Genomic DNA, 230,686 nt, shown 5'->3' with positions numbered 1-230,686 from the left:
TGTTGTATTGCAAGTAATATGTGCTTATCTTGTGTTTGTTGTGTTAGACAAAATAGTCGGACAGCAGAGCGTTTTTCAGGATAATAGAAAATGGGAGTGAAAAGGAGCCGTTTGGCTTCTTTTTACAACTGTTGTAAAAACAATTGAAAATTATAACATCTGTTATATAATAGTTAAAAATTGTATTTTAAACGAAATGAGATGATAACATGGCCATATTGTTGGCACTTATCCCAATTATGATGATTTTCATTTGTTTATTTTTATTTAAACAAACGTCATTAAAGTCCTCATTAATTTCTTATGTGGTATCTGTTGGAATCGTTTTACTCTCGCCAACGTTTCAATTAGGGATAAGTGAAACTGTGCACGCAACGATTAAAGGATGGTTAATTTGTTTTATTGTCGGGTATGTTTTGTTTTTTGGTATTTTTTTATTTCACCTCATGAACAAAATGGGGTACATCGATCAAGTAGCACGTTTTCTAGAAGAAGTTACGCAGGATCGCTTATTACAAATGCTTCTTATGTGTTTTGGTATTTGTCCGCTGATTGAATCAGTAAGTGGATTCGGAATTGGCTTCATGGTTGCGGCACCTATTTTTCTTTCATTAGGCTATAAACCGTTTCAAGCTGTATTACTTTCATTTATCGGCTTACTAGCTAGCTCATGGGGCGCAATGGCAACAGGTACAATTATCGGTTCGCAGCTTATAAATATGCCGCTTACAATACTTGGAACAAATACGGCACTACTAAGCGTTCCAATGTTTGCTTATTTCGTCATTCTTTCTTTACACGTTGTTGGTGGTTGGCAGGCTGTTATTGAAAAGTGGAAAGAAGGATTCGGTTTCTTTCTATTATTTTCTCTCGGAATCTATCTTTCTAACGCATACGTAAGTGTGGAACTAGCCGGGATATTAAGTTCTATCGTTACCATTACATTTGGCTTTCTTATCATTAAATTAAAAGGAAAAAATGCGCAAAATCTAATGACAGAGCATGCGGCTGCAACGGAGAGAGAAGTGTCTATTATAAAAATTATTAGCCCTTATATATTTCTAACAGTTTGTATTTTACTTTCTCGCCTCGTTCCAGCATTGCATGATGTATTTAGATCATATGCCGTCCTTGATCTAAAATCATACTCTTACAAATTAGAAATGCTGTATTCACCAGGATTTTGGCTCGGTATGACATGCTTATTTACTATTATTTTCTTCCGCATTCCATCTCATATTATTAAACAATCACTCTCGCAAACGATAAAACAATGGATTCCATTTGCGATTACAACGACGATGTTTATCGCCATTTCAGAACTAATGGGTGCATCTGGCATGCATTCATTACTTGCAAAAACAGCTGGTGAAACATTTGGAACGTTTTTCGTTTTCGTTGCTCCGTTCATCGGTGGAATCGGTGGCTTTTTAACAGGTAGTAACGCAGGATCAAATGCGATGTTTATAAAACTACAAATGCAAACGGCGCAAAACGTAGCCCTCCCGTGGCAATACGTCACAACACTGCAAAACACTGCATCGTCAGTAGCGACTATCGCTTGCCCGTCACGTATTACACTAGGTGCGTATTTATGTAACATCCCGTATCGTGAAAATGAACTATTAAAGAAGACGACGTTAATGATCTTTGGCGCGGTGTTGCTTGTAGTGGTAGAGGTTATTTTTTGGTATATGTTGAGAAATTAAAAATCCTCCTAACATAGAAGGATTTTTTTTTTGAATGGATAATGTTTTAAATATGAAAAGCTTCTACTAAATGAATAGGAGATGAAATGTATGCCCCTAAAAAACTACGGCGTGTTAAAAGGTACAGTTATACAATCAAAGATTGGAAAAGGGAAAACACCTCATTATCAAGTTCATTTACAAGGTGAAGCAGAAGTAGACTATCGTATTGCAATTAACGTGAAATCGCAAAGTTATCCGTCAGAAGTTTTATATTTTGCGAGTGATAATATCAGGTCAGAGGCGATTCATATTTTACCGACATTACCATTCGGTTTTACAGAAATAAAAAACAATGAACCGAAAGTAGCTTTAGACTACGTAAGAGGTAATGTATTTGATTCGAAACAAATGATTCCTTTACCTGCTGAAAAAGCAGGAGTTGATAATGATTTAAATGAAAAAATAGAGCGTTATATAAAACGAGCGATAGAAGAAAAAGCAACTATTTACGCGTTTGGTGAAAGATGGGGACCAGAAGAAAATACACCTGATTCTTACTTTCATTTCGAACCAGGAAACGGTATACACGATATTCATATGAACCAAGGGAATGTAGAGAAATGGAAAGGTGATAATGGTATATGGCAAGACGGAGGTATACTCATTCACTTTGAAAAGGAAGAAGAATGGATCGGTATCTTTCTTGCCTTCCAATCACAGTCATGGTGTACCGATGAAGAGGGACATGCTCGAGTTCCGGTTGAGCATTGTGATTATAAGAGGAATAATTGATAAGAAGAGGGCGTTCAAAACGAACGCCCTCTTCTTATTTTATAAAATCCAAAACTAACAAGTGTAGAAAGACAAGAGAACAGCAGAGCCACACTAGAAAATGCAATGAGATACATATTATACTTCATCACTTTTCCAACGAGCTGGTTACTGTCGTACTGAAATAGTCCTGCTATTATGTTGAATAAAAATAACACGATAAACATGACGATAACACCGTCTATTGATCCTTTAATATCTGGTTTACTTAAAGCGATATGTGCAGAAATACAAATGGCGATAAATAAAAATAACCAAAAAGAAGGATTTAATAAATTACTTATTGTAAATAAGCTTTTCAATAATACAAACGTCGACAAGAGCATGTTTTGAACCATTTCTACATTAATAGAAGTAGTAGCGATTGTTTTTTCGAGAGTTGTATTAAATAAGAAATATGAATCTGGTACGAAATAGCGCATTAAAAGGATTAGTGCCGTAATACCGGAAATAATAGGACCAATTCCAATGAAGAAGTTCCCAATTCGTTGATATACACTTTTTTGATTGTATTGATGTTGTACGTAGCCTAAAGCACCTTGGCTTGTATCTGTTGGAAAAAATTGCGTTGCTACAATTTTATGACGAAATAGTACGCACATAATGGCATGTCCAAGTTCGTGAATAGGAACACCAATCCAAGCTGTTAAAAGGAATCCTTTTCTTCCGAAAGCCCTCGACCAATACAAGCGTGTGAGAGATTCTAAATAACCTAATAGAAATCCAATTACAATGATAACGCCAATTAGAGACAATAATTGGATTACGCTTGTAAGGAGTATTTGAAAAATTGAGTTTACCACTTCCATTGTCTTTCATCCAATCTGTTAAAAATGTTATTTGTTCTGTTTCATAATAGCATTATTTTTCAAGATTGCTAGCACATATATTTTCTTTTGAAAGAAGGATTTCAGAATCTTTTTCTTGTAGTCATGTTTTATGTCCAAAGTCATATATTGAATTTGTAACACCCTATATGGTATATGCTTAAGGAGGGATGAGAGAATGAAATGTCCGTCATGTCATACAGAAAATGTAGCAGAGGCAAAGTTTTGCGGAAATTGTGGACACTCGTTAATGGAAGAAGTAGTGGCAAGTAGTGGTCAAGAAGAAGGGCCGGAACTAGCGCGCACGGTACAAGCGAAGGAAACTCGACCAAATGAAACGGTAGAGCAAGCGAAGCGATTTGCGAGTGGGTATTTTCAGTTTTTTAAACATGCTTTCAAAGCACCGACAGCGATTATGAAAAGCGGCAAGGTTGAAGTACGAAATGGAATTGTAAGTCTTGTACTTATTTGTTTTTTAGGAGCATGTATTTTTTATAGAATGATGAGTGCTGCTGCAGCTGTTACGAAGACATTTGCACCAGATATACCTACTCCTACATTCTTTTTGGACTCTGTAACGGTCTTTTTATTTTTACTAATTTTAACTTTATTTGTCGGATTTATTATTTTTGTAAGTGGGAAAATGATGAAATCATCTTTTTTGTTTCTTGAAGTATTTGGAATATGGGGAACGATAGCAACTCCGGCAATTGCTATATTAGTGCTTTCTTTTCTATTTAGTTTTTTATTAATCTTCTTCTTACCAATCTTATTAGGGCTGGCTACAACGTATATGGGAATTAGTATAATTGTAGCTATAGTAAAATTAGATAACGGCGGATTAGATCTTGTTTATACTCTTTTTATCGCAAATGTTTTCATCGGAATTGCAACGTTTATCGTGTTTTGGTCTTACATAAACACGATAATTCAAACCATTACTCAGGGATTAACTGGCCTCTAAAGAAAAGGTGGTTGAATGGATGAATGTATGTACAAAGTGTGGGACTCAGTTTGAAGACGGTGTGCAATTTTGTCAAAACTGCGGTCAGCAGAGGGAAAGTCTTGTAGTAAAGAAGAAAATGAGCAGCGGTACAAAAGTTGGTATTACACTTTTAACGTTACTTGTTGTAGTGATTGTTGGATTGTATTTGTACGGATCATCGTATTATAAGCAGGCGGCACAAGTAGACCGAATGATTACGATTTTACAAGAGAGGGACGGGGAGAAGTTAGCTAAAATCGTCACGACAGATGATCCATCAGTTATTGTAACGAGAGAGAGTTTAACTCCTCTATTTTCATATATAAAAGAAAATCCATCTTACGCGAGTGAATTGAAAGAATATTTGAGAAAAGGTGAAAAACAAGGGAGTGGAATCGAAATAACAGATTTTTCGTTAACAAAAGACGGAAAGTATTTCTTTTTATTTGATCGGTATAAATTGAAAGCGAAGACGTACTATACAACTTTGCTTACAAATGAAAAAGGCGTAGCGTTAAAAATGAACGGAAAAGAAATTGATAAGTCAGATAATAAAAAGTTTGAGAAGCAATATGGACCTTTTCTCCCAGGAATTCAAGTGTTTCAATCAGAATATAAAAATGACTATGTAAAACTATCACGTGAAGAAAAGGTTGTACTTATGAAACAAGGTCAAAATAACGTAACGATAGATTTAACGTTGCAAGGGCAATATATTACAGTTCAAACGAACGCGCCTGGTGCAACATTATACGTGAACCAAAAACCAGTTACAGCGCTAGCTGGAGAAGAAATTACGTGGGGACCGGTAGCAACTGATGGAAGTGCGACGATTTATTTAGAACGAAATGGAGAAAATGGAAGGGAAACGACGAAGGTAGAAACGGTAACGGCACTTTCGACTTATAATCTTCCATTTCAAAAGAAAAGTGCAGAAAAAACAGTTGTTTACAACGTTACTCCGCCGCCTACGACTGGGTATGTATATAATGGTTTCATCTTTCCAGATAGTGATATTCGAAAATTAACGAGTGCGGACTTAACATATTTATCGAAAGAACAATTGAAAATTGCTAGAAATGAAATATACGCAAGGCATGGACATATTTTTCAAACGAAAGATATGCAAGCGTACTTTTCAAAACAGTCTTGGTATAGAGAAAATCCGTATTTTACAGGAAAGCTAACGGATATTGAATCTTATAATGCTGAACTGATCAAATCAAGAGAGTAGAGTGCGTGAAAAAGGTACAGTGCATAACTGTACCTTTTTTATGGTTTTTTATCTGGACCAGGATCTCTTGAGAAAAAGATGTGAAAGAGGAATGTGACTTTGCTTGCTTTTCCCGATGTACTAGCCTGTACGGTGGATAAAGAACTAGGTGATAAAGCTACTTCAGAATAGGGTGCTACGATTGTTTTGAGAGTATGATCTGACTCTCCTGATGTAGTAACCGTTATTGTATCTTGAGATAAGTTAATAACTTTAATAGTACCACTTGGGAATATGGACTTACCAGCATGTGAGGCTGAAGCGAAGCGAGTGCCTTTCCAAATATCTTGTGCGTAAGTATCATTGTCGGATGACCAAGCACGAGCGCTGTATATGGTTGCGTTAATGGAAAATTCTTGGTCAAGTGGCATGGCGGCTTTCGGTTCTTGCGGTTCCTCTGGAGTTTGAGCGAGAAGGCCAGCGCACATGTATATTTCACCTACTTTCAATTATTACTGTTATAGCATATTAAATATCTTGTTTATAAGACACGACGAATACCTATTTACACATAGTTTTGTGCAGCAAATTTGTAGATGAAATTCTCTTTCTTTACAATGGAGGTAGGTGTTGTTTTTATAAAATATGGAAATCGTAAAGAAGTATGTAAAAAAGAAGGAGTGGTAAAGTGAACTATGTCATTATTGGCGGAGATGCAGCTGGTATGAGTGCAGCTATGCAAATTGTTAGAAACGATGAAAATGCAAATGTTGTGACGTTAGAAAAAGGTGAAATTTATTCGTACGCGCAGTGTGGGTTACCATATGTCATTAGTGGTGCTATCGCTTCAACGGAAAAATTAATCGCGCGTAATGTAAAGACGTTTCGTGATAAATACGGAATTGATGCGAAAGTACGACATGAAGTAACGAAAGTAGATACGGAAAAGAAAATGGTGTACGCAGAACATACGGAGACGAAAGATGTTTTTGAATTTCCGTATGACCGTTTATTAATTGCGACTGGCGTACGCCCTGTTATGCCGGAATGGGAAGGACGCGAGTTACAAGGCGTTCATCTTTTGAAAACAATTCCTGATGCTGAGCGTATATTAAAAACGCTAGAAACGAATAAAGTAGAGGATGTAACCATCATTGGCGGCGGTGCAATTGGTCTAGAGATGGCGGAAACATTTGTAGAACTAGGAAAAAAAGTAAGAATGATTGAGCGAAATAATCATATCGGTACGATTTATGATGCTGATATGGCAGAGTATATACATAAAGAAGCAGATAAACATAATATTGAAATTTTAACGAATGAAAATGTAAAAGCGTTTAAAGGAAATGAAAGAGTGGAACAAATTGAAACGGATAAAGGAACGTATAAAGCGGATCTTGTTTTAGTATCGGTTGGAGTGAAGCCAAATAGTGATTTCCTTGAAGGAACGAATATACGTACAAATTATAAAGGAGCAATCGAAGTAAATGCATACATGCAAACGAATGTGCAAGACGTATATGCAGCTGGTGATTGCGCAACACATTACCATGTTATAAAGGAAATTCATGATCATATCCCGCTCGGAACGACTGCCAATAAACAAGGGCGACTTGCTGGACTGAATATGCTGGATAAACGAAGAGCGTTTAAAGGTACGCTAGGTACAGGCATTATTAAATTTATGGATTTGACGCTCGCAAGAACAGGCTTAAATGAAAAAGAAGCAAAAGAGCTACATATCCCGTATAAAACAGTCAAAGTAGACTCGACAAATATGGCGGGCTATTATCCAAATGCAAAACCACTTTACTTAAAATTACTATATCGTTCTGATACGAAACAATTATTAGGCGGACAAGTAATTGGAGAAGAAGGTGTAGATAAGCGAATAGATGTAATTGCAATGGCACTCTTCAATAAAATGAGTATTCACGATTTAGAAGATGTCGACTTAAGTTACGCACCACCATATAACAGCGTTTGGGATCCGATTCAGCAAGCGGCAAGGAGAGCGGAATAGCACTTTTTAAAGTGCTATTTTTTTCGTTAAAGGGGAATAATCATTTTTGTCGAATGAAGAGGATTGGGAAATAGTTACATATAGGGAAGGGGATCATTAAAAATGTTTGTAACACTTCAAATAGTTCAGGAATCAGAAAAAGAAATATTACGTAATTTGTATGCACTATATCTTCATGACCTCTCTACATTTACTCCTCATATAACGATGGGGGCAAATGGATTTTTTGAATACGAAGATTTGCATATGTTTTGGGTAAATGATGGAATAACTCCGTATTTTATTAAATGTGATAATGATATTGTAGGGTTTTTATTGCTACTGGAACGTCCATTTTTAAAAAAGGAAAATGACTTTGGTATTAATGATATTTTCATATTGAATCAATATAAGGGAAGAGGAATCGGAAAGAAGGTTATTAAAAATGTATTAGAAGAGAAAAGAGGACAATATTTCGTTATTGAACTTATAAAAAACGTACCAGCTGTTACGTTTTGGAAGAAAGTATATAGAGAGCTAAACATTGAATTTGATGAACGAAAACAAATAATTGATGATGAAGAGTGCCTTGTTCAAACGTTTAAAATATAATGAAATAGGTGCTCTTACTATATTACTTTGAAATGTAGCTTTATCCCAAATTAACGGCCCTTAAAAGCCCGATTGGTGAGGGCGGATAATCAGTTGGTGATGAAGAAAACCCCCACTGATTAAAGTTTCACTTTATTTTGAATATATCTTTCACCCTTGAAAACATAGTACTTATCGCTTATATTTTCATATAGTATTTATTTTTAAATAAAGCAATGAACGAACCAGGGGGCACAGTATGGCAATTAACATGAAAACAATCGAAGAATGGATTGCTGAATCAAACGCAAGACAGGAAGAAAACTTTGGAAACGTTGTTGAAGAGATGAAAGAAGTATGCGTTGGACTTGATAATGCGACATTAATTTATACGAAAAATGTATTTTGTTTCGGTAAGAAGGTAGAAGTATTGTTCTTTTTCCAAGACCATGTCGTAATTGGACAAGAAAGAGACGAATATATTGAAATTGAAAAATTAAAGTATGATGCTATTACACATAGTAATTTAAAAACAAATGATAAAAATACAACACTAGAATTAAAGTTTGCTAGCGGACAATCTATCGATTTAGATAGTTTAAATGATAACTACGGTACGAAAAACTGGTTATTTGCAAGACAAATTAAGAGTATTTTTAAATTAATCTAGTAAAAAAGCACGCCGTTCACCGGCGTGCTTCTAATTCCGCAAAGCTCCTTGTAACCAATTCCGCGCCCGATACGCTCCAACAGGAATTTGAATGAGAGACGTTTCATTTCCAGCATCTATCCCATACAATTGGTCGCATGAATTTGTATCAAAACTTAGTAATGGATGCCCGCCCATCCCCATCGTGGTTGCGGCGAAAACGAGTTTATGAACGAGTATGCCAGCTTCCATTTGGTGAATACGGTATCCTCTATAGCCTAATGCATGTGTATAGTAATCTTTCTTTCCGACTGCATGTAGGCAGAGCGGTACTTGAAAAAGATTTACGTTATCCATCGTCATACTAGATTGAAGGGGATAACGAAGGTCTCCGTATCGAAGTGGCTGTATGGAATGAGTTTTACTGTTATAAGCGTAAGCACCGTTTTCTATATCTTTTACGTTATAAATACATCCATATAATGAGACGCGTGCATTTTCATTTATATACTTCCCGTCAAGATCGTTGTAATAAGGGAAGGCGAGGCTCGCTTCTTGTAGTAAAGTAGCGAGCTCGGCTGCATCCCATTTCGTTAAAGTAAAGTCAGCGTCAGGGGAATACCGTTGTTTACAAAGTTGTAAGAAATCATAAGATAACCGCTCTACTTTCGGCAGTTGTACAGCGTGCGTGTTATGTTGATAGTGCTCTTCATGATGTAGTGTTTGGAAATGTGCCGTCGATTCGATCATAGAAGCTTCATTTATTTTTGTTATCATCGGATATTTCTCTACATGTTTTGAGCGAACGAAATGTTCATGTGCTAACGGCGGAATTTGCTGCAACAATTCATGAGAAGTAATTGTTTTATTTCCACGGTAATCATTGTGAAACCAAACAGTTTGCGGTTCCGTACTTAAAGGAACAACAGCATACACGCTTTCTTCGTCTTCTGAAAGTCCGAGTAAATGATTGATTGCACGGTCTAGAAATTGAAAATATACGCCATTTGTGTAGCCGAATTGCTTGGTACATTCAAGTAATTGTCCGATGAGAACACCGCTATCCAATCCTTGAAGGCGATACGAAAAGTTATTGTATTTAAAGAAGTTTTTCCAAAACATAGTGGATACAAATGCAGCACCAAAACAAGACTGTATGTTACAACGATTGCCAAGTGCTTCCGAAAGATAAGAATCGAAATTTCCTTCACGAAGTAAAACAAGCCGGTGATGCGCGGCATCGTAATGGTAAATACCGTCTGGGTAATCGTCAATCTTTAAATATATATACAATTCATTCGGATATAAAGCACCGCCTGACGGGATAGATCTTCGGAATAAAATTTTCTCGCTATTGAGCTGACATAATTGGGTTAAACCAAATGAGTGCCAAAGGTAATGACCAATCTCCTTTAAAGTAGGTGTAGTAGAAGAGTTAGGTAAAGATAATGGTATTTCTAAAGAGAGAGGAATTGCAGGTACATTTCGATATAATTTATAAGGAAGCGGTGCATCTGCCCAGTCCACTTCATGATTCGGCATAATTTCATCGATCGAAAAATGAAGATGATGTAAAAAAGTATCCAGCTGCATAGAATCCCCTCCTTTACTATGGAAACGGGTGCGGATGTGGATTTAATTGTTCATTCGTTAAAGGCTCAGCGCTATATCCAAGCGTCATCGGTACGGTATACACTCTATCTAGTCCTGTAACACGAGTGAGATGGTGACCGAACGTCATCGGTAGCATGCCTGGAATAATGACCTTTACACAATGCAATCCGTTCTTATCTATAAGAGAGACGGTTTGATCTACAACGACTACTTCAAGTCCAGATTGCTGCAGCCGGTTTAAAAGTTGATGAAGATCGGAGGTCAAATCAGGATTAAATGATTGCAACCCGTTCATTTCTTGGAACGTTTGCACAGGTGCATCGTCACGTAAAAGAAAGTGAAGCCGTTCTTCTGCTTCTTTCAATCCGTACAGCATACTATGGTCTTCCATTTTATTTACGAGATACGGATCTTGTAAGCAATTTTCGTAGTGCTCTCTTTTTTGCTCGAGTTCATCGTCTGTTATAAGTAACATGCCTGCTATTTCATGAATGGCACTCTTTAAAGCGCGGACTGGGTCTAAATGAGAGCCTCCTGCACAAACAACGTTCATTCCATTTGCACGCGTATTTTTCGCAATTACCCATAGGCTTGGGATGCCGTGTTCCATCGTTGCATTAAAAGCATGTAACTCATAACCAGTAATCGTGTACAGCCGCTGAATCATTAATTGTAATTCCGTATCATTTGCTGAACTCAGGTCAAGGCGAGGAAGAGGTAATTCCGCATACCAAGTGAGCAAAAAGGCGTCACGCTCTACAATTTCTAAAATGCCGTGAAAAATTGCTTCTTCTAAACTACCACCAATTGCACATCCATTTGATGTTTCATATACGAAGGCATCTCGATGACCAAGGCTATAATAGGCAACAGATTCAGGAACTAAAAGTGGCCGGTTTTGTGATAAAGAATATCCCCATACCCAGTTTTGTTCGTAGTCAGGATCAAACGGCTTAAACGGAAAACTATTACGATTATAATGTTCATTTGTATGCACACCGAGTGAGAGGGGATTCAGTGCATGATCCTCTAACTCACGAAAACTGCCGTGTACATTTGTCTTTTTCCCTCGAGGTGACATACCACAATATCGTTCTAAACCTTCTAAAATAGCAGTTGCTTCACTCATTGCAAATGAATGAGTTCGACCTGCAACCCCTTCATTTCCAAACATTAACGGCATGTTTATAATAACGTCAGCAAACGGTAATAAAGAATGCTGCATTTTTCCGTTCAACATACCGACCCGATAATCTAAATAATCTCTCGTTAAAAATGTATTTAGCTCATGAATCGAACGACAACGATACGCTGCATCACTTGTTTTTAAGCTCGGTTGTAATGAAATCGATGCTGCATCTGCCGTATCATCAGGCAAATTGCTACATACAGGGCAGAGGGGATCTGGAAGAAAAGAATGCCGCGTACATTGCAGTGTTTGTAAGTTTAGTAAAATGAGTTCATTTTCTAAAGAAGAATGGTTATGAGTTAAGATCTTCTCTGTTTCTGCACGAATAAGATGGCACATTTGTAACATACCATTTTGGGTGGCACGTACATCACGCCTTGTTACATTATCTGCCTTTAACGTATATTTCCGCTGTAGTTCCCACATTTCTTGTTGATCAAAGCCGGCGATAAAGCGGCGTCCATCAGAGCAGTTGGAACAGCCAGTTGTAAGAGGATGAATGTAAGGACCGATAATACCTTCACCAAATGAAGTGAATGCACGTAGCCATGGAATATGATTTGACCGAAACATTAGCTCGGCATCATGATGAATGGCAGAAGGAGAACCATCATGTAATACGAGAGCGAGGTCGATATTTTCAGGGAGTCCGTCTGTAATTGTATGTTGGCGAATGATGGAATATTGTTTGCATAATTGATCGTTTACATAGTCGGCAAGAAGGCCATCTCCTATAAGCAAAATATTTTGAGTCATAGACCGTCCTCCTTTGCAATTAATACCCCGTACACACCATCTAAGTTTTCTTTCAAAAATGATTCAATTGCTAAATCAAACACGAATGGATAAAAATTATGTTCTTCTAAATGTTGCAAGGCAAGCTGTAAAGATTGCACGCCTGGAATTTCTTTTTCCTCTTGTATTTCAACTCTAAAAGAATCAGTGTCATATAAAATAATTGATGATTCAGGCAAGATATTAGCTCTATAAGGAGTCTCTTCGTTTTGAATATGAAGAAGTGATAGTTGTAATGCGTTTCGTAGTGCTAACGTCATATTAATATTAGATGCACCGTACCATCGATCATTTATACCGACCCAAACGACTGGAAAGCTGAGAATTTCTTCACTCATCGCAATTTTAGGTGTTTCATGAATTGTAGAGAGGGCATCGTAATAAAATCTACAATGCTTATCATGAATTTCGGTTAAGTCGATTGTTGTAATTTCTTCTAACATATGTGAATGCCGTTCATACAATTTGTTATTTAAATGTTGTTGTAGCGCCCGGTATACACCTTCTGTCATCGTTTCTCCAGCACCGATACCGATATCGTTATGTTCAGGAATAAGGCGGTGCATAATTTCCGCTACATATGTTTCAATTCCTGCTAAACCAGCTTCTCGGCGCGCTTCATTATGAGTCAAACCAGCGCAAGTCATAAGAGGCAGGAGGGAAGCAGGACCATCTGTTAGTGGAGTAGCCACTTGAATATTGCATTGTGATAACGGTAATTGATATAAATCTTGTTCATCCCATAGATGGAATATACCGGCTTCTTTAGAAGTTAATGAATCGAAAAAACGGAATAAATCAGTTGAGGTATGTTGGTTGGACCGATGCTCAAGTTGTTCAGAAAGATTTTCTATCGTATCAATTGTAAAACTTTCATCAGTTGCAAGAGGGTGTTTTATAAAAGGATGCCATGTTCCTTCGAGTGTTTCATAATTTAATAAAAAGAATTGCGGTTCTTTTTTTCGGTAAGAATCATCAGCGACATGCTTAAATAATTCAAATACGATTATATTTGCTAACATTGCTGATGTAACTGCTGAAAATGATGCTGATGAATGTTCATTTTGTAAAGTCGTTTCATGTAGCCGATGCCATGCGGATTCCCAGCATTCTTCACGATTTGTCATTACGACAGGGCCAGCTATACCAATTGTTGATAAACAGACGGCTGGTATGAAGTTCTTTCCTGCTTCCTTGCAAATCGTGTGAACTGCTCTTAGGCCTTCAATATCTCCATTTTGGGAAACGTACAAAATCCAGTCGAAAGGCTCGAACACTTCATGCAGGGGACGATCAATTGTCGTATTTATTTCTTGAACAAGAACATGATCATCAACTTCATATGCAAGTTCTACCAGCTCATGAATGCGGTCGTAATTTGTTTCCGTATAATCTGTGACAAGGTAATGAAAGGTAGGTAATCCGGATTCTAATAAAGAAGAAGCTAAGGAAGTAAGCATATCTCCAGAACCAATTATAAGGACGTTTGTCGCACGATATGTTTCAAATTTTAGAGCGCCTGAATGAGAATCAGCTTCTAAAAATTCAATTTGTGAAGCGTATCTATCAAGTAATGCGCTATTCAATTCATGAGGGGCATCTTGACTTATATCACGAACGAAACCATTTTCATATAAAAGCTCTCCAATTTCAAATACACGATTTTGATAGGGGAGAGGGAGACCATCTGTTATTTCTGCTAAAGAATAATTACCGTTAAACATCGGCATTAGTTTTTCAATCCAGTTATAAATTCCATCACCGTCCATGCGGAATGAACTGGCGTTATTTCGAAAATAGACACCACCGTTTGAGTCGGGAAGAAAGAAAGTATCCTTATTTGCTTTCAGTTTTGCATGAATTGGAAGGTTACTCATTTTAATCCTCCTTACGTTTTAGGCATACATTATTAGCTTATGTCATGCAATTTGTCCCGTATGAACGCAATAAAAAAAGGCTGTAGAATGATTCATTCTACAGCCTGTAATAGATTATTAATCTATCAACCTTCTAATAATAATGATTTTGGATCTTCAAGCATATCTTTAACAGCAACAAGGAAGCTAACTGCTTCTTTACCATCAACAATACGGTGATCGTAAGATAGTGCAAGGTACATCATCGGGCGGTTTTCCATACGTTCTGCATCAATTGCAACTGGACGTACTTGGATTTTATGCATTCCTAAAATACCAACTTGTGGGCTGTTTAGGATTGGTGTTGACATTAGAGAACCGAATACCCCACCGTTTGTAATTGTAAATGTACCACCTTGTAGTTCTTTTAATGAAAGTTTGTTATCGCGTGCTTTCATACCTAAATTACGAATTTCACTTTCGATTTCAGCGAAGTTTAATTGGTTAGCATCGCGTACAACTGGAACAACTAATCCATCTGGAGCTGCTACTGCAATACCGATATCATAGAATTTTTTAATGATAAGCTCATCGCCTTGAATTTCAGCATTTAATAATGGGAATTGTTTTAATGCTGCAACAACTGCTTTTGTGAAGAATGACATAAAGCCAAGACGTACATCATGTTTTTTCTCGAAAGCATCTTTACGCTCTTTACGTAATTCCATGATTGCAGTCATATCAACTTCGTTAAATGTTGTTAACATTGCAGATGTTTGTTGAACTTCTACAAGACGTTTTGCAATTGTTTGACGGCGGCGGGACATTTTCACACGCTCAACTGGTTTTTCGAATTCCGTTTTTGCAACTGGAGCAGGAGCTGGACTTTTTGGAGCAGCTGGTGCTTCTTTTGGTGCTGCAGCATGAGCTTGTACATCGTGTGGTCTCACACGTCCAAGTGGATCTGTGCTACGTACGTCGTTTAAGTCGATTCCTAATTCACGAGCCATTTTTCTAGCAGCTGGTGATGCGATAGGACGGTTCGTATTTGGTAAACCTTGTAAAGTTGCAGTTTGCTCAGCATTTGGTGCCGCAGCTTTCGGTGCTTCAGCAGCCGTTTCTTGTTTTGGTTGCTCAGCAGGTGGTGCAGGTGTACTTACTGCAACTGGTGCTCCGTTTGCATCTAAAATTGCGATAGTTGCGCCAACTTCAACTGTATCCCCAGGTTCGCCTAGTAACTTCGATACAATACCTGAATCTTCTGCAATGATTTCTACATTGACTTTATCAGTTTCAAGCTCAACAACGCTGCCGCCTTTCTCAACTTTGTCGCCTACGTTGATAAGCCATTGTGAGATAGTTCCTTCAGTAATAGATTCTGCAAGCTCAGGTACTTTAATTTCGATCATTTTAAATGTCCTCCCCTTATTTGCCTAACGGTGTGTTTTTTCTTCTTTTGTCTTCGGTAATCTCCATTTGTTAGCCTGACCTTGGGCAGAATATCTGCCCAAGAACAAGCTAGAAACATTCATTGTTATTTTCAGTTGCTGAAAACTTCAATTTCTTGTTTATCTTGACGGAAGTTATACTTCACATCTAAAGCGTGTGCAACAATTAGTTCTTGCTCAGCTTTGTGAGCGAATGGATCGCCGCCAGATGGACTAGAGCGATCTGGGCGTCCAATGTAACCTGTCTTCACTTTATCTCCAGCAAGTTCAAACAGAATTGGAGCCATATAATGCCATGCGCCCATATTACGAGGTTCCTCTTGAACCCAAATAATTTCTTCTAAGTTTTTAAAGCGTTTAATAATAGATTGAACTTTCTCAGCAGGGAATGGGTACAGCTGTTCAATACGAACGACATGAACTTCATCTAAGTTGTACTCATGTTTACCAGACTCAATTTCTGCTGCTAAGTCAATCGCCATTTTACCTGTGCTTAAAACAAGACGTTTTACTTTAGTTGGTTTTGTACCAAGGTTTTCTTGTTCTAGAGCAGGTTGGAAACGTCCTTCGCTTAACTGACTAGCAGTTGAAAGCGTAAGTGGGTGACGTAATAAACTCTTCGGCGTCATCAATACTAATGGTCGAACAGCTTCTGTTCCTAAGATAGATGCTTGACGACGTAAAATATGGAAGTATTGTGCCGCACTCGTTAAGTTTGCAACTGTCCAGTTATTCTCAGCAGCTAACTGTAAGAAACGCTCTGGACGTGCACTAGAGTGCTCTGGTCCTTGACCTTCATAACCGTGTGGTAATAGAAGAACTAAACCAGATTTTTGACCCCATTTTGCTCTTCCTGCTGAAACATATTGATCAAATAATGCTTGCGCAGTATTTGAGAAGTCACCATATTGCGCTTCCCACATAACAAGAGTTTCTGGAGCGAATACGTTATAACCATACTCGTAACCAACAACAGCAGCTTCTGATAACGGACTGTTATGAACAGAGAATGAAGCATTAATGTTCGGTAAGCGATGTAATGGTGAATATGTTTCATTTGTATCAGTATCGTGTAATACGATATGACGGTGTGCGAATGTACCACGCTGTGAATCTTGACCAGTTAAACGAATTGGCGTACCTTCTTGTAAAATAGAAGCGAATGCTAATGACTCAGCAAGTGCCCATTCAATTTTACCGTTCTCTTCAAGAGCATCTTTACGGCGTTCAAGAATTTTCTTCACTTTCGGATATACGTTAAAGCCTTCTGGCCAAGATAGTAAACCTTCATTAATTGCACGAAGTGAGTCAATCTCAACACCAGTATCAATTGGTTGAATGCCTTTTGCAACAACATCTGGCACTTTAACGTGAATTGTTGCATCGCTCGTATCAGCTGGCGGTACTTGTGCATAGTCAGATTTTAATTGCTCTTGTATAAACTGTGTAATTGTTTCAACCTCATCTGCATTTAGAACGCCAGCAGCTTGTAATTGATCTGCATAAATTGCTCTTACAGTTGGGTGATTTTTAATCTTTTTGTATACTTGTGGTTGTGTAACTGCTGGGTCATCCATTTCATTATGACCGTAGCGGCGGTAACCAATTAAATCGATTAAGAAATCTTTTTTGAACAACATGCGATATTGGATAGCCAAGTTAGCAGCAGCAAGACAAGCTTCCGGATCATCAGCGTTCACGTGAACGATCGGAATATCGAAACCTTTTGCAAGGTCACTTGAATATTTTGTAGAACGAGAATCATAGCTATCAGTCGTAAAACCAACTGCATTGTTAGCGATAACATGGATTGTTCCGCCTGTTTGGTACGCGTTCAATCTGCTTAAGTTCAATGTTTCAGATACAATACCTTGACCAGGGAATGCAGCATCACCATGAACTAAAATTACGAATGATTTTGAAGTATCTTGTTCTGGAAGACCAGATTTTTTACGATTCTCTTGAGCCGCACGTGCGAAACCTTCCACAACAGGGTTAACGAACTCAAGGTGACTCGGGTTATTTGCTAATGTAACGCGAGTGCTAACTTCTTCGTTACTAACGACTTGTTCTCTACCTAAGTGGTATTTTACGTCGCCAGTCCAGCCAGAGTTTGCCACTGCGCCTTCTATTTTTGCATGTTTGAACTCAGCAAACATGTGACTATATGGTTTTTCTAATACGTGTGCAAGTACGCTTAGACGACCGCGGTGAGCCATACCAATCATGACATCTTCAACGCCGCCCTTGGCACCTTCTAGAACAATTTCATCTAGAACGGGTACAAGCATATCAACGCCCTCGATAGAGAAACGCTTTTGCCCAACGAATGTTTTATGCAAGAATTGCTCGAAACCTTCAACAGCTGTTAAACGTTTTAAAAGAGCAGTTCGTTTTTTATTTGATAGTGGTTGACGCAATGAATTTGATTCCACCATTTGATGCAACCACGCGCGTTCTTCACTATCTTGTATATGAGAAAATTCATAAGCTAAAGATTTTGTATAAACGTCTTTTAATCTATGAATTACATCAAGTGCAGTGTGAATACCTTCTGGTGCATCTTGCCATACTGTTTTAGCTGGAATTGCTTTCAAATCAGCATCGCTCAGTTCGTTCATTGCTTTCTCAAGAAGAGATTGTCCATTTGCAGCATCTTCCATCGGGTTGATGTGAGCCAACGTATGCCCGAAAGAACGAATCTGTTCCACAAGTTGAACGACTTTAAGAATTTTTTCAATGTTCCCTGTGTTTTGAGGAGAAAAATGTGTTGCTGTGTTGTCCCCTGTTACGACATCATCTTGAAACGAAGGAGCTCCAAAAATTTCAAAAAGCTCTTGTAATTCCGGATCAACAGAACCTGCTCCAGTTACGTAAAGATCATACTGTTCAATCACATAACCAAGGTTCGGACCGTGGAACTTGGCCCAAGGGTTTGTCGTTGTATTCTTCCTCGTCATTTGTTTAAACCTCCCAATGCATATAATCCTTTTCCTTACAAAAGGTGCATTTTGCTCTTTTCAATAATTGATGAATCAATAATCAATGTAAATGTTTTCTTTACTCTTATGTTATTACAATAATTTACATAATACCAAACACTATTACTTATCTGTTTTGTAAAAAAACATTCACAATAACTTATCACCCAAGTTAATCTTTCATGTTATAAAGTAATTTTACAGAAAAATGGGGTGGATATATTTGGTATACCTATACGAATAACTAAAATTGTTGCATGTAAATATAAGTATAATAGTAAGAATGTTTCGATAAAAATAAGTTCGAATTATGTATATTGAAATAATAAGCGCTTTCATTGATATTATACAACAATATAACGGAATATAGTATAAAAAATAAAAAATTATGAATTTATCGTAAACTTTATTTAGATAGTGTTAAATATTGAAAGGAAAGTGAAGGATTTCTACAAAAAAAGTGGTTAAACATAAAAAATGCTTCATAAACAGTTAGTTTCTATAAATATGCCGAAAAACACCGCAAAACAAACAATGGATTTTGCTGAATAAAGATGAAAATGAAATATTTTAAAAGGATAAAACAAATAGGGGGATATTAAATTTTCACAGAAACGGGGAAGAGATATAGTAACGGATATATACATTGTCCCATGTTTCATTACAAAATAGACGTGCTGAAATTGAAAAAGTTTCTTCTATATAAATGGAGTGGAACAAACTAAAACATACGTAAAGGAAACTTGACGTAAAGTTTCCTTTACATATATACTCAGTATATGGGAGGAGGGGGAAATTTCCTTGGAAAATAAAATGGTCGAATACCGAAAAAAATTTGGACTATCTCAAGAAAAATTGGCTGAGAAACTTGGAGTTTCCAGACAAACTATCATTTCAATTGAAAAAGGAAAATACGATCCATCACTTCCGTTAGCATTTGAAATAGCGAAAACATTTCAGACAACGATAGAACATGTATTTATTTATGAAGGAAAAGAAGAGGGGGAGTAAAAATGAACTATTCACAAAAGTATTTCGTTATTATGGGAATTATTTTTCTGTTTATGGGTGGATTTATGATATTAACAGGCATAATGACGCATTCTGCACCGCCAGCTATAACGTATCCATTGATTGGGATGATGATTATGAGTTTCTGTCTAAGTTACTTGCACCCACAATTTAAAGAAAAAGACGAGCGAATGAAGCTCATTCGTTATAAAGGAATGTTCGTGACCTTTTTTGCATTAACAGCATATTATCTTCTTTTCTCTATCGGTCTAAACTTAAAAATACTTACACTATCTGCTACTGAATTATTGAATATACTAATGGCACTTACGATGAGTACAGTTTTTATCTCATTTGTTGTTTTAGCGAAAAGATATTAAGATGGAAGAGAGAAAGGAAGATTAACATATGCAAATGTTGTATGCTTTTGGAATGGGGCTTGTATTATTTTTAGCCGTATTCTTATTTATTCGTAAAGACGTTCAAGGTGGGACGTTAACGAAAAGAGGCTTTTATAAAATGATCGGCTGTTTAGTTGTTATGTTTATAGCGATTATCGTAATGATCGTTTTAATAAATCAGTCACTATAGAATTTAAAAATGGAACCTTACTGTAGTAAGGTTTTTCTTTTTGGTTTAAAATCCGAAATTTCCCATATAATCCATTTACTACATATAATCGATATTATATAATTTAATAAAATGATAGATAGGGAGAATAGTATATGAATAAAAAAACTATCTTCTTTTTATTAACATGCCTACTACTTATAGCTAGTATTACTTATATAATATGTAACAAACGAGAACAAGTGCCACCTATGTTAGTATGGGAGGGCCAGAAATACTACGTAACGAATGAACCTGCCAAAGCAGAAGAAGTTGGGCAAAGGCTCGGAGAAGTAACAAAGAAACTTGAAACAAGTAAAAAACCTACTAAAAATAGTGAATCCAATATATTACAAGAAAAAACAGAACTATTCACAGTGATAGAAGAAGAAAAAGGTCCTCACTCCCCTTTAATCATAAAGGAGCCTTATAGTGACGAATATAGAATAGTAAGACCGATGTTACATGTACTATAAAGTGAAAAGGAGACTCATATGCAGACAGTAACTTCATATCCATGGTCGTTAAGAAAAATGTTTGTTTTTTTCCTTTGCTTCATCCTGCCTCCTATCGGTGCAATTTATATTTTGATGAATAGAGAGGCGCTACAAAAAAGAGACTTCATTTTATATGTATTATTTGCTGCTATTAATATATCGCTTTGGTTATCGCTTATGATCTTTGATCGGAGTATGTGGATGGTAGCGGGGCATTATGTACTTGGAGCAATTGTAATTGTTTTTTCGAATATGAATAAGAGATAAGCCAGTAATTTTAAAGTTGCTGGTTTTTCTTTTGCTATTTATATGGAGATAGAGAATTATCTCATTTTAGTTTAAATAGATCAGCAGGTGCTAAATTAGGTGAGAGATATTTGCCACCAACTAAAAAATAATTGGAGGTAAAGAGAATTGGAACTAGATGACAAAGTATACAATCAAATTTTACAACTGTGTGAAGAGGGAGATATTCTAGATAAAAACGTACATTCATTTCATTTATTCTATTGACGTTTCGAGATATCATCGGTAAAATAGATTCATCTAAAAAATCGTACATTCAAAATGCTGATATTACTGTCTTCGTGAAAGGGGTACTTGGTATGAATCAATTGAAGGACGTACAACCGATTCGAGATTTAGAACAAATCGATAACATGAAGTGGGCATTATGTAGGCACTGTAGCGAAAGAGATTACATACTATTCTTGATCGGTATTAATACGGGATTACGTGTAGGTGATCTACTAAAGCTAAAGGTATTGGACGTAAAGGAGAAACGAAAAGCTATCGTTAAAGAAGGTAAGACGCAAAAGAAACGTACTATCTACCTAGATTCAGTATACGATGAGGTACAAGAGTACATAGCCACGTTAGATAGTGAGTGGTTGTTTCCATCACGCAAAGGAGACAAAGCAATCTCACCGACACAAGCATATCGTCAGTTAAATAAAGCGGCAGATTTTGCAGGAGTAGAAAGCGTAGGCAATCATTCGCTAAGGAAATCATTCGGATATTGGTACTATAAACAACACAAAGATGTAGCGGAGTTGCAAAAGATATTAAATCATAGTCATCCTTCGATAACGTTACATTACATTGGAATTACGGAAGAACAAATTGAAGGCAAATTAAAAACGTTTAAATTATAGTCGGTAAAATAATACCGGCTTCTTTTTTACCCCCCGGGGCTATCAAAAATAAAAAAGTTTTGCCAGGTGCCCGCAAAATCCGTGCAGAATTTAAAACTTCGGGTCTAAATCACTAGATAATACTCTACGTTTTACGGACTATAAACCTTTCTTATGTATTACTACTATTCCGAATACATACCGCTAAATTCCTAGACAATTCTCTAGGGAAAACGGCTTTAAAACGTAAAATACCGACTCTAATTAGTAATTTGAAAGGAACTACGTACTACATTACGGCTAGTGATGCGTATGTGAGTGTGAAGTAATAGTAAAGCCGACTCATATCAAGCTGAGTCGGCTTTGTTTAGTTTTTATTCTTTACTTTTTATAGCTTCTTTTAGTATTTCAAGGGTCTGCTGTAACCATTCTATAGCTGTTAAGTTTAATGCAGGGAAATAAATGTAAGCATTATATTTAATAAATTCCTCTTTTTCACTATCAGTTAGATTACTGTTTAAAAACAAAAGTATATCATTTTTAGTATTTTCGATACATATTTTAGTAACTTCCATTATAAATTCATTAAGAGCTTCCTCAGGTGATTCAATATCTTGGTGAAATGTTCCTGCTAAGAAATCACCTAATTCTTCATAATGGCTATATTTATTTTCCATACAAATTCTCCTCTACTTTTCTGGATATCCTGTAATAATAAAACTTCCTTGGTTATCTTTTTTCAAAACAATCACAGCATTTTCCACATCTAAAGCACCATTTGATCCTCTTTCGACATATCGTCCAAGTATACTATTACCGTTTTACTTTACGTAGGTTATTACATTAGCGAAAAATATTTTGAAGTTCGTTATCCATTCTCTCAAAATCGTTAGCTACCGAATGAATATTATCAATCGCTTGTTGAAAAGCAGCAGAAAATTGTTTCGTTAAATCTAAAACCTGTTGATTCGCTTCTTGTGCTTTGGAATTAACAGATAGTGTTGTACGCGTCGCCTTTGTTATAGAACGACTTGTTGCACTTTGAAGCCTGTCAGAGGCTAATCCCATTTTCGTAGCAATTTGTGTTGCTGTTTGTAAATTACTTTGGAATTTTCCCATTACTTGAATCCTTTCTATACTTAATAAACAATGAAAATTATACCATATTAGTATAAAATTCCGTATTGATAGAGAACCTTTGTTGGGGAATTTTTTTTAGAGTCTAAAAGGCAATAATTCCGAGAAATACCTTTGTGCGAACGCGGTAAAAAAGATTTAACGATTTATGATACGGATAGTTATAGAACAGTCAAAATTTATTGCAGAGCGACAATCGTAAATATACACGAAATGAGCGCCGCAGAATTTATTGAAGAGGTACTAGAGAGACAGAATTAAACCAGCGGCAACTGGTCGGAAAACAAACTCGGGCAAGGTAAGACGAAAACGATGACGGCAATTTTATATATAGAACGAGTAAAGAGCGTGCGGCCTACACACGTTCTTTTTTACGTTTATTTAATCGGAAAATGCGCGACGAAGGACCCGCCCGCGTCCTAATAAGTATAGGCGGTAAAAATTACGAAGGAGGACGTTTGTATGGAAAAAGAAACTGAAGATGCAGATATCCTAGCGGAAGATACACTTAAAAAACATTTCGGCGATCCTACCGGTTTTTCACGTGTATCGAATTCGCTGGTGAGACTATACACGTTATTACCTGAATTTAATTCCGATGTTGTGGGTTTGTATGCTTATATGCGGTCTTGGCGGATGCTCTATTTTTTTGTCTTAAAAATGAGTTCTATTAGTTTTCCGATTTCTATTTAAAGGTGCAACGACCTGTTTAATTATCCAATGTTGATTCTGCTGATCTACTAGCGATTGTTTTGATAGATGAGTGTATCGCATAACCATCCGTAAATCACTGTGACCTAATATGAGTTGTAAATGGCGTAAATCCATGCCTGACTCTAATGCAGCGGTAGCACTCGTATGTCTGAATAAGTGCGGGTGTACGTTTTTCTTTATTCCCGCTCTCTTAGCGAATGACTTTAAATGCTTATTAAAGTGGTCCTTATCGATTGGTTCGCCGTAGTTGGTTAAGAATATATACTCACTATCGAAATCAACTTTATTCTCCGTTATCAACTCGATAATAAGTTTGCTCGTCTGTTTCTGTATTGGGACTATCCGATATTTTCTACTCTTTGCATTCCGTCCTCTTACATGTATAACGTTATTCTCAAAATCGATATCGTTAATAGTTAACGTTAAAGCCTCGCTAATCCGTAGCATTCCATCTAGTAAAACGTTCATTAATACGAAGTCCCTAAAATCGCTAAATTTTCTTTTGTCAGGTGCGTTTAGTAGTTGTTTTACTTCAACTAAAGATAACGTTTCGGTTTCCTCCAAAGGTTCGTAAAGATTTTTAACTTTTAGCAAAGGATTTACGTCTATTATTCGTTCTTCATATAAATACCGGCTAAATGCTCGTAAAGTTTTTAGTCTAGTATTAACGGTAGATTCCGACAAACCAACCGTCATATATTTCTCTTTCTTAAAACGATGCCCCTCGAATTTAACTTTTTCATTTCGCATATAAAGGACATAGTTTCGGATTATATCTGTATCAAGAGCGACTAAATTATGCGCTATATCTTTTTCGTTTAAATACTCGATAAAATAATGAAAGTTTTCACGGTATTGACGTAAGGTACCAGGCGCTTGTCCTTCGGCTTCTTTTACGTGAGTGAATGTTGTAAATAGAACGTGTAAATCGTCTAAGGTACGACGAGTAGTACGCGTTTGTTTTATACGTTTACCTTTCAAACGATTAGAAGACAAACAAAAAACCCCCTTTCCGTTTTATAACGAAATAGGAGGTTTCCATACCGACATACAGTTTGGCGGTGTACCGTAACCCTGTCGGCTAAATCAATGAGTAAATCATCGCATAAAAATAACGCTCTATCCGTTGATAGAACGTCATTTCATCGTATTTTATGACCCCGGAGAGGCTCGAACTCACGACCTCCACCCTGTCAAGGTGGCGCTCTCCCTGCTGAGCTACGGGATCTTCAAAAATAATTATGTATTTGCAATTTTAATCATTATGTTAAAGCAATTATACATAATTAACTGAAAATTTACAATATTTTTGTGTAGTAAGTTTTTAAAGAGGTAGTGTAATAGAAAATAGTTTTTATTTTAGAGGTGTATTAGTATGTATGTTTTTATATGTAATAAATAGAAGATACTGAGGTGTTATGACTTCCGATACCAATCCAAAGGCCCCTCATCACTCAAATCAACTAGAAAAGGGAATAAGAAATGTAAAGGTAAGCTTATAAGTTCTGGCATAGCGTTCAATGTTTTCTTTGATAGATATTGTCTTCTGAAACAATACGGGCAATCTTTTTCGAATGTCACGAGTATCGACCATACATCTTTTATTGTCCACTTCGTTTTACAATATGTACAACGCGCCATGGGGTTCCTCCTCATTTTAAGGTTTCTTCTAGTATATTCCATTTCATTGTACGAAAGTCATTTGTATTTTGTGTGATAAAATGTAATTTGTTTTATTTTTATGTGGATCTATTAGGTCATTTATGATCATTTACATATCGTTTGATCTTTTTGAAGGGTGATAGGTTTTCAGTTTTAATATGCAAATTGGCCAATATATCCTTTTTACAATTTACTTAAAATCATGTATAACAGAGATACAAGATTATTTCATAAATATTCAGAAGTAGAGGGAGAATTATTGTAATGGTAAGAAAAACGTTCAAGATGCGCGTATCTAGAAATAGAACAATTTCGATTAATGGCTCAATTCTTGATGTGGATGTTACGCATGATGAGTTTTTACAAGAGTTTGTTGAGTGGGTCGATTCTAAAGGTTGGTCGTTTATGGGGATGACAGATGAGATTACGCCTGAAGAAGCTAGTCAAAATTTAATAGATTCATTGATTGATGAGAAGGATAAGAAAGAGTAATTCCTTCTTATTTTTTATTGTATATTTATGTTCTTCATCGTAAAAGTATGATATAGTAAAAAACAGTGAAAGTTCTTCCAATTTAATACAAATTACATATAGATTGGTAGATTCAGTTTTTTAACTGTGAGAGTATAGTGAAAAGGGAGAGTCATATGGTAAATTTTAAGAAAATTTTGGCTTTTATTACCGTTATTTGTTTATTTTTTTTGACACCTATGACGTTACGTGCTGAGACGAATATTGGAGTGAATCCAGAACAAGTGGCACCACCACCTGCGGAAGGACCAAATGTTTTTAGTCAGTTTGCAGCTACGATTGATGGGAAAACTGGTGATGTTTTGTATGACAAAAACGCACATCATCGCGCATTTCCGGCTAGTATGACGAAAGTGTTAACAGCGATTTTACTTATGGAGCATACGAAGCCAGAGGATCAATTTACGTTTTCACAATTAGCATTAGATCAGGAGAAGAGTAATTATCAAATTGAGTTTCAACCTGGTGAGACGATTAATAGAAATACTGCGCTTATGATTCTAATGGTGCTGAGTGCGAATGATGTGTCGTATGCAATTGCGGAGCGTATTGGCGGAAGTGTTGAGAATTTCGCTCATATGATGAATGAGAAAGCGAAGCAATTAGGTGCTACAGATAGCCACTTTGTAACGCCAAATGGATTGCATGATCCAAACCATTATACGACGCCGTATGATATGGCTATGATTACGAGAGGTGTACAAAAGTATCCTGAGATTTTACAAGCGATGAATACGAAAAGGACGACGGTTACGACATCTAGCCAGACGGTTTCTATTTTTAATAAGTCTACTTATTTTGAAAATCCATATAGCATTGGTGGTAAGACGGGTTTTACAAATGAAGCCCGCAATACACTCGTTTTATTAAATGAGAAGGATGGAAATCGTATTATAAATGTAGTAATGGCTTCTCAAAGACCTGAAATTTATGAAGATTTGAAGCAGATGGCGGAATATTCTTTTGGTCAATTTGTGAAGCAAACTGTACTAGATAAACATAGTTGGCACCAAAAGACAACATATTTAAATAAAGATATTGATAGCGAACTGGAACAAAGTGCAGAACTTATGCTTAAGAAAGATGAAGGGAAAAATGTGAGGACGATTTTCCGTGCGGCTTCATTAGATAAAAATTCTTTGTATCATAAAGGAATTCATCGTGGTGAGGTAGTTGGTGCAGTTGATATTACAAAAAATAATCAAACAATTGCGACGGTAAATGTTCTTTCTAAAGAAGATGTTACTTTTGCGATGCCTAAAAAAGATACGGTTGAGCCAGAAGTAAAAGAATCAAATGTGAAAATGATAAGTATTGGGATAGGTGCCATTGTATTATTTGGCTTCATTTTATATGTAGTGATACGCCGAAATACACAAGGAATGAAATCAGAAGAAAAATAAATTATTAGTATAAAGACTGTGAATAGATTTTGTCACAGTCTTTTTTGTTTTCATCTATTCGCTGATAAATAACTAATAATTGTAAATTTTCTTATTGCATTTATTTTTTGTTCGTTATATTATTTAGTTGTGTTCTTGTTAAAGAACGAAGTGGGTATTATATACTTCAAATAATATAAAACAACGGAGAGGGAGAGAGATGATGAAATTCGTTTGGAAGATTATTAGCAACGTTATCTCATTTGTTTTATTTGCATTAATGGTTTTTTTAGCTTTTGTAGTTATTTCGTCAAAAGCGAGTGGCGGAGATCCAACAGTGATGGGATATCAATTTAAATCAGTGCTATCAGGATCAATGGAACCGACGTTTTTAACAGGATCAATCATTGCGATAGAACCGACGAAAGATGGTTCTAAATATCAAAAAGGTGATGTGATTACCTTTAAAGAGAAAGATGAAAAAATTATCACTCACCGTATTATCGGTGTGAAAGATACAAATGGAAAAGTAATGTATGAAACAAAAGGTGATAACAACAACGGTCCTGATTTAGAACCAGTACGCGCGGAGAATGTAATTGGAAAATATGCAGATATTACAGTTCCTTATGCAGGATATGCATTAAATTATGCTAGTTCAAAGGCTGGAGCTGCATTGCTTCTTATTATTCCAGGAGTCTTTTTATTAGGCTATTCTGCGATTTCTATTTTTGGTGCGATTCGCAGCATTGACGGAGAAAAGAAAGAGAAAAAAGTAGAACAATCCGTCTAGTTCGTTTGGTTATACTTTCCGTTTAGGAAGTTAACAAATATATAGATTAAGGGGATATGGACATGACTTTAAAGAAAAAATTAGGAATGGGTATCGCATCAGCTGTATTAGGAGCTGCATTAGTTGGCGGAGGAACATTTGCATTTTTCAGTGATAAAGAAGTGTCAAACAATACATTTGCGGCTGGTACACTGGATTTAGCATTAAATCCATCAACAGTTGTTAATGTATCGAATTTAAAACCTGGCGATACAATTAAAAGAGATTTTAAACTAGAAAATAAAGGATCTTTAGATATTAAAAAGGTTCTATTAAAAACAGATTATAAGGTAGAAGATGCGAAGGGCGACAATAAAGATGATTTTGGTAAACATATTAAAGTAACATTCTTAAAAAATGTAGACAAGCATGAAACAATCGTAAAAGAAACAACGCTAGATAAATTGAAGGGTGACACACTTACAGCGGTAGATAATGATTTAGCTGCTTGGTTCTGGGATGAAAAAGGTATTTCTGCAGGTAAGTCTGATAAATTCACAGTGAAATTCGAGTTTGTTGATAATAAAAAAGACCAAAATGAATTCCAAGGCGATAAACTAAATTTAACTTGGACGTTTGATGCACAACAAACAGAAGGTGAAGCAAGATAATATTAAAAAGGGCTATCATATGGATAGCCCTTTTTCTATTTTTCTAGTATACAGCTATCATTTTGTATCGTTCTTTATTATAATAAAGTTAACGTTCTGTATAGAGAACATATTGTTCGATGGGAGAGATTAAGATGCTGAAAACACCTCGCAAATTAAAAAAGATGCTTATATTGCCTTGTATGTGCTCCATTACGTTTTATTTAGGCTCTCAAATAATGACGTATACAGAAGCTGCATTTATTCATGAAACGAAAGTGGAAGCCGCTCTTTCTACAGCGATTATATTTCCGAAAACAGTAAATACGTTTAAAGAGCAGGCTGAGCAACATAAACAGTTTATTGAACATGAGTATGGGGCGATGAAGGAGAAATTAGCAGTAACTTCTATAGAAGAAATTGAACAGGCAATTGTAGTGTGGCAACAAGGACGTGAGAAAATTGCTTCTGAGGAGGAAGCGCTGCAAAATGTATATACTACAATCGAAGCTCCTTATAATCAAATACAAGAAGAATTAAAAGTGAATAAAAGTGAATCGATTCAACAAGTAGCTCTATATGTGAATGAAGGTTTTCATAGTATAAAAGAGAAGCACGATTATATTGCGAAAGAAGTTAGTTTGCAAGCGATTGATGAACAAATTCAGATTCTTCACCAACAATTAAATGATGCGATAGAGGCGGAAGTTCAAATGAAGGCAGAGGAGGAGAAAAAAGTAGAAGATCAGAAGAAAGTAGAAGATCAGAAGAAAGTAGAAGATCAGAAAAAGGTAGAAGATCAGAAGAAAGTAGAAGATCAGAAAAAGGTAGAAGATCAGAAGAAAGTAGAAAATCAGAAACAAGTAGAGACAGCTAAAAAACCTGAGCAAGGAACTCATGAAAATGCTACTGCCAATAATCATAATCTTGTAGAGTTAGAGAAGGCATCAGAATAAACTGACGATTAATCGTTATGAAAAAGAATGATGTAAACGAGTGTGAGGGAGTATTTGCCCTCGCACTTATTGCTGTTCTTAAAATAAAAACATCTAAATTCAGAAAAATCTAAATAATATTGAGAAATAAAAATAATTGAAAATACTAATAAATATTTGTTGTATTTACACAAGCTTGTTCGTTATAATGAACTTAAGGTTTTTAAAAGAGAACGAACATTAGCTAAGCTAATATAGTTTTCTTTATGTCTCTTATTGAAAAATAAATATAAAAAACAGCTAGGGGGAATTGATTGTGAGTCTGAAAAAGAAATTAGGTATGGGAGTTGCATCAGCGGCATTGGGGTTATCTTTAATTGGTGGAGGAACATTTGCATTCTTTAGCGATAAAGAAGTATCAAACAATACATTTGCAGCTGGGACGTTAGATCTTACATTAGACCCTAAAACGCTTGTAGATATTAAAGATTTAAAACCAGGGGATTCTATTAAGAAAGAGTTCTTATTAAAGAATAGCGGTTCATTAACAATTAAAGACGTTAAACTAGCGACAAAGTATACTGTGAAAGATGCAAAAGGCGATAATGCTGGTGAAGACTTTGGTAAGCACGTTAAAGTGAAATTCCTTTGGAACTGGGATAAACAAAGTGAGCCTGTATATGAAACAACTTTAGCTGATTTACAAAATGCTGATCCAGATCTTTTAGCTAAAGACATCTTTGCTCCTGAGTGGGGAGAAAAGGGTGGATTAGAAGCAGGCACAGAGGATTATCTGTGGGTACAATTTGAATTTGTAGATAATGGGAAAGAACAAAATATCTTCCAAGGTGATTCATTGAATTTAGAATGGACATTCAATGCTAACCAAGAAGCTGGCGAAGAAAAATAATAAAAAAGCGGGTATCCCCCGCTTTTTTTATAAAGAAAAAGAAGTGCTGGTTGTTAGCACTTCTTTCTATTATTATTTTTGATTTTGCTTCCATTTTGTAAATTCAAGAAATTCACGAAATTGTTCTTTGGAGACACCTGAGCTCATCGCATCTTTAACGAGTTGCGTCCATTCGGAGTCTAAGTGGTTTTCCTTTGCTGTTTCATCATGTAGTAGAGTATCAACTGGAATTTGTAGAACTGCTGCGATTTTCTCAAGAAACTGAATGGAAGGGTTTTTTTGTAAATTTCGTTCTATAGAACTAATGTAAGATTTAGCAACGCCGGCTTTTTCGGCAAGTTCAGTTAATGAAATACCTTTTTGTAAACGCAGGCGTTTTATACGTTCTCCAATCATATTTGCGCACCTTTCTATCAATATGTCGTCGTCTTATGATGTCATTATTATAACATAAACTTCGCTAAAAAGAACAAACCTATTGAGCCTGACTGGATGACTTCATACGTTGGAAAAAATGTTCAATATCTTTCAGGGCGATACCAGCATCTAGAGCTTCAAGTATTAAATCAATCCATTCTTGATCCAGTGCGTCAGTCTTATCTTTGTACAAATGTAATTCCTCCCTAATTATCGGTCATAACTGCTGCTACAGAATACGTGATAATGCAATCAGATTTTGTGTTTTTATGTAGTGAATTATCAAATATTTTGTAGATAAAACAAAGATAAAATCCCCATTAAATTCCCTCTATGGCGATTATAAAGTTTCTGACAAATATTTTCAATATTTTCAGAAAACATTGTTGAATTGTGATATATTCGTATGCTAACTATGGAATTTTTACAAATATATTAAAAACATTACATAATATGACTAAATATTGAAAAAATATTGAATTTTTAATAAAATTCAATTTGTAATACATATTATTTATTAGGGGAGGAAATAAGGGATGAACAAGAAACCGTTCAAAGTTTTATCATCAATCGCTTTGACAGCTGTATTAGGCCTTTCGTTCGGAGCTGGTACTCAATCTGCATATGCTGAAACGCCTGTGAATAAGACAGCTACGAGCCCAGTCGATGACCATTTAATTCCGGAAGACCGTTTAGCAAATGCGCTAAAAAACCGTGGGGTAATTGATTCGAAGGCTTCAGAGACAGAAACAAAGAAAGCCGTCGAAAAATACGTAGAGAACAAAAAGGGTGAAAATCCTGGGAAAGAAGTATCAAATGGGGACCCACTTACGAAAGAAGCATCTGACTTTTTAAAGAAAGTGAAAGATGCGAAAGCTGATACGAAAGAAAAGTTAGACAAACCAGCAACAGGAACACCTGCAGCGACAGGCCCAGTTAAGGGTGGTCTAAATGGTAAAGTACCAACTTCTCCAGCAAAGGGAAAAGAATATAACGGTGAAGTTCGTAAAGATAAAGTACTCGTTTTACTTGTAGAGTACGCTGACTTTAAACATAACAATATTGATAAAGAACCTGGTTATATGTATACTGACGATTTTAACAAAGAACATTATGAAAAAATGTTATTCGGTAATGAACCATTCGAGTTAGAGGATGGAAGTAAAATCGAAACGTTTAAACAATATTACGAAGAGCAATCTGGTGGTAGTTACACAGTAGACGGAACGGTTACTAAATGGTTAACAGTTCCTGGTAAAGCTGCTGATTACGGTGCGGATGCTGCTACAGGTCATGATAATAAAGGACCAAAAGGACCACGTGATCTAGTAAAAGATGCATTAAAAGCAGCTGTAGATAGCGGACTTGATTTATCACAGTTTGATCAGTTCGATCAATACGATGTAAATGGTGATGGAAATCAAAATCAACCAGACGGTTTAATTGATCACTTAATGATTATTCATGCGGGTGTTGGACAGGAAGCAGGCGGTGGTAAATTAGGTGATGATGCAATTTGGTCACATCGCTGGACAGTTGGACCAAAGCCATTCGCAATTGAAGGTACACAAGCGAAAGTTCCATATTGGGGCGGAAAGATGGCAGCATTCGACTACACAATTGAACCAGAAGATGGCGCAGTTGGTGTATTCGCACATGAATATGGTCATGATTTAGGTCTTCCAGATGAATATGATACAAACTATACGGGTCATGGTGAGCCAATTCAAGCTTGGTCTGTTATGAGTGGCGGAAGCTGGGCTGGTAAGATTGCAGGAACAACGCCAACAAGTTTCTCACCACAAAATAAAGAGTATTTCCAAAAAACAATTGGTGGTAACTGGGCAAATATTGTAGAAGTAGATTACGAGAAATTAAATAAAGGTATCGGTCTAGCAACATATTTAGACCAAAGTGTTACGAAATCAGCAAGACCAGGTATGATTCGTGTCAACTTACCGGATAAAGATATAAAAACGATTGCTCCAGCATTTGGTAAGCAGTATTACTACAGCACAAAAGGTGACAATCTTCATACAACGCTAGAAACACCACTGTTCGATTTAACGAATGCAACGAATGCGAAATTTGATTTCAAATCGTTATATGAAATCGAAGCAGAGTATGATTTCCTTGAAGTACATGCTGTAACAGAAGATGGTCAAAAAACGCTAATTGAAAAACTTGGTGAGAAAGCAAATAGTGGAAATGCAGATTCGACAAATGGAAAATGGGTTGACAAATCATATGATTTAAGCCAATTCAAAGGTAAGAAAGTAAAATTAACATTTGAGTACATTACGGACGGTGGTTTAGCATTAAACGGTTTCCTACTTGATAATGCTTCATTAACAGTCGATGGTAAAGTAGTATTCTCTGATGATGCAGAAGGTACACCACAATTTAAATTAGATGGTTTCGCAGTTTCTAACGGAACTGAGAAGAAAAAACATAACTACTATGTAGAGTGGAGAAATCATACTGGATCAGATAGCGCATTGAAATTTGCTCGCGGTCCAGAATATAACTCTGGTATGGTTGTATGGTATGCAGACTCAGCTTACACAGATAACTGGGTTGGTTTACATCCAGGACATGGTTTCCTTGGTGTAGTTGATTCTCATCCAGAAGCAATTGTAGGAAATTTAAATGGTAAACCGACAATTGAAAGTAGTACACGATTCCAAATCGCTGATGCGGCGTTCTCATTTGATAAAACGCCAGCTTGGAAAGTTGTATCTCCAACGCGCGGAACGTATACGTATAATGGCTTAGCAGGTGTGCCAAAGTTTGATGATTCGAAAACGTATATTAATAAACAGATTCCAGATGCAGGACGTATTTTACCGAATCTTGGCCTGAAGTTTGAAGTAGTAGGACAAGCTGATGATAATTCTGCAGGTGCTGTTCGTTTATATCGTTAATACAGTAAAACTACCGAGAGATTTTCTTTCGGTAGTTTTTTTGTGAGCAATGAATTTTATATAAAAGAATAAATTATATATAATGTAACTTTACGAATAGAAATTTGTTTCATATGAAGCCTATATAAATAATGAAAGAATTGGATGAAAATAGTGGGAGAGGGTGAGTGAATGAGTGTTTCTTCTATTGTAAGTAGACAAAAGGAATATTTTTTAAAAGGTCATACGAGAAGTATAGAAGCGAGAAAGAGTAATTTGAAGAAGCTTTATGAAGGCATTCAGCGGTTTGAAGAAGAAATATTTCAGGCATTGAAATTAGATTTAAATAAGTCAGTTCACGAGTCGTTTACAACGGAAGTTGGATATGTATTAAAAGAAATTTCCTTTCAATTGAAGCATATTTCATCGTGGAGTAAACCGAAGCGAGTTCGAACAGCACTTACTCATTTTGGATCGAAGGGGAAAGTAGTTCCTGAACCGTACGGTGTGACACTTATTATTGCACCGTGGAACTATCCGTTTCAATTAGCGATTGCACCGCTTGTAGGAGCGCTGGCAACTGGGAATACAATCGTTTTAAAGCCGTCAGAGTTAACGCCAAACGTTTCCAAAGTACTTACGAGAATGTTAGAGGGATTATTCCAAGAAGAGCTCGTAGCGGTAGTAGAAGGTGGCGTTGAAGAGAGTACAGCTTTGCTGAAGGAACCATTTGATTATATTTTCTTTACAGGTAGTGTGGGAGTTGGGAAAGTTGTCATGGAAGCAGCTGCGAAACAGTTGACGCCGCTTACGTTAGAACTTGGCGGAAAAAGCCCTTGTATTGTACATAAAGATGCAAAAATAGATGTAACAGCAAGACGAATTGTGTGGGGGAAATTTTTAAATGCTGGGCAGACATGTGTAGCACCTGATTATATGTATGTGCATACTTCCGTGAAAGAACAGTTAATCGATGCGTTACGACACGAAATTGCGGAGCAGTATGGAAAAGATCCACTGCACAATGATAATTACGTACGAATTGTGAGTGAGCGTCATTTTGAACGTTTATGTACATTTTTGAAAGATGGTAAAACTGTAATTGGCGGGAACTATAAAAAAGAAACTTTACATATAGAACCAACAGTGTTAACAAATGTTACATGGAAAAGTGCTGTGATGGAAGATGAAATTTTTGGTCCGATTTTACCAATTGTAGAATACGACAACATAGAAGAGGTAATTGGCACCATTCAGCAACATCCGAAACCGTTAGCGTTGTATGTATTTTCTGAAGATAAAGAAGTACAAAAGAAAGTGACGAGTAATATTTCATATGGCGGAGGCTGTATTAATGATGTTGTCTATCATCTTGCAACGCCATATTTACCTTTTGGGGGCGTCGGAAGTAGCGGATTAGGGAGTTATCATGGAGAAGAAAGTTTTCGGACTTTTTCACATTATAAAAGCATTTTAGCCCAATCTACGGCATTTGATATGAAAATTCGTTACTCTTCTACAAAAAGTGCTTTAAAATTCATACGAAAGTTGTTAAAATGATGATGGTGTTTATCAGTAGGCGTAGCCGTATGATAATAGCCCCTTCGCAATGGAAGGGGTTTTTCTGTTCGACATATGTATCATGCGAAAATGAATCAAACATACTACATATAGAATAGAAGAGAACGCTGCTAAATAACCATTTTTGTTTGGATCGAAACAAAAAATAGTCTATAGAACATAAATATTTATTCATGAATATAAAAATTAAAATTTAAGGTAGATTGGACGGGAAAATGAAAAAGATTATTAAAGTTGAAGCAGTAGAAAAACATTTTGGAAGTCAAGTGATTATCCCACCTCTTTCTTTAGATATTAAAGAGGGAGAATTTTTAACAATTTTAGGACCGAGTGGTTGCGGGAAAACGACATTACTTCGTATGATCGCAGGATTTGAAACTCCAACTAAAGGGAATCTTTTATTAGATGATGAAAAGATTAACGATTTGCCACCATATAAGCGTCATATGAACTTAGTGTTCCAACATTATGCGCTATTCCCACATATGAATGTGGAGAAGAATATTTGTTTCGGTATGAAAATGCAGAAAGTACCGGCAGCAGAGCAGAAAGAGCGTGCTGAAGAGGCAATGCGTTTAACGCAGTTACTTGAGTTCCGTAATCGTAAACCTGCAAAGCTTTCTGGTGGACAACAGCAGCGTGTAGCAATTGCGAGAGCGATTGTAAATAACCCGCGTGTATTATTACTAGATGAGCCACTTGGGGCGTTAGACTTTAAGTTAAGAAAAGACTTGCAACGTGAATTGAAAAACTTACAACGTAATTTAGGAATTACGTTCATATACGTAACGCACGATCAAGAAGAAGCGATGAGCATGAGTGATCGTATCGTTGTTATGAATAAAGGACATATTGAGCAAATCGGAACGCCGAAAGAAATTTACAATAAGCCGAAAACGTTGTTCGTTGCGACATTTATCGGTGAAAATAATATTGTGAAAAACGGGGAAGGCTATGTAGCAATTCGCCCTGAAAATGTAAAAGTGCGTTCGGTTGAAGAGCCGATTTTAAAAGAATACCATCTTGGACATATTGAAGACATCGAGTTTGTTGGAAATATGGAAAAGCTTTATGTGCGTGATGAGAAAACATCAGAATTACTAATGGCATATCAAACTGCTGAAGAAGCAGCACAGTGGAGCATTGGAGATAATGTATACGTAGGCTGGGAGCAAGAGGACGAGGTGACCTTAAATTGAAAAAAGGGAAATTACTCGCACTACCTACAGTCGCGTGGCTGTTAATCTTCTTCTTAATTCCACTTCTGTTTGTATTGGCATTCGCCTTCATGCAGCGCGGAGCATATGGGACAGTGGAAATGCAATTTACATTAGAGAACATAGCGCGTGTATTTGACCCATTATATATGGGGACGTTATGGGAAACTGTTAAGATCGCAGTCATTACAACAGTAATCTGTTTACTGATTGGTTATCCATTTGCGTATACCATTACGATTGTTGATCGTAAATACCGTTCGATTCTTTTATTATTGGCAACGATCCCGTTTTGGATTAACTTTCTTGTTCGTTCATACGCATGGATTGTTATTTTACGTTCACAAGGTCTTGTAAATACATTGCTATTGAAACTAGGTATTATTAGTGAACCTTTAAATTTACTATATAATACTCCTTCTGTAATACTCGGAATGGTCTATTCTTTATTACCATTTATGATTTTACCTGTGTATGCAGCGATTGAGCAGCTTGATAAGCGTAAGTTAGAAGCAGCTTATGATTTAGGAGCAACACCAGTAAAGGCATTTTGGAATGTTACAGTACCAATGACGATGTCAGGGATTGCTACTGGTTCTATTTTAGTATTTGTTTCTTCTATCGGAATGTTTGTTGTATCAGACGTTATGGGTGGATCGAAAGTAGCATTAATCGGAAACGTAATTCAAAATCAATTCTTAGGAGCGCGTGATTGGCCGTTTGGATCTGCGTTATCTATGATTGTTGTTCTATTCTCTGTTCTGTTAATTTACTTATATTATCGTGCAACGAAAGTATATAAATATGATGGGAACGGAGGGGAATAGGCAAAGATGAAGAAGTTTTTAGTTTCTTATTCTTGGTTAATTTTATTGTTCTTGTATTTTCCAATGATGGTTTTAATGGTATATTCTTTCAATGATTCTCGCATTAATGCGGAATGGGAAGGTTTTACATTCCATTGGTATACAGATTTATTTCAAAAACAAGATGTTATTGATGCGTTTGTAAATAGTATGACGATTGCGATCGTAACGACGATTGTAACGACTGTTCTTGGTGTGATTTTTGCGATTGCATTACATCGTTACAAATATCGTTATGAAGGTGCTATTAACGGTCTTGTATATTTACCAATTTTAATCCCTGATATTTTAATGGGACTATCTTTACTTATCTTATTTAGTCAATTAGGTATGGAACTGGGTAAAACAACAATTATTATTGCGCACATTACATTTAGTATTTCATTTGTTGTCGTTATTTTAGCAGCACGTCTTTCTGGTATGGGACGTGATTTAGAAGAGGCTGCGAATGATTTAGGAGCAACGCCGTGGCAAACGTTTCGTTATGTAACGTTCCCAGCAATTGCACCAGGAGTTATTTCAGCCGCATTATTAACATTCACATTATCAATTGATGATTTTGTAATTAGTTTCTTCGTATCAGGACCAGGATCAACAACATTGCCATTATACATTTACAGTATGGTTAAGCGTGGAGTATCACCAGAAATTAATGCACTTTCTACAATTTTAATTGTAGCTATCGTAGGATTAATGGTTCTATCTGAAATCTTCCGTAACAAAGGTGCAGATGGTGAAGAAAACTCTGGAGGACACCTTCCTTTATAATACGAACGATCTAGAAAGTACGAGGGGGTAATAAATCGATGAAATTAATAAAAAGATTAGCCGGCGCAGCAATTAGCTTTAGCCTTGTTGCTGGTGTACTTGCTGGTTGTGGTGAAAAGAAAGAAGAGTTAAACATTTATAGCTGGGCTGACAATTTTGATGAGCAAGTGCTAAGAGATTTTGAAAAGAAATATAACGTGAAAATTAACTATGATAAGTATGCAAGTAATGAAGAAATGCTTGCGAAATTACAAGCAGGTGGCGCGAAGTATGATTTAATTCAGCCATCTGATTACATGGTTAAAACAATGGCGAAAATGGATTTATTAGCGCCGTTAGATAAAAAGAATATCCCGAATATCGAAAACATGATTTCTAATTTCAAAACACCTGCGTTTGATCCAGAAAATAAATATTCTTTAGTATATACTTGGGGCGTAACAGGTATTGCATACAACAAAAAGTATGTGAAGGAAGCACCTACAAGCTGGGCTGACCTATGGAATGAGAAATATAAAGGGCATGTAACTTTATTAAATGATTCTCGTGAAGTGTTAGGAATGGGTCTTAAGAAGCACGGATTCTCAAACAGCACGAAAGACGATGCACAGTTAAAGACAGCAGCAACTGATTTACAGAAGCTACTTCCAAACTTATTAGCATTTGATACAGATAATATTAAACAAAAATTCATTACAGAAGATGCTTGGATTGGAACAGTTTGGTCTGGAGATGCAGCATTTATCGCAAAAGATAATAAAGATGTAGAGTACGTTGTACCAAAAGAAGGCGGCACAATTTGGGCTGACACGTTAGCGATTCCAAAAGGTGCGAAAAACAAAGAGCTTGCAGAGAAGTTTATGAACTACTTATTAGATGAAAAAGTAAGTGTGAAAAACTACGAGTCAATTGGATACAGTAATCCGAATGAAAAAGCTCATCCTCTTCATAGTAAAGAATATCGTGATAATCATATGATCTTCTTAACGAAAGAAGAATTAGATCGTACAGAATGGCTTGTTGATGTAGACGATAAGCTAAAAGACTATGATCGTTACTGGACAGAGTTAAAAACAAAAGGTAAATAAGTAAGGAAATGCGGTTTCTAAAATAGAAATCGCATTTTTTTCATAGTAGGAGGAAATCGCTTGAAAAAGAAGTTGCATCAATATGAGGTAGTATGTATTGTTTTATTACTTGCTGTATTTGGCATTGTTGCTTGGCGAGTACATGCGGGTGGCGTTACAGTGATGGATACATATGTCCGATCATTAGTAAAAGGATTACAAACAGAAGGTTCGCTTACATTTTTCTCACACTATACAAAATTAGGGTCTGCCATTGGGATCGTAACTACGCTCGTTATAAGTTTACTTGTTTTTTGGAGAAAACGTTATTATGCTGCGATGATTGTGTATCCAATGGGCATTTTAATAACACATCTTGTTAATAAAGGGATAAAAGAAATTGTGAAAAGGGAGCGTCCGTCGTTAAATGAAGCGTTGGATGCACTTGGATATAGCTTCCCTAGTGGGCATGCAATGTTATCTATTATGACATTCGGATTTCTTGCTTATATCATTGCTGCGAATTTGAAGAGTGTAACTGGGAAATATGTTATAACGATTTTGATGGGAATAGTAATTGTATCGATTGGATTAAGTAGAGTTATTTTAAATGTACATTATCCAACTGATATTTTAGCTGGTTATTGCGTAGGTGGTATTTTGTTAATTATGGCGATTTACTGTCACCGTTTACTTACGGAGAGATTGGGACTTAATAAAGAGAGATAAAAAAACGTCTGGAAAAACTATCATTATAGTGTTTCTAGACGTTTTTTGTTTGTACGAAGATGTGATACAGTATAAATGACAATTGAATTATTTAAAGTAGGTGAAAATGTGTGAAAACAAATGTACATAAAGTAGATAAGTGGGGGAAGTTAGGAGCTTTTTTGTATCAGTTTCGTTATACAGTAATTGTGGCGTTATTATTGCTTGCGGTAGCACTCGGTATTTTCGCTCCAAAGCTGCCGGGAGTGTTAGGTGGTGATGGCTTCCAAACGGAAGGGGACTATCAAAAAACGAAAGAAATTTTAGATAAAGATTTTAAGAGGTCTCAAGATACACTTCTACTCGTTTTTGAAAAAAATAAGGGTGCTTCACATGAGGAATTTCAAAAGCAAGTAGAGGGAATTGTAAAAAATGTACAAGAGAAAGAGACATATGAATCTTTCCATCACCCAATACAAAATAAAGAAATGTTACAAGATGATATCGGTTATGCGACAATTTTATTTTCCGGGAAAACAAATAAGGAACGAATGGAAAAGACATTACAATTTGCTGATAAAATCGAAAAGGAAAGTAATGCAGCGTTAAAAGTAACGCCTACAGGATTTCCAAAAATTAATCAAGAGATTAATGAAAGAACGCAAAATGATTTAAAAGTAGCAGAAATGATTGGTCTGCCAATTGCATTTCTCGTATTACTATTTTCATTTGGTAGTCTTTTGGCATCTATTTTACCAATTGTAAATGGGGCACTTAGTGTTATTAGTACGATGGGAATATTATACTTTATAGGTAGCGATAAGGAACTATCTATTTTTGTGTTAAATGTTGCACCGATGATCGGACTGGCGCTATCTATTGATTTTGCGCTGTTATTTGTAAATCGCTTTCGAGAGGAAGTTGCAAAGCGAACGGTAAAAGAAGCGATAGCAATTACATATCAGACAGCAGGGCGTGCGATCGTATTTTCAGGATTATGTGTATTTGTTGGATTATCCGGTTTGTTTTTCTTTAAGATCGATTATATTCAGTCTGTCGCAATTAGCGGAATGATTGTTGTGATTATGAGTATTTTATTCTCACTTACACTTCTTCCAGCGCTATTATCATTAATTGGTAAACGAATATTAAAAAAGAATCAAGTAGCACATACGCCGGCAAAGGCGTGGCGTAAATTTGCACAATTTGTAATGAAACATCCAATTGCGATGATTATTGTTGTTACACTATTTATTGTTATTTGCTTATTGCCGTTACGTACTGCAAATTTACAGTTCCCTGACGTGGAAGCTCTACCTAAACAAAGTGATACAAGAATGGCATATGAGAAGTACGAAGAAGCATTTAATAAAACTGCAAAAACACATGCTGATGTTACGTTATTGGTAGAGACGAAAAAAGATATGAAAGAAAAAGAAAGTTTACAAAAGATAGAAGAAGTCGTTCGAAAATTAAAAGACGATAAGAAAGTGCATGAAGTAAGAAGTTTATACGACGGGCTGACTGGAATGAAAGCAGATCAAGTTGCGGGAATGCTACAGTCACCAGAAGCAGCAAAACTAGCTCCTGTATTTGAAGCATATACGAAAGGGAATAAGACGACGATAGAAGTCTTTTTGAAAACGAAACCGCGTACTGAAACTGCTAAACAGTGGGTTCGTGATTTTAAACAAAATTATAAAGAAACAGATGTTACGTATTATTTAGGCGGAATGACGACGTTCCAACAAGAGTTAGAAGATGAAATAAAAGATAAAGTTGCAATTGGTATGTCTGTTATATTTGGATCAACCTTTGTTATATTATTATTTGCATTCCGATCTATACTCATTCCGATTAAGGCGATTATTATGAATATACTTAGTTTAAGCGCAACAATTGGAATTGTTGTTTGGTTATTTGAAGGTGGTCATTTTGGTTTAGAAGCGAGTCCTGTTCTATTCGTTTTACCAATCTTCATTTTCGGCCTTGTATTTGGGCTTAGCATGGATTATGAAGTCTTTCTTATTTCGCGTATTCATGAGTTATATGAAGAAACAGGAGATAACGATCAAGCGACGTTAGAAGGACTTGTGTCAACAAGTAGAATCATTACATCAGCTGCTTTAATTATGATTGTTGTAACGGGTGCGTTCGCCTTTACTGATATTTTACCAGTACGGCAAATGGGGCTTGGCGTTGCGTTAGCGATATTTCTTGATGCAACAATTATTCGTCTTATGCTTGTACCGAGTTTAATGAAATTGTTTGGAGACTGGAACTGGTGGTTGCCATTTCGAAAGAAAAGAGAAAAATCATCGTAAAAAATACTCATCTATAAGATGAGTATTTTTTTATGAATAGCAAGACCTACATTTTGCAAATAGTATGTGATAAGAACATTACATATAAGTAGGTGAAGGCAATGTTTCGTTATTTTAAGTTTAAGCTAAATGATACAGTACAGTTTGCAGAAAACGATGGGCATATGTATCGCATTGTCGGTTATCGGTTAGAAAAAGGATTTTATCCAAAAGATGAATGGACTCATATCATTTATGAATTACTTAGAGATTTTGATGGGTATACGATGGATGCGGAAGAGGAGGAACTTGTAAAGGTCATTCAAGTAGAGGATGAGTATTACAAAATACAAGAAATATCGGGCTATCGTTATCCAGTAAAAATGAAGCAAAAACAACAAGTGATGAAAGTAGAAAAGATGGATGATTTATTAGATACGTATAATGATTATAAAAGATTGGCGGATTTCTTTAAAGATTTATCGTATGAGCAAAAAGCGGAAGAAGTATTGCAGGAAATGAAACGGCGTAGAGCGTGAGAGGACAGTCTACTATAAGACTGTCCTCTATTTTTGACGGTGCATCAAATTGTGTTTTCCGTTACAATGAGAGAATCAATAGAAATAAGGTGATATAGTATGGAAACGAAGAAAAAGGGCGAATGGTGCGAAATTACTGTTCCAGCTAAATGGAATGGCATAAGTATTGATTCGTTATTAAAAATAGAATGGGAAATACCGAAAAAGTTGTTACATCAGCTTCGTATGGAAAAAGGTGTTACCGTTAACGGAGAACAGAGGAGATGGAATGAGCTTTTAAAAGAGGGCGATAAGTTACAAGTTCATATGTTTATGGAAGAAGAATACGATGTAGAGCCTGAATACGGGGAATTAGATGTAGTATATGAAGACGATCACGTACTCATTGTAAATAAACCAGAGCAAATGGATACGCATCCTGCTGAAAAAGGTGGAACGGGAACACTTGCAAACCTTGTTGCCTTTCATTTTCAAATGCAAGGTTTAGAGACAAAGGTTCGTCATATTCATCGGTTAGATAAAGATACGACAGGTGGTGTCGTGTTTGCTAAGCATAGAATTGCTGGTGCAATTATGGATCGTTTATTAATGGAACGAAAAATTAAAAGAACATATGCGGCGCTTGTGGAAGGGAAAGTAAAGAAGAAACAAGGAACAATTGACGCAGCTATTGGAAGAGATCGCCATCATGCGACGAGACGACGTGTTTCCCCAAAGGGAGACCAAGCTATAACATATTATAAAGTGGAGAAGTATTTTAAAAAACAAAATGCTACGCTCGTAACGTTACAATTAGAAACAGGTAGAACACATCAAATTCGTGTTCATATGAGCTATAATGGTAATCCGTTAGTTGGCGATGTATTATATGGTGGACAAACGAAATATATGTCCGGGCAAGCATTACATGCGATGAAGATTCATTTCTTGCATCCAATTACGAAAGAAGAAATTGAAGTGGACGTACCATTTCCTACAAAATTAAATAATACAATGAAAGAATTGCAAAGAATGAATGTGTAAAGTGTAAGTTTAAATTTGAGAAAAGTAGATTTTTGCAGGAATTTCTCTAAAAGAAGCGAAGCCGTTAAGAGAAAAGAGAGGTGAGAATTACTTGGTCAAATATAAATATATACTAGGAATATTTTTCGCTTGTCTTTTAGTTACTCTATGCCTCTATCCATATGTACCAAACCGGATGGCAGTACATTGGAATGAAAATGGTGGGCCGAACGAGTTTATGAGTAAACAAATTGTTGTAGCATTTATTCCTTGTCTTATTATTTTCTTACATGGATTGATGTATATTATTTCACATAATATATATAAGTTTAATGAAGGCGAGCATGTTATTATAAGTGGATTTCTAAAGACGATTACTTTATTTATGTTGTTTATCCATATGCTCATTCTCTTTATTAATTATGGAAGCATGATATCCTTTCAGACAGGACTAACAATTGGAATTAGTATGTTTCTTTTTATGCTTAGTAAAGGGTTTAAAAAAGTTAAGAGTACGGAAAAAGATCCAATCAAATTACAAAAGATCCGTTTAGTGAGTAGGCGGATTTTTCAAGTGATGGCATGTAGTATATTGTTTTCATTGTTTTTGAACTTGAAATGGGGATTTTATGTGTTACTTAGTGTAATAAGTGGTGGCTCTATTTTGTTTATGTTCTACGTCTTGTATTCGTACATATTAGAAAGTTATGAAACGTAAAAAAAGAGTCTTCTCATAATGAGAAGACTCTTTTAATCTATTTACTTTGTGATAAATTGTTGTGTCCAGTAGTTGCCGCTTTCTACATAACCAACACCGATATGAGTGAAGCCATTATTTAAAATGTTTGCACGGTGTCCAGCACTGTTCATCCAAGCTTGTACTACTTCTTCAGGTGTACGTTGGCCTTGAGCAATGTTTTCACCTGCAGATTTATAAGAAATACCAAATTTCTTCATCATGTCAAATGGAGACCCGTATGTAGGGCTGTTATGATCAAAGTAGTTGTTTTTTTGCATATCTTCAGACTTGATACGTGCTACTTTGCTTAATTCAGTATCGATTTGTAATGCTGGTAAGCCTTGTTTTGTACGCTCAGCGTTTGTTAATTCAACGACACGTTGTTCGAATTCGCTTAAAGATTTTGCTTCTTCAGCAGGCTTTTGCTCAGCAGGTTTTTGTTCAGCTGGTTTTTGAGTATTGTTGTTTTCAGCAGGCTTTTGAGTTTCTGGTTTTTGAACTTCTTCAGCAGGTTTTTGTTCAACAGGCTTTTGAGTTTCTGGCTTAGCTGTTGGTTGCTCAGTTACAACATTTTCAGTTGGTTGTTGACCAGGAATGAAGCAGTTTGGTTGGAAATTTCCTTGTTGCCATTGTGCTAATGACTCAACTCCCATAGATTGTAAGAATGCTTGTAATTCTTGTTGGCTCATTTGCTTCATCATCACATTAGAATGCTGAATATTTTGAACCTTTATGTTAGATGGTTGTACTGTTGCAGCTTGTGCATCTAAAGATGATACTCCTAGAGTAAGAGCTGTTGCAGCAGCTACAGATAATAAAACACGCTTTTTCATGATATGTGTCCCCCTATATAAAGTTTTAATTTGTTTTTCACACGATTTGTTTTTGACAGCCTGTCTGACTGACCAATTCATCGTAGCATACAATTTGCGAGAAAAAAGATGGAAAAAAATTCATAGACTTTAAAATTACCTAATTTATCCTAAGTGAAGAAAAGGGAAGAAATAAGAGAAACGTAGAGTATAAAAGGAATTTTCAGCATTTTTATACTTCGTTTTAAGAGGGGGTTTTTGGATAAAGTTACCTAAGTAGAAAATGAAGAATCCTATTGTATCAATGGTTTGAGCATTTTTTTGAGGAATATACTGGATTGATTTTTACAAAACTGTAATGTTTCTGTTGTTCTTTTTTATAATAAAGTAACATATTTTTAATGTTGTAGCAGACAAAAAAGCGGCTATCTCTTTACATAGACGAAGGAGATAGCCGTTTTCCTATTATTACGTATGTTACGAGTTATTACGAGTTGGTTTCAATTGCTTCTAATAATAGATCTACGATGTGAATTCCTCTCATTTTATGAGAAAGACCTTCTCGCTCAATCCCTAATTTCATTTGTAATAAACAACCTGGATTTGCAGTAACAATGGTTGCTGCGTCTGTTTCATGCACACGGTCCATTTTGTAATCTAGAAATTCCATGGATAGCTCTGAATGAACAATATTGTAAATACCAGCAGAACCACAGCAGCGATCAGCATCTTTCATTTCACGGTATGTTGCGCCTTGAATTGCTTCTAGTAACATACGAGGTTCTGAAGATGTTCGCATAACATTGCGTAAATGACAAGAGTCTTGATACGTAATAATTTGCGGTGTGAGTCGTAAGTCATTTCGTTTATGGAAATCTAGTTCTACTAGAATAGCGGTAATATCTTTAATTTTAGAAACAAACTGCTTTGCACGTTCTGCCCACTGTGGATCATCTTTTAAAAGATAATCGTAGTCTACGAGGTAAGCTCCGCAACCACCTGCATTCGTAATAATATAGTCGATGTTTAAATCTTCGAATGCTTTTATATTTCGTTTCGCTAATTCTTTTGCTCCACTTTTCTCACCAGCATGCCCATGTAATGCCCCGCAGCAACTTTGTGTTTTCGGAATAACGATATTACAACCAGCTAATTGAAGAAGTTTCATCGTTGCGTTATTTGTTTCTAAAAACATCGTATCCATTAAACAACCCGTGAAGAATGCAACTTGTTTTTTCTGTGTACTTTCAGCAGGTAAAAATTCAGGACGGTCTTTCATTGCTGTCATTTTAGGGACTTTTGGTAAAACGAGATCCATCGTTGCAAGTGTTTCAGGGAATAGTTTCATAATCCCTGTTTTATGTGTTAGCGTTTGTAAACCGGAACGCTGGTAAAATCCAATTAGTCCTGTTAATGTTCTCATTCGATTTTGATGGGGGAATAGTCCTTCAAAAACGACTTTACGAACGGCTCTCACTGGCACCGAGAACTTTTTGTTTTGATTAATAATATCACGAGCTTCTTCTAGTAAATGTCCATAATTCACACCAGATGGACATACAGGTTCACAAGCACGGCAGCCAAGGCAAACGTTTAATGTATTCTCAACATCTTCATCTGGCTCGATTAAACCGTCAACGACCGCTTTCATTATTGCGATACGTCCTCGTGGTGAATGTGATTCTTTATATCCAGATTGAATGTAAGTAGGACAAGTTGGTAAGCAAAAACCGCATCGCATACAATTTAGTAGTTCATCTTCACTTAATCGTTCTTTAAATTCCTTTTGAATGTTTTCTTTATTTAATGTTGTCATCGCTCAACCACCACTCTTTTGCGAGTGTCTTTCGCGAACATCTTGCCTGGATTCATAATGTTATTTGGATCGAAGGCTTGTTTAATTCCTTGCATAGCAGCAATACCTTCTTTACCTAATTTCATTTCTAAATACGGAGCTTTCATTGCACCAACGCCATGTTCACCAGTAATCGTGCCACCAAGTTCGATTGCTTTCGCAAATATTTCAGCAAAAGCTTGTTCAGCTCGGTGCATTTCTTCTTCATTACGGGCATCTGTCATACAAGTTGGGTGTAGGTTACCATCGCCAGCATGCCCAAACGTACAAATAGGAATATTATATTTCTTTGCAATGGCATTAATAGCTTCAACCATCGGAGCGATTTGTGAACGTGGTACCGTTGCATCTTCTAATATTGTAGTAGGTTTTAATCTAGCAAGCGCAGATAAAGCACTACGGCGAGCGGTGCGAAGTGCATCGGCTTCCGCTTCATCTTTTGCAACGCGAACATCGACTGCATTCATAGAGTGGCAAACATTAGCCATTTTTTCAATATCTCGATTGACAACTTCGGGCGGTCCGTCTTGTTCGATTAATAAAATTGCTTTTACATCTGTTGGTAAACCAATTTGTGCAAATTCTTCTACTACTTCAATTGTTGGCTGGTCTAAAAACTCAAGTGTCGCTGGAATGATTTTATTTGCAATAATAGAAGAAACAGCACGTGCAGCTTCATTAATATCTTCATAGAGCGCAAGCATTGTTTTCTTCGTTTCAGGCATAGGAACAAGTTTTAATATAGCTTCGGTTACGACGCCAAGTGTGCCTTCAGAACCGATAAATAAACGAGTTAAATCGTAACCAGCTACATCTTTTGCTAATTTACCACCAGTGCGAATGATATCGCCGTTCGGTAAGACGAGTTCAAGCCCCATTACATAATCACGCGTTACGCCATATTTTAAACCACGTAATCCACCTGAGTTTTCATTAATGTTACCGCCGATTGTAGAAATTTTCATCGAGCTTGGATCTGGTGGATAAAATAAACCTTTTTCTTCTACCGCTTTAATAATATCAAGTGTAATCACACCAGCTTGTACAGTAATTGTTAAATTCTCTTCATCAATTTCTAAAATGTTATTCATATGGCGGAAGATAAGGACAATACCGCCTTCAAGTGGACATGTTCCTGCGCAAAGGTTTGTTCCAGAACCACGAACATATACAGGAATGTTATGAGTGTTACATACTTTTAATACTTCAGCTACTTCATTTGTATTACGAGGAGCAATGACTGCATCAGGCATTGCTTGGAAGTTTGGAGTGGCATCATAACTATACGTTAAACGCCCCATATTGGATGTATCTACATTATCTTCGCCAACAATGGATACGAATGAATCAATAATTTGCTTTTCTAACATTGGAAATCCCCCTCAAACTGTTAACGTAATTAGTGATAATAAAAAACGTTGTCACAGTGCTTTCATTATAATGATAAAAAAGTCGGGGGATTCTTTCTATGTATAATCATCTAAAGATTAATCTGTTTTATCGTTCTTTTTTGTATGATTATCTAGTAAGAGGAGTGAGAAGTATAAAATGTTTAAATCTTTGAAGTGTTTCGGGTCAAGTCCCGTATGCTCCTCAATCTTTTTTAGTCTGTAATGCAATGTGTTAATGTGTATATGCAATTGTTCAGCGGTTTGCTTATAGGATTGGTTATAATCGATAAATAAGCGTAAAGTGTGCATAAGCTCAGGAGAGGATAATAAGTTTTCGATGGTGCGCCTTAGAAACTGTTCCCGCGTTTCAGCAGAAATATCTTGTAAGCACATTTCTAAACGTAAATCTTCATTAAATACAATTTTTTTCGTTTCAAGTGATACAGAAAGAGCTTGTAATGCTTGTTCGTACGATAAGCTCATATTGCTTGGTGTAACGGATTGTCCAATCCCAATATATAAAGGAATAGAAAATAAAGTTTCACAGTCTTGTTTTAATCGTTTAAAAAATTGATACGTTTGCTCTTTGGAGTTTGTGGCTGTAAATAAAATAAATCGATCATTTCCCCAGCGAACAAATAGATGCTCTTTTGTTAATAGATTGCGTATGTGTTGCCAAATTTTGCGCTGAAGCATCGTGTCATTTTGATCGATAGAGAACAAAATAAGTTGTTTCTTCTTATATAAATCAATACCAAGTGTTTTTGCGCGATCGAGAAAACTTGGAGACCAGTCTGTATTTTGAAGCCAATCAAAGACAAATGCTTCATAAGAACGATGCTCAAGTTCTAGTTGTTCTAAAAAATAGTTTTCATGAATTAATAATTCGGTCATCTTACGTAATATCTCACCGTATTGTGAAATGTTTTCAGGTTCGCCTGTAATTCCAATAACACCAATTACTTCGTCATGGAATAGTAAAGGAAGGTTCATGCCGGCTTTTACGCCATGTAGTTGTTGCTCATCATCTTTTGTAATAATGACCGTCTTCTTTTCTTTCGCGCAGCGGAGTGCACCTTCATGAAATTGACCGATTCTTTCCGCATCTGTACTTGCGATAATAACGCCTTGTGTATTAATGATAATAATATTTTCTGTAATTAGTCTGCGTACTTCTCGTACAATTTTATTCGCTAAATCAGGAAAAAGCATAATTTGCACACCTCAAATTCTATTTGTTGTACATTATATATGTAAATGAAGTAAGAAAGAAAAATTTCACACTTTCCACACATTTATTTGTTATTTTACAATTATAGCGAAATCATCTGAAGATGGAGGGAATCTTTTGAGAAAGTATGTTTTTCTTCTCTGTTTTTTATTTCTATTAGTAGGGTGTCAAGGAAGTTCATATACACCGATTGCTAAAGATAAAAGTATTATTATAACAACGAATATAAAAGAGGGTAGTATTAGTTTTGTTGATAAACAAACTAAAAAGTTAATTACGACATGGGAGCTTAATGAACCAATGGCAGGAATTGCACTACTTCCAAATGGTGAGGACATACTTGTATATGGTAAGCAGTTAGAATATATGTATGTATACTCACTAACAGAAGGAAGACAGGTGGATAAATATAAGACTGATAAAGGAATTGTGAATGTAGTCGTATCAGAAGATAAAAAACAATTATTTGCTGCTGATCAAAAGGCTCAAAAAGTAAGATTCTTTACGATAAAAGGGAAAGAAATCGGGAGTGTGTCAACCGGAAAAGGGCCAATAACAATGGTAGAGCATCATAATCAGTTATCCGTATTAAACTTTTATGATACGAAGTTAACGACAATTGATACAAAGAAAAAAGAAGTGATACAATCCTTTATGATTCCCCCGGCATCAACAGGAGCGACAATTAGTCCGGATGGGAAAGAAATATGGATTGGCGGACATGGTGATGGAAATCAAGTCAATGAGAAAGTATTAGTGTATGCATTGCAGAGCGGAGAGATGGTCCGTTCTTTACACGCTCCGTTTATGCCTGTGAATATAACGAAGGATAATAAGTATGTATATGCATTGAGTCATGGTTCGAATACACTTAGAAAGTTCGATGTTAGCACGTATAAAGAGGTAGCTTCTGTAGAAGTAGGATCGAACCCATTTGCATTTTTGAAGAGCGGAGCAGAAGGATATGTGGCTAGTTATGATAGCGATGAAGTATGCGTTATGGATATGAAGAGTATGAAAATAAAACAAACAATTAAAGTCGGAAAAGGACCGTTTCAACTCATAGAGAGGGAAGGGAAGGACAATGAGTAAATATAGGGTGCTAGTTGTAGATGATGAAAGTGATATGAGGCAGCTTGTTGGAATGTACTTAGACAATTTCGGATACGAGTGGGGAGAAGCTGAAAATGGAAAAGAGGCTCTAAAAAAATTAGAGACGGATCATTATGATTTCGTTGTATTAGATATTATGATGCCAGAGATGGATGGACTTTCAGTTTGTAAAGAAATTAGAAAAACGTCAGATGTACCAATTATATTTTTAACAGCAAAAGGTGAAGAGTGGAATAGGGTGAACGGCTTACGTATGGGAGCAGATGATTATATTGTAAAGCCATTTAGTCCTGGAGAATTAATTGCTCGTATGGAAGCTGTGTTAAGACGCTATACAAAGCAAGAGCAACAAGAGGAGATTCAGTTTGGACCGATCCTTATTAATGAAAAAAGTAGGAAGATTGAGGCTGATGGTGAGCCGATTTCTCTTACAGTAAAAGAGTTTGATTTACTCTATTTTCTTTGTCAACATACAGGACAAGTGTTTAGCCGGGAACAATTGCTGGAGAAGGTATGGGGATATGATTATGCCGGAAGTACGAGAACAGTAGATACGCACGTGAAAACGATGCGTTTGAAGCTTGGAGAAAGTGGAAACTACATTCAAACTGTTTGGGGTGTAGGCTATAAATTTGAGGTGTAACGTATGTTTACGATGGTACAGAAGCTTTGGCTTACAGTAGTATGTGCAGTATGTGTAACAGTTTCCTTTCTTTATTTTGTATCCTTATACTCGTATGAAAAACTATACGTTGATAATTTAAAAGATTCATTAGTAATGGAAGGGAAGCGTCTTGCTGCGCAATATGATAAGCGTGAAGGAATAGCAACTTTTGAAGAGAAAGTAAGAGCATTTGATCAAATATCTAGTTCGGACGTTCTTTTCGTATCTAATCCGCGTGATTTAAGCGCATGTTTACCTTTTGATGTGCATCATCATTCTCTTATAAGTGAAGGTGACAGGCAAGCACTATTAGACGGAAAAACTGTGACAAAGATAGGATATGAGGAACATTTTGACCGTAATATTATGGGGGTTGTCATCCCTGTTTTAGAAAATAAAAAATTAGTGGGCATTGTATATTCTTATATTCCTTTAAAAAGTATAAAAGACTTAATATATGATATGGGCCTTATTTTAGCACCGTTAGCACTTGCCATGATTTTAATTACGATATGGATTGGTAGAAAAATTATTATTGCTATTACGAAGCCGCTTTCGCAAATGGAACGAGTAGCCAATCATTTGGCTACGGGAGATTTCTCAGAACGGATTACAATTTCTTCTGAAGATGAAATTGGACGATTAGGAAAAGCGTTTAATAAAATGGCAAATTCTTTAGAGACAGAAGACGTAAAGCGTAAGGAATTCTTAGCTAACGTTTCGCATGAACTAAGAACACCACTTAGTTATATAAAAGGATATAGCGAGGCTATTTTAGATGGTGTAGCAAAGGGACCGCAGCAGGAAAAAGTAATACAGCTTATTCATAAAGAAGCAGATCGTATGCAGCGTCTCGTTCATGATTTATTAGATTTAGCACAATTAGAAGGTGAACATTTTCCGTTACAGAAACAACCTATCGTTTTTTCACAACTAATTGAAGATGTGTTAGATACGTATGAGATTAAGTTTATAGAAAAGAAAATTCGTATTTCAACAAATTTAAATCCAGAAATCATTGTAATAATTGATGAGGATCGTATGCAACAAGTGCTTCATAACGTGTTAGATAATGCGATACGGTATACAAATCAAAACGGGGATATCAATATAACCTTAGAACAAATTGATGATTACTGTGAATTAAAAATAAAAGATACAGGAATCGGTATTGATACAGAGCATTTAGAAAATCTTGGTGAACGTTTTTACAGAGTTGATAAAGCGAGAAGTCGTCAACATGGTGGAACAGGTTTAGGGCTTGCCATTGTAAGACAAATTGTTCATATACATGATGGACAATGGCTAATTGAAAGTGAAAAAGGGAATGGAACGACGGTTAGTATTAAATTGAAAATGCAAGGTGAAGAAAGCATGTTCTAACGTGAAGGACATGCTTTTCTTCATGAATGCAAATTAATATAGGAATACATATAAATTAATATCAAATAAATATTAAAAATTTGACGATTTTATGAACAAAACATTTGTACTTCTTACCAATTCGTTCTAAAATAGTTATGATGCAAAGTTTTTATAAATCGTTTCAATTGTTGTTTGGAAGATACTGAGGTGATTTAACTGGAGTACAAATCTATTAAACCGAAAAAGATTTACGAAGAAGTATCTGAAGCTATTTTAACAATGATTAAAAATGGTACGTTAAAACCTGGTGACAAACTACTTCCTGTACATCAATTAGCTGAGCAGTTTCAAGTTGGTAGATCTGCTGTTCGTGAAGCGTTAAGTGCGCTAAGAGCAATGGGCTTAATTGAGATGAAACAAGGAGAAGGTACATATGTGAAGAATTTCGATTCTTCTTCATTAACAAAATCATTAAACAATAAATTATTAATGAAGAAAGAAGATATTTTAAACTTATTAGAAGTACGAAAGGTGCTTGAAGTGGGGGCAGTTCGAGCAGCTGCGGCAAAGCGTACGGAAGATAATTTGCAAAATATGAAGCATTGGTTAGATGAAATGGCAAAGAGCATTGGAGATGAAAAGGCTGGCGAAAAAGCAGATTTTCAGTTCCATATGGGAATTGCGGAGTCTTCGCATAACAACATTTTGCTTGAACTCATGAATCACGTTTCAGAGATGATTGCTGAAACGATTGGTGAATCAAGACGCATTATTTTATATGGTGAACAAACAACATCAGAACGACTTATAGAAGAGCATCAAGTTATATATGATGCGGTGTTAAAGCAAGATGTAGAATTAGCGCAGCAAGCAATGCTAGATCATTTAACAAATGTAGAACATATTGTCACAGGTAAAAACGATATAAATTCGTAATTTAATCTTTTAAAAATCTAATTTTTTGATAAAATAGAGAAAGATTAAGTAAGCGTTTTCTTTAGAAGAGGGAGAGGATAGGCCATGGTTGAGCCTACTTCTTCTCTCCTTAGTCATCTGATGACCATATGTTTGTTGGTAGAGTTGTAAAAAGGGGGAGTAATAATTATGAAAGTTACTTTATTTGTTACTTGTTTAGTCGATATGTTTGAAACAAACGTCGGCAAAGCAACAGTTGAAGTGTTGGAGCGTTTAGGTTGTGAAATTGAATTTCCAGAAGCACAAGTTTGTTGTGGGCAGCCTGCTTATAATAGCGGCCACGTAGAAGCAGCAAAAGAAGCGATGAAACATATGATTGAAACTTTCGAAGATGCAGAATATATTGTTACACCATCTGGTTCTTGTGCGACAATGTTTCATGAGTATCCGCATGTTTTTAAAGATGATCCGAAGTGGGCTAAACGTGCACAAAAGGTTGCTGATAAAACATATGAATTGACACAATTTATTGTAGATGTTTTAAAAGTTACAGATGTTGGTGCAAGTTTACCAGGGATAGCTACTATTCATAAATCTTGCCATATGACACGTCTGCTTGGAGTAAAAGAGGCACCAGGAATTTTATTATCTAACGTAAAAGGATTAACTGTGAGAGAACTGCCAAACGCACAAAATTGTTGTGGGTTTGGGGGAACGTTTTCAGTGAAGATGACTCCAATTTCTGAGCAAATGGTAGATGAAAAGGTAGATAGTGCAATGGAAACAGGTGCAGATTATTTAATCGGTGCAGATTGTGGGTGTTTGTTAAACATTGGCGGACGTATTGAACGTTTAGGGAAAGAAATAAAAGTAATGCATATTGCTGAGGTACTGAATAGTCGCTCATGAAGGGGGAACATAAGCTATGTCTATGAAAATCAGTGAGAAAAAATTTAATGATCGTGTTGGCGATGGAATTCAAGATTCGTTTATGCGTGGAGCAGTATCTTCTGCGCAAACGCGCTTATATACGAATCGCTTAAAAGCAGCGGACGAATTAGGAAACTGGGAAGAGTGGCGTGAACTAGGTGAACAAATTCGCCAACATACGTTAGAAAATCTTGATTATTACTTAATGCAGTTAAGTGAAAATGTATCAAAAAGAGGCGGACATGTGTACTTTGCGAAAACGAAAGAGGAAGCAGCAAAGTACATTCAAGACGTTGCAAAAAAGAAGCAGGCAAAAAAAGTAGTAAAATCAAAGTCGATGGTAACAGAAGAAATTAGTATGAACCATGCGCTTGAAGAGATTGGTTGTGAAGTGTTAGAAAGTGACTTAGGAGAGTATATTCTGCAAGTAGATAACGATCCACCTTCACATATTATTGCGCCTGCACTTCATAAAAATAGAACGCAAATTCGTGATGTATTTAAAGAAAAGCTTGGCTATGAAAATTCTGATGATCCATACGAAATGACAAAGTTTGTTCGTAAACAACTTCGTGAGAAATTTATGGATGCAGAAATTGGTGTGACAGGTTGTAACTTCGCTGTTGCAAATACTGGTTCTCTTTGTTTAGTAACGAATGAAGGTAATGCAGATCTTGTCATGTCGATTCCAAAAACACAAATTGCAGTAATGGGTATGGAACGTATGGTTCCGACAATGGAAGAATTAGATGTTTTAGTTGGTTTACTATGTCGTAGTGCAGTAGGTCAAAAGTTAACAAGTTATGTAACTGTAGCAGGACCAATTCAAGAAGAGGAAGTAGATGGACCAGAAGAATTCCACTTAGTTGTTGTCGATAATGGTCGTTCTCAAATTCTTGGATCTGAATTCCGCTCAGTATTGCAATGTATTCGTTGTGCTGCTTGTGTTAACGTATGTCCTGTATATCGTCACGTTGGTGGACATTCGTATGGTTCTATATACTCAGGACCAATTGGTGCGGTATTAACACCACTTTTAGGTGGGTATGATGATTACAAAGAGCTTCCTTATGCCTCTAGTTTATGCGGAGCGTGTACAGAAGCTTGTCCAGTAAAAATACCATTGCATGATTTATTATTAAAACATCGTCAAGTTATCGTTGAGCAAGAAGGGCGTGCTCCACTTGCGGAAAAATTAGCAATGAAAATGTTTAGTATGGGCGCATCTTCAGCAGCTTTATATAAAATGGGATCAAAAATGGCGCCAGCAGCAATGAGTCCATTTACATCTGGTAACCGTGTATCAAAAGGTGTTGGGCCACTTAAAAACTGGACAGATATTCGTGAATTCCCGGCTCCAAGTAAAGAACGATTCCGTGATTGGTATAAAGACCATAAGAAAGGCGGGGACAAATAATGACAGGATTAATTCAAAACCGTGAGTCCTTTCTAGATAATATTGCAAAAGAACTTGGACGTGAGCGGAAAACGGAAGGCGTAAAGCGTCCAGCATGGAAAAGTAATGTGAATGTAGAAACGCTAAAAGATTATTCACAAGAAGAATTGTTAGAAGTATTTAAAAATCAATGTACAAACATTCATACAACTGTAGTGGAAACGACAAATGACCGTTTGCGTGAAGATATTCAAAAAGTAATCATGGAAAACGGCGGGGGACCTATTTTATTATCAGCAGATGACCGTTTTGATTCTTATGGATTGACTTCTTTATTTAAAGAAGAACTTCCAAAGCGAGATGTTGAAGTAAATGTATGGGATCCAGAGAGAAAAGAAGAGAATATGCGTATAGCGGAAAGGGCGAATATTGGAATCGCATTTAGTGATTATACTTTAGCTGAATCTGGTACGATTGTTGTACAAAGTCATAAAGGCCAAGGTCGTTCTTTACACTTTTTACCGACTGTATACTTTGCTATTATTCCACGTGAAACACTTGTGCCTCGTATTACACAAGCAGTTCAGGATATGAACACACGTGTAGAAAATGGCGAGACAGTGGCATCTTGTATTAACTTTATTACAGGACCTAGTAACTCGGCAGATATTGAAATGAATCTTGTTGTCGGAGTACATGGACCATTAAAAGCAGTATATTTCATCGTATAAAAGAGGGGAAAGCAGGCCAGAAAATGGCCTGCTTTTTTAATAGAATAGAGATAATATAAAGTAGAAGTTCTCTCCTTTTTTTGCTATGTTCTTCTGGAAAGGAGAGGAAGGGATGTTCACTTATTTATATGCATTGTTAGTGGGGATGGTGTTTGGTTCTTTTTTTATGTTAATTGCGATGAGAGTTCCACTAGGTGAGTCTATCATTACCCCGCGTTCACATTGTTATTATTGTAAGTATGTGCTGAAGCCAAAAGAATTGATTCCAATCATTTCATTTTGTATACAAAGAGGACGTTGTACGAATTGTAAGAGGGAAATTTCAATTTTGTACGTAGTATTTGAACTTGTAACCGGAATGATATTTCTTCTTACTGTATATATGATTGGGGTGGAACGAGAGCTTATCATCATTTTATCGCTTTTTTCGTTACTTCTTATTATTTCAATTACAGATTACATATATATGTTAATCCCTAATCGTATTTTAGCTTGGTTCGCCTGTTTACTCATTTTAGAATGTGTTTTTGTACCGTTAGTCACTTGGACAGATAGTATAGTTGGTAGTGGGGTTATATTCATTTTGTTATATTGCATGCAAAAAATATATCCAGAAGGGCTTGGTGGAGGAGATGTAAAATTACTTTCGTTACTTGGATTTATAGTGGGACTGAAAGGGATTTTTATGATTTTATTTTTAGCATCTTGTTTTAGTCTCTGTTTCTTTGGGGCTGGTATAGTATTAAAACGTATGAAAATGAGGACCCCAATTCCGTTTGGCCCTTTTATTAGCCTTGGGGCAATATGTTACATGTTGGTCACGTATACAAAATAGAGAGGGGATAGAGAGTGAACGTATATATGGATGATCAAAGAAGTTGTCCGTACGGGTATGTGCCCGCAACTACAGTAGAATGTGCCTTGCAAATGGTTCGGGATTATGATGTGAATATTCTTTCCCTTGATTTCAATATGGGGTGGGGAGAAAAAAGTGGATTAGATTTTGTAGAGGTTTTTTGTAAAGAGGGGTTATACGTAAATGAAATTCACCTTCATACGAATGATGTCATCGGTATGTACAAGGTGAAACAGAGAATTAATAAGGGAAAGGAAGAAGGAGAGATTAATCCTAATCTTGTTGTTAAATATGTGGGGAGCTAAAAACTCCAAAGTAAAACTTTGGAGTTTTTAATGTTTCATATGTGCTTGTAAAGGAATAATCTCTTCTTGTTGAGCTGCTGCGATTTCAGTTTCTTCCTGTTGAACTTCAGGTGTTTTCTTTGTTAAGTAGTGGTATACCATACCGACAAATACAGACCCGCCAATAATGTTACCAATTGTAACTGGAATTAAATTATGAATAGCACCTGCAAAAGAAATTGTCTCCGGATGCGGTGAAACTAAAGATAAAGCAAATAGTGATAAGTTTGCGATGCTATGCTCGTAACCAGATAAGAAGAATGTGAAAACGAGTAGCATCATCATCATAATTTTTGCTGTATCACCTTTAACTTGAGAAGGTAAGAAACAAGCAAGACATACAAGCCAGTTACATAAAATTGCTTTAAAGAATAATTGTATTGTAGGTGTATTCATTTTTCCTTCCACTACTTTATTCATGAAATGACCGTGATCAATTGCTCCGAAAATGCCAGTTGCGTAAAATAGTAAGGCAAAGAATAAAGCGCCAGCTAAGTTACCTGCATAACAAGCAACCCAGTTACGAAGTGTATCAGAAATCGTTGTTTCTTTTCGTAAAGTTGCCACTGTGAAATACATTGTATTTCCAGTAAACAATTCAGCACCGCCATATATAATAAGTACGAGGGCAATTCCGAAAAACATAGAAGCAGCTAAATAAGTTGCTGGTGAATCTGCAATGTGAAAAAAGTTACCTAATTTAAAACATAGTACAATAATAAAGCCGATATAAATACCCGCAAGTGCGGCACGAATGAAATATTGCAGCGGGTTTGTATCTAGCATTTGTTTTTTGCTCTTAGCCAGTTTGACAACATAATCTAATCCTTGTTCTAGCATGAGTAATACGCTCCTTTAGTACATCATCTATAAATACTCCTTATATGAATAAAGTACATGGATTCGGTCATAGTTTCAATGAGTTTGTGCAATGTTTCACAAAAAGGACATACATATATAAGGAAAACGCTTACAAAAAATAGTATAATGGAATTTTTTCTGGACATAGAGAGGGGACAAGGAAAAAAGAAAAAGCGCTGTAATTACAGCGCTTTTTCGTCTAAATTCTTTTCTACTTTTACTTCTACTTCTTTCGAGAAGAACCAACCACCAACTGCGATTCCGACTAATACAATCCAGAATGTAAGCTTCCACGGAGTGGATTCTGGGAATGAATGTGGAATTACATTTAATGCAGGGTGTGCTAATGTATAAACTGCTAGCTTCACACCAACCCAACCTACAATTAAGAATGCTGCAGTTTCAAGTCCTGGTTTACGTTTTAAGATTTGTACGAAAGCAGTTGCTGCAAATCGCATAATGATTAATCCGATAAGTCCACCTACAAAGATAACAACGAATTGCCCAGTATCAAGACTACCAATTGTACCTAATCCTGTTTTTGGTAAAGTCATTGCTAATGCAACAGCAGCTAAAATTGAATCAACTGCGAAGGCGATATCAGCAACCTCAACTTTAAATACAGTCCACCAAAAATTCTCTTGTTTTTTCTTTGCTTCTTTTTCTTCTGTTTCTTCATCTGTATTCTTTTTAACATACGTTTTAAATAAGTGATTACCAGCGATAAACATAAGGTAAATGGCACCAATTGCTTGCACTTGCCATACATCGACTAAGAACGAGATCATAAATAACGATCCGAATCGGAAAACAAATGCCCCCGCTAATCCATAAAATAGTGCTTTCTTTCGTTTTTCTTCTGGTAAATGTTTTACCATAATTGCAAGAACAAGCGCGTTATCAGCCGCTAAAATCCCCTCAAGTGCAATTAGGATGAGTAATACCCAACCATACTCCAATAATAATGATACATCCATGTACATTCTCCTCTCATTTCTATAAGTACTAAATAAGTGAAGAATTTCCCCACTATTTAGTTTCCCCATACTCCTGCCTATTAACTTTGGAAGAATTTGGTAATGAATGCAAAAAAGACCTCTGCCGTTAATAGGCAAAGGTCTTGCTAGACATATGTAATGAAAATGCCAACAAAGCCGGAAGAACTAAGTTCTACGTAATGACGACTTTGTTTCCAAGAAAGATTCTTGGACGCTACTCCCCTTTGGAGATATGCTATTGTACTCTCATTATATGGATAATTTATACGGTTGTCAACCTGTTAAAATATCTTCATTCGGATATTTTATTTTTTGTTTCTTTTTACGTGCAAAAGAAAAAGCCAATGTTAAAGGTCCCATCTTCCCAAAAAACATCATAAAGATGATAATAGCTTTTCCAATCATAGTTAAGTGTGGTGTGAAATTCATACTGAGACCGACAGTCCCAAATGCTGAAAATACTTCGAAAGCACTCATCAATAGAGGAACTCGCTCAGTAATACTTAAAATTAAAATAGCAAAAAAGATAAATGAAATGGAAATAATCGTGATGGTCAATGATTTGACGATGAGAGTATCTTTAATAGATTTTTTAAACACGACAATATCATCTCGTTCTTGTAAAAATTTAAATACCCCAAAAAACATGATTAAAAATGTTGTTAACTTAATTCCACCACCAGTTGAAGCACTGCCAGCCCCAATAAACATTAGGAGCATCATTAATAAAAGGGAAGGCTTTGATAATGCAGAAATATCAACTGTATTAAACCCGGCAGTACGCGTTGAAATCGCCTGGAAATAAGCGGCCATTCCTTCTTCAAATGGGGTAAATCCTCTCATAGAAAGGGAATTGTGGAACTCGAATATAAAAATAAAAACAGTCGCAATAATATTGACGATTAGAGTAGAAGAGAGCATAAGTTTTGAGTGTAATGTAAGGTTTTTAAAATTTTTCTTTCTTTTTATATCTACGATTACTGTAAAACCAATCCCACCTAAAATAATGAGGGAGGAAATAACGAGATTGACAAGAATGCTATGAGAATGGGACATTAAATTATCGCTCCATACAGAAAAACCAGCATTGTTAAATGCAGAGATCGAATGAAAAAAGCTATAATAGACCCCTTTAGCAATACCGTATTTCGGTACCCATTCAAAAGAAAGAATCAAAGTAGCGATACATTCGACTGTAAAAGAGAATAAAAATAATGCTTTGGCAAGACGAATGACGCCACCAATATTCGTTTGATTTAACGCTTGTTGCAGTAAAATTCGGTTTTGAAGGCCAATTTTTCTGCCGAGCATAATTGCAATTAAAACGGCAAAGCTCATAATGCCAAGTCCGCCAACTTGTATAAGCGCTAAAATGACACATTGGCCAAATAAGGTAAATACTTTCCCAGTGTCCACAACACCAAGCCCTGTAACCGTACAAGCAGAAACGGTTGTAAATAAAGCATCGAGCCATGAAATAGACGTTGTTGTAGCAATTGGTAGCTTTAATAAGCATGTGCCGATAACTGATAACATAATAAAAGACAAAGTAAGAACACGGGGAGGACTCATACGAATGTTAATCCGTTTCATGTTACATATCGTTCCTTTCAGTTTGCTCTTACTAGTATGTGAAAAAGCACGATTATGTATGTTAAAAATAGAAAGAGGCAGAGAATATCTGCCTCTAAGCCATATGTTATAGGTTTATCCACGTAATTGTTGTTGAGCTAAAGCAACAAGGCGTTTCGTTACTTCGCCGCCAACTGAACCGTTAGAACGAGATGCTGTATTAGAACCTAAGCTTACGCCGAATTCTTGTGCAATTTCATATTTAAATTGTTCAAGTGCTTGTTCTGCACCTGGAACTAGTAATTTGTTTGTTTTTACCATGTTGATACACATCCTTATGAGTAGTCCAGTTCAGCTAAGTACCTATCTAAACTGGTAACGTTATTTTATGTGGAAACGGCGTACTCATACGCGGAAGTAATCGGTGTGATTAGAAGTTATTGGATAGAAAAAAGAGTAGCAAATTTGCTACTCTTTTTTCAGTATTGTCGCTGTACCTTCAACGACAATATCACCTGATTGATTATATATGTTTGTTTGCAACGTAATGATTTTTTTATCGTCACGTTTTTTTATGACTTCTGCCACAACGCGAAGTGTATCGCCAATCTTGACAGGAGCACGGAATGAAACGTTTTGAGATAAATAAATCGTATTTTTTCCTGGGAGCTTCGTTCCAAGGATAGTAGAAATAAAACTTGAAACGAGCATACCATGAGCAATACGTTCTTTAAACATTGTCGTTTTTGCAAAAGAGTCTAAAATATGAATAGGATTCACATCTCCAGTCAATTTTGCAAAATTGATAACGTCCTCATCCGTAATCGTTTTTGTAAGGGATGCTTGATCACCGACTTGAATCTCATCATAACGAAGCTCCGGAACAGTTTGTGCTTCTTGAAATGGATTCATTTGGGCCTCCTTCTTTTCCATATCGAAAAATGCCAGCCATCTTGATGTAGTAGGAGGAAGAAAGAGTTTTGTTTGTGCTGCAGTTAGCTCCCACATTTTTCTTACTTGATGGAAGTAAATAAATTTTTTGAGTTTTCCTCGAACTGCTTTGCGAGTTCTAGTTGTTTGGACTTGAACTCTCCCAAAAAAACTTCAAATTGTTTTTGAACCTCTTCACGTTGTAATTGTTGCTGTTCAATAAATTGTTTTGTTGTTTCTTCAAATTGACCACTAGTTTGAGTAAGAATAGACAAAGATGTTTTCGTAGGAGAAACAGTAAGTTGGTGCATTTGAGTAGAAAGTTCATTCCATTTCCCTTGCCACTCGTTAATTTGATCATTTAAGGAGTTTCCAGTTAATTGCTTCACATAATCTGTATATTGGTTATTGAACTGAGCAGTGAATTGTTGTAGTTCTTTTTCTAGTTCATCTACTCCTGATGTTAATTTATGCAGAGCGTCTTGTTGTTGTTTTAAAGTTTCTAAAGTAAGTTGCTCTAATTGTTTCCCAGCTGAAGAGAAGAGGGAAAGAGATTGAGACCAGTTTTTCCAAAATGCATCGACTAATTCGTATGGCTTAGTTTCCATTGTTTGACCTCCAAATGTTTTTTTGCATATTATGAACGCAGATTAATCTGCTGTACCACCAGGTGAAGATGAAGAATCCTTTTCATCCTTTTCTGGAGAAGTAGAAAATGGAAAGAATGCATTGGTGTATAACGTAAAAAACGTCCGCAACATATTTTGATAATGTTCAAAAGAAGTCGCACATGTTGTTAAATATTGCTCTCCATATTCAGTTAAAGAATAAATTCTTTTTGCTGGCCCTCCGTCGCTTGTATCCCAAGTAGAAGAAATAAGGTTTTCTTTTTCTAATTTGCGCAATGTTCTATACACATTACCTTGGTCAACAGAAGAAAAGCCGATGTCCATTAGCATTTGAATAAGTTTGTAACCATGAAGACTCCAGTCTTTTAGACAGAGAAGTAAGAAGGGAACTAAGAAGTTTTTTGGCATGGAGTTTGGTTGTTTCGCTTGGTTATTCTCCAAACTTTCGCGTTGTTCTGGTTCATTTTGTAGCATGATTGTGCATCACCTCATGAATCAGTTAGATGGAATTTTTTGCTTATAAGTGCAATTTACACCTATCTGTTTTTAATGTCAATACATTTGTTGGAAAATAAAGAAAAATAAAATATAGACTTGAAGTTTTATTCAGAATATTAGAAAATAGTGAATAGGTTGAATTGTTTCAAAAACGAAAAAGGGAGTGTAGGTAAAGTGATTGATCAAAAATTCGATCCACTACAAGCATGGAAAAATGCTTATGAACAAACCGAAACATTTTGGGGAAAAGCGCTCAATGAAACAATTAAAACAGAAGAATATTCTGCTTGGATGGGCAGCGTTCTAGATTTAAATTTGTTTTATCAAAAAGCATTAAATGATACAACAAAAAATTATCTAGAGCAGGTGAATGTGCCTACGAAAGAGGATATTGCAAGAGTGGCTACGCTTGTTATTAACTTGGAAAATAAAGTAGATAACATCGAGGAATTTCTAGAGGAGAAAGTAGATTCTTTAGGACAAGCTCCTACATTAAAGCGTGATGTTACGAAAGTAAAACAAGATATTCGCACGTTAGAAACGAAAGTTGATCAAATCTTAGAATTGCTAGAAAAGCAAAATGCAGTACTAGCAAAACTACAAGAACCTGTAAAAGAAGAAACAAAACCTGCGAATAAGCCGGAAAATAAAAAATGATAATAGCGTTTGTTTATAACGTGTAAAAGAGAAGGGGAGAATCTCTTTTTCATGTATAAACAACGAAACATAATTAATATATGGACTCTATTACTATGAGTACCAAAATGATTCATAACAATCGTTCACAAATTCATTTAAGGGGGAAAAGAAATGGTTCAATTAAATGGCAAAGTAGCAATCGTAACAGGTGGGGCAAAAGGAATTGGAAAAGCGATTACAGTAGCGTTAGCACAAGAGGGAGCAAAAGTAGTTATTAACTATAACAGCAGTAAAGAAGCAGCCGAAAACTTAGTAAATGAACTAGGAAAAGAAGGTCATGACGTTTATGCAGTTCAAGCGGATGTTTCTAAAGTAGAAGACGCAAACCGACTTGTAGAAGAAGCTGTGAATCATTTTGGTCAAGTTGATATTCTTGTTAATAACGCTGGTATTACAAGAGACCGTACATTTAAAAAGTTAAATCGTGAAGATTGGGAACGCGTAATTGACGTGAATTTAAGCAGCGTATTTAATACGACAAGCGCTGTACTTCCATACATAACGGAAGCAGAAGAAGGAAGAATCATCAGTATTTCTTCTATTATTGGTCAAGCTGGTGGATTTGGACAAACAAACTACTCAGCAGCAAAAGCAGGCATGTTAGGATTTACAAAATCATTAGCGTTAGAGCTTGCAAAAACAAATGTAACTGTAAACGCAATTTGCCCAGGATTTATTGATACTGAAATGGTAGCTGAAGTACCAGAAGAAGTACGTCAAAAAATCGTTGCGAAAATCCCGAAAAAACGTTTTGGTCAAGCTGATGAAATTGCAAAAGGTGTAGTATACCTATGCCGTGACGGTGCATATATTACAGGTCAGCAATTAAACATTAACGGTGGATTATACATGTAATGAAGTAAGAAAAAAGTGCATATCCATAGCAGGAATGCACTTCTTTTTTTAAAAGGAAATCGACCAAAAAGGAGATAGAAAAATGACTACATTCGTAACAGAATGGGAAAAGCAATTAGAGTTATACCCAGAAGAGTACCGAAAAGCATATCGCCGTGTGAAAAGGGCGAGTGAAATTTTATTACGTGAACCAGAGCCGCAAGTAGGGTTAACACCGAAAGAGGTTATTTGGACGAAGAATAAGACGAAGCTTTATCGCTACATTCCAAAACAAGAAAAAACACAAAGAGTTCCAATTCTATTAATATATGCTCTTATTAATAAACCATATATTATGGACTTAACTCCTGGAAATAGTTTAGTGGAATATCTAGTGGACCGTGGTTTTGACGTGTATATGCTTGATTGGGGCACATTTGGTTTAGAAGATAGTCATTTGAAATTTGATGATTTCGTGTTTGATTATATTGCAAAAGCAGTGAAAAAAGTAATGCGAACTGCAAAATCGGACGAGATTTCTTTACTTGGTTATTGCATGGGCGGAACGCTAACTTCTATTTATGCGGCACTTCATCCGCACATGCCAATTCGTAACTTAATCTTTATGACAAGTCCTTTTGATTTCTCTGAAACAGGATTATATGGTCCTTTATTAGATGAGAAATACTTCAATTTAGATAAAGCGGTTGATACATTTGGAAATATTCCGCCAGAAATGATTGATTTCGGGAACAAAATGCTAAAACCGATTACGAACTTTGTTGGTCCATATGTGGCTTTAGTGGATCGTTCAGAGAATGAGCGCTTTGTTGAAAGCTGGAGATTGGTTCAAAAGTGGGTTGGCGACGGTATTCCGTTCCCAGGTGAATCATATAGACAGTGGATTCGCGATTTTTATCAAAATAATAAATTGGTTAAGGGTGAACTCGTTATTCGCGGACAAAAGGTAGACCTTACAAATATTAAGGCGAATGTCTTAAATATTTCCGGGAAACGTGATCATATCGCCCTGCCATGCCAAGTAGAAGCATTGCTAGATCATATTTCTAGCACAGATAAACAATATGTATGTTTACCGACAGGGCATATGTCTATCGTTTACGGCGGAACAGCTGTAAAACAAACGTATCCGACGATTGGAAATTGGCTTGAAGAGCGTTCGAAGTAAAAATAAAAAATCCAACTAGCGTTGTGTTAGTTGGATTTTTTTATGGAAAATAACAAAACATAGAAAGGAGAAATCTACATTTTAGGAGTATAATTATGAAACTTATGACTGGTAAATTGTTTTGGAATACAGGAGTTTCTGTACCTTGTTATCCACCATTAGAAAATGATATGATATGTGATGTGCTCGTAGTTGGAAGTGGAGAAGCAGGTGCTCATATAGCGTATTCGTTAGCGAAAATTGGAATGAGTGTTACACTGATTGAAAAAAGCGCAATCGCATGTGGTAGTACAGCTGCCAATACAGGCTTATTACAATTTCTTCATGATAAATCGTTAACCTCTCTTATTCATACATTTGGTAAAGAAAAAGGGGTACGAGCATATAGCCTTTGTTACGAAGCGCTCAGAACAATGGAGAAGGTTGTACCGACTCTTGATATTGATCCCCATTTTATTCCGCGAAGTAGTTTATATTATGCAAGTAGAAATGAGGACGTTTCATTTTTACAAGAAGAATATAATACGTTACGTCATCATGGATTCCCGGTTGAATATTTTACCGATTTAGATATTAAAAAGAAGTATTCATTTACAAAACAAGCAGCGTTATATACGCATGGTGATGCCGAGGTGAATCCGTATTTATTAGCGCATAGCCTTTTGCATAAAGCAAATCAAATGGGAGCTACTGTGCATGAACATACAGAGGCCATACATATAAAAAAACGCCAAAATGATTTAATTTGTTACACAAAAACAGGAAATCAAATTGTAGCAAAGAATATTATTATGGCGACAGGCTATGAAACGCTTTTCGGGAAGAAAGAAAAAAATACAATAGTAGAAACATCTTATGCGATTGTGACAAATAAGATAGATTCATTTGAAGGTTGGCATGAACAATCCTTAATTTGGGAAACAGCACGACCTTACTTATATTTTCGAACGTATGAAAACCGTATTATTGTAGGTGGATTAGATGAAGCGATGCAAATCCAAACAATCGGTGATACGAAATTATTGCATAAGCGTGATATCCTTATTAACATTGTAAAAGAGATGTTCCCGCAGTATAAAAATATACAGGCAGATTACTATTGGGCGGCAGCATTTGGTGGTAGTCATGATGGTCTTCCTATTTTAAAAGAAGACAAAAAGATACATAATTTATTTTACGCATTGCCGTATGGAGGTAATGGAACTGTGTATGGAATGGTATTTGCCAAATTATTTGAGCAGTTATTTACAAATAAAGAAAGTGAAGATTTTTCTTTATTTAATCGATAGAAAAAAGGTAGCGAAGTGATGGAATGAGAGATATAAAAAAGTTTTTACAAAAATTACGTCCTGTACAACTCATTGTTTTGTTTTATTTATTAGCAGTAGTTGTATCGGTGATATTGCTTAGTTTCCCGTTTGTTACGAAGTCTGGTGTGAAGTGGACATTTATCGATGCCCTTTTTACATCTGTTAGTGCGGTAAGTGTTACGGGACTGTCTGTTGTTACGATTTCAGATACATTTACTACGGCAGGAATTATTATTTTAGCCCTTATTTTACAATTAGGCGGCTTAGGAATTATGGCACTTGGTACATTTGTTTGGATTATAACGGGGAAAAAGATCGGTTTGCAGAGAAGAAGACTCATTATGGCAGATCATAATCAAGGGAATTTATCAGGCCTTGTAGAATTGATGCGTTCTATTTTAATTGTAATTATTTCGATAGAACTTATTGGAGCAATACTATTAGGTACAAGATTCCTACTTTATTTTCCAACTTGGCAAGAAGCTTATTTTCACGGTTTCTTTGCAGCTGTTAGTGCAACCACGAACGGCGGATTTGATTTAACAGGACAATCGCTAATTCCGTATAAGAAAGATTATATTGTTCAAATGATTCATATGTTACTTATTATTTTAGGAGCGATCGGTTTCCCTGTATTAATGGAAGTGAAACAATTCCTTAGTAAAAGGAGACAGCAACTATTTCGTTTTTCGTTATTTACAAAATTGACGACAACAACATTTTTTGCACTCGTTATCGTTGGAACAATCATGATTTTTTTACTAGAACGAAATCAGTTTTTAGCAGGAAAGTCATGGCATGAAACAGTTTTCTATACATTATTCCAATCTGTGACGACGCGAAGTGGTGGACTTGCTACAATGGATATACGTGAATTGTCACAACCGACGCTTTTATTTATGAGTATATTAATGTTTATAGGAGCATCTCCAAGTTCGGTTGGGGGCGGAATACGTACAACAACATTTGCTGTTAGTATATTATCGCTATACACTTTTGCAAGAGGTGGGAGAACGGTTAGAGTCTTCAAGCGTCAGCTACATGAAGAGGACGTGCTGAAAGCATCTGTCGTTATGACGATGGGGATTTTATTATGTGCCACAGCGCTATTTATTTTATCTATTACGGAAAATGTACCACTTATGAGTTTAATTGTTGAAGTGTGTTCTGCTTTCGGGACGACAGGGCTATCAACAGGTATTACGCCAGATTTAACAACTGTTGGTAAACTTGTACTTATTGTACTTATGTTTATTGGGCGTGTCGGTATTTTAACATTTATACTGGCTAGTGGTGGAAGAGAACAGCCACCTCGCTATAAATACCCGAAAGAGAGAATTATTATTGGATAGTATGAAACCATTCTACCTATTTTAGGTAGAATGGTTTTTTAGTCGTTAATGCCAAATTGCGGATGCATAAAAGAGTCATTCTTATTATCTACTTCTTTTTTTAGCAACTCTTGATTTTCCTCTGAAATCCAGCCAATATCATTTGTAGGATGGATCCATTCTTCTCCAGCCATAATGGCAGGATCTACTTCATCGCTCCAATTGTGAAGTGGACTATTCTCGGAATCATATTTACTGTCGCCGATTACGACGTCATATTGATTTATGAAAGGTTGTTGCATCTTCTTTCCTGTTCCTTTAAAAGATGGAAAATTCATTTGATGCGGGAGCGTTTCATCTAAAATTGGTGACTGAATTTTATCTTTTTTCTTCAAAATAATCGCTCCTTTTTATAATGTTTTCTTTATAGGTAGTATTTCCATTTAGCGGCTCTTATGTACTTGTTAACACTTGCCAGTAATAATTATTTTATGTTGCTTCAAACTAGAGTAGAAAGTGAATTCTTGAGAGCAGGTGAATGTATTGGTAAAAAGAAAAGTGAAACAAAATGCGGCAATCAACAATAATAAAACTCCGAAAGAAAGCTTACCAGATGCAGAATTTGCATTAGAGTATGAAGGAGAAAATAGCGCGAAGTATGCAAATCGTAATTCAAAAAAAGGTAAACAAAAATGAGGCGTTTTTTACAAACGCCTCATTTTTTTGTGGGATTATAAAGGTTTTTTTAATTATTTGTAAATTTAGTGTTCACTATTAGCAGAAAAATGCGAAAAAACATAGAAGTAGCAACGTATTACACAAAAACAAACAACAAACAAAAGATTAATGTTGGTTTAATACTGCTTTTACACTAGTTGTTTATATTTGAGTTGTACATAAGATTTGTAAAAGGAGAGAGAGACAGTGAAAAAAACAATCTTTAAAGCTGTAGCAACTGGAATGGTATTTTCGTTATTAATGGGGTGTGGTGCAAAAAAAGAAGAAAGTGCTGGGGCAAAAGTAAAAGATGATAAATTATCTGGATCATTAACTGTTTACACAGCGATTGAAGAAGAACTTGTACCAATTTATCTTGATTCTTTTAAAAAGAAGTATCCAGATGTGAAGCTGAACATTGTTCGTGATTCAACTGGAGTTATTACAGCGAAATTGCTAGCTGAAGGAAAAAATACACAAGCAGATGTTGTATGGGGAACTGCTGCGTCAAGTCTATTAGCTTTAGATAAAAAAGATATGTTAAAAGGATACTCTCCAAAAGGAGCAGATCGTGTTCTTCCACAATTTAAAGATGATAAGCAACCAGAAAAATGGGTAGGTAATACGGCATTTATGACGGGGATTGCTATAAATAAAGAAGAATTAAAGAAGAAAAATTTACCGATGCCAGAATCATACGAAGACTTAACGAAACCAGAATATAAAGGAACGCTTGTTATGCCACATCCGGCTTCTTCTGGAACAGGATTTTTAACAGTTTCTGCATGGTTACAAATTATGGGTGAAGATAAGGGTTGGGATTACATGAAGAAACTTCATGAAAATATGGCAACTTATACTCATTCAGGTTCAAAACCAGCGAAATTAGCAGGCGCGGGTGAATATCCAGTTGGCGTCTCAATGGTTTATAGTGCTTTGAAAGAGAAACAAAAAGGTGCACCAGTTGAAGTTGTATTGCCGAAAGAAGGATTAGGTTGGGAAGTAGAAGCGAACGCACTTATTAAGAAAGATAATGCAAAAAATGAAAAATTAGCGCAAGCATTTTTAGATTGGGCAATTACTGATGATGTAATGAAGTTATACTTCGAGAAAAATGGATTTGCGACAATTAAAAATGATTATAAGCTTCCAGATGGATTCCCTAAAGATGTGACAGAAAAGTTATACAAAAAGAATGACTTTAAATGGGCAGCAGAAAATCGGGACAAAATTTTAGAAAAATGGGAAAAAGAGTTTGGTCAAAAAGCAGAACCGAAAAAGTAAGTGAGTGGGAGAGAGAAAAAATGAGCGAATATTTATCAATTCAACACATTCAAAAACAGTTTGATGCATTTACAGCGTTAAAAGATATTTCTTTTACTGTGAAAAAAAATGAGTTTGTATGTTTATTAGGCCCAAGTGGTTGTGGGAAAACAACATTGCTTCGAATTTTAGCTGGGCTAGAAGAGGCAACAACAGGTAGTATAGCTGTGGATGGAAAAGATATTACAGCATTACCTCCTGGAAAGAGGAATTTCGGAATGGTGTTTCAATCGTATGCATTATTTCCGAACTTAACAGCACTTGAAAATATTGAATACGGCTTAAAGACAAAAAAATATGGAAAAGCAGAAGTAAAAGAGAAAGCGCTAGAGGCGTTAGAACTTGTAGATTTGCTGAATGTAAAAGATAAATATCCTGCTCAAATGTCTGGCGGACAACAGCAGCGAGTAGCACTTGCACGTGCGCTCGCTCTGTCTCCGGATATTTTGTTACTTGATGAGCCGTTATCTGCTTTAGATGCAAAAGTGCGTGAAAAGTTACGTAGAGAAATGCGTGATTTGCAAGAAAAAGTGGGAGTAACAACTATTATGGTCACGCATGATCAAGAAGAGGCATTAACGATGGCTGATAAAATTGTTGTAATGAATCATGCGGAAATTATGCAGATTGGCACACCAGAGGAGATTTATCAAAGACCCGCCAATCCGTTTGTGGCAGATTTTATTGGTTCTATTAATTTCTTTTCGAGAAATAATGAAGAACATGCAATTCGTCCTGAACATGTAACCGTGGTACAAAAGGATGGTATTAAAACGGTTGTGGAAAGTATGGAATTTCGTGGATCTGTATATCGGACAGAAGTGCGAGTCGTAGAAGAAAAAACACATCTTTATAACGAGAAAATCGTAGTGGATATATTGGCATCAGAAGTAGAAGCAACCGCAATTAGAAAAGGAAAGCCGCTTCAAATCTCTTTCTCAGAAAATCATATGTTGTCATATGGAAAGAAGGTCATTGTATAGATGGAGATGTTAGAAGATTTCAAGGTAGAAAGTACGAAAAAAAAGATTAAGAGACGTATCGGTAAAGAAGAGTGGATACAAAGACTATTAATTATTGGTATGCTTCTTGCATTTTTGATCATGCTTGTATTACCTCTATTACAATTGTTTACACAAGCTTTTTATGATAAAGATGGAGCTTTCATTGGTCTTGCGAATTTCAGTAAATATTTCACAACTCCAACGCTAGTTCAATCATTACAAAATACGATATGGATTTCGGGTGCGACAACAATTATTGCAGCGACACTCGCTTTTGCTTACGCCTATGCGATCGCTCGTACGAATGTGTTTGGGAAGCGTGTATTTCAATATGTCGCGTTGTTACCATTATTCGCACCGACGATGATGCATGGTATCGCACTTACATATTTATTTGGTAATCAAGGGTTAGTAACGAAAGGGATGTTTGGTTTGTTTGAAGGGATACAAATTCCTTTATATGGACCAGTAGGAATTGTAATGGCTGAAGTCATGTATACATTTCCGCAAGCATTTCTTATATTATTAATTGCTTTTCAAGGCTCTGATTATCGTTTATATGAAGCTTCTAATATGCTAGGAGCGAGTAAAATAAAGCAATTTTTCACTGTTACTTTACCTAATGTAAAGTACGGATTAATTAGTGCGATGTTCGTTGTGTTTACACTTAGTTTCACTGATTTTGGGGCACCAAAAATTGTTGGTGGGCAATATAATGTACTTGCTACGGACGTATATAAGCAAGTAATTGGGCAGCAAAATATGCCGATGGGTGCAACCGTCGGAATGATTTTATTAATCCCAGCTATATTTGCATTTGCAGTTGATCGCATTACGCAAAGAAAGCAGGCGAATCTCTTATCTTCCAAATCAGTACCTTACAGAATAATAAATAATAAGAAACGAGATGTTATTTCATTCGTATATTGTAGCGTAGTAACGCTTATGATCATTTTATTATTTGTGGCAGTTGGTATTGCTGCAAGTGTGAAAGTATGGCCGTATAATATGAGCTTTACATTCGAGCATTTTAATTTTTCCAGTTTAACAGGAGATGGACTTGAAGCGTTTAAAAATAGCGTAATTGTTTCAGCAATCACAGCGGTTATTGGAGCAGTTTTAACATTTATGTTCGCTTATGCGATTGAGAAAATAGATCAGCTACAATTTTTCCGAAAAGCAGGTTACTTTTTCTCTATCGTCCCTTTAGCGATACCAGGTTTAGTACTTGGGTTAGGCTATGTCTTCTTCTTTAGTCAACCAACCATACAAATCTTTGGACTTTCCGTAACGAACCCGTTTCATTCTCTATACGGAACAATCGTTGTGCTAGTACTAGTCAATATCATTCATTTTTATTCGGTAACATTTGTTACGGCAACGACAGCTTTAAAGAAATTAGATCGAGAGTTTGAACTTGTTTCACAGTCGATGGGGATTCCGTTTTATAAAACATTCTTTCGAGTTACGGTACCGATGTGTCTACCAGCCATTTTAGAAATGGTCATGTACTACTTCGTAAATTCAATGGTAACTGTCTCGGCAGTTGTATTCCTATACGCAGCTGATTTTAAACTAGCTGCCGTATCAATTGTAAATATGGATGATGCAGGAAATGTGGCACCAGCAGCTGCAATGAGTGTACTTATTGTTGTTACAAATATTGTAGTAAGAGTTGTATATGAATGGGGAACGAAAGCACTCCGTAACCGAACGTCACAATGGCAAAAAAGATAAATAAGAAGGGTGATGGATTGAATGAAAATAGAAGCAGTAATTTTTGATTGGGCAGGTACGACAGTTGATTATGGATGTTTTGCACCATTAGAAGTATTCATGAAGATTTTTCATAAACGTGGTGTTGAAATTACAGCAGAAGAAGCACGTAAGCCAATGGGATTATTAAAAATAGATCATGTAAGGGCACTAACAGAAATGCCTCGTATTGCGAATGAGTGGAAGCATGTTTTCGGACAATTACCAACAGAAGCAGACATTCAGGATATGTATGAAGAATTTGAAGAGATTCTCTTCGCAATTTTACCGGGCTATGCGTCGCCAATTCATGGAGTAAAAGAAGTAATTGCTTCTTTACGTGAAAGAGGAATTAAAATTGGTTCAACGACTGGTTATACGAGAGAAATGATGGACATTGTAGCAAGAGAAGCAGCACTACAAGGATATAAACCTGATTTCCTCGTTACACCAGATGATGTTCCAGCGGGTCGTCCGTATCCGTGGATGTGCTATAAAAATGCGATGGAACTTGGTGTATATCCGATGAATCATATGATAAAAGTTGGAGACACGGTATCAGATATGAAAGAAGGGCGAAATGCCGGTATGTGGACAGTTGGTGTAATTCTTGGCAGTAGCGAACTCGGCTTAACTGAAGAAGAAGTGGAGAATATGGATCCGGTAGAACTTCGTGAAAAAATAGAAGTAGTTCGTAATCGTTTCGTTGAAAATGGGGCGCACTTTACGATGGAAACGATGCAGGAACTCGAAAACGTAATGGAACATATCGAGAAACAAGAGCTTATTATTTCATAAAAGGGGAATAGGATCATGACTGAAAATCACTACTTATTATTAACGCCAGGACCATTAACAACAACAAAAACAGTAAAAGAAGTTATGTTATACGATTGGTGTACGTGGGATGCTGAATATAACACCATGGTGCAAGAGGTAAGAGCTAAACTTGTATCGTTAGCAACGAAGGAAGAAGAGAAATATACAACTGTTCTCATGCAAGGAAGCGGTACGTTTTCAGTTGAAGCAGTAATTGGTTCTGTCATTCCTAAAAACGGAAAGCTGCTCGTTTGTATAAATGGTGCATACGGTAAGCGAATTGTACAAATGGCAGAGATGTTACATATAGATGTGGTGGTCAGTCAAACAGAAGAGTGGGAGCCTACTAATATTGCAGAAGTAGAAAAGATATTGCAACAAGATAAAGAGATTACACATATTGCAGTTGTTCATTGTGAAACAACAACAGGTATTATCAATCCAATTGTAGATATATGTAAATTAGGGAAGAAATACGGAAAAGTAACACTAGTTGATGCAATGAGTAGTTTTGGTGGTATTGAAATAGATATTGCTGAATTGCAAATTGACTTTCTAATTAGTAGTGCGAATAAATGTATTCAAGGGGTTCCTGGGTTCGGCTTTGTTATTGCAAAGCGCGCTGAATTGGTGAAATGTAAAGGGCAGGCACGTTCATTATCATTAGATTTATACGATCAGTGGGCAACGATGGAAAATCAAAATGGGAAATGGCGTTTTACGTCACCTACACATGTTGTACACGCTTTTTATCAAGCACTACTTGAATTAGAAAAAGAGGGCGGAGTAGAAGCGCGTTACAATCGATATTATAACAATCAAAAACTATTAGTGAATAGAATGAGAGAAATCGGATTTAAGCCACTAGTAGATGAAAAATATCAATCTCCTATTATTACATCTTTTATTTATCCAGAAAAAGGATTTGAATTTCAACAGTTATATAATGAATTAAAGCAATATGGATTCGTCATTTATCCTGGTAAAATTTCGAAAGTAGATACGTTCCGCATTGGAAATATCGGTGATGTACATGAGGCAGATATCAATCGCTTAGTTAATAGTATCGCTAAAGGAGTTGTTATAGGGTGAGAGTATTTTGCTTAGGTGGAGCAGGTAAAATTTGTCGTGAAGCAATTTTAGATTTAGTGCAATTTTCATCTTTTGAGACGATTACAGTAGCTGATTTTAATGAAGAAGAGGGCCTTAAAGTAGTAGAATGGCTCAACGATCCTCGTGTTGATTTTGTGAAAGTAGATGTAACGAATCACGAGGATACAGTTGCAAAAATGAAAGGCTATGACATTGTAATGGATGGCACGACGATAAAGTTAAATGGCTTGTCTACTCGATGTATTGCAGAAGCAGGTTGTCACGGTGTGAATTTGAATGGATTTGGTGAAGAAAATGATTCGCATTCTATATTTGTTCAAAACGGAAAAACGTGTTTACCTGGTTTTGGTATGACGCCAGGTGTAACGCAAATGATGGCGATGCATGCAGCAAATCAGCTAGATACTGTAGAGTCAGTTCGTGTCAGTCACGGCTCGTATCGTCCAATTGCTTTTTCTGCATCCATTACAGAGACAACGACATATGAATATGATCCACATTTACCATCGCGTACAGTATATGAAGATGGTGAGTTTAAGCAAGTACCTCCGTTTGCGCGTCCGAGAGAAATTGAATTACCGGCGCCTTATGGTAAGGAAACGCAGTATATAATCCCGCATTCTGAAACGATTACGTTAGCAAAAGCACTAGAAAATAAAGGTGTCAAGCTGATAGAGACGAGAGGGACTTGGCCACAGCAAAATATGCAGCTCGTACGTGCTTTATATGATTATGGTATATTGCGTAATGATCGAGTTGATATAAATGGGAAAGAAATTGGCATTATGGATTGTATTTCGAAGTATTTATTGCAATCGAAAGAAGGACAAGAAACAGAAATTTACGGTTATGCACTTCATGTAGAAGTAATAGGTATGAAAAATAATGAGAAACAAAGGCACGTATTATATCATACACACCCGTTATATGATGGATCTGTTGTAGGATGGGAAAAATTAAGAGCTTATACGAGAAACGTCGGTATTCCATTTGGGATTGCTACAGAGTTAATCGCAAAAGGGAATGTAAATAAAGTTGGTGTTGTTACACCTGAGGAAGCTTTTGTAAATCCACAAATTATTTTTGATGAACTAAAAAAGCGTGGTATTCATATTCATGAAGAAGTTTCTACTTACAAAGAAAGTTAGAACTTTGTATAAGTAAGGCAGTTTATGAGGTAGAAATTAATGGGGTGAGGTTATGTCTGTAGTAGGTGAAGAAAGAAAGCGAACCATTCTTGAGAAGGTAGAGTTTAAAGGGAAAGTAAAAGTTTCAGAATTAGCGAGAGAGTTTGCTGTATCAACAGAGACGATTCGCCGTTATTTAGAAGAGTTGGATCGTGAAAAGAAGTTGAAGAAAGTGTATGGTGGAGCTGTCCAACTTCCGGGAGCTGGAATAGAGGCACCAATGTTAGAGCGAGAGATGCTACATATAGAAGAGAAGAAGAGAATTGGGTATAAAGCAGCAACGTTCGTGGAAGATGGAGATGTTATTGCGATTGATGATGGAAGTACACCACTTCAAATGGTGCCCTATCTTGTTCATCGCAAAAATTTAACGATTGTAACAAGTTCATTTCCAGTAGCAACACAATTAATTTCTTCTATTAATAAAAAGATGTTTCACGGAGAAGTTTTATTTATTGGTGGAAAAGTATCTCCAAAGCATTCACGTGTGTCAGGGTCTATTTCGCAGCAAGTAATCCACCAATTTCATTTTCATAAAGCATTCGTTTCGATTGATGGATTGTTGCCTGGTTTTGGGGTTTCTAGTTTTGAATTAGAAAAGGCAAAACTGTCAGAAGCGATGATGAAATTAGCGGAAAAAACATATATTTTATGCGATCATACAAAAGTAGGGGTAAAAGGAAATTACCGAATAGCAGCGTTTTCGCGTATTGAACATGTAATTTGTGATAAGAAAATGCCCTACAGTTTTGAAGAGGAAGTCAAAAAGCATAATATTCAATGGACAATTTGCTAAATAAATTGAACTCCCACCTAATTTTGAGGTGGGAGTTTTACTGCTCGCAAATAGCAGGATAAAAGATTTGTATTTATGCAAAAAGTGGACACATTTTCTCATCTCTTTCATATAATTTACCAATACAAAAAAAGTTGGTCGAAGGAAAGAAGGGAGAAGGATGTCAGAACGGATATATAATAAACTTGTATTGTATGCAAATATTTTGCAAAAAATTGGTGTTATTAATGAAAAAGAAAAAAGTGAAATTCTTCATACGATAAGCAAAAAAGCCCTTTGAATCAAGGGTTTTTTATTTTTTATCCATGGAAATATAAACTTAATGTAAGATTATCATTGACAATGATAATGAGATTCATTATCATTTATTTTGTAAGTAATTGATAAGTGTTATCAATTATGAAAATTATATATGATAGGGGATATTATTTTGAAAAAAAGTTATATTAAGGCGCTAGTAGTAGCCACAACATTAGCAATTCCATTTGCTACATACTCTACTCCAGCATTAGCAGCACTAAAAGCTGAAGCAAACCAGTCGGTGGCAGCAGCTAGTGAACGTACATACGATACTGAGATTAAAATATATAAGGATCAAAAAGATGAACCATCTATGGTTTCTCAATATATAAAAGATCCTAAAGTAGCGATTGTAGCCGGGAAAAAAATTGTTACTGTAACAATGCAAGATAGCGATTATTTTCAATATCTTAGAATAGAGGATAAAAACCAACCTGGTGTATTTCATGATGTGAAAGTTCTATCAGAAGATAAGAGGAAAAATGGAACGAAAGTAGTCCAATTTGAAATTGGCGAATTTGAGAAGAAGCACAATATGCAAATGCACATACTTATTCCGGCTATTGGATATGATCACAAATATCAAGTTCAATTTGAAATTAAAGATCCAACATTAGGTGACCAAGAAACAGAGAAACCAGATGACAACTCTAATTCAGGTAAGACGGAAACGGATAATCCAGTTGATAGTCAAAACGTGATAACAGATAAGAAATTAAGAGAACTTGTTAATAAAAAAGTATTTAATAGAAAAGATTTAAATACACCAATTACGAAAGAAGAGTTATTACAAGTAAAGGACTTGTTTTTAAATACGAATGAGATTCTTGATTATAGTGCATTAAAATATATGCCAAATTTAAAATCTTTAACAGTTGCAAATGCGAAGATAAAAGATCCGTCGTTCTTTACGAACTTAAAGCAATTAAATCATTTAGCTTTGCGTGGTAATGAATTTTCAGATGTAACGCCACTTGTTAAGATGGATAATTTAGAATCTCTTGATTTAAGTAATAATAAAATTACAAACGTTGCACCATTAGTGGAAATGAAAAATGTAAAAAGTTTATATCTATCAGGAAATCAAATAGAAGATGTAACAGCATTAGCGAAAATGGAACAACTAGATTACTTGAATTTAGCAAATAATAAAATTACGAATGTTGCTCCATTAAGCGCGTTAAAAAATGTAACATACTTGACTTTAGCAGGTAATCAAATTGAAGATATTAAACCGTTATATTCATTACCTTTAACAGACTTAGTATTAACACGTAATAAAGTTAAAGATTTATCGGGCATTGATCAAATGAATCAATTAAGTAAGTTATTTATCGGGAAAAATCAAATAGAAGATGTGACACCACTTGCTAAAATGACTCATCTTACAGAATTAGATTTACCTAACAATGAGTTAAAGGATATTACTCCATTATCAAATCTAGTAAACTTACAAAAGCTTGATTTAGAAGCAAATTATATTTCAGACTTAACACCAGTTAGCAATTTGAAAAAGTTAGTATTTCTAAGTTTTGTTGCAAATGAAATCCGCGATGTTCGACCAGTTATAGAACTAAGTAAAACAGCTTACATCAATGTTCAAAACCAAAAAGTATTTTTAGAGGAAACAGAAGTAAATAAAGAAGTGAAAGTACCTGTATACGAAAAAGATGGTAAAATCTCTACAAAAATTAGCTTGAAGAGCGAAGGTGGGACGTATAGTAACGATGCAGTTAAGTGGAGTACACCAGGTGAGAAAGTATATGAATTTGGTGTGAAAGATCCATTTGCGGATACAGGGATTTTCTTCACTGGTTCTGTGATTCAAAATGTTGTAAATGGAAAAGTAGCCGAAGAAGTAATGGAATTTAAAGATGTACCAAAAGGCCATTGGTCAGAGCAAGCAATTAATCATTTAGCAAAAGAAAAATTATTTGTAGGTTATGGAAATGGAAAATTTGGATTTGGTGACAACATTACGCGCGGTCAAGTAGCAGTTTTAATACAAAAACATTTGAAGTTGGAGCGTAATTTAGAACAGAAAACGAAGTTCACAGATACGAAAGGAAATATGTATGAAGGGGCTATTGAGGCAGTTACACAAGCTGGAATTATGACGGGAGATGGTGATGGTACGTTCCGCCCAGATGGAGTGTTAACTCGATATGAAATGTCAGTAGTATTACAAAAGGTGTTCCAATTAAAGGAAACAGAAAAGAGTGTAGTGAGCTTTACTGATGTGCCAAAAGGTCATTGGGCAGAAGGATATGTAAAAGCTTTAGCGGATAATAATATATCAAAAGGTGATGGAAAAGGAAACTTTTTAGGCGATGACTTCGTAACACGCGAACAATATGCACAGTTTTTATATAACGCAATCACGAAATAAAAGATGAGAAAATACGTTATTCTTTGATTTAAAAAGAATAACGTATTTTTTATGTATAAAATGAAATAGGAAATAGACAGGAGTATAGAAATATAGATGGCCCATTTTATAGAAGAGCTGTGAAACCATATTGACAAAAAAGCGTTCTCATGTGATAATTCAATTAAATTTTTAGAATAATCAAAAAATATTCCTTTTACATATAAAGGATTCGAACATTATATAACTATTACGCCGGGGGTGACGAAATGTTATTTTTTCTAAAGAAATGGAATGAATTAAAAGATGTGAAATCTGAGTTGGCACTTCGTGATTGGTTTTATGGTACAAAAATTAGTTTATCACTCTGTACGTCAAAAGAGCCGTTAACTTTTTTAGTAAACGTTGAGGGAAGAGATAAAGGGTTATTTTCAGAAGAAGATTTTATTGTTGTGAATTGTATGTGTGAGCCAGTATTTGAAAATGAAGAAAAACCAGCTGCGGAATCATTTATGCATGCGGATATTTATAAAAAAAGTAGTGCAGAATGTATTTTACAAGTGCAGACTGTAGATAGTCATTTAATATCAGAGTTATATGGAGAAGAAGGGGAAGTAACATTCGATAAACGTAGCGTGGAACGTGTTTTTGGAAAAGAAGGTATAACAGAAATGACAATTCCCATTGTAGAAGATGAGAAAAAATTCGCTGATTTATTAGAAAATAATGTGCCGAATTTTATTGAAGGTGGAGGAGTAGTTCTTGTTCATAATTATGGCATAATCGTGTGGGGGAAAACTCCAGAAGATACGAAAAAATGGCTAGAGGGTATAGAATATTTAATGAATTACCATGTGAAATTGTTAATGATAAAAGGTGCCAAGAGTTCTGTTATATAAAATGTTTGTGATTTCGTTACAAGTCAATAAATAAATGAAAGCGTTTTAAAAATAAATTTACTCATAAAATATAGGTCTCCTTATTATATATAGATTACATGTTGACATGTAAGGAGGAACATATTTTGCGAGTTAAATATCATTTTCTGCCAAAACAGCAAGTAACATTTTGCAAAATAAACGATTCAGGTGAAGAGGCTTTGCACATTATGAATGAAACGGGATTTCGAGCAATCCCTGTATTAGCAGAAGATGAAAAGAAATTCATGGGGATTATTTATAAAGTAGATCTTTTAGAAAAGAAGTGTAATAGTGGATTAGAGAAATTAAGTACGGAACATATGCTGGAAGATTCCTCTGCATTTATTTTTGAAAAGGATTCTTTTTTCAGAGCATTTTATGTTATTCGTCGTCTTCCATTTTTAGCTGTGCTAAATGATTATAATGAATTTGTCGGTATCTTAACGCATTCTAATATATTTGATGTTATTGAAGATTCATTCGGTATGCGGACGGGTGGTTATATATTAACAATTGCAACACAAGATTGTAAGGGAACGATTAAAGAACTTGGGACATTGTTGAAGGCATTTAATATCGGTGGATTATTTACGCTAGATAACGGGGATCAATATATTCGCCGTGTTATCGTAAATATAACAGATGAGTTAAATGAAAAAAAAATAAAGAAATTAATTGAAAAAATAGAGAGAAAAGGATTCCGAGTGAGTCATGTAGATTATATTTAAGTTAAAAAGGAGAGGTACCAATTTGCTATATGCAGATTGGTACCTTTTTTAGTTTGAATAATGAATCCTATTTTGAAACAGGAGGCGGAGATAATGCTAAATCAGATAAAAAAATAAAATCTGCATGTTCGCGAATTTGAGGAATAGAAGTTTCTATAACACGGGATGTAATTTCACCTGGAGGCCCAACATGTCCGATAGCTACCATAATCGGCTTTTCTTGAAGTTTTTTGATGAGTAATTGAGCTTGTTTTGAAATATGTGCCGCTGTATACACATCATCAAAAAATAATTGGTTTTCAATAATAGGTACTCCTAATTCTTTCCCGATTTTTGGGACAACACTCTTAGGATTTGTTTTGCTATCTAAATAAAATAAACCGTGTTTTTTACAAGCTGCAAGTATAAGGCGTACAATTCTTTCGTCCGCGGTCACTTTTGATCCCATATGATTGTTCATCCCAATTGCATGCGGTACTTCTTGAATTGCTTGTTCGAGTCGGTTATTTATTTCTTCGTCGCTTAAATCAGTTGTAATCGCTTTTGGTCCAAGCCATTCTTTTTTACCTTTAATAGGTTCCATTGGCATATGTATAATAACTTCGTGTCCTTTCTTATGAGCCGCTATCGCATCTTCCTTTGTAGAAGGAAGAAAAGGCATAACGGCAACAGTCAGTGGAATAGGAAGTGATAACATTTTATCAGTTCCCTTCATATTATTGCCGAAGTCATCAATGACAATAGCTACTTTGTTTGTATGGGCCTTTGCTTGAACAGGGAACAAGAAGGATGGTAAGAACATAGTAAACATAAGCAATGCAATCGTATATTTGCGCATATAAATATTTCCTTTCTATTTTATCCCGCTATTTGCGGGCAGTAGGGAATGAACAAAATCCCCAATGATTAAATTTGCACTTTATCAATCATTATTATGTTTTGCGTTTTTATATAAATTAAACAAAAAATGTCGAAGAAAAGTATATGGAAAATAGAGAATCCGCTATTTAATTGGTATTTGTAAAAAAAGAAGATGAAAAAAATGTCTATTATTGCGAATGTATTTACAAAGATAGAATAATTTGTAATAATTCTCAAAGTGAGGGTAAAGATTTGTAAATTACAGGGAGAAAATGTTAAATTTTCTGATTCTTCAAATTCAAATATGATTAAGTAGTTAAAAGGCCAATGGAGAAGTGAAGTTGAGAGCAAGGAAGTATAATAAGGGGGATATGAATGTTTACTGTAAAAAGGAAGTACACATTAGAAAAGCTTTCACGTGATATTCATATAAAGCGTGAAGAAATGATTCAATTAGGTTTAACGAGTGGGTTAAATAGTATGGAGACAATTCAAGTTAGTCAAGAATTGGACAAGCTTATTTTACAGTACCAGTGCTATAAAGAAAAACAAACACCCAAATGGTTATCAATTATAAAGGTACCTATTTTTCAAATTGGGTATGAAGGAAAATCGAGTAATTTTTGGCGAATGCTTGTGGCTGGTTTTATGAAATAAGTATAATTACCCTTTTGGGATAAGGATAATTATACTAGGTGTAACGGAATTTCGATATGAACTGTCGTTCCTTCGTTTTCTATACTGTCAATAAAAATATGCCCATTGTACATCTCTACAATTCGTTTACATATGACAAGTCCAAGACCTGTTCCAGTATCTTTATTAGTAAAGAACGGATGAAAGAGGTGTTTTTGAATATGTTTTGGAATCCCTTTTCCAGTATCTATAATTTGCAATTGTGCATGTGTTTCATTGTTTGTTACGGAAATAGTTAGTGTGTCACCAGAAGTCATGGCTTCAATTGCATTTTTTGTAATGTTTAAAACCACTTGTTTCATATGGTCTTTTGAGCAACGTATATGAACAGGATGGTCTGGCAAATGTAAATGGAATACAATGTTATGTAGATTCGCCTCAGATTGAATAATCAATGCTACCTCATTTAAAATAGTTCTCACATCATATGTTTGTTCAATGATAGCGGTTGGCTTTCCAAGAATAAGAAATTCGCTTACAATTTCATTAATCCGTTCTATTTCTTGTTCAATGATGGAAAAATAGAACTGATCTTGTTCATCTTTATATTTTTCTTTTAATAGAGCGACGAGTCCTTTAATTCCGGTAAGAGGATTACGGATTTCGTGGGCTGTACTAGCTGCAAAAGTTCCAACCAATTCAATTTTTTGTAGTTCATTTTGTTGTCTTTCCAGTTTTGTTTGACGTTTTAACAACATATATTGAGCAAGTAAAAATAAAATAGACATTAAAAATAAAGTAGCTATACACTCTATTGAAACCCACTGGTATAAAGTTTTTTGATGGATAGGCAATGGAGAAACAGAGACCTTCCAATTTAATCGTTGGAGTGGAGTAGTAAGCATATTAGAATGCGCATCACTTGTTTCGTTATTATCATCGGTTAGAAAAACTACATCATGTTTATCGGTTACTTCAAAATGGTATTGTGGCTTAATGGCATTTAAAGATGATGAAATGTAATCAAAGCGTAAACTTGCTAACAATAAGCCTGAGAGCTCCTTCTGTTTATTGAAAATGGGAGAAGCAATCATAATCGCTTGATGTCCAAGAACACGATCTGTAATGGCTGATGATACAGTTGTTTTCTTCGTTTGTAACGCGTCTTGAATATATTTGCGATCTGAGACATCAACAGGTGGTCGTTCGCCTTCGGATGCGATTGTAATGATTCCTTCTGGTGTAGCGTAATATAGACCAGAAAAGCGTGCATCGTTTCCATCTGTATCATGTACAATTTGTTTCACTCCATTTATATTTCCAGTCTCGGTTCCTACGACTTTTGAGAGCATTTCTAATGCGGAGATTGCTTCACCAAGGTGATGATCTAAATAGTCTCTATATAAAAAGAGAACCGTGTGAGCAGATTGTTTGTTTTCCTGTTTCATTTTATACGAATGATATGAATAAAATGTAGCACCAATCCCTATCGTTGGTAGGATAACAAGCAATATATATAAAACTATGCTGTGGAATTTGACTTTCAAATTTGGTACTCCTTCTTTTTTATTATCATTATATATAAACTATGTTAAAATTGTCATGTTTTTATTCAAGAATCATTCATAATATATTTGGGGAGAGGTAATGAATGAGTGAATACTCATTCGGGAATTACATGAAGTACTAAGCTGTTTTTTTCTTTTTATTACTGAGAATTTAAGTGAAGGGTTGAAAGTTGTATGACATCAAATAATGAACGAGAAGATATTTCTCAATCTTTAAAAGTATTTATTGCATTATCTCGTGTACATCGTTCTGTTATGGATACTACAAATAAATCTATACAAAGTAACGGGTTAAATCCAACTGAATTTGCTGTATTAGAACTGCTATATCATAAAGGCGGTCAGCCACTTCAGCAAATTGGTGAGCGTATTTTAATAGCTAGTGGCAGCATTACATATGTTGTAGATAAGCTAGAAAAAAAGGGACTAGTAAAGAGAATTCCGTGCCCGAATGACAGACGTGTTATATATGCACAACTAACTGAGTCTGGAGAGACCTTTATTGCTTCTATTTTTCCAGGGCATGAGCAAGTTATACATCAGTCTTTTGAAATGTTAACGAAAGAAGAAAAGGATGAATTACTTGATCTATTAAAAAAGATTGGAAAGTATGAAAAATAATAGTATGTTCCAAAGGAGCTTTGGATAAAGAAATCCAAGGCTTTTTTGTTTACATGTAATTATGACAACATCTGCCGTATTTTGCTGAAGAATAAGAGGAGATTTGTAAGTAAGCATTGAATTATAGTAAGGATGTATATAATGGAGAGGAGGCTCGTTCATGTCATTTAAAGACTATGAATATAAACGGCCAAATATTGAAGAATTAAAAGAGAAGTTTACTGTTGCTTTAGAGAAGTTTGATAACGCAAAAACTGTAGAAGAACAAAAACAAGTCATTCATTCAATTAACGAAATTCGCAACGATTTTGGTACAATGGGGAATCTTTGTTACATTCGTCATTCTGTTGATACGACAGATGCTTTTTATAAGGAAGAGCAAGATTTCTTTGATGAATTCTCTCCAGTTGTACAAGGATATGGTACAAAGTATTATAAAGCGTTAATTCATTCTCCATTTCGTGAAGAATTAGAAGCGTATTATGGGAAGCAATTGTTTGCTCTAGCAGAGTGTGATTTGAAAACATATTCTGATGAAGTCGTGAAAGATTTACAATTAGAGAATAAATTGTCTTCACAATATACGCAGTTATTAGCATCTGCAAAAATTGACTTTGCAGGAGAAGAAAGAACGTTATCACAGCTTATTCCATTTATGCAAGGGAAAGAAAGAAGTGAACGTAAAGCAGCAAGTGAAGCATATTACGGATTTTTAGCTGAGAATGAGGAAGAGTTAGATCGTATTTATGATGAGCTTGTTAAAGTGAGAACGAACATCGCTAAATCTTTAGGTTTCAAAAACTTTGTTGAACTTGGATATGCGAGAATGTACCGTACAGATTATAATGCGGAAATGGTGGCGAATTATCGTCAGCAAGTACTTGATTATATCGTTCCAGTTACAACGGAATTAAGAAAGCGACAACAAGCACGTATTGGTGTAGAAAAATTAGCATATTATGATGAAAACTTTGAGTTTGCTACTGGTAATCCAACTCCAAAAGGAGATGCGGATTGGATTGTTAATCATGGGAAAACGATGTATAAAGAGTTATCGGCTGAAACGGATGAATTTTTCAATTTCATGCTAGATAATGATTTATTAGATTTAGTTGCGAAAAAAGGAAAAGCGGGTGGCGGTTATTGTACATATATCGAGAATTATAAAGCACCATTTATTTTCTCGAACTTCAATGGAACATCTGGGGACATTGATGTATTAACACATGAAGCTGGTCATGCTTTCCAAGTATATGAAAGTCGTAAGTTTGAAATTCCAGAATACAATTGGCCAACGTATGAAGCGTGTGAAATTCATTCTATGAGTATGGAATTCTTTACATGGCCATGGATGAAATTATTCTTTGAAGAAGATGCAGATAAATATTACTTCTCTCACCTAAGTTCAGCACTTCTGTTTTTACCGTATGGTGTATCTGTTGATGAATATCAACATTATGTATATGAAAATCCAGAAGCATCACCAGAAGAGCGTAAGACAGCATGGCGTAATATAGAGAAAAAGTATTTGCCGCATCGTGATTATGAAGATAATGATTATTTAGAGCGCGGTGGATTCTGGCAACGTCAAGGACATATTTATAGCTCGCCGTTCTACTATATTGACTACACGTTAGCACAAATTTGTGCACTGCAATTTTGGAAACGTGCAAGAGATAATAGACAAGAGGCGTGGGAAGATTATGTGAATCTGTGCCAACAAGGTGGAAGTAAATCATTCTTGGAATTAGTAGAAGTTGCAAATTTAACATCACCATTTGCTGAAGGCTGTGTGAAAAGTGTCATTACAGAAATTGAAGCATGGTTACATGCGATTGACGACACAAAATTGTAAAAAACATGCGCTTTTTTTCACATGTTTAACATCGACATAATGGGAAAATGATGAGATAATAAAAGAAAATTCAGAATACTAAAGGGGTGTTTCTCATAAGGAGCACCTCTTTTCACCAACAAAAAGGGGGGAAAGAAATATGCTTCAATCTAATATGGATGTGAGTTTAGAAAGTTTGGTGAACTCATTACAGTCTACTCGAAGCACGCTATTATCAGAAATTGAAATGTTAAATGATACAGAAGTGAATGTAAAGCCACGCCGTGATAAATGGAGTATTATTCAAATTTTGCATCACTTGCATTTAGTTGAACAATCTGTCACGTCTGCCCTTGTATATGCTTTACAAAAAAACGAAAGAAACACGACTCCATTTAAAGACCTCCAACTTACGCTTGATCGCACACATAAACGAGAAGCTCCTCAGCAAATGCAACCAACAGAAACGTTAATGAAAAAACAGCAAGGAATTCAATTACTAGAACATTCACGACAAGAACTATTACACGCGCTTCATAGTGTTATAGATGAAAAAGATCTATTTGAAAATGGATTAAAGCATCCTGTTTTTAATGATCTGAATTTGTATCAGTGGATTCAATTTCTTGATTTGCATGAACAAAGACATCTTACGCAGTTAAAAGAGGCGAAACACGCAATTTTACAACGATAATTAGGAAGAAGTGGGAGACCACTTCTTTTTTGATATGTGCATAGTTTTCTTTCTTATTTTGGAATACTACATGGAGAAAGGAAAGAAGGAGTTGAAAAGTATGTCCAAGAAAAAGAAAGAAGAAGAGCGCGCTTGGAAAGCACGTAAAGAAAATCAAAAGCCACATGGAAAAGTGAAAGCTTTTGCTGAATTAGTTGAAGGAACAGAAAAAACGTGATGATGATTTCATCACGTTTTTTGTATGAGTGGAAAAGTTAATAAGAAGGTTGTACCGATTCCTTTTTCACTTATAATATCAATTTTTCCATTCATAGCTTGAACAACACTGAATACGACCATCATTCCAAGTCCAGTTCCTTTTTCTTTCGTTGAATAGAAAGGAGAGCCGAGACGTTTCACTTGTTCGGTATCCATACCGACTCCTGTATCTTTTATATATAACTGAATATGCTTATGATCAGGAACTAATGTGAAATAAAGATCACCGCCTTTTGGCATGGCCTCAATGCAGTTTTTTAAAATATTTAACAAGCATTGATTTAGTTTTTGTTTTTCTCCCGCGATAAAAAAAGAAGTGCTTTGCTTTATATAATGTGTACGCACATTTGCTAAATTAGCAAGCGGTGTAATTAACGATAATGCATGTAGCAGTTCTTCTTCTAACTGTAATCTTTGTTCTTTTTCAATACTTGGTTTTGCAAAGGTTAAATAATCTGTAAGAACGTGGTTTGCTTGTTCGATTCCGTTGATGGCAATGTCGATATATAATTTTCGCTCCTGCTCAGTGCATGTATCTGATTGTAAAAGTTGCAAAAATCCTTTCGTTGAAGTTAATGGATTGCGAATTTCATGAGAGATAGACGCTGCCATTTCACCAATTAAATGAAATTTTTCAGCATTCATAAGTTCGTTTTGGAGACGAATTTGAGTTTGTAATATGTGTAGTAAATATAAAATAAGAATCGTACCAAGTATCGTACATAACTCATACACAATAATATGTGGTATATAATCAGCCTTGTTTGTAACCTTTGAAAGGAAGAAAGGTATCCAACTAAATCCGTATGTGAGACTGTAGATAATAGCAAGTGCTATTTTTATACGATTAGAAGTTCGATTGAAAAATTTGTATGTAAATAATAGGACAATAAATAGAAGGATAGAACCGATAAGCGATGGGAAAACACCTATTCCTCCTAATAAGAAGCGGTATATATTTAATACAACTAATATAGAGCCGCCAGCAATAGGACCTCCGGTTAATGTACCGACAATTAATACGATATGCCGCATATCAAATTGAAATCCATAATTTGTTTTTGCTGCGAAAGTGATACATAGTATAGTAACGAGGCAACACAATACAATAAATATTGCTGAATTTAATTTAGGAGAACGTTTCCCTTTTTGATTCCAAAATAAATGGTATACGAGCATTGTAACAAGGATGAATAATATATTTAAAAAGAGATAAATAATAAAGGATTTCAGTGGGATGCCTCCTCTCTTCTCACATTAAATTAATCATACTATAAAATGAAAGAAATGAAATGAGAAATAGCGGAAAAATCAGAAATTTTTTCTGGTAGTATACAATATGTTACAATAAGCTTTGTCAATGAAAGAAGGAATTCCGTGCAATGCACGGGAGAGGTTCGCGAACTCCCTCTATAAAAAACTATGGAAACAACAATATCTTTAGGTATTGTTTTGTTTTTTTATTGTGACAGTTCAAGAACGTTCTTTCTTCTTATTCGTAATAGAGAAGGAGAATGAGTGAAATGAAAAAAGAAAAGGCAGTTGTTGTTTTTAGTGGAGGACAAGATAGTACGACATGTTTATTTTGGGCAATAGAGCAGTTTGCAGAAGTAGAGGCTGTAACGTTTAATTACAATCAACGTCATAAGTTAGAAATTGATTGTGCAGCGGAAATTGCGAAAGAGCTAGGAATTAAGCATACGGTACTAGATATGAGTCTATTAAATCAACTTGCTCCAAATGCGTTAACGAGAACGGATATGGAGATTACACATGAAGAAGGTGAATTGCCATCGACATTTGTAGATGGACGAAATTTACTATTCTTATCATTTGCTGCTGTATTAGCAAAACAAGTAGGAGCACGTCATATTGTAACGGGTGTATGTGAAACTGATTTTAGTGGTTACCCAGATTGCCGTGACGTATTTGTGAAATCGTTAAACGTTACTTTAAATTTATCCATGGATTATCCGTTTGTGATTCATACGCCACTTATGTGGATTGATAAAGCGGAAACGTGGAAATTATCAGATGAACTTGGAGCATTCGAGTTTGTTCGAGAAAAAACATTAACATGTTATAACGGAATCATTGGTGATGGTTGCGGTGAATGTCCAGCATGTCAACTTCGTAAAGCAGGATTAGATACGTACCTACAAGAACGCGAAGGAGCAAACAACTAATGGATAATTTCTTTGGATTTCGCATCGTAGAAAATTTGCAAAAAATGGACAAGGATATTCAGCGTAAACAGCTCAAATATCATAATAAAAGAGTAATGGTCAGCAAGGAATTTACATTTGATGCAGCGCACCATTTACACTGTTATGAAGGAAAATGTAAAAACTTACATGGTCACACATATAAAGTTGTATTTGGAATTAGTGGATATGTAAATGAAATAGGTCTTGCGATTGACTTTGGAGATATAAAAGAAATTTGGAAGAATGAAATAGAAATTTATTTAGACCATCGTTATTTAAACGAAACGTTACCAGCAATGAATACGACTGCTGAAAATATGGTCGTTTGGATTTATGAAAAAATGGCAGAAGCGTTAACAAAAGATAATCGTGCGAACGAATATAAAGGAGCTCGCGTTGAATTTGTTCGTCTATTTGAGACTCCGACTAGTTATGCGGAAGTAAGACGGGAGTGGATGCTCGATGAGTAAAATCCCTGTCTTAGAAATATTTGGTCCGACTATTCAAGGTGAAGGAATGGTTGTAGGACAAAAGACAATGTTTATCCGTACAGCTGGCTGTGATTATAGCTGCGCTTGGTGTGATTCTGCTTTTACGTGGGATGGATCGGCTAAAGATCAAATTAGACAGATGACAGCAGAAGACGTTTGGAATGAGCTTGTAGAAATTGGTGGCGAAAATTTTTCTCATGTTACGATTTCAGGCGGAAATCCAGCATTGCTGAAAAATATTGAGTTTCTTCTTTCTATATTAAAAGAGAATGGAATGCGAACAGCAATCGAAACGCAAGGGAGTAAATGGCAAGATTGGTTACTTCAAATTGATGAGATAACGATTTCTCCAAAACCACCAAGTTCGGCGATGAATACTGATTTTCAGAAGTTAGATGATGTGATTCAGAAACTAGCAGGAAAAGATATTAGTTTAAAAGTAGTAGTATTCGACGATCAAGATTTTGAATATGCAGTTAAGATGCACGAACGTTATCCCGATGTACCATTTTTCTTACAAGTAGGGAATGATGATACAAAAACTGTGGATGATGCGATGCTGATTAAGAAATTATTAGATAAGTACGAGTGGCTGATTGATAAAGCTGTAAATTGTAAAGAGATGAATAATGCAAAAGTATTGCCGCAGCTTCATGCGTTAGTATGGGGAAATAAACGCGGAGTATAATGAGAAGGGATGTTTAAAATGACAGGAAGATTAGATGAAGATTTAAAAGATGTAACATTATTAGGAAATCAAAATACAAAATATTTATTTGAATATAGCCCAGAAATTTTAGAGGTATTTGATAATAATCATCCAAACCGTGATTATTTTGTGAAATTCAATTGTCCTGAATTTACAAGCTTATGTCCGAAAACAGGCCAACCAGATTTTGCAACAATTTATATTAGCTACATTCCAGAACAAAGAATGGTAGAGAGTAAATCTTTAAAGCTATATTTATTTAGTTTCCGCAATCACGGTGACTTCCACGAAGATTGCATGAACGTTATTATGAATGATTTAATTAAATTAATGGATCCGCGTTACATTGAGGTATGGGGCAAATTCACACCACGTGGAGGGATTTCAATTGATCCTTATTGCAACTACGGTCGCCCAGGAACGAAATATGAACAAATGGCAGACTACCGCATGATGAACCATGATCTATATCCAGAAACAATTGATAATCGTTAATATATAATAGAAAGAAAGGATCTGTATAACATACAGATCCTTTCTTTCTATTATATTATGCATTTTGATTAATGACAGTATAGTTTTTATGACTTACAACTGTAAGAGGTTCCATATCTAGTTCTCTAAAATTTTCCATGATTGTTATATCTACAATAACGGAGTTTTGATTTACTTTTTGAACACGGCCTTGCATTCCACCTTTAAATTCAATGATATCTCCAGTTTCTGCGATCTGCATAAGCAACTCTCCTTGTTACAGTTTTCCAAAAAAAGAATAATTTTGGTTTTTTTTATTTCCTCTTATTTTGAACCATATTGTCTAGTTTGTAAATGTTTCCAAAGTAAAAATTCGAAAAATATTCACTTTTTGTAAGAAAATATACAAGAACTTCAAGTTATTAGAAAAAAAGAACGGTTTAAATGCGTGCATCTTTATATAGGGGTATAATAAAAAATACAATAACCTACTAAAGTGGGAGAAATTAGAGGCGGTAAAATGATGTTTGAATTTGTGGGGAGTGTTATAGCGTTAACTTTATTTGTATTTTCTTATATACATTTAAAAAAGATTCGTCATCATGAAACAACTACATATTTTGATGGGATGGATGGTATACATGCTGGGTCACACATGAGAGTGGTGGGGATATGTAAAGGTGTATAACTTTCTTTTTTTGCGTGGTATGATATTTAAAAATAGTACATAATAGAGTTCGTAAGTGATGAATGGAGAGTGGAAAAAATGAAGATTTCTTTTATTCGTCATGGTCGCTTAGACCGTACTATAGAACCAATGACGGTTACATCCTTTCATGAATGGAGGAAGGGATATGACTTACATACCATAATAGAAAAAGCACCTATACCAACGGAAACAATGGAAGTGGTTGAAGCAGCAAAATTGATTTTAACGAGTGATCAAAGGTGTGCTGTACAGTCAACAGCTGAATTAATGGATTCTTTATCTTTTATGCAAAATTCTCTTTTTAGAGAAGCTGAAATTCCGACGAGTTTTTATGCTCCAACATGGTTAAAATGTAAACCTAACGTATGGATTTTTATCGGACGAACATTATGGATACTTGGTTACCATAAAGATGTTGAGTCTTATAAGGAAGTAAGAGAGAGGGCAAGGCAAGCGGCTTACTTATTACACCGTTACGCTCTCGTACATGGAAGTATTGCTCTTGTAGGGCATAATTATGTTAATGCAATGGTTGGTGCAGAATTGAGAGCAATGGGATGGTCTGGTTCGCCTATTTTGCACAGAGAGCCATGGGGATGTACAACATATACGTTTCACGAGGCGATGAATGGAAATATATTAAATACGAATTTAACATAAAAGCACACGATTTATATAAATCGTGTGCTTTCTTTTTAAGATATAGAAACCTTTGTATTTAATGGTTTTACTAGATGGACATAAGGTTCACCCACAAGCATAACGATTTGGTCCTTTGTATAACCTAGCTTTTCGTATAATGAATAGGCACGTGTATTTTCTAAATTAACAAGTAATGCGATTTTTTTATGCTCCTTTTCAGTTGCATGGATTTCAGCAGCTTTAATTAACTTAGAACCGATGCCTTTTCCGCCATATGCACTTGAAACTGATAATGTATCAATGTAATATTCATCAATCTCAGCTTCTTTTTCTAACGTAATCGATTCATCTTTATGTAATTTTCTTAAGTGACGTACAATTGGTGCATCAAGCCTTGTTGCTTCACTACCGTGATAAGCGACAATAATTCCGACCGCACTCCCGTCTTGTTCATATACAAAACAGTTTTCATAGCTCAGTCGATTACTCTCTTTTGAGAACCATGTTTCAAGTCCTAGTAATACTTCTGTCTCAACAGTGCTACCTGTGATTTTTTCAGCAATTTCGTGCAGAGCGTTATACAATAAAGGAGCTATTGCCTTTGCATCTGTCTTTTTTGCTTTCCGAATCATAGTATCCCTCCTAGTTCTATTTATATATTGTAGCATAGTGGTATGGAACTTTGCATAATTGAATGTCGAAATGTTTGATATAGAGAAGTAGCTATGTTAGTATATGATATTTAGTGGACATATAGTAAAGTGATATCGTTTGCGAAATAATGAAAATGCAATGAAGGTATAGCACCTGGATAATTTTACAGTTGTTGACCTATAGAATATACGATAAAATAAAATATTGCATAGAGGTGAAATACATGGATGAACAATTAGCAAATACAATTTTGGATCAGCTGAAAAATGGTGAAATAAAGGAGTATGTTGCAACGAAAGATGTATTTTATACGTTTAGGAAAGTTGTAGTAAGTCGAGAAGATTTTAAACATATTATAGGGAACGCGCAGCGCGGCGGGCAAGTAATTTATACATATTCAGAAACGCCACGTTCGTAACTAGAAGAATATAGGGGGGAGAATTATGGGCGATTTTAAACAAGGTATATTACCACATTGGGATTATATGTGGAAAGATAGAGCCGGCAATAGATTTATGGGGATGGTCATGTATCCAGAGAAACGAAAGTGTTCGGCAAAAATGCTTCAGAAAATAAAAAGAGCATATGAAGAGGCTTTAGAAATTAAAGTAACTGTACAAGTTCAACATACATATCAGTACGTAGAAGGAATGATTGTATACTTTGATGAAGAGGCACCTGTATGTACAATGATTGATAAAGATGAAAATCCACATCATATATTTGTAAAAGATATTTTGCGTATTGAGCACTCTGAATAATCTTTTCGTAAATAAGTTGAATTTCCATAATAATAATCTTTTTCTGTAATAATTATCTTTTAGTATGTAACGCGAACCGAAAGTATATGTATAATATTTAATAAAGTAAAATTGATAAATGTAATCGTTTTTTAGAACAGATTATCGTTTCATGTCTGTTCTTTTTTGCGTGATGCTGGAGAAATATATTACTCCAGCATTTGCCGTTTTATGACAAAATATATTGGTAACTTTTTTAAAAATAAGGTTAAATTCGTTGACAACTTTTTTGAAAAGCACTTTATTGACATGAGTTTTAGAATGTTGTTTCATAGTCATTGTATTGAAAAAATCGACTGTCTTGTCGAAAAGTAAAAGTTAAAAAAAGAAAGAATTTATACATATATCTTGTGTCTTATTTTGAAACGTAATACAATATATAGAGAAATCAAGAACAACATATAGAGAATATAGATTGGAGAGGGAGGGGTCGGAAATGTTAGTTGCATATGATTCTATGACAGGAAACGTGAAGCGTTTCATCCACAAATTAAATATGCCGGCCGTTCAAATTGATGAAGATCTAGTAATAGATGAAGACTTTATTCTTATTACGTATACAACAGGTTTTGGCAATGTACCAGAACGTGTTTTAGACTTTTTAGAGCGCAATAATGGAAAATTAAAAGGCGTATCTGCAAGCGGCAATCGTAACTGGGGAGACATGTTCGGTGCAAGTGCTGACAAAATTTCTACTAAATATGAAGTGCCTATTGTATCAAAATTTGAGTTATCTGGAACAAATAACGATGTAGAATATTTTAAGGAAAGGGTGCGGGAGATTGCGACACATTGAACTGAATAATGAAATCACGCAAATGCAGGACGGTTTTTATCAGCTTCATAAGGATAAAGAGGCATTAGAAGTCTTTATGGAAGAAGCTAGAGAGAATACCGTTTCTTTTAATAGCGTGGCAGAGCGAATGGAGTATATGAAAGAACATGATTACTATTACAACGTTCTGGACGAGTATAGCTTGGAGGAAGTAGAAGAGGTATATAACATCGCTTATGGTGAAAACTTCGAGTTCCAATCTTATATGGCAGCATCTAAGTTTTACAAAGATTATGCGTTAAAAACGAATGATCAAAAACAATACTTAGAAAGCTATGAAGATCGTGTAGCAATTGTGTCATTATACTTAGGACGCGGTGATGTTGCGAAGGCAAAACACTTCGCAAGCATGATTGTAAAACAAAACTACCAACCAGCGACACCAACCTTTTTAAATGCGGGAAGAAGCAGAAGAGGAGAAATGGTGTCTTGTTTCTTGTTAGAGATGGATGATAGCTTAAATTCAATCGGCTTTAACATTAATACAGCAATGCAATTATCGAAAATTGGCGGTGGAGTAGCTTTAAACTTATCTAAGCTACGCGCACGCGGTGAGCAAATTAAAGGTATCGACAACGCTGCAAGTGGTGTAGTACCTGTTATGAAATTACTTGAAGATTCGTTTTCATATGCGAATCAGCTTGGCCAACGAAAAGGTGCCGGCGCAGTATACTTAAACATTTTTCATTGGGATATTATTGAATTCTTGGATTAATTGGTAGTCCCTCTACGCAGTAATGTGTATGAGAAAACCTTGTGAACCTAACCAATAGGGTGTCGCAGTAGCGGCTAACGGTATCAGTTGAATAAGGGGTAAAAGAAAAAGAACCCGCGAAGAAGCTGACTAAGAGAGCCTACGGTCCATGTACATGGATAGCAGGTAATACCGTGCCAAGCTTGAAAGAAATGTTACTTGGGTGAAGTGGAATCTTATATTCACCGGAGGCGAGATTCCATGAACTGTGGAATTTATTTGATAATTAATAAGGAAAATAGGAAGTTTTATATTGGTAGTTCTAATAATTTTAAAGTACGATTTAAAACTCATAGAAATCAATTGAATGCTAATCGGCATCATAGTAAACATTTACAAGCAGCCTGGAATTTATATGGTGAGAATAAATTTGAGTTTAAAGGGATAATCGAGTTACCAGATGATAAGAACATTCTTCATAAGATAGAGCAAAGTTTACTAAGTCAATATTATGGGAAACAGTATTGCTACAACGGACATCCCATCGCTAGAGGTGGGGCGTTGAGTGGGGAAAAGAACCATATGTATGGGAAAACTCACTCAAAGGAAGTAAAAAAATTTCTTTCTGAAATTAATACTGGTCCTAATAATTATTGGTATGATAAACCTCAACATATGGAGAATATGAGATCTAAGATTACTAAACGATTTCACGGTAGAAAACATACTGATGAAACAAAAGAAAAAATGTCTAGGTCTCGTAAAGGTAAAAAACATACAAAAGAAACATGTATGAAGATAAGTAAAGCTCAAAAAAACCAATATAATTCTGGAAGAGAAAAACAAAAAGAGCCAATTGTTATAAATGACATTTACTATGAGTCTTTAGCGGAAGCCGGCCGAGCGTTTAATGTGCCTGCTAATACGATAAAATATAGAGTACTATCCAATAACTTTCCTAATTATCAATACTTTCAAGAAGGTGTAGAGACTATCGAACGCACGTCATTAGACGAAAGCTAGTAGAGTAGGCTGGAAATAGGTACCAGTCGAAGTGCAAGGCAACCAGTTACAGGTTGATGATATAGTCCAACCTTCATAGAAATATGAAGACGAGTTGACCAAAAAAATAAATGCTGATGAGAAGAGCCGTATTCAGTCTCTATCAATCGGAATTATCGTGCCAAGTAAGTTCTTTGAGCTAGCTGAGAAAAACGAACCTTTCCATGTTTTCGCGCCTTATACGGTGTATAAAGAATACGGAAAGCATTTAGATGATATTGATATCGATGAAATGTACGATGAATTAATGAGCAATCCGAAAGTGAAGAAGAAGCCGCTAGATATTAGTGCACGTGATATGCTTATTAAAATCGCTATGATTCAGCTTGAGTCTGGTTACCCATACTTAATGTTTAAATCAAATGCAAATAATCAACATCCATTGAAGGATATTGGAACTGTGAAGATGTCGAACTTATGTACAGAAATCTTCCAGCTTCAAGAAACTTCTGAAATAAATGATTATGGTACAGATGATATTATCCGTCGTGATATTAACTGTAATTTAGGATCGTTAAATATCGTGAATGTAATGGAAAATAAAGAAATTCGTGAAGCCGTTCATGCGGGAATGGAAGCTTTAACAGCTGTTTCTGATATGACGATCATTCCGAATGCACCAACTGTGAAAAAAGCAAATGATGAGCTTCATTCAGTTGGACTTGGCGCAATGAACTTACACGGATATTTATCAAAAAACAAAATCGCATATGAAAGTGCAGAAGCGAAAGAGTTCGCTCGTACATTCTTTATGATGTTAAATTACTACTCTATTGAGAAAAGTATGGAAATCGCTAAAGAAAAAGGCGAAACATTTAAAGACTTCGATAAGTCTGATTATGCGAACGGCACATACTTTGAAAAGTATGAAACGACAGATTACAGCCCAGTAACTGAAAAAGTTCAGCAATTATTTGAAGGAATTCATATTCCAACAAAAGAAGATTGGACAAGTTTAAAAGAGCAAGTGAAGAAGAATGGATTATATAATTCCTACCGTCTTGCTATTGCTCCAACACAATCTATCAGTTACGTTCAAAATGCAACTTCAAGCGTAATGCCGATCGTAAGTCAAATTGAATCAAGAACGTATGCGAATGCAACAACATATTATCCAATGCCGTATTTATCAAAAGATACGTTCTGGTACTATAAATCTTCTTACGATATGAATCAGTTTAAATTAATTGATTTAATCGCAGAAATCCAAGAACATATTGACCAAGGAATTAGTACAATTCTTTACGTTAATAGTGATATTTCAACACGTGAATTAGCACGTTACTACATCTATGCACATAAAAAAGGCTTAAAGAGTCTGTATTATACGAGAACACGTAAGTTAAGCGTGGAAGAGTGCGTAGCTTGTACCGTTTAATATAAAAAGTGAGACATCATGAGCAGGGTTTTCTGAACCCTGCTCATGCTTAGTTATCAATTTTTCATGTTTATTTAGAGAAGGGGCGATTGAATGCGTGCGGTAAACTGGAACAAAAAAGAAGATGATTTTAGTTTAATGTTTTGGAAGCAAAACATCGCTCAGTTTTGGACAGAAGAAGAAATCGCAGTGTCTTCTGACAAAAATACTTGGGCACAATTATCAAAAGAAGAGCAGGTTGCTTATAAGCGTGTATTAGGTGGTTTAACACTTTTAGATACGAAACAAGGTGGCGAAGGGATGCCACTTGTACTTGTTCATCTTGAAAATTTACAAGCGAAAAGTGTATTAGCTTTCATGGGAGCTATGGAAGAAGTACATGCGAAGAGTTACAGTCATATTTTCACAACGTTAGCTACTGAAGAAGAAATTGATGATATTTTTGAATGGGTAGACAATCATCCGTTACTTGAGAAAAAGGCTGGCATTATCACGAGTTACTATCGTCGTTTATTAAAGCCTGAAGTAGCGAAAAAAGAATTATACATGGCAATGGTAGCCAGTGTGTTCTTAGAAAGTTACTTATTCTATAGTGGTTTCTTCTATCCACTTTACTTAGCAGGTCAAGGTAAATTGACGGCAAGTGGCGAAATTATTAACTTAATAATTCGTGATGAATCAATTCACGGCGTATTCGTCGGTATTTTAGCACAACAAATCTTCGCAGAACTTTCTGCAGAAGATCAACAAGAAGTGCAAAAAGAAACACAAGAGTTATTAATGGAACTATATGAAATTGAAATGGCATACACAGAAGAAATTTACACTTCTATCGGTCTAGTAGAGGATGTAAATCGTTTCGTTCGTTACAATGCGAATAAAGGACTTATGAACTTAGGACTTGAGCCGAAGTTTGAAGAAGAAGAAATTAACCCAATCGTTTTAAATGGTTTACGTACAGATACGAAAAACCATGATTTCTTCTCTGTAAAAGGAAATGGTTACGTAAAAGCGACGAACGTTGAAAAGTTATCGGATGATGACTTCGCGTTTAATTTTTAATATATAATCATAAAGAAAAGCTGTCTTATTCATTGATAAGACAGCTTTTCTTTATGGTTTTGTTTACATAACACTATTATTTTTGTATAGCGATTTCTGTTGAAAAAGTTCTATCCGGCTAATGGATAGAACTTTTTTGTAATTAAATGGGTATTTACAATCTTTTTGTATCAGTGTATTATTTAACTAGTACACCGATACAAAAGGAGGGAAGAAATGAAAATAGAGTTTTCTCCAAATACACCAATTTACATTCAGGTAATGGAATACATAAAAAAAGAAATCGTAACAGGACATTTATTGCCTGGTGATAAAATTCCCTCTGTACGTGAATTAGCGAGTGAATTACAAGTAAATCCAAATACGATTCAGCGTACATTTCAAGAGCTAGAACGGGATGGGGTTGTTGTAACGCGTAGAGGAATGGGACGATATGTAACGAATGAAGGGGAGAAAATTATGGAGCTGCGAAAAGAGATGGCGAAAGAATTGCTTCATTCTTTTATAGATGGAATGGACAATTTAGGTTTTTCAGAAGAAGAAATTCTTACAATCCTTCGTTCTTCATTACATGAGAAGAGGGAGGAGAGCGAATGACAGCGTTATTAAAAATAGAAAACTTATGGAAGAGATACGGATTAAAAGCAGTGATTCGTGAATTAAACATAGAGATTACGGAAGGGAAAATTATAGGGCTTGTTGGAGATAATGGGAGCGGAAAAACGACGTTATTGAAAATGATTGCCGGTCTGCAGCATCCTTCCGAAGGGAGTATTACAATCGCTGGTAAAAAGGTCGGATTAGAAACGAAAGAAATTGTTTCTTTTATGTCGGATAAACCAGTATTTGATGATTGGATGACGGTAAAAGATTCTTTATTTTTCTATCGAGATTTTTATAAAGACTTCGACATTCAAAAAGCGGTAGATACGATTGCGGAATTTAAAATACCGTTAGAAGAAAAAATTACAGCTTTATCAAAAGGTATGGTTGAAAAGCTACAAATTATTTTAACGTTTTCTCGGAAAGCGAAGTTATACGTACTAGATGAACCACTGGGCGGAATTGATCTTGTTTCTAGAGAACACGTACTGGAACTTATTTTACAGTTTTATCGTGAAGATTGTACCATTTTAATTGCAACACATTTAATTGGTGAAGTGGAAAACATTTTTGACGAAGTAATCTTTTTAAAAGATGGTGAAAGTGTACTTCATGAAAATGTAGAGGAGTTACGCTTCCAACGAGGAAAAGCTGTTACGGATTTGTTTAAGGAGGTGTTTAGTAGATGAAGGCCAGTTTAATATATATGTACAATGCGAATAAAAAACAAATTTTTATTTCGTTATTGTCATTCATATTTATTGTAGCTGTCGCTTTTGTGAGTATGGGGAATTATATTAAACAAGAATCAGGAGAAGTAAGGCAAATGATTACAATTGCTTTAGTATTCTTAGTTTATTTAATTTTTGCGGTATTAGTATTTCTGCAGGCGATGTCTGCGTTTGGGAAAATGACTGAAAGTAAATTATTTCGGTTAACACCGATATCTGGTAAAAAAATTGTTTTAGCAGTATTGTCATATGCAGCAATTTGCTTAATGTGTTTTGAATTAATAGGTGCTATATTTTTCTATAGTATTTCGATGAAAGTAATAAAAGGTACAGAACTCCATGAATTGTTATTCACCGAAACTACACTTACACTAGATATGGTAAAGCAGTTATTTAGTAGCGTGTTATATGTATTTAATTTATCAAGTATATTGTTAGTTTTACTTTTTACAGTAGCTGGTGTGAAAGTATTTTCTTTGAAAAAGAAAAAAATGGAGTACGTAATTATTTTCTTCCTATTTTTACTAGTAACGAAAGTAATCAATCTGATATATGAAATGCTGGGCCGAATTGCGCCTATACCTACTTTTATTAAAAAATTAGTTTATATAGATGAATCAGCGGATATGAATCTCATACTATATCCAGAAAGACTTATGAATTTATATAGTCTTACTTTTTCAATCGGTATATTTGTTCTACTTGTATATATAACAGGTCGCATAATCGATAAAAAACTAGAAGTCTAAAGGAGGAATCGACATTGGGAAACGTAGTAGTAAAGTTAGAGAATGTTCGAAAAAAGATTGGTGGAACGGAAATTATCCGCGGTTTATCATTTGAAGTTCGCGAAGGGGAAGTGTACGGGTTCCTTGGACCGAACGGTAGTGGTAAAACGACGACAATTCGTATGATGACAGGTCTTATATCAATGACAGAGGGCGATATTACAATTTGTGGTCATAGTATTCGCATGGAGCGTGAAAAGGCGCTAGAGCAAATTGGAGCGATTGTAGAAAATCCTGAACTATATGATTATATGACTGGAATGCAAAACTTAAAGCATTTTGCGAATATGGCAATTACACCAATTAGTAAAGAGCGCATTGCTGAGATTGTAAAGCTTGTTGAATTAGAGCATGCGATTCATAAAAAGGTGAAAACATATTCACTTGGTATGAAACAACGTTTAGGAATTGCACAGGCATTACTTCATCAGCCAAAAATCTTAATTTTAGATGAGCCGACAAATGGATTAGATCCAGCTGGTATTCGCCAAATTCGTGATTATTTACAACGTTTAGCGAAAGAAGAGAATATTGCTGTAATCGTATCAAGTCACTTATTAAGTGAAATTGAACTCATGTGTGATCGCGTCGTTATTATTAAACAAGGTGAGTTTGTGCAAGAGTACAACTTACATGAACAAGCGAAACATGATGAGACAGTAGTTGTAGCGTTTGAAGTAGATCAAGTACAGAAAGCAAATGAAATCATTAAAGGTAAGACGCAAGGAAATGTAATTGCAGTATCTGTAATGAAAGAAGAAATCCCACAACTTGTAAAAAAACTTGTAAATGACGATGTGCTTGTATACGGAGTTACTGTTCAAAATAAAACGTTAGAGGATGAGTTCTTAGCGATTACAGGGGGAGTGAAAGCGTAATGTTTAAATTAATTCAAAATGAATTTTTAAAGTTACATGCGAAAAAAGGTATGTATATTTTAATTGGTGTCATTGCAGTATTGGAGATTTTGGGAGTTTTAGCGATGATGAAATGGGGAGACGGAAGTGAATTTAAAGGATCATATTTAGATTTTGCAAGTTCAGAGATTGGTTTAATTACTTTGTTTGCAACAATTTTTGGAATTACGATTGCTTCTCGTATGATTACTGATGAGTTCCAAAAAGGTACAATTAAGCAGTTATTAATCCGTCCAAGAAAAAGAATGACAGTTTTATTCTCTAAATATATTACAGTGTTACTTACTATAGTATGTATCATATTTGCTAGCACGTTAATTGCAATGATTATTGGCGGAATTGTAATGGATGGTAGTAAAACAGAATTAACGTTAGGAATCGTAATGAAATCTACTTTATATCAAGTACTTTCACCGTTCTTCTTTGCGACGCTTGCATTTTTCTTAGCAAACGTATTTAGAAAATCTGTATTACCATTAATTATTACGATGTTCCTCTTCTTTTTACAAGGACCAATTAATATGGTATTAATGATGTTTGCAAAAGGTGTAGCGAAGTTTGTAGTATTCTTCCATTTGGATTTAAGAGCTTACGACAGCAATAAATTAATTAGTGGCGGAGTAGAACCTACATTTACAGAATTTACATTTACAACTTCATTATTACTTGTAGCTGCATACTTTGTTGTATTGCTTGTAGCATCGAGTGCATTATTCCAAAAACGTGATGTATTATAATAAAAGAAATCCCCGCGTGTAGAAACGGGGATTTTTTATTACATAACTTTCTCGTAGATTTCAACTGAAAGAAAAGTGATACGGTATTTTAAATAAAATTACTATATATGTTGTTCAAAAGTATTTGAGAAAAATAGGAAGAATTTCAACTATATTCATATTATAATTTAATTATCCGACTATTTACTTTTATTATCTTTGGGGGTGTTCTATATGCACTATGCATTTTCACGTATAAGACTACGTAGCTTTTTTGGATGGATGATTATAGGGGTGTTCCTTACGATGATCCCATTAGGTCTATCAAATGTTTCTGAGAATACGATGGAGGTTATTTCACAAATAACATTATTTTTTGTATTTCCGTTATTTTGGTTATACGTAAAAACAAATAAAAATAATGTTGTATTTAACAGTTTTTTTGATAAGCCAGGACGTTTACCGTGGGGATTAATTGTATTAGCAACGATAATGGGAATGATTTTTTCAGTTGGTATATCTCATATTCAATTTTACATATTAGCACATACGTTACCGAATTTCTTAGTTACTATGTTAGAAGACGGAAATGTTATTAACACGAGTAACATATATATGACGATATTTACTTTCATTTCAGCATGTGTATTAGCACCTATTATGGAAGAGGTTATTTTTAGGGGATTCTTTTTACAGCGAATGGCTTATAAATGGGGAATTAAAAAAGCTGTCATTATATCTTCCATTATTTTTGGTTTAGGACATTTTGATGTTATTGGTGCATTTATGTTTGGTGTTGTGATGTGTCTTTTATACATAAAGACGAAAAATATATGGACGAATATCGCTGTACACGCTCTGAATAATTTGATTGCAACAAGTATGCAATTTGTCGGTGGAGAAGAAAGTACTGCAATTTCAATTCCTGAATTACAAGCGCAAAGTAATTTATGGATCGGTATTGGTCTTACAGTTGTTGGGTTGCTTTGGTTAATTCCTTACGTTTGGAAACAATGGCATACAGTAAAAGAAGTGGGGGTGCCACCAGTGCGCTTCATAAATGAGGAAAAAGTAGTGAGTGCATCACAAGAAAATGAAGTGTATAGTCAAGTGATCGTAACAGATAGATTGATGGCTGTAGAGCTACCAGATGAGGCTGTAAATAAGCTCCGGTTAGAAGAAAATGATTATGTAACAGTATCTGTAGAAGAAGATAAAATTGTTATAAAGAAAGTGCATGATAGATAATTAAAAAGTAGCTCCTTAAGAGCTACTTTTTAATTTGTAATAATTTCTACACGAAAATTATTACCGTTCTTTACATATTTAATATCTGTAACAGTGCGGACTGTTTTTAAAATCTCCACTTTTTCACCAATTCGAGGGATAGTCGGAACATTGTCCCAAATGCCAAGCAAGTCATCTAATTGTGCCGTTTTTTCATAAAACCAGATTTTCAATGTAAAGCCCCTTTCTCGAACTTTATGTATTTTAATACATAATATATTATTTTTATTCTTATTGTAAGGGGTTTTTCTATATTTTATGAATAAAAATAAATTAAGCTTCTGGGAAGATATGTTCAATATCAGGAGTAAGAGATACTTCTGATAATACGATATGAGAAACAGTCGTTGCATATGAGGAAACATCATTGATAAAATCTTCAAGTTCAACGAGTGAAGGAACAGAAATTTTTACAATGTAGCATAAGCTTCCTGTTACTCGGTAGCAAAAACTTGCAGATGGATAAGACTGAATAAACTGTTGCATACGTGTTGTATCACCATTTTTTAAAGTGATTTCTAAAATACAATCTAAAACAAGTCCTGCTTTTTTATAATCGATATCGATTGTGTATTTTTGAATAACGCCTTCACTTTCAAGTTTACGAACACGTTCTGCAGTAGACGGAGCAGATAAGTTTACTCGTTTCGCCAATTCGCGCATGGAAAGGCGACTATCATTATATAATTCATTTAAAATTTTTCGATCAACACGATCTAGTTGCATTTGTAAATATACCTCCAGTAAAATAATAATTTTTGTAAAGAAAAAATATAAATTAAGATTCATATGAAATGTAAAGTGAACTTTATTTATTTTACAATAAAACAGAAAGAAATAGGAGGGGAAATGATGGAGAGAATTTCATTATCAAATGTAGGAGATACAAAGTTTCAAAAGTTATTAGGCCATAATCCGGATCTATTACATTCATGGAGTACGGTAGAGGATACGCTGTATAATAAGGGAACTCTCTCGGCAGAGTTGAAGGAACAAGTAAGGAGAACATTAGCGTACGGGAATGAATGTCCGTACTGTATGGCAAAAGGAAGACCTCATAATATGCAAAAGGTAGAAGAAATGAGTGTAGCAGTTACTTTTGCACATATATTTGTTCATGATAAAAAGGCAATAGATGATAATATGTTTCATGCATTGAAACAATATTGGACGGAAAAAGAAATTGTAGAGCTTTGCGCTTATATTTGTTTTATTACTGCGTCGCAACAACTTGGTTTTCTGTTTCAATTACAGCCGAATGAAGGAGAAAATGATGACTAATCAAATAGCACTTATCATAATTGATGTACAAAAGGCGTTTCAGTTACCATACTGGGGCGAGAGAAATAATCTTTTTGCTGAAGAAAACATGAGAATGTTATTAGCAGAATGGAGAAAAAGGAAACGACCAGTTTTTCATATTCAACATGTAAATAAAGAAAATGCTCAATCGATGTTTTATGAAGGAGCGGAAACGGTGAACTTTAAAGAAGAGCTGAAGCCATTACCAGGCGAAGTGATTATTCAGAAATTTGTTAACAGCGCGTTCATTGGGACAAATTTAGAAGAGCAATTAAGAGAGAACAAATGTAATGCAGTAGTGGTTGTAGGATTAACGACAAATCATTGTGTGGAGACTACGACACGAATGGCAGGAAATTTAGGATTTACAACGTATTTAGTGAGTGATGCAACGGCTACTTTTAACCGTAAAGGTCTAGATGGTAAAGAGTATAATGCAGAGGATATTCACAATATGACACTTGTAAATTTACATGAAGAGTTTGCTACGATTGTAACGACAAAAGAAGTATTAAAATTATTTTAAGAAAATAATTGCGAATTATGTAGAAAAAAATAAGAATATTTCGTATAATCTAAGTACAATCATTTTGAAATAGGGGTGGCATCATATGGAGCAAATTCCGGTAAAGAGAATAGAAGAAGTACTTGTTGTAGCAGGGGACGATAAACAGAAGCAAAAGGAATTTTATGAATTGCTCTTATCTACTGAGTTTTATGTTGCTGGTTCACTAGAAGCAGAGGACGGGGCAACAGAAGGAATACTTCGTTTGCGTCATTTCCAAGGAGAGGGTAGATGGATCGTTCCGTTCTTTACACAAATGGAATTTGTAAAAGACGTGTTGCCAGAAGGAACGCCCCTTATTACGATACGTGGAAAAGAATTATTTGGTAGCATTGAGAAAGATGCTACAGCAGTATTAAATGTTGGAACTGATATAAGTAAAACATTTATTCCAGAAGAAATTGCAGATATCGCATCTGGACGAATTTTTAATTATTATAAATAAAAGGAAAAGCTGAATCGCTTTTCCTTTTTAATTTGAACACGGAGCGGCTACGCCAGAAGAAATAGAGAGTGTTTTATGATTTGTACTTATTGTCGCTGTAGCCCCAAGAGGAATACCGATGTTTGGGCTTATATGTCCCATTGGTAAACCGAATAGGACAGGTATATGATATGGTGCGAAATATTCATATAATATTGTTTGCAATGATTGAGATGGTTTAGAAGGAGTGCAGTTGTGACAACTTGTAAAAATCACACCACTACATTCATTAAACTTTCCAGATAAAAGTAGCTGATTTAACATACGGTCAATACGATATGGTTCTTCCCCAATGTCTTCAAGCAACAAAAGTTTATTAGCCGTATTTATCTCATAGGGTGAGCCAATTATACTTGTTAATACAGTTAAATTCCCTCCCACTAATGTGCCTGTAACTGTACAGGGAGAGGTAGGGACGATACATTCTGAAGCAGATAAGATAGTTGAATACGGATGGAATAGTTGATTGAAAGAAGATAAAGAAAGAGAATCTACACCTTTACCTAATTCTTCAACCATTGGACCATGAAAAGTAATAAGCTTTGCATAACGCAAAAAGGCAGTATGTAAAGCTGTAATATCGCTATATCCCCAAAAGATTTTTGGGTTCTGTTGAATGATTTCATATTGAATGTGAGGGAGGAGACGAGCACTTCCGTAACCACCTCGTGCACAGAAAATGGCCTTTACTTCATTATTTAAAAATGCTTCATGTAAATCATCGAGACGAACTTGATCACTTCCAGCTAAATATCCATATTTCTCATAAACACTTTTCCCGATTACTACAGATAAACCCATTTCTTGTAATACGTTTACACCTTTTAATACATTTTCAATTGTTGGTGGGCCGGACGGTGCAATAATCATTACTGTATCACCTTGTTTTAATGCATTTGGATACATCATTGTTTTCAGCCTCCTTCACTTTCAATATATTCGCTTCATAGGAAGTTCAACCCTTGTAAAAGAAGGGGAAAGTTTGTCAAATAAAGAAGATATAAGGGGAATAGGAGAAAGAAACAGTAAACAAAAACATAGACAAAAGTAGGCATATATAATAAAAAGTAATTATGAAACAATATAAACCAAAAGAATTTTCAGAAATGCTTAATGTCTCTGTTAAGACATTGCAAAGGTGGGACAATCAAGGTGTTTTAACTGCTTACCGAAACCAAAAAGGAAGATGATACTATACAGAAGAACAGTATAAGGAATATATGGGTATTCAAGAAGAAAATAAAGTAGGCAAAGTAGTTATTTACACAAGAGTATCAAATCCAGGTCAGAAAGATGATTTAGAAAATCAGGTTGAGTTTTTAAAAGCATTCGCAAATGCACGAAGGATGATTGTAGATGAAGTTATCACAGATATTGGTAGCGGATTAAACTACAAAAGAAAACAGTGGAATAAACTGATTGACAGTTGTATGGAAAGAAATATTTCGACTATCATCATTGCACACAAAGATAGATTTGTACGTTTTGGATATGATTGGTTTGAAAAGTTTCTTCGTAAAATGGGGGTGAAAATTATTATTGTTAACAATAATAAACTATCTCCTCAAGAAGAACTTGTTCAGGATTTAATATCTATCATTCATGTATTTAGTTGTAGAATATATGGGTTGAGAAAATACAAAAAGAAAATGTCGGAGGATGAAGACTTATGAAAAGAGCATATTTAATAGAAGTCAAACCGACAACTGAACAAGTTAGTAAAATCCGTCAAACTATTGGGGTGTGTCGATATGTATATAACCTGTATATCTCTAAAAATAAAGAGGCATATGAGTCGGAGGGGAAATTTCTTAGTGGCTATGACTTTTCCAAATGGCTAAACAACATTCATACAAAAGAGTGTGACCAGTGGATTAAAGAAGTGTCGAGCAAAGCGGTAAAACAAGCGATTATGAATGGAGATAAAGCTTTTAAGCGATTTTTTAAAGGTTTATCTAAGTTTCCACGATATAAAAAAAAGAAGAAGCAAGATGTGAAGTGCTACTTTCCGAAAAACAACAAAACAGATTGGACAGTAGAAAGACATAGAGTAAAAGTCCCTACAATTGGTTGGATAAGGTTAAAAGAGTATGGATATATTTCAAAAAATACAACTGTAAAAAGTGGTACAGTATATCAAAGAGCAGGAAGATACTATGTGTCTATACTCTGTGAAGTGAAAGAGGTAAAACCAAATTCAATTCTCAATGCAGTAGGTCTAGGAATTGATTTGGGAATTAAAGACTTCGCTGTACGTAGCGATGGAAAAACTCACAAAAATATAAATAAAACAGTACAAGTAAAAAAGATAGAAAAACGGTTAAAACGTGAACAACGCTCTTTATCACGCAAATTTGAAAATATAAGAAAGCGAGGTGAACAACCTGTTACTAATAAAAGAGCGAATATAGATAAAAACATTCTTAGGGTGCAAAAACTACATGCTAGGCTAGTAAATATCCGATTAGCGTATGTAAAGTCTATTGTAAATGATGTGGTGAAAACCAAGCCAACGTTTATTACAGTAGAAGATTTGAATGTGAAAGGTATGATGCAGAATAAACATCTATCTAAAGCAGTTGCGAAGCAGTGTTTTTATACATTTAAAACATGGTTGTTGACGAAATGCGGGGAATATGGAATCGAGCTACGTCAAGTAGACAGGTTCTATCCCTCGTCAAAGTTATGCTCATATTGTGGTCAAAAGAAAGCAGACTTAAAGTTATCCGACCGAGTATATGAATGTGACTGTGGTAATGTAATGGATAGAGATTTGAACGCGTCAATCAACCTTTTACAAGCAAAAAGATATACAATACTAACGTAAATAGATTGTATATATGTACGGTGGGCTACATCGGAATTTACGCCTGTGGAGTGTTACAGTAAACTGTAGTAGCGAGTTAGTGGCGAGGCAGGACACAGAGAAGCAGGAATACTCTAAGAATATACATTTGTCTATATTTTTAGTAGCAGGAGAAATGATGTTTACAAGTCGTGTAATAGATCTATTACAAATTAAGTATCCAATCATTCAAGCAGGTATGGCAGGTGCGATTACGACGCCTGAGCTTGTTGCAGCTGTAAGTAATAGCGGAGGATTAGGAACGCTTGGAGCAGGTTATATGAGCCCTGAACAAATTCGTGACGCAATTTATAAAATAAGGGAACGAACGGATAAGCCTTTCGGTGTTAATTTACTGTTAACGAAAGAGATACAGATAGAAGAAGAGAAGATAAACTTGGCAAAGGGATTACTTAGCGGAGTGAATAGAGAATTCGGTATAGAGGAAGAAGAGACGTTAAAACTTCCAAAAAACTATAAAGAACAATTACAAGTGTTAGTAGAAGAAAGAGTACCAGTTGTTAGCTTTGCATTTCAAACGTTAGAAAAAGAAGAAATTGATGACTTAAAAAGAAGGGGAATAAAAGTCATCGGAACAGCTACTCATGTGACAGAGGCGAAAGTGCTTGCTGAGTTAGGAGTAGATCTTATTGTCGGCCAAGGCAGCGAGGCAGGAGGGCATAGAGGAACGTTTATCGGGAAAGAACAGGATGCTATGATTGGTACGTTTGCATTAATTCCGCAGCTAGTAGCAGCAGTCCCGCATATCCCGATTGTTGCAGCAGGTGGTGTAATGAACGGACAAGGGCTTGTTGCGGCATTTACACTGGGAGCAGAAGCTGTTCAAATGGGATCAGCCTTTTTAACGAGTGAAGAGAGTATTACGCATGATGTGTATAAAGAAGCGGTTTTACATAGTACAGATACGAGTACAACTGTGACTCGTGCGTTTTCTGGGAAATATGCACGGGGTATTCGTAATGAATTTATAGAGAAACATGAAGGGAAAGAAGAAGGGCTTCCGATGTATCCAGTGCAAAATGTATTAACATCTAAAATACGCCAAGAGGCAGCAAAACAAAATAAAGGAGAATACATGTCACTTTGGGCAGGACAAGCGTCATCATTAGCACGAATAGAATCAGCTCAGCATGTAGTGGAGCGAGTTATGAAAGAAGCAGATAACGTCATCGAACAATTACAAAATGTATATAGAAAAAGACCACTTGAATAATTCAAGTGGTCTTTTCATTAGTTTGCTTTATAAAATTGTTGGATGGCCTCATCGATATAAACCCAGCCTTTCCAACCTAAGTGCATATGATCTTTTAAGAAGTATTTATCATACTCATGATTTGAGAAGTCGGCAATTGGATAGCCAGCTTTCTCAATTTGCTCATGAACTTTCTTGTAGTACAATTCGCGGCGCTCTTTCGGGAAGCCAGCGTAATCGTACCAAGGACCTTTTACAGGAACAGAAATGAAGAGTGGTTTTGCACCAGATTGTTTTAATAAATCAAGTACGATTTGTAAATCTTCATATTCTGGCGATTGATCATAAGCATCATTTTTTAAGTAGCCTTCACGTTGCTTTAACTTCTTCTTAATTTTGCTATTGAAGTAATCATCTTCGATACCATATTCGTTAGATCCTGATTCTACTGCACCCGTTTGATCTGCATGTTTACGAGCTTCTTCCCAATTCATTTGTTTTAATGAAGGGTCAAGTTTTTCTTTATGCGGTTTAATATCAAACATAGCTGTAAATAAATCTTTACGATCTAAAATGTTACGATAAATATAAGCGAAAGGTTTAGCAGCAAGTGCTTTTACTTTATGCTTTGTATCATCATAAACGATACCTTCAAGCGAAATTTTAAGTAAAGTTTCTTTTTTAACAATCTCAAAGTTTAATAAACGCTTTGCGATTTGCTTTTTCATTTCAGGTTTTACATCATCGTTGAAAATGAAGTGGTAACCTTGTTGTTTTGAAAAGTTAGGTGCAAAGTGTGTTTCATCAATACCTTGTGGTACAAACCATTGCGGAGAAAGAACGAATACCATTTTCTTATCTTTCAATTGATCCATTGTAGATGTAAAGTTTAATACATGTACAAGGTCTTGTGTTCCGCCGCGTCCAAGTAGGAATGGGGTGAACCCTTCAGGTTTTACTTTGAAATAATTCGATGGATGGAAAGCATCCATACGTGCGAATTCCGATGAACCATACATCGGAAGATATTTCGGGTCTGCTAACATCTTTTGCTGTAAAATCATACTTTGAATCTTTTCTTCTTTTAAAGAAGTGGCAGCTTGTTCTACTTTTTCATCACTTAAAAGTGGAAGTAGGAAGCGCGTTGGAATAAGTAAGAATACAGCAAAAAGGGCCAATGCTAAAAGCATCGGACCAAATTTTGCTTTGTTCATCGGATTTCTTCCAACTTCTTAATAACCATGTTTGGTGTAGCCCACTCATCACGGTCAAAATCAGAAATAGAAACTTCAATATCTAAACGCTCTTGGAATTCAACTAATAAAGATACTACAGCGAAAGAATCAAGAATACCTTCTTCAAATAATTGAACATCTAAGTTTTCTTTCACAATATCGTTTTCACATACTTCTTCTAAAATATCTAATACTTGCTCTTTGAATTCTGCCATTTTTAAAATCTCCTTTATATCCGAATATATTATATGTGCAACTTCTTAATGGAATAAGAAGGGTGCATTAAAAGTATCTGTTAAGGTGTCCAGAGAAAATGAGGAAACCGAAACATACAACGTGGAACGTAATTACAATCGCAAGGACGTGTGTAAATTTATTGTTTGGCCAAAACTTATGCTTCTTGTTTTTTCGTTCGAAAATGTCGAATAAAATAAACAATGCGGCATGATATAGACCATAAATAACATACTGCGCAACAGCGCTTCCTTGGATGTGCCAAATTCCCATAATGAAGAAGTTTAAAAATGCACCGATATACGAAATTGTGTAACGGTTCTTAATTAACTTTTTCTTCGTTGCAAAAAAGACGAAACGCATGTAGATGAAATCACGGAACCAGAATGATAAACTCATGTGCCAGCGGTTCCAGAAGTCTTTAATATTACGACTGAGGAATGGCTTATTAAAGTTTTCTGGAGTTTTAATTCCCATCATGTAACTGATACCAATTACGAACGCACTATAACCTGCAAAGTCAAAGAATAATTGCATGCTAGTAGCGTACATAAAAATCGCATTAGATAAAAGTGTATCTTGATTGGCGAATACTGCCTTTACAAGATATGTTGTTATCAAGTGCGCGATTATAAACTTATACAGAAAACCTTGGAAAATACGGTTAAGCCCTGTATATAGTAACTTTTGATATTCCTCAGCACTAGGCGGCTTTTGGATATCTTTTTGGAATCTACGGTAACGATCGATAGGTCCACTTGAAATCGCAGGGAAGAATAAAACGAATTCCCAGAAATTAAAGAAGGAAAGTTCTTTAATTAAATTATCACGAACTTCAAAGACCATTTGTACAGCTCTAAATGTTACGTAAGACATACCTGCGAAAACAATAAAATGCAATTCAGGTACAAATGGTGCGATTTTTGCCAAAATAAGTGGCAAAATCGATAAAATAACAGCTATACAAAACATGAATGTACTATTATTTTGTTTTCTTAAAATTAAATAGCCTTTAATAAGGGCGTATTGCCAAATAATAAATGCGGCTAACATAATCGCTTGCTTCGGTTTATCCGAGAAGATAATAGCAATCATGACTAATGTTAAAACGGCATTATATTTACGCAACATTTTACCTTTTAATCCAGCTATGATAGTAGGTATTAATAAAATGCCCACTATAGCGAAAAAATAAAATGATCCATATGCGGTCATGCTGTAACCTCACTCAATAATTTTTTGCGATCTACCTTTCCATTTGGTGTCATAGGAATAGAAGATTGATACATGAATTTACGTGGAATCATGTAGTTTGGTAATCGCTCATTGAGTTCTTTTTTGATTGCAGATGTTAATTTGAATTCTTTCTCAAATGAATGTTCTCCAGGAACAACAACCGCTAATAAATAATCGTATTTTTCACCTTTTTTAATTGGAACGATAACTGCACCTTCTACGTAAGAACACGCACGAAGGTGATGCTCAATTTCTTCTAATTCCATTCGATAACCATGCAGCTTAATTTGGAAATCAAGACGACCATTATAGAATAGAAGACCATTTTCAACATAGCCAGCATCGCCTGTTTTATAGGCTCGCTCACCGTCAATCATAGTAAATGCTTTTTCTGTTAATTCAGGGCTTCCTAAATATCCAACGCTTACGCTTGGACCGACAATTACGATTTCACCTTTTTCACCATCAGGTGCAAGCGTACCATCTTCTTTCATAATAAGAAGGCGACAGTCTGATTTACAGTAGCCAACTGGAAGTGATTTGTATTGATCAAGCACTTCTTCTGTAACGTGAATACCTGTTACAGCGACAGTAGCTTCTGTTGGACCGTACGTATTCATAATTGTTGCTTTTGGGAAACGCTCAATTAATTTTCTAGCTACTTCATTTGGTAACACTTCACCACAGAATAAGAATGTTTTCATGTTTGGTAGCATACCCTCAGAGAAAGATGCCTCCATTAAACACATCTCTGCGAAAGAGGGTGTTGAAGTCCATACTTGTATATCCGATTGCTCTAAAGAAGCAAACAAGTCTTTTGGACGTGCAATCATATCTTTATCGATTGCCCAAAGTGTACCACCTGTTACTAATGATGGGTAAATATCCATGACAGATAAATCGAATGAGAAAGGTGCTTGGTTTAAGAATACTTGCCCTGTTTGTAAGTTAAAATCTTCTACAGCCCATTTTGTAAAGCTTACAAGGCAGTTATAAGTAATCTGAACCCCTTTCGGATTACCTGTGCTTCCTGATGTGTAAATAATGTAGAAGTTCTCATCACCTTTTACCGCATGTTCAGGATTTGGAGTGTTCCCTTTATGAGTAAAGAAAATATCTTTTAAGTTGTCTTCACTTACAATGCGAACTGGTAAATCAGTTACAGTTACTTCTGTTCCTGATAAAAGTAATTTCGCACCAGAATTTTCAGCGATACGTTGTACACGATCAGCTGGGATAGATAAATCTACAGGGATGTAAGCATGTCCAGCTTTTACACACCCTAAAAAGTTAATGATCATTTCAGGTTGCATATGGCCATAAACCATAATTGGTGAACGATCATCTGGATACTCAGAAGAAATCCAATGTGCTAACGCATCAGAATCTTCCTTTAATTGTTTGTACGTAATTTTCGCATCTCGCCAAACAAAAGCGGTTTGATCAGGCGTTTCTGCAGCCCACTTTTCAATTTGTTCTAATAACTTCATAACGTTCCCACCCTAGAATTCATTGTAAATAAATGTACTTGTGTTTGTATCATGGAATCCATACAACCAAAGTAATGCAAATAAAATTGCAAGGTAATAAACCGTCTTTGCAACCCATTGTGTGAGTGGTTGAGACCATATCTCTTTTAATCTTTCCATGTCTTTCCCTCTCTTAATGAAATAATAGCTCTTTGTAGGTATCATGTCCTACATTATTGTGAAAAAAACAAAATCCCACATTTTAGGTAAAAATAAGTCAAAAGGCTCTTTTCTGATATTAGCACTAAATACTAAAAAAGAAAATCCCTAACTTAGCAATTATATTACATTCAGCATGAATTTGTAATGGGTTTGACATGTAAATAGGAAGTGGATTGTGTGAATGTATAAAAGTGGCCTGGGAGAATGTATAGAAATGTAATATTTGCTTGTATCTTTGAATTTTTCATAGTTAATTTATGAATTGCTAAAGTTTCTTAAAAGGAGGAATTTCTGATGAAGGGCGTGTGGAGGGATATTATTTCAGAAGAAAACATTATTAAATGGAGACGGCATTTTCATAAATATCCGGAATTATCATTTCGTGAAGAAGAAACTTCGCAATTTATATATGATACATTATGCTCATTTTCTTCTTTTGAAGTAACGAGGCCAACGAAGTATAGTGTACTAGCAATTAAAAGAGGAACGGAACAAGGGAAAGTAGTTGCGATTCGAGCTGATATAGATGCTTTACCAATTCAAGAGGAGACAAGGAAATCTTATACGTCTGTGAATAAAGGAATGATGCATGCATGTGGGCATGATGCTCACGCAGCTATTTTGTTAAGTACAGCAGAGGCACTATCAAATATAAAGGAAGATTTTGCAGGTGAGATTCGTCTGTTTTTTCAGCACGCAGAAGAGGTGTTTCCTGGTGGTGGACAAGAAATGGTTGAGGTAGGCGTGATGGATGGTGTTGATTATGTAATAGGTTTACATGTTATGTCTGGATTGGAAAGCGGGAAGATAGGCATTGCGTATGGGCCGATGATGGCGGCACCAGACGTATTTACAGTTGAAATTCAAGGGAAAGGAGGGCATGCAGCGAGGCCAGAAGAAACGATAGATCCTATTGCTATCGGAGCGCAGATTATTACAAATTTACAACATATTGTATCAAGAAATACAAGTGCTTTCATGCAAAGGGTCGTTTCAGTTACGCAGTTTCATGGGGGAATGGCTGATAATATTATTCCTAGTGCAGCAACTTTAATGGGAACGGTTCGTTCTTTTAATCAAACATTAAGAAAAGAAGCAGAAGAGAGAATTGAGCAAGTCGTGAAAGGAATTACAGAAGCGCATGGAGGAGATTATACATATACGTATCGGTACGGATATGATCCAGTTATTAATGATGAATATATTACAAAAGTAGTAGAAGAAAGTGCACTACATTTGTTCGGGGATGAGCGTGTTGTGAAGCTGGAACCTTCTATGGGAGGAGAAGATTTTTCAGCATATTTACGGAAAGCACCGGGTTGTTTCATTAAACTAGGAACCGGTAATGAAAAGATAGATACTTGCTATCCGCATCACCATCCAAAATTTGATGTAGACGAATCAGCTCTAGTTTATGGAGTGGAATTATTTTTAGAGACAGCGATAAGACTACTAAAATCATAGAAAAGTATAAAAAAAGGCAACTGCGCTCTATCGCAGTTGCTTTTATTTCTTTCCGTCAGAGAGGGCTGAGAAAGAACTATGCTCATTTATAGTATATGAATAGCTAACGGACAAGCTTGTACATTTTAATCATTTTTTTAAAAAAAGTTATTGACATTGATAATCAATGTCAATTAATCTAAATATAGTTGAAATTGATAATTATTATCAATAGGATGGATGCGACATGTTAATGAGAAAAAAATTTCACCTTCTGCGGAGGGGATTAAAAGATAAAAATAAAGATGTTGATCAGCATATGGAATGGCAACGAAATGTAATTCGTTCTGAATATGTAGATGAGAAGAGTACGCTTCCAACAGAAAAAGAGATACAAGGTAAAAGGAGAGATTCAGTTGAGTAAGTTAGTAATGATATTTGCAAGTATGAGTGGAAATACAGAGGAAATGGCTGATCATATTGCGGGTGCAATTCGTGAAACAGAAAATGAAATTGAAGTTATCGATATTATGGATTCACCAGAAGCTTCTATATTAGAACAGTATGATGGAATTATTTTAGGTGCATACACTTGGGGAGATGGTGACCTTCCTGATGATTTCTTAGATTTTTATGACGCAATGGATTCTATTGATTTAACTGGGAAAAAGGCGGCAGTATTCGGATCATGTGATTCGGCTTATCCGAAATACGGCGTGGCGGTTGACATTTTAATAGAAAAGGTACAAGAACGCGGGGCAGCAGTTGTGTTAGAAGGACTAAAAGTAGAATTAACGCCAGAAGATGAAGATGTAGAAAAATGTTTACAGTTTGGAGCTGAATTTGTAAAACACCTTTCTTAATGGCAGAAGGGAGATGAAGAGCAAGTGCATGAGAAAATCGCAATCAAAACGATGACAGATTATCATTTGTATGATTTTATGCGTTGTCCGCATAAATTTTATTTTCGTCATATAAAAAGAAGAGAACCTTCTTCGTTTGAATGGCAACAAATCGCACAAATGATTGTGAATCAAATTATTAACGAGTATTACACGCTACCTGCAGGCCAACAAACGAAAATTGTACTTTTAATATTAATAGAAAAGTATTGGGAAAAAGTAAGGGTTAATATGTTTGCTTCGAAGACGGAGTATTATATTGTGTTAGCGAAGCTAACAGATCACTTATTACAGTTTGTTGAAAGAGATGATAGTCAGACACCGCCGTTATTTTTATATGAAAAATTTCAAACATATATGGAAGAGTTAGGTGTCCACATGTCATTGACATTAGAAGTTGGTGAGTGGAGTACTGAGTCGTTTGTAATTAAAAAGTATGTTGTCGATGCGGAGGAGGAAATGCTTGCTCTTTGTCAAAAGTTAATGACAGTATTCAGTTATAAAGCTTTCGGCATTCTTCCAGGAAAAATTGAAGTTATTAATTTAATAGAAGGAACTAAGTATGAGTACATTCCAAAACAGGAAGATATTATAACCGGAATGGCTGATTTATCTAGAATGAAAGAAATGTTGCAACAACCTGAACACTATACAGAGCGTCATTTTCGTTCTGAGTGTATGAGTTGTGCGTTTCGTAGTGAATGCCAAAGGGAAGAAGTAAAGAAAGAAGCGAAGCAAAAGAAAAATATCGTACACTAAAGGATGCAATGTTGCATCCTTTTTTGTTATTGACATGAAAAGCTTTTCATCATTTACGGTATATTTGTAGCAGATTTTAATAAAGTGAAACTTTAATCAGTGGGGGTTTTCTTCATCCCCTACTGATTATTAGTTGAACCAATTGGACTTTTATGGGCAGTTGATCCCCCGCCTAACTTCTTTGCTTTCGCTGAATTTGGAGGTGGGGGTCTTACTGCCCATTAAAGCGGGATAAAGGGAGGAATAATCAATGAAAGATGAAACGAAAGTATTTCAATGGTTAAAAGAACAGAATGCTCCTTTTGGGATTCAACTGCAAATTTTACAAGCATTTCAACTGTATCAAGTCATTGTTGAAATGGATAAAAAGTTAATGATGTATGAGGAGAGAGAGTATAGGGAGAGAATGTAATCTCATCCCTGTAATATTGTTTTCAGTTGTTTTGTACCCGCTATGAATTCAAGTTCATTCTTTGTTTCAAAGTTATAAATTATATTATGTAGTAAAGGGCTGTATTGATAAAAGGTAGTGATGCGGTGAATGAGTAATGGATCGTGATGAGAAATAAGCGTGCTGTATTGTTCATACACTGATGTAGTAAATTCACATCCAAAATCATAATATAGCCCAGCAAAGTCAAAGGCGGGATCTCCAATTTGAGCATCACCAAAATCAATAATTCCTGAAACGGTTTTATTTTGGTTATCAAATAAAATGTGATGATGTGTAAAGTCAGCGTGAATAAGTGTATTTTGAAAAGTGGATGTATCGATACAGGTAAAGAAATTTTCGAATAAACGATTTAAAGATAATTTCTGGGACGAAGTAAGACTGTTAGTAACATACTGATTTAACTTAGTTTGTAGTTCTTTCCAGTAGGTAAGTGTTTTTTCTATAGGGAACCTTAATGTTTTCACACGTTTTAAAGGGATACTATGTAGAGCCGCAAGGAAAGTAGCTAATTGTGTAATAATTATTTTTCGTTCTTTTTCATCTAACTTCGCAACTATTTCTGCTTTTAACGGTTCACCATGAATGAGAGTATAGTAACTACAAAGCGGAATAGTATCCGTATCCTTTTTATAGAATAGGTGATACTTTGGAACCTCAATTTTATGTAGTGAACAAGAGAGAAGTGTGCATAGTTCTTTTTCTAACGGAATTCGTATTGCGTATTCCTGTTTTCGCGGGAAACGAAACAGTAGCTCATCATTTACGATAACCGCTACATTATCCCATCCTTCTTCATTTTGTTTATATGAATATATAGAAAGTCTAGGCAGAGCTTCTTTTATATATTGTTTGTAAGAGTCCATAATTGTTCCTCGTTTCTAAGTTAACTTATTCTACTTTATGATATCAGAATTTTCTTTCTATATGTTAAAATATAACTATCATTATGAAGAGGGAGCGGGATTGTTATGAAGAAAAGAATACTAATTACTTCTTTATGTATCGCTTTTGGATTGTTTTGGTCATATAAAGAGGAGGTTTTTGCTAGGTTTAAACCGATTGATCAGTACGGATTAAATAAGGAATTAAAGAACAAAAGTATAGAAACTTTAACTCATAATGAAATGAAAAAGGTAGGAGAACATTTTGTGACAGAGCAATTATCAGTGTTTGAGTTTAATAATAAAGAAGATGTGAAACAAAAAGGTGAAGAAATATTTTTAAATAGAGGGTATGAACAATTAATAGGAAGTTATTATCCAAATCGTTTTCGGGATTTAGAGTATAAATTTATAAACGAGGACATACGTGAAGTGACGGATGAAAGCTTTCTCTATCAAACTGTAGCGTACGTTGTGGGTACTGAAGATGGTAAGAGAAGCGAAATGAAATTGAATTATGAAATGAAAATTGTAAAGGTTAATAATATATTTAAGGTGTTAGAACAAAAACAGCATGTACAATAAAGTGAAACATGAATCAGTGCTACAAATAGAGGGATAAAAAAATCCCCCAGTTCTTTGAGGGATTCTAAAGGTTTTCATTTTGTTGACCAAGTTCTTTTTGAGCAATGTATAAATTTCCTTGTTCGACTTGTTTCTGAGTAAGAACAGAATCACCTGCATACCCTTTTTCTGTTTTTACAGTTCTTTTCGAACGATTGAAATCTTGTTTCTTCATATAATATGTCACCTTTCCTTAAAAATAAACAAAAATGATAAGCACAAGTAATACAGCAGCAAAAATGGTAATGCCCATTAAAAACGAGGTGTTTTTATATTTAGGTGGCTTATGTATATCTTGCCGATATCCAGGTGAAATTTCAGGGGCGAATTCTTCATCGAATGCTTGATTTTTTTCTTTTTCGTCCATATGTATCCACCTTTCTTTTTCATTATGTTATACGTTACAAGAAAAAATATGCATAAAGAAAACCGCCCCTCTATCGTAAGTGGCGGTTTTCTGTTGTATATTTTCTTTGAACTTGAAATAGACGGATAAGAAGGAAGATAGCGCCAAATGCTAGACCGATAATAAGACCGATCCAATATCCTTTTGCTGCCCAGTCAGTATAAGTTGCTAATATGTAACCGAGAGGTAGACCGATTACCCAATAAGCGATTAATGTCATAATTAAGGAAACATTTACATCTTTATAACCACGTAGTGCCCCTTGTACAGGAGTTGCAATTGCATCTGAAATTTGAAATAAAATCGCAAATATAAGAAATTCTTTTGCTAAATGATGAACTTGTATATCTGTCGTATAAATCGAAGCAATTTCATCATCAAAGAAGTAAAGAAGAATTGAATACAATAGGGCGAATGCAAGTGCTAAGCCAATCCCGATAAATCCATATTGTTTTGCGTTATTATATCGTTTTGCCCCAACTTCGAATCCAACAGCGATGGTCATTGCCATCGCTAAGCTTAAAGGCGTCATATATAGCAAGGAAGCGAAGTTCATAGCGGCCTGATGAGCTGCGATTGTTGTTGTACTAAAATTACTCATCATAAGTGTCACTGCAGCGAAAATACTTGTTTCAAAAAAGATAGCAAATCCGATAGGGACACCAAGTTTTAAGAATGCTTTCCAACTCGAAAGAGAAGGACGATATAACTGTTTAAAGATATTGAAAGATGCGAACGGCGCTTTCGTACGAATAATAATGACGGTAATAATTAAAATGCACCAATAGGTTGCTGCAGAAGCAATTGCTGCACCGACACCACCAAGTTTTGGAAAACCAAAGTTCCCAAAAATTAATAAGTAATTTAATATTACGTTAATTGGTAATGATAGTAATGTAATGATCATCGTTGTGCGAGTTTTTCCTAATGCATCAATAAATCCACGTAAAACAGTGTAAGTAAATAAAGGGATAATTCCAATCGCGATAATACTTAAAAATTGTGCCGCAATACGTTCCACAGGTTCTTCCAGGCGCATGCCGTTTAAAATAGGTGAAACAGCGAAGAAACCGATAAGGATGACCACGAAACTAGCACAAATTGCTAAATATACTGCTTGTATGACAACTTGGGGAACATCCTCTTTTTTCTTTGATCCAACGAGCTGCGCAACAATTGGAGTAGTAGCCATTAAAATTCCTGTTAATCCGGTACTAACGGGAAGCCATATACTTGTTCCGATAGCAACACCCGCTAAATCAATAGGACTTGCGTGCCCTGACATTGTCGTATCGAAAAAACTCATTGCAAATAATGACATTTGCGTTACGAAAATCGGGAAAAATAGTAATACAAATTGCTTTAATTTTTGTGAGAATGAATTAGTTTCTTTCATAAAATCCCCTTTCCGTTAAAAAAACAAACTCTTACTATCATACAATTTAATTAAAAAATAGAAAAGAAATACGCGCATACAACATGTACAATCAATAAAAAAAGGATGCACTTTAAAAGGGGATAAGGTATTATGATAAGGTGTGAAAAATTACATATTCGTTATTAAGGAGGCACTACTCGTGGCTGATTGGTTAATTGGAATAATCATGGGTGCTGTTGAAGGGTTAACAGAGTTTTTACCAGTTTCATCAACAGGACATATGATTTTAACAGGTCATTTACTTGGATTTGACGACGAGAGAGCGAAAGTTTTCGAAGTTGTTATTCAATTGGGATCGATTTTAGCAGTTGTTGTTATATTTTGGAAGCGTCTATGGTCTTTAGTAGGTATAGGGAAAGTAACAGACGGACCATCGTTAAATTTATTACATATTATTATCGGGATGATTCCTGCCGGCATACTTGGCGTATTGTTCCATAGTGCGATTAAAGAAGTTTTATTTGGGCCAGGCCCAGTTGTCATTAGCTTAGTGGCTGGTGGTATTTTAATGATTGTTGCTGAGAAGTTTTCGAAACCAAGTACAGCAAGAACATTAGATGAAATCACATATAAGCAAGCATTTACAATCGGAATGTTCCAATGTTTAGCACTTTGGCCAGGATTTTCTCGTTCTGGTTCTACAATAAGTGGTGGTTTATTAGCTCGCGTGTCACATACAGCGGCAGCTGAATATACATTCATTTTAGCAGTACCAATGATGGTAGCTGCAAGTGGATTAGATTTAATTAAAAGCTGGGATATATTAAGTGCAGCTGATATACCGTTATTTGCAACAGGATTTATTACAGCATTCGTTGTTGCAATGCTTGCAATTGTTTCATTCTTAAAATTATTATCTCGTGTAAAACTAACACCGTTCGCTTACTATCGTTTCATTTTAGCTGCGGTATTCTATTTCTTCATTATGTAATAAAAAAAAACTGCCGAGTTCGGCAGTTTTTTTATTTTACTACTTTTTCCATCATGTTTTCCATTACATGTTCCCATAGAGAAGTATCATCAGCTAATGTAGCACGGAAATTAGCGTACATTTCTTTTTGTTTCTCTTCGAATGTTGGATCTTCTTTTTCAGGCAATGTAGCGCGCATTGAAGTTACTAACTCTTGTACTTTTGGAGCACGTGGTCCCCAAACGGCTTGTTCATTTCCATCTTTATCAATGAAAATAAAGATTGGAATCGCGCGTGCTGTTCCATTTGTTAAATATTGATCCATTAATTCCAAGTTTTCATCGCGAATTAATAATGACATATCAATATTTGCAACTTCAGAAATTCGTTTCATAACAGGTACGCATAAAAGAGCATCACCACACCAATCAGCTGTTAATACGATAACACGCCAGCCATCATTTTGGCGTTCTTCTAATACAGGAAGTAATTCATTTGGAATTAAAAAGTTATTGTAAATGTGCAGTAGTTCGTATTGATTTACTTTCATTTCATCCACATATGTATCAAAGGACATACCTTTATCAGCCCATTGTTGTAAGTTCATAAGTAACACCTCTTTAGTATGATTTGTTTTCATTGTACCAATTTTTATATAGAAAAGCTTGTATTCTTACTCTTTCTTATCACTTAATAATTGATTGAATAGGAAAAGGAATAGTACGACACATAATTCAGCAATGTTGGACAGTTGTACGCTCTCTATCCAATCGTCGGCAGTATGAATGACGAACCAATCTAGCGTAATTTCCATAATTGCGAAAAGAGTAATAGAAAGCCAATTTGGCATGTTTTGTGTCATTGGATATAGCAGTGCTTTCAAGAAACTAAAGATAAAAAATGTAATACCGTCTAAGAAAGTAATTAATAAAAAAAATAGAAGTAAAGCAGTGCGTGATCTATACTCTACACCTGTAATATGAAAGATTCCTACATATACAAAAAATATAAATGAAAAAACTATAATGAGAAACAGAATAACAAAACCAATAATCAAAGTCTTATCTTTTAGATTAAGGTTAGAAAATTTGTCTTCTTCACTCACTACTCCAACTCCTTTTTCTGGAAATTCAATTTTATTGTATCATGAAATATCTATTAAAAAACTACGAATTATGGAAAAATAAGGTGACAAAAAGTAAGATTTCATGTAAAATTATTAATAAGGTTTTTATTTAACTAAATGAAATAAAGGGGCTGTCAAAGTTGTCTCAAAATCGAGAGCAATTAATGGAAGAACTATCGACAAATGTTTTTGCTATGTTCCGCACGTTGCGTAATGATATTGGAAAAATATTTGGTGGTTACATACCGTGGAATGAGTTCATCGTCCTTAGAATATTGAATCGTACGAATAAAGAAATGGTATCACGTGTAGCCAATGAGTTAAATGTGTCGAATAGTCATATTACAGCTGTTACAGAAAAATTAATTAATAAAGGTTTTGTAACTCGTTCACGTTCTACGTCAGATCGCCGAGTTGTATATTTGGAGATTACAGAACAAGGGAAAGATTTAGTTGCGAAAATGGAAGGTGAGAAAAAGAAATATTTACAAGAAAGATTCTTCGCACTTTCAGAAGAAGAAATGAATGTAATGATATCTATTTCTAAAAAACTTATTTAAGTCATTACAAGTAAGAAAACGCTTACGCGTTGAAGAAGAAGACCTTCCTTATATGAGGAAGGTCTTCTTTCGTACGTAATAGATTATAAAAATGAAAATATGTATCATACTACTAGTAAAGGAAGGAGGAGAAATTATGACGAATCGTAATGGTAGTAAAGGGAGCGGAAATCAAGGCTCACCGAAATCAGGGCAATTTCAGCAAGAGTTTAGTACTGAATTTGAGACTGGTAATGATAACAAAGGAAAAGAATATCGTTCGAAAAAAGGAAGTAAATCAAAAAAGGAGTGAATCATTTCACTCCTTTTTTGATTTAAGATACTGCAGATTGATTCGTATTATATTTTTCTTCTGATTTTGCGACAATCATTGCACAAATTGCATCACCAGAAATATTTACAGCTGTTCTTGACATATCTAGAATGCGGTCAATACCGATAATTAAGGCAATACCTTCTACGGGTAGATTTACTTGATTTAAAACCATCGTAAGCATTACAAGTCCAACGCCTGGTACACCAGCAGTACCGATACTAGCTAGTACAGCAGTTAATACGACGACAGCTAATTGGGACATAGTAAGTTCAACGCCATATACTTGAGCGATAAACACAGTTGCTACACCTTGCATAATGGCGGTACCATCCATATTAATCGTGGCACCTAGTGGTTGTACAAAAGAACTTATCGCTTTTGGAACACCCAGTTTTTCTTGTGCTGTTTTCATTGCAAATGGAAGAGATGCATTAGAGCTAGATGTACTAAATCCAATTGCCATTACCGGTCCGAATTGTTTAAAGAAACGGACAATACTTTCTTTTGCTAATACCTTTAATAATCCGCCATATACGAAGACGCCGTGAATAATAAGTACTAGCATAACGACAATCATATACTTGAACATCGCAGCGACGCCTGCAAGACCCATTTTACCAACGGATGAAGCGAGCAATCCAAATGTTCCGATTGGAGCTAATTTCATAACGAGATTAACAAGATACATCATTAATTCGTTGCCCTGTTCAAGTAATGAATGGATACCTTGGACTCGTTTTCCTAAAATAGCTATACCGAGTCCGATTAATACGGCAAAGGCAATAATTTGTAACATGTTTCCATCAGCCATCGCTTGTGCTGGATTATCTGGTACGATATTTAGCAATGTATCGACGAAAGATGTTTCGGTTTTTGCACCTTCATATTTAAGCCCTTCGGTTTTAAAGTTACCGCCAGATCCTGGTTGTATAATAAGTGCAAATGTAACTGCAATAGAAATAGCAACGGCTGTAGTTACAAGAAAGAATGAAATGGATTTTAAGCCGATTCTTCCAAGTTGTTTCGGGTCTCCAAGCCCAGCAGCTCCAAGCACGATAGAAATGAATACAACAGGAACAACTAGCATTTTAATGAGTCGAATAAACAATTGACCAAGTGGATTGAACACATATTGATTTAATGGTTCAAAAATGGATGGTGCAGCTAAATTTAGAGTGAGTCCGACAACTAAACCGAGAAATAATGCAATTAAGATTGCTTTTGTTTGTTTCAATAAAATCCCCCCTTATTTTTTGTAAAGTAGCTTTCTACATTAATTGTACCGAAAAAATACCTATTTTGACAATATTTTCTGAATATTTTGTATAAAAATACCTATTTTAATGTAGAAAGGGTTAAATTTTATATTTGAAAAACAAAATAGGCCATCACATTGGATGGCCTAGGGAAGGGGACAATTTATGTCAATTTAATTAGGGATGGAAGCTACTCAAAGACACTGGGGAATGTCTTGTAAATTAGGGAGGAATAGCTTCGATACATATACTATAAAAGATGAGTGTGACCGGGGTGTGAACATAGAGTGAAAGAGAGAGGGAGTTTTTAATAAAAGATAGAAAGACAAAAAAATAAGACCATCGCATATGAGATGGTCAAGGAAGGGGACAATTTATGTCAATTTAATTAGGGATGGAAGTTGTTCAAGACACTGGGGAATGTCTTATAAATTAGGGAGGAACAACTTCGATACATATACTATAAAAGGTGGATGTGACCTTGATGTGAACATAGAGTGAAAGAGAGAGGGAGTTTTTAATAAAAGATAGAAAGACAAAAAAATAAGACCATCGCATATGAGATGGTCAAGGAAGGGGACAATTTATGTCAATTTAATTAGGGATGGAAGTTGTTCAAGACACTGGGGAATGTCTTATAAATTAGGGAGGAACAACTTCGATACATATACTATAAAAGGTGGATGTGACCTTGATGTGAACATAGGGTGAAAGAGAGAGGGAGTTTTACATAAAGGATAGAGTAAACAAAAAAATAAGACCATCGCATATGAGATGGTCAAGGAAGGGGACAATTTATGTCAATTTAATTAGGGATGGAAGCTATTCAAAGACACTGGGGAATGTCTTATAAATTAGGGAGGAACAGCTCCGATACATATACTATAAAAGGTAGATGTGACCCCTATGTGAACATAGAGTGAAAGATATGAGAATTTGAGAAATGATACATATAAAATAATTATTGCGAGAGTTGTAGAGTAAGAAGAAATATAATATAAAGTGTCTTGTCATAAAATGCAGTGGAGTTCGAGTATAAATAAAAGTTGAAAACTATGAAAAAAAGGATTATGCTCAACTATATTATAAGAATATAAGGTTTATCCCGCTGTTTAAGGTTTCTTATAAGCTTTTATTTATAAGGGGAAAAGGGAGTTAGTGACATGGAAGTAACAAAAAGACAAGGTCTGTATAATCGTTTTATACGATTAAATCCACCACAAATATTAGCATTAGGATTTTTCTGTTTAATTGTGGTTGGTGGTTTGTTATTAAAGTTACCATTTGCAACGAAAGTACATATTAGCTGGGTAGATGCTTTCTTTACGGCAACATCAGCAGCAACTGTAACGGGATTGGGAGTAGTAGATACTGCAAGTACGTTTACGATGTTTGGCGAGATTGTTATTATGCTTTTAATTCAAACGGGTGGTTTAGGTCTTATGACAATTGCCATTTTAATTGTTTGGGTATTAGGTAAAAAAATCGGATTACGCCATCGATTATTAATCGGAGAGGCATTTAATCAGACAAATATAGGTGGTCTTGTAAAATTAGTAAAACGTGTCTTTATATTTTCTATTTGTATTGAGCTTATTGGAGTCATTTTTTTATCGTTTCGCTTTATTCCAGAGTTTGGTTTTGGAAAAGGTGTATATTATAGCATTTTTCACGTTATTGCATCTTATAATAATGCTGGATTTGCTCTATGGCCGGATAATTTAACAAGGTATGTAGGAGATCCTATTATTAATATTGGGATTTGCTCATTAATCGTAATAGGTGGTCTCGGTTTTACAGTATTGATTGATATATGGTATAGTCGTAGATTTCGAAAATTATCACTTCATTCCAAAATCATGATTGTCGGAACAGTAGCGCTAAATGTTATAGCGATGATTGTGATTTTTGTATTGGAATATAATAATGTGAAGACGTTAGGGAATTTACCTTTAAATGAAAAGTTATGGGCTTCTTTCTTCCAAGGTATTACTCCTCGTACTGCTGGATTTAATACAGTTGACTACGGGGGAATGGAAGAATCATCTATATTATTTACGATGGTTTTAATGTTTATTGGTGCAGGAAGTGTATCAACGGGTGGAGGGATTAAATTAACAACGTTTGTTATTTTAGTTACATCTGTCCTTTCTTTCTTTAGAAAAAAAGAGGAAATCGTTTTATTTCAGCGCACAATTAAAATGTCGACAGTAACGAGAGCGTTAGCCATTGCTGTTGCCAGTCAAATACTCATTTTTGCAGCGGTATTTGTATTAATGCTTACAGAAAACTTCAGCTTTATTCAGTTACTATTTGAAACAATTTCAGCGTTCGGCACAGTAGGGTTAACGATGGGGATTACTGCAAAGTTATCAGCGTTTGGAAAATGTATTATTATGTTTGTTATGTTTTGTGGATTAATCGGACCGTTAACACTTGTCTTTTCTTTAGCGTCACCAGCAAAACAAAAAATTAAATATCCATCGGAAGATGTATTTACAGGATAAGGTATCCCGCATAAGCGAGATACCTTTTTCTTTTTAAAAAAGGGAGAACAATAAACCGATAAGCGCTACTCGGAATAAAATTGCAATGAGTGCTGCAATTCCGCCGACAATCGCAGCGATACCACCAGTTACAGTAGCTCCGCGATTATAAGCGTAGATCCCTAGTAATACAGAAACAAGACCAAATAATGTTGGGAAGGTAAATAGTGATAAGATAGATAAGGCAAGAGCGATAAAGCCAGCCGTTGATCCAGCGGCGGACGATCTTACATCATCTTTATTATCTTTCTCATCGTAATCATAATCAATGCGCTGTGGTGCAACCTCAGCTGCATATTCTTCTTTGTAGTCACTATAATCACTATCTATTCTATCTCTTTTTTTATACTCATCAAATTTCTCAGTCAAAGTCATGACTCCTTTCATAACAAGGTTCAATAGTAGTATGCATCTCTTGTTCTTTTTTATCCCGCTATTTGTGGCCCGCAAACGCCTGATTGCTGAAGGCTAATAATCAGTGGGTGATTGCTGATTAAAGTTTCATTTTATCCGAGCGAGTACAAGGCGTAATTCCATTTAGAAGAGTGGAATTGTTTTTTTGAAATAGGAAAAGTTAGTATGACTTTCTCTATTTTGGAAAGTATAAAAAGGAATAATGAGGAAAGGGTGCAATACATAATGGAACATCCAATTGAAAATTTAATGAAAACAGCAATGACAAATTTAAAAGAGATGGTAGATGTAAATACGATTGTTGGAAGTCCAGTTTCAACAGCTGATGGAAATGTAGTATTAACAGTATCTCAAGTGGCTTTTGGTTTTGGTGCCGGTGGAAGTGACTTTAAAGGTGATTTTATTTCCGAAAAACATAATAACGGACAAGGACAGCATAAAGAGAGCAAGCAAAGTCATCCGTTTGGAGGCGGAAGCGGGGCTGGGGTTTCCATTAGCCCAGTTGCTTTTTTAGTAGTTGGTTCTAACGGTGTGCAAGTATTACACCTCAATAGTAGTACACATTTAATTGAGAAGGCTTTAAATACTGTACCAAGCACTGTAGATAAATTTGTAAATAGTCGTCACAAGTGAACTTGCATTTTTTAGGAATTATGATATATTAGAAAAAGTGCGCTTTATGATGATCGGAATAATTGAACTGTAAATATATATGATGTGTGGAATAAGGGAGAGGAATTTATGATTAATATCAAAAACTTAGTAGTTGGCTTATGTATGTTAGTAAGCGGCTTTGTTGTATATGTAATAAAAGAAAAAGCTCCATTCTAAAACAGACAAACCGTTACTGTCTGTTTTAAATTTGTAAAAAATGTTGACAAGTCATTATATTGGTGTTAAAATTTTAATTCGTGTCTCGGTTACAGCTAGTGTAAAGTAAATAAATCTTATAGATATAATACGAAAAGTTTGCGAAAGATCGGGTAGTCTTACCAACAACTTTTGTGAACAAACCCTATAAATTATAATTGTAGGCTTTATAGATATACTAGTGAATCAAGGAGCGGTCAGTGGAACCGTAATGATGAGAGAGAGGTAGGGCTTTCATCCAGTATATGTTACTTTCCCGTTAGGTGAATATAAAAAAGAGGACTCCTTTTGAAAAGGAGTCCTCTTTCTTTTTGTATATTAAATTTAAGTGCGGCTCTCAACTTGCTGACAAATTTCATCTGTTGTTAAACCATGAGCTGTAATTACCGATCCCTTAATTGATGCATCTGCAATACCCATCATATTAGAATCTTGCCCAGTTACAATACAACAATCGCACCCTTGTGCATCATGTTCGGAACCCAGGGTAACAACTTCATGTCCCTGTTGCTGAAGAGCTTGTTGAACATCTGTTAATGAGTTTTCAACGCCAATTCTAGCCATAATTCTCACCTCCTACCATCTAGTTGCTAGTATGCTCAAATCCACTGCATATATTTATGAAAAGACGGTAGGAAGTAAATCTTTGTTTAGTCGTTATATACACCAGTAAGCATTTGACTTACGAATTGATCGTTTAAAGTATCTTGGCTGGAAGAAGTATTTGAGTGAATGTCAATTGAAGCAATAAAATTATTATGTTCTTTATTATTTGGTTCTACCTCTACATAATTATCGAATTTACAAAAACCTTTCGTATCCATTAGATCAAATAGTTGAAGCATTTCTACTACCTCTTGTCTCGTTCCTTTAATTTGTACACACGCCATATTGTTTTCCTCCTTCATTTTGACAAATTGTTTTTTAAAAATAGGATTATGATTACGAAATGAAAAATATGAATGTTATTTTTAGACAGCGTTATTTTTATTATTTTCCCCCTTTTTCAGCAAAAGTCGTTATATATTCCCGAATTTATAAAAACGGACGTCCGTTTATTGAATACAATAGATTCGTATCAATTGATGAAAATCCTTCTTTTAAACAAATATTTTTTTTAGTGAAAATTGGCGAAAAAAATTTTTTGACTTTTTGTAAACGTTAACAATGCTGTTAAATCAATATAATCAAAGATGTACGTACGATTAAAAATTATAAATTTTCTAAAAATTCACTTGATTTATTTAGAAAGGAGAGTAAACTAGGAAACAATAAAAAATTCATAGAACATAGGAGGCGCTTTCCAGTGAACGAGCAATGGATTTTCTTAAATGGAGAATTTGTTCCAAAAGACGAGGCAAAAGTTTCAGTATATGATCATGGTTATTTATATGGCGATGGAGTATTTGAAGGAATTAGAGTTTATAGCGGTAATGTTTTCCGTTTGAGAGAGCATCTTGTCCGGTTATATGAATCAGCAAAATCCATTATGTTAGAAATTCCATACTCTTTAGATGAAGTAACGAATATTGTTGTTGAGACGATTCGACAAAATAAATTATCTAATGGATACATTCGCCTAGTTGTATCGAGAGGAGCAGGAAATCTTGGATTAGATCCTGATTCTTGTAAGAAACCGAATGTAGTAGTAATTGCAGAGCAACTATCTTTATTCCCGCAAGAATATTATGAAAAAGGGATTCCGGTTGTAACAGTTGCAACGCGCCGAAATCGTCCAGATGTTTTGTCGCCTCAAGTAAAATCTTTAAATTACTTAAACAATATTTTAGTTCGTATTGAAGCGAAATTAGCTGGCGTACAAGAAGCGCTTATGTTAAATGATCAAGGATACGTAGCTGAAGGATCAGGAGATAACGTGTTTATTGTAAAAGGAAATAAATTAATTACACCGCCAAGTTCTGCTGGAGCGTTAGAAGGTATTACACGAAACGCTATTCTAGAAATCGGTGAAAAACTTGGATATGACGTTAGAGAAGAGTTATTTACAAGACATGATGTATATGTAGCCGATGAAGTATTTTTAACAGGAACGGCTGCTGAAGTAATTGCTGTTACGACAGTAGACGGTAGAACGATTGGTTTAGGGCAAACAGGTCCACATACGAATCGTTTATTAGAAGAATTCCGAAAGTTAGTTATAGAAGATGGAGAGAAGATCTACGAAGAAAATAAAGTTGGATAACAACTTTTTATAACATAAGAAAGCGTTGAGAGGGAGGAGTAGTTGATTGTGAAGCCTTACAGAGAGTCGGTGGTTGCTGAAAACCGATGGTTCACGTCGACGAACATCGCCCTTGAGTGCTAAGCTGAAGCGTTTGTCTAGGCTTAGACGGTAGCTCCGTTATTAGCTAGACTCATTTATGGGTCACTGAGGCAAGAGTATTCTTGCGAAGAAGGGTGGTACCGCGAAATCTTTCGTCCCTTCAGCACATAGCTGGAGTGTGGACGTAGGATTTTTTTTATTGATAAAAGTTTTTAAAAGGGGGCTTATAAGAACAATGTCTTCAAAAACGGAAGAGAAACTGGCAACTGGTGCACAGCTATTGTTAGAAGCGCTAGAAAAGGAAGGAGTAGAAGTAATTTTCGGTTATCCTGGTGGTGCTGTTTTACCTCTTTATGATGCACTATATGACTGTGAAATTCCGCATATTTTAACAAGGCATGAGCAAGGAGCTATTCACGCCGCTGAAGGGTATGCCAGAATTACTGGTAATCCAGGGGTTGTCATTGCAACAAGTGGACCAGGTGCTACAAATGTTATTACTGGTCTAGCAGATGCGATGATTGATTCATTACCACTTGTTGTATTTACAGGGCAAGTAGCAACAACGTTAATTGGAAGTGATGCTTTCCAAGAAGCGGACATTATGGGGCTTACGATGCCGGTGACAAAGCATAACTATCAAGTGCGAAAGGCTTCAGATTTACCTCGAATTATTAAAGAAGCATTTCATATTGCTAGAACAGGAAGACCAGGCCCAGTCGTTATTGACCTTCCGAAAGATATGGTAGTAGAGCAAGGAGAACGATGTAATGACGTACAAATGGATTTACCAGGATACAACCCTAATTATGAACCAAATCTACTCCAAATAAACAAATTATTACAAGCAATTGAGACTGCAAACAAGCCGTTAATTTTAGCTGGAGCAGGTGTATTGCATGCGAAAGCATCAAAAGAGTTAACCAGTTTTGCTCGTAAATATGAAATCCCTGTTGTGCATACCTTACTTGGTCTTGGTGGGTTTCCGCCAGATGATGACCTTTTTCTAGGGATGGGAGGAATGCATGGTTCTTACACAGCCAATATGGCGTTATATGAATGCGACTTACTTATTAATATAGGTGCAAGATTCGATGATCGTCTTACTGGAAATTTAGCTTATTTTGCTAAAGAGGCCACTGTTGCACATATTGATATTGATCCAGCAGAAATCGGAAAAAATGTGCCGACTGAAATTCCTATCGTTGCAAGCGCTAAGCGTGCGTTGGAAGTATTACTTCAACCAGAAGGAAAGAAAGAAAATCATTATAAGTGGCTTTCTTTATTAAAGAGTAGAAAAGAAAAGTATCCACTTTCTTATAAACGAAATTCTGAAAGTATTAAGCCTCAATACGCAATTGATTTGTTATATGAAATTACGAAAGGAGAAGCGATTGTAACAACAGACGTTGGGCAACATCAAATGTGGGCAGCTCAATACTATCCGCTCAAAACTCCAGATAAATGGGTAACTTCAGGAGGATTAGGAACGATGGGGTTTGGATTTCCAGCAGCAATTGGTGCACAAATTGCAAAGCCTGAAGAATTAGTTATTGCAATTGTCGGTGACGCTGGATTTCAAATGACCCTGCAAGAATTAAGTGTGTTAAAAGAACACTCATTGCCTGTTAAAGTATTTATTTTAAATAATGAAGCTTTAGGAATGGTAAGACAATGGCAAGATGAATTTTATAATCAAAGATATTCGCATTCTTTACTGGCGTGTCAACCAGATTTCGTCGCTCTTGCGAATGCGTATGGCATAAAAGGAGTGCGTATAGATAATCCACTTCTTGCAAAGAAGCAAATACAGCATGCGATTGAATTACAAGAACCGGTCGTAATTGATTGCCGTGTACTTCAATCAGAAAAGGTAATGCCGATGGTTGCGCCAGGGAAAGGTGTTCACCAAATGGAGGGAGTGGAAAAAAGGTGAAGAGAATTGTTACAGCGACAGTTCGAAATCAAAGTGGTGTGTTAAACCGAATTACAGGTGTTATGACACGAAGACATTTTAATATTGAAAGTATTTCAGTAGGTCATACGGAATCATCGGACGTATCGCGGATGACGATTGTTGTACACGTTGAAAATGAACAGCAAGTTGAGCAGTTAATTAAACAACTTCATAAGCAAATTGATGTTCTGAAAGTATCAGATATTACAGAAGAAGCGATGATCGCAAGAGAACTTGCACTTATTAAAGTCGCAACGTCAGTAGCAAGAGCAGAATTATATAGTTTAATTGAACCGTTTCGAGCCGCTGTAATAGATGTTGGGAAGGATTCCATAGTTGTGCAAGTAACAGGTACACAGGAAAAAGTAGAAGCATTAATTGAATTACTTCGTCCATATGGTTTGAAAGAAATTGCTAGAACAGGTGTAACAGCATTTACGCGTAGTATGAAGAAACAAGATAAGCAAATTATGCTAATTCAATAATCATTTAAATATAGGGGGAAATGAAAATGGCAAAAGTATATTATGAAAAAGATGTAACGGTAAATGTATTAAAAGAAAAGAAAGTAGCGATTATCGGATATGGCTCACAAGGTCATGCACATGCGCAAAATTTACGTGATAACGGATTTGATGTAGTAGTAGGTTTAAGAAAAGGAAAGTCTTGGGATAAAGCGAAAGAAGATGGATTTTCTGTATATACAGTAGCAGAAGCAGCGGAAAAAGCTGATGTAGTAATGATTTTGTTACCGGATGAACTGCAACCAGAAGTATATGAAGCGGAAATTGCGCCAAATCTAAAGGCAGGAAATTCTCTCGTTTTTGCACACGGATTTAATGTTCACTTTGATCAAGTGAAACCACCAGCGAATGTAGATGTATTTCTAGTAGCACCAAAAGGTCCAGGACATTTAGTACGCCGTACGTTTAGTGAGGGCGGTGCGGTTCCAGCACTGTTTGCAGTATATCAAGATGCAACAGGAGTTGCGACTGAAAAGGCGCTTTCTTATGCTGACGGAATTGGAGCGACGAGAGCAGGTGTATTAGAAACGACATTTAAAGAAGAAACAGAAACAGATTTATTTGGAGAGCAAGCTGTGCTTTGCGGCGGAGTGACTGCGCTTGTAAAAGCAGGGTTTGAAACGTTAGTTGATGCTGGTTATCAACCTGAACTTGCATATTTTGAATGTTTACATGAACTAAAACTAATTGTTGACCTTATGTATGAAGGTGGACTTGAAAATATGAGATATTCAGTTTCGGATACAGCGCAGTGGGGAGACTTCGTATCAGGACCACGTGTTGTTACTGAAGATACGAAGAAAGCGATGGGTGAAGTACTAGCGGAAATTCAAGATGGTACATTTGCGAGAGGCTGGATTGCGGAGCATAAAGCAGGAAGACCGAATTTCCAGGCTACAAATGAGAAAGAGAATGAACATGAAATTGAAGTAGTTGGACGTAAATTACGTGAAATGATGCCTTTCGTACAACCACGTGTAAAGGTAGGGATTAAATAATATGAAGCAGATTTTGTTCATGGATACGACGCTACGTGATGGCGAACAATCACCAGGAGTGAATTTAAATGAACAAGAGAAATTGCAAATTGCAAGGCAATTAGAGAGACTAGGTATTAATGTCATGGAAGCTGGCTTTGCAGCAGCTTCCGACGGGGATTTTCAATCGGTAAAGCGGATCGCAAATACAATTCAAAATGCGACAGTTATGAGCTTAGCTAGAGCGAAAGAAAGTGATATTCGAAGAGCATATGAAGCTGTGAAAGGTGCCGTATCTCCTCGTTTACATGTATTTTTAGCTACGAGTGATATTCATATGAAATATAAACTTTGTATGTCAAAAGAAGATGTATTAGATAGTATTCATCGCTCGGTTACACTCGGAAAATCTTTATTCCCGACAGTACAATTTTCTGCAGAAGATGCGACAAGAACAGCAAGAGATTTTTTAGCGGAAGCAGTAGAAGTTGCAATTCGTGCAGGAGCGAATGTAATCAATATTCCAGACACAGTAGGTTATACGAACCCAGAAGAATACTATTCTCTATTTAAATACTTACAAGAATCTGTTCCTTCGTATGAAAAAGCAATTTTCTCTTGTCACTGCCATGATGATCTCGGTATGGCAGTAGCAAATTCCTTAGCTGCGGTTGAAGGCGGAGCACTGCAAGTAGAAGGAACGATTAATGGAATTGGAGAAAGGGCAGGGAATGCGGCGTTAGAAGAGGTTGCAGTTGCGCTTCATATTCGAAGAGATTTCTATAAAGCGGAGTCTTCTATGACACTAAAAGAGATTAAATCGACAAGTACGTTAGTAAGTCGTTTAACAGGTATGGTAGTACCGAAAAATAAAGCGATTGTAGGAGCGAATGCATTTGCTCACGAATCAGGCATTCATCAAGATGGTGTTTTAAAAGAAGTGACAACATATGAAATTATTGAACCAGCGCTAATAGGTGAATCTCAAAATCTATTCGTACTTGGAAAACATTCTGGACGTCACGCGTTCACAGAAAAAATGAAAGAGCTTGGCTATGAATTTACAAACGAAGAGCGGGATGCGGTATTTGAAGCATTTAAAAAATTGGCTGATCGTAAAAAGGAAATTACTGAAGAAGATCTACGTGCACTTATGCTTGGTGAAGCAGCATTTGCAGCACAACAATATAACATTACGCAATTACAAGTACATTTCGTATCAAATAGTACACAATGCGCGACAGTTGTACTAAAAGATGAGGAAGGAAATGTATACGAAGATGCAGCCACTGGCTCTGGTAGTATTGAGGCGATTTACAATGCAATCCAAAGAATTTTAGGATTAGAATGTGAATTGGCAGATTATCGCATACAATCTATTACACAAGGTCAAGATGCACTTGCTCATGTTCATGTTGAATTAAAAGAAGGAACGCATCAAGTATCGGGTTTTGGTGTTGCCCAAGACGTATTGGAAGCGTCGGCAAGAGCGTATGTCCATGCAGCAGGGAAATTAAAATCTCTTATAGTGCTTGTGAAATAAGTGTTTGATAGGTGAGAGAAGCTTTCCTCACCTATCAAATTAAAGTTCTGAAAATTCAGTTAAAAGGAGTGTTGAAATTGGAAAAACGTATCGTTTGTTTAGCTGGTGATGGTGTTGGTCCAGAAGTTATGGAGAGTGCAAAGGAAGTATTGCATATGGTAGAGAGGCTATATGGGCATCATTTTCATTTGCAAGATGAGTACTTTGGTGGTGTGGCTATTGATTTAAATGGGCAACCATTACCACAACGAACACTTGCCGCCTGTTTAGCAAGTGATGCAGTTCTACTAGGAGCAGTTGGTGGACCAAGGTGGGATGGTGTGAAAGAAAGACCAGAGAAAGGATTATTAGCTTTAAGAAAAGGACTTGGAGTATTTGCAAATGTTCGTCCTGTCACGGTAGAAAGCGCAACGGCACATTTATCGCCATTAAAAAAGGCTGATGAAATTGATTTCGTTGTCGTTCGTGAATTAACAGGTGGGATTTATTTTTCTTATCCGAAAGAACGAACGGACGAAGTAGCAACAGATACACTTACGTATCATCGTCATGAAATTGAACGAATCGTTTCTTATGCTTTTCAATTAGCGAGTAAGCGGAAGAAAAAAGTAACATCTATTGATAAAGCGAATGTTTTAGAGTCTAGTAAACTATGGAGAACTGTAACAGAAGAGGTAGCACTTCGATATCCAGGTGTTGAATTAGAACATATTTTAGTGGATGCCGCAGCTATGGAATTAATTCGGAATCCTGGACGGTTTGATGTAATTGTAACGGAAAATTTATTTGGTGATATTTTGAGTGACGAGGCTTCCGTATTAGCTGGATCATTAGGAATGCTGCCATCAGCTAGTCACGCGGAAAAAGGCCCTTCATTATACGAGCCTATTCACGGATCAGCACCGGATATTGCCGGGAAAAATAAGGCGAATCCAATTGCAATGATGCGCTCTGTTGCAATGATGCTTGGGCAATCATTCGGATTAACGAGAGAAGGGTGTGCAATTGAATCCGCAATCTCTGCAGTTCTTAAATTAGGAAAATGTACAGCTGATATCGGGGGGACTGAAACGACAACTTCATTTACGAAGGCAGTTATGCAAGAAATGGAAGAGCAAGCGTTAGTAGGGAGAGGGAGATAATGGGGAAAAGATTGCTAGATAAACTTTGGGAAAGACACGTAGTTACGACAAACGAAAATGGATTGGATTTATTATATATCGATCTACATCTTGTTCACGAAGTAACGTCACCGCAAGCCTTTGAAGGCTTGCGGCTTACAAATCGAACGGTCCGCAGACCAGATTTAACATTCGCAACGATGGATCATAATATTCCAACGAAAGATGTTTGGAATATTACCGATCGTATTGCGAAGCAGCAATTGGATACCCTTAGGGAAAATTGCAAACAATTTCAGGTGCCATTAGCGGATATCGGGGATGAAGAGCAGGGGATTGTTCATGTTATCGGACCAGAACTTGGGCTCACGCAGCCTGGAAAAACAATTGTTTGTGGTGATAGTCATACAGCGACGCACGGTGCGTTTGGCGCGCTAGCATTTGGTATTGGTACGAGTGAAGTGGAACATGTATTGGCAACGCAAACGCTATGGCAACGAAAACCGAAAGCGATGGGCATTGAGTTAAACGGAAAATTACAGAAAGGCGTTTACGCAAAAGATATTATTTTGCATCTCCTTTCAAAGTACGGTGTAGCAGTTGGAACTGGATACGTAATGGAATTTTACGGAGAGACGATTGGGGCAATGGAGATGGAAGAGAGAATGACACTTTGTAATATGGCAATTGAAGGAGGAGCAAAGGCTGGTATTATCGCACCAGATGAAAAAACATTTGCGTATGTAAATGGACGTAAATATGCACCGAAAGACTATGAATCTTTCACGAAAAAATGGTCTGAACTTTATACAGATTTAGACGCAATTTATGATTTGCATATTTCGATAGATGTGACAGATTTAGCACCGTACGTTACGTGGGGAACAAATCCAAGTATGGGTGTTCGTATTGATGAAAAGTTGCCAGAAACACAGGATGGAAACGATGAAAGAGCGTTTTTATATATGGGATTAAGCCCTGGGCAAAGCACTTATGAAATTCCAGTTCAGCATGTCTTTATTGGATCTTGTACAAATTCTCGATTATCTGATTTAGAAATTGCTGCATCTGTTGTGAAAGGGAGAAAGGTAAAAGAAGGTGTGCGAGCACTCGTTGTACCTGGATCGAAAAGAGTAAGAGAAGCTGCGATGCAAAAAGGACTACATCACATATTTGAAGAAGCTGGATTTGAATGGAGAGAACCTGGATGTTCCATGTGTCTTGGAATGAATCCAGATCAAGTACCTGAAGGAGAACATTGTGCTTCAACTTCAAATCGTAATTTTGAAGGAAGACAAGGAAAGGGCGCACGAACACATTTAGTTAGCCCAGCAATGGCGGCAGCAGCTGCGTTATATGGTCATTTTGTTGATACTCGAAAGGAGAGTTATGATGGAGCCATTTCGTATTCATAAAGGTACTGCTGCAGTACTTATGAATGATAACATTGATACAGATCAAATTATTCCGAAGCAATACTTAAAGAGAATTGAAAGGACGGGATTTGGAAAATATTTATTTGACGAGTGGCGATATGATAATGAACGACATGAAAACCCTAATTTCCCACTTAATGCACAAGACAGAAAAGGAGCAAGTATATTAATTACAGGTAATAATTTTGGTTGTGGTTCTTCTAGAGAACATGCACCTTGGGCACTTGCTGATTATGGTTTCCGCGTTATTATCGCCGGAGGGTTTGCAGATATTTTTTATATGAATTGTATGAAAAATGGTATGTTGCCAATTGTAATGGATAAAGAAATGCGAGAAAAACTTGCCAAAACGGATGCGAGAGAACAAATAGAAGTAGATTTAGAGAATGAAGTAATTACAACGAGTACGTACAGGTTTCATTTTACAATCGAGAAAATGTGGAAAGAGAAATTATTGAACGGTCTAGACGAAATTAGTATTACGATGCAATATGAACAGGAAATTGTAGAGTATGAAAGGAAAGTAGCTTTATATTAAGAAATAACGGAATGTTCAAAATGTATTTACATTCAGAATTAAGTATTATATACTATGTAAAAATCAGAGGAGAAAGGGAGTAAGTATTATGAATATCGTGCAATCTATTGAAATGCTTACACAACTACATCATCATACATAAAGCCCTTGAACCTAGCGTGAAAACGTGTAGGCACAAGGGTTATTCCCGTTGTACCTACACTCTACTAAAGAGCCTTGTAGGTATTTTGTCTACAAGGCTCTTTTTATTTTCGGTTTAGGTGAATGAAATAGGCATACATTAGAAAGGGAAAGGTGTGAGCATTTAGATGGCAAAATGGAAACGGGCAAACCCAAATGGAACGAGAGACTATTTATTCGAAGAATGTACGTTAATTGAAGAAGTGGAGCAAAAATTAAGACGTACTTTTTTAGAGAGAGGTTATGAGGAAATAAGGACACCTACAATTGAATTTTATGATGTTTTTGCCTTTCAAAGCAGGCCGATAGATGAAGAAAAGATGTATAAATTTTTTGATGAAAAGGGACGGATTATCGTCTTGCGTCCAGATATGACAATTCCTTTAGCGAGAGTAATGGGAACGCAGAGGTGGGATACGCCGCTTAAACTGACGTATAGTGGGAATGTATTTCGAGCGAATGAGTCCCTTACCGGAAAATATAATGAAATTGTGCAAAGTGGTATTGAAATTATCGGGATTGATAATGTAAGAGCTGAAATTGAATGTGTTATAAGCGTCATTCAATCACTTCAAAAGGTGAAGGTGAAATCTTTTACCATAGAGATTGGGCAAGTGCAGTTATATAAATGTATTGTAAAAAAGCTCTCCATTCATGAAGAAGAAGAGAAAGTACTTAGAACGTATATAGAAAGTAAAAATTATGCTGCTCTATCAAATTTTATTAGAGAAAAGAAATTAGATCGATGTGATGAAACCGTAAGATTACTTGAGAAATTACCAAGGCTATTTGGGAATTTAGAAGTGATTGAGGAAGCAGAAAAACTCGCCTCAAGTAATGAAATGAAAATGGCTATTGCAAGAGTGAAAGATATATATGAAGCAATTGAAAAACTAGGCTATGGATCTTACATATCAATTGATTTAGGTATGATTCAACATTTGGATTATTATACAGGTGTTATTTTCAAAGGGTATATATATGAAATTGGAGAAGAAATTGTTAGTGGCGGAAGATATGATGAGTTAATTGGGAATTTTGGGGAAATGCAGCCGGCCGTTGGACTCGCGGTGCAAGTCAATCAAATTGTGAAGGCGCTGCAAGAGCAGCAAAAACCATATGAAAGAAAGAGAATAGATATTATCATTCATTATGAGTTAAATAGATTAGCAGAAGCGGAAAGATTACGAAATTTACTTCAAAAGGACGGGAAAAAAGTAGAGCTATCTTTATTCTCTAATGTAAACGACACCTTTCAATTTGCAAGAAAAAATCAAATAGTAACGGTCGTTGAGGCAAAGAACGAATCGTTAGTGGAATATGTATGGAAAGAGAAATGGGTAGTCCAGAAAGAAGGAGAAACTTCATGCGTAACATTCAAATTGCGTTAACGAAAGGAAGATTAGAAAAACATGTGATTCCACTCTTTGAGCAGATTGGAATTGATTGTTCAGAGCTCAAAAATAAAGGACGAAAGCTTGTCTTTCAAAGTAAAAATACAGATATCTCATTTATTTTAGTGAAAGCAGTAGATGTTGCTACTTATGTAGAACATGGAGTAGCTGATATTGGGGTCGTTGGAAAAGATATTTTAATGGAAAACGAGAAAGATATTTATGAAATGTTGGATTTAGGAGTAGGCGTGTGTAAGTTTTGTGTTGCTTCTATTCCTACTTATAACCCAAAGAGTTACCGGAAGAAACGTATTGCGACGAAATATCCACATATTACTTCTAACTATTTTCATGATAAAGGAGAGGATGTAGAAATTATAAAAATAGAAGGTTCTGTAGAAATCGCTCCTATTCTGGGATTGGCAGATGCGATTGTTGATATTGTTGAAACAGGAAAAACATTACAAGAAAATGGACTTATTGTATTTGAGGAAATGTGTTCTATATCTGCTCGAATGATTGTAAATAAGGCTGCATTAAAAACTAAAAAAGACGAAATATTCAGTATTGTAAATGTGATGGAGCAAGAAATTTTGTCAGAAAAATAGGGGGACTTGTAATGGAGATAGTTTGTGAAGATTTTCAACAGGCGCTATCAAAAATAAAATTGCTACGAGAAAACGCCAATATAATAGAAGAAACTGTTCAAAGAAGTGTAAGTGAAATCGTTCAAAATGTGAGGGAGAGTAGGGATGAGGCCCTATCTTTTTATACAAAAAAGTTTGATGGTGTGGAGATGAAAGAGTTTCGTGTAAGTGAAGAAGAAATAAAACAAGCGAGTACGTTTGTAGAGAATTCATTTTTAGAAGCGTTACAAGAGGCGAAGAAAAACATTATTTCGTATCACGAAAAGCAAAAAAGGCAATCCATATTCGATTGCGTGAGTGAAGGCATCATTAGAGGACAAATCATTCGGCCGTTAGAAAATGTAGGTGTATATGTGCCAGGCGGAACTGCTTCGTATCCTTCGTCAGTATTAATGAATGTATTGCCAGCAAAACTCGCTGGTGTGAAAAAGATTGTAATGGTGACACCACCAAGGCAAGGGGGAATGGATCCTCATATATTAGCGGCTGCAAGCCTTGCAGGAGTAGATGAAATTTATACGATAGGTGGTGCGCAAGCAATTGCTGCTTTAGCATATGGGACGGAATCGATTCCGAAAGTGGATAAAATAGTTGGACCAGGAAATTTGTACGTCGCTCTGGCGAAACGAGAAGTATACGGAATCGTAAATATTGATATGATTGCTGGACCGTCAGAAATTGTAGTTATTGCTGATGAAACCGGCAATGCAAAATATATCGCTGCTGATTTATTATCACAAGCAGAACATGACGAGAGAGCAACGGCAATTTGTATTACAACGAATATAGAGTTAGCAAAAGAAGTAGAAAAAGAGATAGAAAGACAGTTAGAAACATTAACAAGAAGCGAAATTGCACGTGAATCGATAAATAGAAATGGAGCTATTTTTATCGTTCCTTCTTTAGATGAGGCACTACAATTATCGAATGAAATCGCTCCAGAACATTTAGAGTTACATATAAAAGAACCGATGAATGCTCTAGCTTATGTGAAACATGCAGGATCTATCTTTCTGGGACCATATGCACCGGAACCGCTAGGTGATTATTTAGCAGGGCCGAATCATGTGTTACCGACAAGTGGAACGGCAAGGTTTTTCTCACCGCTATCAGTCGATGATTTCGTAAAAAAATCAAGCTTTCTGTCTTATACGGAGGAAGCGTTAAGAGATGTACAACATCATATTGTAGAACTTGCCAATAAAGAAGGGTTACATGCACATGCGAGAGCAATTCAAATAAGATTTGAGGAGGAAGAATAATGCGTGAGTCCAGTCAAATACGTGAGACGACAGAAACAAAAATAAAATTAAGTTTGCAGCTTGATGAAGGCAAGAGCGTTTCTGTACAAACGGGAGTTGGATTTTTTGATCATATGCTAACTTTATTTGCACGGCATGGAAGATTCGGTTTACAAGTGGAGGCGGAAGGTGATGTATTCGTTGATGCGCATCATACAGTTGAAGATGTTGGAATTATACTCGGAAATTGTTTGAAAGAAGCATTGCAAAATAAAGAGGGGATTAACAGGTACGGCTCAGCATATGTACCGATGGATGAATCTTTAGGTTTTGTCGCAATTGATATTAGCGGGCGCTCATATATTGTATTTCAAGGAGAATTAACGAATCCGAAGCTAGGGGATTTTGATACAGAACTAACAGAAGAATTTTTTAGGGCAGTCGCTCATGCTGCCAATATTACATTACATGCTCGCATTTTATACGGAAGCAATACACATCACAAAATTGAAGCGTTATTTAAAGCGTTTGGTAGAGCGCTTAGAGAAGCAGTCGAAAGAAATGCCAACATTACTGGTGTAAATTCAACGAAAGGGATGTTGTAATTGATTGCCATTATAGATTATGGAATGGGAAATATTCGTAGTGTAGAACAAGCATTAAAATATATTGGAGCAGAGTACATCGTAACGAGTGATAAAGAAGAGATTCTTAGAAGTGATGGAGTGATTTTACCAGGAGTAGGTGCATTTCCAAAAGCGATGGATGTATTGGAAGAAAAAGATTTAGCTTGTGTGTTAAAAGAGGTCGGGCGTTCAGGAAAACCGCTTCTTGGCATTTGCTTAGGAATGCAGCTTTTATTTGAAAAAAGTGAGGAACTACAAGACTGTAACGGATTAAGTTTATTACCAGGTGTGATTCGAAAGTTAAAGGTTCCTTATAAAATTCCACATATGGGATGGAATGAGTTAAAGAAAGAGGGGGAAATAGCGCTTTGGAATGGAGTAGAAGATGGTTCTTATGTATATTATGTCCATTCTTATTATGCAGATTGTCCAAATAAGATTGTGTATGGGATAAGTGAATATGGAGTGAAAGTACCTGGTTTTGTAGCAAAAGGAAATATATACGGCGCACAGTTTCATCCTGAAAAAAGTGGTGACATTGGAATGCAAATGTTGAAAAATTTCAAAGGGGTGGTAGAAGCATGGAGATCTTCCCAGCTATCGATTTAAAAGAAGGACGATGCGTTAGACTGTATCAAGGAGAGTTTAGTAAAGAAACAGTAATGAATGAAGATCCAGTTGCGCAAGCGATTATATTCGAAAAATTGGGCGCGAAAACACTACACATTGTTGATTTAGATGGTGCAATTGCTGGAGAGTCAGTAAATTTGTCCGTTATTGAAAGGATTTGCAAGGAAGTATGTATTCCAGTGCAAGTTGGAGGAGGAATTCGATCACTTGTAGCGGTAGAGAAGTTATTGTCAGTAGGTGTAGATAAAGTGATTTTAGGAACATCTGCTCTTTATGATAGGACATTTTTAGAAGAAGCAGTTCTTCTATATAAAGAAAAAATCATTGTTGGAATTGATGCGAAAAATGGTTTCGTAGCAACGAGAGGCTGGCTTGATGTATCTGAAATTTCTTACATTGATTTAGCAAAGCAAATGGAGAATGTAGGTGTTCAAACGATTGTGTTTACAGACATTTCGAAAGACGGGACACTTGCAGGGCCGAATGTAGAGCAATTAGAGTTACTACAAAAAAGCGTGGGCATTCGTCTTGTTGCTTCTGGAGGAGTGGCATCTATACAAGATGTGAAAAAATTAAATGATATGAATATATACGGCGTCATAATTGGTAAGGCTCTTTACGAGAAAACGATTGATTTAGAAGAAGTGTTAGAGGTAACAAAGTTATGTTAGCGAAACGCATTATTCCATGTCTAGATGTGAAAGAAGGGCGAGTCGTAAAGGGGGTAAATTTTATAGGATTACAAGACGTCGGTGATCCTGTTGAAATAGCTGCTTTATATAATGATGCGGGAGCAGATGAAATTGTATTTTTAGATATTACGGCAACGTATGAAGGAAGAAAAACGATTATAGATGTTGTAGAAAAAACAGCTTCAAAAGTATTTATTCCTCTTACAGTTGGAGGAGGGGTTTCAAGTGTTAAAGATATGTACAATTTACTAAGAGCCGGAGCAGATAAAGTTTCAATCAACTCAGCGGCAGTGCGAAATCCAAAGCTAATTGAAGAAGGGGCAGAACACTTTGGATCACAATGTATTGTCGTAGCAATTGATGCTAGAAAAGTAGCAGAAGATAAGTGGAATGTATATGTGAACGGCGGAAGAGTTGATACGGGAATGGATGCAATCGGGTGGGCAAAGCGTGTTACCGAGCTAGGGGCAGGTGAAATTTTGTTAACGAGTATGGATGCCGATGGAACGAAAAACGGATATGATCTTCGTTTAACAGAAGAAATTTCAAACGGTGTTTCCGTACCAGTCATCGCGTCAGGTGGATGTGGTCATGCTGATCACATCATAGAAGTTTTTCAAAAGACAACAGTTGATGCAGCACTTGCAGCATCCATTTTTCATTATGGTGAGGCGACAGTGCAGGATGTAAAGAGAAAATTAAGAAATGAAAACGTTGAGGTGCGGTTATGAAACCTAACTTTTCAAAAGGATTACTACCAGCAGTTGTAATTGAAGAAGGGACAAAAGAAGTTTTAATGTTAGCTTATATGAATGAAGAAGCATATGAAAAAACGCTAGAAACGAAAAGAACATGGTTTTATTCTCGTTCAAGACAATCGTTATGGAATAAAGGAGAAACATCAGGAAATGTCCAATATGTGCAATCTCTTTATTTAGATTGTGATCAAGATTCAATCGTTGTTGTCGTAAAGCAAGTGGGACCTGCTTGTCATACGGGAGAGAAAACATGTTTTCACTACAAAATTATATAGGGGGATACATATGGAAAATGCCTTTAAATTATTATTTGAAACAATTGAAGAACGAAAGGAAAATCCACTTCCTGAATCGTATACAAATTACTTATTTTCAAAGGGAGAAGATAAAATTTTAAAGAAAATTGGTGAAGAATGCACGGAAGTAATTATCGCATCTAAAAATAATGACAAAGAAGAATTAGTGAAAGAAATGGTAGATGTATTGTATCACTGCTTCGTTTTATTAGCCGAAAAAAATATATCGTTAGAAGATATTATGGAGGAAGTGACAGAAAGAAATGGGAAGCTTTCGAGAGTAGGGGACAGAAGAGAAATAGATACTTTATAAGGGGGAAATGTAGATGAAGGTGGATTATCACATTCATTTAGAAGAAGGACCATATTCAATAGGATGGCTAGCTAAAATAAATGAAGCCCTACAACAATATGAACCGCTTAAAGAAAAAAAACATTCTATGGAATGGCTTGTGAAAACACAAGAACGCCTGCAAAAACGTGTGAAAGAAGGGCCGTTTACAACGAAATGGATTGATCTATATTTAGAAGAAGCGCTGCGAAAAGGTATAAAAGAAGTTGGTATTGTCGATCATTTATACCGTTTTTATGAAGCAAAAGAATACTATGAAAAATATGTCGATATTAGTGATTCCAAGCTGGGACGTTTACAGAAGGAATGGTTAGACCAAGTAAGGATAGCGTCACTATATGATTTTACAAAAGCAATTGAAGAGGCGAAAGAAAGATGGAGTAAAAGAGGCGTTACGCTTAAACTTGGAATTGAAGCGGATTATTTTATTGGTGGTGAACAAGAATTACAATCTTTACTGGCATTAGGAGATTTTGATTATGTAATTGGTTCTGTTCATTTTTTGAATGGCTGGGGATTTGATAATCCAGATACGAAAGAATATTTTGAGGAACATGACTTATACGCTTTATATGATACGTTTTTCAAAACGGTTGAGTGTGCAGTTCACTCTGGGTTATTTGATATTATAGCTCATCTTGATAACATAAAAGTATTTAATTATCGGTTAGATGAGAATGAACAACTTTCTTATTATAAGGAAATTGCGCGTGCGTTAGTAGAAACAAATACGGCAACGGAAATAAATGCGGGATTGTACTATCGCTATCCTGTGCACGAAATGTGTCCGAGTCCGCTATATTTACAAGTATTAGCTAAGCATGAGGTTCCGATTACTCTCTCCTCAGATGCCCATTATCCGAATGATTTAGGAAAATACGTGGAAGAGAATATGAAGACATTACGTAATCATGATATTACTCACATAGCTACATTTACGAAACGAGTAAGAACGATGAGATTACTAGAAGAAGTAACAATTTCAAAATGAACATGATTTTTTGATGAAAACCCTTCTTTTTGTTCAAAATAAGAAAGAATAAAAAGGAGGGTAAGAAATGGAAAAACAACAAAAGAAACAAAATGTACAAGGTGCAGAGCAACAATCGTATACTTCTGAAACAACGAATACCGCTCAGTCAGTTATTGAGGAGCAAATTAGCGATACAGTTGCAGAGGGAACAATTGATGTGAAGCTTGGAAAAGAATCGCAAGAAAAAGCGTAAAAAGAGGGGAGACTTGCATCTCCTCTTTTTTAATGGAAAAGTGTCGATTTTCAAAACTATAATCAAATTCCTTGGTTTTTATATGTGGATTTCTTACAATGAAAGATAAGAGATATCTTATTTTTATAGAAGAGGTGTTAGTAGTGGCGAAAATATTAGTAGCAGGAAAAATTCCATCAATCGGATTAGAACTATTAAAAGATCATGATGTAGAAATGTACGATAAAGAGGCGTTAATTTCTTTAGATGAATTAACAGAGCGTGTACAAGATAAAGATGCATTGTTAAGCCTACTTTCTACAAAAGTAACAAAAGAAGTTATTGATGCGGCACCTAATTTAAAGGTTGTTGCAAACTATGGTGCTGGTTACGATAATATTGATTACACGTATGCGGGCGAAAAAGGAATTATAGTATCGAATACACCGAAAGTATCAACTGAAGCCACTGCAGAATTAACATTTGCTCTTCTTTTAGCAGCGGCACGTAGAATCCCTGAAGGTGATACGCTATGTCGTACAATTGGATTTAACGGATGGGCACCATTATTTTTCTTAGGCCGCGAAGTACATGGTAAGACAATTGGAATTATTGGCCTTGGAGAAATCGGAAAGGCAGTTGCAAAGCGTGCAAAAGCGTTTGGAATGAAAGTTTTATATACAGGACCAAATCGAAAGCCTGAAGCTGAAAGTGAACTGGAAGCAACATATGTAACATTGGAAGAATTACTACAAACAGCAGATTTTATTACAATTAACTGTGCTTATAATCCGACATTGCATCATATGATTGATGAAGAACAGTTTAAAATGATGAAGAAAACAGCGTATATTGTAAATGCTTCACGTGGACCAATTATGAATGAAGCGGCACTTGCTCATGCATTAAAAACAAATGAAATTGAAGGAGCAGCTCTTGACGTGTTTGAATTTGAACCGAAGATTACAGAAGAGCTAAAAGGATTAAAGAATGTAGTACTTGCTCCTCACGTAGGAAATGCAACATTCGAAACGCGTGATGCGATGGCTGAAATGGCAGTAAGAAATATTTTAGCCGTATTAAACGGTGAAGAGCCTGTAACACCTGTAAATCAAAAAGCAGTAGTTACAAAATAAAAAGAAACCTTCCGGAATCGGAAGGTTTTTCTTATTTTTCTTTATTGGCTCTTTTAGATGGTCTTTGTCTAAGAAATTGAGATAGCATATACAAAATATATAGTGGAATAGCAATGAATAAGAAAACAGAAAAATTACCGAACCCTGTTTGGTACATTGTGATAATGATCCCAACTAAAAATAGTGTAATAATGATGCTATATCGTGGAATTGGTACATCTTTTAAACTCGGGATACGAATACGACTCACCATTAAAAATGCGAACGTTACAAATACTGTAATAAGAACGATTTTTGGAATGGTATGTGAAAATAATGTTAAGAAAGCAACAAGCCCTCCCGCTGCTGTAATCGGTACCCCAGTGAAATATTTCATTGAAGTAGAAGATGGTGTTACATTAAATCGTGCTAAGCGATATGCTCCGAAAAGAGGGAATAGTCCCGCTATGTATAGTCCGATGATTCCATAATTGGAGAAAGATGTGTAATACATGAGAACAGCAGGTGCTGCACCAAATGTTACGACATCCGCAAGCGAGTCAAGCTCTTTACCCATTTGTGAATCAACACGTAATAAACGAGCAACACGCCCATCAAGACTATCTAACATCATCCCGATAAGTACTAAAATAGCAGCTGATTTATAATATCCTAAAGATGCATAGCCGATTGACAAGAATCCACTATATAAATTTCCGAGCGTAAATAAGTTTGGAATAGCTGCTCTATACAAAATCTGATCCCTTGCTTTCTGTAATAAATTCTTAATTAGTGTATGAAATTTTACTTATTTTATCATACCATAAATTTCTTCCTCATACGAAAGAAATTCCCAATTTGTGAAAGATTTCATAGCGAAATGATTGGGAAAATAAGTAAAAAAAGAAGCAACTTTTATAAAAGTTGCTTCTTGCACTACTCAAATTTCGTTGTCATTGTTCCGGTTTTATATCGATTGTTAGGATCGAAACGTAATAAATCTCCATAAATGAGTTTGTCGGAGAGTTTCAATTCAGTTTTTGCTTTTTCAATATTCGGTTGACATAATGAAATGTCTGCTTCTTCACCTGTATTTCGTTTATAGCACATGTTCTTTGTATAAACATAATCTTCCGAAACGAAGCTACCATCACGCATTACCATAAGTGGGTTTTCTTCTTTAATAAATAAGTCAGTTCCAAATTCAACGGATTGATTTGTTTTAATACCAAGTAAATGAAGTAGCGTTGGTTTAATATCAATTTGACCAGATACTTTAGAAATGATTTTTCCTTCTTGACCAGGTACATGAATAATGAGAGGGACGCGTTGTAATTGCATAGAATCAAACGGTGTAATAGCGTCTTTCCCAAGGAACTGAGCCATTGCTGCGTTATGGTTTTCAGAAATGCCGTAATGATCTCCATAAATGACAATAACAGAATTATCATACAGTCCTTCGTCTTTTAATTGTTTAATAAATAATTTAAGAGCTTCATCCGTGTAACGAACGGTTGGGAAGTAGCGGTTTACAACACCACTTTCCGAATTAAACTCATCAACATATTGATCTTCTGGATTTAGAAGAAACGGAAAATGGTTTGTTAAAGTAATAAATTTTGTATAGAACGGTTGCGGTAAAGATTTTAGCTTTGGCATAGATTGTTCAAAGAACTCTTTATCTTTTAATCCCCAGCCGACAGACATTTGTTCTGTACCTGTGTAATCATTTAAATTAAAGTAACGATCATATCCAAGTGCAGGATACATTACATCACGATTCCAAAACGTTTTATCGTTTGAATGGAAGACAGCAGAAGAATATCCGTATTTTTTTAATTGCTCTGGTGTAGCTGTATATTCATTTGTTGCGTGAGTAAAGAATACAGAACCGCGGTCTAACGGATAAAGTGAATTTTCAACGATAAATTCAGCATCAGAAGTTTTACCTTGTCCCGTTTGATGATAGAAGTTATCGAAATAAAAACTATCTTTAATAAATTCATTTAAAAATGGAGTGATTTCTTTTCCATTTATTTTTTTATTAATAACAAAACTTTGTGTAGATTCCATTGAAATCAAAATTACATTTTTACCTTTTGCAGCTCCAAATAAGTTTTTATCAACTTGCTTATCTTTTGAGTCTGTATAGTTTTTAATTTCAGAGAACCCGTCACCACTTGCAAATACACGTTCAGCCGAAGATTTAGATTGAAGTGTAATATCAAATAGATGATATGTGTATAAACCTAAATTTTTCACGACTGTTTGACGATCAAATGAGCGTGAGAACATTTGTGGTTTATAAATAACTGAAACAACAATTTGTAGTGCTAATAAAGCTGTTACACCGCTAAAGAAAGTTCGCTTCTCAGAGCGAGAAAGCGGCGTCTTGTCACAAAATGCCGGAAATTTACGCGAAAGAAACATTAAAATAATTGCATCTGCAAATAAAAGTAATGTTTTATACGTAAAGAGTTCTTTTATACTCGTCCCTAAATCAGCCATATTATTTGTTTGGAATAAAACTGGGAACGTAACGAAATCGTTATAAAACCCATAAAACATTGCATTTCCAAATAAAATAAAGGACAGTATAAAACTGATTCCAATTATAATTCTGTTTCGGTGCTTAGATGCGAATAAAGCAAAACCGAAAAATAAAAGTAACGCAGCTAGCGGATTAATAAAAAGCATAAATTCTTCAAAGAAATTATCAATTTTAATATCAAATGCTAGCTTGTACACAATATATGTTTTTATCCATAATAAAACGACTGCAATGAGTGCGAATCGCAGTTTTGGAAACAGACGTTGTAGCATAATATACTCCTCTCCTAAAAGCATGACAGTTCTTGTGGGCCGGTTTGATTAGCGCCTCATTTTATATATACGAACAGTCCTTTGTTATTATGTTTATTATACTATGAGTATCATTATACGAAAATAAAAGAGAGTTGTGGGCTTTTTTATAATAATTGAGTAGAAAAAGGGCAGAGGGAGACAATAAAACGGAGTTTCTATGTATGATAATTATCGTGCGCAGAAAGAATCGTGTAATAATACGGAGGTTATAATGCGAAAATTATTATATTTTATAGTATGCAGTAGTGTTATACTTTTTGCTTCACCGAGTGTGTCAGTAGCCCAATATGATGCACCTCTTATGGAAGATGCCCTTTATTCTGTTTTATTTCCGAAAATAAATAAAGCGATTGAAAAACAATATGGGAGTTTGAAGCCTTATCAATGCCCTAAAATTATTAGTTTAAAAAAAGTGTATAGCGGTACATATTTATTTCAAGCGAGTATTGAAGTGACGAAGTATGAACGAGTTGCTGGGAAAATTGCTCCACCATTTGAGAAGGTAACGATTATATTTAATAACGAAGAAGGCGAATGGGAAGTGACAAAGATTTTAGTAAAGCGCTTACCAGATGATACAAAACTAAACTGTAAAAAAACAATATAAAAAATTGTTTGACAAATAAAATGGTCCTTTGGTATTGTTAATAGCAACAATTAGATGTTTGAAAATTAAATAGACTTACCTCATCTACTCTCAAAGGTAGAGGCCGCGATAGGAAAGAGTAAGCTATGGGAGATTTAATGGAATCTGTGATCATAGGTTGAAAGGGACTATTGCCGAAATATAAGAATAACCATCTTATTCATATATTGGGACTGCATTGAATAAATGTAGTACTGTCATAAGATTTATTTTATGGAGAGCTATTTGGAGATGTTGATGCGGTTTCTTATTTTGAGGAGATAACAACTCGTTTATTTTTTCAATATATATTTTTCCTAATAAGAAACGCGTGTGAACATTGTTCCGCGCGTTTTTTGTCTATCTAAAAGCGTGCTGCAATGAATAGAAGATTGGGGTTATGAGTTTTAGAGGAAATAAGGGAGGAATTCAAATGTATTTACACGGCACGAGCCGAATCAATGGGCAAGGACACTTAGAAATTGGAGGGTGCGATACGACGCAGCTAGCAAAACAATACGGCACACCACTTTATGTATACGATGAAGAGTCTATTCGAGGAAAGTGCCGCGCGTTTCATCGTGCTTTTAAAGAAAGTGGTTTCTCTTATCAAGTAGCATATGCAAGCAAGGCGTTCTTGTGCATGGAGATGTGCCGAGTAGCTCGTGAAGAAAATATGTCATTAGATGTTGTTTCTGGAGGAGAATTATATACTGCGCTTCAAGCAGGATTTCCAGCATCGCGTATTCATTTTCACGGCAATAATAAAACAGAAGAAGAAATCGTGATGGCTCTTCAGGCTAATGTTGGTTGTTTTGTCGTAGATAATTTCTTGGAATTAGAAATTTTGCATGATTTAGCAGTGCAACACGGGAAATTTGTGAACATATTAGTTCGTGTAACGCCTGGAGTAGAGGCGCACACACATGAATATATTACAACAGGTCAAGATGATTCGAAATTTGGATTTGGCGTTTCGAATGGTCAAGCGATGCAAGCAATTGAACTTGCTTTACAAAAATCAAATTATAATGTGTTAGGAATTCATTCACATATCGGATCGCAAATATTTGAAACGGCTGGATTTGTTCGAGCGATTGAAGTTCTTCATCAATTTTTAGAAGAAGTGAGAGAGCGAACGAACTATGTAGTAAAAGTGCTAAATGTGGGCGGAGGATTCGGAATACGCTACACAGAGTCAGATACACCATTAACTCTTGAGACATATGTGCGAGCTGTAACAAATGCAGTGAGAGAACAATTTACAGTATGTAATTATCCATTGCCAGAAATATGGGTTGAGCCAGGCCGTAGTATTGTAGGTGATGCTGGAACGACAATTTATACAGTCGGATCTGTGAAAGACATTCCTGGTATTCGGAAATATGTATCAGTGGATGGTGGGATGACTGATAATTTAAGACCAGCTTTATATAACGCTCGTTATGAAGCGATGTTAGCGAATCGAGGGAATGATGAGAATGCGGAAATCGTTTCGATTGCTGGGAAGTGCTGTGAGAGTGGAGATATGTTGATTTGGGATATTACTCTACCGAAAGTGGCTTCTGCCGATTTACTAGCGATTTCTTGTACAGGGGCATATGGGTACTCGATGGCAAATAATTATAATCGGATTCGTAGACCAGCTGTCGTCTTCGCGAAAGGCGGAACATCACAAATTGTTGTAGAGCGTGAAACATATGAAAATATTATTGGGAACGATCGCATACGTATTAAAGAACTTGTTTAAGTAAGGAAAGGGAGTTGTTCTGAGGGGCAATTCCTTTTTTATAAAGTGAAACTATAATCAGTGTGGGCATTCCCCACTAATTATTAGTCCCCATCAATTGGGCGTTTACAGGCAGCAAGGCACTTTTCTCTTGCTGGATTTTGAGGTAAGAATTGTACGGCCTCTAAATGGTGGTATAAAATAAATAAAATATATCGGAAAACTAGGATTGAAAAAAATCAGAATTGTGATAAAATACAAATACAAAGCTTATCAAGAGAAGCGGAGGGAACTGGCCCAACGAAGCTCGGCAACCTGCTTATAGAAAGCAAGGTGCTAAATCCAGCAAAATGGAATCCATTTTGAAAGATAAGGTAAAATATATTACCGAACAGTCTTTTCGAAATGGGAAAGATTTTTTTTATGAATAAAAAAGGGGGGCTGTTCGCGTGAGCGTACGGGAACATTTTGAGGAAGTATCTGAGAAAATTCAAGCGATGCTTGCTGATATGAAATATGGTTCAATTACAATTGTTGTGCAAGATGGGAAAGTCATTCAATTAGAGAAAAGTGAAAAAGTACGTTTAAAGTAAAAAAAGCGCTGACTAGAAAAACTAGAGGCGGTTTTAACCTATTTTATGAGGTTAAAACCGTCTTTTTGCTTTTACAGGGGGAAAAAACATGTTGACGTATGAAACGTGGGATGAAAATGGCATTTCATTTTCGGAAGAAGATGAAACGAAAGGCGCGTTGTCAGTTTTAAGTTGGGCTTATAAAGAGTATAAAGATGAAATCGTATACGCATGTAGCTTTGGAGTAGAAGGTATGGTATTACTGCATCTTATAAACCAAGTAAATCCATCTGCTAAAGTTGTATTTTTAGATACAAATGTTCATTTTCAAGAAACGTATGAATTAATTCAAAAAGTGCGGGGACGATTTCCTTCATTAAATATTATAGAAAAACAGCCAGAACTTACACTTGATGAACAAGCGAAGCTGCATGGTGAGAAATTATGGGAAAGTAATCCGAATCTTTGTTGTAAAATTAGAAAAATTTTACCGTTAGAAAAATCATTAGCAGCGGAAAAAGCATGGATATCGGGCTTAAGGAGGGAACAATCAGAAACGCGTAAGCATACAAAGTTTATAAATCAAGATCATCGCTTTCAATCTATTAAAGTTTGTCCGCTCATTCATTGGACGTGGAAAGAGGTATGGCGATATGTATACAAACATAGCTTGCCGTATAACCCATTGCATGATGTTGGATATCCAAGTATTGGGTGTGAGAAATGTACGTTACCTGTAGGAGAGGGTGGCGATTCGAGAGATGGTAGATGGGCCGGGAAAGTGAAAACTGAATGTGGTCTTCATTACCAATAAGATGAATTTGAAAATAAAGCTAAGAGAGGGTATAGAAAAATGAGTACAGTAAACAAATTAATAAATCGTGTAGACGAGACATACGACGTATCACAAATTGAAAAAGAAATTCAGCTAGATAACATTGCATTAAGTGATTTAGAGCTATTAGCGACAGGGGGATATAGCCCTCTTACTGGTTTTTTAGGAAAGAAAGATTATGATTCGGTCGTAGAAACGCTTCGTTTAGCTAATGGGAGCGTATGGAGTATACCAATTACATTACCAGTAACAGAAGAAGTAGCAGAGACTCTAAAAGCTGGAGAAGAAGTAAAACTTGTTAACGGTGGAAATGTATATGGTGTCATTCAAATAGAAGATATTTTTGTACCAGATAAGGAAAAAGAAGCGTTACTAGTGTATAAAACGACGGATGAGGCTCATCCTGGAGTGAAAAAATTATACGAAAGACCGAACGTTTACGTTGGAGGAGCAACTATTCTTACGAAACGTTTTGAAAATAATCCGTTTCCTTCTTATCATTTAGATCCAATTGAAACGAGAGAAGAATTTAAAAAACGTGGTTGGAAAACAGTAGTTGGATTCCAAACGAGAAATCCGGTGCATCGTGCCCATGAATATATTCAAAAATCTGCTCTTGAAATTGTAGATGGCCTCTTTTTAAATCCACTCGTTGGGGAAACGAAGTCGGACGATATTCCTGCTGATGTAAGGATGGAAAGCTATGAAGTATTACTTCAAAATTATTATCCGAAAGAGCGTGTCTTTTTAAGTGTATTTCCTGCAGCAATGCGTTACGCAGGACCGAGGGAAGCGATATTTCATGCATTAGTCAGAAAGAATTTTGGATGCACGCACTTTATTGTAGGGCGCGATCATGCAGGGGTAGGAGATTATTACGGTACTTATGAAGCGCAAGAAATTTTTACAAACTTTACAGTGGAAGAGTTAGGGATTACACCGTTATTTTTTGAACATAGTTTTTACTGCACGAAATGTGAAGCGATGGCTTCGACGAAAACATGCCCGCACGGAAAAGAAGATCATGTCATTTTATCTGGTACGAAAGTAAGAGAACTATTAAGAAACGGTGAGGTTCCGCCAAGTACATTTAGTCGTAAAGAAGTAGTGGAAGTACTAATTAAAGGTTTGAAAAAAGAAGTAGTAACAGAATAGGGAGAGAATGAGATGGATACGAATATTACTTGGCATACAGCATCTGTTTCAAAAGATGAGAGAAGAGTAAAAAATGGGCATCATAGTTTTGTAGTTTGGTTTACTGGATTATCAGCTTCAGGTAAATCTACGGTAGCGAACGCGGTTGCTCGTAAACTATTTGAAAAGAATATTGGAAACTATGTACTAGATGGAGACAATATACGCCACGGTTTAAATAAAGACTTAGGTTTTTCTGAAAGTGATCGTATGGAGAATATAAGACGGATTGGCGAAGTAGCGAAACTATTTGTAGATCAAGGTACTGTTGTTCTTACAGCGTTCATTTCACCATTTCGAGTAGATCGAAAACAAGTTAGAGATCTATTAGCTGCAGATGAGTTTATAGAAGTGTTTGTAAAATGTCCAATTGAAGAGTGTGAAAAACGTGATCCAAAAGGGCTTTATAAAAAAGCAAGAAAAGGTGATATTAAGGAATTTACAGGTGTTGATTCACCGTATGAGGAACCAAAGCAAGCGGAATTAATTGTAGAAACGCATAAGTATTCTATTGAAGAATGTGCAGAACAAATTGTTAAGTACTTACAAGAGCGTAGTTTTATATAGGGGGATTTAAAAATGAGTTATGAAAAAGTATGGGCTAACAATGAAAAATTAAATCAGACTGAGAAAAATAAGTTAAAAAAAGATGGTTTGGAAATCTTTAATGATATTCCTTACTATGCTGAAAATGGATTCGAATCTATTCCGAAAGAAGAGTGGGACGCATTTAAATGGGCAGGGTTGTATTTACAAAGACCGAAAGAAGCTGGTTATTTTATGATGCGTGTCAATATTCCTTCAGGGATTATTACGAATGCACAGGCAGAAGTGCTTGCTTCTATCGCTGAGGATTATGGGCGTGACGTAATAGATATTACGACAAGACAGGCGATTCAGTTTCACTGGTTAGAAATTCATCAAATTCCAGATATTTTTAAAAGGTTAGCGCGAGTGGGGTTATCTTCAGCTGGAGCGTGTGGTGATATAACGCGTAATATTACAGGGAATCCACTTGCGGGTATTGATGCGAATGAACTGTTGGATACAACTGGTATTGTGAAAGAAGTATATGACTACTTCCAACATAATGAAGAGTTTTCTAACTTACCACGTAAATTTAAAATGTCTATTAGTTCTAACATTTATAACTCAGCAAATGCAGAGATTAACTGTGTTGCATTTACACCTGCAAAGAAAGAGATAGATGGTGAGGAAAAAGTTGGTTTTCATATAAAAGTAGGCGGTGGATTATCAGCTCGTCCATACTTAGCTGATGAATTAGATGTATTTGTTTTACCAGAAGAAGTAAAGACGGTAGCGATTGCGATTGCTACAATATTCCGTGATTTTGGATATCGTGAAAAACGTCATTTAGCCCGTTTGAAATTTCTTGTTGCAGACTGGGGAGCAGAGAAGTTTAAAGAGAAACTAATAGAGTATACAGGACCATTGCAAAGTAAAGGGGAAAGTGCTCTCAAAGGTTGGAATGCGGGATACTTCTATGGTGTCCAAGACCAAAAACAAGATGGACTAAAATATGTAGGTTTTAATGTGCCGGTAGGACGTCTGCATGCAGAAGAAATGTTTGAGATTGCAAGAATTGCTAAGCAGTATGGAAATGGACAAATTCGTACATGTAATTCGCAAAACTTCATTATTCCGAATGTTCCGCCAAAAAATGTGACGGGTTTACTAAATGAGCCGTTGTTTGAAGCAATATCAGCAAGTCCGAAATCGTTTATTGGTCATGCGGTTTCTTGTACTGGTATTGAATATTGCAATCTTGCTTTAGTAGAAACGAAAGAAAGATTGCGAAAAATCGCCGAATACTTAGATACACAAATTGCACTCGATGTTCCGGTTCGTATTCATATGGTAGGATGCCCGAATTCATGTGGTCAACGTCAAATTGCTGACATTGGATTACAAGGGGTGAAAATGAAAACGAAGGAAAAAGGAATTGTTGAGGCATTTGAAATATATGTAGGTGGAACGTTGTTAGATGGTGGTGCTTATAATCAAAAGTTAAAAGGAAAAATAGATGGCGAGGATCTACCTGATGTACTTGCATCATTTATAAGTTATTTCAAAGAGAATAAATTACCAGCTGAAACGTTTTATGATTTTGTCGGCCGTGTTGGTGTAGAGACATTACAAATAGCGTTAAATAACGTGCTAGAAGAAGTAATAGCGTCTTAGGAGGGACAATATGGATTTATATCGATTTGAAGCTGTGTTAGTAAATAGTATTGTTCCGATTGTTGTCGTTGCTCAAAGTGAAGAACAGGCGTTTAAGCTCGCGGAGATGGAGCTTGAAAAGCATTTTTTACCGCTGCCAGAAGTAAAGGAGATTTCCCTATTTGAAAAAAAGAAGATTCGAAAAGGTGCGGCATTTGTTATTCATGAGTAAGGAAAAGGTAATACGAAATAATGAAAACTTCCATTCGTATATAAGGATGGAAGTTTCACTTTAATAGTAGAAATGAGGAGAGATGATGGGGAAGGTTTATATCGTTGGTGCGGGTCCTGGTGATCCAGATTTAATCACTGTGAAAGGGTTGAAATGTATTGAGAAGGCAGATGTTATTTTGTACGACCGCCTTGTAAATAAAGAGTTGCTTTCCTATGCAAAGCCCGAAGCAGATTTAATTTATTGCGGAAAACTACCAAATTATCACACGATGAAGCAAGAGACAATTAACACGTTTCTTATTAAATATGCGAAAAAAGGAAAAGTTGTAACGAGGCTTAAGGGCGGTGATCCATTTGTATTTGGTAGAGGGGGAGAAGAAGCTGAAGCGTTAGCAAAGCAAGGTGTACCATTTGAAATCGTTCCTGGTATTTCAGCTGGAATAGCTGCGCCTGCTTATGCTGGTATTCCGGTGACGCACCGTGATGCAAGTGCGAGTTTTGCTATTGTGACGGGACATAGGAAAGAAGATGCTGCAGAGGAAGTGAAGTGGGAAAATTTAGCGAAAGGTGTAGAGACATTGGCGGTATATATGGGGGTTAGTAATTTACCCTACATATGTGAACAACTGATGAAGCATGGAAAGGATAAAAGTACACCTGCTGCTATTATTGAACGGGGAACGACATCTATGCAACGTACAGTTGTAGGGACGTTAGGGACAATTGTAGATATTGCGAAAAAAGAACAAATTCAAAATCCGAGCATGATTGTAATTGGAGAAGTGGTCCGTTTTAGAGAAAGAATCCATTGGTTTGAGAAACAGACAGAAAGTACGTATCAAGTAAGCGGAGTGTTATAAAATGAAGGCCATCTTATATATATGTCATGGAAGTCGTTTGAAAGCGGCTAAAGAAGAAGCAGTTGCGTTTATTACGTCATGTATGAACCGTGTAGAGGCGAGTATTCAAGAAGTTTGTTTTTTAGAGTTAGCGAATCCAACTATTGATGAAGGGTTCCGTACATGTGTGAAGCGTGGTGCTACAGAGATTATTGTTATTCCAGTTTTTTTATTAGCGGCAGGTCATGTGAAAAAAGATATCCCGTTTGAATTGGAGAAGTTAACTAAGCAATTTTCGAATGTTAAAGTGACCTATGGTAACCCATTTGGTGTATCAGAAACACTTGTTAAATCGGTGTATAGCGGAAGTGGCATTGAACAGGAAGATAAGAATGAAGTGACGCTACTTCTCGTTGCAAGAGGGAGCAGTGATCCTGAAGTATTAAGAGATATAAACTGGATTGCTTCTTTATTTCAAACAGAAGAGAAGATTAAAAAAGTAGAAGTTTGTTATTTAGCGGCTGCCGAGCCAAAATTTGAGGAGAAGTTAAAGGAAGTTGTAGAACGAAAAGAAAAGAACATCGTTGTGCTGCCTTACTTGTTATTTACAGGTTTACTTATGAAACATATTGAAAAAGAAGTGCGCCAATATGAGTTGGATGAGATAAAAATAAGTCCGTATTTAGGAAAGAATGAAGCGTTTCAGTATATGTTAATTCAGAAAACGAAGAAATTATTGAAGGGAGATCAATATGTATCCACTTACAGTGCGAGTTGAGAAGAAACGTGTTGTTGTCATTGGTGGAGGGAAAGTCGCGGGATTTAAAATTATTCCTTTACTAAAACAAGGTGCGGATATAGTTGTGGTAAGTCCTGAATTGGATGCGAATTTAGTGAAACTTGTAGAAGAAAAGAAAATTCGTTGGTATCAAAGGAAGTATGAAAAAAGTGATATTAAAGACGCTTTTTTAGTTGTTGCAGCGAGTAGTGATGCTGTATTAAATGAACAAATTGCTGAAGATAGCGCAGAGAATCAATTAGTAAATGTTATTACGAACCCGGAAAGTGGTAATGTTCATTTTCCGGCAGCGATTCATCGTGGATTACTGAATGTGGCTGTTTCTACCGGAGGAGCGAGCCCGAAACTTGCAAAAAAAATTCGTGATGATATCGCAAATAAATATGATGAGGCGTATGAAGCGTATCTTGATTTTTTATACGAAGTTAGAGTAAAAGTGAAAGCATTACAAATAGAGAAAAGGCAGAGAAATATATTGTTGCAAGAGGTATTAAAGTCGATATATGTTCAAAATGAACAAAAAAGAGAATTGTTTTTACAAGAATTAGAGAGAAGAGTTCATATAGGATAATGAATAAATTGTACTTTACAACTATAAAAATATAATTTATAATCACTAGTAACTTCAATAGATGAAATCGATGAGCAAGAAGAGTATGTATATTTGATACGTTCAGAGAGCTGGGGTAAGGTGTGAGCCCGGTACGATAAAATATACAGAATGGGCTTGCGAGAGGTATGTTGAACATTGTAGTAGGCAACCCGGGTTCCGCCGTTAAAAGGATAGAGTATCGGAATTTTCCTGTACTTGAACAAGTGGGATTTATCAATCCAATTGAGGTGGTACCACGGTATTAACATTACATATATCGTCCTCTACATGCATATTTGCGTGTAGGGGACTTTTTTATTTTCTAAAGGAGGTGTGCGAGTATGAAATGAAAGTGTATAATTGATAAAAGTTTAAATATTCAGAAAAGGGGAATTTATGATGAAAGAAACACAGCAATGGACGTCGAAAATAGGCTTTGTACTCGCAGCAGCTGGAGCCGCAGTAGGTCTTGGTGCAATATGGAAATTTCCGTATGTTGCAGGTAATGGCGGGGGAGGCGCATTCTTCCTTGTATTTTTACTATTAACTTTATTTATAGGTATGCCCCTTCTAATAGCTGAATTTGTTATTGGGCGTAGTACGCAAAAAGAGGCAGTTACAGCGTATAAAGTATTAGTGCCAAATAGCAAGTTATATCCTTGGATTGGTCGCATGGGAGTTGTTACTTGTTTTAGTGTACTATCTTTTTATAGTGTTGTAGGTGGATGGATTTTACTGTACTTATACTATAGTGTTACAGGTAGCTTCTGGAATGGTGTTGTTGATTATGGGAAATTGTTTGGTGAAACGATTTCAAATCCAGTAAGCGCGATTGGAGCGCAATTTATCTTTATGCTTTGCACAATTTTTGTTGTAAGTAAAGGTGTAGAAAAAGGGATAGAGAAGGCAAGTAAGTATATGATGCCGCTATTATTTATTTTATTTATTGCAATCATTGTTCGTGCATTAACACTTGATGGTGCTTTTGCAGGAGTAGAGTTCTTCTTAAAACCTGATTTTTCAAAGCTTACAGCAGATACAATTTTATACGCGATGGGACAATCATTCTTCTCGCTAACAGTAGGTGCCTCAGTAATGGTAACGTATAGTTCGTATTTGAAGAAAGAAGAACATTTGGCGAAATCAGCAACATCTATTGTAAGTTTAACTGTTTTTATTACAGTACTTGCAGGATTAGCAATTTTCCCGGCGATTTTCGCATTAGGCGTTAAGCCGACTGAAGGACCAGGACTACTGTTTATCGTCCTTCCAGCAGTATTTGCGAAAATACCATTTGGACAATTTTTCTTCATTATGTTTTTAGTTTTATTCTTCTTTGCAACGTTAACCTCTGCAATTTCTATGCTTGAAATTGTAGTAGCATCTGTTGCGAAAGATAATGAGAAAAAGCGTCCGTCAGCATCGTTATTAATTGGTATTCTTATTTTTGCAGTTGGAATCCCGTCAGCATTATCATTTGGAATTATGAGTGATGTGAAAATATTTGGTAAGACATTCTTTGATTTCGTCGATTTTTCGGTAAGTAATGTATTGCTGCCGTTAGGAGTACTAGCTATTTCGCTATTTGTACCAAATAAAATGAGTAAAGAAATGTTAATGAAAGAATTAGAAGTTACAGAAACGAAAGGGAAAACATTATTTAATATTTGGTTCTTCTTGCTTCGTTATGTTATTCCAGTAACTGTGATTATTGTATTTTTAAATGCAATAGGCGTACTTAAAATGTTTGCATAATAAAAAGACGGAGAAATCTCCGTCTTTTTATTATGCTGTAGGTGTATTTAATAAACGATTATATGCTTTATAGGCTGTTACGACTGCTACGAATGATCCGATTAAAAATAATGCTGAACCACCAAATGTAAATAGCCGGCCAATATAAGTTTCTCTAGCCTCTTCGATTTTTTGTTGTAATTGCGTATTCATATGATTCACCTCGTAAAATATAGGCATTTAGTTGTAGTCTATGTGGAATGCCTATAGTGTGTGAAGTGGAAATAAAAAAACTCGGTATGCACCGAGTTTTTTTTATAATCCGATATAAGGAGATGGATCAACTGCGTTTGTTTTGCCGACATTCCATTCTCCAAGGTGAAGTTCGAAGTGTAAATGCTGTCCGTATGATTGACCAGTGTTCCCCATAAATCCAAGTTGAGTTCCTTGTTTTACAGTTTGTCCATTAGATACAGAACGGCTACTCATATGAGCGTATACTGTTGTGTATGTTTTTCCGTTAATACGGTGAGATAAGTACACAACATTTCCGTAACTAGATGATAATTCTGAGCGAATAACAACGCCATCAGCAGCAGCAATAATTGGTACGGTTCCTGAAGCTGCGATATCGATTCCTTTATGGTTATCTATAGAGCGCACGCCAAACCCAGAAGTTTTTGATCCAGCTGCTGGCTTAATAAAGCCGCCAATATTTGTATCGTGTGGTGTTGGAGCTGCTTGAGCTTTTTGAGCAGATGTAGTAGCTTGTTTACGAGCTTCTTCTGCCTTGCGGGCTTCTTCAGCTTTACGAGCCTCTTCGGCACGTTTTTCTTCTTCAATTGCTTTTTGAACAGCTTGACGCTGGTTTTCTAAAATACCTTTGGATTCTTCTAATCCTTCAATCTCTGAATCTACTTTTGCTACTTTCGTATGTAGATCACTAATAAAGGTTTGCTGCTGTTGCTGATTCGTTTGCAACTCTTGTTGTTTTTGAACTAATTTCTGTTCGGATTCTTTTAATTGTTGCTCTTTTTTCTCAACAGCCTCTTTTTCAGTTGCTACAGCATTTTGGTCAGTTGTCTGCTTTTTCACAATATCTGTATCATTGTTTAAAATTAAACTTACAGAGTACATATTATCAACAAGATCTGCAATGTTTGTAGAATTTGTTAATACCTCTGTAATAATATTTGTACGAGGTTTTTCTTGCATAGATTGTAAACGTTGCTTAATAACTTCCTGACGCGTATCTATGTTTGTTTGTAATTGCTCTATATGTTTCTTTTTTTCAGCGATTACTTGTTGTGTTTTACTAATTTCTTTTTTTGTATCGTTTAATTCAGCTTCGTTTTTATTAATAGAAGTAGTTAGGTCGTCGATTTTCTTTTGTAATTCTTGAATTTCCTTTTCTATTTGTTCTTTCTCGGCTGATTTATTTTGTAAGTCATTTTGTTTTCCTTCTAATTCAGATTGAATATTAGATAATTTATCTTGATTCGTTTCAGCGTATGCGGGTGAAAGAAACGGAGAAACAAAAATCGTTCCTGCTGCTAAAACACTGAACGCTGCAAATTTCTTTTTCATGGTTGTCTGGCTCCTTTCCCTATGAATGTTATATATCATAAGAAGAAGGGTGTCTATCGTTGTAACCATAATGTAAAGAAAATTTTATAAAATTGCTAAGTTTTGTCGGAAATTATCGTCTTTTAACGATAATTTTCACGGCAGATGGATTTTTAAAATTCATGTAAAAAGGATGTATTATTTAATTTTTGTTGTAAAATAAAGGGAAAAATACGTTTGTTTTATATAGTGAAATATTAGATGAGAATCCAATAAAACACTGATAAGGAATCGTTCTCATGTGAGGTTTTCTGACATGGGTTTTGTTTTTGTCAAGAAAATTATTTGCGTTCGGGCAAACTTATTTTGTTGTCAGATTTAAAATTTTGATTTATGATTTTTAACAGGGACAAAATGTAGTGAATTGTCGAATAATATGTAATACTCTTAATTTCATGTTTTTATAGAGATAGAATGAGAGATAGAGTGACACATCGAAGAGGGGGTTACAACAAATATGAAAAGAATAGGACTTGCATGGCAAATATTAATAGGACTTGCGCTTGGTATTGCAGTTGGGGCGATTTTCTTTGATAATCCAGCGGTTGTGAAATATTTACAACCAATTGGTGATATTTTCATCCGATTAATTAAAATGATCGTTGTACCAATTGTTGTAGCAAGTATTGTTGTTGGGGTTGCTGGTGTTGGCGATGTTAAAAAACTAGGCCGACTAGGCGGAAAAACAATTCTTTATTTTGAAATTATTACAACAATTGCAATTATTGTCGGTCTATTAATTGCGAATATTTTCCAACCAGGAAAAGGCGTAAATATGGATCAGTTAACGAAGACAGATATTTCGAAATATACACATACGACAGAGCAAGTGCAAAGTCATTCATTTGCAGATACATTTGTAAATATTGTTCCAACGAACATTATGAAGTCATTAGCTGACGGAGATATGCTTGCTATTATCTTCTTCTCTGTATTATTTGGTTTAGGTGTAGCAGCAATTGGTGAAAGAGGAAGACCGGTTCTTCAATTTTTCCAAGGTGTAGCTGATGCAATGTTTTATGTAACAAACCAAGTTATGAAATTTGCACCATTTGGTGTGTTTGCACTAATTGGTGTTACAGTTTCTACATTCGGTCTAGCTTCATTAATTCCATTAGGGAAATTACTAATTGTCGTATATGGAGCAATGATCTTCTTCGTCGTAGTTGTCTTAGGACTTACAGCGAAAATATTTGGAATTAACATTTTCCAATTCTTTAAGATTTTAAAAGACGAGCTGATCTTAGCATATTCTACAGCGAGTTCAGAAACAGTTTTACCGAAAATCATGGAGAAAATGGAGAAGTTCGGTTGTCCGAAAGCAATTACATCTTTCGTTATTCCGACAGGTTATTCATTTAACTTAGATGGATCAACTTTATATCAAGCAATTGCGGCTATTTTCTTAGCACAAATGTACGGTATTGATTTATCTATTACACAACAAATTACATTATTACTTGTATTAATGGTTACATCAAAAGGTATCGCAGGTGTACCAGGCGTATCATTCGTTGTATTATTAGCGACACTTGGTACAGTAGGTATTCCACCTGAAGGTTTAGCATTCATCGCTGGTATTGACCGTATTTTAGATATGGCTCGTACAGCAGTTAACGTTGTAGGAAACTCTTTAGCAGCTGTAGTTATGTCTAAGTGGGAAGGTCAATATGACGCTGAAAAAGGACAAGCTTATTTGAAAGAGATTTCTGAAAAAGGACAAGCGGCTTAATTATAATATGAACAAGCTCTCACATAATATGTGGGAGCTTTTCTGTATATAGAAGAGGAGTAGACGTAATGAAACGTAAATATGGTGACGGTTCTTCGTGGAAGCGACTAATAGAGAAGGATTATACGGTTAAGCAAATAGAAGAGGGAATGCTAGGAATACTGGAAATAAAAAAGGTGAAAGAACCAAGTTGTAAAGAATATGATGGTAAAGAACTTTGTATTGCAGGCAATCAGTATACGTGGATTCAATATTTCATAGACGGGAAAAACTTTGCGATTACGGCTATGTTAGATGATCAGAAAAAATTAGTACAATATTATATCGATGTGGCGAAAGAATATGAAATAGACGAACGTAGTTTACCGTATTTTGATGATTTATATTTAGATGTAGTATTATTACCGAACGGTAAGATGTATGTACTAGATGAAGATGAGCTAGAGGATGCCTATAAAAGTGGCGATGTTACAAAAGAAGAGTACGAGTTAGCTTGGTACACTACGAAATGGATAATAGCTGCAATAAAAAATAGTGAATTTTATTGGATTTCAATATTGGAAGAAGAAATCAAAAAGTTAAAATGATTGTTGTATTCAAATTTTTGCATAATTACCAAAAAAATCTATACAAAAAATAATTGACTTTTGTTTTGTAAGCGAGTAAAGTTAGGGAAGAAATTATTATTAAAAAATAAATATGAAACCTTCTTATAAAGAGAGGCGGAGGGACTGGCCCTACGATGCCTCGGCAGCGGACTCGATTTCAGAGTGCTGTGCCAAATCCAGCAAGCATGTGCTTGAAAGATGAGAAGAGCGTTTCTTATAGATGTATAAGACCTCTTCTCATTGGAAGAGGTCTTTTGTTATTCATTAGAAAAAGGTTGAAACTAGGGAGAGATGGTACTTTGAAAGAAACGAGAGGAAATGGTTTGGCTTTATTACCACTTGGAATATTTTTGGCGCTATTTATTGGTTCTGGAATTATTACAGGTGATTTCTATAAATTGCCGATACTTGTAGCGATTTTAATTGCTGTAGGAGTCGCTTTAGCAATGAATCGTAAAGAAAGTTTTAATGTAAAAGTGGAACGATTTGCTAAAGGTGCAGGGAACCCAGATATTATGATTATGGTTTTGATTTTTGTACTGGCGGGAGCGTTTTCTGAAACAGCAAAAGGGATGGGCGGCGTTGATTCTACAGTTAACTTAGCGTTATCAATTTTACCGCAAGGATTTATCGTAGCTGGAATTTTTGTTATAGGGGCATTTATTTCATTAGCGATGGGAACTTCAATGGGAACAATTGCTGCATTAGCACCAATTGCTGTAGGTATTAGTGGGCAAACTGATATCTCAATTGCACTTACGATGGCTACTGTCGTAGGCGGAGCGATGTTTGGTGATAATTTATCATTTATTTCAGATACAACAATCGCAGCTGTACGTTCACAAGGAACAGAAATGAAAGATAAGTTTAAAACGAACTTTTTAATTGTATTACCAGCAGCTATTATTACAATTGTACTATTAGTAATCTTCACTTTAGGAAGCGATACGCAGATTAAAGCGCATAGCTTTGACTGGATAAAGATTTTACCTTATGCAGGAGTACTTATTACAGCGCTACTTGGTTGGAATGTACTTATCGTGTTAACTGGTGGAACTGTACTATCTGGCGTTATCGGTCTTTTAGATGGAAGTTACACGTTAGAGAGTTTCTTTAAAAGTGTAACGACTGGGATGGGCGGTATGATGGAGTTAGTATTACTAGCTATTTTAATTGGCGGTATGGTCGAACTGATTCAATATAATGGTGGCATTCAATATTTAATGAATATTTTAACGCGTAACATTCGTTCAAAAAAAGGAGCAGAGTTTGGTATTGCTGGCTTAGTGAGTATGACGAATATGTGTACAGCGAATAATACAATTTCTATTATCTTTACAGGTCCACTTGCGAAAAATATTGCAGATCAATATGAAATTGATCCTCGTAAATCAGCGAGTGTATTAGATCTTTTCTCATGTTGTGTGCAAGGATTAATTCCGTATGGTGCGCAAATGTTAACGGCAGCAGGATTTGCGGCATTATCTCCAATTGAATTGTTGCCATATGCGTTTTATCCAATCTTAGTTGGAGTATGTGGAATCATTTCTATATTAATTGGTTTCCCGAGGTTTTCTAAAGTAGCGGGAAAGAAAGAGTATCATAAAACAGCATAATGAATAGTAACGAAAGCCGTACAGAGAATATTCTCTGTACGGCTTTTTATGTGCGATAAAAGAGTAAAACATCCGATCTTACCGCATGTTTTTACAAAAGGCTGAATGCAACTCGGTCTTAAGTCTGAGTCAAAAACGGTTCTTAAGCTCGTTATGGAAAAATGAAAAAATAGTTAAGATAAGAGTATCAAATCGAAGGGAGGCAAGCACAAGATGAAACAATTTCTAGCGTTTATCGCGGCCGGTATTTTGGCTTTAATTGCTCTTGGTAGTCTTGCTGGTATTGTAGGATTCGCAATCGGAGCAGGAGTTGTGTACTGGAGCTATAAATCATTTGTGCGAGCTAAATCATTTTTTGGAAAGTTAGCTTGGGGTATTGTTGGTTTAATCGGTTTATCCATTGCACTTTCTCATTCCCCAGCACTAATCGGTATCGCAGCATTAGTAGTTTTATACTACGGATACCGTGAGTGGAAAAAAGAAAAAGATGTAGTTGTTGATTCTGCTCCAGAAAGTTCTAAACCATATAGTAACTTTGAAGATGAGTGGAACAAGTTAATGAAAAACTAATATAAAATAAATCAAATTTATAAAGTAGAAGAGAGGAAGATTATAATGAAACAATCTTTATTCGGACGTGTACGCGATGCAATTTTAGCAGATTTTCATAATGTGTTAGATGAGAAAGAAAGAAAAAATCCAATCGCTATGTTAAATCAATATTTACGAGATAGTGAGCGTGAAATAACAAAAATTGAGAAGTTAATTCAGCGCCATAAAACATTAAAATCTAATTTCGCTCGTGAGCTTGAGCAAGCACGTTATTTCGTTAATAAAAGATCAAAGCAAGCGATCATCGCACAAGAAGCAGGCGAACTACAACTGCATGAGCGTGCGTTAGAAGAAGTAGCTTATTATGAAGGGCAAGTAACTCGATTAGAAGAAATGTATGCAGGTGTTGTAGAGCAAATTGATGAGTTAGAGCGTCGTCTTGCTGAGATGAAAAATAAATTAAAAGAAATGCACGCGAAACGTATGGAATTAATGGCACGTGAAAATATGGCACATGCTAATCGCCGTATGAATACTGCGATGCATAAAATGGATGAAAATAATCCGTTCTTACGCTTTGAAGAAATTGAAGATCATATTCGCGATATAGAAACTCGTATGAATGAGGGGCATGAACGTGACACATTTGATATGAAGATTGCAAAGCTTGAGCGTGAAATGAAAGAAAAGAATGATGTATCGTTAACGAAAGAGTTAACAAAATAATAGTAGTATATTATAAAACAGGCTTATGATATAGTGATAGGAGAAAAGGTGTTGGAAAGCAATGCCTTTTCTTCTATGTATATGTGACAAGAAGGGGGGAGCTGAAATGAAGAAGCATTTTTCAAAAACACAATTAATGGGGATGCTCCTCATCATATTTGGATTTGGTCTATTTCTTGATATGATACTTGGACATTTTGAACCAGGTGGTCTCATTTTTGCATTTATTATGCTTATGTTTGGAAGGCATTATCGTAAAAAGAATCGTTATGTACGGGGAAATGTATTTTTATTTGTTGGTGGTATCGTATTATTATTCTTCTTATTTTCATCAGCAGCATTTGTTCTTGTCGTATTTGCTTGTTTAGCTTTAATTGGTTATCAACTGATTCAACAAGGGCATCAGCAAAAAGCAATGAAGGTTGAAATTAAAGAAAAAGGGATTATAGATGAAGAGAAGCAAATATATCGTACAGAACCATATTTGAAAAATATGTTTGTAGGTAATGTACGAATGATGGATCATATTTATGAACTTGAGGATATTAATGTTCAATATGGTGCTTGTGATGTTGAAATAGATTTAACAACTGCCATGATTCCAGAAGGAGAAACGGTAATTGTTATTCGAGGTGTAGTAGGTAATATTCGTTTATATGTGCCGTATGATATTGAACTGTCATTAAATCATTCTGTTATTGTCGGACGTGTGCTCCTGCCAGGACATGAGGAAACAGGGTTTAATCGCAATGTTACATTTAGAACAGAGCAGTATAAAGAAGCTCCTCGTCGTATTAAAATTATTTCTTCGCTTGTCGTAGGCGATACGGAAGTGAGGAAAGTATAATGAAGAAACAAAAAAATATTTCGTGGATGTATATTCGTTACTCTATGTTGTCCTCAGTTAGTATCGCGCTTATTTGTACAATTGTATATGTATGGAAAAGTGAGCAACAAGTTTATGATTTATTATGGAAAGAATCCATCGCTTCTGTTCCAATTGGCTTGTTTATTATGACTACAAGTTTACTTATCGGGGGAATTGTAGGGTATGCAATCGGTTACTATATAGAGCAGCGTATACAAGGATTAAATACTTTTCTATTTGAAGTAGAGCGAGGGAATTTTCCGAGTGATGTTTCGTTTACTGCAGATGATGAATTTCATGAAGTGGAACGAAAAGTAATCGGTCTTGCTCGTCGATTAGAGGAGCAAGCTGGACTCTTTCAAAAAGTAACGAATGAACGAGCTCATTGGAATGAAGAGATGAGACAAGAAGCGATTTCCCAAGAAAGGCATCGATTGGCGAGGGAGCTGCATGATTCTGTAAGTCAGCAGCTTTTTGCAATGTCAATGATGATGTCGGCTATTAATGAACAAGTAGCTGAAATTCCAGAAACGACGACAAAGCAGTTACAGCTCGTTGAAAATATGGTTGTAAATGCACAATCGGAAATGAGAGCATTGCTTCTTCATTTACGCCCTGTACAATTAGAAGGTAAGAAACTGACACAAGGTATAGAAGAATTATTGACGGAATTATCGCGAAAGCAACATATGAAAATTGAATGGCTAATCGAGCCAATAGAATTGAAAAAAGGTGTAGAAGATCATTTATTTCGTATTGTGCAAGAAGCTTTATCCAATACTTTACGACATGCGAAAGCGAAGAAAACGGAAGTACGTCTTCGGAAAATTGATCAATATGCAATTCTAAAAATTATTGATGATGGCGTTGGATTTGAAGTCGGAGTGAATAAGGCTGGTTCATATGGTCTAAGATCAATGCAAGAGCGTGTTCATGAAATTGGTGGGACATTAAAAGTACTTAGTTTCCCGGCTAAAGGGACGCAAATAGAAGTAAAAGTACCGATTATGATTGAGAGAGGGGGAGAATCATGATAAAAGTGTTACTTGTCGATGATCATGAAATGGTTCGAATGGGTGTATCAGCATATTTATCAACGCAGCCAGATATCGAAGTAGTTGGAGAAGCTGAAAATGGAAGAAAAGGTTCAGAGTTAGCACTGCAATTAAGACCAGATATTATTTTGATGGATCTTGTCATGGATGAGATGGATGGGGTTGAAGCAACACGTGCTATTATTCAGGAATGGCCAGAAGCGAAAATTGTAGTTGTAACGAGCTTTTTAGATGATGAGAAATTGTATCCTGTTATTGAGGCGGGAGCGACAAGTTATTTATTAAAAACATCAAGAGCGAGTGATATAGCAGACGCTGTACGAGCTACTTATGATGGAGAAACGGTATTAGAGCCAAAAGTTACTGGTAAAATGATGTCTCGTATGCGTCAGAAGAAAGAACAACCTTTGCATGAGGAGTTAACAGAAAGAGAGTCTGAAATTTTGTTATTAATTGCAGAGGGGAAAAGTAATCAAGAGATTGCAGATGAATTGTTTATAGCCCTCAAAACAGTAAAGACACATGTGAGTAATATTTTAAATAAGCTAAATGTAAGTGACCGGACACAGGCGGTTATTTATGCGTTTAGACATCAATTGACGAAATGATAAAGTGAAACTTTAATCAGTGGGGGGCTATCCCACTGATTATTAGTTTACGCCAAATCTTTTTATTGACGTTAATAAATGTAAGCGTTATCATTAAGTTGTTAACAGTACATACAAAGGGGAGAGAGTGTATGTTAGTTCAAACGATATTTGGCATGGATAAGTCTAAAAAATTAGGGGATTATGTGAACGCATTACAAGCGCTTTGTGAACAATATAATGTTGAAACAGATAAAATTGCAATTGTTGAGGCGACAGAAGAGTACTATTTATTTTTAGTAAAGCAAGAAGATTGCTATGATGTTGTCAAAGTAGAAACAGTGGATACAAATATCGAATATTATACGAAAGCGTATAAAATAAGCAGTTTTAATCATACTGCTTATCAAAAGTAAAAAACTCCCTTTCGGGAGTTTTTTTAGGATGCTTTTACTTCGCGGGAATCGGTTATTAAGGGAACTTTTTTCGCACCGCTTAACTTAGCGATTGTAAGGCCGATAATAGCCCCCGCTAATGAAGGTATTAGCCAGCCAATTCCTTCATTATATAAAGGGATAAATTCAAAATATGGTGTGATAAATGAAACTGAAATACCACCTTGTTTTAATCCGTCAAATACGCTTACGATTGCAGCCCCAATTAAAGCACCTACATAAACAGAGCGATATCCGCCGAAATATTTATGAAGTAACGATAGTAGAACAAGTACAATTGCAACTGGATATACAACAAGTAGAATTGGAACAGAGATGGCAATAATTTTCGTTAAACCTAAGTTGGCAACTAATAATCCTAATGCACAAATGATGCTCGCAAACGTTTTGTATGAAAATGTAGTCAATAATGTTGAGAAATATTGACTACATGCAGATACAAGTCCAACACATGTTGTTAAGCAAGCAAGTGTAACAATTAGCGCTAGTAGAAGTAGGCCATATGGACCGAATAATTGTTGTACGATAACAGTGAGTAGCTGTCCTCCATTTTTGGCGTATCCGAGAGAGACGCTAGTCGCACCAAGCCAACCAAGTGCGCCATATACAAGTACGAGACCAGTAGCGGCAATAAGTCCCGCTTTTGCTGTTGCGATAGCGATGGATTTACGATCATTCACACCTTTAGAGCGAATTGCATTTACCACGATAATTCCAAATGCAAGTGCTGAAATTGTATCCATCGTTAAGTACCCTTCCATAAAACCTTTGAAGATTGGAGAAGTTTGATACGCTTGCATTGCTGGACCTGACTGTCCAAGTGGTGTAAATACACTTTTAACAAATAATAAGAAAATAGAGAGCAATAAAATAGGTGTTAATACATTTCCGATACGATCGACGAGCTTAGATGGATTTAAACTAAGCCAAAATACGATAGTAAAGAAGATGATTGTATATAAAAATAGTGCTAGGCTACTAGAGCGAATTGTTTCTGGTAAGAAAGAACTAACGCCCATTTCATAAGCGACATTTGCAACACGTGGAATTCCCATAGATGGACCGATTGCAATGTATACAACTACAGTAAAGAAAATTCCGAATAATGGGTGAACATGACTTGCGAGTTGTTGCATACCATTTCCTGATAAAGAAATTGCAATAACAGTTAATAATGGTAAACCGACTCCTGTTAATAAAAATCCAATCATTGCCGGCCAAAAATTTTCACCTGCATTTTGTCCAAGCATGGGAGGGAAAATTAAATTACCTGCCCCAAAAAATAAAGAAAATAGCATAAGACCCGTGAAAAAAATATGTTTTTTTGATACAGTGTTCATTGTTTTTCCTCCTTTTTTAAAATTCATTTGTAAGAACACAAAAAACTCGTCCCTAAAGAAAGGGACGAGTTATATTTACCCGCGATACCACCCTAATTTATACATGTAGAAATGAGTCTATATGTATACGGCTTTACAACGTACAACATGATACGTGTTCCTTGTAACGGTGGACAGCCGGTAAGAACTTACTGTAACATTCGGTTCTACTTCTCGGAGATGATTTTCGGCTACGCACTGAACGTTGGCTTTCAGCAAATCGCCAACTCTCTGGGGGACAGTCTTATAACGTACTCGTTCTCGTCAATGAATTTTTATTCAAGTATTCTGACAGTATTGTTGCATGTTTTTTTTAGAAAGTCAATATATTTTCTGAAATATATATTCATATATAAAAATATTGAAGGTGATATTCGTTATTTTGAAGTGAATGGGTGATGAATATCGGATTGTAAAAAGGGAGTGGAAATTTTTATAGAATTGTAAAATTTGTAGAGAAAGTTGATATTTGTAGGAGTAAAGAAGGGATTGTTTGAATTTACAGAGAATAATACAACAATCCACTTGCTGGACAGAACAAACCAAAAGAGGTGACTAGAATGCTTGCGATGGGAGTATTATTTGGCATTATTGCTATAATTGGTTTTATGTGGTTATATTATTCGCGTTCGTTTAAACAAGCAGAAGTTTTACTCTTTCAAAAAGGTAGTTTGTTGACAAATCAGTCTAGATATTTAGTATGTCCGAAGTGTGGAAGTGCACAGGCCAGAAGTGGAGGATATCAAGAGTGTTGCAAAATTAGATTATGAAAGAAGGAAGCCTCACATTATTTTGTGAGGCTTCCTTCCTTACAATTTCATGGCACTCCAAATTGTCCACCGATCTCTTTCAATAATAGGAGAGGTGTTTTGTAATGCGATCTGGATCTGTTGTAGAAGTTGAGAAAGTTCATGATCTGTTAATTCGTATAGAATGGATCGACCTGTTCGAGGTGATAAATCCTGTAGCAATGCTTCTACAGAATCATGTATTTTTCGTACTTCCCATTGTGTTTGAGTGGGGAGCACATGAAGAAAATGTTTTTGTAATTCTTGTTGTATCGTGGTGGTTTTTGGCCGTCTTTTTGATTCTATTTCAATGAGTTTTGGAAAGGTAGAGAAAAAATATCCACGAATGTGTTCGGGGCTTCCAGGAATTGTACAATCTTCAATAGTTCGGTCTTGTACAATAAGTACACCGTTTTTCTTTAATATACGAGAAGCTTCACGTAGAAATGTAGGAATATCTTGTAAATGATGAATAACTGCGCGCGAAATAACAATGTCGAATGTATCATTAGGATATGGGACGCTATGAGCATCACCGTGAATGAATGAAATGTTTGGAAAGCTGCTACAATTTTCTTTTGCAGCCTGTAATATTTGTTTTGAAAAATCAAGTCCAACAACACTCGTTGCTCCCATAAGGGCGAGTTCTTTCGTATAAATCCCACCACCACAGCCGATATCAATGATTTGCTTGTTTTGTATATTTGTAATACTTTTTATCATTTCCCCCCAGGAAATATGGGCGTTTCGCTGTGCGTATGTGTATTTATTATTTGCATCATGAAAATTAATGGACATGAAAAAGACCTCCTTTCAATGTTTAGTATAGCTTATTTTATAGTGTGTCACGTTTTTGTTTTTTATATGAAGATTATAAGAATTTCTTATTGTAAAAGGAGGATTAAATTGAAAAGGAAATATGTATTGTTGTTATTTGCTATGTTACTAGCATCTTGTGGTCAAGTTGAGCAAAAAAAAGAACCAAAAAAAGTGGAAGAGACGGTGAATGAAGTGAAAGAAACAATAGGGATAACCGTTATACAAAAAAAACATAAAGAGAAAAAGTTACAGGAATCAGAAGCTAAGTTAGTAATGGACATTTTGGATAAAGCTGAGAAACAAGAAATAACAGGTAGCTTCGGTGAACCGGAATATGAAATACAAATTAGTAGAGATGGAAAAAAAGAAACATATTATGCATGGTTAAGAGGAGAAGACAGACGGGGATGGGTACAATATAAGAAAGCTATGTATATGCTGAATAAAAAAGATACGGAAAAGCTTTTGGCTATATTTCCAAATGTGTCAGAACAAAAAGAAGATGAGATGCAGGTAGGTCCTTTAACGGAAGTAACAAAAAAAGATTTGCAGATTACCGCGTTTCATATTAAAGCTGGCGATCAAAAAATGAATTATATGGTACGCTATACGATTTCACAATCACTATACAACAAATTAGAGAAGGAACAAGAATACTATTTACAAGTCATTTTCCCGGAAAAAGTTCAAAAATTAATTGGAGCAAAAGAGAGTGAAATGGTTTTAGGTGAAAAGGTAAAGGAAGGGTATAAACAGTATGAATTGCATGCTACTGTTCCGATAAAAGGTGCTTCAGAATCACAATTAAAGTCATTAGAAACATATTATGAAAATTATGATTTGAAAATATTAAATAGAAAAAAAGAAAAAATAGGTGTTTTTCAAAATATCATTCAAATTGTTAAAGAGTATGGTGAAAAAATGAATTTACAAAGATAAAGTGAAACTTTAAGCGGTGGGGGCGGCCCCCGCTGGTCAGGAGCTCTCAAATAGCGGGATTCTATATGGCCTTTCCTAGGAAATGATAATAGAGAGGGGGAAAACACCCCTCTCTATTACTTTGCTTTTGCAGATGGCTCATTCATTGATTTTCGTGTAATAAGAAAAGAAATCATAAGAGCGGAAAGGACGATAATAGCAATAAATACGTGATTGGGCAACAAATCTAATAATAATACGTAGCTAACGGTATAAAAAATAAGAGTTGAAGCTAAAAACGATAGAGCGCCTATTATGAGAGACTGTAAATTCATTCGTATACACCTCCTTTTTTTATATTTTTGGCTAAAAATGGATTAAATAAACATTATTTCTAACGATAGAAAAAAATATGTCATAATAGAGAAAAGAAAAAGCTTTAATGAATGAATATGACTCATTAATGCGAGATAAAGGAGAGGAATATGAAAAATAATAAAAAAGGATTATGGGGAATTATTGTTGCAATAGGGCTATTTTTACTTTCTAAGTTAAAGTGGGTATTTGCAATTTTTAAATTAGCAAAGTTTTCAACGGTATTTAGTATGTTTCTATCACTTGGTGCATACGCAGTTATATATGGTTGGAAATTTGGAGTAGCGCTCATTTATTTGTTGTTTATTCATGAAATGGGCCATTTATGGGCTGCGAAAAGAAAAGGGATACCAACATCGCCAGCAATATTTATTCCATTTATGGGCGCTCTTATTGGGATGAAAGAAATGCCGAAAAATGCAAAAGATGAAGCTTACATCGCCTATATGGGACCTCTTTTCGGATTATTGTCATTTTTACCTGCAATTCCACTTTATGTAATAACGAAAGAGCCATTTTGGGCATTAATTATTTTACTTGGAAGTATGATTAACTTCTTTAACTTGATTCCAGTTTCTCCGTTAGATGGTGGACGAATTATCTCAGTTGTAAGTACAAAGATTTGGGGAGCGGGCCTTATTATATTGCTCGGTTATTCCATTTACTTTAAAAGTATTTTGGGAGGATTTATTTTTATTATCGGCTGTATGGAATTATATAGAGTAATAAAGAGAGATGAGCCAATTAAGGAATTAGGATATAGAATTGATGGAATGAAAGAATATGTTGCAAGGCTTGAAGAGGAATTAAAAGAAACTGGTGCGGTGCATCGAAATATATATATGATGCAACATGAAATGAATGTATTGAGGCAAAAAGAAAGAGAGAAAGAATTAAAAATAGGAGAACTTCAAAAGATTGAAGTGTTAGAGTATCTTTTACCAAAGTTTGAGCCACTTGATTACGTTCCATATGAAGATGAAAAAGAAACGCATATTATTCATATAAGAGAAGCGTTTGAAGTGTCAGAAAGAAAATTACAGGAATGGGAGACAGAAAAGAGACAACAGGAAAACTATTATAAAGTTGATATGAAAACGAAATGGACAGTCTTTGCTTGTTATATCGGATTAATGGCTATACTCGGTTACACAGCTTATGAAGGGTATATTGTTTTACAAGAACATTTACCAAGGAGAAATGTATAGAAAAATATTGTCGAAATGACAAGAAGGATTTAAACAGGAATTACATTTCTACGAGAGAATGTTACAAGTGTAACAGTACATTGTAATATTCATAGTAGAAAAGGAGTTCTGTATATGAAGAAATTGCTAAATGTGTTTGGTGTTATTATCGTGATGATAATTGCGAGTTATAGTCTTATGAAAGTATTATTACATTATGCGAATAAGCCCGCTGGGGTAAGTACAATAGCTCAAATAGAAGATGTGCAAGAAGAGACAAAAGTGCTTGATTTTATTCGTATGACACATGAAAGTTATAATAATTTTTTAAATTATGGTAAAGCAGAGAATTATACAGACGGGGACTGGAATCAATTTAAGCAATGGTTTCAACAACAAGAATCGTCATTAAAAAATATACATACAGAAATAAAGAACGAAAAAATAAAACGCGATGTAAATAGAAGCTATGAAATTGTAAAAAAAGGTGTGGAACTCCAAAATATTGAGTATGTAATTTATGCACATCGTGTATACCATGACTTGGATATTATCGTAAATAAATATAGAGGTGAAACGAATGTCTGGGGGTATACAGAGTTTGGAGATGGGAAAGATATAAGGGTAATTGAACAAGCTATACAGTCCAAATAATAAGCTAGCTAGAATTCTAGTTGGCTTATTTTCTTTTGTAAGTGCAATGTTCATATATTTTTCACAAAAACACCGTGTTAATAGTGATTAAAATCACAATCTGTATTATACAATTCAGTTAAACTAAAAACAGTTAAGGAAATAGAGGAGTGGGATACAATGTTAAGTGCAAAAACAATTGAAATCGTAAAGTCAACAGTACCATTATTACAAGAAAAAGGCGTTGAAATTACTACGAGATTTTATCAAATTTTATTTTCGGAACATCCGGAGTTATTGAATATTTTCAACCATACAAATCAGAAAAAGGGAAGACAACAACAAGCGCTAGCGAATGCTGTTTATGCAGCTGCAACGTACATTGATAACTTAGAAGCTATTATTCCAGTTGTAAAACAAATTGGTCATAAGCATAGAAGTTTAGGTATTAAAGCGGAACATTACCCGATTGTAGGTACATGTTTATTACGTGCAATTAAAGAGGTTGCAGGTGCACCTGATGAAGTTTTAAACGCATGGGGAGAAGCTTATGGTGTCATTGCTGATGCATTCATTAGCATTGAAGCAGAGATGTATGAAGAAGCGGCACATAAAGAAGGTGGATGGAAAGATTTCCGTAACTTTGTAGTTGTTAAAAAAGTGAAGGAAAGCGATGTTATTACATCATTTTATTTAAAACCTGAAGATGGAGGAAAAGTTTCTTCATTCATCCCAGGGCAATATGTAACGATTCAAATAAATATTGAAGGTGAAACATATACACATAATCGTCAATATAGCTTATCGGATGCTCCTGGAAAAGAATATTATCGTATTAGCATAAAGAAAGAAAAAGGTGTAGATACACCGGACGGTAAAGTATCTAACTACTTACACGATCATGTAAAAGAAGGCGATATGTTACCAGTAAGTGCACCAGCAGGAGATTTCGTATTAAATATGGATGCAACATTACCAGTTGTACTAATTAGTGGTGGGGTAGGTATTACACCGATGATGAGTATGCTAAATACGTTAATTGAACAAGACTCAAAACGTAATGTATGTTTTGTTCATGCAGCGATAAATAGTAATACACATGCAATGAAAGAACACGTTGAGGCAGTAGATAATGAATACGAACAAGTTAAAGCGTACACTTGCTATTCTGCACCAACTGAAAAAGATTTGGAAATGAAGAACTTTGATAAAGAAGGTTTCATTGAGCGTGAATGGTTACAAACTATTATTCCGACAACTGAAGCAGAATTTTATTTCTGTGGACCCGTAGCATTTATGAAACATATAAATGCTGCACTAACTGATTTAGGTGTGAAACAAGAGCATATCCACTATGAATTTTTCGGTCCAGCATCGAGCTTACAATAGAATGGATTTGAATAAGCGAAAAAACGAGGTATTATTTTACCTCGTTTTTTATTTGTTCTCGTAACAGCCGATTTACCGTTTCACGGCGTATACCAATTAGTTGACCAATTTCAGTTTGCGTTAATATTTCATATATAGGAATGTCACCTAAATATAATGTGAACCATTCTTGTAAACGATGAAGACGTTCTTTCGGAGAGACGGTTGTCAATTGATCGATACGCTGTTGCATCATTCTTAATTTTGATTGTAATTGCATAGCGATATTTGCATAGGATGCGGGATTTGCCTGAAGTTGATCGTACCATTCATTACTAATTATAGGCTCAACTTCTGTTTTCATTAAAGCAATTGCTGTACCGTGATACTCCTTCGGTGAAATTAAAGAATGGTGAGGTATTGTTTCACCTGGAACGATAATGTTGAATAAAAATGGTGTTCCATCTTCTTCTATTCTTACTACTTTTAATAAACCTGCTTTTATAAAATATAAAGGACCGTCCTCGCCTTGACGAAATAGTACATCTCCTTTGTGTAGAATCAATGTTAGCCCCCCATTTAAACATTTCTATTTTTTTTATTTTAGTGTATATGTATAAAGACAATATGCTATTTAAACAGCAATTTCATTGACGAAATGTATGCTATTACAGTAGTATACTATTTAGTGTGTAATAGTACTAGCAATGAATACGCTGTAGGAGGTTTAGTATATTGTTAGATGCGATAAAAATGACGGATATGAGAATTCCGGCGAATGCTATCATTCATGTAGAAGAGATGAAAGGTGGAGTCGTTTTATCCGTTGAAGTAGACGGCCAAATTATTTATACGATGGCTTATGATGAAGAAACAGATAGTTATGCTGAATTATATGATCGAAATGATAAGAGGGCGTGCCAAGTCCATGAGGATTTTATGGGATGGTCACTTCTTCACTAAAAAAGATGTCAATATGACATCTTTTTTTATTAAACCGATAGAATATACAAAGAAATGAAATATAAGGATAAAATTTGTAATAAATGATTTTGCATTGTTAGCACTTTGTAACTGCAAGTAAACTATATTTTCGCTATCATAAAGATAACAGTCGCAGTTATAGGAGTGGTCAACTTGAAGAAATTACATATTTCCAATTATATGTTATTATGTGTTTGTTTAATTTTATTTGTTCTCTTAGGAGGATTTTTATATTCATGCGTATAAGAAAAACGCATTCTAAAAAGAACGCGTTATAAAAAAGAAGTAATGATTAATCTAGTCCCGAGGATAATTAATGTAATACGTAATAAATTAATTACGGCTTTACCACTTAATTTTGTATTGATATAAGCCCCGATTTTTCCACCGATCCATGCACCAGGAATAAGAACTAATGCGTAAATCCAGCTGACATTTCCAAGGGAGATGTGAGTTGCAGAACTTACAATTGCTGATAGAAATACGATAAACATCGAAGTTGCTACAGCAATATGTGCTGGGAATGCAAAAAGGAGCATCATTGCTGGAACAAGTAAGGCACCGCCACCAATTCCAAATAACCCAGATATAAACCCAACTATAAAGGCGATAAAGATAGCGAGAAGCGGTGGGAATTGATAGTGTACAGTGTTTCCTTCGTTATCTGTAAAAGAACGCTTAATTACAGTCATATTTGATAAAGAAAGGGGGGTTAATTTGTCTCGTAACATAAGAAGAATGGAGACAAAGATAAGGAAAATCCCAAAATATAAAGAAAATGTGTCTTGGTTTAAAAATTTGTTTGCCCATGAGCCGATGATACCACCAGGGCCACTCCCGATAAATAAAATAAGTCCACTTTTGTAATCTACTCGTTTATGCTTCATATAAGTAAGGGTGGAAGATAGTCCTGTAAAAACGACTGTTACCATTGAAGTTCCTACTGCAAGTTGTGGTGATAGGCTGTGTAATCCGATTAATAACGGAACAATAATAATTCCGCCACCAAGCCCGACTAGACTCCCGACTGTCCCGGCGATTAGCCCGATGAAAAGTAACATGATGTATTCCAAATTTGCCAACTCCTCTATATAACTTATCCACCAATTATTATACACGCTTTTTAATGAGAAAAAGGTTTGTTCACAAAAAAGTCGTCTTCCTAGAAAAATAAGGAAGACGACTTTTAATTAAAAGATTAAGTGTAATAAAGAGTAAAATAAAGCAGCTAAAGAAGCTGAAATAGGAAGTGTGATAACCCAAGTAATTAACATGCGTTTTGCAGTTCCCCATTTTACACCTTTTACACGATGAGAAGCACCAACCCCTAAAATAGAAGAAGAGATAACGTGCGTCGTACTAACTGGTAAATGAATGAATGTTGCACCGAAAATAACAAGTGATGATGATAAATCGGCAGCTACACCATTTACAGGACGAATTTTCATAATTTGTCCACCGACAGTTTTAATAATTTTCCATCCACCGACAGAAGTACCAAGCCCCATTGCGATCGCACAACATAATTGTACCCAGAACGGGATGTCGCTAGAAGTATGATAGTTATTGGCCATAAGAGCCATCGTAATGATTCCCATTGCTTTTTGCGCATCATTTGTACCATGTGTATAAGCTTGTAATGCTGCAGTGAAAATCTGGAATATACGGAAGTTTTTGTTCGTTTTCGTTAAATTAAAGTTTTTAAAGACTACTTTAAAAATACTGTATACGATATAACCAATAACAAAAGCGATAATCGGTGAAATGATTAAGGCTTCAAGAATTTTGATAAACCCTTTAAGATTTAATGAGCTAATACCGGCAGCAGCGATAGCTGCACCTGCGATTGAGCCAATAATTGCATGCGAAGAACTACTTGGAATACCGTAGTACCAAGTGATCAAATTCCATGCTATTGCCGCAAGCAAAGCAGCTAAAATTACAAGGGAACCATTTTGCAAGGCAAATGGATCAACGATATCTTTAGTAATTGTTTTTGCTACACCTGTAAATGTCATCGCACCTAAAAAGTTCATAATAGCTGCCATAATAATTGCATGTCTAGGCTTTAGAGCTTTCGTTGAAACAGCCGTTGCAATAGCGTTTGCTGTATCGTGAAATCCATTGATAAAGTCAAAAGCTAAAGCGCAAATGACTACTAAAACGGTCAGTATCAAGAGTGTATCCATGATCAAACTCCTTACGCGTTCTTCATAATAATTGTTTCTAATACGTTTGCAACGCTTTGGCAGCTATCCGCTACTTCTTCAAGCTCTTCGTAAATCTCTTTGTATTGAATAATCTTAATCGGATCTTTCTCACGAGAGAATAAGTGCTTAATCGCATGACGGCGAATATCATCACATTGTGATTCGTAATCCTTAATCTTAATCGCGTTCGTACGAATGTCGACTAACTTCTTCTTAGACAGTAGTTCAACAGAATTTGCAATCTCAATCGCACATTGATTAATTGCTTCAACGAATTTAATCATGTATTCATCAGCTTCTGTAATAGAATACATTTCGAATAGACCAGCACTATGATCTAATCCGTCTAATACATCATCCATACTCATTGCGAGTTGTAGGATGTCCTCACGTTCAATAGGAGTAATAAACGCTTTGTTTAGCTCCATAATGATTTCGTGAATAAATGAGTCACCTTTTGACTCATACTCTTTCATGCGCATAGAAAACTCTTTTAAATCGCTAGCATTTTTAATTTTATACTCCACGAAAAACTGCGCGCCTTCTTTTAAATTTTCAGAAACATTCATTAACATTTCAGAAAATTTATCTTTTTTTGATTTAAAGACCATTATTAGTTACCCCCACAAAAGTAATATATGTAAAATATATTGGCTAATCAATTCTAACAAAAAACTGTCGTTTTTTAAAACATTTTATCGAAAAGTTTACAAAAACTTAACATAACTCTCATTGTTGTATTAATAATATTAATAATCACTATTGAATATCTTACTTGTAGAATGTCCTTTTCTTGCAAAAAGTATGAATGTGAAAGAAAAGCTTTACACTACAGGAAAGACTACGTTATTATAATAAATTTAAAAGGAGGTATATTCTTCCTTTTGAAAAGAAGAGTGTAAACAAACGAAGGAAGTGAACGAATGAAATTAAAGAACACTCACTTGAAAAAAATACAGGAGTGGTTCAACAAGAGGAAGAAACTTCGTAATTCATTAATTGTATTAGGAAGTTTACTTGCTACTCTATTTATTGCTATAAATATAATAATTTCTATTCAAGACATATCTGAATTAAAGCAAGCTGTTCCGCAACCGACCTTAATTTATGATGCAAATAATGAAGTCGCGACAAAATTAGCTTCTTCTAAAACAGAAGGCGTGAAAAGGAAAGATATTCCTGATATTATGGTTCAGGCAATTGTTGCAGTAGAAGATAAGGAATTTTTTAACCATCACGGTATTTACTATAGTGGAATTATAAGTGCAGTTTTTAAAAATATTACAGCAGGAGAAGTTGTAGCAGGGGGAAGCACAATTACGCAACAACTTGCGAAAAATGTATTTCTGACACAAGACCGCACGTTCTCGCGTAAAATAAAGGAATATTTTTTAACAAAAAAAATAGAACGTACGTATACGAAAGATGAAATTATCGAAATGTACATGAATCAAATTTATTTTGGTGAAGGTGCTTGGGGTATAAAAAAGGCAGCTAAGTCTTATTTTGATAAAGATGTAAAAGATGTAACAATTTCAGAGGCTGCAACGATTGCAGGTTTGATTAAAGCACCGTCTGCGTATTCGCCTTATAAAAACTTTAATAAATCAATCGAACGACGTAATGTTGTATTAAATTTAATGAAAGAGCAAGGGTATATTTCTGACGAACAGTATAATAAAGAAAAAGAGAGTGGTCTTGTGTTGAAACGTGGTGTTGATGATAAATACAAGGGGAAATACTCTCAATATGTAGACTATATTGTTAGAGAAGCGATGGACAAGTACGAATTAACACAAAATGAAATTTTAGCAGGTGGTTATCGTATTTATACAGAGCTTGATCCGAAAAAACAACAGGCTGTAGAAGACGTTGTGAATAATGAGAGTTATTTCAAAGATAGTGGCTCAGATCAACTTATGCAAACAGGTGTAGTTCTTATGAATCCGAAAACAGGTGGTGTACCAGCTTTAGTTGGAGGAAGAGGGCCGTATCAGTTTTTACAGTTTAACCATGCAACCCAATTAAAAAGACAACCAGGCTCAACGTTAAAGCCTCTTGCTGTATATGTACCAGCGTTAGAGCAAGGGTATGAAGTATACGATATATTAAAAGATGAACCATTTAATATTAAAGAATATAAACCGCAAAATAGTGATCATACTTTTCATGGTGATGTAACGATGTATGAAGCAGTAGCGAAGTCGTACAATGTTTCAGCTGTTTGGCTATTAGAGCAGATTGGATTAGATAAAGGGTTGAAATCTTTAGAGCGATTTGGTATTCCATTAGTGCCAGAAGATCGTACGTATCCAATTGCTTTAGGTGGGATGCATGTGGGAACCTCCCCATTTGTAATGGCCCAAGCGTACAGTACATTTGCAAATGACGGTGTCCAAGTGGAAGCTCATGCGATTAGGGAGATACAAAATGCGGAAGGTGAAACGATTGGAAAGTGGTATAAGAAAGAGACACGAGTGACGAGCGAGAAAATTTCTCAAAAGATGACATATTTATTAAAAGGTGTTGTCGAAAAGGGTACGGGCGAAAAAGCGAAAGTTAATAATGTTGATACGGCAGGTAAGACAGGAACTACTCAAATTGTAAATGGACCAAGCACAGGCGCAAAGGATTCATGGTTTGTTGGATACACACCAGATTTAGTAGGTGCAATTTGGGTAGGATATGATAAAACAGATAGCGATCATTATGTTCCAGGGGGGAGTCAAATTACGACGACAATGTTCAGGGATATTATGAAAAAAGCGAATGCCAATCCAGCTCAAAAAGCATTCCAGTTATCACTCATATCTGAGGCTGAATATAAAAAACAATTGAATACAATAGAAGAGGAAAAACGAAGAAAAGAAGAAGAGAAGAGGAGGAAAGAAGAGGAACAACAAAGAAAAAAAGAGCAACAAGAGTGGTTTGATAAAGTGAAAGAATGGATTCCATCATTTTGGTAAAAGGAAGAGGCGAATAACGAAATTCGCCTCTTTTTCGTATGAAAAATTAAGTGAAACTTTATATACCTACTAGTTATTAGCGCATATCAATTGGGATCAATGGTATTACTCGTTAAGTGTAACATTCGTACTGCCAAAGGATTGAGAATCGTATGTGATAATTATTTTTCCTTTACTAATAGGCTCGTAAGGTAATTCTTCTTCGTAATTACCATTATTTTCATTGTGAATAGAAAGCATGATTTCATCAATTTCTTTATTTGTATACTGATCTTTAATCGTTTCGGCAATTTGAAGTAGTGCTTCGGAACTAGAAGCTGTCGTAATAAGCATTCCTTTTATAACTTTTTTTTCATTATTTGTGGCATTGGAATAAGGGATGTTACTTTGTTTTGTATACAAAAGTTTGTATGGAACAGTTTTTCTCTCTGCTTTTGATATAGTGGAATATTTTAGAGTTAAAAAAAATCCTACACATAAAATAATGCATACCATAAGAGCAAACCAAATGCGTATTAGTGACATAACTCTCATTTTCATCCCTCTTTCATATCATTGACTTCACTATTTATCATACAAAATGAGGATTAAGATAGAGTAAATTTGAGGTAAAGAAACGTAAAGAAGGAGCACTTATCCTCCCAAATAAGTGCTCCTTTCTATATAAAGAGAGATTTAATGCACGGCTAAACGATACATATTATTATAAATATACTTATTGATTTAAAATTAGTAAATTCAGAATACGGATAGTGTTGCAGTTGTATCGCCTGTGTTAGGAATAGAAATAGTGTTTGCTGTAGGCTGTACAGCAATCGTTGTACCAGCTTGTAAAGTAACGATTGTAGAGAAAGAAACAGCACTACCGATAACGTTAGTTGAGAAATTACGAGTAGGTGGTTGGCCATTGAATGAAATACCGAATCCAAATGGTGAAGATCCTGGGAAAGTTGTAGACGCTGAGAAACTAATATCATATACGCCTGTTTCTAAAATTGTTAAAGTATCTGAAGTATCGTTGAAAGAGATATTAGTTAATTCAAAAACTTGATTGAATTGGATGTTTGTTCCAGGGGATATAGTTTGTGGATTTGAGTTTCCGAAAGCTGCGATAGTTACAGGAATTGGAGTACCCGCTGCTCCTGTTGCCCCCGTAGCGCCTTGAGCACCCGCCGGTCCCTGAGGTCCAGTAGCCCCTGTTGCTCCTCCTCCAAGGCAACCTGATCCGTATTGAACTAAGATAGTTTGGATCTCTGTTATGAGTTTAACTAGTTTGTCAATAGTACAACAATCTATTTTGAATAGCTTTGCGATATACAGTAAATAATTAAGCAAGCTTTGTAGTTCAACGTACAATGCTCCGCATGAGAAAGGTGTTGTTCTTAAAATAGTTAATAGATTAGCAATAATAGAATTTCCAATTTGTTTTTGTGCTGGAGACAAATCTAAGCAATTGAGGAATTTTTGTAGGTTATTTAGGGCGGCAATCAAGTTATCTATATTATATTTTGAGAAGGGTTTTGAAAGACAGCTTGAATAGCTTGACCAAGAGCTTGAAGCAGTCTAACGAATTCTGTAAGTTCGGACTTAGAGATGTTAATATGACTACAGGCTCTGACTTCGCAACAATCATTACCATAAAATACTTTCCCTTTATTTTTATTGTTCATCTTTTCATTCCTTTCTTTCATAGAATCAATAGTAATTACTATATATTAGAATGAAACTTATACTACATTCGTGATGGACAAACTACCATTTCTAAAAAAATAAGAAATTGGCTCATCTAGCCAAAATAAGTAAAATATAGAGAAGGTTTATATGACATAAAGAAGAAAAGTTCAATATAAAAAACTGCATGCCAATTGTTGGAGGTATTTAACAATTGGCATGCAGTTTGTGGAAGAGTACCTCATTTGTATTCATTCAATCTTTCTAGGGGTATTTTGGGTAAAATTGGAATTGAAATAGTGAAAGTTGTACCATCTTGATTACTAGTCATTTTTAATGTACCGTTATGATTTTGAATAATTTTCTTCGTTACTGACAAGCCTAGTCCTGTTCCTGAATCTTTTGTTGAGAAGAATGGATCAAAAATATAATCTTGAATAGCTGGAGGAATACCAATTCCGTTATCAGTGAAAGTGATTCGAATAAAGTTATCTAAGCGATAACTAGTGATTTGAATAGAAAGTTGTTTTTCACCTTGAGCATCGACAGCGTTCTGAAATAGGTTTAAAAAAACTTGTACAAGTTCATGACGATCAATATGAACTAATACATCATCTAATTCGGTAGAAAAATAATAATCAATTAAAATGTTATGTAAAAAGACTTCACTAGCTAGTAACTGTTGAATATACTCACGTAAAAATGTATGAATGGGAAAAGGTTCTCTTGTAAATTCACGTGTTTTTGAAATAGCTAAAAATTTTGTAATAATACTATTTGCACGATCTAATTCAGGAATAAGTAAGTTTTTAAATAATTCTTTATTAGATGGAGAAACACTTTCTTGTAAAAATTGTAAATAACCCCGTACTGTTGTCAGAGGATTACGTACTTCATGAGCAATCCCAGCTGCGATTCGTCCTGCTAATGAAAATTTTTCTGCATCACGTTCTGTGTTTAAATAATGGAAGACACTAATAACTCTAAAAATTTCTCCGTTATAATCCCGAATAATTCGATTGTTTAAAATACCATAGTTTTTGTCTAGCACTTCTTCATTATATATTTCTGTGCCCGTTCTTAATGTTTCAAGAGCTTTAATTTGTTCTTCTGGCAAGTTTAATAACTGTTGAATTGGCTTTCCAATTATATCATTTCGTACTACACCAAAATCATCTGCTGCAGCTTGATTACATAATGTAATATTCCCTTTATTATCAACAAAGGTTACATGATGTGAAAAAGCATCAAAAATATGAATAAAGTATTTTTCAAGTTGTTCAAATAAAAACAATGAATCACAAGTAAGTTGAAAATCAGCCTCTTTATTCTCTTTTTGTATGTTTTGAATGGAATGAGTCGTTCTTGTTTTCTTTATTTGTAAACCAATATGTGGATTTTTGTATGTGAAATGATGTGGTAATTGATTCACAAGTTCTTCATAAAAACGTACTTTATTTTCTAGTTCTTCTATTCGTTTTTCATGAGATACAATAGCATCGTTTGGAAGCATAAATAGATAACCCCTCAATTTAAAAATTCTTCCATTTAGTATATCATATTTTTATAAGGATACTCTTAAAGAAAGAGATACTTCATGTAATGGATTAGCCGAAGTATTTGAGAAGTGAGTAGAATGAATAGAAGATAGAGTTAACAAGGGAGGGATGCATTTGCTTTTCATTGGAGTGACAGGATGGGGAGATCATGATTCTTTATATATAGATCCCTATGAAAATAGAAATAAATTACGAACATATAGTGAGCATTTTCCTATTGTGGAAGTTGATAGTTCATTTTATGCGATGCAGCCTGCACGAAACTATACAAAGTGGGCAATGGAAACACCGAAAGATTTTTCCTTTGTCGTAAAAGCATATCAAGGAATGACGGGACACATGAAAGGAGAAATTCCTTATTCTACGTTCGATGAGATGTTTGATGTGTATAAACAATCTATTCTTCCTTTAATAGAAGCTAATAAATTAAAAACGATTTTATTTCAATACCCACCTTGGTTTGATTGTAAAAAGAAAAATGTAGATTTCCTTCGATATACGAAAGAAAAAATGGAAGGTTTACCGTGTGCCATAGAATTTCGAAATCAAACATGGTTTTATCCCGAAATGAAAGATAAGACGTTACAGTTTCTAGAACATGGGAAATGGATTCATACAATTTGTGATGAACCACAGGCTGGAATAGGTTCGGTACCACTCGTGTTAGAGGTTACGAATTCAGACATGGCACTTATACGTTTTCACGGTCGGAATGTTCATGGGTGGCTTGATAAAGGGGAAAATTGGAGAGCGGTTCGTTGCTTATATCGTTATAACAATAAAGAATTGGAAGAATGGGTAGAAAGATTAGAGCAATTAAAAAAGAAGACAAAGGACATATACGTACTATTTAATAATAATTCGGGTGGAGATGCAGCGGATAATGCGAAACAGCTTATGAAAATGATGAACATTACATATGGTGAGCCGAAGCCTGAGCAATTAAATTTGTTTGAATGATAATAAACAAGAAAGGCACTGTACAAACAGGGGGAATGTACAGTGCCTTTCTATATGAAAAAGAGGGGTAACAATGTTACTGAGCGTTTGGTTGATTCATCAATTGTTGGCTTCGTAATAAATGATAATGGTTATCATTATCATTGTCAATAGTTTTCCGAAAAATAAATAAAAAACTTTTTATGAGGCATGAATGCTAAGGAGATTCCTAATAAAAAGTTTTTAGGGGTAGGTTTCCAGTAAACACCTGATAAAGTATCAAAAAAAAGAACAGCAATTATTGCTGTTCTCTTCCAGTGACGAATTGTTGTAAATCAAAAGGAGTTATCGCTTGGATAAATTCTTTTGAGATAAGTGTTTGAACAAGGGTACTCTCAGAAATGGAAGCACCTGTTTTCTTTTCATAAGCTTGTTTTAATAAATCAAGTTTTTCAGCCGTATCTTTCGGTAATTCAATAGTTAATGTGTTCATAATTTCTCCCCCTTACTATTAGAGTACCACTACAATATAGGAGAGACAAGAAAATGTGAAACATAAAAAAGGTTACCATTTATAAATGGTAACCTTTTTTATGTATAAGAGTTATTAAGCAATACCGATATACTTTAAAGTTTTTGATGGAGTACTATGATCAAAGAAGTGTTGTAAAAATGCGATGTCAACACCTGATTTGTATGCACAATATCCCCAAGTTTTTCGAAGTGTATGTGAGCTAATCCCTTCTAATCCAACTTCTTTTGCAGCTTTGTTTAAAATATACCATGCATGTTGTCTCGTAATAGATTTTGTTCCTTTTTGAGACTTTAATAATGGTTCATTACGTTTCCAAGTTTTACGTTCTTTCATGTAATCTTCGATCGCGTGCTGTAAGTCTTCATTTACAGCAAACCATTTATGTTTCTTTACTTTTTCATTGTAAAATAAAATGGAATGGCGAACATTTTCATGTTCATCGATTACATCACTAACTTTTAATTGTAAGATTTCACTTACTTTTAAGCCAGAATTTACAGCTAATACGAATAATAAGCCATCACGTTTCGAAGATTGTAAAAGTATATTTTTGATAGTTTCTAATTGTTTTTCATTTTGAATAGGTTGTCCTGCTTGTTTCATTTCACGCACTCTCCTCTTTTATGTGTGTAAAGGAAAGGATTAACTTGTTTCTTACTATAAAGGGAGAGTGTGAATTTCATGTGAACTCCTAGTGAAATTAAGACAAATTATTTGACTTCTTTTACTTTTTGTAAATTAAAGTAGAATACAACACTATTAGTCGTATTATATACACCGTACTCGGCATGGTGGAGGTCTAAAATGTTTTTTACAATAGATAATCCGAGGCCAGTACCACCAGTATGACGGCTACGAGATGCATCTAAACGGTAGAAACGATCCCAAATTTTTTCAAGACTTTCTTCTGGGATCGGATTTCCCGTGTTTTCAATTTCGACTTTTACTGTATCTTCCATTGCTATAACGGAGACTTGTATTTTTTCTCCATCTGGCGTATAGCGAATTGCATTGCTAAGTAAGTTCACAACCACTTGCTCAATACGACTACGATTCGCTGTAACAAATATAGAAGAGTCTACATCTATGTTCACTTGTAAATGCTTTTCCTCCATACTAAATAATAACTTTGTATAGACTTGTTGAATTAATTCGCCGATTGAGAATGTCGTCATATCTAGTTTGTACGTACCTGACTCTAATTTTGCTAATTCTAACATTTCAACAATAAGTCTGTTCATGTTTTCAGTTTCTTCTAAAATAACATCTGTATAATACGTCGTATCTTTACTAACGCCATCTTTAATTCCTTCTGCGAAACTTCTAATTACACTGAGCGGTGTTTTTAATTCGTGTGATACACCAGAAATGAATTCTTTTCGCGTTTTCTCTAATTGACGTTCACGTTCAATATCTTGTTGTAATTTTGTATTGGCAACATTTAATCGATCGATTCGGTCTTTTAAGTTTACAGATAACGTATTAATACTACCGGAAAGCCCGCCAATTTCATCGTCTGCTGTCACAGGTAATTTCTCGCTAAAATCAAAATTGGCCATTTTCTTTGTGACACGATTAATTTTAATTAATGGTTTCACAATGATTTTTGAGTAGTAGAAGGATAACAAAATGATTACGAGAAAAACGATAATTAAGGCATAGACATAATAATCCTTTAGAACGAGCATTGCTTCGTTAACAGGTTGCAAAGATGCTATCGCAAAAGCGTATTCTTTAATCTTTCCATCTTCCATAATAGGTTTTACAAAGATACTATTCTTTATATTTTCTCCGCCATCTAGTATATAAGTGTTTAATTGCTGCGGATTAGAAGTGCCATCTCTAATAATTTCTGCAAAATATTGAACGGCTTGTAATGTTTCAAGATCATTTGCAAGACGAACATCCGCTTTGGATGGAAGCTGTAACTTAGATACAATACCAGTAAAATCAATTTGAGTTGGATTTTTGTATCGGTTTGTAAGTCTATTTTTAGAAGGATTGCCATTAATGGATTGAAAATCTGAGTTGACATGCTCGTTTTGCCATCGATTATAATTCGTCGTCAATTCTAGTGGCGTTATTATATTATCTTGTACAAAACCGACGACGTTTATCACTCCATCTTTTTTCAATCCTAAGTTTTCGAATTTATTATATTCTTCTGGTGTTAAAAGATTGTTGAGTGGAATGGAATATGTTTTATTATTTTTAGGATTAATGACATCAATGTAGAAATTATTGTCACTTTTAATAATTCCGTTAGAATTTAAAAACTGCATTTCAGCATTTGTTTTATCATGAAATTCTTGTTTTAGTTTTCTAATCTCCTCATAAGTTTTACCACTTTTTTCGTAAGTATCTACGAACTTCTCAAAAGCAGTTTGAACTGTTTTTACTTTTTTATTAATATAAAATTTCTCTAAAAATAAAGATTGTCCTAGGAAAAAAAGGAGGAATATGATTGTAAATAAAGTTGATGTTAATAAAAATAGTTTAAAGACGATACTTCTGTTTTTCACTGCGTCACCTCTTGTGAGAAATACTGAAAATGATTACTTTATTATAACAAACGTTACAAAAAAATAGAGGAGAAAATCTGTCTCTTTCGAAAGTAGTTTTTTATAAAAAGTCACATAAAAAGAACTCGACAGACGTATGACGAGTTCTTTAATGTATTATTGTTGAATTGCTGCATCTAAAGCGATTTCAATCATTTCGTTAAATGTAGTTTGACGCTCTTCAGATGTTGTTTCTTCACCAGTGAAGATGTGATCGCTTACTGTTAATACAGATAACGCATTTACACCGTATTTCGCTGCTAATGTGTAAAGAGCAGTTGTTTCCATTTCTACTGCTAGTACACCGTACTCTCCAAGTTTTTTAACCATGTCCATGCTTTCGCGGTAAAATACATCTGCTGTTAAAACATTACCAACACGAACGTGTAAGCCTTTTTCAGTTCCAGCATCGTAAGCTTTCTTTAAAAGGTCAAAGTTTGCAGCTGGTGCAAAATCAAAACCTGGGAATGTTAAACGGTTCATATTAGAGTCCGTACAAGCTGTCATTGCGATAATAACGTCACGTACTTTTACGTCTTTTTGAATGGCACCACAAGTTCCAACGCGAATTAAATTTTTAACTCCGTAGCTTTGGATTAATTCGTTTACATAAATAGAAATAGAAGGAACACCCATACCCGTACCTTGAACAGATACACGTTTTCCTTTATAAGTTCCAGTGAAACCTAACATACCACGCACGTTATTATAGCAAGTAACATCCTCTAGAAATGTTTCAGCAATATATTTTGCGCGTAATGGATCACCAGGTAATAGAATAGATTCAGCAATTTCGCCTTGTTTTGCTTCAATATGTACACTCATGAAAAGTCCTCCTTATAATGTATTGATAGAAATCAATATCATTTGCATTATACACTACGAATCCTTTCAATTAAAATCTTTTTATTATTTGTAATATGTGCAAAACAGGAGGATTTCATAAATCACAATCTAGAATATATAAGTAAGAAGTTTTGTATGAACAGAGACTATAAAAATGGTAGGTGATGTTTTGAAAAATCTTGTCATTGGACTCGTTGCTTTGCTATTTGTTGTAGTAGGCGGATTTTACATAAAGAAGTATCAGGAAACTACAGAGACTGTAGGTGATGTTCAGGAAGTGAAATGGGATGTGTCAAATGGAAAAGGAAATGAAAAAGTAGATATTTCGTTTCAATTACTAAATAATAAAAATAATGAAGTACGTGGTGTGAATGATCAAATTCGGGCAGTTATTGTAGACGGACAATTAAAACATGTACAGCAAATGAAGCCTACATTTGCAGGGAATGGATCATATAAGGTATCTTCCAAAATAGCGAAAGATGAAGGATATACAATATTTTTATATGAAGACAAAAACAAGTCTGTGAACTCATTTGCGAAGAAAGATTTTGGGAAAGAAATAGAGGAGAAAAATAAGAAAAAAGTAAAATTTCCAATTGATAATGTACTTACAAAAAAAATAGGGGAGTATGAAGTTTCTCTTTTATTTGGTGCATTGCATCCGAATGAGCCAGTGACGTTAACATTTCAATTCCAAGCGAAAAAGGGTGAAAAATTGAAATTACATGCAGAGAGAGGAGAGGTGGAGGCGCTTTATATCGTGGACGAAAAGAGAGAAAACTTTTTGTATGCAATACCTGTTGATACAGATGAGCAATTACAATATCGCATTACATTTCCTGTAGAAGGAACGTATAAAATATGGGGAGATTTCTATATAAACGGTAAGAAATATGAAAAAGAATTTATTGTACAAGTTCAAAAAAGAAAAAACAGCTAAATGTTTAGCTGTTTTTTCTTTTTCCTATTAATTTCGTTACAGAGAGCATTGTAATGGGTAAAGAGTGATTCTTTCTAAATGCTAAATATTTACCGCTCCATGCTGGTTTATATTTTTCTTTAAAATGTCGTAACCCGCTGAAACTATACGTATAACGAACATTATTAAAGATGGCAGCAGCAACCCGTTCAGACCAGAAAGATTGTGTCGATAAACCTACATTTGAAAGTGGTGCCATACCAATATTAAAGGAATGGTATTCATTTTCTTTCGCCCACTGGAATAGGTGGATGAAAATTGCATCCATAATGCCGCTAGGTGCATCTGGATAATATCGCATTAAATCAACAGACAATGATCCGTCTTGATATACGGGCATAAAGGTTGTAAATGCGATGATTTTTCCATCTGCATCAGATAATGTAGCGATAGGTGCTCGGCTAATATATTCACGATCAAAGTATCCGAGTGAAAAACCTTTCTCTTTTTTACCGCCGAGCCACGCATCTGAAACTTTTTGTAACTCTTCATATAGTTCATCTGAGAATGGTGGCTGGTGAATAGAGAATGTATAGCCTTCTCTTTCAAAACGGTTGAAAGTCGCTCGCATACCGGCGCGTTTTTTTCCTGTTATTGTAAATGTGTTCAAATCAACGACAGCTTCTTCACCAAGCTTAAAGAAGTTATAACCAAAATCATGATATAAACTCATCCATTTACTTTCGATTTGGTAGAATACACAAATGTATCCAAATCGATCAGCTTCGGCTAAAAACTCTTGTAACACAGTACGGTAGGAGGAAGGGTCACCAATTGGGTCACCTAGTACAACAAGACGTTTTCCAGTTATAGAGAAGAGAAGGAGCGCTTTCCCATCACTACTGAAGAAGAATTGTTTATCACCTAAAAATCCTAAATGACTAAGTACATTTCCGTTATGTTCCTCTAAAAAGTTTTGCAATCTTTTATCATTAGCTGGTTGCCCGGGAAATTCATTTCGATAACGATTGGCAATGAGTGAGCCAATCAGTAAAAAAGTAGGAACGAAAAAGGCAGCTGCTAATGCACTTCGTTTCACTTGCGTAATATTACGAACGACAAAATCAGGTTTAAAAGCTTCTTTTGCACCTGCAAATAAAATGCCTAAGTTTTTATATAAATATAAAGTTACAAGTAAGAATATAAAAACTTTTACTATATCAGAAAGTGAGACTTCCATTTTCTCGCGTACAAATCTTTTACGAAGCATATATAATACAGCGAGTACGATTAATAAAATAAATGTTTCTTCAATATCAATTCCTTTTAGCGTATTAAAGATGGCTGCTCCGATTAAAGAAATAATCGTCATATAGTAAGAACGCTTTGTTCCATAATATATCCCCCTTGAAAGGATTAGGAGGAGAATACCAAATGTTAGTGATAAGCTAAAAGAAAATTGAATAAGATGTTTTGGAGCTAGAATATGTAAGGCGTGTGCTCTGTTTATACTTGTCGGTAGAATGGTCGATAAAATAACCATTAGTCCAGCAAATACTGTTAAAGCAGCAGATGCCCATGAACCGAGCTTTCCGAGAAAGTCACGCTGCAAAGTCCATATAACACCAGTTGTTTCTAATGCAGGCGCAATAAAAGGTTTATCTTCAAACTTTTTAATGGCCACACCTGTCATTTCAAAAGCTGCAAAAATAAGACCAAGGCAGAAAGGTAAAATGTAATAGACGAGGCGATATAATAACATTGCAGGTAGTAATACGCCTGTATCAATGCCATATTGTCCGAGTCCAGTTAAAAAGACAAGATCAAATGAACCAAGTCCACCAGGCACAAGACTTACAACACCAGCTAAAGCAGCAATTACATACACACCTAAAAACTTTTGAAATTCGATATCGATGCCAAATAATATTAATATGACGTACATAACAATACCAGCAGATACCCACTCAACTAATGAAACTAATGAGTATAAAACAGTTGGGTTTTTCTCTTCTTCTCCTTCTTCTTGTCCTTCGGTTTGTTTTGTTTTTCTATTTTTCAGTTTAGAAAAGCCGATATATATAGGGACGAAAAGAGCAAAGAAGATAAGAACAGGCCATAGCCACGGTTTTTCATGCAAAATAAAACTTGTGTCTAATATTCCAATAAGACCGAGGAATGAAAGAATTGCGAGTCCGTTAATAAAAGCAGTTGTCATCCAGGCGATACTTTTAATCAGTTTGCCATTTTCTTTTATATATGGACGATAAAGCATTGTGCGTACACCCGCTCCAACGAGACCACCAAAGCCAATAAATCCATTTAAAGTATTAGCAATCCATGAGATGCGGAAAATCTTTTGGACTGGTATATCAGCTTTTAAATAACGAAGCATAACATAGTCATAAAAGAACATTGTTGATACGGCAAATGCGCCAAGTGTAATTGCTAAAAAGACTCCTCCGGTTGGAATGTTTTTAATTGTATTGATTGCTTCTAAAAAAGAAATGCCTGCTAATTCTTTTTTTGCTTGAAAGAATACAATTGTTAATACAACAAATGGGAAGATAAATTTCCCTATTTGTAAGAAACGTTTCCATGAAAACGACATAAATACAACTCTCCTTGTATAAGAAAACTGAGACAATAATATTATTATGACAAACTTCAAGAAAAATAAAAAGGTAAATTCCTGTATAAGGAAGCTATTTTTTATAAGAGGTATATTTAAAAGAGTATTTCGTTTGTCAGAAAATTAAGTTAAAATGAATTGAAAGAAGGAAGAGAGGGGAAGTAGATGATTATAATAGGTTATGCGGGGTACGAGTTAGAGAAAGCAAAACCTAATACATCAGAAGATTTTTTTAATAGATCTGAAGTGACATATATATTAAATAATAAAGAGAGAACGTTTTCCGTTTTATATGTTCGGTATTTTGAAGAAGTTTTACAAGAAATTACTCCTTTTGAAGGAAATCCAGTATGTAAAGTAGAAGAACAAGACATATATTTACGGGATATTGTAGCGATATGTTGTTTACTGAAAGAGAATGAGCTTCGCATGCAAAAACGTTTGTATTTAAATAATATAGAAGAATTCCAACAATATTTTGATGCGGGAACAGTGGTGAAAGTACAAGAAATATTGGCTGAATTACATAAAAATAAAAGAGTAGAAATAGCGTGAAATGGCAAAGGAGAGGGAAAAATGTCTAATCTAATGGTTGAAAATCATACAGAACAAGTTTCTATGTTTTTAGAAGATGTTATTACTTTGATAACCAATTATGTAAATTATCATACGTTACCTTCTTTATTAGAAGAGACACCAGCAGGGAACGAACAATATTATAAAGGGTTATTAGCATCAATGAGACGTCTTCTCGTTTTTTGTGAAGAAGGGCATGATGCATGTTTTGTTTTGTTAAATAGCCAGCCATTTCGAAAAACAGCAGCTGAAAAAATTTTATATAAAATTTATCATCAAGTAATTGCAGAGTTTTTTTCACCAAAGAGTGATCATTGGTATGAAAATAGTCGGTCTGCCTATACAGGGAAAAATTCCATCGTTTTTCAGCAAACGCCACCTGCATCTATAGAGCAAGTGATGAAGAGTTTAGAAGGTAAATTTCAATTGATGCGTGAAGAACTAGAATATTATGAGACGGATTACCAAACAAAGATGTTACACAAATATTAATTGCGAAAAAAGAAGCTAAGGGGACTTAGCTTCTTTTCCTTTTGTGCAGTTATATAAGAGATTTCCTTTGAATATATTTAAGGGGATAGCATTAAGGAGGTGTAACATGAGTCAGCAAGGTGTATTTACAGATTACTTTCATGAAGTAGAAAGTTGGTGTGAAAGTGTTCTTCACGTATTAGATAGCCGCGCAGTGGAAGTGTATGATGTCCATATGCTTGCTTATAAAATTCAAACGTTATTAGACCGTATGAAAGAGCATGAGTATGATACAGATGCAGAGTTTATGTATGAAATAAGTGATGATGTAGAACATATTCAGCATCATTTGCAGGAAGTATTCGTGCAGGGAGAAGAGGAATATGAACTATATGAAAGAGGGGATAGTGAACGAGCTGTTCCAATTGGAGGGCATACACTCCCGCCATTACCTTATCCGTATAATGCGTTAGAACCGTATATTTCTAGAGAAATTATGATGTTACACCATGATAAACATCATCGCAGTTACGTGGAAGGATTAAATAAGGCAGAGAAGATGATGGAAGAGGCGAGAAAAACAAATCAATTTGATCTAATTAAGCATTGGGAAAGAGAAGCGGCTTTTCATGGATCAGGCCATTACTTACACACGATATTTTGGAATAACATGAAAAAAGATGGTGGCGGAAGTCCAAGGGGTGCTCTTTCACAACAGATTGAACAAGATTTTGGGAGTTTTTTACGTTTTCAAAAACATTTCACAGAAGCAGCTTCTAAAGTGGAAGGATCAGGATGGGCGATTCTCGTTTGGGTGCCACGATCGGGAAGATTAGAAATTTTGCAGAGTACACTTCATCAATTATTTACACAATGGGATACGATACCGCTCCTTGTATTAGACGTGTGGGAACATGCGTATTATTTACAATACCAAAATCGCAAAGATGAATATATTAAAAACTGGTGGAATGTTGTAAATTGGCCTGATGTAGAAAAAAGATTTGAAAGTGCAAAACAAATTGAATGGACACCGTACTAGACGCAGGTTCTCTGCGTCTTTTTTATTGGAAGGAGAGGGAGATTTCGTTCATATTTTAAAAGGCCAAGCATAAACTTGTACAAAAAGTGCCAAAAGGACGTGGGGGGAAATATGAGACGAATTTGTGTAATAATCACGCTTCTTATTATGTACGCAAGCGTTATGCCAATTCCTACATATGCAAAGATGAATAGTAATGTCAGTGCTCGAAATGCTGTATTAATGGAGCAACAGTCAGGTCGTGTATTATACGGAAAAGCAGAACATGAGCCACAAAAGATTGCTAGTATAACGAAAATTATGACTGCCTTGTTAGCTGCTGAATCAGGAAAAATGAAAGAAATGGTATCGGTTAGTAATGAAGCAGTGAGAGTAGAAGGTTCAGCAATTTATTTAAAGCCTGGACAGAAAGTAAAGTTAGAGGATTTAGTATACGGACTCATGCTTAGATCTGGTAATGATGCAGCACAAGTAATTGCTGAAAATGTAGGAGGGAGTATAGAAGGGTTTGTATATTTAATGAATGAAAAGGCGAAACAAATTGGAATGAAAGATACTCACTTTTCTAATCCACATGGTTTGGATGGAGATGGATCCCATTATTCGTCGGCTTATGATATGGCACTTTTAACAAAGTATGCAATGGGGAACGAAACCTTTAAGAGGATTTTTGGGACAAAAACGTATAAATCAGATTCATGGGATTATCCGTGGAAAAACAAACATAAACTTGTGACGTCGTATTATGAATTTGCAACAGGAGGGAAAACAGGTTTTACGAAGAAAGCAGGACGTACGCTGGTCACAACGGCATCAAAAGATGGACTAGAGCTAATTGTCGTAACTTTGAGCGCTTCTAGTGATTGGGATGATCATATGAATTTATTTGATAAAGGTTTTGAACGTTTCAAACAAACGAACGTTGTAGGGCAAGGAGCTCTTGCTGAAATAACTGAAAAGAAATATGCCAATCATGTTTATACGAAAAATAGTTTTGCGGTGCCTTTAACTGAGCAGGAGAGAAAGAATGTCGTATTAAAAGTTGAACTCGATAAAAGTGCAAAACTTAAAGATGGCGTAAAGGTTGGAAAGACAGAAATTTATGTTGGCAATGAGAAAGTTGGAGAACGGAATTTATTTTATAGTAAACGAAAGTTAGTAGCTACAACGGGAATGTACTGGAATAATGTGAAAGAAATTTTTTCTCATATGATAGGTGTTGGGAGCGATGGTTAATCTCGTATGGGTAGCGATGGCAGTCATAGGGATTGTATATGCCATGATAAATGGAACGATGGAAGCAATAAATAAAGCCGTATTTGACGGGGCAAAAGATGCAGTAACAATTTGTATAGGACTTATTAGTGTATTAGTATTTTGGCTCGGTTTAATGAAAATTGCAGAGGAAGCAGGATTGTTAAAAAAGTTAGTGTCACTTTTTATGCCGATAGTAAAAAGGTTGTTTCCAGAAATACCAAAGGATCATCCGTCAATGGGATTTATTTTATCGAATATGATGGCAAACTTTTTTGGGTTAGGTAATGCAGCGACCCCTCTTGGTATTAAAGCGATGGAACAACTGAAAGAGTTAAATGGAGGGAAAGATTCGGCCAGTCGTTCTATGGTGACGTTTCTTGCATTAAATACATCAGCTATTACTTTAATTCCTACGACCGTCATTTCAATTCGAATGACTTATGAATCAGCGAATCCGACTGAAATTGTTGGGGTAACATTCATTGCACAAGTACTCTCTATGATTGGAGCAATCTGGATTGACCGCTATTTTTACCGAAGAAGGAGTAGAAAGGGGCGGAAAAAATGAGTATTGTAAATACCATTTCATTATGGGTAATCCCTTGTGTAATCGGTTTTATCCTTTTATATGGCACGATAAAGAAAGTGCCGACGTATGAATCGTTCGTTGAGGGAGGAAAAGAAGGGATTCAAATTGCAGTGTCCATTTTACCGTTTATGGTTGGAATGCTTGTATCTATTTCTATATTCCGAGCTTCAGGTGCGTTAGATGCAATGATATCTGTAATGAAGCCGATGTTAGATTTGATTCATGTTCCAGCAGAAATCGTTCCACTTGCACTTATACGTCCGATTTCGGGATCTGCTGGTTTAAGTATCACGACAGATTTAATTGCTACATATGGACCAGATTCGTTTATTGGAAGACTAGCTTCTACGATGCAAGGTAGTACAGATACGACTTTTTATATTTTAACAGTATACTTCGGAGCTGTTGGTATTAGGAAAATGGGAGATGCATTAAAGGTTGGACTGTTTGCCGATTTAATCGGAATTATTTGCTCAATTGTGTTTGTTTCTTTAATGTTTAAGTAATGCTATTCATTTTTTATGCTATTTCGCTTATAATATGTATACGACCACTATTAAGGTGCTGCTTAATAGTGGTTTTTTTATGCGGTATTTTTGACAAAATGATGAACTTTTATTGTGAGAAATATGAAAAAGATGGACAATAATAAAAGGTAAAAACATGATTTTACCTTTATATGTTTATTATCATCGCTATGTTGTTTAAGTAAGATGAAGCGAAAAGCCGTCAAGCGTATGCGGTTGCCAAGTCTTTCTAATGTAAGGTAAGATAAATTCGAGGTGAAAAAAAGAAATGGAACGATTACAAAAAGTGATTGCGCAAGCAGGTATTGCATCGAGAAGAAAGGCTGAGGAATTAATTCAGCAAGGAAAAGTGAAAGTTAACGGAAAAATAGTGAAGGAGTTAGGAACGAAAGTAACTCCTCAAGATAAAGTAGAAGTAAATAACATCCCTCTTGAAAAAGAAGAACCTGTTTATTTTTTACTATATAAACCAACTGGCGTAATTTCAAGTGTATCAGATGATAAAGGAAGAAATGTTGTAACAGACTTTTTCCCGGATATTACACAACGTTTATTCCCAATCGGACGCTTAGATTATGATACGTCTGGCGTATTATTAATGACAAACGATGGGGACTTCGCAAACGTATTAATGCACCCTAGATATAAAGTTGAAAAAACATATGTTGCAAAAATAAAGGGTCCACTAACAGGTGAGAAAATTCGCATGTTAGAACGCGGTGTTACATTAGAAGACGGAAAAACAGCACCAGCAAATGTGAAAATTATTTCTTGGGACAAGCGTAAAGAAATGGCGATTGTACAATTAACAATTCATGAAGGACGTAACCGTCAAGTACGTCGTATGTTTGAAGCTTTAGATTGTAAAGTAGTGAAACTAAAGCGTGAACGCTATGCTTTCTTAGAAGTAGGAAGCCTGCGACCTGGTGATGCGAGAGAATTGACACCACATGAGGTGAAACAATTACGCGCATTGGCTTCTACAAAGCCTCGCTAATCGATATTGTGAAACTTTCACCAGTGGAATGCTCCGCTGGTGATTTATTAAAAAATACATATATTCATCACTCGTCGAAGAGAGGGGAGACAATATGAAAAAAAATCGCTTATTATTTCGTGTTATTATTCTGCTCATTTTATGCGGTGCTGTAGGATTTACACTTTATCAAGGATATTTCACTGAAGAAGAGAAAATGCAAATCGGAAAAGAAGCACCTAACTTTGTTGTAACAGATTTAGAAGGGAAGAAAATTGAATTAAAAGATTTAAAGGGAAAAGGTGTATTTTTAAACTTTTGGGGCACTTGGTGTAAACCTTGCGAGAAAGAAATGCCATATATGAACGAATTATATCCAAAGTATAAAGAAAAAGGCGTAGAAATCATTGCGCTAGATGCAGATGAAACGGATATTGCTGTTAAGAATTTTGTGAAACAATACGATCTTAAGTTCCCGGTTGCAATCGATAAAGGTGGAGAAATTATAAAAACGTATGGAGTAATACCATTACCAACAAGCTTCTTGATTGATAAAGATGGTAAGGTGATTCAAGAGATTAAAGGTGAACAAACGAAGGAACAATTGGAGGAGTATTTAAAGAAAATTACTCCGTAATAAAGAAAGCCTTTACATACGAGGCGCTTACCTATAGCGCCTTCGGTTTAAAAATTCTGAGTATTGCGGTAACTCTAGGTTAGAATATACAATAGTACATATAGATACAGGGGCGGTGAGAGTATTGAAAGAAATTAAGTGTGAATGTGGACATGTGAATCCAATAGGAACCGTTTTTTGTGAAGCTTGCGGGAAACCATTTGAAAGCAATGAAAATATAAAACTATTGGATATGCGCTATGAGGGGAGTGCGCGGAGATCTCTCACGCAAACAAAAACGATAGTCGATAAAATTTGGACCTTTTTCTCTTCTGTAAAAGTGGGTGTATGGCTCATTGTAATCACTTTAGCTGCATCAGCGATAGGAACTATTTTTCCGCAAGAAATGTACATAACTCCAGGGATTGCACCAGCTGAATATTATAAACAAGAATACGGATTTTTAGGACAATTATACTATCAATTAGGATTTAATAATTTATACGGTTCGTGGTGGTATATGATTTTAATTGGTTCAATTGGTATTTCACTTGTGATATGTAGTTTAGATCGCGTCATTCCCCTGTATAAAGCTTTAAAAAAACAAGGGGTGAAAAGACACCCTAGCTTTTTAAAGAGACAACGATTATACGGAACTGGTACACCACAAGATGGTGATTTGGAAAAAATCCAAATGAATTTAAAGAAAACGAACTTTAACGTGAAGGTGGAAGACGGTAACATTTTAGCTGAAAAGGGACGGTTTTCACGCTGGGGTCCATATGTGAATCATATCGGTCTCATTATCTTTTTATTCGGTGCAATGCTTCGTTTTTTACCGAGTATGTACGTAGACGAAGCGCTTTGGTTACGTGATGGTGAAACGAAAGAAATACCAGGGACGGATGGGCAATACTATTTAAAAAATGAGAAGTTTATCAGGGAAGTTTATGATAAAAGTAAGGACAAGGAAGTTTATGATGAAGCGATTGATCGTGTAGGCGATAAAATGATTGCGAAAAACTTCCAAACGAATGCTGTATTGTATAAAGCGGTAGGTGAAAATATAGCAGGGCAAAGTCCGAAATTAGAAAAAGTAAAAGAAGCGGAAATTCGAGTGAATGAACCGCTGAAATTTGATCAATTCGCTGTTTATCAAGTGGATTATAAAGAAAATGAATTTAAAAGTATGTCCTTTAACTTGCAAAAAAAAGAAAATAATCAAAAGTGGGGACCGATTAAAGTTGATTTAACGAATCCTGCAGAAAAATATGATTTAGGAAATGGTTATTCTTTAGAACTATTAAGCTATTTTCCTGATTTTTATTTTGATGAGAATGGAAGACCAAATACAAAAACGAAATTACCGAATAATCCTGCATTTGTGTTTAAAATGTTTACGCCTGAAACACCAGATGGTGAAGTGAGTTTTGTTGGTATTCAGCAAAATATAGAACCAGATGGGAATAACAAATATAAAATGTCGTTTGCAGGTGTTGAAATGCAAAATGCAACAGCACTTACTGTAAGGAAAGATTTAACGCTTTGGATTCTCGGTATTGGAGGATTTATATTTATGGTTGGTGTAATTCAAGGAATGTATTGGAATCATCGCCGTATTTGGATACAACGCGTTAATGATGAATGGTGGATTGCAGGACATACAAATAAAAATTGGTTCGGTTTAAAGAAAGATATTGAAAGAGTACTAGAGGGTACAGCAATTCCGCAGCCGAGCGATAAAGTAGTCGATAAAAAAATTAGTTAAGGTGGGGAAACGATATGGTGCAAATAAGTAGTAACTTTCTCTTTACCGCATTTATTTTATATTTGATTGCCACTCTATTTTTCGGGGGAGCAATTAAAGAAAAGGGTCATAAATGGGCAAATGTAGGAATAACGATTACAATTTTAGGGTTTATTGCACAAACAGTATATTTTGTAACGAGGTGGATTGCATCAGGTCATGCACCAGTTAGTAACTTTTTTGAATTCGGTACGTTTTTCGGCATGATGCTTGTCGGAGCATTTATTGTCATGTATTTTATGTACCGCGTAAGTATAATTGGACTATTTGCATTGCCAGTTGCTCTTTTATTAATTGCCTATGCAAGTATGTTTCCAAGGGAAATATCTCCGCTTATCCCATCTTTAAAAAGTAATTGGTTACATATTCACGTGACGACTGCAGCAGCAGGACAAGCAATCTTAGCAATTAGTTTTATTACGGGTGTTATGTATTTATTGAAAAATGTAGACCAATCAACGAGAACTAAACGTACATTTTGGTTAGAAACGGTCGTGTTTACACTTGTTTGTACAGTTGGGTTTATTGGAGTAACAACGGTATTTTCTAGTATGAAATATGAAGCGAAGTTTCAATGGATTGATAAGAATGAGCAACAAATGGAGATGAAGTACAATCTTCCGGCTTTAGTTGGACCGCATGAAGGAAAGTTATTGACAGAAAATAAATTAGAGCCGCCAGTTGAAGTTCCAGCGATTGTAAATGCGAAAAAATTAAATACTGTAATTTGGTCTGTGTTAGTCGGAACGTTACTTTATATCGTATTAAGGCTTACTTTACGTAAACGAGTATCAGCGGCGCTTCAGCCGTTAGTGAAAAATACGAATAGTGATTTGTTAGATGAAATTGGATATCGGTCTATTGCAATTGGATTCCCAGTGTTCACATTAGGTGCACTAATTTTTGCGATGATCTGGGCTCAAATAGCGTGGACACGTTTTTGGGGCTGGGATCCAAAAGAGGTTTGGGCGCTTATTACTTGGCTCTTTTATGCGGCGGTATTACATTTACGCTTATCAAAAGGGTGGCACGGAGAGAAGTCAGCATGGTTAGCGGTAATTGGTTTTGCAATCATTATGTTTAATTTTATTGTAGTAAACTTAATTATCGCGGGTTTACATTCATACGCATAGAGAAATAAAATAGGAGAGTGAATGTCACTTTCCTATTTTATTTTTGTCAACTTTTCTTCTTTTTTGAGAAAAACATGACAAAGTAGCAGTTGATTTTGTAAAATGATGTCGAGGACATTATATACTGTTCAAAAAAAATACATAGTTTTGGAAAAAAATTGAACAAAATTTATTATTCTTGTGAAGCATAATGTGGAAAGTGAAACATTTAGAGAAGTGCTTAAATAAACGAGAATAGCGCAACATAATAGTATAGAAGGGTAGGTGTGAACCGTTGTGGTAAAAATACACAGCGGGTAAAAATGGAAAATGAATCAAGAATTTTAATTGTAGATGATGAGGATCGTATCCGCCGTTTATTGAAAATGTATTTAGAAAGAGAACAATACACAATTGAAGAAGCGGATAATGGTGATACAGCTTTAGAAATGGCGTTACAAAATGATTATGATCTAATCCTATTGGATCTTATGATGCCTGGTAAAGACGGTATCGAAGTATGTAAAGGGGTTCGTGAGAAGAAAGCAACACCAATTATTATGCTGACAGCAAAAGGTGAAGAAGTAAATAGAGTACAAGGGTTTGAGGTAGGAACGGATGATTATATTGTGAAACCATTTAGCCCGCGTGAAGTAGTGCTTCGTGTGAAAGCGGTATTACGTCGTGCTGTACCAACAACATTCTTTACACAAGATACAACGACAAAAGATGTTACTGTGTTCCCTCATTTAACAATTGATAATGATGCACACCGTGTTACAGCAGATGGTAATGAAGTGAACTTAACACCGAAAGAGTACGAATTACTATTATTCTTAGCGAAAGCGCCTGATAAAGTATTTGATCGTGAGCAATTGTTAAAAGAAGTATGGCAATATGAATTCTTCGGAGATTTACGTACAGTGGATACGCATGTAAAGCGTTTGCGTGAGAAGTTAAGCAAAAAATCACCAGATGCTGCGAAGATGATTGTTACCGTTTGGGGCGTAGGTTACAAGTTTGAGGTTGTGAACGACTGATGCTTTGGAGAAGTGTAGTAGGGAAGTTATGGATGACCATATTACTTCTCGTTTCGTTTGTGCTTGGATTTGTTGCGATTTTACTTTCACAGTTTTTTAGAACATATTATGTTGATATGAGTGAAGCAAGGCTTCAAAAAGTTGCAACAAGTGTTTCAGAGTTAATTGAAGAAGGTGCCGATGTAAAAACGATTGAGAATATCGCGTACAAATTCTCTGATCCACTTTCAAGGATCATTATCGTAGAAGATGGTAAAGAAATATCTTCTTCGCCGAAACAAGAAGGGTTAGTCACTCTTACAATGAATGATTTGAAAGAAGATAAAGAATTAGCGGCTGTTTTTACAGACAAAAAAGAAATTAAGAATAACATTAGAAAAGCCTCTAATAGTAGAAAGAATAAAAACACTGAAAATGATATTATGATTGTCGGAAAACCAGTACAGTCAAAAAATCAAAGTGCAGTGTTTGTATATGAATCTTTACAAGTGCCGATACAAGGTATGGAGAGAACTACGGATTTCATTTTCTTATCAGCAGGGATTGCGATTATATTAACAACTTTCTTTGCATTCTTCTTGTCTACTCGAATTACAGCACCACTCCGTAAAATGCGTGAGGTTGCTTTTGAGGTGGCGCGTGGGAAGTTTGATGCGAAGGCTCCTATGGTATCTCAGGACGAGATTGGCGAGCTTGCAACGGCCTTAAATCAAATGGGGAAACAGTTGAAGTTTAATATGAATGCCCTGCAGCAAGAAAAAGAACAGTTAGCTAGTATTTTAAGTAGTATGGCAGATGGGGTTATTACATTAAATCAAGAAGGTGAAGTCGTTGTAATCAATCCGCCGGCTGAACATTTCTTACAAGTTTGGCAAGAAGAAAAGGAAGTAGAGTTGAGTAAAAAACTACCTTCTGAACTTGTTGAGCTATTCCATCTCGTTGTAGAAAGCGAACAACAACAAGTGGTTGAAATTAATTTACAAAAAGGTAACTATGTAGTTCTTATGACGCCGCTTTACAACCAAACGAAAATTCGTGGAGCTGTAGCTGTATTGCGTGATATGACGGAAGAACGTCGTCTTGAGAAGATGCGTCAAGACTTTATTGCGAATGTATCACATGAACTTCGTACACCGATGGTAATGCTTCAAGGGTATAGTGAAGCGATTTTAGATGATATTGTGCAAACGAAAGAAGAAATTAATGAGTTTGTTCAAATCATTTATGATGAATCCGTTCGTCTAGGTAAACTTGTAAATGAATTATTAGATTTAGCACGTATGGAAAGCGGTAATGTAGAGTTACATATAGGTGAAGTTGATATTCATCCTTTCGTTGAAAAAATAGGTCGTAAATTCCAAGGAATTGCAAAGGATAAAGAAGTCGCATTAACGGTTGATTTCCAAAATCCAATTGAGCAATACCCGTTTGATGCAGATCGTATGGAACAAGTATTGACGAATTTAATTGATAACGCAATTCGTCATACGAATGCAGGCGGACATGTAACGCTTGTAATTGATACGAAAAATAATGGGCTTATTTTTGAAGTGCAAGATTCGGGTGCCGGCATTCCAGAAGAAGATATTCCATTTTTATTTGATCGTTTCTACAAAGCTGATAAAGCAAGGACACGTGGAAAAAAAGGTGGAACAGGACTCGGACTTGCGATTGCAAAAAATATTGTGCAAGGCCATGATGGCAAAATTGCTGTTTCAAGTGTTGTTGGAGAGGGAACTACATTCTCTGTATATTTACCAAATCGTATAATTTAGATATATGTTTTTAAAGTTGATAATACATAAAGTTCTACTGTTTTTTATTTTTTTGTAAATAAATAATAGTAGAACTTTTTTTCTATCGTAGTCGAATGAAGAATAATAAGAGGGGTGTCGTGAAGCGATGAAATTATACACAAAAACAGGAGATAAAGGGATAACAAGTGTAATAGGCGGCAGAGTGGATAAAGATGATATCCGAGTTGAAGCATATGGCACGATAGATGAGGCGAATTCTCATATTGGATATGCGATGACGAAGCTACAAGGCGGGTCTTTTGGAGATATTTACAATGAACTTGAAAATATTCAACACGAACTATTTGATTGCGGGGGAGACTTGGCGATAGTAGAGGGGAAAATTTCTTATAAAGTAAAGATCGAAATGGTCGAAAGCTTAGAAAGAAGGATTGATTCGTATATAGAAGAAGCACCGCCGTTAGAGCGCTTTATTTTACCAGGTGGAAGTGAGTCGGCAGCAGCTATTCATATTGCACGTACAGTTGTAAGGCGGGCAGAACGATGTATCGTGTCTTTACAAAAAGAAGGGGAAATAAATGAAGTTGTTCTAAAGTATGTAAATAGATTATCTGATTATTTGTTTGCAGTAGCTAGAGTAATAAACGCTCGATTACAAGTAAAAGATGTGGAGTATAATCGCAGTGCAATCGTTTTTCGTGATAAAAAAGAAAAGGAAGTGGAGTGATTCACTTTCTTTTTTTGTATACTTTTTTCTGTAATATACCAAAATAGAGAAGGTATGGTGTTAATTAGAAAACGGAGGATATATATGAAAGTGTTAAAATGTGGCGTCATGTTATTGACAGTACTGTTTTTATCTCAATTACATGTGTACGCAGATGGAAATCGATGGACATGGCCTGTTGAAGGGCAGATAAGTGATTATTTTGGGACAAGGCATGGAAAACACTACGGTATAGATATAGCGGCACCGATCGGCGCGCCTGTGGCAGCTATTCAAGAGGGGAAGGTAACAAAGTCTTATTATTCAAGTAGTTATGGAAACGTTGTATTTATTAAACATGGAGAATATGAGGCTGTGTATGCACATTTAAATAAGAGATATGTAGTTCAAGGGGATAATATTTCAAAAGGAAAAATAATTGGAGAAGTAGGAAATACGGGAGAATCGCGAGGTGCACACTTACATTTAGAAGTTCATCAAGGTAGATGGACGATGGCGAAAAAGAATGCAATGAATCCATTGCTTGTTTTAAATGAACAAAGAAATGAAGTCGTTTCCTCATCGTTATATGTCGTGCAAAAAGGGGACACTTTAGTTAGTATTGCCCGGAAATTTAGTATGACAGTTAAGGAAATTAAAGAAAAAAACGGCTTGCAGCAAGAGCTGATTTATCAAAATCAACAATTATACGTAAAGTGAAAAAAAGAGCTAGTTTAACTAGCTCTTTTTTACCAAAAAATAAAGACACATATAAATCCAGAAATAGCTAAGTAGCTATATAAGTAAAATACTTTTGTTCTTGTTTTTTCGTTTGTTCGAAACAGTACAATAGTCGGTTCAATTAAACCGATTGTCAAACAAAGTAAACCAAGAAGCATACAGCCGATTGAAATGGAGTACAAGGCGATTTGTGGTGCTTGAAATGGAATCATCCATTTTAATAAAAATGCAATAAGTGCAGTGTAGCAAATGCTGCCGATGTATTTATTCAACGGTGCATTAGAACGGAAACCTGGAAGTTTTTTTAAGAAAGAGCGGGAAACAACTTCAGTTTGTAAAGATGTATGCTCTTCGATTATCTTTTGAGCTTCTTTTCCTTTTTGAAAAAGGGATAATATCCAGTTCCGCTCACCTTGAAAAATAAATTGAGAAGTTGTTAAATAATGATCCACCTTCACTTTATTCCAATTCTTCCACGGATGACGCTCACACAATTTTAATTTACTCTCTGTTTTTTTATCATACTGATAAATACTGATGCCATCTTCGTCGAAAGCAGCATAGTATGTCTCTCTTGAGAATGTGCCTAAATCAATTGGACAGTAGAAAAGTAATTCTTTTTTTAAATAAAAGTATTCTTTTCTTAAGTTTTTTTTCATTGTTTCTCGAATAGAGTGTCTCTTTTCTTTCTTCATGACATTTCCTCCATAATCCAGAAAATGTTCTTATCTTAACAATTCAACATCTTATCACTTTTAATTATATATGACTAGGGGATTCATAGGAGAAATGCCGAATTGTAAAAAAACTGGGGTGTATTGTAAAATATAGTGATTGGTTTTTGATTATATAAAATTAATAACTTATTTTTAATAAGTTACACTTTTTTTGTTCACAATACAATCGTGTTGTTGTATAATGAAGTGGAAAATAGAATATCGGTCTATCTTCGGGGCAGGGTGAAAATCCCGACCGGCGGTGATGAACTATATGTGATTTTGTTCTAAGCCCGCGAGCCGTTAAGGCAGGATTTGGTGTGATTCCAAAGCCGACAGTACAGTCTGGATGGGAGAAGATGGAGGTTCAAGCGTTCAAAAAAGATATGAATTTGAACGTCTGTTTGATGTGCCTTAAATTCTCCCTTTGTGTAAAACACAAAGGGTTTTTTCGTTCTATGAAAAAGTAGGCATAGCAGAACCTTTCCACTTTCCATGAGATGATCGATGGAAAAGGAGAGAGAAAGATGAAACAAAAAAACAGTGTAGTGCAGATGGTGAGTGTAGCAATGCTAAGTAGTATTGCATATTTACTGATGATGTTGGATTTCCCGTTCCCAGGGCTTCCGCCATTTTTAAAAATTGATTTTAGTGATGTACCAGCTCTAATTGCTGCGATTATTTTCGGGCCAGTTGCAGGGATAATTGTAGAGGCGATAAAGAATATTTTACATTACGGGATTCAAGGGAGTTTAACGGGAGTGCCAGTTGGAGAAATTGCTAACTTTATTGCAGGATGTTTATTTATTGGACCGGCAGCTTTCTTATTTAGGAAGTATCGTACTGTTAAGAGCTTAACGACAGGATTAATGCTAGGGACAATTACAATGGCGCTCATTATGAGTGTATTAAATTACATCATTATATTCCCAGCTTACACTTGGTTTTTAAATTCACCAGCTATGTCTAGCGAGGCTATAAGAACAACGGTTGTAACGGCAATCTTACCATTTAATTTGATTAAAGGAATTGTTGTGACAATTGTATTTGTAGCGTTATTCTCACGCCTGAAAGTATGGGTGTTTGCAAAAATGAAAAATGCATAAAATATAAAGTGAAACTTTAATCAGTGGGGGTTTTGTTCCTCTCCCGCTGATTATCATTCCTCACCAATCGGGCCTTTACGGGCAGCCCGACCCTCACCTAACTTCTTTGTTTTCGTTGAATTTTGAGGTGGGGGTCTTACGGCCTGGCAAATAGCGGGGTAAAATAAAACCATTAGTAGTATGGAACTACTAATGGTTTTTTATTAAGGAGAATGAAAATAAAAAAACAAAAAATACCCCTCTAATTAATGAGGGGTATTTTTTGAAGTTAATAAAAGACTATTCGAATTTTAAAGCATCGCCGTCGAATGATTCGTCAGCAACTTTAATTGAGTCAGTTGGACAACCTTCGAATGCATCCATCATATCTTCAACTAATACATCTGGAATTTCAACGATACCTTGGTTATCGTCTAACGTTACAAATGCAATACCTTCATCATCATAATCATAAATGTCTGGTGCAGCAGCGCCGCAAGCACCACATGCGATACAAGTATCTTTATCAACGATTGTATATTTTGCCATCTTTTTTCCCTCCTGATAATATGTATGTGAAAAGCTCGCCATAAAAATTATAATCTTATTGTAAAACGGTTTTTAAAACTTTTCAACATAAAATTATAATGATAATGCTTATCAATTAGAGTGTCAACTAATTTTTGAATTATGTCATAAGATTTTCAAAATACGTAAATGTTATTTCGTTTGGTACAATAGAATATATACAAGTATATATTGCCGATATGATAAGTTTAATCAGTAACGGTAGACGTTGTAATCATACAAAAAAGCAATTAAGTTAGATTGAAAGGTGGAAGCGGTAATGCAACTACAATATACTTTATTGTATTGTTTAAAACAATTGAATGGTGAAAGGACCGTTTCTTCTATTTATTATTTATTAAAGGGAAAACGTTCTTCGCAAACGTTACAAGATGGAAATATGTTCCGAATTTCTTTTTTGTTTGGAATATATAAATCGTTAAATAGAACTGAATATGATCGTGAAGTTGCAAAGTTGTTGCAAGCAGATTTGATTCAAGAAATACATGAAAATACATATTTGTTAACATCTAAAGGTAAAATGCAGTTACATACATGGGAGGAAGTGTATGCTTTTCCAGCGCATTTACATGGTTTGCACTATGGTGAATTAGGTGAAACATTTTGGAAAAGATTATCATTAATTATTCAAACTATATCTAATTTACAACAGAATAATACGAAGTTTATTCCTATTCAACAAGATACAGAAATAATGGTGTGGGTAAAACGCTTTTTAACAGGTATACCGTATAGGCGAAGTGAATTGGCAAAAAGATTATGGGGAGAAATACATAATCTTCTAGGAAAAGGTAATGCGATAGAAGCGACGATTGTAACATATCGATTAACAGGATATAAACGTATCGGTTATACATTGCAGCAATTAGCGGAAATTACGAAACAAGATATATTCAGGGTGTACTTTTTATTTTGGGGTACAATTCACTTCCTTATACAAGAAGTTCGTGATAAAGAAAATGAATTTCCGCTATTAGCTGAGATTATCTCTTATCCAAATGAGAGAGCTGAACTATTTAGTTTATCAACGAAAAAAACATATAATTTTTGGAGACAAGGGCGCTCTTTAGATGAAATAGCGACAATTAGAAATTTAAAGGTTGCAACGATAGAAGATCATTTTGTTGAAATTGCATTGCGAGAGAAAGATTTTTCTATCGAGATGTTTATGGAAAAAGACAAAATAGATAAAGTAACAAAAGTAATTGATGCATTACAAACACGTAAGTTGCGTGAGTTGAAACAAGCGGTTGGAGAAGATATCTCCTATTTTGAGGTCCGTCTTGTATTGGCACGGATGGAGGGTATAAATGAAACTTGAGGAATATTTATATAGGTGGTTTGGATATTCTGAATTTCGTCCAGGTCAAAAAGGGGTAATTACAGATTTATTGGAAGGAAAAGATGTTATAGCGATGCTTCCGACTGGAAGAGGGAAGTCTATGTGCTATCAACTTCCAGGGCTAATGCAAGAAGGAACCGTGCTTGTTGTATCACCATTATTATCTTTGATGGAAGATCAGGTTACACAATTAAAGTATGTTGTGAAAAACCGAGTGATAGCATTTAATAGTTTTCGGACAGTATATGAAAAAAGAGAAGCGATGAAAAAATTAGCTTCATATAAATTTATTTTTGTTTCACCAGAGATGTTGCAGTCGGAATTGTTAATAAGAGAATTGAAGAAAGTTCATATTTCATTATTTGTTGTGGATGAGGCTCATTGTATTTCGCAATGGGGTTATGATTTTAGACCAGACTATAAAAAACTAAATGTAGTCATTGAGAATATCGGGTCTCCTGCGGTGCTAGCATTAACAGCAACAGCGACGAAAGATGTACTTCGAGATATAGCAGAGAGTTTGAGTTTAAAGAATGTTGCGCAGCATGTATACTCTATTGATCGTCCAAATATTGCAATGGAAGTACAATTTGTGGAGACGATAGAAGAGAAGAAAGAAGCGCTTTTGGACCAGGTGATGTATTTACAAGGGCCAGGGATTGTATATTGTTCAAGCAGAGCGTGGACAGAACGTTTAACGGAATATTTAAGAGGAAAAGGCGTGACAGGTGTCGCTTTTTATCATGGCGGTATGGAACATGAAGAGCGTATGTTAATTCAACAGCAATTTATGAATGACCAGTTGCAGCTTGTAATATGCACAAGTGCTTTTGGTATGGGAGTAAATAAGTCGAATACGAGATATATTATTCATTTCCATTATCCGACTAATATAGCTTCTTATTTACAAGAAATTGGAAGGGCTGGAAGAGATGGTGAACCGAGTATAGCTATCTTACTATGTAGTCCGTTAGATCACGATTTGCCAATTTCAATAATTGAAGATGAATTGCCACGTCAGTCGCAAATAAAATTTTTATTTTCTTTACTACAAGAAAGAATGTTTCAAACGAAAGAATTACCAATAGAAGAGGTAGAAGAAATTTGTTATAATGCAGCAAGATTTAATGAACAATATTGGCGTTTCATCCGCTATCATCTCGAACAGCTTGGAATCATACAACAGCGAAAATTAAAATTAGAGAGCTTGTCAGATGAAATTATGAACAGATTAATAGCTGAAGTAGAAATAAGGCTGCGTAATAAATATAGTGAGCTAGAAAACATGAAATCATGGATACAAGTGAAAGGATGTAGACGTGAATATTTGCTGCAACAGTTCGGTTATAGAAAAGAGAACGAGTTAAAAAATTGCTGTGACTATTGTAGTATTACAAAAACAGATTATAAAAAAAGACAAGCGCAACAATCGGATTTCGACTATAATTGGGAAACAGAGTTACAAAAGCTTTTCGGTCTAGAAAAGATGGGGGAATGATGAACATTCAAAGGCATAATATTGAAGATATGAGTCCGAAAGAAATAAGGCTGAATCTGTATATCACACAGTTCATTATTATCGGTATCGGCTGTTTACTAGCGTATATATTATTCCGAGATATAAAATCGGTGTATAGTCTGTGGAAATGGGAACCGGTGTCTATACTTATAATAGGTGGCTTATTAGCAATTGGTATTGTGTTATTAGATTATGTTGCAATGCGAGTATTTCCAGAGTCTTGGTTTGATGATGGTGGTATTAACGATAGGATGTTTCAAGGAATGTCAGTTATGCATCTACTCGCTATTACGTTCATTATCGGTTTTGCAGAAGAATTTTTATTTAGAGGTGTAGTGCAGACGCACTTTGGAATTGTAATAGCGAGTTTAGTATTTGCAGTGTTACATATTCGGTATATAAAAAAGCCATTTTTGTTTTGTTTCGTCTGTTTCATTAGTTTTGTCTTTGGTTATGTATTTGAATGGACAGGAAATTTGTTTATAACAATCTTTGCACACTTTCTTGTTGATTTTATAATGGGACTCCAATTAAGAAAATAAATGGAAGGTGGTGGTGAACAACATGAGAAAACGAATTCCTGATTTTGAAGAGGAATTAGAAGTTGAGCGAGTAGAAGAAAAAGAAGGTTTACCGCCGCGTAGTGAAATTCATAGAAATAAAGAGAAAAAACAAAAGTTTAAAATGAATCATATTTTCGTCCGAGTTTTAACATTTCTATTCATATTACTACCAATTAGTATCTTATGGTATACAGATAAATATATTCAAGTGAAAAGTGATGGTAATAACGCTGGAAAAAGTGCATTTGAGGTCATTTTCTTTGATTCAGCTAAATCTGAGTCACCATCTGAGAAAGTAGTAACGCATACGGTGAAAGAGGGAGAAACTTTAGAAAGTATAGCGAAGCAATATTTTTCAGATGAAACTGGGATCGAAGTGATTAAAAAGTATAATGATTTACAAGAAGATAAAGTGAGTGTGGGTCAAGAAATAAAAATTCCGATAAAAGATAAGTCCGCAAAGCAGGAGAGCTAGTAAAATACTTGTTATAAAAACTGAGGATTATCTTTATGAGGAAGGGAGTAAAAAATATATGATATGGATTATCTTATTAAGTACTCTCATATGTATTGGTATTATATTTCTTCTTGTAATGTATACAGAAGCAATGCGTAATACTGTGTTAGAACATACTTTAATATTTGAAGAATTTCCGAAAAGTTTTCAAAAAGTAAAGGTGTTTTTTATTTCTGATATTCATAGAAGAGTCATTCCAAGTACGTTAATTGAACAAGTAAAAGGAAAAGTAGATCTTGTAATTATTGGTGGTGATTTAGCGGAAAGAGGTGTCCCTTTATCAAAAATCTCTGCAAATATACAAAAGTTAAGAGAGATAGCTCCTGTATATTTTGTATGGGGAAATAATGATTATGAGATTGAATATCACGAATTAGATGCTTTGTTATTAGAAAATAATGTGAAAGTTTTAGATAATACAAGAGTTATATTTGAGTCTGAATTAGGAGAGAAAATTTGTTTGCTTGGTGTAGATGATGTTGGTTTGAAACGAGATCGTTTAGATTTAGCGTTGGCTGATTGTAAAGAAGATGGTTTTCGTATATTAATTAGCCACAACCCTGACATATTAAATAAAATGTCTGGAAAAGAACAAATTTCACTTGTGTTAAGTGGGCATACACATGGAGGACAGATTCGATTATTCCCGTCTAAAAAATATTTAAAAGGTGGCGTATATAAGCATTCCAATGTGACTCTTTTTGTTAGTAATGGATATGGAACGACGCTGATTCCACTTCGCTTTCGAGCACCTGCTCAAACACATATTATTACGTTATGCGGAGGGAAATGATGCCAACTCTAAACGGAAAATATAACATAAAAGCTGTTTCGAATATAATTGGAGTTCAGCCGAGTACGCTTCGTGCGTGGGAAAGACGATATCAAATTATTGCCCCAAAGCGGAATCATGCGGGGCATCGATTATATACAGAAGAGCATATTCAAATTTTGAAATGGTTAATGGACAAAGTTTCTTCTGGTATGATGATTGGACAAGCAGTTCAATTATTAGAAGGGAATCGTTTGCAGAGTAATGTTCAAGAAGAAATACATTACGATAAAGAAGTTGTTTTAGTGGACGATTTACTACAAGCTTTGTTAAAATTTGATGAAATTACAACTTCTGCATTGTTAAACGAGGCTTTTAGTATTTATGCAACAGAAAAAGTTATAGCAAGTATGATTCTTCAAGTGACAAATAAATTGTTAACGTTAAAAAATAATAATGAAGTTACAATGGTGCAATTCCAATATGTCGTATCATTTTTACAAACTCGTCTAGGAATGGTGTATCATAATGCATCATCGTTTTCTTCTATACACAAAGTTGTTGTGTTAGAAAATAATATGTTGAAAGGATTTGTTTTCTCAACGTATTTACGCTTAAAAGGATATGAGGTGATATATATTAGGTCGAACTTAGCAGAAGATAGTATTTTGTTAGCTGTTGAGCAAATACAGCCTACATATGTAGTAGTCTCTTTTGATGACGGAAGAGAACTTAAGAATGCGATGAATTACTTGAGTTTGTTGCAAGAAAAAAGTGAGAACCTTTCTGCTGGGTTTATAGGAAAAATAGGTGCTCGAGATCAGTTGAACATTCAAACAAGCTTAATTGGTGATACGAAAGAAGAATGGGATGATTGGTTAAAAATGTTAGAATAGTTGTTCGAAAAGAACCATCTATTTTCTATTTCATATAATAAAAATTATATTCACTGGTTGCGCAGGGAGGGTATGAGATGAGGCTGGAACGATTAAATTACAATAAGATAAAAATTTTCTTAACATTTGATGATTTATCTGAACGAGGATTAACGAAAGAAGATTTGTGGAGAAATGCACCGAAAGTTCAGCAATTATTTCGTGATATGATGCAAGAAGCAAATAAGGAACTAGGATTTGAAGCGGATGGTCCGATTGCAGTTGAAGTATTTTCTCTACAAGCGCAAGGAATGGTCGTAATTGTAACGAAAGAACATCAAGATGTGGATACAGATGATGAGTTCCGTGACGAGTTTATTGAAATGCAAGTGACTCTAGATGAAAGCGAGCATATACTTTATGAGTTTGCTACACTAGATGACGTAATTAACCTGTCGAATCGTTTATATAACCTTGATGTAACTGGCGGAAAGCTATTTACGTGGGATGGGCGTTTCTATCTTTGGATGGAAGAAGAGGAGCAAGTTCAATTACTGAAGGCAGATTTTATAGCTATTTTAGCGGAATATGGTAATCCGTCTACAGCAACTATTTATCGTTTAATGGAGTACGGTAAAGAATTAATGGCTTCTCAAGCAATTGAACAAATACACCATTACTTTGTAAAAAAACAAAACCTTAGCTAATATAACATGGCTAAGGTTTTGTTTTTTTATTTGGAAAAACTAAAAGTATGGTCTGAAAATTTCAAAACGACTCATGGTATAGAGTGAATTATAAATACTTGAGCATTCTTTATTGTATTTAAATATATCTTTTCAAGGCGCTGTATGTAAGTGAAATAAAAAATATTTAAATATTTAAGTATTTTACTTTTCTAAAAGCAATAAAAGGACTATAATGATAGTGAAAACGCTTGCAACAGAAAATAGTTTGTATATATTTGTTAGCGTTTTCTATTGCATTCCAAATTTAACGGTGTATACTAGGCAATGAAGGTTTACTAAACAAGTGAAATTACAGGGGGTTTACTTACTATGGTAGCCGAAAAGGGAACTCAAACAAAAACACAACAACAAAGGGAACAACATTTTGAACTATTGAATTCGACACAAATTGTTATTAGTGAAGCATTAGAAAAATTGGGTTATCCAAACGAAGTATATGAATTATTAAAAGAACCAATTCGTATGATGACAGTGAAAATACCAGTTCGTATGGATGACGGGACTGTTAAAATATTTACAGGATATCGTGCACAACATAATGATGCTGTTGGTCCAACGAAAGGTGGAATTCGCTTCCATCCGAATGTAACAGAAAACGAAGTGAAAGCACTTTCAATCTGGATGAGTTTAAAATGTGGTATTGTTGATTTACCATACGGCGGAGGTAAAGGTGGAATTATCTGTGACCCGCGTGAAATGTCATTCCGTGAGTTAGAAAGATTAAGCCGCGGTTATGTACGAGCAATTAGCCAAATCGTAGGACCGACGAAAGATATTCCAGCTCCAGATGTATTCACAAACTCTCAAATTATGGCATGGATGATGGATGAATATAGCCGTATTGATGAATTTAATTCACCAGGATTTATTACAGGTAAGCCACTTGTATTAGGTGGATCACATGGACGTGAAACAGCAACGGCGAAAGGTGTAACAATTTGTATTCGCGAAGCTGCAAAAAAACGCGACATTGATATTAAAGGTGCGCGCGTTGTTGTTCAAGGATTCGGTAATGCTGGTAGCTTCTTAGCTAAATTTATGCATGATGCAGGCGCGAAAGTTATTGCAATCTCAGATGCTTACGGTGCATTGCATGATCCAAACGGATTAGATATTGATTATTTATTAGACCGTCGTGATAGCTTCGGTACAGTAACAAAACTATTTAATAATACAATTTCAAACAAAGAATTGTTAGAACTTGATTGCGATATTTTAGTTCCAGCTGCAATTGAGAACCAAATTACAGAAGAAAATGCTAATAATATTAAAGCAAAAATCGTTGTTGAAGCTGCAAATGGTCCGACAACATTAGAAGCAACTAAAATTTTAACAGATCGCGGCATTTTACTTGTTCCAGACGTATTAGCAAGTGCTGGTGGTGTAACGGTATCTTACTTCGAGTGGGTACAAAATAACCAAGGTTACTACTGGACTGAAGAAGAAGTAGAACAACGTTTAGAAAAAGTAATGGTAAGATCATTTGATTCTATTTATGAAACAGCACAAGTTCGTAAAGTGAACATGCGCTTAGCAGCGTATATGGTCGGTGTTCGTAAAATGGCTGAAGCAAGTCGCTTCAGAGGTTGGGTATAATATTATATTGTGAGAAAACGTGATTCCTTTCGAGGGAATCACGTTTTTTTGTTGAAGTATTAGTGTGAGGTGTTGTATATGGAAAATGAAATGATGGAACGAGTAGAACAATTAGAAGAAAAGGTGAAGAGGTTAGAGGGAGAACTCGCAAGAACGATGAAAGTCCAAAAAACAAGTAGCGTTCGGGTGTTCGGAGAAGGGCTATTGTTTTTAATATTTGGTGCAGTTGTATTAGGACCGATTATAGCCTTCGTAATCTCGATTCTTACTTGGTTGGCTGAAAAATAAAATAAAAATAAAAAAAGAACGCTTGTTCTACACGAACAAACGTGCTATACTCTCCTTAGATAAACAAAACGGAAATGATTTTAAGGAGAGATAAATGATGAAAATGACAGTAGACCAAAGATTTATGATGCCAGCAGATGTTGTAGAACGAGTGGAAGTATTAAGAAACAAACAAAGTAAGCGCGGCACATTATTGCAATCAGTAAATAAATTTTTCGGTTTAGATACGAAAGAAGATTGTGTTTGGTTTTACGGTTTTTATGGAGTTGCTGTAAGTATTTTACTATTTATGGTGTTCACATCAAATATTTTCGATTTTCTCTTCGCGTAAGAAATATGCTATAAGGACATTGCTACCGAATACATATATAAGGAAGTAAAGTAATCTTCTGAAGCGGGAGTTGGTAGTAATGGCGATGTTTCCTATAGAGCGTAACTATATTGGATATGGAAGTTCACGACCGGGAATTCCTCTTTCTAAAGTAAGGTTTATTGTAAGTCATGATACGGGGAATCCTGGTAGCAATGCGATAGGCAATCGGGATTATTTTAATGAGATACAACCGAAAGCCTCGGCACATACATTTATAGATGACAAAACGATATTAGAAATTATTCCTATAAATGAAGTTGCCTATCATGTTCGATATGGTGTGCCGGCCGATAATGACTTATATGGTTATGATGCCAATAAGGCTGCCATTGGAGTGGAACTTTGTTATGGCGGTGATGTTAACTTTTGGGAAGCGTATACTCGTTTTACGTGGTATCATGCGTACTTGTGTCAAAACTTCGGCTTGAATCCGAAAAAGGATATCGTATCACATAAAACACTTGATCCAGCTAGAAAGATTGATCCTGAAAATGTATTAGGGAAACAAGGTATTAGATTTCAGCAGTTTTTAGCAGATGTCTATCGGATGTACGTTTCGTTTAGATGACAAATATATGAAAAATGAATACAATATAGATAGGTGCCTACTGCTGTAAGTAGGTTTTTTCTTGTTTTTATAAATAGTGCAGAGGTAGAAGACTAGGAGTGAACAGAGTATGCAAAAAGAAGCAGTTATTATTATCGGAGGCGGTCCATGCGGATTAGCAGCGGCGATTTCGTTGCAAAAGGTAGGGGTAAATCCGTTAGTAATTGAAAAAGGAAACATTGTAAATGCGATTTATAATTATCCAACTCATCAAACATTTTTCTCTTCTAGTGAAAAATTAGAAATTGGTGAAGTAGCTTTTATTACAGAAAATCGTAAGCCAGTTCGAAATCAAGCGCTTGCGTATTATCGTGAAGTAGTAAAGCGTAAATCTGTACGTGTAAATGCTTTTGAACGAGTGGAAAAAGTTCAAAAAGATGGAGAAGTTTTTCAGGTTGAGACGACAAAGCGTGACGGAAGTAAAGAAGTATATATAGCGAAATATATTGTTGTAGCAACTGGATATTATGACAATCCGAATTATATGAATGTTCCAGGTGAGGAATTGAAGAAAGTAGCTCACTATTTTAAAGAGGGACATCCTTATTTTGATCGAGATGTAGTCGTTATAGGTGGGAAAAATTCGAGTGTAGATGCCGCACTAGAACTTGTTAAAGCTGGTGCGCGTGTAACAGTTTTATATCGCGGAAGTGAGTATTCACCAAGCATAAAGCCGTGGATTTTGCCGGAGTTTGAGGCATTAGTACGAAACGGCACAATTCAAATGCATTTCCAGGCTCATGTGAAAGAAATTACTGAACATACATTAACGTATACAGTTGATGGCGAGGCATATACAATCCAAAATGATTTTGTATTTGCGATGACTGGTTACCATCCTAATCATAGTTTCTTAACGAAAATGGGTGTTCGGATTGATGAAGAAACAGGACGTCCAATTTATGCAGAGGATACATTGGAAACGAACGCTGAAAATATTTTCATTGCAGGTGTAATTGCTGCTGGAAATAATGCAAATGAAATATTTATTGAGAACGGTCGATTTCATGGAGATGCGATTGCGCAAACCATTGCAACAAGAGAAATGTAAAAAGAAGCTGTCGAAATAAACTTCGACAGCTTCTTTTTTAATCGTGCATAAACATATTTTGGATTGTTTCATGAGAATTTGTATTCTCTAATGCAACTAATAATTTAATACGTGCTTTTTGGGCATTTAAACCGTATGTGAATACAATACCCATATCTTTTAATTGTTTGCCGCCACCTTCATATGAATATACATCTTGAACGATGCCGTTGAAACAGCGAGAAACTAATACGACAGGAATTCCTTTGTTTATTAATCGTTCTATACTAGGAAGTGTTCTTGGAGGTAAATTACCTTGCCCGAGTGCTTCAATGACAATCCCGTCTACTGGAAGGTTTTCAATTGCTGCTAACAATGTATCGTCCATACCAGCGTATGCTTTTAGAACAACTACGTTTTTAGAAATTTTATTTACTGAATATGTTTCGTGATGTACTAAAGCGTGATGGAATACAACACTGCGCTTTGTTACCATACCAATTGGTCCATACTGTGGACTCTGGAATGTTGCTACATTACTTGTATGTGTTTTCGTTACATTTGTAGCGCAATGAATTTCGTCGTTTAATACAACTAGAACACCTTTTTCTGCAGCTTCACTACAGCTAGCGACTTTTACAGCCGATAAGAAGTTATATAGACCATCAGCACCTAATTCATTACTAGAACGCATTGCGCCAGTCACAACGATCGGAATAGTTGCTTGCACTGTTAAATCTAAGAAATAGGCTGTTTCTTCTAATGTATCCGTACCATGCGTAATGACTACGCCATGAATGTTGTCTTGTTTTACTCTTTCATCAATGATGACTTGTAATTGTAACATTTCGCTCGGTGTCATATGAGGAGATGGTAGATGGAACACATCTTCAACGATTAAATCAACATCGCCTTCTAAATCAGGAATGAATTTTAAAAGAGGATTTTTTTCACCTGGTTGTACGACCCCAGTTTCTTTATCTTCCTCCATTGCAATTGTTCCACCTGTGTGTAAAACTAGGATTCTTTTCAATGCTTATACCCCTTTCAAGTAAAAAAATACATTTAGAACATAACATGTTTTGAGTAAATTCGACAATGGAAATGTATAAAAGTATGCCTCGAAAATGACAATAAAATTAACTGCTATATGTACGATGTATAAAATCATGAAACGAAATGTGTAAATATAGTATAGGAGGGAGCATTTACGTTGAAAAAGATGGAGAGAATTTTTATTCGTATATTAATAATACAATTCATTTGTCTTTGTGTTGTGCAATTGTTATTTATACATAAGTCATCAGTGAAATATTTATCTAAAATTGTTTATTATGAAGGTGTCATGGTAAAAAACAAAACAGAAATCTTACAGGTGAATAGGTAGTTTTCATTTTCTTCTAGTAAGGATTATGCTACAATAATTGAGGATTTAATGACGTGAAGCAAATGAGAAGAAGCAGGAGAATACCTGCTTTTCGTTTTGTTTTATAAGTGAAAAAATGAGGTGTTACAATGGATAAACGAATTTCAATTGCTATAGATGGTCCAGCAGCTGCTGGAAAAAGTACGGTTGCAAAAGTTGTGGCAAAGAAACTTTCTTACGTTTATATTGATACAGGCGCAATGTATCGTGCGATTACATATGCAGCCCTTGAGCAAAAAGTGGACATTGAAAATGAAGAGAAGTTAATGGAAGTTGTAAAGAATGTGAATATTGAGTTTCAACAAGGAGAAAATACACAACTTGTATTTTTAAATGGACAAGATGTTTCTGAAGTAATTCGTACACCTGAGGTGACGAATCGAGTATCTATTGTGGCGAAACATCGCCTTGTTCGTGAAGAAATGGTACGTCGTCAACAAGAGTTAGCGGAAAAAGGCGGCGTTGTAATGGATGGCCGTGATATTGGTACACATGTGTTACCAGATGCTGAAGTGAAGATCTTTATGCTTGCTTCTGTTGAAGAAAGAGCAGAAAGAAGACATTTAGAAAATACAAATAAAGGTTTCGATTCTAATTTAGAGCAGTTAAAAGAAGAAATTGCTCAGCGTGATAAATTAGATTCAGAACGCGAAGTTTCTCCTCTGAAAAAAGCTGATGATGCATTGGAATTAGATACAACTTCTTTATCAATTGAAGAAGTTGTCCAAAAAATTATGAGTATTGTTTCAGGAGTTTTTGCGAAATAAAGAAAGGGGATAACCTCTTTCTTTTTTTTTGTTTATATATAAATGTAAAGGATACGTGAATTGTGAGTCTCTTTCCTTGACAAATGATCGGATTTGTAAGAAGTTAGTAAAAGAAGGATAAAACTTTCAGAATATATTCGCTATTATATTTCAAAACATACTTTCTTCAAGATGATTTTGCTGTATACTATTTATATAGGTTTAATATATTTTCTAGTGAAATGTATGAAAACTGAGTATGTGATGATAAATTCTTAAACATGCAAATGAAAACATTTGTTTTCATTTCGTATATACATAAAAAATGCTTTGTCAATTCTGTAGGGAGGTATTTCCATGGTAGAGAAAATGAATGAAGAAGTTATGGATTCAAAAGAATTACAAGTTGGTGACGTTGTTACAGGTTCTGTAACGAAAGTTGAAGAGAAACAAGTGCTTGTAAATGTTGGATACAAAACAGATGGCGTAATTCCAATTAGTGAATTAGCTAACGTTCATATTGAAAAAGCAAGCGATGTTGTAGAATTAGATCAAATACTAGAATTAAAAATTATTAAATTAGAAGAAGATGATCTTGTCTTATCTAAGCGTGCTGTTGATGCAGAAAAAGCATGGGTAGAATTACAAGAGAAATTTACTTCTGGTCATGTATTTGATGTTACTGTAAAAGATATCGTGAATGGTGGATTAGTTGTGGACCTTGGTGTTCGTGGTTTTATCCCGGCTTCACTTGTGGAAGTACATTATGTAGAAGATTTTACTGACTATAAAGGCAAAACATTAGCCGTGAAAATTGTTGAATTAGACCGCGAAAAAAATCGTGTAATTCTTTCGCATAAAGCAGTAGTAGAATTAGAACTAGATTCTAAGAAGAAAGAAGCAATTTCTTCATTAAAAGAAGGCGACGTTGTTGAAGGAACAGTACAACGATTAACGAACTTTGGTGCTTTCGTTAACGTTGGTGGTGTGGACGGTTTAGTTCATATTTCACAAATTTCACACGAACGTGTAGAACAACCTTCTGAAGTATTAGAGCAAGGTCAAAAGGTAAAGGTAAAGGTATTATCTGTTGATGCTGATACACAGCGTATTTCTTTATCAATTAAAGCAGCTCAACCGGGCCCTTGGGAAAATGTTGCTGGCGAAGTAAAAGCTGGAGATATTCGTGAGGGAGTAGTAAAACGTCTTGTTACATTCGGTGCATTCGTTGAAATTTTACCTGGCGTTGAAGGTCTTGTGCATGTATCTCAAATTGCAAATCGTCATGTGAAAAATCCAAATGAAGTATTGGAAATGGGACAAGAAGTAAAAGTGAAAGTGCTGGAAGTCCATGTAGCAGAGAAACGTATTTCTTTAAGTATAAAAGAAGCGCTTGAGGAAAATAATGTAATTGAAGATTACAGTCAGTATGAACCAAATGCTGATTCTGCTACTTTCCAATTAAGTGATATTATTGGTGAACAACTGAAAAAATTAAAGAAATAAAGAGGGGTACAAGTGGCAAGGGCAAAACGTAAATTAGATCATATTGAATACGCTCTTTCTACAGGTCAGTCTCGTACGCATGGCTTTCATGATATTGATTTTGTGCATCAAGGATTGCCAAATTCAAGTTATGACACAATAACATGTGAAACAAAAATCGGCGAACTTTCACTAAGTTCGCCGATTTTTATCAATGCGATGACTGGTGGTGGAGGAGAGAAAACGTTACATATTAATGAGCAATTAGCATATGTAGCGAAACATCATAATCTTGCTATGGCTGTAGGTTCGCAAATGGCGGCGTTAAAAGATGAAAGTGAGGCTGCTTCTTATAAGATTATCAGAAAGGTAAACCCAAATGGTATTTTCTTTGCTAATTTAGGTAGTGAGGCAACTATCGAACAGGCAGAGCGTGCGGTTGATATGATTGAAGCAAATGCGCTACAAATTCATTTGAATGTCATACAAGAGTTAACGATGCCAGAAGGAGACCGTGACTTTACTGGTGTACTTCAGCGTATTGAGAAAATTGTTTTAAATAGTAAAGTTCCTGTCATTGTAAAAGAAGTTGGATTTGGGATGAGCAAGGAAACTGTACAGCGGTTAGTGAGTATAGGTGTAACGGCAATTGATATTGGTGGACAAGGTGGTACGAATTTTGCTGCAGTTGAAAATGAAAGAAGACAACGAATGCTTTCTTATTTTAATAACTGGGGCATACAAACAGCTACCTCGATTATTGAAGCAACCTCTACAAATAATAACCTCTCTTTTATTGCATCTGGGGGCATACAAACAGCGCTTGACGTAGCGAAGGCAATCGCATTAGGGGCGAATACAACTGCTTTTGCTGGATATTTTTTACGCATTTTAATGCAAGATGGTATCGAGAAGTTAGTGGATGAAATTGATCTGTTACATAAAGATTTGAAATTTATTATGACCGCTCTTGGGGCGAAGACGATAGAAGAGTTACAATCTGTACCTCTTGTTGTAAAGGGCGAAACGTATCATTGGTTAATGCAGCGTGGGATTGATACGGTTCATTATAGTAGAAGATAAAAAATCAACCGTTTGGTTGGTTTTTTTATTTGCTGTTCTTTTTTAGTACTATAAAGTGAGGGATGAAATTAATATTCTATCAAAATAAAAATGAAATTAAATTATTGCGATGTATAAATATTACCTT

The 230,686-nt window shown here is 35.5% G+C and carries 246 protein-coding genes, 1 tRNA gene, 5 pseudogenes, 6 riboswitches and 3 other annotated features (1 of these 261 only partly in view); of the genes and pseudogenes, 181 read left to right on the top strand and 71 right to left on the bottom strand.

Features of this window, described 5'->3' with window-relative positions:
* The 3 genes from QCI44_RS21850 to QCI44_RS21840 all read left to right on the top strand — a co-directional run.
* Positions 1-100, top strand: partial view of a DUF4029 domain-containing protein gene (locus QCI44_RS21850; protein ID WP_016088846.1) — the end only. 260 nt of this gene lie to the left of the window's left edge; only the last 100 of its 360 coding nucleotides appear in the window; the start codon falls outside the window, past its left edge; it ends in the stop codon at positions 98-100.
* Between the two features lie 109 nt (positions 101-209).
* Entirely contained in the window at positions 210-1,709 is a 1,500-nt protein-coding gene (locus tag QCI44_RS21845; RefSeq protein ID WP_016133918.1) for an L-lactate permease, read from the top strand.
* A gap of 90 nt (positions 1,710-1,799) precedes the next feature.
* Positions 1,800-2,483, top strand: a complete 684-nt coding sequence (locus QCI44_RS21840; protein WP_088083437.1) for a DUF2278 family protein — start codon at positions 1,800-1,802, stop codon at positions 2,481-2,483.
* 14 nt (positions 2,484-2,497) lie between these two features.
* Here QCI44_RS21840 and QCI44_RS21835 read toward each other — a convergent pair whose 3' ends face one another.
* Complete coding sequence (locus QCI44_RS21835; protein WP_088083438.1) at positions 2,498-3,331, bottom strand: hypothetical protein; 834 nt, start codon at positions 3,329-3,331, stop codon at positions 2,498-2,500.
* 196 nt (positions 3,332-3,527) lie between these two features.
* On the opposite strand from QCI44_RS21835, the gene QCI44_RS21830 reads away from it, so the two are divergent.
* Both QCI44_RS21830 and QCI44_RS21825 read left to right on the top strand, forming a co-directional pair.
* Positions 3,528-4,313: a zinc ribbon domain-containing protein gene (locus tag QCI44_RS21830; protein ID WP_088083439.1), complete on the top strand. Its 786-nt coding sequence runs from the start codon at positions 3,528-3,530 to the stop codon at positions 4,311-4,313.
* A gap of 19 nt (positions 4,314-4,332) precedes the next feature.
* Positions 4,333-5,568 (top strand): TcaA 3rd/4th domain-containing protein, encoded by a 1,236-nt coding sequence (locus QCI44_RS21825; protein ID WP_016133922.1) that lies wholly within the window; start codon positions 4,333-4,335, stop codon positions 5,566-5,568.
* A gap of 38 nt (positions 5,569-5,606) precedes the next feature.
* Here QCI44_RS21825 and QCI44_RS21820 read toward each other — a convergent pair whose 3' ends face one another.
* Positions 5,607-6,035, bottom strand: a complete 429-nt coding sequence (locus QCI44_RS21820) for a hypothetical protein (RefSeq protein WP_016133923.1) — start codon at positions 6,033-6,035, stop codon at positions 5,607-5,609.
* A gap of 200 nt (positions 6,036-6,235) precedes the next feature.
* Here QCI44_RS21820 and QCI44_RS21815 point away from each other — a divergent pair, with 200 nt between their 5' ends.
* The 3 genes from QCI44_RS21815 to QCI44_RS21805 all read left to right on the top strand — a co-directional run bounded on the left by QCI44_RS21815 (position 6,236) and on the right by QCI44_RS21805 (position 8,810).
* Positions 6,236-7,570 (top strand): FAD-dependent oxidoreductase, encoded by a 1,335-nt coding sequence (locus QCI44_RS21815; RefSeq protein WP_016133924.1) that lies wholly within the window; start codon positions 6,236-6,238, stop codon positions 7,568-7,570.
* A gap of 102 nt (positions 7,571-7,672) precedes the next feature.
* Positions 7,673-8,161, top strand: coding sequence for a GNAT family N-acetyltransferase (locus tag QCI44_RS21810; RefSeq protein WP_016133925.1), 489 nt, complete (start codon positions 7,673-7,675; stop codon positions 8,159-8,161).
* Positions 8,162-8,399: 238 nt separating this feature from the next.
* The gene (locus QCI44_RS21805) at positions 8,400-8,810 is read left to right on the top strand and encodes a DUF3908 family protein (protein WP_016133926.1); all 411 of its coding nucleotides are present in this window, start codon (positions 8,400-8,402) and stop codon (positions 8,808-8,810) included.
* Positions 8,811-8,840: 30 nt separating this feature from the next.
* Here the strand turns inward: QCI44_RS21805 and QCI44_RS21800 are convergent, their stop codons facing one another.
* From QCI44_RS21800 to odhA, 5 genes are all read right to left on the bottom strand, one after another.
* On the bottom strand, positions 8,841-10,382 hold the full coding sequence (locus QCI44_RS21800) for a SagB family peptide dehydrogenase (RefSeq protein WP_016133927.1): 1,542 nt from the start codon (positions 10,380-10,382) through the stop codon (positions 8,841-8,843).
* A 16-nt stretch (positions 10,383-10,398) separates the two neighbouring features.
* Positions 10,399-12,348, bottom strand: a complete 1,950-nt coding sequence (locus QCI44_RS21795) for a TOMM precursor leader peptide-binding protein (protein ID WP_016133928.1) — start codon at positions 12,346-12,348, stop codon at positions 10,399-10,401.
* Positions 12,345-14,264: a putative thiazole-containing bacteriocin maturation protein gene (locus QCI44_RS21790; protein ID WP_353811440.1), complete on the bottom strand. Its 1,920-nt coding sequence runs from the start codon at positions 14,262-14,264 to the stop codon at positions 12,345-12,347. Before QCI44_RS21790 ends, QCI44_RS21795 begins: the two co-directional genes overlap by 4 nt.
* A gap of 125 nt (positions 14,265-14,389) precedes the next feature.
* Positions 14,390-15,652 (bottom strand): 2-oxoglutarate dehydrogenase complex dihydrolipoyllysine-residue succinyltransferase, encoded by a 1,263-nt coding sequence (odhB, locus tag QCI44_RS21785; RefSeq protein WP_016088831.1) that lies wholly within the window; start codon positions 15,650-15,652, stop codon positions 14,390-14,392.
* 131 nt (positions 15,653-15,783) lie between these two features.
* Positions 15,784-18,651 (bottom strand): 2-oxoglutarate dehydrogenase E1 component, encoded by a 2,868-nt coding sequence (odhA, locus tag QCI44_RS21780; RefSeq protein WP_016088830.1) that lies wholly within the window; start codon positions 18,649-18,651, stop codon positions 15,784-15,786.
* Between the two features lie 822 nt (positions 18,652-19,473).
* On the opposite strand from odhA, the gene QCI44_RS21775 reads away from it, so the two are divergent.
* The 6 genes from QCI44_RS21775 (at position 19,474) to QCI44_RS21750 (ending at position 21,943) form a co-directional block, all read left to right on the top strand.
* On the top strand, positions 19,474-19,683 hold the full coding sequence (locus tag QCI44_RS21775; protein WP_000428506.1) for a helix-turn-helix transcriptional regulator: 210 nt from the start codon (positions 19,474-19,476) through the stop codon (positions 19,681-19,683).
* Positions 19,684-19,685: 2 nt separating this feature from the next.
* On the top strand, positions 19,686-20,063 hold the full coding sequence (locus tag QCI44_RS21770; protein WP_016088829.1) for a hypothetical protein: 378 nt from the start codon (positions 19,686-19,688) through the stop codon (positions 20,061-20,063).
* A gap of 28 nt (positions 20,064-20,091) precedes the next feature.
* Complete coding sequence (locus QCI44_RS21765; protein WP_016088828.1) at positions 20,092-20,274, top strand: DUF3976 domain-containing protein; 183 nt, start codon at positions 20,092-20,094, stop codon at positions 20,272-20,274.
* Positions 20,275-20,408: 134 nt separating this feature from the next.
* Positions 20,409-20,768, top strand: a complete 360-nt coding sequence (locus QCI44_RS21760) for a hypothetical protein (protein WP_016088827.1) — start codon at positions 20,409-20,411, stop codon at positions 20,766-20,768.
* An 18-nt stretch (positions 20,769-20,786) separates the two neighbouring features.
* Complete coding sequence (locus QCI44_RS21755; RefSeq protein ID WP_001195374.1) at positions 20,787-21,056, top strand: hypothetical protein; 270 nt, start codon at positions 20,787-20,789, stop codon at positions 21,054-21,056.
* A 338-nt stretch (positions 21,057-21,394) separates the two neighbouring features.
* The gene (locus QCI44_RS21750; protein WP_353811439.1) at positions 21,395-21,943 is read left to right on the top strand and encodes a tyrosine-type recombinase/integrase; all 549 of its coding nucleotides are present in this window, start codon (positions 21,395-21,397) and stop codon (positions 21,941-21,943) included.
* A gap of 353 nt (positions 21,944-22,296) precedes the next feature.
* On the opposite strand, the gene QCI44_RS21745 is transcribed toward QCI44_RS21750, so the two are convergent.
* A complete protein-coding gene (locus QCI44_RS21745; RefSeq protein ID WP_016079286.1) occupies positions 22,297-22,599 on the bottom strand; it encodes a contact-dependent growth inhibition system immunity protein in 303 nt (100 codons plus the stop codon).
* Positions 22,600-22,765: 166 nt separating this feature from the next.
* Complete coding sequence (locus QCI44_RS21740; RefSeq protein ID WP_016088825.1) at positions 22,766-23,041, bottom strand: TIGR04197 family type VII secretion effector; 276 nt, start codon at positions 23,039-23,041, stop codon at positions 22,766-22,768.
* 480 nt (positions 23,042-23,521) lie between these two features.
* Here QCI44_RS21740 and QCI44_RS21735 point away from each other — a divergent pair, with 480 nt between their 5' ends.
* Positions 23,522-23,752, top strand: a complete 231-nt coding sequence (locus tag QCI44_RS21735; protein ID WP_016088824.1) for a hypothetical protein — start codon at positions 23,522-23,524, stop codon at positions 23,750-23,752.
* On the opposite strand, the gene QCI44_RS21730 is transcribed toward QCI44_RS21735, so the two are convergent.
* The 3 genes from QCI44_RS21730 to QCI44_RS21720 form a co-directional block, all read right to left on the bottom strand.
* On the bottom strand, positions 23,714-24,769 hold the full coding sequence (locus QCI44_RS21730; RefSeq protein ID WP_353811438.1) for a tyrosine-type recombinase/integrase: 1,056 nt from the start codon (positions 24,767-24,769) through the stop codon (positions 23,714-23,716). The two genes, QCI44_RS21735 and QCI44_RS21730, sit on opposite strands and share 39 nt — an antisense overlap.
* A gap of 159 nt (positions 24,770-24,928) precedes the next feature.
* Positions 24,929-25,001 (bottom strand) — tRNA-Val (locus QCI44_RS21725).
* 188 nt (positions 25,002-25,189) lie between these two features.
* Positions 25,190-25,414: a hypothetical protein gene (locus QCI44_RS21720; RefSeq protein WP_016133931.1), complete on the bottom strand. Its 225-nt coding sequence runs from the start codon at positions 25,412-25,414 to the stop codon at positions 25,190-25,192.
* Between the two features lie 285 nt (positions 25,415-25,699).
* Here QCI44_RS21720 and QCI44_RS21715 point away from each other — a divergent pair, with 285 nt between their 5' ends.
* The 6 genes from QCI44_RS21715 (at position 25,700) to calY (ending at position 30,615) form a co-directional block, all read left to right on the top strand.
* Positions 25,700-25,927: a hypothetical protein gene (locus QCI44_RS21715; protein ID WP_000251865.1), complete on the top strand. Its 228-nt coding sequence runs from the start codon at positions 25,700-25,702 to the stop codon at positions 25,925-25,927.
* 155 nt (positions 25,928-26,082) lie between these two features.
* Positions 26,083-27,369 (top strand): D-alanyl-D-alanine carboxypeptidase family protein, encoded by a 1,287-nt coding sequence (locus QCI44_RS21710; RefSeq protein WP_016133932.1) that lies wholly within the window; start codon positions 26,083-26,085, stop codon positions 27,367-27,369.
* A 202-nt stretch (positions 27,370-27,571) separates the two neighbouring features.
* Entirely contained in the window at positions 27,572-28,141 is a 570-nt protein-coding gene (gene sipW, locus QCI44_RS21705) for a signal peptidase I SipW (protein WP_033659645.1), read from the top strand.
* Between the two features lie 62 nt (positions 28,142-28,203).
* On the top strand, positions 28,204-28,791 hold the full coding sequence (locus QCI44_RS21700) for a CalY family protein (RefSeq protein ID WP_016088819.1): 588 nt from the start codon (positions 28,204-28,206) through the stop codon (positions 28,789-28,791).
* Positions 28,792-28,925: 134 nt separating this feature from the next.
* Positions 28,926-29,726, top strand: a complete 801-nt coding sequence (locus tag QCI44_RS21695) for a DUF4047 domain-containing protein (RefSeq protein WP_016088818.1) — start codon at positions 28,926-28,928, stop codon at positions 29,724-29,726.
* Between the two features lie 295 nt (positions 29,727-30,021).
* On the top strand, positions 30,022-30,615 hold the full coding sequence (gene calY / locus QCI44_RS21690) for a biofilm matrix protein CalY (RefSeq protein WP_016088817.1): 594 nt from the start codon (positions 30,022-30,024) through the stop codon (positions 30,613-30,615).
* Positions 30,616-30,687: 72 nt separating this feature from the next.
* Here calY and QCI44_RS21685 read toward each other — a convergent pair whose 3' ends face one another.
* Complete coding sequence (locus tag QCI44_RS21685; RefSeq protein WP_016088816.1) at positions 30,688-31,011, bottom strand: helix-turn-helix domain-containing protein; 324 nt, start codon at positions 31,009-31,011, stop codon at positions 30,688-30,690.
* A gap of 79 nt (positions 31,012-31,090) precedes the next feature.
* Positions 31,091-31,225: an anti-repressor SinI family protein gene (locus QCI44_RS21680; RefSeq protein ID WP_016088815.1), complete on the bottom strand. Its 135-nt coding sequence runs from the start codon at positions 31,223-31,225 to the stop codon at positions 31,091-31,093.
* 343 nt (positions 31,226-31,568) lie between these two features.
* Here QCI44_RS21680 and inhA1 point away from each other — a divergent pair, with 343 nt between their 5' ends.
* The 11 genes from inhA1 to QCI44_RS21625 all read left to right on the top strand — a co-directional run bounded on the left by inhA1 (position 31,569) and on the right by QCI44_RS21625 (position 44,704).
* On the top strand, positions 31,569-33,956 hold the full coding sequence (inhA1, locus tag QCI44_RS21675; RefSeq protein ID WP_016088814.1) for a M6 family metalloprotease immune inhibitor InhA1: 2,388 nt from the start codon (positions 31,569-31,571) through the stop codon (positions 33,954-33,956).
* A 171-nt stretch (positions 33,957-34,127) separates the two neighbouring features.
* The gene (locus QCI44_RS21670; RefSeq protein ID WP_016088813.1) at positions 34,128-35,495 is read left to right on the top strand and encodes an aldehyde dehydrogenase; all 1,368 of its coding nucleotides are present in this window, start codon (positions 34,128-34,130) and stop codon (positions 35,493-35,495) included.
* Between the two features lie 236 nt (positions 35,496-35,731).
* Positions 35,732-36,715 carry a spermidine/putrescine ABC transporter ATP-binding protein PotA gene (gene potA / locus QCI44_RS21665; protein ID WP_016088812.1) on the top strand — a complete coding sequence of 328 codons (984 nt, stop codon included), beginning with the start codon at positions 35,732-35,734 and terminating at the stop codon, positions 36,713-36,715.
* Positions 36,712-37,560, top strand: coding sequence for a spermidine/putrescine ABC transporter permease PotB (gene potB, locus QCI44_RS21660; protein WP_000715494.1), 849 nt, complete (start codon positions 36,712-36,714; stop codon positions 37,558-37,560). Before potA ends, potB begins: the two co-directional genes overlap by 4 nt.
* A gap of 6 nt (positions 37,561-37,566) precedes the next feature.
* The gene (potC, locus tag QCI44_RS21655; protein WP_000714199.1) at positions 37,567-38,367 is read left to right on the top strand and encodes a spermidine/putrescine ABC transporter permease PotC; all 801 of its coding nucleotides are present in this window, start codon (positions 37,567-37,569) and stop codon (positions 38,365-38,367) included.
* 38 nt (positions 38,368-38,405) lie between these two features.
* Positions 38,406-39,455: a spermidine/putrescine ABC transporter substrate-binding protein PotD gene (potD, locus tag QCI44_RS21650; protein ID WP_016088811.1), complete on the top strand. Its 1,050-nt coding sequence runs from the start codon at positions 38,406-38,408 to the stop codon at positions 39,453-39,455.
* 60 nt (positions 39,456-39,515) lie between these two features.
* Complete coding sequence (locus tag QCI44_RS21645; protein WP_016088810.1) at positions 39,516-40,163, top strand: phosphatase PAP2 family protein; 648 nt, start codon at positions 39,516-39,518, stop codon at positions 40,161-40,163.
* A 110-nt stretch (positions 40,164-40,273) separates the two neighbouring features.
* Positions 40,274-42,466 carry an MMPL family transporter gene (locus QCI44_RS21640; RefSeq protein WP_016088809.1) on the top strand — a complete coding sequence of 731 codons (2,193 nt, stop codon included), beginning with the start codon at positions 40,274-40,276 and terminating at the stop codon, positions 42,464-42,466.
* 101 nt (positions 42,467-42,567) lie between these two features.
* Positions 42,568-42,984, top strand: coding sequence for a hypothetical protein (locus QCI44_RS21635; RefSeq protein ID WP_016088808.1), 417 nt, complete (start codon positions 42,568-42,570; stop codon positions 42,982-42,984).
* Positions 42,985-43,083: 99 nt separating this feature from the next.
* Positions 43,084-44,007 carry an RluA family pseudouridine synthase gene (locus tag QCI44_RS21630; RefSeq protein ID WP_016088807.1) on the top strand — a complete coding sequence of 308 codons (924 nt, stop codon included), beginning with the start codon at positions 43,084-43,086 and terminating at the stop codon, positions 44,005-44,007.
* A 91-nt stretch (positions 44,008-44,098) separates the two neighbouring features.
* Positions 44,099-44,704: a DUF1648 domain-containing protein gene (locus tag QCI44_RS21625; protein ID WP_016088806.1), complete on the top strand. Its 606-nt coding sequence runs from the start codon at positions 44,099-44,101 to the stop codon at positions 44,702-44,704.
* 41 nt (positions 44,705-44,745) lie between these two features.
* Here the strand turns inward: QCI44_RS21625 and QCI44_RS21620 are convergent, their stop codons facing one another.
* The 4 genes from QCI44_RS21620 to QCI44_RS21605 form a co-directional block, all read right to left on the bottom strand.
* Positions 44,746-45,558 carry a CAP domain-containing protein gene (locus tag QCI44_RS21620; RefSeq protein WP_016133934.1) on the bottom strand — a complete coding sequence of 271 codons (813 nt, stop codon included), beginning with the start codon at positions 45,556-45,558 and terminating at the stop codon, positions 44,746-44,748.
* Positions 45,559-46,024: 466 nt separating this feature from the next.
* Positions 46,025-47,353, bottom strand: coding sequence for a (Fe-S)-binding protein (locus QCI44_RS21615; RefSeq protein WP_016133935.1), 1,329 nt, complete (start codon positions 47,351-47,353; stop codon positions 46,025-46,027).
* Positions 47,350-48,762, bottom strand: a complete 1,413-nt coding sequence (gene glcD, locus QCI44_RS21610; protein WP_016133936.1) for a glycolate oxidase subunit GlcD — start codon at positions 48,760-48,762, stop codon at positions 47,350-47,352. Before glcD ends, QCI44_RS21615 begins: the two co-directional genes overlap by 4 nt.
* Positions 48,763-48,879: 117 nt before the next feature.
* Positions 48,880-49,995 (bottom strand): CdaR family transcriptional regulator, encoded by a 1,116-nt coding sequence (locus QCI44_RS21605; protein WP_016088802.1) that lies wholly within the window; start codon positions 49,993-49,995, stop codon positions 48,880-48,882.
* Positions 49,996-50,131: 136 nt separating this feature from the next.
* Here QCI44_RS21605 and QCI44_RS21600 point away from each other — a divergent pair, with 136 nt between their 5' ends.
* From QCI44_RS21600 to QCI44_RS21560, 9 genes are all read left to right on the top strand, one after another.
* Positions 50,132-51,106 carry a YncE family protein gene (locus tag QCI44_RS21600; RefSeq protein ID WP_016088801.1) on the top strand — a complete coding sequence of 325 codons (975 nt, stop codon included), beginning with the start codon at positions 50,132-50,134 and terminating at the stop codon, positions 51,104-51,106.
* Positions 51,099-51,770 (top strand): response regulator transcription factor, encoded by a 672-nt coding sequence (locus tag QCI44_RS21595; protein ID WP_000049878.1) that lies wholly within the window; start codon positions 51,099-51,101, stop codon positions 51,768-51,770. The genes QCI44_RS21600 and QCI44_RS21595 overlap by 8 nt, the downstream gene beginning before the upstream one ends.
* Positions 51,771-51,773: 3 nt before the next feature.
* Positions 51,774-53,174 (top strand): sensor histidine kinase, encoded by a 1,401-nt coding sequence (locus QCI44_RS21590; RefSeq protein ID WP_016133937.1) that lies wholly within the window; start codon positions 51,774-51,776, stop codon positions 53,172-53,174.
* A 228-nt stretch (positions 53,175-53,402) separates the two neighbouring features.
* On the top strand, positions 53,403-54,092 hold the full coding sequence (locus QCI44_RS21585; protein WP_254913065.1) for a FadR/GntR family transcriptional regulator: 690 nt from the start codon (positions 53,403-53,405) through the stop codon (positions 54,090-54,092).
* A gap of 168 nt (positions 54,093-54,260) precedes the next feature.
* The gene (locus QCI44_RS21580; protein ID WP_000869154.1) at positions 54,261-54,980 is read left to right on the top strand and encodes a (Fe-S)-binding protein; all 720 of its coding nucleotides are present in this window, start codon (positions 54,261-54,263) and stop codon (positions 54,978-54,980) included.
* 16 nt (positions 54,981-54,996) lie between these two features.
* Entirely contained in the window at positions 54,997-56,418 is a 1,422-nt protein-coding gene (locus QCI44_RS21575) for a LutB/LldF family L-lactate oxidation iron-sulfur protein (RefSeq protein WP_000061930.1), read from the top strand.
* Positions 56,418-57,128 carry a LutC/YkgG family protein gene (locus QCI44_RS21570; protein ID WP_016088799.1) on the top strand — a complete coding sequence of 237 codons (711 nt, stop codon included), beginning with the start codon at positions 56,418-56,420 and terminating at the stop codon, positions 57,126-57,128. Before QCI44_RS21575 ends, QCI44_RS21570 begins: the two co-directional genes overlap by 1 nt.
* 112 nt (positions 57,129-57,240) lie before the next feature.
* Entirely contained in the window at positions 57,241-57,963 is a 723-nt protein-coding gene (locus tag QCI44_RS21565) for a prepilin peptidase (protein WP_016088798.1), read from the top strand.
* A 14-nt stretch (positions 57,964-57,977) separates the two neighbouring features.
* Positions 57,978-58,289: a cyclic-phosphate processing receiver domain-containing protein gene (locus QCI44_RS21560; protein WP_098412877.1), complete on the top strand. Its 312-nt coding sequence runs from the start codon at positions 57,978-57,980 to the stop codon at positions 58,287-58,289.
* A gap of 27 nt (positions 58,290-58,316) precedes the next feature.
* On the opposite strand, the gene QCI44_RS21555 is transcribed toward QCI44_RS21560, so the two are convergent.
* The 7 genes from QCI44_RS21555 to phaQ all read right to left on the bottom strand — a co-directional run bounded on the left by QCI44_RS21555 (position 58,317) and on the right by phaQ (position 63,792).
* On the bottom strand, positions 58,317-59,168 hold the full coding sequence (locus tag QCI44_RS21555; RefSeq protein ID WP_098412876.1) for a formate/nitrite transporter family protein: 852 nt from the start codon (positions 59,166-59,168) through the stop codon (positions 58,317-58,319).
* Between the two features lie 203 nt (positions 59,169-59,371).
* Positions 59,372-60,166, bottom strand: coding sequence for a TerC family protein (locus tag QCI44_RS21550; protein ID WP_000383326.1), 795 nt, complete (start codon positions 60,164-60,166; stop codon positions 59,372-59,374).
* A gap of 90 nt (positions 60,167-60,256) precedes the next feature.
* Positions 60,257-60,422: riboswitch (yybP-ykoY riboswitch) on the bottom strand.
* Positions 60,423-60,460: 38 nt separating this feature from the next.
* Positions 60,461-61,780 carry a TrkH family potassium uptake protein gene (locus tag QCI44_RS21545; RefSeq protein ID WP_016133939.1) on the bottom strand — a complete coding sequence of 440 codons (1,320 nt, stop codon included), beginning with the start codon at positions 61,778-61,780 and terminating at the stop codon, positions 60,461-60,463.
* A gap of 114 nt (positions 61,781-61,894) precedes the next feature.
* Positions 61,895-62,080, bottom strand: coding sequence for an alpha/beta-type small acid-soluble spore protein (locus QCI44_RS21540; protein ID WP_000241212.1), 186 nt, complete (start codon positions 62,078-62,080; stop codon positions 61,895-61,897).
* A gap of 147 nt (positions 62,081-62,227) precedes the next feature.
* The gene (locus tag QCI44_RS21535) at positions 62,228-62,671 is read right to left on the bottom strand and encodes a MaoC family dehydratase (RefSeq protein WP_001067917.1); all 444 of its coding nucleotides are present in this window, start codon (positions 62,669-62,671) and stop codon (positions 62,228-62,230) included.
* Positions 62,672-62,772: 101 nt separating this feature from the next.
* Positions 62,773-63,297 (bottom strand): polyhydroxyalkanoic acid inclusion protein PhaP, encoded by a 525-nt coding sequence (phaP, locus tag QCI44_RS21530; protein ID WP_016088794.1) that lies wholly within the window; start codon positions 63,295-63,297, stop codon positions 62,773-62,775.
* A 42-nt stretch (positions 63,298-63,339) separates the two neighbouring features.
* Positions 63,340-63,792 carry a poly-beta-hydroxybutyrate-responsive repressor gene (gene phaQ / locus QCI44_RS21525; RefSeq protein ID WP_016088793.1) on the bottom strand — a complete coding sequence of 151 codons (453 nt, stop codon included), beginning with the start codon at positions 63,790-63,792 and terminating at the stop codon, positions 63,340-63,342.
* A 198-nt stretch (positions 63,793-63,990) separates the two neighbouring features.
* Here phaQ and phaR point away from each other — a divergent pair, with 198 nt between their 5' ends.
* From phaR to QCI44_RS21500, 5 genes are all read left to right on the top strand, one after another.
* Entirely contained in the window at positions 63,991-64,473 is a 483-nt protein-coding gene (gene phaR, locus QCI44_RS21520) for a polyhydroxyalkanoic acid synthase subunit PhaR (RefSeq protein WP_016088792.1), read from the top strand.
* Between the two features lie 153 nt (positions 64,474-64,626).
* Positions 64,627-65,370, top strand: coding sequence for an acetoacetyl-CoA reductase (locus QCI44_RS21515; RefSeq protein ID WP_016088791.1), 744 nt, complete (start codon positions 64,627-64,629; stop codon positions 65,368-65,370).
* An 82-nt stretch (positions 65,371-65,452) separates the two neighbouring features.
* On the top strand, positions 65,453-66,538 hold the full coding sequence (gene phaC, locus QCI44_RS21510; RefSeq protein WP_098412874.1) for a class III poly(R)-hydroxyalkanoic acid synthase subunit PhaC: 1,086 nt from the start codon (positions 65,453-65,455) through the stop codon (positions 66,536-66,538).
* A 95-nt stretch (positions 66,539-66,633) separates the two neighbouring features.
* Complete coding sequence (locus QCI44_RS21505; RefSeq protein WP_098986766.1) at positions 66,634-67,827, top strand: NAD(P)/FAD-dependent oxidoreductase; 1,194 nt, start codon at positions 66,634-66,636, stop codon at positions 67,825-67,827.
* A 23-nt stretch (positions 67,828-67,850) separates the two neighbouring features.
* The gene (locus QCI44_RS21500; RefSeq protein WP_016088788.1) at positions 67,851-69,200 is read left to right on the top strand and encodes a TrkH family potassium uptake protein; all 1,350 of its coding nucleotides are present in this window, start codon (positions 67,851-67,853) and stop codon (positions 69,198-69,200) included.
* 38 nt (positions 69,201-69,238) lie between these two features.
* On the opposite strand, the gene QCI44_RS21495 is transcribed toward QCI44_RS21500, so the two are convergent.
* A complete protein-coding gene (locus tag QCI44_RS21495) occupies positions 69,239-69,574 on the bottom strand; it encodes a DUF3905 domain-containing protein (RefSeq protein WP_016088787.1) in 336 nt (111 codons plus the stop codon).
* A gap of 148 nt (positions 69,575-69,722) precedes the next feature.
* Here QCI44_RS21495 and QCI44_RS21490 point away from each other — a divergent pair, with 148 nt between their 5' ends.
* The 11 genes from QCI44_RS21490 (at position 69,723) to cbpA (ending at position 82,209) form a co-directional block, all read left to right on the top strand.
* Complete coding sequence (locus QCI44_RS21490; RefSeq protein ID WP_000240799.1) at positions 69,723-69,875, top strand: hypothetical protein; 153 nt, start codon at positions 69,723-69,725, stop codon at positions 69,873-69,875.
* Positions 69,876-70,103: 228 nt separating this feature from the next.
* The gene (locus tag QCI44_RS21485; protein WP_098412871.1) at positions 70,104-71,180 is read left to right on the top strand and encodes a putative 2-aminoethylphosphonate ABC transporter substrate-binding protein; all 1,077 of its coding nucleotides are present in this window, start codon (positions 70,104-70,106) and stop codon (positions 71,178-71,180) included.
* 20 nt (positions 71,181-71,200) lie between these two features.
* Complete coding sequence (locus tag QCI44_RS21480; RefSeq protein WP_016088785.1) at positions 71,201-72,202, top strand: putative 2-aminoethylphosphonate ABC transporter ATP-binding protein; 1,002 nt, start codon at positions 71,201-71,203, stop codon at positions 72,200-72,202.
* Positions 72,203-73,960 (top strand): putative 2-aminoethylphosphonate ABC transporter permease subunit, encoded by a 1,758-nt coding sequence (locus tag QCI44_RS21475; protein ID WP_116349193.1) that lies wholly within the window; start codon positions 72,203-72,205, stop codon positions 73,958-73,960.
* Positions 73,961-73,981: 21 nt separating this feature from the next.
* Positions 73,982-74,776 carry a phosphonoacetaldehyde hydrolase gene (gene phnX, locus QCI44_RS21470; RefSeq protein ID WP_088083451.1) on the top strand — a complete coding sequence of 265 codons (795 nt, stop codon included), beginning with the start codon at positions 73,982-73,984 and terminating at the stop codon, positions 74,774-74,776.
* Between the two features lie 15 nt (positions 74,777-74,791).
* Positions 74,792-75,889, top strand: coding sequence for a 2-aminoethylphosphonate--pyruvate transaminase (gene phnW / locus QCI44_RS21465; RefSeq protein ID WP_088083452.1), 1,098 nt, complete (start codon positions 74,792-74,794; stop codon positions 75,887-75,889).
* Positions 75,886-77,058: a saccharopine dehydrogenase family protein gene (locus QCI44_RS21460; protein WP_353811437.1), complete on the top strand. Its 1,173-nt coding sequence runs from the start codon at positions 75,886-75,888 to the stop codon at positions 77,056-77,058. Before phnW ends, QCI44_RS21460 begins: the two co-directional genes overlap by 4 nt.
* A gap of 52 nt (positions 77,059-77,110) precedes the next feature.
* Positions 77,111-77,893, top strand: coding sequence for a DeoR/GlpR family DNA-binding transcription regulator (locus tag QCI44_RS21455; protein ID WP_016133947.1), 783 nt, complete (start codon positions 77,111-77,113; stop codon positions 77,891-77,893).
* A gap of 412 nt (positions 77,894-78,305) precedes the next feature.
* Entirely contained in the window at positions 78,306-80,582 is a 2,277-nt protein-coding gene (locus tag QCI44_RS21450; RefSeq protein WP_116349194.1) for an NEAT domain-containing leucine-rich repeat protein, read from the top strand.
* A 248-nt stretch (positions 80,583-80,830) separates the two neighbouring features.
* Positions 80,831-81,460, top strand: a complete 630-nt coding sequence (locus tag QCI44_RS21445; protein WP_353811436.1) for a class II aldolase/adducin family protein — start codon at positions 80,831-80,833, stop codon at positions 81,458-81,460.
* A gap of 125 nt (positions 81,461-81,585) precedes the next feature.
* A complete protein-coding gene (gene cbpA / locus QCI44_RS21440; protein WP_016133949.1) occupies positions 81,586-82,209 on the top strand; it encodes a cyclic di-AMP binding protein CbpA in 624 nt (207 codons plus the stop codon).
* A 67-nt stretch (positions 82,210-82,276) separates the two neighbouring features.
* Here the strand turns inward: cbpA and QCI44_RS21435 are convergent, their stop codons facing one another.
* Positions 82,277-83,047: a divergent polysaccharide deacetylase family protein gene (locus QCI44_RS21435; RefSeq protein ID WP_016088776.1), complete on the bottom strand. Its 771-nt coding sequence runs from the start codon at positions 83,045-83,047 to the stop codon at positions 82,277-82,279.
* A 398-nt stretch (positions 83,048-83,445) separates the two neighbouring features.
* Here QCI44_RS21435 and QCI44_RS21430 point away from each other — a divergent pair, with 398 nt between their 5' ends.
* Positions 83,446-83,727, top strand: a complete 282-nt coding sequence (locus tag QCI44_RS21430; RefSeq protein ID WP_016088775.1) for an aspartyl-phosphate phosphatase Spo0E family protein — start codon at positions 83,446-83,448, stop codon at positions 83,725-83,727.
* A gap of 29 nt (positions 83,728-83,756) precedes the next feature.
* On the opposite strand, the gene QCI44_RS21425 is transcribed toward QCI44_RS21430, so the two are convergent.
* Complete coding sequence (locus tag QCI44_RS21425) at positions 83,757-85,253, bottom strand: DUF3149 domain-containing protein (RefSeq protein WP_016088774.1); 1,497 nt, start codon at positions 85,251-85,253, stop codon at positions 83,757-83,759.
* Between the two features lie 195 nt (positions 85,254-85,448).
* Here QCI44_RS21425 and QCI44_RS21420 point away from each other — a divergent pair, with 195 nt between their 5' ends.
* From QCI44_RS21420 to QCI44_RS21405, 4 genes are all read left to right on the top strand, one after another.
* Positions 85,449-85,895 (top strand): MarR family winged helix-turn-helix transcriptional regulator, encoded by a 447-nt coding sequence (locus tag QCI44_RS21420; RefSeq protein WP_000203348.1) that lies wholly within the window; start codon positions 85,449-85,451, stop codon positions 85,893-85,895.
* 160 nt (positions 85,896-86,055) lie between these two features.
* Complete coding sequence (locus QCI44_RS21415; RefSeq protein ID WP_016088773.1) at positions 86,056-87,750, top strand: M3 family oligoendopeptidase; 1,695 nt, start codon at positions 86,056-86,058, stop codon at positions 87,748-87,750.
* A 139-nt stretch (positions 87,751-87,889) separates the two neighbouring features.
* Positions 87,890-88,423 (top strand): DinB family protein, encoded by a 534-nt coding sequence (locus QCI44_RS21410; protein WP_016088772.1) that lies wholly within the window; start codon positions 87,890-87,892, stop codon positions 88,421-88,423.
* A gap of 100 nt (positions 88,424-88,523) precedes the next feature.
* Positions 88,524-88,640, top strand: coding sequence for a DUF6254 family protein (locus tag QCI44_RS21405; protein ID WP_000038254.1), 117 nt, complete (start codon positions 88,524-88,526; stop codon positions 88,638-88,640).
* A gap of 11 nt (positions 88,641-88,651) precedes the next feature.
* On the opposite strand, the gene kinB is transcribed toward QCI44_RS21405, so the two are convergent.
* Complete coding sequence (kinB, locus tag QCI44_RS21400; RefSeq protein ID WP_016088771.1) at positions 88,652-89,860, bottom strand: sporulation sensor histidine kinase KinB; 1,209 nt, start codon at positions 89,858-89,860, stop codon at positions 88,652-88,654.
* A gap of 207 nt (positions 89,861-90,067) precedes the next feature.
* A riboswitch (PreQ1 riboswitch) is annotated at positions 90,068-90,111 on the top strand.
* A 93-nt stretch (positions 90,112-90,204) separates the two neighbouring features.
* On the opposite strand from kinB, the gene queC reads away from it, so the two are divergent.
* The 4 genes from queC to queF are packed head-to-tail and all read left to right on the top strand — an operon-like array spanning position 90,205 to position 92,583.
* On the top strand, positions 90,205-90,867 hold the full coding sequence (gene queC, locus QCI44_RS21395; protein ID WP_000711595.1) for a 7-cyano-7-deazaguanine synthase QueC: 663 nt from the start codon (positions 90,205-90,207) through the stop codon (positions 90,865-90,867).
* Entirely contained in the window at positions 90,867-91,358 is a 492-nt protein-coding gene (queD, locus tag QCI44_RS21390; RefSeq protein WP_000368412.1) for a 6-carboxytetrahydropterin synthase QueD, read from the top strand. The genes queC and queD overlap by 1 nt, the downstream gene beginning before the upstream one ends.
* On the top strand, positions 91,351-92,067 hold the full coding sequence (gene queE, locus QCI44_RS21385) for a 7-carboxy-7-deazaguanine synthase QueE (RefSeq protein WP_016088770.1): 717 nt from the start codon (positions 91,351-91,353) through the stop codon (positions 92,065-92,067). Before queD ends, queE begins: the two co-directional genes overlap by 8 nt.
* Before the next feature lie 18 nt (positions 92,068-92,085).
* Entirely contained in the window at positions 92,086-92,583 is a 498-nt protein-coding gene (gene queF / locus QCI44_RS21380) for a preQ(1) synthase (protein WP_000147752.1), read from the top strand.
* 55 nt (positions 92,584-92,638) lie between these two features.
* Here the strand turns inward: queF and QCI44_RS21375 are convergent, their stop codons facing one another.
* A complete protein-coding gene (locus QCI44_RS21375) occupies positions 92,639-92,824 on the bottom strand; it encodes a YkvS family protein (protein WP_001165081.1) in 186 nt (61 codons plus the stop codon).
* A gap of 234 nt (positions 92,825-93,058) precedes the next feature.
* Between QCI44_RS21375 and QCI44_RS21370 the strand changes: the two are divergent.
* Together QCI44_RS21370 and QCI44_RS21365 are read left to right on the top strand one after the other, a co-directional pair.
* Positions 93,059-93,240: pseudogene (locus tag QCI44_RS21370) on the top strand (hypothetical protein).
* Positions 93,241-93,328: 88 nt separating this feature from the next.
* A complete protein-coding gene (locus tag QCI44_RS21365) occupies positions 93,329-93,931 on the top strand; it encodes a hypothetical protein (RefSeq protein WP_016133951.1) in 603 nt (200 codons plus the stop codon).
* A 35-nt stretch (positions 93,932-93,966) separates the two neighbouring features.
* Here QCI44_RS21365 and QCI44_RS21360 read toward each other — a convergent pair whose 3' ends face one another.
* A complete protein-coding gene (locus QCI44_RS21360; protein ID WP_016133952.1) occupies positions 93,967-94,545 on the bottom strand; it encodes a GNAT family N-acetyltransferase in 579 nt (192 codons plus the stop codon).
* Positions 94,546-94,790: 245 nt separating this feature from the next.
* Between QCI44_RS21360 and QCI44_RS21355 the strand changes: the two genes are divergently transcribed.
* The 13 genes and pseudogenes from QCI44_RS21355 (at position 94,791) to QCI44_RS21295 (ending at position 105,401) form a co-directional block, all read left to right on the top strand.
* Complete coding sequence (locus QCI44_RS21355; protein ID WP_000344284.1) at positions 94,791-94,985, top strand: hypothetical protein; 195 nt, start codon at positions 94,791-94,793, stop codon at positions 94,983-94,985.
* Positions 94,986-95,010: 25 nt separating this feature from the next.
* Positions 95,011-95,328, top strand: coding sequence for a hypothetical protein (locus tag QCI44_RS21350; RefSeq protein ID WP_016088766.1), 318 nt, complete (start codon positions 95,011-95,013; stop codon positions 95,326-95,328).
* Positions 95,329-95,803: 475 nt separating this feature from the next.
* Positions 95,804-96,163, top strand: coding sequence for a class Ib ribonucleoside-diphosphate reductase assembly flavoprotein NrdI (gene nrdI, locus QCI44_RS21345; protein WP_016088765.1), 360 nt, complete (start codon positions 95,804-95,806; stop codon positions 96,161-96,163).
* A pseudogene (locus QCI44_RS21340) lies at positions 96,150-96,914 on the top strand (ribonucleotide reductase N-terminal alpha domain-containing protein); the annotation flags it as partial. The gene nrdI and the pseudogene QCI44_RS21340, both read left to right, overlap by 14 nt.
* 243 nt (positions 96,915-97,157) lie before the next feature.
* A complete protein-coding gene (locus QCI44_RS21335; protein ID WP_016133953.1) occupies positions 97,158-97,919 on the top strand; it encodes a group I intron GIY-YIG endonuclease in 762 nt (253 codons plus the stop codon).
* Positions 97,920-98,016: 97 nt separating this feature from the next.
* Positions 98,017-99,336: pseudogene (locus QCI44_RS21330) on the top strand (ribonucleoside-diphosphate reductase subunit alpha); the annotation flags it as partial.
* 93 nt (positions 99,337-99,429) lie between these two features.
* On the top strand, positions 99,430-100,398 hold the full coding sequence (nrdF, locus tag QCI44_RS21325; RefSeq protein WP_016088763.1) for a class 1b ribonucleoside-diphosphate reductase subunit beta: 969 nt from the start codon (positions 99,430-99,432) through the stop codon (positions 100,396-100,398).
* A 216-nt stretch (positions 100,399-100,614) separates the two neighbouring features.
* Positions 100,615-100,995, top strand: coding sequence for a GntR family transcriptional regulator (locus QCI44_RS21320; protein WP_000687513.1), 381 nt, complete (start codon positions 100,615-100,617; stop codon positions 100,993-100,995).
* Positions 100,992-101,690 carry an ABC transporter ATP-binding protein gene (locus QCI44_RS21315; protein ID WP_016088762.1) on the top strand — a complete coding sequence of 233 codons (699 nt, stop codon included), beginning with the start codon at positions 100,992-100,994 and terminating at the stop codon, positions 101,688-101,690. Before QCI44_RS21320 ends, QCI44_RS21315 begins: the two co-directional genes overlap by 4 nt.
* Positions 101,687-102,481, top strand: a complete 795-nt coding sequence (locus tag QCI44_RS21310; RefSeq protein ID WP_016133954.1) for a hypothetical protein — start codon at positions 101,687-101,689, stop codon at positions 102,479-102,481. The genes QCI44_RS21315 and QCI44_RS21310 overlap by 4 nt, the downstream gene beginning before the upstream one ends.
* A gap of 14 nt (positions 102,482-102,495) precedes the next feature.
* A complete protein-coding gene (locus QCI44_RS21305) occupies positions 102,496-103,398 on the top strand; it encodes an ABC transporter ATP-binding protein (RefSeq protein ID WP_016088760.1) in 903 nt (300 codons plus the stop codon).
* The gene (locus QCI44_RS21300; RefSeq protein ID WP_016088759.1) at positions 103,398-104,174 is read left to right on the top strand and encodes an ABC transporter permease; all 777 of its coding nucleotides are present in this window, start codon (positions 103,398-103,400) and stop codon (positions 104,172-104,174) included. Before QCI44_RS21305 ends, QCI44_RS21300 begins: the two co-directional genes overlap by 1 nt.
* A 213-nt stretch (positions 104,175-104,387) precedes the next feature.
* Positions 104,388-105,401, top strand: coding sequence for a CPBP family intramembrane glutamic endopeptidase (locus tag QCI44_RS21295; protein WP_016088758.1), 1,014 nt, complete (start codon positions 104,388-104,390; stop codon positions 105,399-105,401).
* Positions 105,402-105,430: 29 nt separating this feature from the next.
* Here the strand turns inward: QCI44_RS21295 and QCI44_RS21290 are convergent, their stop codons facing one another.
* Together QCI44_RS21290 and QCI44_RS21285 are read right to left on the bottom strand one after the other, a co-directional pair.
* Positions 105,431-105,613 carry a DUF3913 family protein gene (locus QCI44_RS21290; protein ID WP_000707107.1) on the bottom strand — a complete coding sequence of 61 codons (183 nt, stop codon included), beginning with the start codon at positions 105,611-105,613 and terminating at the stop codon, positions 105,431-105,433.
* Between the two features lie 100 nt (positions 105,614-105,713).
* Positions 105,714-106,166: an Lrp/AsnC family transcriptional regulator gene (locus QCI44_RS21285; RefSeq protein ID WP_001175491.1), complete on the bottom strand. Its 453-nt coding sequence runs from the start codon at positions 106,164-106,166 to the stop codon at positions 105,714-105,716.
* Positions 106,167-106,229: 63 nt separating this feature from the next.
* On the opposite strand from QCI44_RS21285, the gene QCI44_RS21280 reads away from it, so the two are divergent.
* The 3 genes from QCI44_RS21280 to QCI44_RS21270 all read left to right on the top strand — a co-directional run bounded on the left by QCI44_RS21280 (position 106,230) and on the right by QCI44_RS21270 (position 107,752).
* Positions 106,230-106,721, top strand: coding sequence for a carboxymuconolactone decarboxylase family protein (locus QCI44_RS21280; protein WP_098412870.1), 492 nt, complete (start codon positions 106,230-106,232; stop codon positions 106,719-106,721).
* On the top strand, positions 106,714-107,268 hold the full coding sequence (locus QCI44_RS21275) for a cysteine hydrolase family protein (protein ID WP_016133956.1): 555 nt from the start codon (positions 106,714-106,716) through the stop codon (positions 107,266-107,268). Before QCI44_RS21280 ends, QCI44_RS21275 begins: the two co-directional genes overlap by 8 nt.
* 85 nt (positions 107,269-107,353) lie before the next feature.
* A complete protein-coding gene (locus QCI44_RS21270; RefSeq protein ID WP_016133957.1) occupies positions 107,354-107,752 on the top strand; it encodes an SseB family protein in 399 nt (132 codons plus the stop codon).
* Between the two features lie 27 nt (positions 107,753-107,779).
* On the opposite strand, the gene QCI44_RS21265 is transcribed toward QCI44_RS21270, so the two are convergent.
* Positions 107,780-108,700 (bottom strand): S66 peptidase family protein, encoded by a 921-nt coding sequence (locus tag QCI44_RS21265; RefSeq protein WP_353811435.1) that lies wholly within the window; start codon positions 108,698-108,700, stop codon positions 107,780-107,782.
* Between the two features lie 164 nt (positions 108,701-108,864).
* On the opposite strand from QCI44_RS21265, the pseudogene QCI44_RS21260 reads away from it, so the two are divergent.
* From QCI44_RS21260 to QCI44_RS21250, 3 genes and pseudogenes are all read left to right on the top strand, one after another.
* A pseudogene (locus tag QCI44_RS21260) lies at positions 108,865-109,464 on the top strand (IS607 family transposase).
* Complete coding sequence (locus QCI44_RS21255; RefSeq protein ID WP_016133958.1) at positions 109,461-110,618, top strand: RNA-guided endonuclease InsQ/TnpB family protein; 1,158 nt, start codon at positions 109,461-109,463, stop codon at positions 110,616-110,618. The pseudogene QCI44_RS21260 and the gene QCI44_RS21255 overlap by 4 nt, the downstream one beginning before the upstream one ends.
* A gap of 157 nt (positions 110,619-110,775) precedes the next feature.
* Positions 110,776-111,870: an NAD(P)H-dependent flavin oxidoreductase gene (locus QCI44_RS21250; protein WP_353811534.1), complete on the top strand. Its 1,095-nt coding sequence runs from the start codon at positions 110,776-110,778 to the stop codon at positions 111,868-111,870.
* A gap of 17 nt (positions 111,871-111,887) precedes the next feature.
* Here the strand turns inward: QCI44_RS21250 and dltD are convergent, their stop codons facing one another.
* The 5 genes from dltD to QCI44_RS21225 all read right to left on the bottom strand — a co-directional run bounded on the left by dltD (position 111,888) and on the right by QCI44_RS21225 (position 116,203).
* On the bottom strand, positions 111,888-113,063 hold the full coding sequence (gene dltD, locus QCI44_RS21245; protein WP_016136599.1) for a D-alanyl-lipoteichoic acid biosynthesis protein DltD: 1,176 nt from the start codon (positions 113,061-113,063) through the stop codon (positions 111,888-111,890).
* Positions 113,060-113,299: a D-alanine--poly(phosphoribitol) ligase subunit DltC gene (gene dltC, locus QCI44_RS21240; protein WP_000807310.1), complete on the bottom strand. Its 240-nt coding sequence runs from the start codon at positions 113,297-113,299 to the stop codon at positions 113,060-113,062. The genes dltD and dltC overlap by 4 nt, the downstream gene beginning before the upstream one ends.
* Before the next feature lie 67 nt (positions 113,300-113,366).
* The gene (dltB, locus tag QCI44_RS21235) at positions 113,367-114,533 is read right to left on the bottom strand and encodes a D-alanyl-lipoteichoic acid biosynthesis protein DltB (RefSeq protein WP_000127922.1); all 1,167 of its coding nucleotides are present in this window, start codon (positions 114,531-114,533) and stop codon (positions 113,367-113,369) included.
* Positions 114,530-116,044, bottom strand: coding sequence for a D-alanine--poly(phosphoribitol) ligase subunit DltA (gene dltA / locus QCI44_RS21230; RefSeq protein ID WP_016088750.1), 1,515 nt, complete (start codon positions 116,042-116,044; stop codon positions 114,530-114,532). Before dltA ends, dltB begins: the two co-directional genes overlap by 4 nt.
* Positions 116,045-116,056: 12 nt before the next feature.
* Positions 116,057-116,203, bottom strand: a complete 147-nt coding sequence (locus tag QCI44_RS21225) for a teichoic acid D-Ala incorporation-associated protein DltX (protein ID WP_002011626.1) — start codon at positions 116,201-116,203, stop codon at positions 116,057-116,059.
* A 336-nt stretch (positions 116,204-116,539) separates the two neighbouring features.
* Here QCI44_RS21225 and QCI44_RS21220 point away from each other — a divergent pair, with 336 nt between their 5' ends.
* The 5 genes from QCI44_RS21220 (at position 116,540) to QCI44_RS21200 (ending at position 119,761) form a co-directional block, all read left to right on the top strand.
* Positions 116,540-117,709, top strand: a complete 1,170-nt coding sequence (locus QCI44_RS21220) for an amidohydrolase (RefSeq protein WP_016088749.1) — start codon at positions 116,540-116,542, stop codon at positions 117,707-117,709.
* A 226-nt stretch (positions 117,710-117,935) separates the two neighbouring features.
* The gene (locus tag QCI44_RS21215) at positions 117,936-118,112 is read left to right on the top strand and encodes a hypothetical protein (RefSeq protein ID WP_016088748.1); all 177 of its coding nucleotides are present in this window, start codon (positions 117,936-117,938) and stop codon (positions 118,110-118,112) included.
* A complete protein-coding gene (locus tag QCI44_RS21210) occupies positions 118,105-118,551 on the top strand; it encodes a flavodoxin (protein ID WP_016088747.1) in 447 nt (148 codons plus the stop codon). The genes QCI44_RS21215 and QCI44_RS21210 overlap by 8 nt, the downstream gene beginning before the upstream one ends.
* 24 nt (positions 118,552-118,575) lie before the next feature.
* Positions 118,576-119,349, top strand: a complete 774-nt coding sequence (locus QCI44_RS21205) for a hypothetical protein (RefSeq protein WP_353811434.1) — start codon at positions 118,576-118,578, stop codon at positions 119,347-119,349.
* A 250-nt stretch (positions 119,350-119,599) separates the two neighbouring features.
* Entirely contained in the window at positions 119,600-119,761 is a 162-nt protein-coding gene (locus QCI44_RS21200) for a hypothetical protein (protein ID WP_016088745.1), read from the top strand.
* A gap of 2 nt (positions 119,762-119,763) precedes the next feature.
* Here QCI44_RS21200 and QCI44_RS21195 read toward each other — a convergent pair whose 3' ends face one another.
* A complete protein-coding gene (locus QCI44_RS21195) occupies positions 119,764-120,666 on the bottom strand; it encodes an aminoglycoside phosphotransferase family protein (protein WP_088083460.1) in 903 nt (300 codons plus the stop codon).
* A gap of 105 nt (positions 120,667-120,771) precedes the next feature.
* Here QCI44_RS21195 and QCI44_RS21190 point away from each other — a divergent pair, with 105 nt between their 5' ends.
* Entirely contained in the window at positions 120,772-121,269 is a 498-nt protein-coding gene (locus tag QCI44_RS21190; RefSeq protein ID WP_353811433.1) for a biotin transporter BioY, read from the top strand.
* Positions 121,270-121,333: 64 nt separating this feature from the next.
* On the opposite strand, the gene QCI44_RS21185 is transcribed toward QCI44_RS21190, so the two are convergent.
* The 3 genes from QCI44_RS21185 to QCI44_RS21175 all read right to left on the bottom strand — a co-directional run bounded on the left by QCI44_RS21185 (position 121,334) and on the right by QCI44_RS21175 (position 123,110).
* Positions 121,334-121,483, bottom strand: a complete 150-nt coding sequence (locus QCI44_RS21185; RefSeq protein WP_016088742.1) for a hypothetical protein — start codon at positions 121,481-121,483, stop codon at positions 121,334-121,336.
* Positions 121,484-121,501: 18 nt separating this feature from the next.
* On the bottom strand, positions 121,502-121,675 hold the full coding sequence (locus QCI44_RS21180) for a hypothetical protein (protein ID WP_016088741.1): 174 nt from the start codon (positions 121,673-121,675) through the stop codon (positions 121,502-121,504).
* A 70-nt stretch (positions 121,676-121,745) separates the two neighbouring features.
* Positions 121,746-123,110: an MATE family efflux transporter gene (locus QCI44_RS21175; RefSeq protein WP_016088740.1), complete on the bottom strand. Its 1,365-nt coding sequence runs from the start codon at positions 123,108-123,110 to the stop codon at positions 121,746-121,748.
* A 181-nt stretch (positions 123,111-123,291) separates the two neighbouring features.
* On the opposite strand from QCI44_RS21175, the gene uppP reads away from it, so the two are divergent.
* Positions 123,292-124,083, top strand: coding sequence for a bacitracin resistance undecaprenyl-diphosphatase (gene uppP / locus QCI44_RS21170; RefSeq protein ID WP_016088739.1), 792 nt, complete (start codon positions 123,292-123,294; stop codon positions 124,081-124,083).
* 31 nt (positions 124,084-124,114) lie between these two features.
* On the opposite strand, the gene QCI44_RS21165 is transcribed toward uppP, so the two are convergent.
* Entirely contained in the window at positions 124,115-124,702 is a 588-nt protein-coding gene (locus QCI44_RS21165) for a thioredoxin family protein (protein WP_098412641.1), read from the bottom strand.
* A 33-nt stretch (positions 124,703-124,735) separates the two neighbouring features.
* Positions 124,736-125,167, bottom strand: a complete 432-nt coding sequence (locus tag QCI44_RS21160; protein ID WP_016088737.1) for a regulatory YrvL family protein — start codon at positions 125,165-125,167, stop codon at positions 124,736-124,738.
* Between the two features lie 161 nt (positions 125,168-125,328).
* On the opposite strand from QCI44_RS21160, the gene QCI44_RS21155 reads away from it, so the two are divergent.
* A complete protein-coding gene (locus QCI44_RS21155; RefSeq protein ID WP_116349195.1) occupies positions 125,329-125,748 on the top strand; it encodes a MarR family winged helix-turn-helix transcriptional regulator in 420 nt (139 codons plus the stop codon).
* Positions 125,749-125,884: 136 nt separating this feature from the next.
* Positions 125,885-126,040 carry a hypothetical protein gene (locus QCI44_RS21150; protein ID WP_000184933.1) on the top strand — a complete coding sequence of 52 codons (156 nt, stop codon included), beginning with the start codon at positions 125,885-125,887 and terminating at the stop codon, positions 126,038-126,040.
* A gap of 22 nt (positions 126,041-126,062) precedes the next feature.
* Here the strand turns inward: QCI44_RS21150 and QCI44_RS21145 are convergent, their stop codons facing one another.
* Positions 126,063-127,298, bottom strand: coding sequence for a dicarboxylate/amino acid:cation symporter (locus QCI44_RS21145; RefSeq protein WP_016088735.1), 1,236 nt, complete (start codon positions 127,296-127,298; stop codon positions 126,063-126,065).
* 1,185 nt (positions 127,299-128,483) lie between these two features.
* On the opposite strand from QCI44_RS21145, the gene QCI44_RS21140 reads away from it, so the two are divergent.
* Positions 128,484-129,827, top strand: a complete 1,344-nt coding sequence (locus tag QCI44_RS21140) for a TrkH family potassium uptake protein (RefSeq protein ID WP_353811432.1) — start codon at positions 128,484-128,486, stop codon at positions 129,825-129,827.
* 33 nt (positions 129,828-129,860) lie between these two features.
* On the opposite strand, the gene QCI44_RS21135 is transcribed toward QCI44_RS21140, so the two are convergent.
* Entirely contained in the window at positions 129,861-130,253 is a 393-nt protein-coding gene (locus tag QCI44_RS21135; RefSeq protein ID WP_074651135.1) for an imidazole glycerol phosphate synthase, read from the bottom strand.
* 192 nt (positions 130,254-130,445) lie between these two features.
* On the opposite strand from QCI44_RS21135, the gene ytfJ reads away from it, so the two are divergent.
* Together ytfJ and QCI44_RS21125 are read left to right on the top strand one after the other, a co-directional pair.
* A complete protein-coding gene (gene ytfJ / locus QCI44_RS21130; protein ID WP_088083465.1) occupies positions 130,446-130,913 on the top strand; it encodes a GerW family sporulation protein in 468 nt (155 codons plus the stop codon).
* Positions 130,914-131,021: 108 nt separating this feature from the next.
* On the top strand, positions 131,022-131,111 hold the full coding sequence (locus QCI44_RS21125; RefSeq protein ID WP_000608225.1) for a hypothetical protein: 90 nt from the start codon (positions 131,022-131,024) through the stop codon (positions 131,109-131,111).
* A 363-nt stretch (positions 131,112-131,474) separates the two neighbouring features.
* Here the strand turns inward: QCI44_RS21125 and QCI44_RS21120 are convergent, their stop codons facing one another.
* Both QCI44_RS21120 and QCI44_RS21115 read right to left on the bottom strand, forming a co-directional pair.
* Entirely contained in the window at positions 131,475-131,714 is a 240-nt protein-coding gene (locus QCI44_RS21120) for a YkuS family protein (RefSeq protein ID WP_000101009.1), read from the bottom strand.
* 86 nt (positions 131,715-131,800) lie between these two features.
* Positions 131,801-132,040 carry a DUF3911 family protein gene (locus QCI44_RS21115; protein ID WP_000752505.1) on the bottom strand — a complete coding sequence of 80 codons (240 nt, stop codon included), beginning with the start codon at positions 132,038-132,040 and terminating at the stop codon, positions 131,801-131,803.
* Positions 132,041-132,099: 59 nt separating this feature from the next.
* Between QCI44_RS21115 and QCI44_RS21110 the strand changes: the two genes are divergently transcribed.
* The 21 genes from QCI44_RS21110 to QCI44_RS21010 all read left to right on the top strand — a co-directional run bounded on the left by QCI44_RS21110 (position 132,100) and on the right by QCI44_RS21010 (position 150,687).
* Positions 132,100-132,315 carry a hypothetical protein gene (locus QCI44_RS21110; protein WP_016136600.1) on the top strand — a complete coding sequence of 72 codons (216 nt, stop codon included), beginning with the start codon at positions 132,100-132,102 and terminating at the stop codon, positions 132,313-132,315.
* A gap of 141 nt (positions 132,316-132,456) precedes the next feature.
* A complete protein-coding gene (gene ilvE, locus QCI44_RS21105; RefSeq protein WP_001005497.1) occupies positions 132,457-133,353 on the top strand; it encodes a branched-chain-amino-acid transaminase in 897 nt (298 codons plus the stop codon).
* 16 nt (positions 133,354-133,369) lie between these two features.
* Positions 133,370-133,597 (top strand) — a binding site (T-box leader).
* Between the two features lie 72 nt (positions 133,598-133,669).
* Entirely contained in the window at positions 133,670-135,370 is a 1,701-nt protein-coding gene (gene ilvB / locus QCI44_RS21100; RefSeq protein ID WP_016088732.1) for an acetolactate synthase large subunit, read from the top strand.
* Entirely contained in the window at positions 135,367-135,876 is a 510-nt protein-coding gene (ilvN, locus tag QCI44_RS21095; RefSeq protein ID WP_016088731.1) for an acetolactate synthase small subunit, read from the top strand. The genes ilvB and ilvN overlap by 4 nt, the downstream gene beginning before the upstream one ends.
* 26 nt (positions 135,877-135,902) lie before the next feature.
* A complete protein-coding gene (ilvC, locus tag QCI44_RS21090) occupies positions 135,903-136,913 on the top strand; it encodes a ketol-acid reductoisomerase (protein ID WP_016133965.1) in 1,011 nt (336 codons plus the stop codon).
* 1 nt (position 136,914) lies between these two features.
* Positions 136,915-138,435 (top strand): 2-isopropylmalate synthase, encoded by a 1,521-nt coding sequence (gene leuA, locus QCI44_RS21085; protein ID WP_088083466.1) that lies wholly within the window; start codon positions 136,915-136,917, stop codon positions 138,433-138,435.
* Between the two features lie 77 nt (positions 138,436-138,512).
* Positions 138,513-139,577, top strand: coding sequence for a 3-isopropylmalate dehydrogenase (leuB, locus tag QCI44_RS21080; RefSeq protein WP_016133966.1), 1,065 nt, complete (start codon positions 138,513-138,515; stop codon positions 139,575-139,577).
* Positions 139,577-140,971 carry a 3-isopropylmalate dehydratase large subunit gene (leuC, locus tag QCI44_RS21075; RefSeq protein WP_016133967.1) on the top strand — a complete coding sequence of 465 codons (1,395 nt, stop codon included), beginning with the start codon at positions 139,577-139,579 and terminating at the stop codon, positions 140,969-140,971. The genes leuB and leuC overlap by 1 nt, the downstream gene beginning before the upstream one ends.
* Positions 140,949-141,530 (top strand): 3-isopropylmalate dehydratase small subunit, encoded by a 582-nt coding sequence (gene leuD / locus QCI44_RS21070; RefSeq protein ID WP_016133968.1) that lies wholly within the window; start codon positions 140,949-140,951, stop codon positions 141,528-141,530. Before leuC ends, leuD begins: the two co-directional genes overlap by 23 nt.
* A gap of 308 nt (positions 141,531-141,838) precedes the next feature.
* A complete protein-coding gene (gene hisZ, locus QCI44_RS21065; RefSeq protein ID WP_088083467.1) occupies positions 141,839-143,101 on the top strand; it encodes an ATP phosphoribosyltransferase regulatory subunit in 1,263 nt (420 codons plus the stop codon).
* Positions 143,077-143,712, top strand: coding sequence for an ATP phosphoribosyltransferase (hisG, locus tag QCI44_RS21060; RefSeq protein WP_353811431.1), 636 nt, complete (start codon positions 143,077-143,079; stop codon positions 143,710-143,712). Before hisZ ends, hisG begins: the two co-directional genes overlap by 25 nt.
* Before the next feature lie 11 nt (positions 143,713-143,723).
* Positions 143,724-145,013: a histidinol dehydrogenase gene (gene hisD, locus QCI44_RS21055; protein WP_353811430.1), complete on the top strand. Its 1,290-nt coding sequence runs from the start codon at positions 143,724-143,726 to the stop codon at positions 145,011-145,013.
* Complete coding sequence (gene hisB / locus QCI44_RS21050; protein ID WP_088083468.1) at positions 145,013-145,597, top strand: imidazoleglycerol-phosphate dehydratase HisB; 585 nt, start codon at positions 145,013-145,015, stop codon at positions 145,595-145,597. The genes hisD and hisB overlap by 1 nt, the downstream gene beginning before the upstream one ends.
* Positions 145,598-146,227, top strand: a complete 630-nt coding sequence (gene hisH / locus QCI44_RS21045; protein WP_016133972.1) for an imidazole glycerol phosphate synthase subunit HisH — start codon at positions 145,598-145,600, stop codon at positions 146,225-146,227.
* Positions 146,200-146,919, top strand: coding sequence for a 1-(5-phosphoribosyl)-5-[(5-phosphoribosylamino)methylideneamino]imidazole-4-carboxamide isomerase (gene hisA, locus QCI44_RS21040; protein ID WP_016088720.1), 720 nt, complete (start codon positions 146,200-146,202; stop codon positions 146,917-146,919). Before hisH ends, hisA begins: the two co-directional genes overlap by 28 nt.
* A complete protein-coding gene (hisF, locus tag QCI44_RS21035) occupies positions 146,913-147,671 on the top strand; it encodes an imidazoleglycerol phosphate synthase cyclase subunit (RefSeq protein ID WP_088083469.1) in 759 nt (252 codons plus the stop codon). The genes hisA and hisF overlap by 7 nt, the downstream gene beginning before the upstream one ends.
* Complete coding sequence (hisI, locus tag QCI44_RS21030; RefSeq protein ID WP_016088718.1) at positions 147,668-147,973, top strand: phosphoribosyl-AMP cyclohydrolase; 306 nt, start codon at positions 147,668-147,670, stop codon at positions 147,971-147,973. The genes hisF and hisI (QCI44_RS21030) overlap by 4 nt, the downstream gene beginning before the upstream one ends.
* Positions 147,974-147,983: 10 nt before the next feature.
* Entirely contained in the window at positions 147,984-148,307 is a 324-nt protein-coding gene (gene hisI / locus QCI44_RS21025) for a phosphoribosyl-ATP pyrophosphatase (protein WP_016088717.1), read from the top strand.
* A 13-nt stretch (positions 148,308-148,320) separates the two neighbouring features.
* Complete coding sequence (locus QCI44_RS21020; protein WP_088083470.1) at positions 148,321-149,337, top strand: histidinol phosphate phosphatase domain-containing protein; 1,017 nt, start codon at positions 148,321-148,323, stop codon at positions 149,335-149,337.
* A gap of 67 nt (positions 149,338-149,404) precedes the next feature.
* On the top strand, positions 149,405-149,572 hold the full coding sequence (locus QCI44_RS21015; protein WP_016088715.1) for a DUF4025 domain-containing protein: 168 nt from the start codon (positions 149,405-149,407) through the stop codon (positions 149,570-149,572).
* A 143-nt stretch (positions 149,573-149,715) separates the two neighbouring features.
* Positions 149,716-150,687: an NAD(P)-dependent oxidoreductase gene (locus QCI44_RS21010; RefSeq protein ID WP_088083471.1), complete on the top strand. Its 972-nt coding sequence runs from the start codon at positions 149,716-149,718 to the stop codon at positions 150,685-150,687.
* A gap of 31 nt (positions 150,688-150,718) precedes the next feature.
* Here QCI44_RS21010 and pssA read toward each other — a convergent pair whose 3' ends face one another.
* Entirely contained in the window at positions 150,719-151,420 is a 702-nt protein-coding gene (gene pssA / locus QCI44_RS21005; RefSeq protein ID WP_000285422.1) for a CDP-diacylglycerol--serine O-phosphatidyltransferase, read from the bottom strand.
* A 182-nt stretch (positions 151,421-151,602) separates the two neighbouring features.
* Positions 151,603-153,489: an LTA synthase family protein gene (locus QCI44_RS21000; protein WP_016133977.1), complete on the bottom strand. Its 1,887-nt coding sequence runs from the start codon at positions 153,487-153,489 to the stop codon at positions 151,603-151,605.
* Positions 153,490-153,742: 253 nt separating this feature from the next.
* On the opposite strand from QCI44_RS21000, the gene QCI44_RS20995 reads away from it, so the two are divergent.
* The 12 genes from QCI44_RS20995 to QCI44_RS20940 all read left to right on the top strand — a co-directional run bounded on the left by QCI44_RS20995 (position 153,743) and on the right by QCI44_RS20940 (position 164,886).
* Positions 153,743-154,138, top strand: coding sequence for a DUF3888 domain-containing protein (locus QCI44_RS20995; RefSeq protein ID WP_033659649.1), 396 nt, complete (start codon positions 153,743-153,745; stop codon positions 154,136-154,138).
* 89 nt (positions 154,139-154,227) lie between these two features.
* Positions 154,228-154,409, top strand: a riboswitch (Lysine riboswitch).
* Positions 154,410-154,589: 180 nt separating this feature from the next.
* Positions 154,590-155,906 carry a diaminopimelate decarboxylase gene (gene lysA / locus QCI44_RS20990; protein WP_016133978.1) on the top strand — a complete coding sequence of 439 codons (1,317 nt, stop codon included), beginning with the start codon at positions 154,590-154,592 and terminating at the stop codon, positions 155,904-155,906.
* A gap of 246 nt (positions 155,907-156,152) precedes the next feature.
* Positions 156,153-156,261, top strand: a riboswitch (SAM riboswitch).
* 73 nt (positions 156,262-156,334) lie between these two features.
* Positions 156,335-156,478 (top strand): YezD family protein, encoded by a 144-nt coding sequence (locus QCI44_RS20985; protein ID WP_000116163.1) that lies wholly within the window; start codon positions 156,335-156,337, stop codon positions 156,476-156,478.
* Positions 156,479-156,566: 88 nt separating this feature from the next.
* Positions 156,567-157,271: a phosphoadenylyl-sulfate reductase gene (locus QCI44_RS20980; protein WP_016133979.1), complete on the top strand. Its 705-nt coding sequence runs from the start codon at positions 156,567-156,569 to the stop codon at positions 157,269-157,271.
* 39 nt (positions 157,272-157,310) lie between these two features.
* The gene (sat, locus tag QCI44_RS20975) at positions 157,311-158,447 is read left to right on the top strand and encodes a sulfate adenylyltransferase (RefSeq protein WP_016133980.1); all 1,137 of its coding nucleotides are present in this window, start codon (positions 157,311-157,313) and stop codon (positions 158,445-158,447) included.
* Positions 158,448-158,459: 12 nt separating this feature from the next.
* A complete protein-coding gene (gene cysC, locus QCI44_RS20970) occupies positions 158,460-159,053 on the top strand; it encodes an adenylyl-sulfate kinase (protein ID WP_016133981.1) in 594 nt (197 codons plus the stop codon).
* A 12-nt stretch (positions 159,054-159,065) separates the two neighbouring features.
* Positions 159,066-160,688 (top strand): nitrite/sulfite reductase, encoded by a 1,623-nt coding sequence (locus QCI44_RS20965; protein WP_016133982.1) that lies wholly within the window; start codon positions 159,066-159,068, stop codon positions 160,686-160,688.
* Positions 160,689-160,698: 10 nt separating this feature from the next.
* Positions 160,699-160,899 (top strand): DUF3906 family protein, encoded by a 201-nt coding sequence (locus QCI44_RS20960; RefSeq protein ID WP_000366917.1) that lies wholly within the window; start codon positions 160,699-160,701, stop codon positions 160,897-160,899.
* An 85-nt stretch (positions 160,900-160,984) separates the two neighbouring features.
* Positions 160,985-161,761, top strand: a complete 777-nt coding sequence (gene cobA, locus QCI44_RS20955) for a uroporphyrinogen-III C-methyltransferase (RefSeq protein ID WP_016133983.1) — start codon at positions 160,985-160,987, stop codon at positions 161,759-161,761.
* A gap of 1 nt (position 161,762) precedes the next feature.
* The gene (locus tag QCI44_RS20950; RefSeq protein WP_016088705.1) at positions 161,763-162,518 is read left to right on the top strand and encodes a sirohydrochlorin chelatase; all 756 of its coding nucleotides are present in this window, start codon (positions 161,763-161,765) and stop codon (positions 162,516-162,518) included.
* Complete coding sequence (locus tag QCI44_RS20945) at positions 162,493-163,110, top strand: NAD(P)-binding protein (protein ID WP_016133984.1); 618 nt, start codon at positions 162,493-162,495, stop codon at positions 163,108-163,110. The genes QCI44_RS20950 and QCI44_RS20945 overlap by 26 nt, the downstream gene beginning before the upstream one ends.
* A 61-nt stretch (positions 163,111-163,171) precedes the next feature.
* Positions 163,172-163,419, top strand: a binding site (T-box leader).
* A gap of 111 nt (positions 163,420-163,530) precedes the next feature.
* Positions 163,531-164,886, top strand: a complete 1,356-nt coding sequence (locus QCI44_RS20940) for a sodium-dependent transporter (RefSeq protein WP_016088703.1) — start codon at positions 163,531-163,533, stop codon at positions 164,884-164,886.
* Between the two features lie 30 nt (positions 164,887-164,916).
* Here QCI44_RS20940 and QCI44_RS20935 read toward each other — a convergent pair whose 3' ends face one another.
* Complete coding sequence (locus tag QCI44_RS20935; protein WP_016088702.1) at positions 164,917-165,078, bottom strand: hypothetical protein; 162 nt, start codon at positions 165,076-165,078, stop codon at positions 164,917-164,919.
* Between the two features lie 102 nt (positions 165,079-165,180).
* Complete coding sequence (locus tag QCI44_RS20930; RefSeq protein WP_016088701.1) at positions 165,181-166,452, bottom strand: murein hydrolase activator EnvC family protein; 1,272 nt, start codon at positions 166,450-166,452, stop codon at positions 165,181-165,183.
* Between the two features lie 496 nt (positions 166,453-166,948).
* Between QCI44_RS20930 and gltP the strand changes: the two genes are divergently transcribed.
* From gltP to QCI44_RS20885, 9 genes are all read left to right on the top strand, one after another.
* The gene (gene gltP, locus QCI44_RS20925) at positions 166,949-168,223 is read left to right on the top strand and encodes a glutamate/aspartate:proton symporter GltP (RefSeq protein ID WP_016133985.1); all 1,275 of its coding nucleotides are present in this window, start codon (positions 166,949-166,951) and stop codon (positions 168,221-168,223) included.
* A 68-nt stretch (positions 168,224-168,291) separates the two neighbouring features.
* Entirely contained in the window at positions 168,292-168,810 is a 519-nt protein-coding gene (locus tag QCI44_RS20920; protein ID WP_088083473.1) for a ribonuclease FAU-1 family protein, read from the top strand.
* Positions 168,811-168,930: 120 nt separating this feature from the next.
* A riboswitch (SAM riboswitch) is annotated at positions 168,931-169,036 on the top strand.
* 94 nt (positions 169,037-169,130) lie between these two features.
* Positions 169,131-170,447, top strand: coding sequence for a Na+/H+ antiporter NhaC family protein (locus QCI44_RS20915; RefSeq protein WP_353811429.1), 1,317 nt, complete (start codon positions 169,131-169,133; stop codon positions 170,445-170,447).
* Positions 170,448-170,660: 213 nt separating this feature from the next.
* Complete coding sequence (locus QCI44_RS20910; RefSeq protein ID WP_016088697.1) at positions 170,661-171,017, top strand: lmo0954 family membrane protein; 357 nt, start codon at positions 170,661-170,663, stop codon at positions 171,015-171,017.
* A 45-nt stretch (positions 171,018-171,062) separates the two neighbouring features.
* Entirely contained in the window at positions 171,063-171,725 is a 663-nt protein-coding gene (locus QCI44_RS20905; RefSeq protein ID WP_016136605.1) for a PspA/IM30 family protein, read from the top strand.
* Between the two features lie 106 nt (positions 171,726-171,831).
* Entirely contained in the window at positions 171,832-172,572 is a 741-nt protein-coding gene (gene liaF / locus QCI44_RS20900; protein ID WP_016088695.1) for a cell wall-active antibiotics response protein LiaF, read from the top strand.
* A complete protein-coding gene (locus QCI44_RS20895) occupies positions 172,572-173,627 on the top strand; it encodes a sensor histidine kinase (protein WP_016088694.1) in 1,056 nt (351 codons plus the stop codon). Before liaF ends, QCI44_RS20895 begins: the two co-directional genes overlap by 1 nt.
* Complete coding sequence (locus tag QCI44_RS20890; RefSeq protein WP_000598709.1) at positions 173,624-174,256, top strand: response regulator; 633 nt, start codon at positions 173,624-173,626, stop codon at positions 174,254-174,256. Before QCI44_RS20895 ends, QCI44_RS20890 begins: the two co-directional genes overlap by 4 nt.
* A gap of 98 nt (positions 174,257-174,354) precedes the next feature.
* Complete coding sequence (locus QCI44_RS20885; protein WP_116329309.1) at positions 174,355-174,651, top strand: DUF3922 domain-containing protein; 297 nt, start codon at positions 174,355-174,357, stop codon at positions 174,649-174,651.
* 23 nt (positions 174,652-174,674) lie between these two features.
* Here the strand turns inward: QCI44_RS20885 and brnQ3 are convergent, their stop codons facing one another.
* Positions 174,675-176,030 carry a branched-chain amino acid transport system II carrier protein BrnQ3 gene (brnQ3, locus tag QCI44_RS20880; protein WP_016088693.1) on the bottom strand — a complete coding sequence of 452 codons (1,356 nt, stop codon included), beginning with the start codon at positions 176,028-176,030 and terminating at the stop codon, positions 174,675-174,677.
* Between the two features lie 57 nt (positions 176,031-176,087).
* Positions 176,088-176,346 (bottom strand) — a binding site (T-box leader).
* Between the two features lie 283 nt (positions 176,347-176,629).
* On the opposite strand from brnQ3, the gene QCI44_RS20875 reads away from it, so the two are divergent.
* Positions 176,630-176,839 carry a hypothetical protein gene (locus tag QCI44_RS20875; RefSeq protein ID WP_000880630.1) on the top strand — a complete coding sequence of 70 codons (210 nt, stop codon included), beginning with the start codon at positions 176,630-176,632 and terminating at the stop codon, positions 176,837-176,839.
* A 39-nt stretch (positions 176,840-176,878) separates the two neighbouring features.
* Here QCI44_RS20875 and QCI44_RS20870 read toward each other — a convergent pair whose 3' ends face one another.
* Positions 176,879-177,655 carry a class I SAM-dependent methyltransferase gene (locus QCI44_RS20870; protein ID WP_016088692.1) on the bottom strand — a complete coding sequence of 259 codons (777 nt, stop codon included), beginning with the start codon at positions 177,653-177,655 and terminating at the stop codon, positions 176,879-176,881.
* Positions 177,656-177,763: 108 nt separating this feature from the next.
* Here QCI44_RS20870 and QCI44_RS20865 point away from each other — a divergent pair, with 108 nt between their 5' ends.
* Entirely contained in the window at positions 177,764-178,615 is an 852-nt protein-coding gene (locus QCI44_RS20865) for a YhfM domain-containing protein (RefSeq protein WP_016088691.1), read from the top strand.
* Between the two features lie 116 nt (positions 178,616-178,731).
* Here QCI44_RS20865 and QCI44_RS20860 read toward each other — a convergent pair whose 3' ends face one another.
* The gene (locus QCI44_RS20860) at positions 178,732-178,929 is read right to left on the bottom strand and encodes a hypothetical protein (protein WP_016088690.1); all 198 of its coding nucleotides are present in this window, start codon (positions 178,927-178,929) and stop codon (positions 178,732-178,734) included.
* 150 nt (positions 178,930-179,079) lie between these two features.
* Here QCI44_RS20860 and QCI44_RS20855 point away from each other — a divergent pair, with 150 nt between their 5' ends.
* The 3 genes from QCI44_RS20855 (at position 179,080) to hmpA (ending at position 182,178) form a co-directional block, all read left to right on the top strand.
* Entirely contained in the window at positions 179,080-180,177 is a 1,098-nt protein-coding gene (locus QCI44_RS20855) for a site-2 protease family protein (RefSeq protein WP_016088689.1), read from the top strand.
* 114 nt (positions 180,178-180,291) lie between these two features.
* A complete protein-coding gene (locus tag QCI44_RS20850) occupies positions 180,292-180,810 on the top strand; it encodes a hypothetical protein (RefSeq protein ID WP_016088688.1) in 519 nt (172 codons plus the stop codon).
* A gap of 159 nt (positions 180,811-180,969) precedes the next feature.
* Positions 180,970-182,178, top strand: coding sequence for an NO-inducible flavohemoprotein (gene hmpA / locus QCI44_RS20845; RefSeq protein WP_088083479.1), 1,209 nt, complete (start codon positions 180,970-180,972; stop codon positions 182,176-182,178).
* 31 nt (positions 182,179-182,209) lie between these two features.
* Here hmpA and QCI44_RS20840 read toward each other — a convergent pair whose 3' ends face one another.
* Positions 182,210-182,722, bottom strand: coding sequence for a Crp/Fnr family transcriptional regulator (locus QCI44_RS20840; RefSeq protein WP_016088686.1), 513 nt, complete (start codon positions 182,720-182,722; stop codon positions 182,210-182,212).
* Positions 182,723-182,892: 170 nt separating this feature from the next.
* Between QCI44_RS20840 and QCI44_RS20835 the strand changes: the two genes are divergently transcribed.
* A complete protein-coding gene (locus tag QCI44_RS20835; RefSeq protein ID WP_000882907.1) occupies positions 182,893-183,120 on the top strand; it encodes a hypothetical protein in 228 nt (75 codons plus the stop codon).
* Between the two features lie 293 nt (positions 183,121-183,413).
* On the opposite strand, the gene QCI44_RS20830 is transcribed toward QCI44_RS20835, so the two are convergent.
* The 3 genes from QCI44_RS20830 to QCI44_RS20820 form a co-directional block, all read right to left on the bottom strand.
* Entirely contained in the window at positions 183,414-184,214 is an 801-nt protein-coding gene (locus QCI44_RS20830) for a sulfite exporter TauE/SafE family protein (RefSeq protein ID WP_088083480.1), read from the bottom strand.
* Between the two features lie 117 nt (positions 184,215-184,331).
* Positions 184,332-185,330, bottom strand: coding sequence for an inorganic phosphate transporter (locus tag QCI44_RS20825; RefSeq protein WP_016088685.1), 999 nt, complete (start codon positions 185,328-185,330; stop codon positions 184,332-184,334).
* A gap of 11 nt (positions 185,331-185,341) precedes the next feature.
* Positions 185,342-185,962: a DUF47 domain-containing protein gene (locus QCI44_RS20820; RefSeq protein ID WP_000231446.1), complete on the bottom strand. Its 621-nt coding sequence runs from the start codon at positions 185,960-185,962 to the stop codon at positions 185,342-185,344.
* Between the two features lie 312 nt (positions 185,963-186,274).
* Here QCI44_RS20820 and QCI44_RS20815 point away from each other — a divergent pair, with 312 nt between their 5' ends.
* Positions 186,275-188,317: a transglycosylase domain-containing protein gene (locus QCI44_RS20815; RefSeq protein ID WP_016133989.1), complete on the top strand. Its 2,043-nt coding sequence runs from the start codon at positions 186,275-186,277 to the stop codon at positions 188,315-188,317.
* 105 nt (positions 188,318-188,422) lie between these two features.
* Here QCI44_RS20815 and QCI44_RS20810 read toward each other — a convergent pair whose 3' ends face one another.
* The 3 genes and pseudogenes from QCI44_RS20810 to QCI44_RS20800 all read right to left on the bottom strand — a co-directional run bounded on the left by QCI44_RS20810 (position 188,423) and on the right by QCI44_RS20800 (position 191,501).
* Entirely contained in the window at positions 188,423-188,851 is a 429-nt protein-coding gene (locus QCI44_RS20810) for a hypothetical protein (protein WP_088083481.1), read from the bottom strand.
* A gap of 204 nt (positions 188,852-189,055) precedes the next feature.
* Positions 189,056-190,008 (bottom strand): annotated as a pseudogene (locus QCI44_RS20805) (Gly-Xaa-Xaa repeat protein).
* A gap of 221 nt (positions 190,009-190,229) precedes the next feature.
* Positions 190,230-191,501, bottom strand: coding sequence for an ATP-binding protein (locus QCI44_RS20800; protein ID WP_088083482.1), 1,272 nt, complete (start codon positions 191,499-191,501; stop codon positions 190,230-190,232).
* Positions 191,502-191,661: 160 nt separating this feature from the next.
* Here QCI44_RS20800 and QCI44_RS20795 point away from each other — a divergent pair, with 160 nt between their 5' ends.
* Positions 191,662-192,507, top strand: a complete 846-nt coding sequence (locus QCI44_RS20795; RefSeq protein ID WP_016133993.1) for a DUF72 domain-containing protein — start codon at positions 191,662-191,664, stop codon at positions 192,505-192,507.
* A 277-nt stretch (positions 192,508-192,784) separates the two neighbouring features.
* Here the strand turns inward: QCI44_RS20795 and QCI44_RS20790 are convergent, their stop codons facing one another.
* The 4 genes from QCI44_RS20790 to deoD all read right to left on the bottom strand — a co-directional run bounded on the left by QCI44_RS20790 (position 192,785) and on the right by deoD (position 196,407).
* Complete coding sequence (locus tag QCI44_RS20790) at positions 192,785-192,979, bottom strand: DUF3924 family protein (protein ID WP_016133994.1); 195 nt, start codon at positions 192,977-192,979, stop codon at positions 192,785-192,787.
* 114 nt (positions 192,980-193,093) lie between these two features.
* On the bottom strand, positions 193,094-193,624 hold the full coding sequence (locus QCI44_RS20785) for a tyrosine-type recombinase/integrase (RefSeq protein ID WP_000806231.1): 531 nt from the start codon (positions 193,622-193,624) through the stop codon (positions 193,094-193,096).
* 107 nt (positions 193,625-193,731) lie between these two features.
* Complete coding sequence (locus QCI44_RS20780) at positions 193,732-195,543, bottom strand: sensor histidine kinase (protein WP_016133995.1); 1,812 nt, start codon at positions 195,541-195,543, stop codon at positions 193,732-193,734.
* Positions 195,544-195,699: 156 nt separating this feature from the next.
* Positions 195,700-196,407, bottom strand: a complete 708-nt coding sequence (deoD, locus tag QCI44_RS20775; protein ID WP_000110708.1) for a purine-nucleoside phosphorylase — start codon at positions 196,405-196,407, stop codon at positions 195,700-195,702.
* A gap of 175 nt (positions 196,408-196,582) precedes the next feature.
* Here deoD and QCI44_RS20770 point away from each other — a divergent pair, with 175 nt between their 5' ends.
* Positions 196,583-197,371, top strand: coding sequence for a hypothetical protein (locus tag QCI44_RS20770; RefSeq protein ID WP_016088677.1), 789 nt, complete (start codon positions 196,583-196,585; stop codon positions 197,369-197,371).
* 4 nt (positions 197,372-197,375) lie between these two features.
* Here QCI44_RS20770 and mprF read toward each other — a convergent pair whose 3' ends face one another.
* Positions 197,376-199,961, bottom strand: coding sequence for a bifunctional lysylphosphatidylglycerol flippase/synthetase MprF (mprF, locus tag QCI44_RS20765; RefSeq protein ID WP_016088676.1), 2,586 nt, complete (start codon positions 199,959-199,961; stop codon positions 197,376-197,378).
* Between the two features lie 186 nt (positions 199,962-200,147).
* Here mprF and QCI44_RS20760 point away from each other — a divergent pair, with 186 nt between their 5' ends.
* From QCI44_RS20760 to QCI44_RS20695, 14 genes are all read left to right on the top strand, one after another.
* Positions 200,148-200,537, top strand: a complete 390-nt coding sequence (locus QCI44_RS20760) for a hypothetical protein (RefSeq protein WP_016133997.1) — start codon at positions 200,148-200,150, stop codon at positions 200,535-200,537.
* Positions 200,538-200,558: 21 nt separating this feature from the next.
* The gene (locus QCI44_RS20755) at positions 200,559-201,050 is read left to right on the top strand and encodes a YpuI family protein (protein ID WP_088083483.1); all 492 of its coding nucleotides are present in this window, start codon (positions 200,559-200,561) and stop codon (positions 201,048-201,050) included.
* Between the two features lie 106 nt (positions 201,051-201,156).
* Positions 201,157-202,071 (top strand): superoxide dismutase, encoded by a 915-nt coding sequence (locus tag QCI44_RS20750; RefSeq protein WP_016088673.1) that lies wholly within the window; start codon positions 201,157-201,159, stop codon positions 202,069-202,071.
* Positions 202,072-202,182: 111 nt separating this feature from the next.
* The gene (gene dacB, locus QCI44_RS20745; protein ID WP_088083484.1) at positions 202,183-203,307 is read left to right on the top strand and encodes a D-alanyl-D-alanine carboxypeptidase DacB; all 1,125 of its coding nucleotides are present in this window, start codon (positions 202,183-202,185) and stop codon (positions 203,305-203,307) included.
* Positions 203,300-203,896, top strand: a complete 597-nt coding sequence (gene spmA / locus QCI44_RS20740; RefSeq protein WP_000247806.1) for a spore maturation protein SpmA — start codon at positions 203,300-203,302, stop codon at positions 203,894-203,896. Before dacB ends, spmA begins: the two co-directional genes overlap by 8 nt.
* Positions 203,893-204,423 (top strand): spore maturation protein SpmB, encoded by a 531-nt coding sequence (gene spmB / locus QCI44_RS20735; protein ID WP_016088671.1) that lies wholly within the window; start codon positions 203,893-203,895, stop codon positions 204,421-204,423. Before spmA ends, spmB begins: the two co-directional genes overlap by 4 nt.
* 289 nt (positions 204,424-204,712) lie before the next feature.
* Positions 204,713-205,441: a 23S rRNA pseudouridine(2605) synthase RluB gene (gene rluB / locus QCI44_RS20730; RefSeq protein ID WP_016088670.1), complete on the top strand. Its 729-nt coding sequence runs from the start codon at positions 204,713-204,715 to the stop codon at positions 205,439-205,441.
* A 94-nt stretch (positions 205,442-205,535) separates the two neighbouring features.
* Positions 205,536-206,057 carry a thiol-disulfide oxidoreductase ResA gene (gene resA, locus QCI44_RS20725; RefSeq protein ID WP_016088669.1) on the top strand — a complete coding sequence of 174 codons (522 nt, stop codon included), beginning with the start codon at positions 205,536-205,538 and terminating at the stop codon, positions 206,055-206,057.
* 124 nt (positions 206,058-206,181) lie between these two features.
* Entirely contained in the window at positions 206,182-207,804 is a 1,623-nt protein-coding gene (gene resB, locus QCI44_RS20720) for a cytochrome c biogenesis protein ResB (protein ID WP_116349054.1), read from the top strand.
* A gap of 14 nt (positions 207,805-207,818) precedes the next feature.
* Positions 207,819-208,976: a cytochrome c biogenesis protein ResC gene (gene resC, locus QCI44_RS20715; RefSeq protein ID WP_016088667.1), complete on the top strand. Its 1,158-nt coding sequence runs from the start codon at positions 207,819-207,821 to the stop codon at positions 208,974-208,976.
* A gap of 302 nt (positions 208,977-209,278) precedes the next feature.
* On the top strand, positions 209,279-209,995 hold the full coding sequence (gene resD / locus QCI44_RS20710) for a DNA-binding response regulator ResD (RefSeq protein ID WP_000426861.1): 717 nt from the start codon (positions 209,279-209,281) through the stop codon (positions 209,993-209,995).
* Positions 209,995-211,770, top strand: coding sequence for a sensor histidine kinase ResE (resE, locus tag QCI44_RS20705; RefSeq protein ID WP_098986187.1), 1,776 nt, complete (start codon positions 209,995-209,997; stop codon positions 211,768-211,770). The genes resD and resE overlap by 1 nt, the downstream gene beginning before the upstream one ends.
* Before the next feature lie 127 nt (positions 211,771-211,897).
* Positions 211,898-212,479 (top strand): cob(I)yrinic acid a,c-diamide adenosyltransferase, encoded by a 582-nt coding sequence (locus tag QCI44_RS20700; protein ID WP_016088664.1) that lies wholly within the window; start codon positions 211,898-211,900, stop codon positions 212,477-212,479.
* Between the two features lie 84 nt (positions 212,480-212,563).
* Positions 212,564-213,178 carry a peptidoglycan DD-metalloendopeptidase family protein gene (locus tag QCI44_RS20695; protein WP_016088663.1) on the top strand — a complete coding sequence of 205 codons (615 nt, stop codon included), beginning with the start codon at positions 212,564-212,566 and terminating at the stop codon, positions 213,176-213,178.
* A 29-nt stretch (positions 213,179-213,207) separates the two neighbouring features.
* Here the strand turns inward: QCI44_RS20695 and QCI44_RS20690 are convergent, their stop codons facing one another.
* Positions 213,208-213,894 (bottom strand): hypothetical protein, encoded by a 687-nt coding sequence (locus tag QCI44_RS20690; protein ID WP_016088662.1) that lies wholly within the window; start codon positions 213,892-213,894, stop codon positions 213,208-213,210.
* 246 nt (positions 213,895-214,140) lie between these two features.
* Positions 214,141-214,280: riboswitch (FMN riboswitch) on the top strand.
* Between the two features lie 162 nt (positions 214,281-214,442).
* Here QCI44_RS20690 and QCI44_RS20685 point away from each other — a divergent pair.
* Positions 214,443-215,021 (top strand): ECF transporter S component, encoded by a 579-nt coding sequence (locus QCI44_RS20685; RefSeq protein WP_000810851.1) that lies wholly within the window; start codon positions 214,443-214,445, stop codon positions 215,019-215,021.
* Positions 215,022-215,300: 279 nt separating this feature from the next.
* Here QCI44_RS20685 and QCI44_RS20680 read toward each other — a convergent pair whose 3' ends face one another.
* Positions 215,301-215,549 (bottom strand): ferredoxin, encoded by a 249-nt coding sequence (locus QCI44_RS20680; protein ID WP_002171129.1) that lies wholly within the window; start codon positions 215,547-215,549, stop codon positions 215,301-215,303.
* Positions 215,550-215,847: 298 nt separating this feature from the next.
* Here QCI44_RS20680 and QCI44_RS20675 point away from each other — a divergent pair, with 298 nt between their 5' ends.
* The 12 genes from QCI44_RS20675 to QCI44_RS20620 all read left to right on the top strand — a co-directional run bounded on the left by QCI44_RS20675 (position 215,848) and on the right by QCI44_RS20620 (position 225,840).
* Positions 215,848-216,909: a YpbB family protein gene (locus QCI44_RS20675; RefSeq protein ID WP_016088661.1), complete on the top strand. Its 1,062-nt coding sequence runs from the start codon at positions 215,848-215,850 to the stop codon at positions 216,907-216,909.
* Positions 216,899-218,428, top strand: a complete 1,530-nt coding sequence (locus QCI44_RS20670; RefSeq protein ID WP_098986189.1) for a RecQ family ATP-dependent DNA helicase — start codon at positions 216,899-216,901, stop codon at positions 218,426-218,428. The genes QCI44_RS20675 and QCI44_RS20670 overlap by 11 nt, the downstream gene beginning before the upstream one ends.
* Positions 218,428-218,991, top strand: a complete 564-nt coding sequence (locus QCI44_RS20665) for a CPBP family intramembrane glutamic endopeptidase (RefSeq protein ID WP_033660049.1) — start codon at positions 218,428-218,430, stop codon at positions 218,989-218,991. The genes QCI44_RS20670 and QCI44_RS20665 overlap by 1 nt, the downstream gene beginning before the upstream one ends.
* 22 nt (positions 218,992-219,013) lie before the next feature.
* On the top strand, positions 219,014-219,487 hold the full coding sequence (locus tag QCI44_RS20660; protein WP_016088658.1) for a LysM peptidoglycan-binding domain-containing protein: 474 nt from the start codon (positions 219,014-219,016) through the stop codon (positions 219,485-219,487).
* 58 nt (positions 219,488-219,545) lie between these two features.
* Complete coding sequence (locus QCI44_RS20655) at positions 219,546-220,322, top strand: metallophosphoesterase (protein WP_016088657.1); 777 nt, start codon at positions 219,546-219,548, stop codon at positions 220,320-220,322.
* Positions 220,322-221,197, top strand: a complete 876-nt coding sequence (locus tag QCI44_RS20650) for a MerR family transcriptional regulator (protein ID WP_116349055.1) — start codon at positions 220,322-220,324, stop codon at positions 221,195-221,197. The genes QCI44_RS20655 and QCI44_RS20650 overlap by 1 nt, the downstream gene beginning before the upstream one ends.
* Before the next feature lie 77 nt (positions 221,198-221,274).
* Complete coding sequence (locus QCI44_RS20645; protein WP_098986191.1) at positions 221,275-221,883, top strand: genetic competence negative regulator; 609 nt, start codon at positions 221,275-221,277, stop codon at positions 221,881-221,883.
* Between the two features lie 351 nt (positions 221,884-222,234).
* On the top strand, positions 222,235-223,521 hold the full coding sequence (gene gudB / locus QCI44_RS20640; protein ID WP_000225171.1) for an NAD-specific glutamate dehydrogenase: 1,287 nt from the start codon (positions 222,235-222,237) through the stop codon (positions 223,519-223,521).
* Between the two features lie 78 nt (positions 223,522-223,599).
* The gene (locus QCI44_RS20635) at positions 223,600-223,809 is read left to right on the top strand and encodes a hypothetical protein (RefSeq protein WP_016134005.1); all 210 of its coding nucleotides are present in this window, start codon (positions 223,600-223,602) and stop codon (positions 223,807-223,809) included.
* A 94-nt stretch (positions 223,810-223,903) separates the two neighbouring features.
* Positions 223,904-224,140, top strand: a complete 237-nt coding sequence (locus QCI44_RS20630) for a DUF3961 domain-containing protein (RefSeq protein WP_001983018.1) — start codon at positions 223,904-223,906, stop codon at positions 224,138-224,140.
* A 79-nt stretch (positions 224,141-224,219) separates the two neighbouring features.
* On the top strand, positions 224,220-224,750 hold the full coding sequence (locus QCI44_RS20625; protein WP_016088653.1) for a peptidoglycan recognition protein family protein: 531 nt from the start codon (positions 224,220-224,222) through the stop codon (positions 224,748-224,750).
* A gap of 109 nt (positions 224,751-224,859) precedes the next feature.
* Entirely contained in the window at positions 224,860-225,840 is a 981-nt protein-coding gene (locus tag QCI44_RS20620; protein ID WP_016088652.1) for a YpdA family putative bacillithiol disulfide reductase, read from the top strand.
* A gap of 37 nt (positions 225,841-225,877) precedes the next feature.
* Here QCI44_RS20620 and ansA read toward each other — a convergent pair whose 3' ends face one another.
* Entirely contained in the window at positions 225,878-226,852 is a 975-nt protein-coding gene (gene ansA / locus QCI44_RS20615) for an asparaginase (protein WP_098986193.1), read from the bottom strand.
* Positions 226,853-227,032: 180 nt separating this feature from the next.
* Here ansA and QCI44_RS20610 point away from each other — a divergent pair, with 180 nt between their 5' ends.
* From QCI44_RS20610 to QCI44_RS20595, 4 genes are all read left to right on the top strand, one after another.
* On the top strand, positions 227,033-227,206 hold the full coding sequence (locus QCI44_RS20610; protein ID WP_080118036.1) for a YpfB family protein: 174 nt from the start codon (positions 227,033-227,035) through the stop codon (positions 227,204-227,206).
* 128 nt (positions 227,207-227,334) lie between these two features.
* The gene (gene cmk / locus QCI44_RS20605; RefSeq protein ID WP_016088650.1) at positions 227,335-228,012 is read left to right on the top strand and encodes a (d)CMP kinase; all 678 of its coding nucleotides are present in this window, start codon (positions 227,335-227,337) and stop codon (positions 228,010-228,012) included.
* Between the two features lie 336 nt (positions 228,013-228,348).
* Positions 228,349-229,497 carry a 30S ribosomal protein S1 gene (gene rpsA, locus QCI44_RS20600; RefSeq protein WP_016134007.1) on the top strand — a complete coding sequence of 383 codons (1,149 nt, stop codon included), beginning with the start codon at positions 228,349-228,351 and terminating at the stop codon, positions 229,495-229,497.
* Between the two features lie 12 nt (positions 229,498-229,509).
* Positions 229,510-230,559, top strand: a complete 1,050-nt coding sequence (locus QCI44_RS20595; protein WP_016134008.1) for a type 2 isopentenyl-diphosphate Delta-isomerase — start codon at positions 229,510-229,512, stop codon at positions 230,557-230,559.
* Positions 230,560-230,686 lie beyond the last annotated feature (127 nt).

The sequence above is a fragment of the Bacillus cereus group sp. RP37 genome, assembly GCF_040459695.1.
Classification (GTDB): Bacteria; Bacillota; Bacilli; order Bacillales; family Bacillaceae_G; genus Bacillus_A.
Note: the sequence above shows the minus strand (reverse complement) of the source record. Positions and strands in the feature narration are given on the sequence as shown.

What these genes read in the sequence shown, in the direction of transcription:
- hisA (WP_016088720.1), top strand. Translation starts at nt 146,200, where the DNA reads ATGGAGATCTTCCCAGCTATCGATTTAAAAGAAGGACGATGCGTTAGA.
- QCI44_RS21685 (WP_016088816.1), bottom strand. Translation starts at nt 31,011, where the DNA reads ATGATTGGAGAACGTATAAAACGCCTGCGTTTACAAAAAGGTATTTCA.
- QCI44_RS21110 (WP_016136600.1), top strand. Translation starts at nt 132,100, where the DNA reads ATGAAAAATATGAATGTTATTTTTAGACAGCGTTATTTTTATTATTTT.
- QCI44_RS21405 (WP_000038254.1), top strand. Translation starts at nt 88,524, where the DNA reads ATGTCCAAGAAAAAGAAAGAAGAAGAGCGCGCTTGGAAAGCACGTAAA.
- QCI44_RS20965 (WP_016133982.1), top strand. Translation starts at nt 159,066, where the DNA reads ATGAGTTATGAAAAAGTATGGGCTAACAATGAAAAATTAAATCAGACT.
- QCI44_RS20855 (WP_016088689.1), top strand. Translation starts at nt 179,080, where the DNA reads ATGAAAAATAATAAAAAAGGATTATGGGGAATTATTGTTGCAATAGGG.
- inhA1 (WP_016088814.1), top strand. Translation starts at nt 31,569, where the DNA reads ATGAACAAGAAACCGTTCAAAGTTTTATCATCAATCGCTTTGACAGCT.
- phaQ (WP_016088793.1), bottom strand. Translation starts at nt 63,792, where the DNA reads ATGCTACAAAATGAACCAGAACAACGCGAAAGTTTGGAGAATAACCAA.
- phnW (WP_088083452.1), top strand. Translation starts at nt 74,792, where the DNA reads ATGACTGAAAATCACTACTTATTATTAACGCCAGGACCATTAACAACA.
- gltP (WP_016133985.1), top strand. Translation starts at nt 166,949, where the DNA reads ATGAAAAGAATAGGACTTGCATGGCAAATATTAATAGGACTTGCGCTT.
- QCI44_RS20930 (WP_016088701.1), bottom strand. Translation starts at nt 166,452, where the DNA reads ATGAAAAAGAAATTTGCAGCGTTCAGTGTTTTAGCAGCAGGAACGATT.
- QCI44_RS21125 (WP_000608225.1), top strand. Translation starts at nt 131,022, where the DNA reads ATGATTAATATCAAAAACTTAGTAGTTGGCTTATGTATGTTAGTAAGC.
- QCI44_RS21310 (WP_016133954.1), top strand. Translation starts at nt 101,687, where the DNA reads ATGAAGGCCAGTTTAATATATATGTACAATGCGAATAAAAAACAAATT.
- QCI44_RS21335 (WP_016133953.1), top strand. Translation starts at nt 97,158, where the DNA reads ATGAACTGTGGAATTTATTTGATAATTAATAAGGAAAATAGGAAGTTT.
- QCI44_RS20800 (WP_088083482.1), bottom strand. Translation starts at nt 191,501, where the DNA reads ATGCTTCCAAACGATGCTATTGTATCTCATGAAAAACGAATAGAAGAA.
- potD (WP_016088811.1), top strand. Translation starts at nt 38,406, where the DNA reads ATGAAATTAATAAAAAGATTAGCCGGCGCAGCAATTAGCTTTAGCCTT.
- QCI44_RS21500 (WP_016088788.1), top strand. Translation starts at nt 67,851, where the DNA reads ATGAGAGATATAAAAAAGTTTTTACAAAAATTACGTCCTGTACAACTC.
- QCI44_RS21565 (WP_016088798.1), top strand. Translation starts at nt 57,241, where the DNA reads ATGTTCACTTATTTATATGCATTGTTAGTGGGGATGGTGTTTGGTTCT.
- QCI44_RS20920 (WP_088083473.1), top strand. Translation starts at nt 168,292, where the DNA reads ATGAAACGTAAATATGGTGACGGTTCTTCGTGGAAGCGACTAATAGAG.
- spmB (WP_016088671.1), top strand. Translation starts at nt 203,893, where the DNA reads ATGAGTATTGTAAATACCATTTCATTATGGGTAATCCCTTGTGTAATC.
- QCI44_RS20820 (WP_000231446.1), bottom strand. Translation starts at nt 185,962, where the DNA reads ATGGTCTTTAAATCAAAAAAAGATAAATTTTCTGAAATGTTAATGAAT.
- QCI44_RS20785 (WP_000806231.1), bottom strand. Translation starts at nt 193,624, where the DNA reads ATGAAACAAGCAGGACAACCTATTCAAAATGAAAAACAATTAGAAACT.
- queC (WP_000711595.1), top strand. Translation starts at nt 90,205, where the DNA reads ATGAAAAAAGAAAAGGCAGTTGTTGTTTTTAGTGGAGGACAAGATAGT.
- QCI44_RS21175 (WP_016088740.1), bottom strand. Translation starts at nt 123,110, where the DNA reads ATGAAAGAAACTAATTCATTCTCACAAAAATTAAAGCAATTTGTATTA.
- QCI44_RS21165 (WP_098412641.1), bottom strand. Translation starts at nt 124,702, where the DNA reads ATGAAAACAAATCATACTAAAGAGGTGTTACTTATGAACTTACAACAA.
- resE (WP_098986187.1), top strand. Translation starts at nt 209,995, where the DNA reads ATGCTTTGGAGAAGTGTAGTAGGGAAGTTATGGATGACCATATTACTT.
- QCI44_RS21810 (WP_016133925.1), top strand. Translation starts at nt 7,673, where the DNA reads ATGTTTGTAACACTTCAAATAGTTCAGGAATCAGAAAAAGAAATATTA.
- QCI44_RS21595 (WP_000049878.1), top strand. Translation starts at nt 51,099, where the DNA reads ATGAGTAAATATAGGGTGCTAGTTGTAGATGATGAAAGTGATATGAGG.
- cmk (WP_016088650.1), top strand. Translation starts at nt 227,335, where the DNA reads ATGGATAAACGAATTTCAATTGCTATAGATGGTCCAGCAGCTGCTGGA.
- QCI44_RS21135 (WP_074651135.1), bottom strand. Translation starts at nt 130,253, where the DNA reads ATGAAAGGAGTCATGACTTTGACTGAGAAATTTGATGAGTATAAAAAA.
- ilvC (WP_016133965.1), top strand. Translation starts at nt 135,903, where the DNA reads ATGGCAAAAGTATATTATGAAAAAGATGTAACGGTAAATGTATTAAAA.
- glcD (WP_016133936.1), bottom strand. Translation starts at nt 48,762, where the DNA reads ATGTTAGAAAAGCAAATTATTGATTCATTCGTATCCATTGTTGGCGAA.
- hmpA (WP_088083479.1), top strand. Translation starts at nt 180,970, where the DNA reads ATGTTAAGTGCAAAAACAATTGAAATCGTAAAGTCAACAGTACCATTA.
- dltB (WP_000127922.1), bottom strand. Translation starts at nt 114,533, where the DNA reads ATGACCGCATATGGATCATTTTATTTTTTCGCTATAGTGGGCATTTTA.
- QCI44_RS21350 (WP_016088766.1), top strand. Translation starts at nt 95,011, where the DNA reads ATGGGCGATTTTAAACAAGGTATATTACCACATTGGGATTATATGTGG.
- rpsA (WP_016134007.1), top strand. Translation starts at nt 228,349, where the DNA reads ATGGTAGAGAAAATGAATGAAGAAGTTATGGATTCAAAAGAATTACAA.
- QCI44_RS21835 (WP_088083438.1), bottom strand. Translation starts at nt 3,331, where the DNA reads ATGGAAGTGGTAAACTCAATTTTTCAAATACTCCTTACAAGCGTAATC.
- QCI44_RS20875 (WP_000880630.1), top strand. Translation starts at nt 176,630, where the DNA reads ATGCTTGCGATGGGAGTATTATTTGGCATTATTGCTATAATTGGTTTT.
- QCI44_RS21435 (WP_016088776.1), bottom strand. Translation starts at nt 83,047, where the DNA reads ATGCGCAAATATACGATTGCATTGCTTATGTTTACTATGTTCTTACCA.
- QCI44_RS21545 (WP_016133939.1), bottom strand. Translation starts at nt 61,780, where the DNA reads ATGAAACGGATTAACATTCGTATGAGTCCTCCCCGTGTTCTTACTTTG.
- phaP (WP_016088794.1), bottom strand. Translation starts at nt 63,297, where the DNA reads ATGGAAACTAAGCCATACGAATTAGTCGATGCATTTTGGAAAAACTGG.
- QCI44_RS21315 (WP_016088762.1), top strand. Translation starts at nt 100,992, where the DNA reads ATGACAGCGTTATTAAAAATAGAAAACTTATGGAAGAGATACGGATTA.
- QCI44_RS21590 (WP_016133937.1), top strand. Translation starts at nt 51,774, where the DNA reads ATGTTTACGATGGTACAGAAGCTTTGGCTTACAGTAGTATGTGCAGTA.
- QCI44_RS21825 (WP_016133922.1), top strand. Translation starts at nt 4,333, where the DNA reads ATGAATGTATGTACAAAGTGTGGGACTCAGTTTGAAGACGGTGTGCAA.
- QCI44_RS21570 (WP_016088799.1), top strand. Translation starts at nt 56,418, where the DNA reads ATGACAGGATTAATTCAAAACCGTGAGTCCTTTCTAGATAATATTGCA.
- QCI44_RS20960 (WP_000366917.1), top strand. Translation starts at nt 160,699, where the DNA reads ATGGATTTATATCGATTTGAAGCTGTGTTAGTAAATAGTATTGTTCCG.
- QCI44_RS20995 (WP_033659649.1), top strand. Translation starts at nt 153,743, where the DNA reads ATGCGAAAATTATTATATTTTATAGTATGCAGTAGTGTTATACTTTTT.
- rluB (WP_016088670.1), top strand. Translation starts at nt 204,713, where the DNA reads ATGGAACGATTACAAAAAGTGATTGCGCAAGCAGGTATTGCATCGAGA.
- QCI44_RS21300 (WP_016088759.1), top strand. Translation starts at nt 103,398, where the DNA reads ATGTTTAAATTAATTCAAAATGAATTTTTAAAGTTACATGCGAAAAAA.
- odhB (WP_016088831.1), bottom strand. Translation starts at nt 15,652, where the DNA reads ATGATCGAAATTAAAGTACCTGAGCTTGCAGAATCTATTACTGAAGGA.
- QCI44_RS21670 (WP_016088813.1), top strand. Translation starts at nt 34,128, where the DNA reads ATGAGTGTTTCTTCTATTGTAAGTAGACAAAAGGAATATTTTTTAAAA.
- QCI44_RS20770 (WP_016088677.1), top strand. Translation starts at nt 196,583, where the DNA reads ATGGTAGGTGATGTTTTGAAAAATCTTGTCATTGGACTCGTTGCTTTG.
- queD (WP_000368412.1), top strand. Translation starts at nt 90,867, where the DNA reads ATGGATAATTTCTTTGGATTTCGCATCGTAGAAAATTTGCAAAAAATG.
- liaF (WP_016088695.1), top strand. Translation starts at nt 171,832, where the DNA reads ATGAAGAAGCATTTTTCAAAAACACAATTAATGGGGATGCTCCTCATC.
- QCI44_RS21630 (WP_016088807.1), top strand. Translation starts at nt 43,084, where the DNA reads ATGGAAACGAAGAAAAAGGGCGAATGGTGCGAAATTACTGTTCCAGCT.
- QCI44_RS21535 (WP_001067917.1), bottom strand. Translation starts at nt 62,671, where the DNA reads ATGAATCCATTTCAAGAAGCACAAACTGTTCCGGAGCTTCGTTATGAT.
- QCI44_RS21550 (WP_000383326.1), bottom strand. Translation starts at nt 60,166, where the DNA reads ATGGATGTATCATTATTATTGGAGTATGGTTGGGTATTACTCATCCTA.
- QCI44_RS20620 (WP_016088652.1), top strand. Translation starts at nt 224,860, where the DNA reads ATGCAAAAAGAAGCAGTTATTATTATCGGAGGCGGTCCATGCGGATTA.
- QCI44_RS21265 (WP_353811435.1), bottom strand. Translation starts at nt 108,700, where the DNA reads ATGATGTATCCAAATGCATTAAAACAAGGTGATACAGTAATGATTATT.
- cysC (WP_016133981.1), top strand. Translation starts at nt 158,460, where the DNA reads ATGGATACGAATATTACTTGGCATACAGCATCTGTTTCAAAAGATGAG.
- QCI44_RS21320 (WP_000687513.1), top strand. Translation starts at nt 100,615, where the DNA reads ATGAAAATAGAGTTTTCTCCAAATACACCAATTTACATTCAGGTAATG.
- hisZ (WP_088083467.1), top strand. Translation starts at nt 141,839, where the DNA reads ATGGCAAAATGGAAACGGGCAAACCCAAATGGAACGAGAGACTATTTA.
- QCI44_RS21285 (WP_001175491.1), bottom strand. Translation starts at nt 106,166, where the DNA reads ATGCAACTAGATCGTGTTGATCGAAAAATTTTAAATGAATTATATAAT.
- QCI44_RS21715 (WP_000251865.1), top strand. Translation starts at nt 25,700, where the DNA reads ATGGTAAGAAAAACGTTCAAGATGCGCGTATCTAGAAATAGAACAATT.
- QCI44_RS20670 (WP_098986189.1), top strand. Translation starts at nt 216,899, where the DNA reads ATGAAACTTGAGGAATATTTATATAGGTGGTTTGGATATTCTGAATTT.
- QCI44_RS20695 (WP_016088663.1), top strand. Translation starts at nt 212,564, where the DNA reads ATGAAAGTGTTAAAATGTGGCGTCATGTTATTGACAGTACTGTTTTTA.
- QCI44_RS20980 (WP_016133979.1), top strand. Translation starts at nt 156,567, where the DNA reads ATGTTGACGTATGAAACGTGGGATGAAAATGGCATTTCATTTTCGGAA.
- potA (WP_016088812.1), top strand. Translation starts at nt 35,732, where the DNA reads ATGAAAAAGATTATTAAAGTTGAAGCAGTAGAAAAACATTTTGGAAGT.
- QCI44_RS21415 (WP_016088773.1), top strand. Translation starts at nt 86,056, where the DNA reads ATGTCATTTAAAGACTATGAATATAAACGGCCAAATATTGAAGAATTA.
- QCI44_RS21015 (WP_016088715.1), top strand. Translation starts at nt 149,405, where the DNA reads ATGGAAAAACAACAAAAGAAACAAAATGTACAAGGTGCAGAGCAACAA.
- hisD (WP_353811430.1), top strand. Translation starts at nt 143,724, where the DNA reads ATGGAGATAGTTTGTGAAGATTTTCAACAGGCGCTATCAAAAATAAAA.
- QCI44_RS21420 (WP_000203348.1), top strand. Translation starts at nt 85,449, where the DNA reads ATGACATCAAATAATGAACGAGAAGATATTTCTCAATCTTTAAAAGTA.
- QCI44_RS21480 (WP_016088785.1), top strand. Translation starts at nt 71,201, where the DNA reads ATGAGCGAATATTTATCAATTCAACACATTCAAAAACAGTTTGATGCA.
- QCI44_RS21635 (WP_016088808.1), top strand. Translation starts at nt 42,568, where the DNA reads ATGTTTCGTTATTTTAAGTTTAAGCTAAATGATACAGTACAGTTTGCA.
- QCI44_RS20860 (WP_016088690.1), bottom strand. Translation starts at nt 178,929, where the DNA reads ATGAATTTACAGTCTCTCATAATAGGCGCTCTATCGTTTTTAGCTTCA.
- QCI44_RS21580 (WP_000869154.1), top strand. Translation starts at nt 54,261, where the DNA reads ATGAAAGTTACTTTATTTGTTACTTGTTTAGTCGATATGTTTGAAACA.
- QCI44_RS20630 (WP_001983018.1), top strand. Translation starts at nt 223,904, where the DNA reads ATGATGAAAATGACAGTAGACCAAAGATTTATGATGCCAGCAGATGTT.
- QCI44_RS21605 (WP_016088802.1), bottom strand. Translation starts at nt 49,995, where the DNA reads ATGCTTTTTCCTGATTTAGCGAATAAAATTGTACGAGAAGTACGCAGA.
- QCI44_RS20810 (WP_088083481.1), bottom strand. Translation starts at nt 188,851, where the DNA reads ATGAGAGTTATGTCACTAATACGCATTTGGTTTGCTCTTATGGTATGC.
- QCI44_RS20950 (WP_016088705.1), top strand. Translation starts at nt 161,763, where the DNA reads ATGAAGGCCATCTTATATATATGTCATGGAAGTCGTTTGAAAGCGGCT.
- nrdI (WP_016088765.1), top strand. Translation starts at nt 95,804, where the DNA reads ATGTTAGTTGCATATGATTCTATGACAGGAAACGTGAAGCGTTTCATC.
- dltD (WP_016136599.1), bottom strand. Translation starts at nt 113,063, where the DNA reads ATGAACAAAGCAAAATTTGGTCCGATGCTTTTAGCATTGGCCCTTTTT.
- QCI44_RS20760 (WP_016133997.1), top strand. Translation starts at nt 200,148, where the DNA reads ATGATTATAATAGGTTATGCGGGGTACGAGTTAGAGAAAGCAAAACCT.
- QCI44_RS21475 (WP_116349193.1), top strand. Translation starts at nt 72,203, where the DNA reads ATGGAGATGTTAGAAGATTTCAAGGTAGAAAGTACGAAAAAAAAGATT.
- QCI44_RS20850 (WP_016088688.1), top strand. Translation starts at nt 180,292, where the DNA reads ATGAAGAAATTGCTAAATGTGTTTGGTGTTATTATCGTGATGATAATT.
- QCI44_RS20905 (WP_016136605.1), top strand. Translation starts at nt 171,063, where the DNA reads ATGAAACAATCTTTATTCGGACGTGTACGCGATGCAATTTTAGCAGAT.
- QCI44_RS21220 (WP_016088749.1), top strand. Translation starts at nt 116,540, where the DNA reads ATGAAGGGCGTGTGGAGGGATATTATTTCAGAAGAAAACATTATTAAA.
- QCI44_RS20790 (WP_016133994.1), bottom strand. Translation starts at nt 192,979, where the DNA reads ATGAACACATTAACTATTGAATTACCGAAAGATACGGCTGAAAAACTT.
- QCI44_RS21575 (WP_000061930.1), top strand. Translation starts at nt 54,997, where the DNA reads ATGTCTATGAAAATCAGTGAGAAAAAATTTAATGATCGTGTTGGCGAT.
- QCI44_RS21720 (WP_016133931.1), bottom strand. Translation starts at nt 25,414, where the DNA reads ATGGCGCGTTGTACATATTGTAAAACGAAGTGGACAATAAAAGATGTA.
- QCI44_RS20665 (WP_033660049.1), top strand. Translation starts at nt 218,428, where the DNA reads ATGAACATTCAAAGGCATAATATTGAAGATATGAGTCCGAAAGAAATA.
- QCI44_RS21445 (WP_353811436.1), top strand. Translation starts at nt 80,831, where the DNA reads ATGTTATTTTTTCTAAAGAAATGGAATGAATTAAAAGATGTGAAATCT.
- QCI44_RS21020 (WP_088083470.1), top strand. Translation starts at nt 148,321, where the DNA reads ATGAAGGTGGATTATCACATTCATTTAGAAGAAGGACCATATTCAATA.
- QCI44_RS20890 (WP_000598709.1), top strand. Translation starts at nt 173,624, where the DNA reads ATGATAAAAGTGTTACTTGTCGATGATCATGAAATGGTTCGAATGGGT.
- QCI44_RS20755 (WP_088083483.1), top strand. Translation starts at nt 200,559, where the DNA reads ATGTCTAATCTAATGGTTGAAAATCATACAGAACAAGTTTCTATGTTT.
- hisI (WP_016088718.1), top strand. Translation starts at nt 147,668, where the DNA reads ATGAAACCTAACTTTTCAAAAGGATTACTACCAGCAGTTGTAATTGAA.
- QCI44_RS21515 (WP_016088791.1), top strand. Translation starts at nt 64,627, where the DNA reads ATGGTTCAATTAAATGGCAAAGTAGCAATCGTAACAGGTGGGGCAAAA.
- phnX (WP_088083451.1), top strand. Translation starts at nt 73,982, where the DNA reads ATGAAAATAGAAGCAGTAATTTTTGATTGGGCAGGTACGACAGTTGAT.
- QCI44_RS21790 (WP_353811440.1), bottom strand. Translation starts at nt 14,264, where the DNA reads ATGAGTAACCTTCCAATTCATGCAAAACTGAAAGCAAATAAGGATACT.
- QCI44_RS21695 (WP_016088818.1), top strand. Translation starts at nt 28,926, where the DNA reads ATGCTGAAAACACCTCGCAAATTAAAAAAGATGCTTATATTGCCTTGT.
- QCI44_RS21115 (WP_000752505.1), bottom strand. Translation starts at nt 132,040, where the DNA reads ATGGCGTGTGTACAAATTAAAGGAACGAGACAAGAGGTAGTAGAAATG.
- QCI44_RS21615 (WP_016133935.1), bottom strand. Translation starts at nt 47,353, where the DNA reads ATGACAACATTAAATAAAGAAAACATTCAAAAGGAATTTAAAGAACGA.
- QCI44_RS21820 (WP_016133923.1), bottom strand. Translation starts at nt 6,035, where the DNA reads ATGTGCGCTGGCCTTCTCGCTCAAACTCCAGAGGAACCGCAAGAACCG.
- QCI44_RS20750 (WP_016088673.1), top strand. Translation starts at nt 201,157, where the DNA reads ATGAGTCAGCAAGGTGTATTTACAGATTACTTTCATGAAGTAGAAAGT.
- QCI44_RS20945 (WP_016133984.1), top strand. Translation starts at nt 162,493, where the DNA reads ATGTATCCACTTACAGTGCGAGTTGAGAAGAAACGTGTTGTTGTCATT.
- lysA (WP_016133978.1), top strand. Translation starts at nt 154,590, where the DNA reads ATGTATTTACACGGCACGAGCCGAATCAATGGGCAAGGACACTTAGAA.
- QCI44_RS20655 (WP_016088657.1), top strand. Translation starts at nt 219,546, where the DNA reads ATGATATGGATTATCTTATTAAGTACTCTCATATGTATTGGTATTATA.
- QCI44_RS21225 (WP_002011626.1), bottom strand. Translation starts at nt 116,203, where the DNA reads ATGGAAAGATTAAAAGAGATATGGTCTCAACCACTCACACAATGGGTT.
- cobA (WP_016133983.1), top strand. Translation starts at nt 160,985, where the DNA reads ATGGGGAAGGTTTATATCGTTGGTGCGGGTCCTGGTGATCCAGATTTA.
- hisF (WP_088083469.1), top strand. Translation starts at nt 146,913, where the DNA reads ATGTTAGCGAAACGCATTATTCCATGTCTAGATGTGAAAGAAGGGCGA.
- QCI44_RS21540 (WP_000241212.1), bottom strand. Translation starts at nt 62,080, where the DNA reads ATGGTAAAAACAAACAAATTACTAGTTCCAGGTGCAGAACAAGCACTT.
- spmA (WP_000247806.1), top strand. Translation starts at nt 203,300, where the DNA reads ATGGTTAATCTCGTATGGGTAGCGATGGCAGTCATAGGGATTGTATAT.
- queE (WP_016088770.1), top strand. Translation starts at nt 91,351, where the DNA reads ATGAGTAAAATCCCTGTCTTAGAAATATTTGGTCCGACTATTCAAGGT.
- leuD (WP_016133968.1), top strand. Translation starts at nt 140,949, where the DNA reads ATGGAGCCATTTCGTATTCATAAAGGTACTGCTGCAGTACTTATGAAT.
- resA (WP_016088669.1), top strand. Translation starts at nt 205,536, where the DNA reads ATGAAAAAAAATCGCTTATTATTTCGTGTTATTATTCTGCTCATTTTA.
- QCI44_RS21180 (WP_016088741.1), bottom strand. Translation starts at nt 121,675, where the DNA reads ATGGACGAAAAAGAAAAAAATCAAGCATTCGATGAAGAATTCGCCCCT.
- QCI44_RS21765 (WP_016088828.1), top strand. Translation starts at nt 20,092, where the DNA reads ATGCAAATGTTGTATGCTTTTGGAATGGGGCTTGTATTATTTTTAGCC.
- QCI44_RS21195 (WP_088083460.1), bottom strand. Translation starts at nt 120,666, where the DNA reads ATGGACTCTTACAAACAATATATAAAAGAAGCTCTGCCTAGACTTTCT.
- QCI44_RS20870 (WP_016088692.1), bottom strand. Translation starts at nt 177,655, where the DNA reads ATGTCCATTAATTTTCATGATGCAAATAATAAATACACATACGCACAG.
- QCI44_RS21700 (WP_016088819.1), top strand. Translation starts at nt 28,204, where the DNA reads ATGACTTTAAAGAAAAAATTAGGAATGGGTATCGCATCAGCTGTATTA.
- QCI44_RS21275 (WP_016133956.1), top strand. Translation starts at nt 106,714, where the DNA reads ATGACTAATCAAATAGCACTTATCATAATTGATGTACAAAAGGCGTTT.
- QCI44_RS21770 (WP_016088829.1), top strand. Translation starts at nt 19,686, where the DNA reads ATGAACTATTCACAAAAGTATTTCGTTATTATGGGAATTATTTTTCTG.
- QCI44_RS21760 (WP_016088827.1), top strand. Translation starts at nt 20,409, where the DNA reads ATGAATAAAAAAACTATCTTCTTTTTATTAACATGCCTACTACTTATA.
- QCI44_RS21450 (WP_116349194.1), top strand. Translation starts at nt 78,306, where the DNA reads ATGATAGGGGATATTATTTTGAAAAAAAGTTATATTAAGGCGCTAGTA.
- QCI44_RS20700 (WP_016088664.1), top strand. Translation starts at nt 211,898, where the DNA reads ATGAAATTATACACAAAAACAGGAGATAAAGGGATAACAAGTGTAATA.
- hisI (WP_016088717.1), top strand. Translation starts at nt 147,984, where the DNA reads ATGGAAAATGCCTTTAAATTATTATTTGAAACAATTGAAGAACGAAAG.
- kinB (WP_016088771.1), bottom strand. Translation starts at nt 89,860, where the DNA reads ATGCTCGTATACCATTTATTTTGGAATCAAAAAGGGAAACGTTCTCCT.
- gudB (WP_000225171.1), top strand. Translation starts at nt 222,235, where the DNA reads ATGGTAGCCGAAAAGGGAACTCAAACAAAAACACAACAACAAAGGGAA.
- QCI44_RS21455 (WP_016133947.1), top strand. Translation starts at nt 77,111, where the DNA reads ATGTCTGTAGTAGGTGAAGAAAGAAAGCGAACCATTCTTGAGAAGGTA.
- dacB (WP_088083484.1), top strand. Translation starts at nt 202,183, where the DNA reads ATGAGACGAATTTGTGTAATAATCACGCTTCTTATTATGTACGCAAGC.
- QCI44_RS20660 (WP_016088658.1), top strand. Translation starts at nt 219,014, where the DNA reads ATGAGAAAACGAATTCCTGATTTTGAAGAGGAATTAGAAGTTGAGCGA.
- queF (WP_000147752.1), top strand. Translation starts at nt 92,086, where the DNA reads ATGACAGGAAGATTAGATGAAGATTTAAAAGATGTAACATTATTAGGA.
- QCI44_RS21270 (WP_016133957.1), top strand. Translation starts at nt 107,354, where the DNA reads ATGGAGCAAATTCCGGTAAAGAGAATAGAAGAAGTACTTGTTGTAGCA.
- QCI44_RS21150 (WP_000184933.1), top strand. Translation starts at nt 125,885, where the DNA reads ATGACGAATCGTAATGGTAGTAAAGGGAGCGGAAATCAAGGCTCACCG.
- QCI44_RS21830 (WP_088083439.1), top strand. Translation starts at nt 3,528, where the DNA reads ATGAAATGTCCGTCATGTCATACAGAAAATGTAGCAGAGGCAAAGTTT.
- potC (WP_000714199.1), top strand. Translation starts at nt 37,567, where the DNA reads ATGAAGAAGTTTTTAGTTTCTTATTCTTGGTTAATTTTATTGTTCTTG.
- hisB (WP_088083468.1), top strand. Translation starts at nt 145,013, where the DNA reads ATGCGTGAGTCCAGTCAAATACGTGAGACGACAGAAACAAAAATAAAA.
- sipW (WP_033659645.1), top strand. Translation starts at nt 27,572, where the DNA reads ATGAAATTCGTTTGGAAGATTATTAGCAACGTTATCTCATTTGTTTTA.
- QCI44_RS21410 (WP_016088772.1), top strand. Translation starts at nt 87,890, where the DNA reads ATGCTTCAATCTAATATGGATGTGAGTTTAGAAAGTTTGGTGAACTCA.
- QCI44_RS21360 (WP_016133952.1), bottom strand. Translation starts at nt 94,545, where the DNA reads ATGATTCGGAAAGCAAAAAAGACAGATGCAAAGGCAATAGCTCCTTTA.
- QCI44_RS20825 (WP_016088685.1), bottom strand. Translation starts at nt 185,330, where the DNA reads ATGGATACACTCTTGATACTGACCGTTTTAGTAGTCATTTGCGCTTTA.
- QCI44_RS21800 (WP_016133927.1), bottom strand. Translation starts at nt 10,382, where the DNA reads ATGCAGCTGGATACTTTTTTACATCATCTTCATTTTTCGATCGATGAA.
- QCI44_RS20625 (WP_016088653.1), top strand. Translation starts at nt 224,220, where the DNA reads ATGGCGATGTTTCCTATAGAGCGTAACTATATTGGATATGGAAGTTCA.
- QCI44_RS21365 (WP_016133951.1), top strand. Translation starts at nt 93,329, where the DNA reads ATGAAGATTTCTTTTATTCGTCATGGTCGCTTAGACCGTACTATAGAA.
- QCI44_RS21710 (WP_016133932.1), top strand. Translation starts at nt 26,083, where the DNA reads ATGGTAAATTTTAAGAAAATTTTGGCTTTTATTACCGTTATTTGTTTA.
- dltA (WP_016088750.1), bottom strand. Translation starts at nt 116,044, where the DNA reads ATGAAGTTATTAGAACAAATTGAAAAGTGGGCTGCAGAAACGCCTGAT.
- QCI44_RS20895 (WP_016088694.1), top strand. Translation starts at nt 172,572, where the DNA reads ATGAAGAAACAAAAAAATATTTCGTGGATGTATATTCGTTACTCTATG.
- QCI44_RS21185 (WP_016088742.1), bottom strand. Translation starts at nt 121,483, where the DNA reads ATGAAGAAACAAGATTTCAATCGTTCGAAAAGAACTGTAAAAACAGAA.
- QCI44_RS20685 (WP_000810851.1), top strand. Translation starts at nt 214,443, where the DNA reads ATGAAACAAAAAAACAGTGTAGTGCAGATGGTGAGTGTAGCAATGCTA.
- QCI44_RS20935 (WP_016088702.1), bottom strand. Translation starts at nt 165,078, where the DNA reads ATGAATACGCAATTACAACAAAAAATCGAAGAGGCTAGAGAAACTTAT.
- QCI44_RS20645 (WP_098986191.1), top strand. Translation starts at nt 221,275, where the DNA reads ATGAGGCTGGAACGATTAAATTACAATAAGATAAAAATTTTCTTAACA.
- sat (WP_016133980.1), top strand. Translation starts at nt 157,311, where the DNA reads ATGAGTACAGTAAACAAATTAATAAATCGTGTAGACGAGACATACGAC.
- QCI44_RS20680 (WP_002171129.1), bottom strand. Translation starts at nt 215,549, where the DNA reads ATGGCAAAATATACAATCGTTGATAAAGATACTTGTATCGCATGTGGT.
- QCI44_RS21805 (WP_016133926.1), top strand. Translation starts at nt 8,400, where the DNA reads ATGGCAATTAACATGAAAACAATCGAAGAATGGATTGCTGAATCAAAC.
- QCI44_RS21505 (WP_098986766.1), top strand. Translation starts at nt 66,634, where the DNA reads ATGAAACTTATGACTGGTAAATTGTTTTGGAATACAGGAGTTTCTGTA.
- QCI44_RS21375 (WP_001165081.1), bottom strand. Translation starts at nt 92,824, where the DNA reads ATGCAGATCGCAGAAACTGGAGATATCATTGAATTTAAAGGTGGAATG.
- phaC (WP_098412874.1), top strand. Translation starts at nt 65,453, where the DNA reads ATGACTACATTCGTAACAGAATGGGAAAAGCAATTAGAGTTATACCCA.
- QCI44_RS21735 (WP_016088824.1), top strand. Translation starts at nt 23,522, where the DNA reads ATGGAAAAAGAAACTGAAGATGCAGATATCCTAGCGGAAGATACACTT.
- leuC (WP_016133967.1), top strand. Translation starts at nt 139,577, where the DNA reads ATGGGGAAAAGATTGCTAGATAAACTTTGGGAAAGACACGTAGTTACG.
- QCI44_RS20690 (WP_016088662.1), bottom strand. Translation starts at nt 213,894, where the DNA reads ATGAAGAAAGAAAAGAGACACTCTATTCGAGAAACAATGAAAAAAAAC.
- QCI44_RS21215 (WP_016088748.1), top strand. Translation starts at nt 117,936, where the DNA reads ATGTTAATGAGAAAAAAATTTCACCTTCTGCGGAGGGGATTAAAAGAT.
- odhA (WP_016088830.1), bottom strand. Translation starts at nt 18,651, where the DNA reads ATGACGAGGAAGAATACAACGACAAACCCTTGGGCCAAGTTCCACGGT.
- nrdF (WP_016088763.1), top strand. Translation starts at nt 99,430, where the DNA reads ATGCGTGCGGTAAACTGGAACAAAAAAGAAGATGATTTTAGTTTAATG.
- QCI44_RS21120 (WP_000101009.1), bottom strand. Translation starts at nt 131,714, where the DNA reads ATGGCTAGAATTGGCGTTGAAAACTCATTAACAGATGTTCAACAAGCT.
- brnQ3 (WP_016088693.1), bottom strand. Translation starts at nt 176,030, where the DNA reads ATGAACACTGTATCAAAAAAACATATTTTTTTCACGGGTCTTATGCTA.
- QCI44_RS20650 (WP_116349055.1), top strand. Translation starts at nt 220,322, where the DNA reads ATGCCAACTCTAAACGGAAAATATAACATAAAAGCTGTTTCGAATATA.
- mprF (WP_016088676.1), bottom strand. Translation starts at nt 199,961, where the DNA reads ATGTCGTTTTCATGGAAACGTTTCTTACAAATAGGGAAATTTATCTTC.
- dltC (WP_000807310.1), bottom strand. Translation starts at nt 113,299, where the DNA reads ATGGCAGAATTCAAAGAGCAAGTATTAGATATTTTAGAAGAAGTATGT.
- QCI44_RS21250 (WP_353811534.1), top strand. Translation starts at nt 110,776, where the DNA reads ATGTTTACAAGTCGTGTAATAGATCTATTACAAATTAAGTATCCAATC.
- QCI44_RS21140 (WP_353811432.1), top strand. Translation starts at nt 128,484, where the DNA reads ATGGAAGTAACAAAAAGACAAGGTCTGTATAATCGTTTTATACGATTA.
- resD (WP_000426861.1), top strand. Translation starts at nt 209,279, where the DNA reads ATGGAAAATGAATCAAGAATTTTAATTGTAGATGATGAGGATCGTATC.
- QCI44_RS21740 (WP_016088825.1), bottom strand. Translation starts at nt 23,041, where the DNA reads ATGGGAAAATTCCAAAGTAATTTACAAACAGCAACACAAATTGCTACG.
- resC (WP_016088667.1), top strand. Translation starts at nt 207,819, where the DNA reads ATGGTGCAAATAAGTAGTAACTTTCTCTTTACCGCATTTATTTTATAT.
- QCI44_RS21795 (WP_016133928.1), bottom strand. Translation starts at nt 12,348, where the DNA reads ATGACTCAAAATATTTTGCTTATAGGAGATGGCCTTCTTGCCGACTAT.
- deoD (WP_000110708.1), bottom strand. Translation starts at nt 196,407, where the DNA reads ATGAGTGTACATATTGAAGCAAAACAAGGCGAAATTGCTGAATCTATT.
- QCI44_RS21430 (WP_016088775.1), top strand. Translation starts at nt 83,446, where the DNA reads ATGTTTACTGTAAAAAGGAAGTACACATTAGAAAAGCTTTCACGTGAT.
- QCI44_RS21840 (WP_088083437.1), top strand. Translation starts at nt 1,800, where the DNA reads ATGCCCCTAAAAAACTACGGCGTGTTAAAAGGTACAGTTATACAATCA.
- QCI44_RS21620 (WP_016133934.1), bottom strand. Translation starts at nt 45,558, where the DNA reads ATGAAAAAGCGTGTTTTATTATCTGTAGCTGCTGCAACAGCTCTTACT.
- QCI44_RS20815 (WP_016133989.1), top strand. Translation starts at nt 186,275, where the DNA reads ATGAAATTAAAGAACACTCACTTGAAAAAAATACAGGAGTGGTTCAAC.
- QCI44_RS21745 (WP_016079286.1), bottom strand. Translation starts at nt 22,599, where the DNA reads ATGGAAAATAAATATAGCCATTATGAAGAATTAGGTGATTTCTTAGCA.
- QCI44_RS21280 (WP_098412870.1), top strand. Translation starts at nt 106,230, where the DNA reads ATGAAATGTAAAGTGAACTTTATTTATTTTACAATAAAACAGAAAGAA.
- QCI44_RS20910 (WP_016088697.1), top strand. Translation starts at nt 170,661, where the DNA reads ATGAAACAATTTCTAGCGTTTATCGCGGCCGGTATTTTGGCTTTAATT.
- QCI44_RS21750 (WP_353811439.1), top strand. Translation starts at nt 21,395, where the DNA reads ATGAATCAATTGAAGGACGTACAACCGATTCGAGATTTAGAACAAATC.
- leuA (WP_088083466.1), top strand. Translation starts at nt 136,915, where the DNA reads ATGAAGCAGATTTTGTTCATGGATACGACGCTACGTGATGGCGAACAA.
- QCI44_RS20675 (WP_016088661.1), top strand. Translation starts at nt 215,848, where the DNA reads ATGCAACTACAATATACTTTATTGTATTGTTTAAAACAATTGAATGGT.
- QCI44_RS20635 (WP_016134005.1), top strand. Translation starts at nt 223,600, where the DNA reads ATGGAAAATGAAATGATGGAACGAGTAGAACAATTAGAAGAAAAGGTG.
- ytfJ (WP_088083465.1), top strand. Translation starts at nt 130,446, where the DNA reads ATGACTTTCTCTATTTTGGAAAGTATAAAAAGGAATAATGAGGAAAGG.
- QCI44_RS21845 (WP_016133918.1), top strand. Translation starts at nt 210, where the DNA reads ATGGCCATATTGTTGGCACTTATCCCAATTATGATGATTTTCATTTGT.
- QCI44_RS21555 (WP_098412876.1), bottom strand. Translation starts at nt 59,168, where the DNA reads ATGCTAGAACAAGGATTAGATTATGTTGTCAAACTGGCTAAGAGCAAA.
- QCI44_RS20940 (WP_016088703.1), top strand. Translation starts at nt 163,531, where the DNA reads ATGAAAGAAACACAGCAATGGACGTCGAAAATAGGCTTTGTACTCGCA.
- QCI44_RS21000 (WP_016133977.1), bottom strand. Translation starts at nt 153,489, where the DNA reads ATGCTACAACGTCTGTTTCCAAAACTGCGATTCGCACTCATTGCAGTC.
- QCI44_RS21295 (WP_016088758.1), top strand. Translation starts at nt 104,388, where the DNA reads ATGCACTATGCATTTTCACGTATAAGACTACGTAGCTTTTTTGGATGG.
- ilvB (WP_016088732.1), top strand. Translation starts at nt 133,670, where the DNA reads ATGTCTTCAAAAACGGAAGAGAAACTGGCAACTGGTGCACAGCTATTG.
- QCI44_RS21200 (WP_016088745.1), top strand. Translation starts at nt 119,600, where the DNA reads ATGAAAGATGAAACGAAAGTATTTCAATGGTTAAAAGAACAGAATGCT.
- QCI44_RS21355 (WP_000344284.1), top strand. Translation starts at nt 94,791, where the DNA reads ATGGATGAACAATTAGCAAATACAATTTTGGATCAGCTGAAAAATGGT.
- QCI44_RS21190 (WP_353811433.1), top strand. Translation starts at nt 120,772, where the DNA reads ATGAAGAAAAGAATACTAATTACTTCTTTATGTATCGCTTTTGGATTG.
- QCI44_RS21255 (WP_016133958.1), top strand. Translation starts at nt 109,461, where the DNA reads ATGAAAAGAGCATATTTAATAGAAGTCAAACCGACAACTGAACAAGTT.
- QCI44_RS21755 (WP_001195374.1), top strand. Translation starts at nt 20,787, where the DNA reads ATGCAGACAGTAACTTCATATCCATGGTCGTTAAGAAAAATGTTTGTT.
- hisG (WP_353811431.1), top strand. Translation starts at nt 143,077, where the DNA reads ATGCGTAACATTCAAATTGCGTTAACGAAAGGAAGATTAGAAAAACAT.